General features: G+C 60.0%; 199 protein-coding genes and 1 riboswitch (2 of these 200 only partly in view). Of the genes, 83 read left to right on the top strand and 116 right to left on the bottom strand.

Annotated elements, in window-relative coordinates; all coding sequences use genetic code 11:
• The 3 genes from GGD50_RS15765 to GGD50_RS15755 form a co-directional block, all read right to left on the bottom strand.
• On the bottom strand, positions 1-423 hold the start of the coding sequence (locus GGD50_RS15765; protein WP_183938281.1) for a glycoside hydrolase family 25 protein. Its footprint begins 615 nt before the window's first position; only the first 423 of its 1,038 coding nucleotides appear in the window; its start codon is at positions 421-423; the stop codon falls past the left edge of the window.
• A 199-nt stretch (positions 424-622) separates the two neighbouring features.
• Entirely contained in the window at positions 623-904 is a 282-nt protein-coding gene (locus GGD50_RS15760; RefSeq protein WP_246451213.1) for a hypothetical protein, read from the bottom strand.
• Positions 905-911: 7 nt separating this feature from the next.
• Positions 912-1,709, bottom strand: a complete 798-nt coding sequence (locus GGD50_RS15755) for a DUF899 domain-containing protein (protein ID WP_183938280.1) — start codon at positions 1,707-1,709, stop codon at positions 912-914.
• A gap of 122 nt (positions 1,710-1,831) precedes the next feature.
• On the opposite strand from GGD50_RS15755, the gene GGD50_RS15750 reads away from it, so the two are divergent.
• The 8 genes from GGD50_RS15750 (at position 1,832) to GGD50_RS15715 (ending at position 9,902) form a co-directional block, all read left to right on the top strand.
• Entirely contained in the window at positions 1,832-3,052 is a 1,221-nt protein-coding gene (locus GGD50_RS15750; protein ID WP_183938279.1) for a helix-turn-helix domain-containing protein, read from the top strand.
• 9 nt (positions 3,053-3,061) lie between these two features.
• Positions 3,062-3,718 (top strand): Vgb family protein, encoded by a 657-nt coding sequence (locus GGD50_RS15745; protein WP_183938278.1) that lies wholly within the window; start codon positions 3,062-3,064, stop codon positions 3,716-3,718.
• Positions 3,719-4,139: 421 nt separating this feature from the next.
• The gene (locus GGD50_RS15740) at positions 4,140-4,385 is read left to right on the top strand and encodes a helix-turn-helix domain-containing protein (protein ID WP_183938277.1); all 246 of its coding nucleotides are present in this window, start codon (positions 4,140-4,142) and stop codon (positions 4,383-4,385) included.
• A 423-nt stretch (positions 4,386-4,808) separates the two neighbouring features.
• Entirely contained in the window at positions 4,809-6,290 is a 1,482-nt protein-coding gene (locus GGD50_RS15735; protein WP_210318869.1) for an ABC transporter substrate-binding protein, read from the top strand.
• A gap of 57 nt (positions 6,291-6,347) precedes the next feature.
• Positions 6,348-7,289 carry an ABC transporter permease gene (locus GGD50_RS15730; protein WP_183938275.1) on the top strand — a complete coding sequence of 314 codons (942 nt, stop codon included), beginning with the start codon at positions 6,348-6,350 and terminating at the stop codon, positions 7,287-7,289.
• Complete coding sequence (locus GGD50_RS15725; protein WP_183938274.1) at positions 7,289-8,158, top strand: ABC transporter permease; 870 nt, start codon at positions 7,289-7,291, stop codon at positions 8,156-8,158. Before GGD50_RS15730 ends, GGD50_RS15725 begins: the two co-directional genes overlap by 1 nt.
• A 3-nt stretch (positions 8,159-8,161) precedes the next feature.
• Positions 8,162-9,364: an amidohydrolase/deacetylase family metallohydrolase gene (locus tag GGD50_RS15720; RefSeq protein ID WP_183938273.1), complete on the top strand. Its 1,203-nt coding sequence runs from the start codon at positions 8,162-8,164 to the stop codon at positions 9,362-9,364.
• A gap of 40 nt (positions 9,365-9,404) precedes the next feature.
• On the top strand, positions 9,405-9,902 hold the full coding sequence (locus GGD50_RS15715) for a RidA family protein (RefSeq protein WP_331371112.1): 498 nt from the start codon (positions 9,405-9,407) through the stop codon (positions 9,900-9,902).
• A gap of 15 nt (positions 9,903-9,917) precedes the next feature.
• Here GGD50_RS15715 and GGD50_RS15710 read toward each other — a convergent pair whose 3' ends face one another.
• Positions 9,918-10,736 (bottom strand): IclR family transcriptional regulator, encoded by an 819-nt coding sequence (locus GGD50_RS15710; RefSeq protein WP_183938311.1) that lies wholly within the window; start codon positions 10,734-10,736, stop codon positions 9,918-9,920.
• Between the two features lie 128 nt (positions 10,737-10,864).
• On the opposite strand from GGD50_RS15710, the gene GGD50_RS15705 reads away from it, so the two are divergent.
• From GGD50_RS15705 to GGD50_RS15695, 3 genes are all read left to right on the top strand, one after another.
• The gene (locus GGD50_RS15705) at positions 10,865-12,064 is read left to right on the top strand and encodes an aminotransferase class V-fold PLP-dependent enzyme (protein WP_183938271.1); all 1,200 of its coding nucleotides are present in this window, start codon (positions 10,865-10,867) and stop codon (positions 12,062-12,064) included.
• A 22-nt stretch (positions 12,065-12,086) separates the two neighbouring features.
• The gene (locus GGD50_RS15700; protein ID WP_183938270.1) at positions 12,087-13,922 is read left to right on the top strand and encodes an ABC transporter ATP-binding protein; all 1,836 of its coding nucleotides are present in this window, start codon (positions 12,087-12,089) and stop codon (positions 13,920-13,922) included.
• A 118-nt stretch (positions 13,923-14,040) separates the two neighbouring features.
• Positions 14,041-14,961, top strand: a complete 921-nt coding sequence (locus tag GGD50_RS15695; protein ID WP_183938269.1) for an alpha/beta hydrolase — start codon at positions 14,041-14,043, stop codon at positions 14,959-14,961.
• Here the strand turns inward: GGD50_RS15695 and GGD50_RS15690 are convergent, their stop codons facing one another.
• The 10 genes from GGD50_RS15690 to bcoG all read right to left on the bottom strand — a co-directional run bounded on the left by GGD50_RS15690 (position 14,962) and on the right by bcoG (position 28,666).
• The gene (locus GGD50_RS15690) at positions 14,962-16,968 is read right to left on the bottom strand and encodes a CocE/NonD family hydrolase (RefSeq protein WP_183938268.1); all 2,007 of its coding nucleotides are present in this window, start codon (positions 16,966-16,968) and stop codon (positions 14,962-14,964) included.
• A gap of 4 nt (positions 16,969-16,972) precedes the next feature.
• The gene (locus tag GGD50_RS15685; RefSeq protein ID WP_183938267.1) at positions 16,973-18,604 is read right to left on the bottom strand and encodes an ABC transporter ATP-binding protein; all 1,632 of its coding nucleotides are present in this window, start codon (positions 18,602-18,604) and stop codon (positions 16,973-16,975) included.
• Positions 18,597-19,424 (bottom strand): ABC transporter permease, encoded by an 828-nt coding sequence (locus GGD50_RS15680; protein ID WP_183938266.1) that lies wholly within the window; start codon positions 19,422-19,424, stop codon positions 18,597-18,599. Before GGD50_RS15680 ends, GGD50_RS15685 begins: the two co-directional genes overlap by 8 nt.
• On the bottom strand, positions 19,421-20,428 hold the full coding sequence (locus tag GGD50_RS15675; protein WP_183938265.1) for an ABC transporter permease: 1,008 nt from the start codon (positions 20,426-20,428) through the stop codon (positions 19,421-19,423). Before GGD50_RS15675 ends, GGD50_RS15680 begins: the two co-directional genes overlap by 4 nt.
• Positions 20,429-20,525: 97 nt before the next feature.
• Entirely contained in the window at positions 20,526-22,115 is a 1,590-nt protein-coding gene (locus GGD50_RS15670; RefSeq protein WP_183938264.1) for an ABC transporter substrate-binding protein, read from the bottom strand.
• A gap of 127 nt (positions 22,116-22,242) precedes the next feature.
• The gene (locus GGD50_RS15665; protein ID WP_183938263.1) at positions 22,243-23,025 is read right to left on the bottom strand and encodes a carnitinyl-CoA dehydratase; all 783 of its coding nucleotides are present in this window, start codon (positions 23,023-23,025) and stop codon (positions 22,243-22,245) included.
• 5 nt (positions 23,026-23,030) lie between these two features.
• Positions 23,031-25,088 carry an acetate--CoA ligase family protein gene (locus tag GGD50_RS15660; protein ID WP_183938262.1) on the bottom strand — a complete coding sequence of 686 codons (2,058 nt, stop codon included), beginning with the start codon at positions 25,086-25,088 and terminating at the stop codon, positions 23,031-23,033.
• A 4-nt stretch (positions 25,089-25,092) separates the two neighbouring features.
• The gene (locus GGD50_RS15655; protein WP_183938261.1) at positions 25,093-26,253 is read right to left on the bottom strand and encodes an acyl-CoA dehydrogenase family protein; all 1,161 of its coding nucleotides are present in this window, start codon (positions 26,251-26,253) and stop codon (positions 25,093-25,095) included.
• A gap of 12 nt (positions 26,254-26,265) precedes the next feature.
• A complete protein-coding gene (locus GGD50_RS15650) occupies positions 26,266-27,756 on the bottom strand; it encodes a carnitine 3-dehydrogenase (RefSeq protein ID WP_183938260.1) in 1,491 nt (496 codons plus the stop codon).
• Between the two features lie 7 nt (positions 27,757-27,763).
• On the bottom strand, positions 27,764-28,666 hold the full coding sequence (gene bcoG / locus GGD50_RS15645) for a 3-dehydrocarnitine:acetyl-CoA trimethylamine transferase BcoG (RefSeq protein ID WP_183938259.1): 903 nt from the start codon (positions 28,664-28,666) through the stop codon (positions 27,764-27,766).
• 98 nt (positions 28,667-28,764) lie between these two features.
• On the opposite strand from bcoG, the gene GGD50_RS15640 reads away from it, so the two are divergent.
• Positions 28,765-29,760: a GlxA family transcriptional regulator gene (locus GGD50_RS15640; RefSeq protein WP_183938258.1), complete on the top strand. Its 996-nt coding sequence runs from the start codon at positions 28,765-28,767 to the stop codon at positions 29,758-29,760.
• Here GGD50_RS15640 and GGD50_RS15635 read toward each other — a convergent pair.
• A complete protein-coding gene (locus GGD50_RS15635) occupies positions 29,735-30,610 on the bottom strand; it encodes a LysR substrate-binding domain-containing protein (RefSeq protein WP_183938257.1) in 876 nt (291 codons plus the stop codon). The two genes, GGD50_RS15640 and GGD50_RS15635, sit on opposite strands and share 26 nt — an antisense overlap.
• Positions 30,611-30,726: 116 nt before the next feature.
• Between GGD50_RS15635 and GGD50_RS15630 the strand changes: the two genes are divergently transcribed.
• Entirely contained in the window at positions 30,727-31,635 is a 909-nt protein-coding gene (locus GGD50_RS15630) for a DMT family transporter (RefSeq protein WP_183938256.1), read from the top strand.
• A 244-nt stretch (positions 31,636-31,879) separates the two neighbouring features.
• On the opposite strand, the gene thiD is transcribed toward GGD50_RS15630, so the two are convergent.
• Complete coding sequence (gene thiD / locus GGD50_RS15625) at positions 31,880-32,683, bottom strand: bifunctional hydroxymethylpyrimidine kinase/phosphomethylpyrimidine kinase (protein ID WP_183938255.1); 804 nt, start codon at positions 32,681-32,683, stop codon at positions 31,880-31,882.
• 184 nt (positions 32,684-32,867) lie between these two features.
• Positions 32,868-32,964: riboswitch (TPP riboswitch) on the bottom strand.
• A gap of 47 nt (positions 32,965-33,011) precedes the next feature.
• The gene (locus tag GGD50_RS15620) at positions 33,012-34,487 is read right to left on the bottom strand and encodes a DHA2 family efflux MFS transporter permease subunit (RefSeq protein ID WP_183938254.1); all 1,476 of its coding nucleotides are present in this window, start codon (positions 34,485-34,487) and stop codon (positions 33,012-33,014) included.
• Positions 34,488-34,920: 433 nt separating this feature from the next.
• Between GGD50_RS15620 and GGD50_RS15615 the strand changes: the two genes are divergently transcribed.
• From GGD50_RS15615 to GGD50_RS15605, 3 genes are all read left to right on the top strand, one after another.
• Complete coding sequence (locus GGD50_RS15615) at positions 34,921-35,067, top strand: DUF1127 domain-containing protein (protein WP_183938253.1); 147 nt, start codon at positions 34,921-34,923, stop codon at positions 35,065-35,067.
• A gap of 650 nt (positions 35,068-35,717) precedes the next feature.
• Positions 35,718-37,346 (top strand): hypothetical protein, encoded by a 1,629-nt coding sequence (locus tag GGD50_RS15610; protein WP_246451212.1) that lies wholly within the window; start codon positions 35,718-35,720, stop codon positions 37,344-37,346.
• A gap of 507 nt (positions 37,347-37,853) precedes the next feature.
• On the top strand, positions 37,854-39,884 hold the full coding sequence (locus tag GGD50_RS15605) for an acyltransferase family protein (protein WP_331371114.1): 2,031 nt from the start codon (positions 37,854-37,856) through the stop codon (positions 39,882-39,884).
• Positions 39,885-39,939: 55 nt separating this feature from the next.
• Here the strand turns inward: GGD50_RS15605 and GGD50_RS15600 are convergent, their stop codons facing one another.
• The 4 genes from GGD50_RS15600 to GGD50_RS15585 all read right to left on the bottom strand — a co-directional run bounded on the left by GGD50_RS15600 (position 39,940) and on the right by GGD50_RS15585 (position 46,128).
• Positions 39,940-41,547 carry a DHA2 family efflux MFS transporter permease subunit gene (locus tag GGD50_RS15600; RefSeq protein ID WP_183938251.1) on the bottom strand — a complete coding sequence of 536 codons (1,608 nt, stop codon included), beginning with the start codon at positions 41,545-41,547 and terminating at the stop codon, positions 39,940-39,942.
• Position 41,548: 1 nt separating this feature from the next.
• Positions 41,549-42,694: an HlyD family secretion protein gene (locus tag GGD50_RS15595; RefSeq protein ID WP_414125337.1), complete on the bottom strand. Its 1,146-nt coding sequence runs from the start codon at positions 42,692-42,694 to the stop codon at positions 41,549-41,551.
• 174 nt (positions 42,695-42,868) lie between these two features.
• On the bottom strand, positions 42,869-44,254 hold the full coding sequence (locus GGD50_RS15590) for a sigma-54-dependent transcriptional regulator (RefSeq protein ID WP_183938249.1): 1,386 nt from the start codon (positions 44,252-44,254) through the stop codon (positions 42,869-42,871).
• Positions 44,251-46,128: a sensor histidine kinase gene (locus tag GGD50_RS15585; RefSeq protein ID WP_246451210.1), complete on the bottom strand. Its 1,878-nt coding sequence runs from the start codon at positions 46,126-46,128 to the stop codon at positions 44,251-44,253. The genes GGD50_RS15590 and GGD50_RS15585 overlap by 4 nt, the downstream gene beginning before the upstream one ends.
• Before the next feature lie 221 nt (positions 46,129-46,349).
• On the opposite strand from GGD50_RS15585, the gene GGD50_RS15580 reads away from it, so the two are divergent.
• Together GGD50_RS15580 and GGD50_RS15575 are read left to right on the top strand one after the other, a co-directional pair.
• Positions 46,350-47,675, top strand: a complete 1,326-nt coding sequence (locus tag GGD50_RS15580) for a dicarboxylate/amino acid:cation symporter (RefSeq protein ID WP_183938248.1) — start codon at positions 46,350-46,352, stop codon at positions 47,673-47,675.
• Positions 47,676-48,015: 340 nt separating this feature from the next.
• A complete protein-coding gene (locus GGD50_RS15575) occupies positions 48,016-48,414 on the top strand; it encodes a hypothetical protein (protein WP_246451209.1) in 399 nt (132 codons plus the stop codon).
• Between the two features lie 15 nt (positions 48,415-48,429).
• On the opposite strand, the gene GGD50_RS15570 is transcribed toward GGD50_RS15575, so the two are convergent.
• The 4 genes from GGD50_RS15570 to GGD50_RS15555 all read right to left on the bottom strand — a co-directional run bounded on the left by GGD50_RS15570 (position 48,430) and on the right by GGD50_RS15555 (position 50,122).
• Positions 48,430-48,573 carry a hypothetical protein gene (locus tag GGD50_RS15570; RefSeq protein ID WP_183938247.1) on the bottom strand — a complete coding sequence of 48 codons (144 nt, stop codon included), beginning with the start codon at positions 48,571-48,573 and terminating at the stop codon, positions 48,430-48,432.
• A 15-nt stretch (positions 48,574-48,588) separates the two neighbouring features.
• Positions 48,589-48,921 (bottom strand): BON domain-containing protein, encoded by a 333-nt coding sequence (locus tag GGD50_RS15565; RefSeq protein WP_183938246.1) that lies wholly within the window; start codon positions 48,919-48,921, stop codon positions 48,589-48,591.
• A 35-nt stretch (positions 48,922-48,956) separates the two neighbouring features.
• Positions 48,957-49,319 carry a hypothetical protein gene (locus GGD50_RS15560; protein WP_183938245.1) on the bottom strand — a complete coding sequence of 121 codons (363 nt, stop codon included), beginning with the start codon at positions 49,317-49,319 and terminating at the stop codon, positions 48,957-48,959.
• Positions 49,320-49,396: 77 nt separating this feature from the next.
• The gene (locus GGD50_RS15555) at positions 49,397-50,122 is read right to left on the bottom strand and encodes an MgtC/SapB family protein (protein ID WP_183938244.1); all 726 of its coding nucleotides are present in this window, start codon (positions 50,120-50,122) and stop codon (positions 49,397-49,399) included.
• Between the two features lie 134 nt (positions 50,123-50,256).
• Between GGD50_RS15555 and GGD50_RS15550 the strand changes: the two genes are divergently transcribed.
• From GGD50_RS15550 to GGD50_RS15500, 11 genes are all read left to right on the top strand, one after another.
• On the top strand, positions 50,257-50,484 hold the full coding sequence (locus GGD50_RS15550) for a hypothetical protein (RefSeq protein WP_183938243.1): 228 nt from the start codon (positions 50,257-50,259) through the stop codon (positions 50,482-50,484).
• 177 nt (positions 50,485-50,661) lie between these two features.
• A complete protein-coding gene (locus tag GGD50_RS15545; protein WP_183938242.1) occupies positions 50,662-51,096 on the top strand; it encodes a CBS domain-containing protein in 435 nt (144 codons plus the stop codon).
• A gap of 36 nt (positions 51,097-51,132) precedes the next feature.
• Entirely contained in the window at positions 51,133-51,780 is a 648-nt protein-coding gene (locus GGD50_RS15540) for a protein-L-isoaspartate(D-aspartate) O-methyltransferase (RefSeq protein WP_183938241.1), read from the top strand.
• A gap of 193 nt (positions 51,781-51,973) precedes the next feature.
• Positions 51,974-52,987, top strand: coding sequence for a LacI family DNA-binding transcriptional regulator (locus tag GGD50_RS15535; protein ID WP_183938240.1), 1,014 nt, complete (start codon positions 51,974-51,976; stop codon positions 52,985-52,987).
• A gap of 4 nt (positions 52,988-52,991) precedes the next feature.
• Entirely contained in the window at positions 52,992-53,525 is a 534-nt protein-coding gene (locus GGD50_RS15530; protein WP_183938239.1) for an NUDIX hydrolase, read from the top strand.
• A 291-nt stretch (positions 53,526-53,816) separates the two neighbouring features.
• Positions 53,817-54,701 (top strand): AraC family transcriptional regulator, encoded by an 885-nt coding sequence (locus tag GGD50_RS15525; protein WP_183938238.1) that lies wholly within the window; start codon positions 53,817-53,819, stop codon positions 54,699-54,701.
• Between the two features lie 213 nt (positions 54,702-54,914).
• The gene (locus GGD50_RS15520; RefSeq protein WP_183938237.1) at positions 54,915-56,000 is read left to right on the top strand and encodes an ABC transporter substrate-binding protein; all 1,086 of its coding nucleotides are present in this window, start codon (positions 54,915-54,917) and stop codon (positions 55,998-56,000) included.
• 93 nt (positions 56,001-56,093) lie between these two features.
• A complete protein-coding gene (locus tag GGD50_RS15515; protein ID WP_183938236.1) occupies positions 56,094-56,915 on the top strand; it encodes an ATP-binding cassette domain-containing protein in 822 nt (273 codons plus the stop codon).
• A complete protein-coding gene (locus tag GGD50_RS15510; protein WP_183938235.1) occupies positions 56,912-58,162 on the top strand; it encodes a sugar ABC transporter permease in 1,251 nt (416 codons plus the stop codon). The genes GGD50_RS15515 and GGD50_RS15510 overlap by 4 nt, the downstream gene beginning before the upstream one ends.
• 25 nt (positions 58,163-58,187) lie before the next feature.
• Entirely contained in the window at positions 58,188-58,916 is a 729-nt protein-coding gene (locus GGD50_RS15505) for an SDR family oxidoreductase (RefSeq protein ID WP_183938234.1), read from the top strand.
• Positions 58,917-58,918: 2 nt separating this feature from the next.
• Positions 58,919-60,532, top strand: a complete 1,614-nt coding sequence (locus tag GGD50_RS15500; RefSeq protein ID WP_183938233.1) for an FGGY-family carbohydrate kinase — start codon at positions 58,919-58,921, stop codon at positions 60,530-60,532.
• Positions 60,533-60,682: 150 nt separating this feature from the next.
• Here the strand turns inward: GGD50_RS15500 and GGD50_RS15495 are convergent, their stop codons facing one another.
• On the bottom strand, positions 60,683-61,687 hold the full coding sequence (locus GGD50_RS15495; RefSeq protein WP_183938232.1) for a LacI family DNA-binding transcriptional regulator: 1,005 nt from the start codon (positions 61,685-61,687) through the stop codon (positions 60,683-60,685).
• Positions 61,688-61,906: 219 nt separating this feature from the next.
• On the opposite strand from GGD50_RS15495, the gene GGD50_RS15490 reads away from it, so the two are divergent.
• The 9 genes from GGD50_RS15490 to GGD50_RS15450 all read left to right on the top strand — a co-directional run bounded on the left by GGD50_RS15490 (position 61,907) and on the right by GGD50_RS15450 (position 71,127).
• Complete coding sequence (locus tag GGD50_RS15490; protein ID WP_183938231.1) at positions 61,907-63,046, top strand: sugar ABC transporter substrate-binding protein; 1,140 nt, start codon at positions 61,907-61,909, stop codon at positions 63,044-63,046.
• Between the two features lie 80 nt (positions 63,047-63,126).
• On the top strand, positions 63,127-64,665 hold the full coding sequence (locus GGD50_RS15485; protein ID WP_183938230.1) for a sugar ABC transporter ATP-binding protein: 1,539 nt from the start codon (positions 63,127-63,129) through the stop codon (positions 64,663-64,665).
• On the top strand, positions 64,662-65,657 hold the full coding sequence (locus GGD50_RS15480; RefSeq protein WP_183938229.1) for an ABC transporter permease: 996 nt from the start codon (positions 64,662-64,664) through the stop codon (positions 65,655-65,657). Before GGD50_RS15485 ends, GGD50_RS15480 begins: the two co-directional genes overlap by 4 nt.
• Positions 65,654-66,637, top strand: a complete 984-nt coding sequence (locus GGD50_RS15475; RefSeq protein WP_183938228.1) for an ABC transporter permease — start codon at positions 65,654-65,656, stop codon at positions 66,635-66,637. The genes GGD50_RS15480 and GGD50_RS15475 overlap by 4 nt, the downstream gene beginning before the upstream one ends.
• Before the next feature lie 98 nt (positions 66,638-66,735).
• A complete protein-coding gene (gene cobF / locus GGD50_RS15470; RefSeq protein WP_183938227.1) occupies positions 66,736-67,512 on the top strand; it encodes a precorrin-6A synthase (deacetylating) in 777 nt (258 codons plus the stop codon).
• 78 nt (positions 67,513-67,590) lie between these two features.
• Positions 67,591-68,997: a precorrin-3B synthase gene (gene cobG, locus GGD50_RS15465; protein ID WP_183938226.1), complete on the top strand. Its 1,407-nt coding sequence runs from the start codon at positions 67,591-67,593 to the stop codon at positions 68,995-68,997.
• A 2-nt stretch (positions 68,998-68,999) separates the two neighbouring features.
• The gene (locus GGD50_RS15460; RefSeq protein WP_183938225.1) at positions 69,000-69,632 is read left to right on the top strand and encodes a precorrin-8X methylmutase; all 633 of its coding nucleotides are present in this window, start codon (positions 69,000-69,002) and stop codon (positions 69,630-69,632) included.
• Positions 69,629-70,366 (top strand): precorrin-2 C(20)-methyltransferase, encoded by a 738-nt coding sequence (locus tag GGD50_RS15455; RefSeq protein ID WP_183938224.1) that lies wholly within the window; start codon positions 69,629-69,631, stop codon positions 70,364-70,366. The genes GGD50_RS15460 and GGD50_RS15455 overlap by 4 nt, the downstream gene beginning before the upstream one ends.
• On the top strand, positions 70,363-71,127 hold the full coding sequence (locus GGD50_RS15450) for a precorrin-3B C(17)-methyltransferase (protein WP_183938223.1): 765 nt from the start codon (positions 70,363-70,365) through the stop codon (positions 71,125-71,127). The genes GGD50_RS15455 and GGD50_RS15450 overlap by 4 nt, the downstream gene beginning before the upstream one ends.
• Here GGD50_RS15450 and GGD50_RS15445 read toward each other — a convergent pair.
• Positions 71,091-71,861: a cobalt-precorrin-6A reductase gene (locus tag GGD50_RS15445; protein ID WP_183938222.1), complete on the bottom strand. Its 771-nt coding sequence runs from the start codon at positions 71,859-71,861 to the stop codon at positions 71,091-71,093. The genes GGD50_RS15450 and GGD50_RS15445 overlap by 37 nt on opposite strands.
• Here GGD50_RS15445 and cbiE point away from each other — a divergent pair.
• Entirely contained in the window at positions 71,845-73,092 is a 1,248-nt protein-coding gene (gene cbiE / locus GGD50_RS15440) for a precorrin-6y C5,15-methyltransferase (decarboxylating) subunit CbiE (RefSeq protein ID WP_425503981.1), read from the top strand. The two genes, GGD50_RS15445 and cbiE, sit on opposite strands and share 17 nt — an antisense overlap.
• 16 nt (positions 73,093-73,108) lie before the next feature.
• Positions 73,109-73,867, top strand: coding sequence for a precorrin-4 C(11)-methyltransferase (gene cobM, locus GGD50_RS15435; RefSeq protein ID WP_183938220.1), 759 nt, complete (start codon positions 73,109-73,111; stop codon positions 73,865-73,867).
• Between the two features lie 119 nt (positions 73,868-73,986).
• Here the strand turns inward: cobM and GGD50_RS15430 are convergent, their stop codons facing one another.
• Complete coding sequence (locus GGD50_RS15430) at positions 73,987-74,799, bottom strand: TIM barrel protein (RefSeq protein WP_183938219.1); 813 nt, start codon at positions 74,797-74,799, stop codon at positions 73,987-73,989.
• Positions 74,800-75,065: 266 nt separating this feature from the next.
• On the bottom strand, positions 75,066-76,094 hold the full coding sequence (locus tag GGD50_RS15425) for a LacI family DNA-binding transcriptional regulator (RefSeq protein ID WP_183938218.1): 1,029 nt from the start codon (positions 76,092-76,094) through the stop codon (positions 75,066-75,068).
• Positions 76,095-76,254: 160 nt separating this feature from the next.
• Here GGD50_RS15425 and GGD50_RS15420 point away from each other — a divergent pair, with 160 nt between their 5' ends.
• The 4 genes from GGD50_RS15420 to GGD50_RS15405 all read left to right on the top strand — a co-directional run bounded on the left by GGD50_RS15420 (position 76,255) and on the right by GGD50_RS15405 (position 79,426).
• A complete protein-coding gene (locus tag GGD50_RS15420; protein WP_183938217.1) occupies positions 76,255-77,340 on the top strand; it encodes a fatty acid desaturase family protein in 1,086 nt (361 codons plus the stop codon).
• A 78-nt stretch (positions 77,341-77,418) separates the two neighbouring features.
• Positions 77,419-77,733: a MocE family 2Fe-2S type ferredoxin gene (locus tag GGD50_RS15415; protein WP_183938216.1), complete on the top strand. Its 315-nt coding sequence runs from the start codon at positions 77,419-77,421 to the stop codon at positions 77,731-77,733.
• A gap of 117 nt (positions 77,734-77,850) precedes the next feature.
• Complete coding sequence (locus tag GGD50_RS15410) at positions 77,851-78,411, top strand: NADPH-dependent FMN reductase (protein WP_183938215.1); 561 nt, start codon at positions 77,851-77,853, stop codon at positions 78,409-78,411.
• A 127-nt stretch (positions 78,412-78,538) separates the two neighbouring features.
• Positions 78,539-79,426 (top strand): DMT family transporter, encoded by an 888-nt coding sequence (locus GGD50_RS15405; RefSeq protein WP_183938214.1) that lies wholly within the window; start codon positions 78,539-78,541, stop codon positions 79,424-79,426.
• 102 nt (positions 79,427-79,528) lie between these two features.
• Here the strand turns inward: GGD50_RS15405 and GGD50_RS15400 are convergent, their stop codons facing one another.
• The 8 genes from GGD50_RS15400 to GGD50_RS15365 form a co-directional block, all read right to left on the bottom strand.
• Entirely contained in the window at positions 79,529-81,862 is a 2,334-nt protein-coding gene (locus GGD50_RS15400; protein ID WP_183938213.1) for a polysaccharide biosynthesis tyrosine autokinase, read from the bottom strand.
• A gap of 85 nt (positions 81,863-81,947) precedes the next feature.
• A complete protein-coding gene (locus GGD50_RS15395; RefSeq protein WP_183938212.1) occupies positions 81,948-82,853 on the bottom strand; it encodes a UTP--glucose-1-phosphate uridylyltransferase in 906 nt (301 codons plus the stop codon).
• A 4-nt stretch (positions 82,854-82,857) separates the two neighbouring features.
• Positions 82,858-83,910, bottom strand: coding sequence for a glycosyltransferase family 2 protein (locus GGD50_RS15390; RefSeq protein WP_183938211.1), 1,053 nt, complete (start codon positions 83,908-83,910; stop codon positions 82,858-82,860).
• Complete coding sequence (locus tag GGD50_RS15385) at positions 83,907-84,848, bottom strand: glycosyltransferase family 2 protein (protein ID WP_183938210.1); 942 nt, start codon at positions 84,846-84,848, stop codon at positions 83,907-83,909. The genes GGD50_RS15390 and GGD50_RS15385 overlap by 4 nt, the downstream gene beginning before the upstream one ends.
• A complete protein-coding gene (locus GGD50_RS15380; RefSeq protein WP_183938209.1) occupies positions 84,845-85,843 on the bottom strand; it encodes a glycosyltransferase family 2 protein in 999 nt (332 codons plus the stop codon). The genes GGD50_RS15385 and GGD50_RS15380 overlap by 4 nt, the downstream gene beginning before the upstream one ends.
• Entirely contained in the window at positions 85,840-87,048 is a 1,209-nt protein-coding gene (locus tag GGD50_RS15375; RefSeq protein WP_183938208.1) for a glycosyltransferase family protein, read from the bottom strand. The genes GGD50_RS15380 and GGD50_RS15375 overlap by 4 nt, the downstream gene beginning before the upstream one ends.
• 108 nt (positions 87,049-87,156) lie before the next feature.
• The gene (gene exoK / locus GGD50_RS15370; protein WP_183938207.1) at positions 87,157-87,960 is read right to left on the bottom strand and encodes an endo-1,3-1,4-beta-glycanase ExoK; all 804 of its coding nucleotides are present in this window, start codon (positions 87,958-87,960) and stop codon (positions 87,157-87,159) included.
• A gap of 9 nt (positions 87,961-87,969) precedes the next feature.
• Complete coding sequence (locus tag GGD50_RS15365; RefSeq protein WP_183938206.1) at positions 87,970-89,034, bottom strand: acyltransferase family protein; 1,065 nt, start codon at positions 89,032-89,034, stop codon at positions 87,970-87,972.
• Between the two features lie 748 nt (positions 89,035-89,782).
• Between GGD50_RS15365 and GGD50_RS15360 the strand changes: the two genes are divergently transcribed.
• Together GGD50_RS15360 and GGD50_RS15355 are read left to right on the top strand one after the other, a co-directional pair.
• Positions 89,783-90,742 (top strand): glycosyltransferase family 2 protein, encoded by a 960-nt coding sequence (locus tag GGD50_RS15360; RefSeq protein WP_183938205.1) that lies wholly within the window; start codon positions 89,783-89,785, stop codon positions 90,740-90,742.
• An 87-nt stretch (positions 90,743-90,829) separates the two neighbouring features.
• Positions 90,830-91,774, top strand: a complete 945-nt coding sequence (locus GGD50_RS15355) for a polysaccharide pyruvyl transferase family protein (RefSeq protein ID WP_183938204.1) — start codon at positions 90,830-90,832, stop codon at positions 91,772-91,774.
• Positions 91,775-91,786: 12 nt separating this feature from the next.
• On the opposite strand, the gene GGD50_RS15350 is transcribed toward GGD50_RS15355, so the two are convergent.
• Both GGD50_RS15350 and GGD50_RS15345 read right to left on the bottom strand, forming a co-directional pair.
• Positions 91,787-92,797 (bottom strand): glycosyltransferase, encoded by a 1,011-nt coding sequence (locus GGD50_RS15350; RefSeq protein WP_183938203.1) that lies wholly within the window; start codon positions 92,795-92,797, stop codon positions 91,787-91,789.
• 88 nt (positions 92,798-92,885) lie between these two features.
• Positions 92,886-93,176: an exopolysaccharide production repressor protein gene (locus GGD50_RS15345; RefSeq protein WP_183938202.1), complete on the bottom strand. Its 291-nt coding sequence runs from the start codon at positions 93,174-93,176 to the stop codon at positions 92,886-92,888.
• Between the two features lie 748 nt (positions 93,177-93,924).
• Between GGD50_RS15345 and GGD50_RS15340 the strand changes: the two genes are divergently transcribed.
• From GGD50_RS15340 to GGD50_RS15325, 4 genes are all read left to right on the top strand, one after another.
• A complete protein-coding gene (locus GGD50_RS15340) occupies positions 93,925-94,605 on the top strand; it encodes a sugar transferase (protein ID WP_183938201.1) in 681 nt (226 codons plus the stop codon).
• A 148-nt stretch (positions 94,606-94,753) separates the two neighbouring features.
• Positions 94,754-95,962, top strand: a complete 1,209-nt coding sequence (locus tag GGD50_RS15335; protein ID WP_414124339.1) for a polysaccharide biosynthesis/export family protein — start codon at positions 94,754-94,756, stop codon at positions 95,960-95,962.
• Between the two features lie 9 nt (positions 95,963-95,971).
• A complete protein-coding gene (locus tag GGD50_RS15330; RefSeq protein ID WP_183938199.1) occupies positions 95,972-97,264 on the top strand; it encodes an O-antigen ligase family protein in 1,293 nt (430 codons plus the stop codon).
• Entirely contained in the window at positions 97,261-98,262 is a 1,002-nt protein-coding gene (locus tag GGD50_RS15325; RefSeq protein WP_183938198.1) for an acyltransferase family protein, read from the top strand. The genes GGD50_RS15330 and GGD50_RS15325 overlap by 4 nt, the downstream gene beginning before the upstream one ends.
• Before the next feature lie 94 nt (positions 98,263-98,356).
• Here the strand turns inward: GGD50_RS15325 and GGD50_RS15320 are convergent, their stop codons facing one another.
• From GGD50_RS15320 to GGD50_RS15290, 7 genes are all read right to left on the bottom strand, one after another.
• Positions 98,357-98,671, bottom strand: coding sequence for a type II toxin-antitoxin system RelE/ParE family toxin (locus GGD50_RS15320; protein ID WP_183938197.1), 315 nt, complete (start codon positions 98,669-98,671; stop codon positions 98,357-98,359).
• A 2-nt stretch (positions 98,672-98,673) separates the two neighbouring features.
• Complete coding sequence (locus GGD50_RS15315; protein WP_183938196.1) at positions 98,674-98,955, bottom strand: type II toxin-antitoxin system ParD family antitoxin; 282 nt, start codon at positions 98,953-98,955, stop codon at positions 98,674-98,676.
• 72 nt (positions 98,956-99,027) lie between these two features.
• Positions 99,028-99,999: an ABC transporter permease gene (locus GGD50_RS15310; protein ID WP_183938195.1), complete on the bottom strand. Its 972-nt coding sequence runs from the start codon at positions 99,997-99,999 to the stop codon at positions 99,028-99,030.
• 34 nt (positions 100,000-100,033) lie between these two features.
• On the bottom strand, positions 100,034-101,584 hold the full coding sequence (locus tag GGD50_RS15305) for a sugar ABC transporter ATP-binding protein (protein WP_183938194.1): 1,551 nt from the start codon (positions 101,582-101,584) through the stop codon (positions 100,034-100,036).
• A gap of 130 nt (positions 101,585-101,714) precedes the next feature.
• On the bottom strand, positions 101,715-102,704 hold the full coding sequence (locus GGD50_RS15300) for an ABC transporter substrate-binding protein (protein WP_104826631.1): 990 nt from the start codon (positions 102,702-102,704) through the stop codon (positions 101,715-101,717).
• Positions 102,705-102,938: 234 nt separating this feature from the next.
• Complete coding sequence (locus GGD50_RS15295) at positions 102,939-103,958, bottom strand: aldo/keto reductase (RefSeq protein WP_183938193.1); 1,020 nt, start codon at positions 103,956-103,958, stop codon at positions 102,939-102,941.
• Positions 103,959-103,991: 33 nt separating this feature from the next.
• Positions 103,992-105,497 carry a UxaA family hydrolase gene (locus tag GGD50_RS15290; RefSeq protein WP_183938192.1) on the bottom strand — a complete coding sequence of 502 codons (1,506 nt, stop codon included), beginning with the start codon at positions 105,495-105,497 and terminating at the stop codon, positions 103,992-103,994.
• A 242-nt stretch (positions 105,498-105,739) separates the two neighbouring features.
• Between GGD50_RS15290 and GGD50_RS15285 the strand changes: the two genes are divergently transcribed.
• Positions 105,740-106,666, top strand: a complete 927-nt coding sequence (locus tag GGD50_RS15285) for a GntR family transcriptional regulator (protein ID WP_183938191.1) — start codon at positions 105,740-105,742, stop codon at positions 106,664-106,666.
• A gap of 63 nt (positions 106,667-106,729) precedes the next feature.
• Here the strand turns inward: GGD50_RS15285 and GGD50_RS15280 are convergent, their stop codons facing one another.
• The 4 genes from GGD50_RS15280 to GGD50_RS15265 all read right to left on the bottom strand — a co-directional run bounded on the left by GGD50_RS15280 (position 106,730) and on the right by GGD50_RS15265 (position 111,418).
• A complete protein-coding gene (locus GGD50_RS15280) occupies positions 106,730-107,497 on the bottom strand; it encodes a response regulator transcription factor (protein WP_183938190.1) in 768 nt (255 codons plus the stop codon).
• Positions 107,498-107,776: 279 nt separating this feature from the next.
• Entirely contained in the window at positions 107,777-108,484 is a 708-nt protein-coding gene (locus tag GGD50_RS15275) for a Crp/Fnr family transcriptional regulator (RefSeq protein ID WP_183938189.1), read from the bottom strand.
• Between the two features lie 232 nt (positions 108,485-108,716).
• Positions 108,717-109,982 carry a polysaccharide pyruvyl transferase family protein gene (locus GGD50_RS15270; protein WP_183938188.1) on the bottom strand — a complete coding sequence of 422 codons (1,266 nt, stop codon included), beginning with the start codon at positions 109,980-109,982 and terminating at the stop codon, positions 108,717-108,719.
• Positions 109,979-111,418 (bottom strand): O-antigen ligase family protein, encoded by a 1,440-nt coding sequence (locus GGD50_RS15265; RefSeq protein ID WP_246451207.1) that lies wholly within the window; start codon positions 111,416-111,418, stop codon positions 109,979-109,981. The genes GGD50_RS15270 and GGD50_RS15265 overlap by 4 nt, the downstream gene beginning before the upstream one ends.
• 157 nt (positions 111,419-111,575) lie before the next feature.
• On the opposite strand from GGD50_RS15265, the gene GGD50_RS15260 reads away from it, so the two are divergent.
• The 5 genes from GGD50_RS15260 (at position 111,576) to GGD50_RS15240 (ending at position 126,868) form a co-directional block, all read left to right on the top strand.
• Positions 111,576-112,418: a glycoside hydrolase family 16 protein gene (locus GGD50_RS15260; RefSeq protein WP_183938187.1), complete on the top strand. Its 843-nt coding sequence runs from the start codon at positions 111,576-111,578 to the stop codon at positions 112,416-112,418.
• A gap of 331 nt (positions 112,419-112,749) precedes the next feature.
• Entirely contained in the window at positions 112,750-114,663 is a 1,914-nt protein-coding gene (locus tag GGD50_RS15255) for a non-ribosomal peptide synthetase (RefSeq protein ID WP_183938186.1), read from the top strand.
• Entirely contained in the window at positions 114,660-122,747 is an 8,088-nt protein-coding gene (locus tag GGD50_RS15250) for a non-ribosomal peptide synthetase/type I polyketide synthase (protein WP_183938185.1), read from the top strand. Before GGD50_RS15255 ends, GGD50_RS15250 begins: the two co-directional genes overlap by 4 nt.
• The gene (locus GGD50_RS15245) at positions 122,744-125,221 is read left to right on the top strand and encodes a condensation domain-containing protein (protein WP_183938184.1); all 2,478 of its coding nucleotides are present in this window, start codon (positions 122,744-122,746) and stop codon (positions 125,219-125,221) included. The genes GGD50_RS15250 and GGD50_RS15245 overlap by 4 nt, the downstream gene beginning before the upstream one ends.
• A 48-nt stretch (positions 125,222-125,269) precedes the next feature.
• Complete coding sequence (locus GGD50_RS15240; RefSeq protein ID WP_183938183.1) at positions 125,270-126,868, top strand: glucosamine inositolphosphorylceramide transferase family protein; 1,599 nt, start codon at positions 125,270-125,272, stop codon at positions 126,866-126,868.
• A 52-nt stretch (positions 126,869-126,920) separates the two neighbouring features.
• Here the strand turns inward: GGD50_RS15240 and GGD50_RS15235 are convergent, their stop codons facing one another.
• From GGD50_RS15235 to GGD50_RS15190, 10 genes are all read right to left on the bottom strand, one after another.
• On the bottom strand, positions 126,921-127,697 hold the full coding sequence (locus GGD50_RS15235; RefSeq protein WP_183938182.1) for a 4'-phosphopantetheinyl transferase family protein: 777 nt from the start codon (positions 127,695-127,697) through the stop codon (positions 126,921-126,923).
• A complete protein-coding gene (locus GGD50_RS15230; protein ID WP_183938181.1) occupies positions 127,684-128,868 on the bottom strand; it encodes a DegT/DnrJ/EryC1/StrS family aminotransferase in 1,185 nt (394 codons plus the stop codon). The genes GGD50_RS15235 and GGD50_RS15230 overlap by 14 nt, the downstream gene beginning before the upstream one ends.
• 64 nt (positions 128,869-128,932) lie before the next feature.
• Positions 128,933-129,184: a hypothetical protein gene (locus GGD50_RS15225; RefSeq protein WP_183938180.1), complete on the bottom strand. Its 252-nt coding sequence runs from the start codon at positions 129,182-129,184 to the stop codon at positions 128,933-128,935.
• Positions 129,185-129,206: 22 nt separating this feature from the next.
• The gene (locus GGD50_RS15220; RefSeq protein ID WP_183938179.1) at positions 129,207-130,028 is read right to left on the bottom strand and encodes a methyltransferase, TIGR04325 family; all 822 of its coding nucleotides are present in this window, start codon (positions 130,026-130,028) and stop codon (positions 129,207-129,209) included.
• Positions 130,029-130,083: 55 nt separating this feature from the next.
• Positions 130,084-131,502 carry an oligosaccharide flippase family protein gene (locus GGD50_RS15215; protein ID WP_183938178.1) on the bottom strand — a complete coding sequence of 473 codons (1,419 nt, stop codon included), beginning with the start codon at positions 131,500-131,502 and terminating at the stop codon, positions 130,084-130,086.
• A gap of 101 nt (positions 131,503-131,603) precedes the next feature.
• A complete protein-coding gene (locus GGD50_RS15210) occupies positions 131,604-131,894 on the bottom strand; it encodes a hypothetical protein (RefSeq protein WP_183938177.1) in 291 nt (96 codons plus the stop codon).
• 146 nt (positions 131,895-132,040) lie between these two features.
• Positions 132,041-132,733, bottom strand: coding sequence for a sugar transferase (locus GGD50_RS15205; RefSeq protein ID WP_183938176.1), 693 nt, complete (start codon positions 132,731-132,733; stop codon positions 132,041-132,043).
• A gap of 148 nt (positions 132,734-132,881) precedes the next feature.
• Positions 132,882-134,168 carry a glycosyltransferase gene (locus GGD50_RS33350; protein ID WP_183938175.1) on the bottom strand — a complete coding sequence of 429 codons (1,287 nt, stop codon included), beginning with the start codon at positions 134,166-134,168 and terminating at the stop codon, positions 132,882-132,884.
• 4 nt (positions 134,169-134,172) lie between these two features.
• Complete coding sequence (locus tag GGD50_RS15195; protein WP_246451206.1) at positions 134,173-137,442, bottom strand: nucleotide-binding protein; 3,270 nt, start codon at positions 137,440-137,442, stop codon at positions 134,173-134,175.
• A 32-nt stretch (positions 137,443-137,474) separates the two neighbouring features.
• Complete coding sequence (locus tag GGD50_RS15190; protein ID WP_183938174.1) at positions 137,475-138,806, bottom strand: polysaccharide biosynthesis/export family protein; 1,332 nt, start codon at positions 138,804-138,806, stop codon at positions 137,475-137,477.
• A 316-nt stretch (positions 138,807-139,122) separates the two neighbouring features.
• Between GGD50_RS15190 and GGD50_RS15185 the strand changes: the two genes are divergently transcribed.
• From GGD50_RS15185 to GGD50_RS15175, 3 genes are all read left to right on the top strand, one after another.
• On the top strand, positions 139,123-140,352 hold the full coding sequence (locus tag GGD50_RS15185) for a glycosyltransferase (protein ID WP_183938173.1): 1,230 nt from the start codon (positions 139,123-139,125) through the stop codon (positions 140,350-140,352).
• Between the two features lie 69 nt (positions 140,353-140,421).
• Complete coding sequence (locus tag GGD50_RS15180; RefSeq protein WP_183938172.1) at positions 140,422-140,727, top strand: type II toxin-antitoxin system RelB/DinJ family antitoxin; 306 nt, start codon at positions 140,422-140,424, stop codon at positions 140,725-140,727.
• Positions 140,728-140,852: 125 nt separating this feature from the next.
• Positions 140,853-141,662 carry a phosphate/phosphite/phosphonate ABC transporter substrate-binding protein gene (locus tag GGD50_RS15175; protein WP_183938171.1) on the top strand — a complete coding sequence of 270 codons (810 nt, stop codon included), beginning with the start codon at positions 140,853-140,855 and terminating at the stop codon, positions 141,660-141,662.
• A 17-nt stretch (positions 141,663-141,679) separates the two neighbouring features.
• Here GGD50_RS15175 and GGD50_RS15170 read toward each other — a convergent pair whose 3' ends face one another.
• Positions 141,680-143,923, bottom strand: a complete 2,244-nt coding sequence (locus GGD50_RS15170; protein WP_183938170.1) for a glycoside hydrolase family 2 protein — start codon at positions 143,921-143,923, stop codon at positions 141,680-141,682.
• A 226-nt stretch (positions 143,924-144,149) separates the two neighbouring features.
• Between GGD50_RS15170 and GGD50_RS15165 the strand changes: the two genes are divergently transcribed.
• Together GGD50_RS15165 and GGD50_RS15160 are read left to right on the top strand one after the other, a co-directional pair.
• Positions 144,150-145,553, top strand: a complete 1,404-nt coding sequence (locus tag GGD50_RS15165) for an aminotransferase-like domain-containing protein (RefSeq protein ID WP_183938169.1) — start codon at positions 144,150-144,152, stop codon at positions 145,551-145,553.
• Between the two features lie 225 nt (positions 145,554-145,778).
• A complete protein-coding gene (locus GGD50_RS15160; RefSeq protein ID WP_183938168.1) occupies positions 145,779-146,198 on the top strand; it encodes a DUF983 domain-containing protein in 420 nt (139 codons plus the stop codon).
• Between the two features lie 5 nt (positions 146,199-146,203).
• On the opposite strand, the gene GGD50_RS15155 is transcribed toward GGD50_RS15160, so the two are convergent.
• Complete coding sequence (locus GGD50_RS15155; protein WP_210318866.1) at positions 146,204-147,073, bottom strand: AraC family transcriptional regulator; 870 nt, start codon at positions 147,071-147,073, stop codon at positions 146,204-146,206.
• Between the two features lie 246 nt (positions 147,074-147,319).
• Here GGD50_RS15155 and melA (GGD50_RS15150) point away from each other — a divergent pair, with 246 nt between their 5' ends.
• The 7 genes from melA (GGD50_RS15150) (at position 147,320) to GGD50_RS15120 (ending at position 157,698) form a co-directional block, all read left to right on the top strand.
• The gene (gene melA, locus GGD50_RS15150; protein WP_183938166.1) at positions 147,320-148,786 is read left to right on the top strand and encodes an alpha-glucosidase/alpha-galactosidase; all 1,467 of its coding nucleotides are present in this window, start codon (positions 147,320-147,322) and stop codon (positions 148,784-148,786) included.
• Between the two features lie 135 nt (positions 148,787-148,921).
• Positions 148,922-151,009: an ABC transporter substrate-binding protein gene (locus GGD50_RS15145; protein ID WP_183938165.1), complete on the top strand. Its 2,088-nt coding sequence runs from the start codon at positions 148,922-148,924 to the stop codon at positions 151,007-151,009.
• Positions 151,010-151,163: 154 nt separating this feature from the next.
• Positions 151,164-152,174, top strand: coding sequence for an ABC transporter permease (locus tag GGD50_RS15140; protein WP_183938164.1), 1,011 nt, complete (start codon positions 151,164-151,166; stop codon positions 152,172-152,174).
• Entirely contained in the window at positions 152,174-153,304 is a 1,131-nt protein-coding gene (locus GGD50_RS15135) for an ABC transporter permease (RefSeq protein ID WP_183938163.1), read from the top strand. The genes GGD50_RS15140 and GGD50_RS15135 overlap by 1 nt, the downstream gene beginning before the upstream one ends.
• Before the next feature lie 13 nt (positions 153,305-153,317).
• Complete coding sequence (locus GGD50_RS15130) at positions 153,318-154,988, top strand: ABC transporter ATP-binding protein (protein WP_183938162.1); 1,671 nt, start codon at positions 153,318-153,320, stop codon at positions 154,986-154,988.
• Positions 154,989-155,007: 19 nt separating this feature from the next.
• Positions 155,008-156,378, top strand: a complete 1,371-nt coding sequence (melA, locus tag GGD50_RS15125; RefSeq protein ID WP_183938161.1) for an alpha-glucosidase/alpha-galactosidase — start codon at positions 155,008-155,010, stop codon at positions 156,376-156,378.
• Between the two features lie 177 nt (positions 156,379-156,555).
• A complete protein-coding gene (locus GGD50_RS15120) occupies positions 156,556-157,698 on the top strand; it encodes a fumarylacetoacetate hydrolase family protein (protein WP_183938160.1) in 1,143 nt (380 codons plus the stop codon).
• 259 nt (positions 157,699-157,957) lie between these two features.
• Here GGD50_RS15120 and GGD50_RS15115 read toward each other — a convergent pair whose 3' ends face one another.
• The 11 genes from GGD50_RS15115 to GGD50_RS15065 form a co-directional block, all read right to left on the bottom strand.
• Positions 157,958-158,434: a cyclic nucleotide-binding domain-containing protein gene (locus GGD50_RS15115; RefSeq protein WP_183938159.1), complete on the bottom strand. Its 477-nt coding sequence runs from the start codon at positions 158,432-158,434 to the stop codon at positions 157,958-157,960.
• Positions 158,435-158,486: 52 nt separating this feature from the next.
• Positions 158,487-161,201: an ABC transporter ATP-binding protein gene (locus tag GGD50_RS15110; RefSeq protein WP_183938158.1), complete on the bottom strand. Its 2,715-nt coding sequence runs from the start codon at positions 161,199-161,201 to the stop codon at positions 158,487-158,489.
• Between the two features lie 235 nt (positions 161,202-161,436).
• The gene (locus tag GGD50_RS15105) at positions 161,437-162,609 is read right to left on the bottom strand and encodes a glycosyltransferase family protein (protein ID WP_183938157.1); all 1,173 of its coding nucleotides are present in this window, start codon (positions 162,607-162,609) and stop codon (positions 161,437-161,439) included.
• The gene (locus tag GGD50_RS15100) at positions 162,591-163,850 is read right to left on the bottom strand and encodes a glycosyltransferase (RefSeq protein WP_183938156.1); all 1,260 of its coding nucleotides are present in this window, start codon (positions 163,848-163,850) and stop codon (positions 162,591-162,593) included. The genes GGD50_RS15105 and GGD50_RS15100 overlap by 19 nt, the downstream gene beginning before the upstream one ends.
• 17 nt (positions 163,851-163,867) lie before the next feature.
• On the bottom strand, positions 163,868-165,082 hold the full coding sequence (locus tag GGD50_RS15095) for a glycosyltransferase family protein (protein WP_183938155.1): 1,215 nt from the start codon (positions 165,080-165,082) through the stop codon (positions 163,868-163,870).
• Between the two features lie 98 nt (positions 165,083-165,180).
• The gene (locus GGD50_RS15090; RefSeq protein ID WP_183938154.1) at positions 165,181-166,356 is read right to left on the bottom strand and encodes an ABC transporter permease subunit; all 1,176 of its coding nucleotides are present in this window, start codon (positions 166,354-166,356) and stop codon (positions 165,181-165,183) included.
• Positions 166,353-167,351: an ABC transporter permease subunit gene (locus GGD50_RS15085; protein ID WP_183938153.1), complete on the bottom strand. Its 999-nt coding sequence runs from the start codon at positions 167,349-167,351 to the stop codon at positions 166,353-166,355. The genes GGD50_RS15090 and GGD50_RS15085 overlap by 4 nt, the downstream gene beginning before the upstream one ends.
• A complete protein-coding gene (locus tag GGD50_RS15080; RefSeq protein WP_425503980.1) occupies positions 167,344-169,260 on the bottom strand; it encodes an ABC transporter substrate-binding protein in 1,917 nt (638 codons plus the stop codon). Before GGD50_RS15080 ends, GGD50_RS15085 begins: the two co-directional genes overlap by 8 nt.
• Positions 169,257-171,155, bottom strand: coding sequence for an ABC transporter ATP-binding protein (locus GGD50_RS15075; RefSeq protein WP_183938152.1), 1,899 nt, complete (start codon positions 171,153-171,155; stop codon positions 169,257-169,259). The genes GGD50_RS15080 and GGD50_RS15075 overlap by 4 nt, the downstream gene beginning before the upstream one ends.
• Positions 171,156-171,316: 161 nt before the next feature.
• Entirely contained in the window at positions 171,317-172,657 is a 1,341-nt protein-coding gene (locus GGD50_RS15070; RefSeq protein WP_183938151.1) for an adenylate/guanylate cyclase domain-containing protein, read from the bottom strand.
• Positions 172,658-173,004: 347 nt separating this feature from the next.
• Complete coding sequence (locus GGD50_RS15065; RefSeq protein WP_183938150.1) at positions 173,005-174,210, bottom strand: DUF3095 domain-containing protein; 1,206 nt, start codon at positions 174,208-174,210, stop codon at positions 173,005-173,007.
• A gap of 135 nt (positions 174,211-174,345) precedes the next feature.
• Between GGD50_RS15065 and GGD50_RS15060 the strand changes: the two genes are divergently transcribed.
• Positions 174,346-174,825, top strand: a complete 480-nt coding sequence (locus GGD50_RS15060; protein WP_183938149.1) for a class I SAM-dependent methyltransferase — start codon at positions 174,346-174,348, stop codon at positions 174,823-174,825.
• A gap of 3 nt (positions 174,826-174,828) precedes the next feature.
• On the opposite strand, the gene GGD50_RS15055 is transcribed toward GGD50_RS15060, so the two are convergent.
• Positions 174,829-175,707, bottom strand: a complete 879-nt coding sequence (locus tag GGD50_RS15055) for an FkbM family methyltransferase (RefSeq protein ID WP_183938148.1) — start codon at positions 175,705-175,707, stop codon at positions 174,829-174,831.
• An 85-nt stretch (positions 175,708-175,792) separates the two neighbouring features.
• Positions 175,793-177,517 carry an adenylate/guanylate cyclase domain-containing protein gene (locus GGD50_RS15050; protein WP_183938306.1) on the bottom strand — a complete coding sequence of 575 codons (1,725 nt, stop codon included), beginning with the start codon at positions 177,515-177,517 and terminating at the stop codon, positions 175,793-175,795.
• Positions 177,518-177,716: 199 nt separating this feature from the next.
• Here GGD50_RS15050 and GGD50_RS15045 point away from each other — a divergent pair, with 199 nt between their 5' ends.
• Together GGD50_RS15045 and GGD50_RS15040 are read left to right on the top strand one after the other, a co-directional pair.
• Positions 177,717-178,820: a glycosyltransferase family 4 protein gene (locus GGD50_RS15045; RefSeq protein WP_183938147.1), complete on the top strand. Its 1,104-nt coding sequence runs from the start codon at positions 177,717-177,719 to the stop codon at positions 178,818-178,820.
• A complete protein-coding gene (locus GGD50_RS15040; protein ID WP_183938146.1) occupies positions 178,810-179,559 on the top strand; it encodes a polysaccharide deacetylase family protein in 750 nt (249 codons plus the stop codon). Before GGD50_RS15045 ends, GGD50_RS15040 begins: the two co-directional genes overlap by 11 nt.
• A 57-nt stretch (positions 179,560-179,616) precedes the next feature.
• Here GGD50_RS15040 and GGD50_RS15035 read toward each other — a convergent pair whose 3' ends face one another.
• From GGD50_RS15035 to pcaD, 13 genes are all read right to left on the bottom strand, one after another.
• Complete coding sequence (locus GGD50_RS15035) at positions 179,617-180,447, bottom strand: MBL fold metallo-hydrolase (RefSeq protein WP_183938145.1); 831 nt, start codon at positions 180,445-180,447, stop codon at positions 179,617-179,619.
• A gap of 281 nt (positions 180,448-180,728) precedes the next feature.
• Positions 180,729-181,259, bottom strand: coding sequence for a winged helix DNA-binding protein (locus tag GGD50_RS15030; protein ID WP_183938144.1), 531 nt, complete (start codon positions 181,257-181,259; stop codon positions 180,729-180,731).
• 141 nt (positions 181,260-181,400) lie between these two features.
• The gene (locus GGD50_RS15025; RefSeq protein WP_183938143.1) at positions 181,401-185,027 is read right to left on the bottom strand and encodes a hydantoinase B/oxoprolinase family protein; all 3,627 of its coding nucleotides are present in this window, start codon (positions 185,025-185,027) and stop codon (positions 181,401-181,403) included.
• Positions 185,028-185,179: 152 nt separating this feature from the next.
• On the bottom strand, positions 185,180-185,896 hold the full coding sequence (locus GGD50_RS15020) for an ABC transporter ATP-binding protein (protein WP_183938142.1): 717 nt from the start codon (positions 185,894-185,896) through the stop codon (positions 185,180-185,182).
• Positions 185,877-186,641, bottom strand: coding sequence for an ABC transporter ATP-binding protein (locus tag GGD50_RS15015; protein WP_183938141.1), 765 nt, complete (start codon positions 186,639-186,641; stop codon positions 185,877-185,879). Before GGD50_RS15015 ends, GGD50_RS15020 begins: the two co-directional genes overlap by 20 nt.
• Positions 186,638-187,642: a branched-chain amino acid ABC transporter permease gene (locus GGD50_RS15010; protein ID WP_183938140.1), complete on the bottom strand. Its 1,005-nt coding sequence runs from the start codon at positions 187,640-187,642 to the stop codon at positions 186,638-186,640. Before GGD50_RS15010 ends, GGD50_RS15015 begins: the two co-directional genes overlap by 4 nt.
• 1 nt (position 187,643) lies before the next feature.
• Positions 187,644-188,507 (bottom strand): branched-chain amino acid ABC transporter permease, encoded by an 864-nt coding sequence (locus GGD50_RS15005; RefSeq protein ID WP_183938139.1) that lies wholly within the window; start codon positions 188,505-188,507, stop codon positions 187,644-187,646.
• A 108-nt stretch (positions 188,508-188,615) separates the two neighbouring features.
• The gene (locus GGD50_RS15000) at positions 188,616-189,788 is read right to left on the bottom strand and encodes an ABC transporter substrate-binding protein (protein WP_183938138.1); all 1,173 of its coding nucleotides are present in this window, start codon (positions 189,786-189,788) and stop codon (positions 188,616-188,618) included.
• 150 nt (positions 189,789-189,938) lie between these two features.
• Complete coding sequence (locus GGD50_RS14995; RefSeq protein ID WP_183938137.1) at positions 189,939-190,988, bottom strand: 3-carboxy-cis,cis-muconate cycloisomerase; 1,050 nt, start codon at positions 190,986-190,988, stop codon at positions 189,939-189,941.
• A 3-nt stretch (positions 190,989-190,991) separates the two neighbouring features.
• Positions 190,992-191,603, bottom strand: coding sequence for a protocatechuate 3,4-dioxygenase subunit alpha (gene pcaG / locus GGD50_RS14990; RefSeq protein WP_183938305.1), 612 nt, complete (start codon positions 191,601-191,603; stop codon positions 190,992-190,994).
• A 2-nt stretch (positions 191,604-191,605) separates the two neighbouring features.
• Complete coding sequence (gene pcaH / locus GGD50_RS14985) at positions 191,606-192,355, bottom strand: protocatechuate 3,4-dioxygenase subunit beta (protein ID WP_183938136.1); 750 nt, start codon at positions 192,353-192,355, stop codon at positions 191,606-191,608.
• Between the two features lie 12 nt (positions 192,356-192,367).
• Positions 192,368-192,772, bottom strand: a complete 405-nt coding sequence (gene pcaC / locus GGD50_RS14980) for a 4-carboxymuconolactone decarboxylase (RefSeq protein WP_183938135.1) — start codon at positions 192,770-192,772, stop codon at positions 192,368-192,370.
• On the bottom strand, positions 192,769-193,578 hold the full coding sequence (gene pcaD / locus GGD50_RS14975) for a 3-oxoadipate enol-lactonase (RefSeq protein ID WP_183938134.1): 810 nt from the start codon (positions 193,576-193,578) through the stop codon (positions 192,769-192,771). Before pcaD ends, pcaC begins: the two co-directional genes overlap by 4 nt.
• 93 nt (positions 193,579-193,671) lie before the next feature.
• Between pcaD and pcaQ the strand changes: the two genes are divergently transcribed.
• Positions 193,672-194,598 (top strand): pca operon transcription factor PcaQ, encoded by a 927-nt coding sequence (gene pcaQ / locus GGD50_RS14970; RefSeq protein WP_183938133.1) that lies wholly within the window; start codon positions 193,672-193,674, stop codon positions 194,596-194,598.
• 5 nt (positions 194,599-194,603) lie between these two features.
• Here the strand turns inward: pcaQ and pobA are convergent, their stop codons facing one another.
• Positions 194,604-195,776 carry a 4-hydroxybenzoate 3-monooxygenase gene (gene pobA, locus GGD50_RS14965; protein WP_183938132.1) on the bottom strand — a complete coding sequence of 391 codons (1,173 nt, stop codon included), beginning with the start codon at positions 195,774-195,776 and terminating at the stop codon, positions 194,604-194,606.
• 112 nt (positions 195,777-195,888) lie between these two features.
• On the opposite strand from pobA, the gene GGD50_RS14960 reads away from it, so the two are divergent.
• The gene (locus GGD50_RS14960; protein ID WP_183938304.1) at positions 195,889-196,776 is read left to right on the top strand and encodes a helix-turn-helix domain-containing protein; all 888 of its coding nucleotides are present in this window, start codon (positions 195,889-195,891) and stop codon (positions 196,774-196,776) included.
• Between the two features lie 206 nt (positions 196,777-196,982).
• Here the strand turns inward: GGD50_RS14960 and GGD50_RS14955 are convergent, their stop codons facing one another.
• A complete protein-coding gene (locus GGD50_RS14955; RefSeq protein WP_183938131.1) occupies positions 196,983-197,738 on the bottom strand; it encodes an IclR family transcriptional regulator domain-containing protein in 756 nt (251 codons plus the stop codon).
• Positions 197,739-197,888: 150 nt separating this feature from the next.
• Here GGD50_RS14955 and GGD50_RS14950 point away from each other — a divergent pair, with 150 nt between their 5' ends.
• The 5 genes from GGD50_RS14950 (at position 197,889) to ligD (ending at position 202,546) form a co-directional block, all read left to right on the top strand.
• Positions 197,889-198,596, top strand: coding sequence for a 3-oxoacid CoA-transferase subunit A (locus tag GGD50_RS14950; protein ID WP_183938130.1), 708 nt, complete (start codon positions 197,889-197,891; stop codon positions 198,594-198,596).
• Complete coding sequence (locus tag GGD50_RS14945; RefSeq protein ID WP_183938129.1) at positions 198,593-199,282, top strand: CoA transferase subunit B; 690 nt, start codon at positions 198,593-198,595, stop codon at positions 199,280-199,282. The genes GGD50_RS14950 and GGD50_RS14945 overlap by 4 nt, the downstream gene beginning before the upstream one ends.
• Positions 199,283-199,398: 116 nt before the next feature.
• Complete coding sequence (gene pcaF / locus GGD50_RS14940; protein WP_183938128.1) at positions 199,399-200,604, top strand: 3-oxoadipyl-CoA thiolase; 1,206 nt, start codon at positions 199,399-199,401, stop codon at positions 200,602-200,604.
• Between the two features lie 157 nt (positions 200,605-200,761).
• Positions 200,762-201,556 carry an SDR family NAD(P)-dependent oxidoreductase gene (locus GGD50_RS14935; RefSeq protein ID WP_183938127.1) on the top strand — a complete coding sequence of 265 codons (795 nt, stop codon included), beginning with the start codon at positions 200,762-200,764 and terminating at the stop codon, positions 201,554-201,556.
• A gap of 102 nt (positions 201,557-201,658) precedes the next feature.
• On the top strand, positions 201,659-202,546 hold the full coding sequence (gene ligD / locus GGD50_RS14930; protein WP_183938126.1) for a non-homologous end-joining DNA ligase: 888 nt from the start codon (positions 201,659-201,661) through the stop codon (positions 202,544-202,546).
• On the opposite strand, the gene GGD50_RS14925 is transcribed toward ligD, so the two are convergent.
• From GGD50_RS14925 to GGD50_RS14900, 6 genes are all read right to left on the bottom strand, one after another.
• A complete protein-coding gene (locus GGD50_RS14925; RefSeq protein WP_183938125.1) occupies positions 202,543-203,127 on the bottom strand; it encodes a methyltransferase family protein in 585 nt (194 codons plus the stop codon). The genes ligD and GGD50_RS14925 overlap by 4 nt on opposite strands.
• On the bottom strand, positions 203,124-203,861 hold the full coding sequence (locus GGD50_RS14920; RefSeq protein ID WP_183938124.1) for a glutathione S-transferase: 738 nt from the start codon (positions 203,859-203,861) through the stop codon (positions 203,124-203,126). The genes GGD50_RS14925 and GGD50_RS14920 overlap by 4 nt, the downstream gene beginning before the upstream one ends.
• A gap of 28 nt (positions 203,862-203,889) precedes the next feature.
• Complete coding sequence (locus GGD50_RS14915) at positions 203,890-204,180, bottom strand: DUF3175 domain-containing protein (protein WP_183938123.1); 291 nt, start codon at positions 204,178-204,180, stop codon at positions 203,890-203,892.
• A 30-nt stretch (positions 204,181-204,210) separates the two neighbouring features.
• Positions 204,211-204,525: a plasmid stabilization protein gene (locus GGD50_RS14910; RefSeq protein WP_183938122.1), complete on the bottom strand. Its 315-nt coding sequence runs from the start codon at positions 204,523-204,525 to the stop codon at positions 204,211-204,213.
• A 76-nt stretch (positions 204,526-204,601) separates the two neighbouring features.
• Complete coding sequence (locus GGD50_RS14905) at positions 204,602-204,754, bottom strand: hypothetical protein (RefSeq protein WP_183938121.1); 153 nt, start codon at positions 204,752-204,754, stop codon at positions 204,602-204,604.
• Between the two features lie 264 nt (positions 204,755-205,018).
• Complete coding sequence (locus GGD50_RS14900; protein WP_183938120.1) at positions 205,019-205,330, bottom strand: DUF2934 domain-containing protein; 312 nt, start codon at positions 205,328-205,330, stop codon at positions 205,019-205,021.
• Between the two features lie 332 nt (positions 205,331-205,662).
• Here GGD50_RS14900 and GGD50_RS14895 point away from each other — a divergent pair, with 332 nt between their 5' ends.
• From GGD50_RS14895 to GGD50_RS14885, 3 genes are all read left to right on the top strand, one after another.
• A complete protein-coding gene (locus tag GGD50_RS14895; protein ID WP_183938119.1) occupies positions 205,663-207,126 on the top strand; it encodes a phospholipase D-like domain-containing protein in 1,464 nt (487 codons plus the stop codon).
• A 124-nt stretch (positions 207,127-207,250) separates the two neighbouring features.
• Positions 207,251-208,090, top strand: coding sequence for an endonuclease/exonuclease/phosphatase family protein (locus GGD50_RS14890; RefSeq protein ID WP_183938118.1), 840 nt, complete (start codon positions 207,251-207,253; stop codon positions 208,088-208,090).
• Positions 208,091-208,196: 106 nt separating this feature from the next.
• Positions 208,197-208,943: a histidine phosphatase family protein gene (locus GGD50_RS14885; RefSeq protein WP_183938117.1), complete on the top strand. Its 747-nt coding sequence runs from the start codon at positions 208,197-208,199 to the stop codon at positions 208,941-208,943.
• A gap of 101 nt (positions 208,944-209,044) precedes the next feature.
• Here the strand turns inward: GGD50_RS14885 and GGD50_RS14880 are convergent, their stop codons facing one another.
• From GGD50_RS14880 to GGD50_RS14870, 3 genes are all read right to left on the bottom strand, one after another.
• Entirely contained in the window at positions 209,045-210,178 is a 1,134-nt protein-coding gene (locus GGD50_RS14880; protein WP_183938116.1) for a mandelate racemase/muconate lactonizing enzyme family protein, read from the bottom strand.
• The gene (gene kdgD, locus GGD50_RS14875; RefSeq protein WP_183938115.1) at positions 210,175-211,080 is read right to left on the bottom strand and encodes a 5-dehydro-4-deoxyglucarate dehydratase; all 906 of its coding nucleotides are present in this window, start codon (positions 211,078-211,080) and stop codon (positions 210,175-210,177) included. The genes GGD50_RS14880 and kdgD overlap by 4 nt, the downstream gene beginning before the upstream one ends.
• An 88-nt stretch (positions 211,081-211,168) precedes the next feature.
• Complete coding sequence (locus tag GGD50_RS14870) at positions 211,169-211,918, bottom strand: FadR/GntR family transcriptional regulator (protein WP_183938114.1); 750 nt, start codon at positions 211,916-211,918, stop codon at positions 211,169-211,171.
• 104 nt (positions 211,919-212,022) lie between these two features.
• On the opposite strand from GGD50_RS14870, the gene GGD50_RS14865 reads away from it, so the two are divergent.
• Positions 212,023-212,820, top strand: coding sequence for an NAD-dependent epimerase/dehydratase family protein (locus tag GGD50_RS14865; RefSeq protein ID WP_183938113.1), 798 nt, complete (start codon positions 212,023-212,025; stop codon positions 212,818-212,820).
• Positions 212,821-212,869: 49 nt separating this feature from the next.
• On the opposite strand, the gene GGD50_RS14860 is transcribed toward GGD50_RS14865, so the two are convergent.
• The 17 genes from GGD50_RS14860 to GGD50_RS14785 all read right to left on the bottom strand — a co-directional run bounded on the left by GGD50_RS14860 (position 212,870) and on the right by GGD50_RS14785 (position 229,988).
• Positions 212,870-213,916 carry a sulfate/molybdate ABC transporter ATP-binding protein gene (locus tag GGD50_RS14860; protein WP_183938112.1) on the bottom strand — a complete coding sequence of 349 codons (1,047 nt, stop codon included), beginning with the start codon at positions 213,914-213,916 and terminating at the stop codon, positions 212,870-212,872.
• Positions 213,917-213,927: 11 nt separating this feature from the next.
• On the bottom strand, positions 213,928-214,800 hold the full coding sequence (gene cysW, locus GGD50_RS14855) for a sulfate ABC transporter permease subunit CysW (RefSeq protein WP_183938111.1): 873 nt from the start codon (positions 214,798-214,800) through the stop codon (positions 213,928-213,930).
• Complete coding sequence (gene cysT / locus GGD50_RS14850) at positions 214,790-215,647, bottom strand: sulfate ABC transporter permease subunit CysT (protein WP_183938110.1); 858 nt, start codon at positions 215,645-215,647, stop codon at positions 214,790-214,792. The genes cysW and cysT overlap by 11 nt, the downstream gene beginning before the upstream one ends.
• Before the next feature lie 6 nt (positions 215,648-215,653).
• On the bottom strand, positions 215,654-216,682 hold the full coding sequence (locus GGD50_RS14845; RefSeq protein ID WP_183938109.1) for a sulfate ABC transporter substrate-binding protein: 1,029 nt from the start codon (positions 216,680-216,682) through the stop codon (positions 215,654-215,656).
• A 157-nt stretch (positions 216,683-216,839) separates the two neighbouring features.
• On the bottom strand, positions 216,840-217,295 hold the full coding sequence (locus tag GGD50_RS14840) for a PTS sugar transporter subunit IIA (RefSeq protein ID WP_183938108.1): 456 nt from the start codon (positions 217,293-217,295) through the stop codon (positions 216,840-216,842).
• Between the two features lie 96 nt (positions 217,296-217,391).
• Positions 217,392-218,084 carry a response regulator transcription factor gene (locus tag GGD50_RS14835; protein ID WP_183938107.1) on the bottom strand — a complete coding sequence of 231 codons (693 nt, stop codon included), beginning with the start codon at positions 218,082-218,084 and terminating at the stop codon, positions 217,392-217,394.
• Positions 218,081-220,792 (bottom strand): sensor histidine kinase, encoded by a 2,712-nt coding sequence (locus GGD50_RS14830; protein WP_183938106.1) that lies wholly within the window; start codon positions 220,790-220,792, stop codon positions 218,081-218,083. The genes GGD50_RS14835 and GGD50_RS14830 overlap by 4 nt, the downstream gene beginning before the upstream one ends.
• A gap of 59 nt (positions 220,793-220,851) precedes the next feature.
• Positions 220,852-221,457, bottom strand: a complete 606-nt coding sequence (locus GGD50_RS14825; protein ID WP_183938105.1) for a K(+)-transporting ATPase subunit C — start codon at positions 221,455-221,457, stop codon at positions 220,852-220,854.
• A gap of 12 nt (positions 221,458-221,469) precedes the next feature.
• Positions 221,470-223,560: a potassium-transporting ATPase subunit KdpB gene (gene kdpB, locus GGD50_RS14820; protein WP_183938104.1), complete on the bottom strand. Its 2,091-nt coding sequence runs from the start codon at positions 223,558-223,560 to the stop codon at positions 221,470-221,472.
• A 223-nt stretch (positions 223,561-223,783) separates the two neighbouring features.
• Positions 223,784-225,487, bottom strand: a complete 1,704-nt coding sequence (gene kdpA, locus GGD50_RS14815; protein ID WP_183938103.1) for a potassium-transporting ATPase subunit KdpA — start codon at positions 225,485-225,487, stop codon at positions 223,784-223,786.
• A 32-nt stretch (positions 225,488-225,519) separates the two neighbouring features.
• On the bottom strand, positions 225,520-225,609 hold the full coding sequence (gene kdpF, locus GGD50_RS14810) for a K(+)-transporting ATPase subunit F (protein WP_034509905.1): 90 nt from the start codon (positions 225,607-225,609) through the stop codon (positions 225,520-225,522).
• A 350-nt stretch (positions 225,610-225,959) separates the two neighbouring features.
• Positions 225,960-226,835, bottom strand: a complete 876-nt coding sequence (locus tag GGD50_RS14805; protein WP_183938102.1) for an SDR family NAD(P)-dependent oxidoreductase — start codon at positions 226,833-226,835, stop codon at positions 225,960-225,962.
• A complete protein-coding gene (locus tag GGD50_RS14800) occupies positions 226,832-227,623 on the bottom strand; it encodes a hypothetical protein (protein ID WP_183938101.1) in 792 nt (263 codons plus the stop codon). Before GGD50_RS14800 ends, GGD50_RS14805 begins: the two co-directional genes overlap by 4 nt.
• 10 nt (positions 227,624-227,633) lie before the next feature.
• Positions 227,634-228,227: a protein-S-isoprenylcysteine O-methyltransferase gene (locus GGD50_RS14795; RefSeq protein WP_210318862.1), complete on the bottom strand. Its 594-nt coding sequence runs from the start codon at positions 228,225-228,227 to the stop codon at positions 227,634-227,636.
• Positions 228,228-228,369: 142 nt separating this feature from the next.
• Positions 228,370-228,948, bottom strand: a complete 579-nt coding sequence (locus GGD50_RS14790) for a hypothetical protein (protein ID WP_183938100.1) — start codon at positions 228,946-228,948, stop codon at positions 228,370-228,372.
• Between the two features lie 141 nt (positions 228,949-229,089).
• Positions 229,090-229,209 (bottom strand): ABC transporter, encoded by a 120-nt coding sequence (locus tag GGD50_RS32745; RefSeq protein ID WP_246451204.1) that lies wholly within the window; start codon positions 229,207-229,209, stop codon positions 229,090-229,092.
• Between the two features lie 182 nt (positions 229,210-229,391).
• Positions 229,392-229,988, bottom strand: a complete 597-nt coding sequence (locus tag GGD50_RS14785; protein WP_183938302.1) for a L,D-transpeptidase — start codon at positions 229,986-229,988, stop codon at positions 229,392-229,394.
• Positions 229,989-230,299: 311 nt separating this feature from the next.
• Between GGD50_RS14785 and GGD50_RS14780 the strand changes: the two genes are divergently transcribed.
• Positions 230,300-230,686, top strand: partial view of an SDR family NAD(P)-dependent oxidoreductase gene (locus GGD50_RS14780; protein WP_183938099.1) — the 5' portion only. 369 nt of this gene lie beyond the right edge of the window; the window shows 387 of its 756 coding nt (coding positions 1-387); the start codon lies at positions 230,300-230,302; its stop codon lies beyond the right edge, outside the window.

Genomic DNA, 230,686 nt, shown 5'->3' with positions numbered 1-230,686 from the left:
CACGGCAAGTTTTCTCGGCGAGGAACTGCCGAAATTGATGGGTTTGGCGTCGCGGAAACGACGGCTGTAGATTTGCATCCGCGTTTGCGGCGCGGCGCTGATCACGGGGTTCACCGGCATGAGCAGAGCAACCGGTTTTTCCGAGGGGATCGGTACGCTATCGGTCTTGGCTGTGGGCAGGAAGGCCTGCGGCCGCGGATCCGGTTCCGTCCATGCCTGCGCTTGCTGCTGCTGGCTTGTTACCTGCGCAGCGGCGTTGCCCACCTCGGCGGATGGCACAGGCCCGCTCGAGCGGGTGATGGAATTGGTCGTCTCCTGCGACGGCGGCGCGACGGCCATGACGTCTTCCGGACCGGAACTGGCGGCGCATGCCGACAAGATCAAAGAGGTGAGAAAGATTGCTGAGACAGCCGTTAGACGCATATGAACCCGCACGCAAAACCACAGTCGACCGCAGAATCCATGCAGTCGGACACCCGCCGACATGAATTGCTAATGGAGAATTACCAAAAAAGATTGAATCCAATCTTTACGAGTCGGTAATCGCGCATCGCAGGTTTGGAATTGCCGGGGGCGGGAGCAACTGGCTCCCATGGTGGTGATCTGCATGGCGAACGCCGGCTTAGGACCGGCGTGCACCGCTTCGTTGGCGGGACAGAAGTCTCAGCCAGGGCGCGATATGGAAGACGCTCATGAGCAGATACATCGGGACCATTCCGCCGAATGGTGACGCCCCCTGCATGGTGGAGCAGATCATATCGGCATTGCCCATAGTGGCCGTCAGCAGTGCCATGATCCCGAATGTCGGCGCTGCGGCGAGGGACAGCCAGTGAGTGATGCCGATGGCGGCGGCATCGCCGGCAGGTCCGCTGCCGGCGGGAAAAGGGTTGAGTTGGGTAGACATAGGAACGTCAGCTCCGGCCGTACCGGTCATGATGGCGCCACCAGATCCCATTCTCGTTGCGTCCCTTGGGGGCACGGTCGAGCCATTGGTACATGCCCCAGAGGCCGTCGAGCCCGCGCGCGTAGCTGGAATAGGTGTGATAGATGACGCCGTCATCGAGCACGAACGCGCTGACGCCCGGCCTTTCGCGCGTAAATGTGGCGGCGTCGGTCCCGGTCATAGCTGCCATCTGCGTCACTGGTTCCTCGCTGCCGCACGCTTCGCATCCCTGAACGGTCTTGCTTGCGAGAGGCTGAGGTAGAGGCGCCTCGCGGCGGAAATTATATTCAATGCCGCCTTCGCACTGCTGTTCTTCGCTGAAGCAGACGCTGAAGTCGCTATTGAAATCGCTGCCGAATGAGGACGCCCAGGGGAAGGTCCAGCCCATGCGCTGCTTGAATGCCTGCAGCTTCGCCAGTGGTGCGCGCGATATCGCCGAGAAGGCAACATCGTGGTTTTCGAGATGAACGAAGAAGCCGTTGAACCCATCCGCGATCGAGGAGCAAGACGGGCAGCCGGCAGTATAGTCGGGGCCGAACATGAAGTGGTAGACGAGGAGCTGTGAGCGTCCCTTGAAGAGATCGCTGAGCGAGGCGCTGCCATTCTCCGTCTCGAAACGATAGTCCTTGTCGATCCGTACCCAGGGAAGGGCTTGCCGGCGCAGTGCCAATTCGTCGCTCTGCCGTGTCAGCGCCTTTTCATCCGCGAGGAGGTTAAGCCTTGCTGCCAGCCATTCCTGACGTGTTCCGGTCGCGTGTGTAGTCATGATTTTTCTCCCTTGGCTATCTGCCGTCGTATCATTCAAGATGCGACGGGCTGTTTGGTGGTCGCGAGTAAACTACGCCCGGCTATCGAAATGATGGGAGTTACAAGTTTGACGGGATTTCGATGGACTCGATGATCACCGCTGCGGCACGTGCTCTGGCGGGCGGCGATCCTCTCGGCGCGTTGAAGCGGGTTGCCCTGCGCGATGACGCGCCGGCCCTCGCGCTCAGGGGCATCGCGATGGCCCAACTCGGCGATCTCAGCCGGGCAAAGGCGCTCCTCAAGAGTGCTGCGCGCGCCTTCGGGCCGAAGGAGGCCATGGCCCGCGCGCGGTGTATCGTTGCCGAAGCCGAGATCGCGCTCGTCTCGCGCGACCTCACCTGGCCTGCCAAGGCGCTTTCTGCGGCGCGTGTAACGCTCGAAGCGCATGGCGATCGCATGAATGCCGCGCATGCACGCAATCTCGAAGTCCGGCGCCTGCTGTTGATCGGCCATCTCGATGAGGCTGAAAGTGTGCTTGCCGAGCTTGACCCGGCACCGCTCCCTCCCGCCTCGAGGGCTGCGCACGAGCTGGTGGTTGCCGGAATAGCTATTCGCCGCTTGCGGACGAAGGCTGCCCGCGCGGCGCTCACGCGGGCTGGGCAGGCCGCGCGCGCGGCGGATATCCCGGCGCTGACGGCGGAGGTCGAAAGCGCTTCCCTCGTCCTGAACACGACGGCGGCACGGCTGATCCTGCGTGACGAGGAACGCCCGCTTCTGCTTGAGGAGGTGGAAACACTCCTGGAGTCGGGGACGCTGGTGGTGGACGCGTGCCGGAATGTCGTGCGCAACGCCGAGGCGGTCGTTTCGCTGGCGACCCGCCCGGTCCTGTTCACGCTTGCCCGTGTACTTGGTGAAGCCTGGCCCGGAGACGTGCCGCGGAGTACGCTCCTCGCGCGCGCCTTCCGGGCGAAACATGCCGATGAATCGCATCGCGCGCGGCTGCGTGTCGAAATGGGGCGGCTTCGCGCAGAGCTGCGGACGCTGGCGGATGTCAAGGCGACGAAACGAGGCTTTGCGTTGGTGCCGCGCCGCTCACGCGAGGTCGCGGTACTGGCGCCGCCCGTCGAAGAGCAGCATGCGGCGCTGCTCGCCTTTCTCGCCGACGGCGAGTCCTGGTCGAGCTCGGCGCTGGCGATTGCGCTTGGAGCGAGCCCGCGCACGGTACAGCGAGCTCTCGAACAGCTTGCGGAAGCTGGTAAGGTACAGTCCTTGGGCCTTGGCAGGGCACGCCGCTGGATGACGCCACCCGTTCTCGGGTTCCCGACAATCTTGTTACTCCCCGGTCCTCTGCCGAACGAATAGGATGACAGCATGAAACGATCTCAAGCCGAAATTCTTCGTGAATATGGACCTTTTCCGGGCGCCGACCGTGTGAATGGCGTCACCTTCGACGGCCAGCACGTCTGGTTTGCCTCCGGAGACAAGTTGAACGCCTTCGATCCGGCAAACGGAGAGCAGGTGCTGCGCTCGATCGAGGTTGCCTCGCATGCGGGGACAGCCTTCGACGGCCAGCATCTCTTTCAGATCGCTGAGGATCGCATCCACAAAATCGATCCGAAGACCGGCAACGTGCTCGCCACGATCCCGGCGCCAGGCAACGGCGGTGACTCAGGACTCGCATGGGCCGAGGGCACGCTCTGGGTCGGGCAGCATCGGGGCCGGAAGATCCATCAAATCGATCCGCAAACCGGGGCTATCCTCCGCACAATCGAGTCCAACCGCATCGTGACCGGGGTTACCTGGGTTGACGGCGAACTTTGGCACGGCACCTGGGAAGGTGACGAGAGCGATGTGAGACGGATCGATCCCGAAACGGGAAAGGTGCTGGAGAGGCTCGACATGCCGCCTGGCGTGGGCGTGTCGGGACTGGAGTCCGATGGCGGCGATCAGTTCTTCTGCGGTGGCGGAGGCAGCGGCAAGGTGAGAGCTGTTCGCCGGCCAAGTCGCACGTCCAAGTCCAAGGGCTAGACCTTCACCTTTGGCGGCACCGATCAGATGTCGCTACCAAGCGAATCGGCGATGGCTTGTTTGAAAACGCAAGCCGTCCCGCCGTTCTTCGTGCAGGAATTCGCCTTCTTACCCCTCCATATTCACAGATATTTGCGATAAAGATACGCGGAGTCACGACCCTTCACTGCTGTTGGCGTGCGCTCTGTGATCGGGGAAAAATCCGTTAACTATCCGTTATTTGATCATCTGCCGTAGGCTGTGAGCCTCGGCATTGATGCACAGCGTTTCCGCGCGGCCACAAGCTCGGCCGGCGCGATGCGACGATTTGCGCTTGTTCATATTACAATGCTGAAATAAAAGGTTATCGGCGCCTTAGCGGGAGCCTGTCCCGAAACTCACAAAAAGAATTCGCAAGAATCTATGCAGAGAAGGAGACGATATGTCCATTTCACTCAATAATTTCAACGAGGTTCAAACGGAACCCGTGCAGGCGGACGATGTGGCGGCGCGTGTAAAGGCGGCCCGTGAAACCGTGGGCTACAGTATCGAGGATCTGGCGGTGACCTGTGGTCTCGCCAACGAAGAGATCGTCCACATCGAGGACGGCGACGATATAGATCCAGCCAAGTTGAGGCGGATCGCTGCCGCTCTTCAGCTCCCACCGTCAGCGTTTTTGACACTTTAGTCCGATAAGCAAGTCTGGTCGGCCTTGTTTTTAGCAGGAGCCGGCCAGCACGACTTTTGTTCGCCCTTCATTGGCGAGCACTTTCGCGGTGATGCATTCCGATGGTCTGGGTATCCCGCTCATTGCGATTGACGGCTCATACTTTGCCGCATGTTCGACATTTCTGCTTCAACGCAGCGCCGCCGGCTTTTTACAACAGATGATGCTTTCGAAGACCGCTGTAATCGGTCTCGAGGTTGGCGTGCATTGCCGCCGCGCCTGTCAGCAAGACGGGCTCTCGTAATATCCCCGCCGTATTGACATCGTTCACCCCACCGCTATCATTCCATTATAACATTTAATATTCTGTAATAGCGGAATAAATAAGGGGATGATATCGTGCGAAACAAATTTGCCTTTCTTCTGGGAGCTGCTCTTTTCATCATGCCATCGGCGCTTCTGGCGCAGGAAAAGGGTGGCGTGATCAATGTCGCGACGATCGGCGAGCCGCCGACATTGGACCCGATGGCGTCGACGGCCGATTTGGTCGGCATCGTTTCGCAGCATATTTTCGAAACACTTTTTACCTTCGACAAGAATTGGAAGGTGACGCCGCTTCTGGCCGAGGGCATGCCTGACATCAGCGGCGACGGTAAAACCTATACGATCAAGCTTCGCACCGGTATCAAGTTCCACGACAACAGCGAGATGACTTCGGAGGATGTCGTTGCCTCCCTGAATCGCTGGACCAAAATCGCTTCCCGCGGCAAGCAGACGGCGGCGATGATTGACAATATCTCGGCGGTCGATCCCTCGACGGTCAAGATCGTACTGAAGCAGCCCTATGCGCCGCTGCTTTCGCTGCTCGCCTTCAACAATTCGGCCGCGGTCATCATTCCGGCCACGCATCAGGAAGACCCGATGACTGCCTTCATCGGCACCGGTCCCTATATGCTGAAAGAGCGCAAGGCCGACCAATATATTCAGTTGGTACGCTTCGATGGGTATAAGTCCCGCAGCGGCGAAGCCGATGGTTATGGCGGCGCCCGGCATCAATATCTCGATGAAATCCGTTTCGTGCCCGTTCCCGACGCCAACACCCGTGTCGAGGCGGCGGTTGCCGGTCAATATGATTATGTCGACTCGCTATCGGTCGAATCCTTCGACCGCGTGAAAGGCTCGACTGCGTCAGTGCCGGTCATGCTGAAGCCCTTCGGCTATCCGGTCTTTGTCTTCAACACGGCGAACGGCATCACCAAGAATGTCGATATCCGCAAAGCGGCGCGCACCGCGCTCAGCATGGAGGATATGCTTGCCGCCGCTTTCGGCAGCACCGATTTCTATTCGCTCGATGCCGCTCTTTATCCGAAGGCCTATGCCTGGAATACGGATGCCGGCACGAATGGCGCCTATAACGTCGCCGATCCCGAGGCCGCCGGCGCCCTGCTGAAGAAGGCGGGCTATGACGGCGAGCCGCTGCGTATCCTCACCAGCCGGCAGTATGAATTCCACTACAAGATGGCGCAGGTTGCCGCCGAATATCTGAAGCAAGCCGGCTTCAATGTCGACATGCAGGTGGTCGATTGGGCGACACTCACGCAACGCCGTGCCGATCCGAAGCTGTGGGACATCTATATCACCCATAGCCCCTTCCTGCCCGAGCCGGCTCTGATGGGGCAGATGTCGACGAGTTCACCTGGTTGGTGGGACACGCCGGCCCGAAAGACCGCCGTCGATGCCTTCAATTCCGCCGTTGATGCCGGCAAGCGCCAAGCGGCGTGGGCTGATGTCCAGAAGGTGATCTACGACGAAGTGCCGATGATCAAGATTGGCGACTTCAATGCGCTAGCTGCCAAATCGAAGAAGCTGGAAGGGGTCGAGGCTGCGCCTTGGCCGTATTTCTGGAACGCGTCGATCAAGAAGTAGCAGCCATAGGCTCGTCATTCCGGCCGCGACGGAAGCGGCCGGAGGATCGGACAAGACATGATACGCTATATCCTTCAGCGCCTCTTCGGCATGATCGTCGTGATGTTCCTGGTGGTGACGATCGTCTTCGTGATCGTGCGCGTCACCCCCGGCGATCCGGCCGCGGTCATGCTCGGTCCGGATGCGACCGCACAGGACATCGCCAGCCTCAGAGCGCGGCTCGGTCTCGATCAGCCGCTCGCCCTGCAATATCTCTATTACTTCGGCCAGCTCTTGCGTGGCGATCTTGGTCAATCGATTTTTCTCAACGAGCCTGTGACCTCGGCGCTGGTCGAGCGCGCCGAGCCGACCTTCTTTCTGAGCGTATTTTCGCTTGTTATCGCCAGCATCATCGCCTTGCCGATCGGCATTTATTCCGCCTATCGTCGCGGCTCGCTGTTTGACCAGGCGGCGACGGCGCTTGCCATGCTTGCCGCCAGTATCCCGAGCTTCTGGCTCGGCCTCATCCTCATTCAGTCCTTCGCCGTCCGCCACGGCATCTTTCCCGTCTCCGGATATGGCGGGCCGGGATCGTCCTTCGTGGATCGGATGTATCACCTGGCACTACCCTCGATCGTGCTCGGCGTCGTTTCCTCGGCACTGATCCTGCGCTTCACCCGCGCCTCGATGCTGGATGTGCTTGGCGACGATTATATCCGCACGGCACGGGCAAAAGGTCTCGTCGAATGCAAGGTCATCCTGAAGCATGCGCTGAAAAACGCGCTCATCCCGATCCTAACCGTCATCGGCCTGACCGCCGCGGTGCTGATTTCCGGCGCAGTGGTGACAGAGACCATCTTCAGCCTGCCCGGCATCGGCAATCTCGTGGTGTCTGCCGTGCTTCGGCGCGACTATCCGGTGATCCAGGGCGCGCTGCTCATCATTGCCGGGCTCTATGTGCTGATCAATTTTGCGATCGACATGCTTTATCTGCTGGTCGATCCGAGGGTGCGCTACTGATGGCCGCTGTATCACAAATCTCCGCCGGCGCCGAGCGCCGCAAATTCGCCAGGCGTCTCTTTAAGCGCAAGACGGTCGTCTTCGGCGTCGCCGTGCTGACGATTTTCGTGCTGCTCGCTGTCTTCGCGCCGCTGATTGCGCCCTATGCACCGGCCAAGCTTTCCATCGTCAACAGGCTGAAGCCCCCAAGCTTCCTTCATCTCTTTGGCACCGATGAGTTCGGTCGTGACGTCTTCACCCGCACCATCTATGCCGGTCGCCTGTCATTGCTCGTCGGTGGCGCGGTTGTCGCGCTGGCGGCGGTCATCGGCGTCACGCTTGGCCTGCTCGCTGGCTTCTTTAAGCAATTGGACACGCCGATCGCCCGGCTGGTCGATGCAATGATGGCCTTTCCCGATATCCTGCTGGCGATCGCGCTGGTCGCGGCCCTTGGGCCGTCGTTGACGACAGTCATCGTCGCGCTCAGCATCGTCTACGCGCCGCGACTGGCGCGCATTGTTCGGGCTTCGACGCTGGTGATCCGAGAACTGCCCTATGTGGAGGCGGCGCGTGCGCTCGGCATTTCGACGCTGCATATCATGACGCGGCATGTGCTCAGAAACCTGCTGTCGCCGATCCTGGTGCAAGGCACCTTCCTGTTTGCCAACGCCATGCTCGCCGAAGCCGGTCTTTCCTTCCTTGGCCTTGGCGTGAGCCCGGATATTCCGACCTGGGGAACGATGATTGCCGCCGGCCGGCAATATCTTGACCAGGCCAATTGGATGACGCTGTTCCCGGGCTTTGCCATCATCCTCTCCGTCCTATCGCTGCAGATGGTCGGCGACGGATTGCGCGACATTCTCGATCCCAGACTTCGAAAGGACTTGTAGCTCATGTCTTCCCGATATGAACCGAAACGGCCGTTGCTGATCGCCAACGTCAAGCCGATGGCTCTCGGGCAGTCGACACCCGGCAGCGTCACCGACGTGCTGATCGACGCGGACGGGCGTATCGCCGAAGTCGGGCCGTCGCTTGCCGTCTCGGCCGACGTCGAAAGGATCGATGGCAAGGGGGCCGGGATGTCGCCGGGCTGGGTCGACCTGCATGTCCATATCTGGCATGGCGGGACCGACATTTCCCTCCGCCCATCGGAATGCGGCGTCGAGCGGGGTGTGACGACGCTGGTCGATGCCGGCTCGGCGGGTGAAGCGAATTTCCATGGTTTCCGCGAATACATCATCGAGCCGGCGCGCGAACGCATCAAGGCGTTCCTCAATCTCGGCTCGATCGGCCTCGTTGCCTGCAATCGCGTCAGCGAATTGATAGACATCCGCTCGATCGATTTCGACCGCATGCTCCAGGTCTATGCCGACAACAGCGAGCATATTGTCGGCATCAAGGTGCGTGCGAGCCACGTCATCACCGGCTCCTGGGGGATCACGCCCGTCAAGCTCGGCAAGAAGATCGCCAAGATATTGGAGATCCCGATGATGGTGCATGTCGGCGAACCGCCGGCACTCTATGACGAGGTGCTGGAGGTTCTCGGGCCCGGCGATATCATCACGCATTGCTTCAATGGCAAGGCCGGCAGCAGCCTCATCGAGGATGAGGATCTCTTCGATCTCGCCGAGCGCTGCGCCGGCGAGGGCATCCGTCTCGATATCGGCCATGGCGGCGCGTCCTTCTCCTTCCGTGTCGCAGAGGCAGCCATCAAGCGCGGGCTTCTGCCATTCTCGATCTCCACCGATCTGCATAACCGATCACTGAATTTCCCGGTCTGGGATCTCGCGACGACCATGTCGAAGCTACTGTCGGTCGGCATGCCTTTCGAGAAGGTGATCGAAGCGGTCACGCATGCGCCGGCCTCGGCCATCAAGCTGCCGCTCATCAATCGGCTTGCGGTCGGAGAACGGGCGGAATTCACGATCTTCGATGTTGTCGAGTCCGATATCGAGGCGGTGGATTCGATGGGCGATACCGCCATGTTGAAACAGCTTTTCGAACCGCGTTACGCGGTCATCGGCGCTGAAGCCTTTGCCGCGAGCCGTTACATCCCGCGGGCGCGAAAGCTGACGCCCCATGGTCACAGCCATTAGCCGATCTTCGAAATTTTATGATTGTACGACAGGAGTTTGTGTGAACCAGTCTTCAGCCACAGCCGAGAGCGCATCGGGTTCGCCCTATGAGCGCCTCTCCACCCTCGGCATCGCGCTGCCGCCACCGCCGCCGCCGATTGCCAATTTCGTGACGCATGTTCTCGAAGGCAACATGCTTTACCTATCCGGCCAGGGTCCGCGTGAGGCCGACGGCACCCTGCATTTCGGCAAGGTCGGCGCCGAGGTCGGCATCGAACAGGCCTATGGCCATGCGCGGCTGACAGGCATCAATCTGCTGGCCGTCATGCAGGATGCGCTCGGCGATCTCAAACGCGTCAAGCGGGTGGTGAAGCTTTTGGGCATGGTCAACGCCACACCCGATTTTGCCGATCATCCAAGCGTCATCGACGGCTGCTCCGACCTGTTCATCGAGGTTTTCGGAGCGGCCGGCCAACATGCCCGCTCGGCTGTCGGCTTCGGCTCATTGCCGGGCAATATCACGGTCGAGATCGAAGCAATCGTAGCGTTGCACGGCTGAGGGAAGGACAGGACATCAATGACCGCGCCAGCCCATCAGTCTTTCGATCTTCTCCGCCGAGCTTCGAACCTGCGCGACATAGTGGCCTTCGTCGGAAAAGGCCTTCTGCTCCGGCAGAACGATGGAGATGGTGGCAACGCACTGGCCGTCTCGATCGCAGATGGGCGACGCAATGCAGGCGACCGCGTAATCGGATTCGCCCGCCTGGATCGACAGGCGGGATTCCAGCGCTTTTGCCGCAGCCGTCGACAGCGTCACGGGATCGACATCGGCGCGGCCGGTCGGAGAGGTGCGCGCGCAGTGCCGGAAAAGCGCGATGCGTTCCTCTTCCGGCAGGTGGCCGACGAGCAGGCGGCCGGACGCCGTCCAGTTGAGCGGCACCCGCGTGCCGACGCGCGAGGCGACCTGGAAATGGCTTGGGCCGTCGGCCATGGCGAGAACGAGCATATGGTCGCCGTCGCGGCCGCAGACTTGAACGGTTTCGCCGGCCTGACGGCAGAGATCGTGCATTTCATGGGTGGCGACGCTCATGAAATCGAGCGATCGTGCGTAGGCGAGACCGTAGTGGTAAAGACGGGCGCCGAGCCAGATCGTGCCGTCGGCATTGCGGCTGAGAAGGTTCTTCTCAACGAGATCGTCGACGATGACGTAGACGGTCGAGAGCGGTGCGCCGATCGCCTTGGCAACAGCGTAGACACCGCAGGGCGCGCCGGTTTCGTAGAGATAATCGATGACCTGCATCGCTCGGTCGATGCCGCTGACGCGCGAGCGCCGCGGTCCCTTAACGGCATCGCCTTGGTTTTCATTGGCCGTCTCGGTCTCGGAGTAGCCCATGGGTGATGTCTTTGCGTCCAAAAACCGAACTCCCGTTCAAATCGGTGGTTTGTTACATAATTATGGCATAGCTGTCGATGGCTCGGTACTGCAAGCACCGGTCAGCAGCAAAAAAATCTGGAGATCCCATGCCGAATGAAGACATTCGTCCGTCCGTCGGACTTCGCCCCGTCATCAATGTTTCGGGCACGATGACGAGCCTTGGCGCATCGATCGTCGTTCCGCAGGCGATTGCGGCAATGGGTTCCATCCTGCCGCAATTCGTCGAGATCAACGATCTGCAGCGCAAGGCAAGTACGGTCATCGCGCGGCTGACCGGCGGCGAGGCGGGTTTCGTCACGGCCTCGTGCTCGGCGGGCATCAGCCTGGCAGTCGCCGCCGCCATTACTGGGAACGATCTTGCCGCGATCGAGCGTTTGCCGGACGTGCGTGGCGATAAGAATGAAGTCATCGTTCAGATGGGACATGTGGTGAGCTATGGCGCGCCGGTCGACCAGGCGGTGCGGCTTGCAGGCGGCAAGGTCGTGTTGATCGGTCAGGCGACCTCGACATACAGACATCATCTCGAAGGCGCGATCACCGAAAAGACGGCAGCCGCACTTTATGTCGTTTCGCATCATGTTGTCGGTTACGGCATGCTGAGCCTCAACGAATTCTGCGAGATCGCCCATGCCAAGGGCGTGCCGGTCATTGTCGATGCGGCCTCCGAATATGATCTGCGTATTTTCCTGGAGCAGGGAGCGGATCTCGTTCTCTACTCCGGCCACAAATTCCTCGGCGGCCCAACTTCGGGCATTGTCGCGGGACGCAAGGACATGGTGCGCAACACTTTCCTGGAGAACCTCGGCATCGGCCGCGGCATGAAGGTCGGCAAGGAAAGCATCTTCGGCGTCATGGCGGCACTCGAAGCCTGGGAAACGCGCGACCATGACGGCATCCGCGAGCGCGAGAGCGGCTATCTCCATCTCTGGCGCGACCGGTTCGACGGCCGCCCCGGCGTCAAAGCCGTGATCGAGCCCGATCCGACCAACAATCCGCTCGACCGGCTGCGCCTCACCATCGATGCTCGCGAGGCCCATATCACCGCCTGGGATCTGGCCGACGCCCTAGCGCGAGGAACCCCGCCGATCATCGTTCGCGATCACGAGGTTGAGCACAATTACTTCTACCTCGATCCCTGCAATCTGCATCCGGGCGAGGAGGTGATCGTGGCGGCCCGGATCGGTGAAGAGCTCGACAAGGCGCAAGCCTCCAACGAGATCATCGCCACGTCCTTGGAAGATCGCAGCCGTCGCCGTTTCGATGGTCTGTTGCGCTGGCCGGATTGAGGCGGTGAACAAGGGGACGATGATGGCCAGTAGCGACGCGCAGACTTCACAGATCGCCGAGCCGGTACTTTCGGTACAGGGAATGACGACCTCCTTCCTGGTGGAAGGCGCTTGGAAGCCTGTGGTGCGTGACGTGTCTTTCACCGTAGTGCCAGGGGAAACCGTGGCGATCGTCGGCGAATCCGGTTCCGGCAAGAGCGTCACGTCGCTGTCTATCATGCGGCTGCTGCAGCAGGACATGAGCCGGATCACTGGCCGCATCACGCTTGGCGGGCGGGACATTCTGGCGTTGTCGGAAAGCGAGATGCGCAAGGTGCGCGGCAAGGATGTCGCGATGATCTTTCAGGAGCCGATGACCAGCCTCAATCCGCTCTTCACCATCGGGGACCAGATTTCCGAGGCGCTGCTCTGCCACGGCGATATCTCCAAGGCGGAGGCGAAGATAGAGACGATCCGGCTTCTGGAGCGCGTGCGCATTCCGTCGGCCGCCTCGCGCTTCGACGAGTATCCGCACCGCTTTTCCGGCGGCATGCGCCAACGCGTGATGATCGCCATGGCGCTGGCCTCGCGGCCGAAGCTGCTGATCGCCGATGAACCGACGACGGCGCTAGATGTCACCATTCAGGGACAAATCCTCGATCTCATCAAAATGCTGCAGGAAGAGCAGGGAACATCCGTCCTCTTCATTACCCACGACATGGGCGTCGTCGCCGAGATCGCCGATCGCACCATCGTCATGTATCGCGGCGAGCAGGTCGAGACGGGCGAGACCACCGAGATATTCTTCCGCGCCAAGCATACTTATACGCGGGCGCTGCTTTCGGCCGTTCCCGTGCTCGGCTCGATGAAGGGACACGAGCGTCCCCTGCGGTTTCCGGTCGTCAACAGCGAGACCGGCCAGGTGGAGCCGCTGACAGAGGCGGCTGACACCGTCGCGGCCGCACAAAGGCCCGTGCTGCAGGTGAAGAACCTCTGCAAACGGTTCGACATTCATTCCCGCCTTTTCGGCCGGCTACAGGGCAGGGTGCACGCGGTCGAAAACGTCTCGTTTGATCTCCACGCCGGCGAGACGCTGTCGCTGGTCGGCGAATCCGGTTGCGGCAAGTCAACGACGGGCCGCGCCATCATGCGGCTGATCGAGCCGCAAAGCGGCTCCGTGCTCGTCGACGGCGAGGAGATGCTGGCCCTTGATCGCAAGGGATTGCGGGATATGCGCCGCAAGGTGCAGATGATCTTTCAGGACCCCTTCGCGAGCCTCAATCCGCGCATGACGATCGGCGCTGCCGTCGCCGAACCCTATCTCGAACATAGGATGGGAACGGCGAAGGAAGCCCGCGACAAGGTCGCCGATCTCCTGGTGAAGGTCGGCCTCTCGCCAGATATGGCGACGCGCTACCCGCACGAGTTTTCCGGCGGGCAGCGTCAGCGCATCTGCATTGCCCGGGCGCTCACCCTCGATCCCAAAGTGATCATCGCCGACGAGAGTGTTTCCGCCCTCGACGTCTCGATCAAGGCACAGGTCATCAACCTGCTGCTCGACCTGCAGCAAAGCCTGAACCTCGCCTTCCTGTTCATCTCGCATGATATGGCTGTCGTCGAGCGCGTCAGCCACCGGGTCGCGGTGATGTATCTCGGCGAAATCGTCGAGATCGGGCCGCGCCAAGCGGTGTTCGAAAACCCGCAGCACCCCTATACCAAGAAGCTGATGTCAGCGGTGCCCGTTCCCGATCCGGCGCGGCGGAGATTGAAACTCGGCGTCGCGGCCGATGAGCTGAAGAGCCCGATCCGTGCGCCGGACCACATGATGCAGCCGCTGAATTATGTGGAGATCTCACCCGGTCATCAGGTTGCTCTTTGACGGCTGGAGCTTTGGCGCGTTCCATGTCGTCATCTCAGCGTCGCAGGCCGTCCCTGGATAAACGGTTTCCGCCGATGATGTTATGGTTGCACAACGAGCCTTATCGTGAGGATATCCCATGGATTTTTCCCAACATCCCAGACCGGCCGAGGCGGGCATTCTGGAATTCATGGAGATCTGCGATTCCTTCTATCCGCCTGACGCGGTGACGGCCTCCATAGAGCAGCAGCGACAATGGTACGACGCGCTTTGCAGCCGCTTCGATCGCCCGCTGCCGGACGGCATGCGCACGCAGGATGAAATGGTGATGGGAAGAATTCCGGTCAGGCGTTACCAGCCGCGGACGATCCGGACCCCGGCATGCCTACTCTATCTTCACGGCGGCGGCTTCGTGGTCGGTTCGCTCGAGAGCCATCATGCGATCTGCGCTGAGATCGCCGACCATGCCGGGGCCGAGCTGTTGTCGGTCGATTATCGTCTGGCGCCCGAACATCGTTGGCCCGCGCAAACGGATGATTGCTATGGCGTTCTCAAATCGTTGCTTGCCGAGAGAAAGACCGTTGTGCTGATCGGCGACAGCGCCGGCGGCAATCTGGCGGCGGGGCTCGCCGTTCGGGCAAAGGGAGAGGGGCTCTCCGGCATTGCCGGACAGGTCCTGATCTATCCGGCGCTCGGCGGGGATCTTGTGTCCGGTTCCTACGAAGAGATGGCGAATGCGCCGGGGCTGACGACCGCCGACGTCAGCTATTATCGCAGCGTATTGCAGGCACCGGCTGGCGATCCGGTTGCCGGGCCTCTTGCCGCATCGTCTTTTGCCGGCCTCCCGCCGGCCTTCATCACGGTTGCGCATTTCGACCCGCTGCGGGACGACGGCCGCAACTATTCCGCAAGGCTCGCCGAGGCAGGTGTCGAGGTCTGGTTTCGCGAAGAGCCGCAGATGGTACATGCCTGGCTGCGCGCGCGGCATATGAGCGACGGCGCGCGCGCCGGTTTCAGCGCCATATGCGCGGCTGTCAGCCATTTTGCCGGATCGAACTGATCACATCAGATCGCGCGGGATACGCTTTTCCTCGAAGATTTTTTCGAAAATTTGCGTATTACCTTCGAAGGCGATGACGGATGCGCGGATGATCCATTCGGCTGCCGTGCAGGAAATCGTCGCCGTCGCCACCGTGCGGACGTACCATCCCGGCCGCCGCATATCGCATGTCCAGATCGAGGTCCCACTCATCGACAGCGGATCGTCCGGCGCGATGGACCAGACCTCTTCGCGGAGCTGGCGTGTGGAAAGTCCGGTGCCTGGATGTTCGAAGAGGCCAGTATCCTCCCGGATTTCATAGAGGGTCTTGTTGGCGGAGAGATCGCGCACGACCTGACGCTTCGTCGTGGCCGGGGCATGTTCGACATATTTCGGCAGCGGGTCGGGATTGTCCGGTTGCTTGATGTCGATGGCGTCATAGGCGCCAAGTTTTGGCAGGGCAAAACCAATGGAGGCGATATCGATCGTCAGCCCCGGATTTTCCGGCGGCGGCAGGATCATCGGCCAGTATGAGGTGGAGAGCGAAAGGGCGATGCGATGACCTTTCCGGAACCGATAACCGCAGGCATCCAGCGTCAGCCTGATTGTGGTGCGCTCACCCTTCTTCATGGGTTTCGGCGCGGCATTGCCCTCGCGGTGGGCAAGGTTGAGCACGCCGAAGGAGACCCGCGTCGCGGTGCCGTCCGAATGGAGGTCGATAAGCCTGGCACAAAGATTGGCCGTTTCGGCATCGCAGCGCAAGGAAAGGGTAACGACAGGACGGCCGAGATAGTCATGATCGGCAGCTAGTGGTGTGGTCTGGAAGGTCAGCGATCCGGCATCGTCGAGGCGCTGGTCGATCGCCATTTCGGCATCGGGTTTCAGGGTGAAATATTCGCCTGATGTCGTGCCCGTATCGAGGGGCGAGCGGAGATAGACGGCATGTTCCGGCGCGTGCGGGATCGGCATGCCTTCCATCAGCGTACCGAACTGCTCGACATAGAAGCACTGCATCTCCGGCTTTTGCCAATCGCGTTTGGCGATCCAGAAGCCGGGATCGAAATCACGGCGTGGCGCAGGCTTCACCGCGTCGAGAATATAGGCGCGCACCTGCGGTAGGTTCTCCGCACCGTTCTGGTCGCCACGCAGCCAGCGGTTCCACCAGGCGATCGCATCGCCATGGAAATCGGCGCGGGGCTTCGGCCAGGCAAAATGCGGATATTTATGGACCCACGGACCAATCAGCGCCTTCGCGGTATCGCCGAGGCCTTCGACGGCCATCAGCGGCGTGTTGCGATAGCCATCCGCCCAGCCGGCAATGACCAGGGCGGGAATGTCGACATCGGCGAAATTCTCGCAGATCGAGCCATGCCGCCAGAAATCATCACGACGCTGATGCTGCAGCCATTCCTCCATGAAGAAGGGCTCGTTCTCCAGGCGTTGCAGCCACATATCTTTCCATCGGTCGCCGACGATCTCGGGATCGGGAGAGCGGGATTGATAACCGAGCATGGTCGCAGCCCAGGAGAGCTGCGCCGAAAGATGGCAGCCATTCTTATAATGGATGTCGTCATTGTAGCGGTCGACCGTCGAAGCGATCGATATCACAGCCTTGAGCGCGGGCGGGCGCAATGCTGCGACCTGCAAGCTGTTGAAGCCGCCCCAGGAAATGCCCATCATGCCGACGGAGCCATTCGACCAGGGCTGTGCCGCGATCCAGGCAATCAGCTCGCAGGCATTGGCGAGTTCGAGTTCGGTATATTCGCCGTCGATGACACCATCGGATTCGCCCGAACCGCGAATATCGACACGGACACCGGCGATGCCGGCGGCGGCAAATACCGGGTAGGTTGATTCATCACGGGGGCTCGTTCCATCGCGCTTGCGATAGGGCAGGAATTCGAACACTGCCGGCACCGGGTCATTTTCCGCGCCATCAGGCATCCAGATACGCGCCGCAAGCCGCGTGCCGTCCTTAAGCGTGATCCAGTGGTTTTCGATGACAGTGAAGTTGCGGGCAAACGTCATGGTATCAATTCCCAGCACTTTCCATCTTTCTCGTCGTCAGGACACGTTCCAGCCAGCCGATCTCCATTTCCGGCACTGATTTTAGCAGTAGATCCGTGTAGTCGTCGAACGGCGGCGAAAGCACTTTCGATTTCGGCCCGAAGCGCACCAGTTTGCCGCGATGCATGACCGCGACGCTATCGGCGATGGCGCGGACGATAGCGATATCGTGGGTGATGAAGATGTAGGAGAGCTGGGATTCCTCCTGGAGCCGCATCAGCAGTTTCAGGATGCCTTCGGCAACGAGCGGATCGAGCGCCGAGGTAGGCTCATCGCAGAGGATGAGTTCCGGCTTGGCCGCAAGGGCACGCGCAATCGCGACGCGCTGCTTTTGGCCTCCGGAAAGCTCGGCCGGATAACGGTCGATGAAACCATTGCCCATCTCGATCTCGTCGAGCAGCTCTTTCACCCGTGCCGTCTTTGCCGCGCCCCGCAGGCCATAATAGAAGGTAAGAGGGCGGCCGATGATGTCGCGCACAGTCTGGCGCGGGTTCATGGCTGTATCGGCCATCTGGTAGATCAGTTGAATACGCCGCAGCTCGTTGCGCGAGCGGTTTTTTAGGGCCGGCGTCAGCGGTTTGTTGTCGAAAGAAATCCCGCCATCGCTCGGCGGCAACAGCCCGGTGATGACGCGGGCAAGCGTCGACTTGCCGGAGCCGGATTCGCCGACAATTGCGAGCGTCTGACCTTTTGGTACATGTAGAGAAACGTCGTGCAACACCTTGAAGCCGTTCGAATATTGCGCGCTGACGTGTTCGACTTTCAAAAGCGTGTTGGATTGATCCACCGCCTCTTCCCGCGCGGTCTGGCGGACATTGACGAGCGCGCGGGTATAGTCTTCGCGGGGTGCCTCGATGATCTGCTGCACCGGGCCGTATTCCACCTTTTTCCCGTGCCGCAACACCATGATGTCGTCTGAGATCTGCGCGACGACGGCAAGGTCGTGCGTGATGTAAAGTGCTGCCGTATGGGTCTCCTCGATGGCGTGTTTGATCGCGGCCAGGACGTCGATCTGCGTCGTTACATCGAGTGCGGTGGTTGGCTCGTCGAAGACGATGAGTTCAGGATTGGAGCAGAGCGCCATTGCCGTCATCGCGCGCTGAAGCTGGCCGCCTGAGACCTGATGCGGAAAACGGTCGCCGAAGGTTTCGGGGTTGGGCAGGCCGAGGACGCGGAAGAGGTAAAGAGCGCGCTTCCTCGCCTCGTCCTTCGTCATCAAGCCATGCTTTACGGAGGCTTCGATCACCTGCTCGCCGAGCTTATGGGCAGGATTGAACGCGGCTGCTGCCGATTGCGCGACGTAGCAGACGCGGGCGCCGCGAATTCTGCGGATGCCCGATTTGCTGAGTGGCAGAATGTCGACGCCGTCGAGCAGCACCGTGCCGCCGGTGATCTCCGCGCCGCCGCGGCCATAGGCGAGCGCCGAGAGGCCGATGGTGGATTTGCCGGCGCCGGACTCGCCGATCAGACCAAGCACCTTGCCCTTCTGTAGATCGAAGGAGACGCGGTCGACGATCGTGACCCGCTTCGGGGGCTCGCCGGGCGGATAGCTGGTCGCTTCGATCTTGAGATCGCGAACGGAAAGAAGCTCAGGCATCGCCACGTCCTCCCTTGAGGCTGGAGGTGCGCTTCAAGAGCCAGTCGACCACCAGATTGACACAGACTGCGAGCGCCGCAATCGCGGAGCCCGGCACGAGAGCGGCGGAAATGCCGAAGATGATACCATCCTTGTTGTCCTTGACCATGCCGCCCCAATCGGCTGACGGCGGCTGGATGCCGAGCCCGAGGAAGGAGAGCGTCGACAGGAACAGGATGGAAAAGGCAAAACGCAAGCCGAACTCCGCCAGCAACGGCGAGAGTGTGTTCGGCAGGATTTCGCGGAAGATGATCCAGACCTTGCCTTCGCCGCGCAGTTTGGCGGCTTCCACGAATTCCATGACTGCCACATCCAGCGCGACGGCGCGGCCGAGACGATAGACGCGCGTGGAATCGAGGATCGCCATGACGAGGATGAGCACGACGAGATTCTGCGGCAGCACCGCCAGTACCACGAGTGCGAAGATCAAGGTCGGGATCGACATCATCAGGTCGTTGAAGCGCGAGAAGACCGTGTCGACCAGCCCGCGCGAGACGGCGGCGGTGAAGCTCAGGATGATGCCGAGCGAAAACGAGATGATCGTCGCCGCCAGCGCCACGAACAGCGTGGTGCGGGCGCCGTAGATCAGCCGGGACAGGATATCGCGGCCAAGATTGTCGAGGCCGAAGAAGTATTGGGCATCGGCGGGCTGCCAGACATTGCCGACGACTTCGGTTTCGCCGTAGGGCGCGATCAGGGGCGCAAAGACCGCACAGATGAAGGCGAGCAGTATGCCGATGATGCCGACCCAGGCGGTGATGGGGATGTCTCTCAATCTCATCGCGGATGCCTCAGGCGCGGGTTGGCAACGATCGCCAGGATATCGGCAACCATGTTGAGCAGGATGTAGACGGCAGCGAAGATCAGCCCGCAGGCCTGGACCACCGGCATGTCGCGCACGGTAACGGCATCGACCATGTACTGGCCCATGCCGGGATAGACGAAGACCACTTCGACCACCACGACGCCGACGATGAGATAGGCGAGGTTCAGCGCCACCACGTTGATGATCGGTGCCAGCGCATTCGGAGCGGCATGTTTGACGATGGCGCGAAAGGCGCTGAGGCCCTTCAATTCCGCTGTTTCCATATAGGCGGACGACATTACCGAGAGGATCGCGGCCCGCGTCATGCGCATCATATGGGCAAGGACGACGAGCACCAGCGTTGCCGTCGGCAGGGCGATGGCCTTCAGCCGGTCGATGAAGGCCATGCCGTCGTAGACGGTCGCGGGGAATGTCGCGATCCCGAATTTCACGCCGAAAAACAGGATGAGCAGGTAACCGATGAAGAATTCCGGCAATGAAATCGCCGCCAGCGAGATCACGTTGATGATCTTGTCTGGCAAACGGTTTCGGAAATGCACGGCCAGCATGCCGAGCCCGACCGCCAGCGGCACCGAGATGAGCGCCGCACAGGCCGCAAGGAAAAGCGAATTGCCGAGACGCTTGCCGATCTGCTCGCTGACGGAATTCTTGCTCGCCCAGGATGTCCCGAAATCCCCCTGGACCGCATTCCCCAGCCATTCGAAGTAGCGGATGGTGACAGGCCGGTTGAGGCCGAGTTCGGTGCGGATATTGGCGACGGCCTGCGGCGTTGCCGACTGGCCGAGATAAGTGGTCGCGAAATCGCCCGGCAAGGCTTCGAGGCCGCCGAAGATCAGGACCGAGACCGCGAAAAGCAGCACGAGGCTGAGCAAGAAGCGCTCGATAATGAGGGACAGCAGCGGAAATCGCTGCTTGAACCGCAATCCGGGCAGCACTGCGCTGGGTTGTATATTGGACATTGCTGATGCCTCGCGCTGAAACGTCAGGAGGACCGCGGAGGTTTTCCGCGGTCCCGGCTCCGTTAGAGATGAGGGCGTTGCCGCCCTGCTTCGGGCATCAGGACTCCAGCCAGACGCGAGTCGCGACGTAGCCGTTCGACATGTCGTTGCCGATGTCGTGAACATAGCCCTTCACCTGCTTGGTGGAGGCGTTCACGAAATCGTTGAACATCGGCAGAATGACGCCGCCCTCGTCGCGGACCATCATCGCCATAGTGTGATACAGCTCCTTGCGCTTGGCCTCGTCCAGTTCGGAGCGGGCCTGAAGCAGAAGCTTGTCGAAGTCCGGACGCTTGAAGCGGGTGTCGTTCCAATCGGCCGTCGAGAGATAGGCGGTGGAATACATCTGATCCTGCGTCGGCCGGCCGCCCCAATAGGAGGTCGAGAAAGGCTGGACATTCCAGACGTTGGTCCAGTAGCCGTCGCCCGGCTCGCGCTTGACCTCGATGTTGATGCCGGCCTTCTTGCAGCTTTCCTGGTAGAGCACAGCGGCATCGACGGCGCCGGGGAAGGCCACTTCCGAGGTACGCAGCAGCACGGAGCCGCTATGGCCGGATTTCTTGTAGTGGAAGGCGGCCTTGTCGGGATCGTAGACACGCTGCTCGATGCCTTCGGGGAAGAGGGCATAGGTGCTGTTGATCGGGAAGTCGTTGCCGACCTTGCCGTAGCCGCCGAGGATCTTCTTCACCATGGTTTCGCGGTCCATGGCATATTTCAGCGCCAGGCGAAGATCGTTATTGTCGAACGGCGCGGTGTTGCAATGCATGATGAACACGTAGTGCCCGCGGCCGGCGGTCGACAGGATTTCGACATTGGGTGCGCGCTTCAGCAGGTCCACCGTCTTCGGGTCGACGCGGTTGATGTAATGCACCTGGCCGGAAGATAGCGCGGCGATACGCGCGGTCGCATCGTTCATGCCGATGATTTCGACCGAGTCGACGAAACCGCGATCGGTCCGCCAGTCGTCCTTGTTCTTCTCGAACGTCGCGCGCACGCCGGGCTCGAAACTGACGAGCTTATAGGGGCCGGTGCCGATCGAGGCGAGGGGATCGTCGTTGCCGCCATTCGGCTGGATGACGAGATGGTAGTCGGAGAGCAGCAACGGCATATCGGCGTTGCCTTCGGTCAGCGTCAGGACGAGATTGTCGCCGTCGGCCTTGATGTCCTTGATCGATTTCATGACGCCAAGCGCGCCCGATTCCGACTTGCTGTCCGTGTGGCGCTTGAGGGTGGCAACGACGTCGTCGATCGTCATCTCCTTGCCATTGTGGAACTTGACGCCCTTGCGGATCTTGAAGGTCCAGGTGGCGGCGTCCTTCGACGGCTCCCAGGATTCGGCAAGTGCCGGTACGGCGGCACCGGTCAGCGGATGGGATTCGACCAGCATGTCGCCCCAGCAACGGCCGACGCAGAACATGAACTGTGACAGGAATTTCGCCGGGTCCTTGGAATCGGTGGCGGCACCGCCTTCAAGGCCGAGCTTCAGATGGCCGCCGCGCTTCGGTTCGGCTGCCATTGCGCTTTCCGTGAAAAGCTGGTCGGCGAGTGCCAATGTCATGCCGGCCGCCATGGCGCGCCCCATGAATTCGCGACGGCTCAGGCCGCCCGAGGTCACACGGCTTGCCAAGTGTTTCGTGTAATCTTTCATTCCCCTGTTCCTTCTTCTTGACGTGTTGATAGAACTTTCGGGCAAGGCTTCGGATGCGGTTTCCTCTCCGCTGGAAGCTTGATTGCCCGCGATCATGCGGGAAAATAATGCGGTTGTCGCCGCTTTCTCACTTTCCTTTCCAGATTGGGCTTCGCTTCTCTGCAAATGCCCTTGCGCCTTCCAATTGATCCTCGCTCGAATAGAGGGCGTCGACGGTGGCAAACTGCCGTTTGGTGATCTTGTTCATGGCAGTCTGGAACGTCGTTCCCTCCGCTTCGCGGACAATTTCCTTGATGGCTGCGTAGACGAGCGGCGGGCCGCTTTCGAGAAGCCGGGCAAGTTCCCATGCTCGGCTCATCAACCGATCTGCAGCGACGATCTCATTGACGAAGCCCCAACGATGCGCCTCGGCAACGTCGAGCCAGCGGCCGGTCAGGAGCATGTCCATGGCGATATGATAGGGGATGCGCTTCGGCAATTTGATCGATGCAGCATCCGCGACGGTCCCCGAGCGGATTTCCGGAAGGGCGAAAGTCGCGTGTTCGACGGCGATGATCAGATCGGTGGAAAGGGCAATCTCCAAGCCGCCGCCGCAACAGATGCCGTTGACGGCGCAAATCACTGGCTTGTTGAGATCGCGAAGCTCCTGTAGGCCGCCGAAACCGCCGACGCCATAGTCGCCATCGACCGCATCGCCGGCGGCGGCTGCCTTCAAATCCCAGCCGGCCGTAAAGAACTTCTCGCCGGCACCTGACACGATCGCGACGCGCAGGTCGGGGTCGTCACGGAAATCGCGGAAGATCACGCCCATCTCGCGGCTTGTCGCAAGGTCGATGGCGTTTGCCTTCGGCCGGTCGATGATGACCTCCAAGATACCGTTGTCACGCCTGGTGCGAATGGGGCTTTGCAACTTCCCTACCTCCTCAGCCGGATAAGGGCGTCTGCGGCGACGACGCCACGATTTTCTGGCAGAACCATCAATGGATTAATGTCCAGTTCCTCAAGCCGCGCGGCATTTTTTACGACATATTCTGCCGTTGATAGGATGGCGTCGGCAACGATTTCGAGGCTGCTCTTTGCGCCGCCGCGATAGCCTTCGATCAACTTCCTGACCTTCAGCCGCGAAATGGCTTCCAAGATATCAGCCTTCGTTGCAGGAAGGGCTAAAATGGCAGAATCTTCAAGCAATTCAACCAGGATTCCGCCGGCGCCGATCGTCAATGTCAATCCGACGACGGGATCGCGAACGGCGCCGACGATCAGCTCGGCGACGGGGCGCTCGATCATCCGTTCGACCAGGTATCCGGAGGCGACGGAGGCCATGCGCTCTGCCGCATTTCGTACTGCATCCCTATCCCACAAGTTGAGTACGACGGCTCCGACCTCGGACTTGTGTTCGACGCCCAAGGCCTTCAGCGCGACGGGAAAGCCAAGGCGTTGCGCCTGCTCGGCGGCGTCATTCGGGCTGGATGCCGTTGCCCCCAATGGAACGGTGAGGCCGGCGGAGGACAGCTCCGCCTTGGCGACTGCTTCGCTTAGGGTTTCGATCTCGCCCGTGGTCGATGGCATATCAAGCAAGGGCAGTGGCGGCGGGGCGTGCCAGACCGCGCCGATGCGGCTTGCAACTTCCGCTGCGGCAATGGTTTCACTGATGCCGCAGAGGGGCACTATGCCATCCGCGATGAGCTGCGTGGCAATCGCCTCCGGCATGTTTTCCGGCAGCGTCGCCAGAATGCCGGCACGGGCGCCGGTCAGCTTTGCCGCGGCTGCGACCGCGGCAATCGTCGTCATCCAGTCCGCTGCATCGCAACGATCGTCCCGGGGAAAATCGAGGACAATGAGGTTGAGCGCATAGTCGCCCTCGAACATGGCCGTGAAGGCTTCCGTTTGGCGGGAAAGATCGCCCCAAACGAAGGTGTGATAGTCGAGAGGATTTGAGAGTGTGACCATGTCGCCGAGACTGCGCCGCAGGGCGGGCAATTGCTCGGCTTTCAAGGCACGGAAATCCACGGCCCGGCCGGTCGCCGCATCAGCCATCAGCGAGGCCTCGCCGCCGGAACAGCTCATAGACGAGATCGCATTGCTTTTAAGCGGGCCGGTCACATGCAGCAGTTTCAGCGTTTCGATGAGTTCCGGCAGCGTTGCGACCCGGCCAATGCCGAGACGGGCGAGAACCGCATCGGCAACGCCATCACTGCCGGCAAGGGACGCCGTATGCGAAACGGCTGCGCGCTGCGCCTGTTCGGATTTGCCGACTTTCAGGGCGACGATGGGTTTTCGCAGCTCCCTCGCACGCATGGCAAGCTTTTGCAGCGTCTGGACGTTGCAAAAACCCTCGATATGCAGGCCGATCGCGGTCACACGGGGGTCTTCCAGGACGGCAAGGGCGAGATCCGACAGTCCGATTTGCGCCTGGTTGCCGGCGGTCATCAGATAGCTGATGGGTAGGCCGCGCCTTTGCATGGAAAGGTTGATGGCGATGTTGGAGGATTGGGTGAGAATGGCAACGCCACGCTCGACCCGCACCATTCCGTGCTGGTCGGGCCAGAGCAGGGCGCCGTCCAAACCGTTGATCACGCCATAACAATTCGGCCCGATGATCGGCGTGTCGCCGGCAGCACTGACCAAAGCTTCCTGCAGTGCAACGCCATCGGCCAATTCGGCAACAGCTTCGCTGAAACCGGACGCGTAGCAAACGGCACCACCGGCGCCTCTGGCCGAGAGCGCGCGCACGATATCGATGGTCAGCATACGGTTGACGCCGACGAAGGCCGCATCCGGTGCGGCGGGCAGGTCTTCCACCGATCGATAGCAGCGACGTCCAAGCACGGCATCCAGCGTCGGATGCACTGGCCAGATCTCACCGGCAAAACCCATGCGATCGCATTGTTCGATGACCCGGCGCGCTTCACGGCCGCCGAAGACGGCGATCGTTTGCGGTCTGATCAGGCGATCGAGGGGGCGTTGCGTCATCCGATCACGCTCCGAATGGCCGCAGCAGATCGCGGCTGATGATGTGACGCTGGATCTCCGAGGTTCCGTCCCAGATGCGTTCGACGCGGGCATCGCGCCAGAAGCGGGCAAGCGGCAGATCGTCCATCAACCCCATGCCGCCAAAAATCTGGATCGCCTCGTCGGTAACGCTGGCAAGCATTTCCGAAGCGTAGAGCTTGGCCGATGCGATCTCGCGATTGGCGGGAAGACCGGCATCGAGCCGCCAAGCAGCGGATAGGGTCAGCAGATCGGCGGCGTCGATCTCGGTGATCATATCGGCGAGCTTGAACGATACGCCCTGATTGGCGCCGATCGGCCGGCCGAACTGCTTGCGCTCCGCCGCATAGGGTAGCGCCAGATCGAAGACACGGCGAGCACGCCCGACACAGCTCGCAGCGACCGTCAGGCGCGTGCCGTAGAGCCACTCATTGGCAATATCGAAGCCGCGATGCACCTCACCGAGCACCTGCGACTTGGGCAGGCGGCAGTCCGTGAAGCTCAGGATGACGTTGTGATAACCCCGATGGGAAACCGAGTCATAGCCTTTGAGGATTTCGAACCCCGGCGTGCCGCGATCGACCAGAAAAGCCGTGATCTTCTTCTTGGTGCCCTTCGCCGTTTCCTCCTCGCCGGTTGCGGCAAAGACGATGACGAAATCGGCGATATCGGCATGGGAAATGAAATGCTTGGTGCCGTTCAGAATGAAATCGTCGCCATCCTGCCGCGCTGCGCATTTCATGCCGCGCATGTCGGAGCCAGCAGCGGGTTCGGTGATGGCGAGCGCGTCGATCTTCTCGCCGCGGACCGCCGGCAGGAGATATCGTTCGCGTTGCTCGCCTTCGCAGGCCATCAGAATGCCGGAAGGACGGCCGAAGAAGACGGTGAGCCCCATCGAGCCGCGGCCGAGTTCACGCTCGACAAGAGTGAAGGTCGCGTGATCGAGGCCGGCGCCGCCAATCTCCTCGGGGAAATTGCAGGCATAGAAGCCGAGCTCGATGCACTTGCGCCGGATTTCCTCGCCAAGTTCGGGCGGCACGATGCCGGTGCGCTCGACCTCGTTCTCATACGGATAGATCTCCGTCTCCACGAAGTCCCTGACCGTCTTGACGATCATCTCCTGTTCTTCGCTGAGCCCGAAATTCATGACCGCTTCCTCCTAGCGTTTTTGTCCAACATGGCGTCCAACGCCGTCAGGCACAGGCAGCTTTACATGGGCCTCGGCAATCAGCCTTATTTTGCTCAGCACCTCCTCCGGTGCGGGAGCGGCTTTTCCGGCCTTGGCATCGACATGCAGCAGTATCTGTTCGGCGGTGGCGATCGCTTCGCCGCGTGCCGTGTCGTAGATCGTGTGGAACACATGCAGCCGCTTTTCGTCAGACCCGAGGATCTGCGCGGTCGAATGAATGGCCTGTCCGAGCTTGGCTTCGCCGAGATGGCGGATATGCGTCTCTACCGTATAGTAGCTATGACCACGCTCGACATAGGCGAGATCGACGCCGATCAGGCGTAGCAGCGCGTCCGACGTGTCGCCGAACACCTGCAGATAGCGGTGCTCGGTCATATGGCCGTTGTAGTCCACCCATGCCGGGCTGACTTTGGTGTCGATCAGCCGCAGCGGCTGCGCGACATCCATCGGCTTTTCGCCGCCGCCGGCGGACGCCCAGAGGTTTTGCTCGAAATCCTTAAGCAGCTTGCCTGCACCCCAGCCCTTGCCGCCATGGCTTCCCTTCAGCGTCTGCAGGATGCCGACGAGGTTTTCATCGCGAATGCGCTCCAGCTCGCGGATCGACAGGCCATCGGCCTGCTCGTCCGACTGCTGGCCGATCTTTTCGACCAGTGCATCGTCGAGATCGACGACATCCATCAGCTTCGTCCAGTTCCATTGCAGGGCCGGGCCGAACTGCGCCAGGAAGTGCCGCATGCCCGCTTCGCCGCCGGCAATGCGGTAGGTCTGGAAAAGACCCATCTGCGCCCAGCGCAGGCCGAAGGAATAGCGAATGACGTCGTCCAGCGTTTCGACGGTGCAGATGTCATCCTTGATCAGCCAGAGCGCTTCGCGCCACAGGGCTTCCAGCAGGCGATCGCCGACAAAGGCTTCGATCTCCTTGGCGATGTGCACGCCTTTCATCCCGATCGGCGGCAGCCGTTCCATCGCGGCCTTGATCGTTTCCGTCGAGGTCTTTTCACCCCCGACGATTTCGACGAGCGGCAGCAGATAGACGGGGTTATAGGGATGGGCGACGAAGAAGCGTTCCGGATGACGCATGTCGCGTTGCAGATCGGTCGGCAGCAACCCCGAAGTGGATGAGCCGATCAGGGCATCCGGCCTTGCTACGGCATCGATCTGCGTCAGGACTTTACGCTTGAGGTCGAGCCTCTCGGGCACGCTTTCCTGAATCCAGTCGGCATCGCCGACGGCCCCCTCAAGCGTGTCCCTGAATGTGAGCTTGCCGCGCGGCGGAAGCGGCGCGCCGGTCAGCATCGCATAGGCCTTTTCGGCATTCGCCAGAACCTCGCCGACGATGCGGGTCGCTTCCGGATGCGGGTCGAAGACATCGACGTCGATGCCGGCCAGCAGGAAGCGGGCAATCCATCCGCCGCCGATGACGCCGCCGCCGATGCAGGCTGCCTTGTTGATCCTGGTCATCGGAGCCTCAGCGCTTTTTCAGTTTCAATTTCTTGCGGACATCCTCGGGGCCGATGATGCGCGCGCCCATGCCCTCGACGACCTGCACCGCCTTTTCGACGAGCTGTGCGTTGGTGGCGAGCAAGCCCTTCCCGGCATAGAGGTTGTCTTCCAGACCGACGCGGACATTGCCGCCGGCAAGCACGGCCGCAGCCGGGTAGGCCATGGCATTGCGGCCGATGGAAAAGGCCGAGAAGGTCCAGCTCGAGGGAACGTTATTGACCATCGCCATGAAGGTGTTGAGGTCATCGGGCGCCCCCCAGGGGATGCCCATACAAAGCTGGATGAGGATGGGGTCCTCAATAAGACCCTCCTCGGCAAGCTGTTTGGCAAACCAGAGATGACCGGTATCGAAGGCTTCGATCTCGGGGCGGACGCCGAGAGTGGTCATCTTCTTCGCCATCGCCCGCAGCATGGAGGGCGTATTGGTCATCACATAGTCGCCGAGACTGAAGTTCATCGTGCCGCAATCGAGCGTGCAGATTTCCGGCAGGCATTCGGCGACATGGCTGACGCGTTCCGTCGCACCGGCCATGTCGGTACCCCGGACGTTCAGGGGCAGGGGGCTTTCAACATCACCGAAGATCAGGTCGCCGCCCATGCCGGCGGTCAGGTTCAACACGACATCGACATCGGCGGAACGGATACGGTCCGTGACCTCCTTGTAGAGATCGTTGCGGCGGCTGGCAGCGCCGGTTTCCGGATCGCGGACATGGCAGTGGACCACTGCCGCCCCAGCCTTGGCGGCGTCGATCGCGGATTCCGCGATCTGCTTGGGAGTGATCGGAACATGGCTGGATTTCGAGACCGTATCGCCGGAGCCGGTGACGGCGCAGGTGATGAAAACATCGCGGTTCATCGCAAGAGGCATTCTTGTTCTCCCTCGTATTGAGGACATTACGAGGCAAGCGGCGCCTTCATGCTTTGCATTATCGGAAACAAACGATACATTATCGGAAATACCGGAGAATGCCTGTGCTCACCTCGTCCAACACGCCGCTCGATATCGATCTGCTGGTGCTTCCGGAAACGAACCTGATCCTGATCGCGTCGGTGATCGAACCCTTGCGCGGGGCCAATCGCATTTCCGGTGCGGAGATCTATCGCTGGCGCTTGTTTACGCCTGACGGTTCGCCCGTCGAAACGACGAGCCACGTCCCGGTTCCCGCGTCCGGCGGCTTCAAGCCGACCGATCCCGCTCCGCTCTTCGTGCTCGCGAGCTACAATTGGCGGCGCGCCGCGACGCAGGCGCTGAAAATGCAGATATCCCAGGCGGCGCGCTATCGTTCGATGATGGCTGGCATCGAATCCGGCAGTTGGCTGCTGGCGGAAGCAAGCCTCCTCGACAATGTATCGGCGGCTGTCCATTGGGAGGATTTCGACGATTTTGCGCTGGCCTATCCGCAGGTGCGTGCCGTCAAGGACCGTTTCGTGATCGACGGCAAGCGCATCACCACCGCCGGCTCATTGCCGACCGTCGACCTGATGCTGGAGATCATTCGGCGGCGGCAGGGCTATTCGCTCGCGCTCGAAGTTAGCCGGCTTTTCATCTACGAGCCGGCCAATACACAGAGCGCGGCAGAACTTTCGCCGTCGACCGCCGGCTTGCGTATGCGCGATCCGCGCGTCGCACAGGCCGTGCGGCTGATGGAGGAAAATATCGAGCAACCGCTGATCCTGGCGCGCTTGGCACGACGCGTCGGCCTCAGTGCCCGTCATCTCCAGGGGCTCTTTCAGGAAAGCATCGGCGCGCCTCCGCATGTGCATTACCTCGCTCTCCGGCTCAATGCCGCGCGACGCAAGGTGATCGAGACGAAGGAGTCCTTCGCGGAAATCGCTGCAGCAACCGGTTTCAACTCGGCCTCGGCCTTTTCCCGCAGCTATCGTGCCAGTTTTTCGGAAAGCCCCTCGGGCACTCGGCGGCGCTTGCGCGGGCGCTCTATGGCTGCAGCAGAGCCGACATAGGCTGAAAGGCTTCGCGCACCATTTCCGCGAGCTCCTGGATCGCCTCGCTGGAATGATAGGGATTACGGCGAAGCACGACGCGCGAGGAATCGACCGGCGGAAAGCCGTCGTCGCTCGTCAGCTCCCGGCAACCGTGCGGAATGTTGCTGCGGGACAATGTGGTGACGGCGAGGCCGGCGGAGACGGCGTTTTTCAGGCCGGAGCTGGTATCGGCAATGAAGGCGATGCGATAGGGCCGCGCCTGCTGCTCCAGGGATCGCAGGGCAAAGTCGCGCGCCCAGGTCGAATTGCGGTACGTCGCGACGGGCAGCGGTGTCGCGTCATGCAGGCGATGCACCAACGATGTCACCCAGACGGTCGGATCGATGCAAAGCACCTCTCCCGTGGTCTGCTTGCTCCAGTCGAAGACCACGGCAAGATCGAGCTCGTCCTTCTCCAGGGCGGCAAGATTGCGAGCGGTATAGTCGCAGGAAACGGTCACTTCGACGGCAGGATGCCGGACGGCGAAGGCGGCAAGCGCCGCCGGCAGGACGGTCTGGCTGTACTCCTCCGGAATTCCGATCCGGACAGGTCCGTTCAACGGCTTGGTGCGGATGGTCGCAGCAGCCTCATTCAACAGATCGACGATCCGCCGAGCATAGGGAAGCAATTGATTTCCGGAGCGGGTCAGCACGACCCCACGGGCGCTTCTTTCGAATAGCGCCCCGCCGACAATTTCCTCCAGGCGCTTGATCTGGGCGCTGACGGCCGATTGGGTGCGGCCGATGCGTTGCGCGGCAACGGAAAAATTCAACGTCTCGCTAATGACGAGGAACGTCCGGAGCAGATCGCTTTCGATGGGTTCGCGCATGGGCAAGCCACAAAAATTTCCGATGGCACATATCTCTACTATTCGTTTGTCTGATGTCAATTATCGGCGCACACAAGTGCAATGCGTCCGGGTGCTTCGTTCGCGAGATACCGCACATGACCATTCAGACCCCGGCTCGATCCTTCGCCGCCAATGAATACGAAAAGGGCGTCGCTCTCGTCGTTGCGGCAACGCTCGCCTGGAGCGCCAGCGGCGTCTATACGCGGCTGCTGACGACGGATATCTGGACGGCGATCGCCTGGCGCTCCCTGTTCGGTGGATTGTTCCTGCTGATCCCGAGCTTCTTTCTCGAAGGCGGCTTTTCGCGTCGCCAGTGGAGCTCGATCTTTCACCCGTCTGGGCTTGCGATGATCGCCTGCCAGACCTTCAGCCAGGCCTGCTTCATCGGCGCGCTCTATAGGACCACGGTTGCGAACGTGACTATGATCTATGCCACAGCGCCCTTTATCGCCGCCTTGCTCGGCTGGGCGATCCTGAAGGAGCGTGTGCCGAGGCGAACTCTTGTTGCCGGCGGGATCTGTTTGGTCGGCGTGGCGATCATCGTCGCTGCCTCGATCGGCGGCGGCACGGGCCTCGGCGATCTCTTGGCGCTCGGCATGACGGCTTCGTTCGCCCTGATCATCATCATTCCGCGCATCGATCGCAGCGCACCGAGCCTGCCGCCAACCGTCGTCAGCGCCTTCCTGACGCTCGTTATCTTCGCGCCGTTCAGCTCAGTTGGGTCGCTCGATCTGCACAATTGGCTGGTGCTTGCCGCCTTCGGGGCAACCAATTTCTCCTTTGCCCTCGTCCTGTTTCTTGCCGGCGCGAAGCGCATGCCGCCCGCGGAAGCGGCTCTTATCGGCACCATGGAAATCGTGCTGACTCCTTTCTGGGTTTGGCTGTTCTTTTCCGAAAGGCCGCCGCTTGCGACGTTTTTCGGCGGCGCCATCATCCTTGCGACGGTCCTCTGGCACACGTTCATCGACCTCAGGCATAGCCGGCGCAGGCACGAGCCGAGCTAGAGCAAGCTACCCATAAAGCCCATATTGTAATGAAGATATTCGCCTATAGGCTGCATGTTATTCAGCTATCGTTCATTTAGTGGAAGGCAAATAAACAATCGCCGCAACGCCTTGCGGTTGATTGAGGCTCGGTCACCGATACAGCTGCACGAGGCAGGTGGCCGGGCCTCTCAGGTCTCCCGGGGAAGGCGTTGCCAGCGAAGCAGATAGGCCGACTATGGATCTGTCCGCTCCCGTTCCGCACTTATGCTGACCAAAGCGCGTAGAAGTGCTGGACCGGTCCTTGACCGGTTCCGACCGACAGCGTTTCGGCCGCCGCAACCGCGCCTGCGAGATACTCTTTGGCTGTGGCGACGGCTTTCGGTAGCGTCGAGCCCTTGGCAATCTCCGCCGCCAACGCGCTGGAAAGTGTGCAGCCGGTTCCATGCGTATTTCTGGTCGGTACACGGCCGGCCTCGAACCAGGTCAGGCCCTCCGGGCTTGCGAGCACGTCCGGGCTTTCATCGCCGGCGAGATGCCCGCCTTTGACCAGAACGGCCCGCGCGCCGAGCCTTACAAGGGCTTCCGCCTGCCGGGCCATTGTCTCGCGATTTTCGGCCTCCGGTTCATGCAGAAGTGCGGCAGCTTCCGGCAGATTGGGCGTCAGCAGCGTGGCCAATGGAAGAAGTCGCTCGGTCAGGATATCGACGGCATCCGCGGCAAGCAATGCAGTTCCGCCTTTGGCGATCATGACTGGGTCGAGCACGATCGGAACGCCTTCATGGGGAGTGAGCGCATCGGCAACCGCTTCGGCGATTGCGGCATTGGCAATCATGCCGATCTTGACGGCATCGAGGCGCACATCGGCAAATATGGCTCTGATCTGTTCGGCCACGAACTCCGCAGGAACAGGGTGGACGCCGGAAACGCCCTGCGTGTTCTGGGCCGTCAACGCGGTCAGCGCTGCCATGCCGTAGACGCCACGGGCAGAAAATGCCTTCAGGTCGGCCTGAATGCCGGCGCCGCCGGAAGGGTCGGAGCCGGCGATGGAGAGGACATTTCGGATCATGGGCGTGCCTTTCTGCTCCAGCCGATGGACAGTGCACCGGAGATCGCGGCGAAGTTGGTGATGCATCGCACCAGCGGAGGGTTTGGCCGCGTGGCCGTTAGCAGCGAGCCGGCAATGGTGTTGTTTTTGCATATCGCGCCTTTCGGGCGGGGTGAGACGCGAAGGGATGACGGTAAGAGCACGCCGAGATCCCCGAGCGACTTCCTCCGCCAGCATTATCTGGTTCAGGTTCAAAGGGTACTTCTCAGCCCATCATGCGACGGGCGCCCCTGTCTCTCATCGCCATCTTTCTCGCAGAGAACGGCCACCCTGTCATCAGCTAATCGTTCTAGTGGTGGTGCCCCATATCCGGCCCGTGTTCCTGCTTCCTGATAAACAACGCCGCTACGATCGCTCCCAGTGAGATGACCATCCCGCAGAGAAAGGCGGCCTTGATCCCGCCGGTCGTTGCGGCAAGCGCACTGGCGCCGGCGGCGGAAAGACTGGTGGCTCGCAAGGTCATGATCGCGACGAACAGGGCGGTGCCGGCCGCGCCGGCGACCTGTTGGGTGGTGCCGAGCATGGCGCTGCCGTGCGAATAGAGGTTTGGCGGCAGCGATCCCAGGCTGACGGTGAACAGCGGCGTGAACATTAGTGCGAGACCGATGCTCAGCACCATATGGGCAATCAGCAGCATCCAGAACGGCGTATCCTGCTGTATGAAGACCAGCCCGCCCATTACGGTGCTGAGGATGATCGCTCCTGGAATGATCAGCGGCGCCGGACCGTATTTGTCGAAGAGACGCCCGACCGTCGGCGCGCAAAGGCCCATGATCAGCCCGCCGGGCAGCAACAGCAGCCCGGTTTGCAGGGTCGACAATCCCAGCACGTTTTGGAGATAGATCGGCAGCAAGATGAAGACGCCGAACATCGACATCATCAATATGGCCATCATGGCCGCGGCGATCGTGAATGTCTTTGTGGTCAAGGTGCGCAGATCGAGCAGCGCTCTCTCCTGTTTTTGCAATTGCAACTGCCGCACGATGAAAACCGCGATGACGACGGCGCCGGTCAAAAGCGGAATCCATGGCGATACCGCCGGCGTATGAAGCGCTGCTTCGCCCAATCCGCTAAGGCCGTAGACGAAACCGCCGAAGCCGATGGCGGAGAGGAAGATCGAAAGAATATCGATCGGCGCCGTGGTTGGAACCGTCACGTTCTTGATCCGCGAGGCGCCGAGCGCCAATGCAGACAGGGCGATCGGCAACACCAGGAGGAACAGCCAGCGCCATTCCAGCGCGGAAAGAATGAGGCCGGAAATGGTTGGCCCGATGGCCGGAGCCACCGATATGACGACCGAAATATTGCCCATGGTCCTGCCGCGCGATTCCGGCGGCACCAAGGTCATCACCGTCGTCATCAGCAGCGGCATCATGATTGCTGTGCCCGAGGCCTGCACGATGCGGCCAATGACAATGACGGCAAACCCCGGCGCCAGCGCCGATATGAGCGTGCCAGCGCTGAACAGCGACATGGCGAGAATGAAGACCGGTCGCGTGTTGAGCCGTTGCAGCAGGTATCCGGTGACCGGGATGACGACGGCCATGGTCAGCATGAAGGCCGTGGTCAACCACTGAGCGGCACTTGCGGTGATATCGAGATCGGCCATCAGATGCGGCAGCGCCACACCCATAATGGTCTCGTTGAGAATGACGACAAAAGCCGACACCAATAGCAGGGCTATGACGAGTTTGTTACGGGCACCATGGTCTTCCACGGTTGGGACATCCTGTTCCGCATCGGCAAAAGTCTCGCTGTCGGTCATAATCGTGCTGCCTTGGGTCGAATTTGGACGGAACAATTGATATTGCCCGGGACGGCAAATCGCTTGGCTTTTTCATATGACGAGCGGCTGCGTGAGATTACGACACGGGCAGCGAATTATTTTCGCGCTGGCGACTGGCAGAACGATCTGCGCAGTTGCAATTCCTCAGCTCGCTCACACCCAAGAATGGCAATGCGTTGACGAAGGTCAACCCCAAAGATGTTTCGAAGGGATCGGCAGTTGGCTGTGTGAGATTTCACGCTGCGCCCGAAAGGTTAGATCCCGCTGAATAACCCATGCGCTACTTGCATGGGTGCAGTGATAGCTTGGCGCTGCAATATCAGAAGGTCCCGTATTATATACAAGCCATCGAAGCGAAGGGAGCGCCACGGACGGCAGCTCAGCTTCGAATGCCCAAGGAAAGGGGATCATTATGAACGTAGCACGCTCTTTCAACAACTGGCGCAAGTATCGTCAAACGGTCGCCGAACTGGGCCGTATGTCCACGCGCGAACTGAATGACCTTGGCATCGGCCGCGGCGACATTCATAACATCGCTCGCGGAGCGGTCGTTCGCTAACGGCTCACAACGCCATCCATACTTCGACATTTCGACAGCGCCTGCTTCCTCCCGAGCGGGCGCTTTTGTTTTGCGCTTTTCGCAAGCGGCTCCCACCCTTCCAATGAAGGCCGGTCCCGATAGAGCTTCCAGCTTTTCGCATAACGCATGCCTGCCCTGCAAAGAAATGCCTATGAACTGAGCAAATAAAAAGTATGATGTATTTATCGAAGCGATGCACCTCCTCCCGCATCCTTCGAAATGCAGATGACCTACTCCTCCTCCCAAGGGCGTCTGCGGGAACAGTAGCACTCCTCCTCCCAGCTACTGTTCGGTTCTTTACGAAAGCCTGCCGCACCTCCTCCCGCGGCAGGCTTTTTCGTTTAGGACTCAAGCAGGCCAGATGAGCCGGGCTGATCGATTCTCGCTTCATTCATGACGTCTGCGAATTTCCTGCCGGTCGAGAGACGGCGCTACACGCGCCGGACGACCCATTTGTTGGGAAAATCTCGAACAATTGTCGGCGCCATCATCCCTATCCATCGCCAAGTCAGCTTCGCTCCACCTTATTTGTCCTAATGTTCCATGCCCGAAACCATCTCGCGGGCGAAATGGAGGTCGCGGCGCTCAAAAGCGCTTCGATTTCAGGACCGTAAGAGGAATGTTTCCGCATGCTGAAGACCCTTGACGACTGCGCCCCCGGCCTTGCCCCGAACGGCAAAATGGCTGTGACCGAAGGTGGGCCGTTGAAGGTGTCCGGCGCGGGCAGGGATGCACTTCTCAATTGCCTGATCTCCGGTGGAGACGAGAGATTGGAGTGCGAACCGGCGACCGGCCTCAATATGTATGGCCACGGGCCATCGCCCCGGCCGCGGGACTTGGCCTTCGGCTCCTCGACGGCATCGACCATTTCCGCACCGGCTTTCGCGGCAGTCGGCGCGTACCATGCTGACCTTGTGCGGGAAATGGAAACACGGCCTGCGGCCGAGATCTACGCGCGGGAGATCGCGCGGATGCGCGCGAAACTGCTGCGTCTGCTCGGCCTAGATCGGAGCGCAGGGCCATCGCAGGTGGATGCCATCATGGCAACGTCCGGCACCGATATCCATCTCTTCGCTGCGTCGCTGCTGGCACGGCAGGGCGATCGGACCTTGATGACCATCACGCTGATGGGCAACGAGACCGGGAGCGGGGTGATGACCGCTGCATCCGGGCGCCACTTCATGAGCTGCGTCGGTGGCAATCGTCCCGTTGGCAAAGGCGAAGAACTGAGCCCTGGACATGCCACGCGCAATACGACGGTCGCGGTGCGTAATGCCGACGGCACGTTGCGGAGCGAAGACGAGATAGAATTGGAATTGAGAGGGCTGATCGAACTCGCCCGCGCGGCTGAACTCAGGTGCCTTTTGGTCGTTACGGATGTTTCCAAGACCAGCCTGCTGGCACCGAGCCTCGAAACGGTCTTTCGCCTGAAAGAACGCTTCGGCGCCATGCTCGATATCATGATCGATGCTTGCCAATTTCGCGTTTCCGCCGCAACGATCCGCGCCTATCTGGCCCATGATTTCCTGGTGGCCGTCACCGGCTCCAAATTCCTGGCCGGTCCGATTTTCAGTGGCGCGCTGCTATGTCCGCCTCGAATGTCGGATCGCCTGAAGCAGCGATCCTTGCCGCCGGCGCTTGCCGATTATTGTGCGAAAGCGGATTGGCCGGAAGGCTGGGTGGCCCGGGATGTGTTGCCGGATCACGCCAATTTCGGCCTCTTGCTGCGATGGAAGGCGGCGCTGTTCGAACTCGAGCGCTTTGTCGGCATGTCCGAGGACAAGGTGATCGCCGTGCTCTCCGCTTTCGCCGAGGCGGTCGGAAAGCGGCTCAAGCAGGACAGCGCCTTCGAGATGCTTGACAGTCGGCCGATCGACCGGAACCGCCTGTGGGGCGAACGGCAGGCTTCGCGCTGGGATGAGATACCCTCGATCTTTTCGTTCTATCTACGCAATCCTCATCGAGGCGGCATTCTGACGGCGACGGAGAGTGCAGCGGTCTACAAGAACCTAGCCGTCGAGCAGGGCGGCCTTGTGCCGGTACGTCTCGGTCAGCCCGTTCGCTGCGCCGATTTCGGCGACATGCCTGCTAGCGCCTTGAGGATATGCCTGAGTGCGCCGTTGATCGCTGGGGCCTGTGAAAGTGCCGATGCTCTTGATGGCATGATCTCACAGGCAATGACCGTGCTGGATCGAACCGCTGACATGGCGGCGCAATTGACATCGCAGCCGAGCATCGCCCGCGCCTCGGGCGTCTAAAGTCAGCATCCCGATCGCGGCATAGGCCGGCAATCTCAGGCGGCGGCGCTATGCTCGCCTCTGATTGCCGTCCAGACCTCGCGTGCGGCGTCGGCGTTCATGGCGGCGATCAGGTTCGGCTAGGCGGTAGTCCAGACAAATGTGGTCAGGAGACCGGCTGCGGTGCTGAACCGATGGACAAGGGCACCACAAACTCGACACAGAAATAAGCGAGCTTGAAAAGCGTCATACGTTTGACGACGTTGCGGAGTGTAATGCCCGCTCTCTCCTCGCCGACCGTGCTTATCAGAAGCTATCAGGTCTCCCTTGCAACTCGCTGACATCAGCTAAACCGCAGCTCTGCGACCGAAAAAGGCGAATACAGGCTGGACCTAAGTCCTGGCGGCCTATTTTTCAGCCCAGCGTCAGCTCACCGCTATAACTGCTTGGCTAGACTAGCCCCAGAACTCTCGTGGCTTTCGGAGAATAAGTTTGAATCTTATATTGCGTAATTCTCCTTCGGAGCTCGTGCACCGACTTACTCCAGGCCATTTAAGGTATCGAGCCGACATTGACGGGCTTCGCGCCTTGGCGATCCTGCCAGTCGTGCTCTATCACGCCGGCATTGCGGGGTTCAGCGGCGGCTTTGTCGGGGTCGACGTTTTCTTCGTCATCTCCGGGTTTCTGATGGCCTCGCTGATTTCGGGTGAAATCGCAGAAGGCGATTTCAGCATCCTGCGCTTCTATGAGAGGCGAGTGCGACGCATTTTCCCGGCGCTCTTTGCCGTTCTCGCGGCCTCGTCCGTGGCGGCATGGCTGCTTCTGATGCCGGTCGAGCTGGAATATTTCGCCCGCAGCCTGAAGGCGGCCGCATTGTTCACCTCGAACATCCAGTTCGAGAAGGAAAGCGGCTATTTCGACATTGGCGCGCAGTTGAAGCCGCTGCTGCACACATGGTCGCTCGCGGTCGAAGAGCAGTTCTACATCCTGTTTCCGCTGCTGCTGTTGGTGATCAGCCGGTTCGCGCGACGCTATGCGGTGCATATTCTGCTGGGCCTGTTGATCGCCTCCTTCGCGGCGAGCGCTTGGGAGGTTTTCCGTACGCCTGCCGCGGCATTCTACCTGCTGCAGTTTCGCGCCTGGGAATTGCTGCTTGGCGCCTTGCTGGCTTTCAGTGTGATACCGAGGCCAGCCCGGCCGGTGATGCGGGAAGGCCTTGCCACCCTCGGCATAATCCTGATCGTCATCGCCGTATTCGGTTTCACCGATCATACCCTATTTCCCGGCCCGGCCGCTTTGCTGCCCTGCCTCGGTGCGGCCCTGGTGATCTATGCGGGCGCCGAATATGGGCTGGCTGGGCGGGCGCTGCGGGCGAAGCCCTTGGTGTTCGTCGGGCTGATTTCCTATTCCCTCTATCTCTGGCATTGGCCGATCATCGTATTCAGCCGTGAAATCTTCGGTCGCGAGCTTTCCCCGGTCCAGGGTGGCTTGATTGTTGTCGCCTCGCTGGCTCTCGCAGCATTTTCGTGGCGGTTCATCGAACGGCCGTTTCGCGGCCGTAACAATCGTTTGGGGCGGAGGCCCTTGTTCGCGGCGGCGGCGGCGGTCATGGTCGCCGTGGTCGGATTCGGGAACTATGTCATTCGCGACAGCGGCGTTCCGAGTCGCCTCCCGGCCGATGTGCAGAAGGTCTACGCCGCAACATACGACATCAGCCGCTTCGGCCTGCCGCCATGCTTTGCTGACTCCGACACCACAGGTCCGTCTCTGTCTGACATACGAGCCGGAAAACTTTGCCCGCTCGGCGCCGAAGCATCGAACACGCCTTCCTTCCTCGTTTGGGGAGATTCGCATTCCGGAGCCATGTCCCCGGCGATCGACGAGGCGGCGAAACAGGCTGGCGTTTCCGGTCTGTTTGCAGGGCACGCATCGTGTCCGCCATTGCCGGGCGCACAGCTTTCAGCTCGCGGCGACGTGAAACGATGCGGTGACTTCAATGCCGCCGTCCGCGACCTCGTCACATCGAGGCACATTCCGCTGGTGTTCCTGATCGCCTACTGGCCGAAATATGTGCATGACGCCGAGCTGCCGAATGAGGGCGTCTACTTCGATCCGTCGTTGCCGCCGCCATTGCAGGACAAGTCCGCGTCGGTGACGGCATCCCTGGACCGCCTGATGACGGAGCTGACGCAGCAGGGAACTAAAGTCGTATTGGTCATGGATGTGCCGGAAATGGGCCGCTATATGCCGGAAGCCGTCGCCAAGGCTGTCATGACCAAGACATCGACGGAAGTTGCCCCGCCGTGGGATTATGTTGCGAAACGCCAGGCACTCTCGCGCACTATTCTGACTGGTTTCGCGACCAAATATGGGGCCGCCATAGTCGACCCTCTGCCTGCGATCTGCCACGATGGGCATTGCGACGCGACACAGGATGGCATGCCGCTCTATAAGGATGCCGATCACATCACGGCCGCGACCTCGAAAAGGCTCGGTTACCTGTTCTCTCCTATATTCTCAGCCCCGAAGCGAGCATCCGCTGCCTCCGGCAACTCATAACGGTTCGGCGCAAGGCTTCGCTGGTGCAAAGTCGCTTCAAAGATGTCTTGACCCTTCAGTGCATTCCGCCGCCGCCTTCTCCGAGTTTGATATTGCTGAGGATCAGGGCAAGCGGGATTGCCGAGAGCGCGATCATGGTCAGTACGTAGAAAACGTCGATATAGGCCAGATAGCTCGATTGTATCTGCACCTGTTGCCCGATCCAGGCAGTGGCCTGCGCTTGGGCCTCGGCCATGGTCGCGCCTTTCTGCGCAAAATAGTGCGACATGGTCTGAAGGGTTTCATGGTAGGCCGGCGAGGACGGCACTATGTGCTCCACCAGCCGGCTTTGGTGCCATTGCTGACGATGCGCCAGAACATTCAAGGCGATGCAGACGCCGATCGAGCCGCCGATATTGCGGGCGGCGTTGATCATGGCGGAGGCCTGATTGGTCTGGTCCGGCCTCAGGCCATAATAGGAGGCCGAGGTGATCGCGATGAAAATCAGCGGCAGGCCCAGTCCGATATACAGGCGAGACCAAACGAAGAATGCGAAATTGAGGCCTGGATTGAGCTGTGTCAGCCACCACATCGAGCCTGCGATGATTAAGGCACCGGTGGCGATCATATATTTCGGCTGGACCACCGAAGTGAGGCGACCTGCGACGAACATCATGACCATGGTGACAAGACCACCCGGCGATAGCGCCAGGCCGGCCCATGTGGCGGTGTATCGATAATCCTGCTGCAGGACCTGCGGAAGGAATTGTGTCGTTGCGATCAGGATCGCACCCGTTGCCATCATGACGATGAAGCAGGATCCGAACTGCCGGGTTCCGAGCAGCCGACCATCGATGATCGGGTTCGATTTCGTCAGCACCCAAGGAATTGCCAGTGCAAAGGCCAGGACACAAAGCGCGGTCATGGCGATGATCAGATTTGAGTCGAACCAATCTTCCGTCTGACCGCGATCGAGAACCAGCTCGAGCGAACCGAGGAACGTTGCGACAAGCAGGAAGCCGACAAGATCGAAGCGGACGCCTTGGCTGCGGAGTGCCTGCCGCTTTCGCTGCATCTCCTCTGATCTCTCCACCAGAAAATAGACGAGGATGAAGGCAAAGACGCCGACCGGACCGTTGATCAGGAAACACCAGTGCCAGGAATAATTATCCGAGAGATAGCCACCCAGTGTGGGGCCGATCACGGGCGCCACCACCACGGCGACGCCGAACATCGCGAAGGCCTGGCCGCGTTTGGCCGGCGGAAATGAATCGGCGAGGATCGCCTGCGAGGTCGGCACCATGCCGCCGCCGGCGAAGCCTTGGATCATGCGAAAGACGAGAAGCGATTGAAGATTCCATGCCAGCCCGCAGAGAACGGAGGCGATCGTGAAGGTCGCAAGGCAAACGAGATAGAAGCGACGCCTGCCATACCGTTCGGCAATGAAGCTGCTGGCGACCAATATGGTTGCGTTGGAAACGAGGTATGTCGTCACCACCCAGGAAGCCTGATCCGCACTGACGGCAAGACCGCCCGAAATGTAGCGCAGCGCCACATTGGCGATCGTCGTGTCCAGGACTTCCATGAAGGTCGCAAGCGAGACCACGACCGCGATCAGCCATGGATTGGTGGCGCCTGCGGCGGGCACGGTCGCTCCGCCGGCGGTTGTGTTGGCGCCGCTCATGTCAATGCCTCGGCCGGACGGTGACCGTGGGGACTACGGACATACCCGGCCCGATCGGGAGGTCCGCCGGCCAAGTGTCGACGACGATCTTCACCGGTACGCGCTGCGTGACCTTCACATAGTTGCCGGTCGCGTTCTCGGCGGGAAGCAGCGAGAACGCCGTGCCGGAACCGGGTTGGACCGAGGCGACCTTGCCGTGCAACAGGTGATCCGGATAGGCATCGATCGTCACATCGACCGGCTGGCCCGGCCGCATGTCGGTCAATTGCGTCTCCTTGAAATTCGCGGTGATCCAGATTTCGTCGGGGACGAACATCGAGATTGCCTGCCCGGCCTCGATATATTGTCCTTTGGCGCCGGTCAGGCGGACGACACGGCCGGGCTGGGCTGCGACGATCGTCGTGTATTTGAGGTTCTGCTGCGCCTCTTCGGCCTGTGCCTGCGCCTGGCTCAAACCGGCGGCGGCACTCGCCTTCTGGGCTTCGGCAACCGCCTTGTTCTTTTGCGCCGAGGTTATGTTTGCCTCTGCCTGTGCCAGGCTCGCCTGGCTCTGCTGCAGATTGGACGTTGCCTGCTGTACTGCCTGGACGCTGCCGGAGCCGCTCTTGACCAGTTGCTGCTGGCGCGCAGCCTCCTGCTCGGCATATTGCAGCGCTGCCGCCGCCGAGTTGTGCTGCGCCTTTGCGACATCGATCGCGGCGCTTGCGGCGTCGATCTGGGCGCTGGCGCTTTGGAGCGCGGCGGCCGCAACATTCACCTGTCCATTGGCTTGGTCGAGGGTGATCTGATAGTCGCGTGGATCAATCCTCAAGATGACTTCGCCGGTCTGGACATGCTGATTGTCGGTCACCGGAACATCAGTGACATAGCCGGAAACCTTCATGGCGAGCGAGAAGCTGCGAGCGTCGATAAAGGCATCGTCCGTCGACTCATAGGGGTGAAAATAAATCTGCCAGGCGAACCATCCTGCGACGGCAAGGGCAGCGACAACGATCACACCAAGCAGGATCCAAAGGGGATGCCTGCGGATGAATGATTGACGCTTTTTCTCCACCCGGTCAGTCTGGTGATCATCGCCGGGATGAATACGTTCTATCCGAGGTTCGGTCTGGTTGTCTCTCTGAACGAGATGCTGATTATCAACCACGGCACAACTCTCATATCTGTTGGCCATAGGGTCGGTAACGTTTGGGTAGAAGATCAGTTCCTGACGGCTTTGATCGGCGCCTCGACATGGCGGTTTTGTCGCAGGGCCGAAAACCTGCCCTTAAGGCCGGATGATCGCCAACGGTGGCCTATTGGTGATGTCTCAAGCATCCCGCTAATCACCTACGCGCGGGCGTCGGTCGTCTCCGTCGAATCCCGCAAAATCTCCCCGGACGATGCCGTGGCGCTGAAGTTTGTCGTAGAAGGTCTTCCGCGGGATGCCGAGGGCCTCGATCGTGCGGCGGACATCGCCGCCGTTTTGGGCAAGGGTCTCGCGGATAAGGTCGGCCTCATAGCGCTCGACGCGGGCGGGCAGGGGTAGTGCTGTATCAGCGGAGAGGATTTCATTTATCTTCGGTGCGGCCGCCCCCTCCAGGCCGAGAACGAAGCGCTCCGCAAAATGCGAAAGCTCGCGAACATTGCCCGGCCAATCGTGGCTCTGCAAATGGTGACGGATAGCGGCGGAAATGGCGGGTACTTCGCGTTTGAAGCGGCTGGCGGCGCGGTCCGCAAAGTAACCGAAGAGCAGGGGGATATCCTCTCGTCGGTCTCGTAGCGGCGGGATGGATATGGTGACGACGTTGAGGCGGTAATAAAGATCTTCACGGAAATCGCCGCGTTGGCGCGGGTCGCCGAGATCAACTTTCGCGGCGGCCACCACGCGCAGATCAACCGGACGCACTTCGTTGGTGCCCAGCGGTGTTACCTCTCGCATTTCCAGAACACGCAACATCTGCACCTGTATTGCCGGCGGCATGCTCTCGATTTCATCCAGAAACAGTGTACCGGCGCTGGCGTGCTCGATGCGGCCGACGCGTTTCTTCTGCGCGCCGGTAAAGGCGCCCGGCTCATGGCCGAAAAGCTCGCTTTCGATGACGGTCTCCGGCAGTGCGCCGCAATTGAGGGCCACGAAATTGCCCTTCGCGCGCCGGCTCCAGCGATGCAGCAGGCTTGCGACCACTTCCTTGCCGCTGCCCGTCTCGCCGGTCACCAGCACATCGACGTCCGTATCCGCGATCTGCCGCAGCGTATGGCGCAGCCGTTCCATCGCCGGCGTCTGGCCGATCAAGGGCAGATCGCCTTGCGCCTGTTCGGCCGCAATGCGGAGCGCGCGGTTTTCCAGAACGAGGCGACGCTTTTCCGCTGCCCGCCGCACGCTTTGCACCAGCCGGTCGGTGGCGAAGGGTTTGGTGATGAAGTCATAGGCGCCGTCCTGGATCGCCTTCACCGCCATCGGGATATCGCCATGGCCGGTGACGAGGATGACCGGCAGGTCCGCGTCCTGCTCTTTGACGCGGCTGAAGAGCTGTTGTCCGTCCATCTGCGGCATGCGGATATCGGAGACGACCACGCCGGCAAAACCGGCGTCCAACGCGCCGAGCGCATCGGCCGCGGAGGAGAAGGCTGAGACAGAAAATCCAGCAAGTTCAAGTGTTTGTTTCGTTGCCTTCAACAAGTCCTTGTCGTCATCGATCAGGAAGACGGGGGAAACGCCGCTCATGAAATTGCCTTGCGCAGATGAATGGTGAAACGGGTGCCGCTCTCGCTGCTCTCAACCTCGATGCGGCCGCCATAGTCGGCGACGATGTCCTTGGAGATGACAAGACCGAGGCCGAGGCCCTTTTCCTTCGATGTGTTGAAGGGCGTGAATAGCGAATGCAGGATCGCCGGCGGAATGCCGGGGCCATTGTCGGAGACGATGACGTCGACGCCATCAGTCGTTTCCCGCGCTAAGACCTCGACTTTCGCCTGCTCGCGGCCTTCCAGCGCTTCGAGCGCATTTTGGAAAAGATTGATCAATACCTGCTCGAGCCGAACGCGTGTGCCGACGACTGTCAACTCGGCGGGCGGAAGATCGATCGCAAGTGCGTCGAGGCGACCGGCAAAGCGGCTTCTGAGCAGGATCACGGCGCCTTCGATGGCGCTCCTCAGTTCCACCGGTTCCGGTGCGGTCCGCCCTTTGCGGGCAAATGCCTTCAACTCGTCGGTAATCGTGCCGATCCGTTCGGTGAGCGCCGCTATGGAGGAAAGGTTTTCCTTTACCGGCGCGATCTGCTTCCGCTCCAGAAAGATATGGGCGTTGTCGGCATAGGCGCGAATGGTGGCGACCGGCTGATTGATCTCGTGGGCCACGCCGGCGGCGACTTGCCCGAGGATCGCAAGACGATTGGCCTGCACCAGATCCTGCTGCACGACCTGCAGCTTCGCCTCCGTCATCCGGTGATCGGCAATTTCCGCTTCGAGACGATCGCGGGCGCGGCTGAGATCCTCGGTGCGCTCCAATACCCGCCGTTCCAACTCCTCGCGAGCAATCCTGCTGACTGCGATCTGCATTGCGGAGACGTGGCGCCGCCTCAGCAGGAAGGCGGCAATCGCCAAGATTGGCAGCAGCACGGTGAGCGCGAGGAAGCGCGTTTCACGGACAGTGGCGGAAATTGCCTGGTCCGTCGGGACAAGATAGTCCAACTGCCAGGGCGTCGACGGGATTGCTGTCGTCAGGCGCAGATATTCCGCAGCGCTGCTGCCCGGCAGGACGGCGCGCACGATCGAGACATCCGGCCCGATTGCTTCGGGGTGGGCGATCGGCAGAGGTGTCAACGGCGCATCGCCGAATTGCAGGCTCTTGCGGATGGCGGCCAGATTGTCGGCAGATAGCGGCGATGCCGTCATGAAGCGCCAGGAGGGAATGCTGGTGATCAGCACGACGCCATGCTCGTCGGTGACGTAGGCCGGACGGCCGGCTTCCCGCCAATCGGCTTCGAGCTGGTCGAATTCCATTTTGACGACCACGACACCCAGGGCGTTCAAGGCATCACCGACACGGCGGGAAATATAAAGCCCGGGGCGGTTGCTGACATTGCCAAGCGCGAAATGTTCCGCGGTTCCCGCCTCCATCGCCCGGCGGAAATAATCACGGAAAGAATAATCATTGCCGACGAAGCTCAGCGGTTCGCGCCAGTTGCTCGACGCGATCGCCACACCATCCTTGCCGGTGACGTAGAGCACCGAGGCTTTGGTGCCGGAGACGAGGCTCTCGAGCTTACGGTCGAGCGTAGCGACCGCATCGCCCTTCGCCGCCGCGAGCGCGTCGCGCACCTGCTGGTCGTCCGCCAGGAGAAGCGGCAGGGCGCGGGGACGCTCAAGGACGGCTCTCAGTAGAGCGACCTTCAGGTTCGCGTCAGTGCGACCCTGGCCTTGCAATGCCTCGATTGCGGTCACGCGGCCGTAAACGCCCGCGCCATAGAGCGCGGCCGTAATGACGATCGCGCAGAAAATCGCAAAGACCAACCAGACCCGGCGAGAGCGCCGGCCTAGCTGCTCTGGCGTCGAAAATCGTTCCATGGTGGGCCGCTGCAGCATCATCATATTGTGCATGATTTCGCGCGGACCGCAATTCGATCTGTGCGGATTGCCGCACAGATTCGGAGGCTTAACCGCAGGCTGCAATAAAATCTGTTTTTATATCAACGGATTATTGGGAAGTCCTTCATCTGGCACGCCCGTTGCACGGATAAGGCAAACAGTCGGAGGCTGTTGAAGTTTTGTAGTCGTTGCCCGGAGGGCCGAAGGATCGGTTGGGCATAACGGAGGATATTATGATTGCACCCGTCGTTGCCGAGACACACGGCAAACTTCCCTTCTACCGGCATCTCTATGTGCAGGTTCTCACCGCCATCGCCGCCGGTATTCTGCTTGGACATTTCTATCCGCAAATCGGCGCATCGTTGCAGCCGCTTGGCGATGCCTTCATCAAGCTGGTCCGCATGGTCATCGCGCCCGTCATCTTCCTGACGGTCACCACGGGCATCGCCGGCATGTCGGACCTCAAGAAGTTCGGCCGCGTCGTCGGTAAGGCGTTCATCTACTTCCTGACCTTCTCGACGCTGGCGCTGATCGTCGGCCTCATCATCTCGAATGTCGTCCAGCCCGGTGCTGGTATGCACATCGATCCTGCAACGCTGGATACGAAGGCCGTCAACAATTATGCGGCGCAGGCCCATGATGCGACGGTGGTCGGCTTCCTGATGAACATCATTCCGGACACGATCGTCGGCGCCTTCGCCAAGGGCGACATCCTCCAGGTCCTGTTCTTCTCGGTCGTCTTCGGTATCGCGCTCGGCGCTGTCGGCGAGCGTGGCCGTCCCGTGCAGGACTTCCTGCAGGCACTGACGACGCCGATCTTCCGCATGGTCGCCCTGCTGATGAAATTCGCGCCCATCGGTGCTTTCGGCGCCATGGCCTTCACGATCGGCAAATACGGCATCGGCACAATCGCCAACCTGGCGTTCCTGATCGGCACCTTCTACGCTACATCGCTGCTGTTCGTGCTCGTCGTTCTCGGCGCCGTCGCCCGTTACAACGGCTTCTCGATCCTGGCGCTGATCCGCTACATCAAGGAAGAACTGCTGCTCGTTCTCGGCACCTCGTCGTCGGAAGCAGCGCTTCCCGGCCTGATGAACAAGATGGAACGCGCAGGCTGCAAGCGCTCGGTCGTCGGTCTCGTCATCCCGACCGGCTATTCGTTCAATCTCGATGGCACCAACATTTACATGACCCTGGCGGCGCTGTTCATCGCGCAGGCGACCGATACATCGCTCTCGCTCACTGACCAGATCTTGCTGCTGCTCGTAGCCATGCTGAGCTCCAAGGGAGCTGCCGGCATCACCGGCGCCGGCTTCATCACGCTGGCCGCTACCCTTGCCGTCGTGCCTTCGGTTCCGATCGCCGGCATGGCGCTCATCCTCGGCATCGATCGCTTCATGTCGGAATGCCGTGCTCTGACGAATTTCGTCGGCAACGCGGTTGCTACGATCGTGGTCGCCCGTTGGGAAAACGAACTCGACCAGACCAAGTTTGCCGCCGCCATGGCCGGACAATTGACTAGCGACTTGGAGACGCCTGCGTTGCAAGCGGCCGAATAGCAACGCTATCGGTCTCTCCGGAAAATGTGAAAACGGCCTCCTTTCCACGGGGGGGCCGTTTTTTATGTCTACGGTTCCTGTCAGTCACCCCTACGCCTGCGCTGGTTCGCTGATTTCGTTATTTCATCGCCACTGATCTGAGCTTGGCCTCTCGAATCAAATCGGAACATCGGCCGCCACCAGACGTTAGCCATTGACACTGTAGGCCGTGCCAAACGGACGTGATGGTGCTGAAGAACATGGAGATTTTTCCGTTTTCTCTCCATGGCCGACGAATTGGCAGACGAGCTTCCCATCCATCCGGTCTGCAATCCCCGCACTTTCATCGATGGAGAACACCATGGACGAGAGCTTCAAGCTCTGTCGGCCAGTTCCGATCGCGACAGCCGGCAATCCCGACGCACCGCACCGGTCGCGTGGACGGGTTCTGCTGGTGGCGGCTGCCCTGGCATTTGCGATGCCAGGAGGCATATTCGCGCAACAGCTACAGAGGCCGAACAGCGACAACTGCAGGGCTCCTGCCACCAGCAAGCAGACCGAAGGTGAAAGCCAGACCGCGCTGCAAGGTTCTCAGGATAGCGCTGCGAATAAACTTTCGGACTGTGGCGGTGTGCTGAAGCCGCCGACGACTGGAGATAGCGCAATGGAAAAGCCAGCGCCGCGTGGCGGCAAGATGCCGGTTATTCCGCCTAGCGCCGTGCCGGGCCAGCAGGAGCAGAAGACCCCGGAAGCCAAGTAGTCTGCTATGGCAGCTTTAAGGCTTCGGTTCCGGCTGCTCGATGGTCTTTTGTGCGACAGTCGAATCCCCGTTCTTTCCGGTCACGAACGGCTTGATGACAAGGATGCTGAGGATCGAGGCCACCATCAATGCGATAACGATGATCAACAATGCGCGCATGCCTGCCTACGCTTTCTATCGCGGCTTACGAATACAAAGGTTGCTGTCGTGGCCGCTGATGCCGCTCACTTGACGTGAATGGGTCTCGATGCGTCGCTTGATCTCGTCGTTTTCGACCGATCCTTCGATGAGGACACGGCCACTGCTGACGGTGATAAAGATGCCGGAGATATCCAGCAGCGGGTCTTCGCTCAATTTCCTTTGGATTTCGGCGCGGATTTCCGCATCGGGCCGCCATTGCGATTCAGACGCCTTGAACGGATTTTTTGTCGACGCATGTGGCGGGTGCTGACGTTGCATGACGCCCTCCTTCTCTGGGCTCATGGAACGCAACAAGAAAAACGCCATAAGGTTCCATCCCGCAGCCTGCTTTCGGAAGCCGCTTATCGGCCCGTAATAACCCCGTGCAGCAAAAAGCCGGCGAGGCCGCCGATTGCCAGCATCGCAACATTGCGCATTGAACGGCTCTCTCGCGGTCGCGAAGCTCTGACCGCCGCCGCAATTCGGCCGGCAGCCGCATCCAGGGCCTGCTCGCGTTGCCTGTCGCAATCCGGAGTATCGGTCGATCGCGAGTCGTCGGACCCCGGTTCCGAATAGGTGAAATTCACTTCGAGCGTCTCCACGCCGGGCGTACGCGTATCGATCTCTCCGGCGCCGCCCGCAGCCTGATCGAGCGCCTGCTGCGTACGAATATCTGCACCAGCGGAGGCAGCGTCGTGCGTTTTCATCTCTCTGGTTTTGACCATGGCATCCTCCTTTCGTTCGAAGGGCAAACCCTCTCCGGGCGAGAATGTTCCCCGTGGCATTCTGGGGTGCCTCATGGTCATGTGGTCGTTGTCATCATCTCGAACGACACGACCTTATAGCGCTCTTCGACAGCAGCCAGGAGGTCCGACGCACCGCCGCTGACACTTCCATGCTTCCATCGCACTTGATAGGCGGCATGAACGGCAGCATCGGGTTCGTTTATCGACTTGCTGACGAGATGGAAGGAATAGCCGAGTGGGTCGAACGCGGTTTCGATCTTCGCGATATCGGCGCTGCTAAGAAGCTCGATCACCACATGCGCCTTTTGCCGATGCGATATCAATTCATCGAACAATTTGAATGGTGAAAGCACGATGAAAGCCACAATGGCTCCCGCGGACCCGACCACCAACTGCCCGCCACCGATGCACAGGCCTATTGCCGTCATGATCCAGAGCGTTGCTGCCGTCGTCACACCCGTGACCAGATCGCCGCGCTTGAGGATGGCACCGCCGCCGATAAAACCGACGCCGGTTAGTATGCCGAGCGGAAAGCGCAGGATGTCCATGCGGACGAATGACTGGGGCGTTTTGCCCATCGTGGTGAGCAGTAGGTTGGCCTGGATCATGGCCAGGCATGCCGCCAAGCCCACCAGGATCGTTGTCCGGAATCCGGCGGCATGCCCGCCGGCCTCGCGGTTGAGGCCAATCAGCGCGCCGGCTGCGATGACCAATACAAGGCGCATCGCGATGTCCACCCATGTGGGGCTCAAAGGCATGAGTTCGATCACCGTGCTTGGCATCGTACCCTCCTGACATCCATTTCATGGCCGATCTCCAATGCCGGAACAAAGCTGGAGGGATTTCGTTCCGCCCTTGAGGAGATGAACGGGCTCCGCCACGATCCCGCGCCCCAAGAAATCTCAGGAGAATGCACATGACCATGACCGCAAAAGACATCGTCTCCGTTCTTGGACCTGTCGATGAGACCCTCATGGCCGATATCTCCGCGACCGGCGCTACGCTGGGGGAGCTTGCGGAGGCCTGGGCCTGGGTCAACAATGACGAGGCTCTGATCGGCGAGGGCAGGACGCTGCCGAGCGGCAAGGTGGCTGAGCTTGTCGATCTGCTTTCTGCCGGTGAAGACGACGAATTCGAGATGTAATTTCGATTATCCGCGCCGCAGATGGGAACAGATCGCCGCTTCGCCTGTTGTTGTAGCGGGCTCTCAATGGAGGGTGCCGCGACCAGTGGGGAACCGGGCGCCGCCCGATCTAAGGTCGCTGGAAAGATTGCCCTGTGCCCAAGGGCCGGGACGAGGCGTCCGCTCATGGAGGAACCAATGAAAGTTCGAGACGCCATGACGCACGACGTGCGCATCACCAATCCTGACGAGACAATCCTGCAGGCCGCCCAAACGATGGCGGATCTCGACGCCGGTATCCTGCCCGTCGGCGACCATGACCGCCTGGTCGGCATGATCACCGATCGCGATATCGCCATCCGTGGCATCGCCCAAGGCAGGGGGCCGGACGCGAAGGTCCGCGATGTCATGACATCGGAGGTCAAATATTGCTTCGATGACCAGGAAATCGATGAGGTCTGCCGCAACATGGGCAGCATCAAGGTCCGACGCCTGCCGGTGCTGGATCACAGCAAGCGGTTGGTTGGGATTCTCTCGCTCGGCGATATCGCCCTGGCGCAAAGCAACGGTAGCGCTGGCAAAGCGCTGAGCGGCATCTCGCGCCACGGCGGAGAACATAGCCAGACGGCTTGAACAACGGCGTGTTCCGGACGGTGGAGGCAGCCGACCATGCACGAGCGTCTTCGTATGGTGGAAAAACAGATCGCCGGGCGCGGCATTCGCGACCCGGCGCTGCTGGATGCCATGCGCCTGGTGCCGCGGGAAAAATTCGTCGAGAAGGGCTTCGAGATATTTGCCTATAACGACTGTCCACTGCCGATCGGCAAGGGGCAGACGATCTCCCAGCCCTATATGGTTGCGCTGATGATCGAGGCAGCCGAGGTCAAACCCGACGATACGGTTCTCGAAATCGGCGCGGGACTTGGCTATGCGACTGCTATCCTCAGCCGCATGGCAGGCCATGTCTTTGCCGTGGAGCGCCACGCCTCTCTGGCGGCGGGAGCGGCCGAACGACTGCAACGTCTCGGCTACGACAATATCGATTTGCGCTGCGGAGACGGCTCAAAGGGATGGCCGAAAGCCGCTCCCTTCGGCGCCATTATCGTCTCGGCCGCCGCGCCGGAAGTGCCGCAGGCCCTGAAAGAACAGTTGGCCACGGGCGGCCGGCTGGTCATCCCTGTGGGACGGGAAGAGTACAGACAGACGCTCCTCAAAATCGTGCGAAAAGGCCCGGATGATTTTACCACCCAAACTCTCGGTGCGGTGATTTTCGTGCCGCTGATCAGCGAGCGAGGCGGAACTGAAGATTATAGTTGATCACATCGCTTTCGCTGCGAAGCACGCACTACCAACCATGTCGTATCCCTTCATCTTGCAAGCGCGTGCAAATGCCGCACTGTCCTGCCGTGCCATCAACAGCATTCTTCATAAAACTGTCATGGCGGTGGCTCAGAGGATGATGCACGCAATTGCAAAATTGAGTAAGTTCGCATGCCGGCTGGAGAGAAGCGTGCCGCAGAAAGTGTTCGTGAGCGCACAGGAAGTAGCGGACCGGGCAGGGGTTTCCCGCTCGGCCGTTTCGCGCACGTTCACGCTAGGGGCGAGCGTGTCGCCGGAGACGCGCCGGAAGGTGATCGAGGCAGCCGATGCACTCGGCTATCACGTCAATCATCTTGCCCGCGGGCTGATGCGCAATGAAAGCGGCATCGTCTGCTTGATCGTCTCCGACATGGCCACGCCGCATCGCTCCGCCCTGGTCAAGGCGCTGGCGCAGGAGCTGCAGCACAGCGGCAAGATTGCAATGCTCGTCAACACCGACCTTTTGGACGGCAGTGTGGATCTGGCGTTGCGCCAGGCGATCCGCTACCGCGCCGATGCCTCGATCATCGTCTCGGGGATGCCTGACAAGTCGATCACGCAACTCTGCCTGAAGAACGGCCAGCGTCTGGTATTGATCAATCGCGACGACGAGCAGGAAGGGCCTCTGCGGATCAATCTCGACGATGAAGAGGCCGCCGGTCGTGTCGTCACGGCCTTCCTTCGTGCCGGCCGCCGCAGGCTCGCCTTCGCCAATTCTGAGGCCGGCACACCGAGCCTCATGGCGAGGGAGCATGGCTTCGTCGCGGCGGCCAAGGCGCATGGTCTGGAGGTCGTCGTCGAGCGTTATGGATGGACGAGCTATGAGAGCGGCAGGGTTCTTGCCCAGCGGCTTCTCACCCTTTCCGGGCGGCCGGATGCCGTCTTCTGTGCCACCGACCTCCTTGCCTGCGGCTTCATAGACGCCGCCCGCCACCAGTTTTTCATCCGTGTTCCCGACCAGCTTTGCGTTGCCGGTTTCGACGACATCGAACAGGCCTCCTGGGCATCCTATCAATTGACGACCTTTGCCCAGCCGCTTGCTACGATCGCGCGGGAGGCGGTCTCATGGCTGGAAAGCAATGAGACCGCAAAGCCTGAAGGACAGGCCCACGCCATCCGCCTTCACGCCGATCTCGTTTGGCGTGGCTCGATCAGGGGCGGCTGACGGCATGGCACCATTGATCCCAGGCCAGCCGAAATTTTCCGGAACAACGGAAAGATTTTTGTCCGATCTCGCCTCCCATGCGGATGCGCTGTTCCATGGTCCGGTATACGAACAATATGCGGCGATCTGTTACCGGAGAAACCGGGAGCTTGGTGCAGCGGAAGTGCTTGTCGTCACCAGCCGCGAAAGCGGGCGCTGGGTTATGCCCAAGGGCTGGCCGATAAAAGGGAAAAAGCCGTACGAAGTGGCCGAAATCGAGGCCTTCGAAGAAGCCGGCGTTCGCGGCAAGATCAAGAAGAAACCGTTCGGCTATTTCACCTACCTGAAGCAACTCGCCGACGACAACCGCGTTCCCTGCATCGTGCAACTGCATCTGCTCGAAGTCGAAAGATCCTGCGAAAATTTTCGGGAAAAAGGCCAACGCCTCACTGAATGGGTCTCCTTCATCGAAGCCGCAGGCCGCGTACGCGAACCGGAACTCAAGGGCCTTCTCCTGGCGGCTGAGCAAAAACTACGCCGGTTGAAAGGGAAGAAGTAGCATTTGGCTACGCGCTTCACTTATCCCGTAAGTCCGGCCTAGCGCCCAGCCTTATCAAGAAGACCAAAGCCATAGATCAGCAACTATCCATTGCGGATGACTGCCTCTACTCCTGTGCGATCGGGCACAAATCGGCGCAGAATTGTCAAAAAAGTATCAGTCTGGCGTTCATGGCGTAGTAGCGGCGGTGGATGTCCACGCGTAAAGTCGGATCGTTGGAAAAGAACAATGGCCTCTGGGAGGAGGTGCCGGTGCGGGAAAAACCCGGCCGCGGGCAGGCGGGAGGACGACATGAATCCAGATTTGGAAGTGGTCGCGATCGGCAGCGCCGAGTCCTTCAAGGCGTGGGAACACGGCTATCCCTACCGCACGGTCCGCTGGCATTTCCATCCCGAATATGAAATCCACCATGTCGTCGCAACGACCGGACAATATTTCGTTGGCGATTTCATTGGCGAATTCGAGCCGGGAAATCTTGTGCTGACAGGTCCGAACCTGCCGCACAATTGGGTGAGTGATGTGCCGCCGGGCACCTGCCTGCCGCTGCGCTGCCGGGTCCTTCAGTTCTCCGAATCCTTCTTTGCCGACGCAAACCGGGTTTTTCCCGAGCTTTCCGGATGCATCGATGTTCTGGAGATGAGCCGCCGTGGCGTGCTGTTCACGCCGGAAACGGCGGCGGTCGTCGGGCCGATCCTCGGTGAACTGGTCGAAGCCAAAGGAATTCGCCGTATCGAGCTTTTCATGAATGTGCTGAATGCATTGAGTAGCGCTGAGAACGCCAGCACGCTCGCCAGCACACGCTATCATCCCGATCCTTCGGGGTTCATGTCGGCTGGCGTCAACCAGGCATTGGCCTACGTCAACACCCATCTGACGGAGCCTTTCAGCGAAGCCGATCTTGCGGAATTGACCGGCCAGAGCCCGAGTGCGTTCTCACGCAGCTTCCGCCGGCATACCGGCATGGCGCTCGTTCAATATGTCAATCGGCTGCGGATCAACTTCGCCTGCCACCTGCTGATGAGCAAAGCGGAAATGTCGATAACCGACATCTGCTTTGCCGCCGGCTTCAACAATATCTCGAATTTCAATCGTCGTTTTCTGGATCAGAAGGGCATGGCGCCCTCGCGCTTCAGAACATTGCTGGCACAGAACGTAAGAGCGGTGGAGGCCGCCTAAAAGAGGAGGACCGGGAGGAGAGACCAGACAATCGGGGGCAAGATGGAGCGGGCATGAGAATGGCCCGAACGGAGACTCTTGTCCGCGTGTCAGACCCAAGAAGCATGGCCGCAGGGCCTGCTTTGGAGGCTGCACCACGGAACAGGCATCGAGCTCAAGACATGAGCCTGAGGCTTCATCAACACAACTATCATTTGGAGCGGAGGAATTCCAATGACTCAATTCGCATTGAAACTGGCAGGCGCTGCAACACTCGCTATCGGCCTTCTGAGCGGCACGTCCGCATTTGCGCAGTCCGCGAAAGTGACGGACGCGACGGTTGCTTTCCTGATGCCCGACCAGAGCTCCACGCGCTACGAGGAGCATGACTATCCGGGTTTCCAGGCGGAGATGAAGAAGCTCTGCGCAGGTTGCAAGGTGATCTATCAGAATGCAAACGGTGACGCTTCGCGCCAGCAGCAGCAGTTCAATTCCGCGATTTCCCAGGGCGCGAAGGCAATCGTCCTCGATCCGGTCGATTCCACGGCGGCAGCGTCTCTCGTCAAGATGGCGCAAAGCCAGGGGGTAAAGGTCATTGCCTATGACCGTCCGATCCCATCGGCGGTAGCCGACTACTATGTCTCCTTCAACAACGAGGAAATCGGCAAGATGATCGCCAAATCGCTTGTCGATCATTTGAAGGCGAAGAACGTCAAGACTGGGGATGGCGGCCTTCTGGAAATCAACGGTTCGCCGACCGATGCGGCGGCAGGCCTGATCAAGAAGGGCATCCACGCCGGTCTCGCCGATAGCGGCTATCCAGTACTTGCCGAGTTCGACACGCCGGAATGGGCGCCGCCGAAGGCACAGCAATGGGCAAGCGGCCAGATCACCCGCTTCGGCAAGAAGATCCTGGGCGTTGTCGCCGCCAATGACGGCACCGGCGGCGCGGCCGTTGCAGCCTTCAAGGCCGCCGGCATCGATCCGGTACCGCCCGTCACCGGCAACGATGCGACGATCGCCGGCCTGCAGCTCATCATCGCTGGCGACCAGTACAATACGATCTCCAAGCCGAGCGAGATCGTTGCTGCGGCAGCGGCAAATGTCGCGATCCAGTTGCTGTCGGGCGAAGCGCCGAAGGCTGATACGAAGCTCTTCGATACGCCGACGCAACTCTTCGTGCCGGCGCTCGTTACCTCGGAGAATCTGAAGGCTGAGATCATCGACAAGCAGGTCAACGGCAAGCCGATCCAGACTGCGGACCAGCTCTGCGGCGATCGTTATGCGGAAGGCTGCAAGACGCTCGGCATCACGAAGTGACTATCTCCTCCCGCCAAATTCCCCGGTCGCTTGAGGGCGGCCGGGGAACCGGGAACCCATCCTGCTGCATTCATACAGAAAGGCTCGCGACATATGACTGACGCTCCCGACCAAACAGCCGCGACAGGCGAGTTGGTGCTCAGCCTGCGAGGCGTCTCCAAACATTTCGGTGCCGTATCGGCGCTGACTGATATCGATCTCGACGTGCATGCGGGCGAAGTCGTCGCTCTGGTGGGCGACAACGGTGCCGGCAAGTCGACGCTCGTCAAGATCCTTGCCGGCGTCCACCAGCCGAGTGCCGGCACGATCACCTTTCGTGGTTCTAAGGTGACATTGAGCGACCCGAGCACCGCGCTGCATCTGGGCATAGCCACCGTTTTCCAGGATCTCGCGTTGTGCGAAAATTTGGATGTCGTCGCCAATATCTTCCTCGGGCGGGAACTCAGCCCGCTGAAGCTTGACGAAACCGCGATGGAGGTCCGCGCCTGGACCCTTTTGAACGAGCTTTCGGCGCGTATTCCGAGTGTCCGCATTCCGATCGCATCGCTCTCCGGCGGGCAGCGCCAGACGGTAGCGATCGCGCGATCGCTGCTTCTGGAGCCGAAACTGATCCTGCTCGACGAGCCCACGGCAGCCCTTGGCGTCGCCCAGACGGCCGAAGTTCTGAACCTGATCGAACGCGTTCGCGACCGCGGGCTCGGGGTGGTCATGATCAGCCACAACATGGAAGACGTCCGGGCCGTGGCGGATCGCATCGTCGTGTTGCGGCTCGGCCGGAACAACGGAATTTTCTATCCCGATGCATCCAATCAGGAATTGGTCAGTGCCATTACCGGCGCCAGCGAAAATGCGGTTTCGCGCCGCGCCGGGCGCCGTCAGGCGCAACAGCAAATAGGGCAGGAGGGTCAGATATGACCAGCGACATCAAACAGGCGGGAGCGCTCCTCGACCGAAGCGATATTCGCGTCAAGCACGAAGCCGGTCTCGGCGGCACGATCCGTTCGTCGATCGACAAGGTGCGCTCCGGCGATCTCGGCTCACTGCCGGTGGTTGTCGGCCTGATCATCATCTGGACGGTCTTCGGCACTCTCAACCCGACCTTCCTTTCGAGCAACAATCTTGCCAATCTCCTCTTCGATGCATCGACGGTCGGCGTTATCTCGCTCGGAATCGTATGCGTCCTGATGGTGGGCGAGATCGATCTCTCCGTCGGCTCGATCAGCGGCTTTGCGTCGGCCATGGTTGGCATGCTCTGGGTCAACGAGGGCTGGCCGGTGGCCGTTGCCATTATCGCCGCACTCGTCGTCGGCGGATTGATCGGATCGCTCTACGCGTTGCTTTTCAACCGGCTGGGAATGCCGAGCTTCGTTTCGACGCTGGCGGGCCTACTGGCGGTCCTAGGCATGCAGCTTTACCTGCTTGGCGCAACGGGTTCGATCAACCTGCCCTATGGGTCGGCCATCGTGAATTTCGGCCAGCTCATGGTCATCCCGCGTCCGCTCGCCTATGTCTTCTCATTGCTTCCCGGCATCGTGATGCTGGTTTCTGGCTATCGCGCGGCTCTCCGCCGCCGCGAGGCCAATCTTTCCTCCCGGTCGATCGGCGGTCTTGTGGTGCGCGCCATTGCGATCACCGTCGCGCTCGAATTCGTCGCCTTCTATCTCAATCAGGATCGCGGTATTCCATGGATGTTCGCGCTCTTCGTCGCGCTGGCCATCATCATGGACTATGCGCTGACGCGGACCCAGTGGGGCCGGTCGATGGCTGCCGTCGGCGGCAATCGCGAGGCGGCGCGCCGTGCGGGCATCAACGTTCGGCGCATCTATACAAGCGCTTTCGTTCTCTGTGCAATGTTTGCAGCACTCGGCGGCGTGCTCGCGGCGGCGCGTCTCGCATCGGCGAGCCAACAGGCTGGCACGGGCGACGTCAATCTGAACGCGATCGCCGCTGCCGTCATCGGCGGAACGAGCCTCTTCGGCGGCCGCGGCAGCGCATATTCGGCGCTACTCGGCATCATCGTCATCCAGTCGATCGCGAGCGGGCTGACGATGCTCGATCTGTCCTCTGCCCTTCGCTACATGATCACCGGCGCAGTTCTCGCCATTGCCGTCATCGTCGACTCCCTGGCACGCCGGTCGCGAGTTTCGCACGGCCGAGCCTGATATAACGACCAAGGGAAGGAATGATATGAGACAGGAACTTTCTGGAAAGGTTGCAGCGATTACCGGGGCCGCCTCGGGGATCGGTCTTGAATGCGCCAAATCACTATTGCAGGAGGGCGTGAGCGTTGCCCTCATCGACAGAGCCGAAGAGTCTCTGAAGAATATATGTTCCGAGCTTGGTCCGGAGGCTTTTCCTCTGGTCATCGACCTCACTGATCCCGCCAGCGTTGCGACGATGATGCCGCAGATACTGGAGAGATTCGGAAAGCTCGATATCTTCCACGCCAATGCCGGTTCTTATATCGGCGGTGAGGTCGTTGACGGGGATCCCGACGCCTGGGACCGGATGCTGAACCTGAACATCAATGCGGCGTTCAGATCGGTTCGGGCGGTATTGCCTCACATGGTGGAGAGGAAGACCGGCGATATCATCGTGACCAGTTCCATCGCCGGCATGGTTCCTGTCGTATGGGAGCCGATCTACACGGCTTCTAAGCATGCGGTGCAAGCCTTCGTCCACACGGTGCGCCGGCAGGTCTCGAAACATGGCATTCGCGTGGGAGCCGTTGCTCCCGGCCCGGTGGTAACAGCTCTGATTAGCGACTGGCCGAAAGCGAAGCTCGACGAAACGGTTGCGGCGGGCGGATTGATGGAGGCGACGGAGGTCGCGGAGGCGGTGTTGTTCATGCTGTCCAGACCGCGCAACGTCACCATCCGCGATCTCGTTATCCTGCCGAACAGCACGGACCTCTAAAGATGGCGCGATATTTCATCGGCGTCGACGTCGGTACAGGCAGCGCTCGGGCAGGGGTCTTCACGGAGAATGGCAATCTGCTGGCTTCGGAAAAACGCCCGATCACGATCTGGCATGAGGCCAGCAGCATTGTCGAGCAATCCAGCGAACAGATTTGGAAAGCGGTTTGCGGCAGCGTCAAGGAAGCCATTGTGTCGGCCGGAATCCCGGCCACGGCCGTCGCAGGCATAGGTTTCGACGCGACCTGCTCCCTCGTCGCCATCGAAGCTGATGGTGCTCCGGTGGCAGTCGGTCCGTCCGGTAATCCGGATCGCAACATCATCGTCTGGATGGATCATCGCGCTGCCGGCGAGGCGGCCGAGATCAACAGCGGCGATCACGATGTTCTGCGTTACGTCGGAGGCAGTATCTCGCCGGAAATGGAAACGCCGAAGCTTCTCTGGCTGAAGCGCAATCTGCCGCAATCCTTTGCCGCTGCTGATCACTTCTTCGACCTTGCGGACTATCTGACCTGGCGTGCGACCGGCTCACTGAGCCGGTCGGTCTGCACCGTCACCTGCAAGTGGACCTATCTCGCCCATGAGAAACGCTGGGATGCGGAATATTTCAAGGCCATCGGCCTGGAAGAGCTGGCGGCGGAAGGCTTTTCCAGAATCGGTACGGATATCGTCGAACCCGGCACGGCGCTGGCGAATGGGCTGACCGAGGCCGCAGCCTTGGATCTGGGATTGCCGATCGGAACCGCCGTCGGAGCGGCCCTGATCGATGCCCACGCGGGCGGTGTCGGCACGCTCGGAGGAGATGGCGGATCGAGAGTGCAAAACAGGCTCGCCTACGTCTTCGGCACCTCGGCCTGCTCGATGGCTTCGAGCGAGAATCCCATTTTTGTCGGGGGCGTATGGGGCCCATATTACTCGGCGATGATACCAGGGCTCTGGCTGACGGAGGGCGGCCAGTCGGCTGCCGGAGCCGCCATCGATCATCTGGTTGCGATGCATCCCGCATCTGCCGAAGCGCGTGCGAAGGCGGAGATGGGAGGTCTCTCCCTCGTCGCATGGCTTGACCGTAAGGCCACCGAATTGTGCCCCGACTTGGCGCGTGCCGGTGAGCTTGCAAGGTCGATCCATGTCGTTCCGGAGTTTCTCGGAAACCGGTCACCCCATGCCGATCCAGATGCTCGCGCGGTGATCGCCGGCGTCGGACTTGAGATCGAGATCGCTGACCTGATTTCGCTCTATGTCGCCGGTCTCTGCGGTATTGGCTATGGCCTGAGGCAGCTTTTGGAGACGTTGTCACGAGATGGCATCGAGATCGGTATGATCGTCGCGAGCGGCGGAGCCGCGCAAAGCAACCTCGTCCGACAGCTTCTGGCCGACACGACGAATACCCCGGTCGCGATCGCCAATACCGAGGAGCCCGTATTGCTGGGCGCGGCGATGCTGGGCGCCGTTGCCGCAGGACACCATCATTCGCTGCTGGAAGCGATGAAGGCGATGTCGAGCCTCGCGACAATCTTCTCTCCCGCGGGTGGCGCTACCCAGTTGCTGCATGAGAACCGCTATCGCGCTTTCGAGCTGCTGCAGTCCGCGGACCGGGAAATCCGTCGGTTGCTGTAACGGGTAGATGAGCGCCTGCGTCGCTTGAACTGCATCACGCGGTCATCGATTGGGAGCGCCATATGACGGCGGCGTCGATGATTCCGCGATCGTACATGGCGCAGCCTCCGCAGTGGTGATGCTCGGCGCGCTATTGTGGACGAGGCGAATTCAGCCGCTAGTGCTCTCGCGGGGCAACAGTGCAAATCCGAGGTCCGTTTGCTCCATGTCGGGCTTGGCCCCCGCTTCTAGCGCCGCAAGAACTTTCTCCGCCGCAAGCTTTCCGGTTTCATAGCGTCGCGTCGCGATGGAGGAGAGCGACGGGGAAACGCAGGCTGCAAATTCGAGATCGTGAAACCCGATAATCGATATGTCGTCCGGCACCCGGATGCCACGCTTGCGGCATTCCTGCATCGCGCCAAGGGCCAGGCTGTCATCAGTGCAGAATATGGCCTCGGGAACATTGCCGCATTCATGCGCCATGGCGAAGAGTTCCGATCCCAGCGCAACTGAGCTGTGGCGCGGCTTTGGGGCGATGATTTCCGCGCTTGGTAGGTCTGCATCTCGCATGGCCTTGTGATACCCATCGAAACGCGACTGGGCGCGGTGGTCGAGATTGCCGGTGAGAAACGCGATCCGACGAAAGCCACGCTCGATAAGATGGCGGGTCGCCACGTAGCCGGCATGTTCCTGAGACATGCCGATGTTGAGATTTATCGGGTCGTCGGAAAGTTCGAAGGTTTCGACGACCGGCAGGTTTGCTTGAGTGAGAAGCTGCCTCGAAAGCGCGGTGTGGTGAATACCGGCGATGATGATCGCTTCGACCCTTTGCCCCAGCAGCGCTTTGATGGCGTTTTCCTCTTCGATTTCGGAATAGCGGCTGTTGACGACCAGTACCTGGAAGCCGGCATCGATCAGAACTTCATGCAGGGCAAAAAGGTATTCGGCGAAGATCACGTTGTAGAGGGTCGGCACGATCACCCCGATCGTGTGGGTGCGCGACGAGGCAAGTCTGCTTGCTGCAACATTCGGGACATAACCGAGTTCGTTTACCGCCGCATGGACGCGCAGGCGCAATCCCTCCGACACCGCCCCGGGCTTTCTTAGAACGCGGGATACGGTGATGGGGCTGACGCCAGCCAGGTTTGCAACATCATCCAAGGTTATTCGGCGCATCAAGTATCGTTCACATGTTGTTGAATTCGAGTTCTCCAGAATAAGAATATCTATAAATACTTCATGGATGACAGCGCTAGCAATTAGAATTTGACAGCGCTGTCAACCATGTTACGCTTCGACAAATCCGGAAAGGATGGGATGGAGCCTTTTTCCGGATTCAATCATGCCGATCAAAAATAAAAGGGCGGGTCAATTCGCCCGAGGAGGAGGACTTCTATGCCGAAAGCTATCAAAGTAAGATCCGCTCGGATCGCCGTGTTTTCCATACCGTTCATTGCGTTGCTTAGTGGCGTCGCCTATGCAGAACCAAAGGTCGTCTCCGGCCCCGCGGGCGATCCGAAATGCATGACGCCCTGGGCAGCCGATACGCAGTTTCTGCAATTCCCGAAAAAACAAGGCCCCTACCGGATCGCACTCGCCAACGGCTATATCGCCAATACCTGGCGCATTCAGATGGTGCAGACGGCCAAGGCTTATGCGGCGCAACCCGATGTTGCAGCCAAGCTGAAGGAATTCAAGGTCGTGTCGACGGGCGAAGACGTTCCCGCCCAGATATCGGCAATCAACAATTTCATAGATGCGGGCTACGATGCTATCGTCGTGGATGCGCAGAACCCGACCGCCTTCGGCCCTGTCATCAAACGAGCCAAGCAGGCCGGTGTCATCCTGGTTGCCTTCGACAACATCCTCGATACCAAGGACGCCATCAACGTCAATGTCGACCAAAAGGGTCTCGGTGTCATCTGGGCCGATTGGCTTGTGAAACACATGCCCAATGGCGGCAAGGTTCTCGAGGTGCGAGGGGTTGCCGGCACCTCCGTCGATACCGATCGCCACAACGGCATCAAGGAGACGTTGGATGCGTCCGGCAAGAAGTTCAATGTGACGGAAGTTGTCGGCAAATGGGATGACGGCGTCGCGCAGAAGGCGACAGCCGACGCCATCGCCACCAACGGTCCCTTCGACGGTATCACGGCGCAGGGTGGCGACACCGGCGTCGTGCAGGCAATGATGGATGCCAAGCATCCCTTCGTGGTCTTCGGCGGCGAGACGGAAAACGGCTTCCGCAAGCTTTGCGCTGCACATTCGGCCGACGGCCTGAAATGCGCATCGGCGGGAACCGGACCGGCTCAGGTTGCGGTTGCAATCAAGACAGCGATTGCTGCTCTGGAAGGTCAAGTTATCCCCCAGGCCGTGAAGCTGCCGACCGCTCTCGTCTCTGATCCGGATTTCAAGGAAGGCCAGGATTATTATCCCAAGCAGTCCGATAACTTCTTCGTCGGCAATTCCTTCCCAACCTGCGGGATCAATTTCACGGCTCAGGAGATCATGGGGCAGACAAAGGAAAATCAATAGTTACCTTTGTTTCCGACGCTTGACTGCGGACCATCGTGTCCGCAGCCTCGTTCTTGCGGCACCCGATGGGAGGTTGGGGCGTGAGTTTATCCGAACCGTTTTTCCGGATGGAAGGCATATCCAAGCGCTATGGCGGTGTCGTCGCGCTGAAAGAAGCCAACATCGCCATTCGGCCGGGAGCCATACACGCCGTTCTCGGTGAGAATGGCGCAGGCAAATCGACCCTCATCAAGATCATGGCGGGAGTCGTCGCCGCGGACGAGGGGCGTATGGTGTTCGACGGCAAAGAGGTGACTTTTTCCACGCCTGCCGCGGCCAACAGCGCAGGCATCGTCTGCGTCTTCCAGGAGTTGTCGCTGGTCCCGGATTTGTCCGTGGCCGACAATGTCGTCATCAGCAATCCGCCATTGCGGTTCGGTATGATTGACCGTCGCAGGCAGCGGCAGATCGCTGAAGAAGCCCTGGCGCGTGCCGGCGCTTCCGATATCCACCCGTCCTCTCTCGTCAAGGATTTGCCGCTCTCTCGCCGCCAGATGGTCGAGATTGCCAAGGCGCTCGCTCGTAAGCCGAGGATCATGATCCTCGACGAAGCAACGTCGGCATTGACCCAACCCGACGTCGAAAAGGTGTTCAGCGTGCTGAAGCGGCTGCGCTCCGAGGGCATGGCGCTCATCTATATTTCGCATCGCATGCATGAGATTGCCCAACTGGCGGATGAGTGCACCGTCTTTCGCAATGGGCGTAGCATTGAATCCTATCCGGCCGGGACGAAGAGCGACCATCAGGTGATCGAGCTGATGATCGGACGCGAATATACGAGCGTATTTCCACCGAAACACGCAGCCGAGAACGGACTTGCACCGATCCTTTCCTGCCGGGATCTTGCCTGGGGCGATCGGCTCTCCGCCATCAGCTTCGATGTCCGGCCGGGCGAGATCGTTGGCCTCGGCGGACTGGACGGGCAGGGGCAACGGGAGCTGCTGCTGGCGCTGTTCGGTGTGCTGCGCGACGTACGGGGCGATGTGCAGATTGCGGGCCGAAGCGTGACGATGAAAAGTCCGAAACAGGCAAAATCCGGCGAAACGTCGATCGCGCTTATCCCGGAAGACCGCAAGACTGAAGGGCTGATGTTGCCCATGACCGTGCGCGAAAATCTGTCGATTGCAGCACTCGACAGCGTGTCGAGCAGGGGCGTGATCGACCGCGCCGCTGAGGCCAGCAGGATCGACGAACTCCTCAAGCTGCTGGCGATCAAGGCCGCGACCATCGACATGCCGGTCGGAGCGCTTTCCGGTGGAAATCAGCAGAAGGTTGTCATTGCCAAGTGGCTGATGAACCGGCCGAAGATCGTTTTGCTGAACGACCCGACGCGAGGGATCGATGTCGGTACCAAACAGGAGATCTACGTCTTGCTCCGCAAGCTCGCGGAGGCCGGCGTCGCGCTCATCTTCTATTCCACCGACTATGACGAGCTGATCGGCTGCTGCGATCGAGTGCTGGTGATGTACGACGGCAGTATCGTCCGGGTGCTGGAAGGCTCTAATATCAATGAACGCGAATTGATTGGCAGTGCGCTCAACATCGGAGCACACCTGACAGAACAGAAGGTCGGCCAATGAAAGAGATACCACACGGCGAATGGCGCTTCTGGTATGCGCAACACAAGGGGACGCTGTTGGCCGCGGCGCTCTTTGCCGTCATGTTCGTGATTTACGTCTCGAACCATCCGGCGGGATTTACCCCGAATGTCGTACAGACCGCGTCGAACAAGGCGGCATTGCTGGCCTTCGTCGCGATGGCGCAATGTTTTGTGGTCATTACTGCCGGCATCGATCTTTCGGTCGGCATGATCCTCATTCTCTGCAATTGCCTGGCCTCGTGGCTTGTCGTTGGAACGCCGTTTGAGACTGCTTTGGGCGTTGTCGCCGTTCTTTTGACGGGGCTCGCCTGTGGCATGCTGAACGGGCTGATCATCATCTTCGGGCGGCTGCAGCCGATCGTGACCACAATCGCGACAAGCGCAATCTTCTTTGGATTGGCCCTGATATTGCGTCCGACGCCCGGCGGTGCGGTGAACGAGACGCTGGCTGATGCTTTTACCTCCAAGCTTTTTGATGTCTTTCCTGCAAGTCTGGTCGTGCTTGCCGCCGCCCTTTTGATCTTCTGGATCCCGTTCAGCCGGTCGATTTTGGGCCGCGCTGCCTATGCAGCAGGGTCCGCCGAAAACGCCGCCTACATGTCCGGCATGCCGATCAAGCGTGCGAAATTCGCAGCCTATGCACTGGCAGGATTGATGTCCGCCATCGGCGGGCTCTACCTGACCTTCTTTTCCTATACCGGCGAAGCCGCATTCGCGAGCGGCAATGCCTACACGCTTTATTCGATCGCCGCTGTAGTGCTTGGCGGCGTTTCGCTGGCGGGTGGAAAAGGTGGCGCAGTCGGTGCCGTCTTCGGCGCATTGGCTTTCCGGACGATCGGCGATCTACTGTTCGTCTTCGATCTTGACCCTCTGTGGCAACCCCTGTTCCAGGGCGTGGTACTCATGCTGGCGATCAGCATCGGCTGCATGGGTCTGGCCCGGGTTCGCAACCGCCTGGAGTGGTTTCAATGAGCGAGGATGTGTCTCTCATGCAGCGATCCAGCATACCCGCGCGCTTGCGTCGCATCGATCCGGCGGTGGCAATCGCTTTCGGTTGCATCCTGCTGCTGCTTCTCGGCGGCTCCATCTATTCATCGAATTTCCTGTCGCCGGACTATCTGCTGCAGCAATTGAAGGTCGCTTCGTTTCTCGGCGTCATAGCGACCGGCATGATGATGGTCATTCTCATCGGGCAGATCGACCTCTCCGTTCCCTGGGTCGTTGCCGCCGGGGCGATGATGGCTTGCGCGGCAACTGCCTATGGCAGTGTCGGATCTTTTTTTGCCATTCCGTTCGGAATCCTGTGCGGCGCGGTGATCGGTGCGGTCAACGGCCTCGCGGTTGCCTACTTGCGCATCCCGTCGATGATTATCACGCTTGCGACGAACGCGGTCGTGCAGGGTTTGATGGTCGTCTACACCGGCGGGTTCGCGCCCCAGGATGCGGCGTCGCCGGCGATGCGTTTTCTCGCAACCGGCTATGTCATATCCCCAATTCCGAATGGTGTGCTTGTGTGGCTGGTTGTCGGCCTTCTCGCCGTTTTCCTGCTTGTGAGAACCACATTCGGCCGTTCGCTATATGCGATCGGAAACCGGGAGAGAGCGGCCTATATGTCGGGGATCGACACGCGCCGCATCACTTTGCTGGCATTCTTGATGTCCGGCGGGCTCAGCGCCCTGGGCGGTGTGTTGCTGGCCGGCTACGCCTCCAAGGCGTCGCAATCGATGGGGGACGCTTATCTTTTGCCGTCGATTGCGGCGGTGGTCCTCGGGGGTACGCATGTGCTCGGCGGCAAGGGATCGTATCTCGGAACCGTCGCCGGCGTCATCCTGATTACCCTTCTCCAATCCATCCTCTCCGTCATGCAGATCGAAGAAGCCGGACGGCAGCTCATCTATGGCGTCGTCATCATCTGCATGCTGCTGCTCTATGGGCGACAAAAGCTGAGTTAGAAAGGCACGTTGTCGCCTATCGCGGCCAACTTGATTGCCACCACACTTGAAATGCCCTTCCGCTTCCGGCAAACAGCCGGAAGAACGAGGGCGAGGAAATGAGACACATCTATCTTGTCGGCATCGGAACGGGCAATCCCGAGCATATGACCGTGCAGGCCATCAATACGCTGAACAATGCGGATGTCATTTTCATTCCTAGCAAAGGTACGGCCAAGGCTGAGCTTGCCGATGTGCGGAGAGACATATGCCAGCGCTATGTTACGAACAAGGCCGTCCGCTTTGTCGACTATGCCGTGCCGGTGCGCCAGACCGCGGATCGCAGTTACGTACAAAGCGTCGATGACTGGCACGCCGAAATTTCGTCGACCTACGAACGGCTATTCCAGGACCATATGGCGGAGCAGGGAAGCGCCGCCTTCCTCGTCTGGGGCGATCCTAGCCTCTATGATAGCACGATCCGTATCATCGAGCGGGTCAAGGCACGGAACCGCATTGCACTCAGCTATAGCGTCATCCCCGGAATCACCAGCATCCAGGCTTTGACGGCGAGCCACCGGATCCCGCTCAACCTTGTTGGAAAGCCGGTGCAGATCACTACGGGCCGCCGGCTGGCCGAGAGCTTTCCAGGTGTGGTCGAGACGGCCGTCGTCATGCTCGACGGCGAGCAGGCGTTCAGCAAGATCGACGATCCCGATGCCTATATCTACTGGGGTGCCTATCTCGGCACCGAGGATGAGATCACCATCGCCGGTCGGCTTGCCGACGTGTCTGACCGCATCATGGCGACCCGGGCGGAGGCGCGGGCGAGGCATGCTTGGATCATGGATATCTATTTGCTGCGCAAAGGCCAGGATTTCGACGATCAGGCATGAGGTACTCTGCCGCGGCCAAATTGTTTGCCCGCCGATGAGGATTATGTAAAGGACATCTCCTTCGGGAAGGATGGTCGGATGACGGTGACCGAGAGGCAGATGATGGCAGGGCATAATATTCTCTCAGGGGAGAATATCGACGCTATTGCCTGCGTTCCGGACGCACAATCGATGGCACGCGGCGCTTGCCCCTCACTGAGTGCCCCGATGATCACCGGTGACGGACTGCTCGTGCGGCTGCGTCCGAAGACGCCGGGCCTTACGATCGAGCAATTCCGAGCGCTCGCCCAAGCGGCTGAGAGGCATGGCAACGGACTGCTCGAAATCACGGCACGCGGCAATCTTCAGCTACGCGGCATGACCACGGAAAGCATGGCTGGCCTCGCTGCGGATATCGCTCATGCCGGCATCATCCCCGAAACAGGCGTCACGATCGAGACCCCGCCGCTCGGCGGATTGGACCCACTGGAAATCGCCGATGCCCGCAACTTGGCTGCTCTGCTTCGCCAGCAGATCGCCGCGCTCGATCCCCAGCCGGCATTGGCACCCAAGCTGACCATCATCATCGATGCCGGCGGGCGGCTGAACCTCGATGCAATCTCCGCGGATATTCGGTTGAGGGCGGCAAGAGCCGCTGATAATTCGACCATATGGGATCTCGCTGTCAGTGGCACGGCACAAACGGCGAAGGTCATCGCCTCTTTTCCCGCCGAACAATTGGCCATCATCGATCTGCTGAAAGCGCTGGCCCTTCTCGGGCCACGCGCGCGCGGCCGTGATCTCGATGTGGACAGCCTGCGAATGAAATACCGCTCGCTTGACGTTAGCGCACTCGGCATTGCCGAGCAGCATGTTTCGCCGATTGGTATCCATCCTCTCGGCAGCGATCATCTCGCGCTCGGCCTGCACCCATCTTTCGGGCAAATCCAGGCGAAAGACCTTCTTCGTTTCCTCGCCATCGCCGAAGCTGCCGGAGCAAGCGAAATCCGCACTGCGCCGGAACATGCGATGTTGGTGCTGGGTCTCGGTGTCCAGGCGGCAGAAGCCGTTCAATTGGCTGCAGCAGATTGCGGTTTTCGAACGCGCGCCGATGATCCGTCGAATCACATGGACGTCTGTGCCGGGGCTGGGGCTTGCGCTTCCGCCTTCTACGCAACGAAATCCGCAGCAGCGGATCTTCTCGACCTGGCTCCCGAGCTGCTCGACGGCTCGCTCACGATCCATCTCTCCGGCTGTCGCAAAGGCTGCGCCCATCCGGCCAATAGTGCCATCACCATCGTCGGTGCGCCAATGGGCTATGGGGTTGTCGTAAATGGGTCCGCATCGAGCGAGCCTGTGGCCTACATCGGAAAAGAAGAGCTAAAATTCGCCCTGGCTGAGATGAACAGGCTGGTGCGGAACAACAAAGTTGCTGGCGAATCGACGAAGGAGTGTCTTACACGGCTCGGCACCGACGCGATCGTGACAGCGCTACGACAGGGGTAGGAATGCCTGATTATGATTATATCCGCGAGGGGAATGCGATCTACGAGCGCTCCTTCGCAATCATCCGCAGCGAGGCCGATCTATCGCGCTTTTCGGATGCCGAGGCTGATGTTGCCGTGCGCATGATTCATGCCTGCGGCCTCGTCGAAGCATCGGAGCATTTCGTGTTCTCTCCCGATTTTGTTGCGGCTGCCCGCACGGCGCTTGTCAACGGCGCGCCGATCTTCTGTGATGCCGAGATGGTCGCCCACGGCGTTACCCGCGCACGCCTGCCGGCGGCCAATGAGGTGATTTGCACGCTGCATGATTCCCGCACAGCGGAACTGGCGAAGACGACCGGCAATACCCGCTCGGCAGCGGCAATGCATCTCTGGAAAGATCGTCTGGCGGGCGCAGTCGTTGCCATCGGCAATGCGCCGACGGCGTTGTTCCATCTCCTCGAAATGCTGCGCGACGGCGCACCGAAGCCTGCCGCCATCATCGGCATGCCCGTCGGGTTCGTAGGCGCCGCCGAATCCAAGGATGCGCTGGCGGAACATTCCTATGGCGTTCCCTATGCCATCGTTCGTGGCCGTCTTGGTGGCAGCGCCATCACCGCCGCCGCGATCAACGCTTTGGCGAGGTCTGGACTATGAGCGCGCATTCCACTGGCCGGCTGATTGGCGTCGGCACCGGGCCCGGCGATCCGGAACTGCTGACCATCAAGGCCGTCAAAGCCCTGGAGAAGGCGGAAGTCGTCGCCTATTTCGCCAAGCAGGGGAAAAATGGCAATGGTCGCGCGGTCGTCGGGGATGTGCTCAGAACCGATGTGACCCTGCTACCGCTCTACTATCCCGTGACGACGGAAATCGACAAGAACGAGGGGGACTACAAGAGCCAGATTACCGATTTCTATGATGCCTCCGCCGAGATGGTTGCCGCCTATCTTAAGGATGGCAAGACGGTCGCCGTTCTCAGCGAAGGCGATCCGCTGTTCTACGGTTCGTATATGCATCTGCATGTGCGGCTTGCCGATCGTTATCCGACGGAAGTCATCCCTGGCGTGACAGCGATGTCCGGCTGCTGGTCATTGGCGGGCCTGCCGATGGTGCAAGGGGACGATGTTCTATCCGTGCTCCCGGGCACCATAGCGGAAGCCGAACTTGCCCGTCGCCTCGGCGATACGCAGGCGGCCGTCATCATGAAGGTCGGCCGCAATTTGCCTAAAATTCGGCGCGCTCTTGAAGCTGCCGGCCGTCTCGAGGAGGCGCTCTATGTCGAGCGCGGCACGATGGCGAACGGCGCGATGACGCCACTCGCGGAGAGAGGAGACGCCGAAGCGCCCTATTTCTCGCTGATCCTTGTTCCCGGTTGGAAAGACAAGCCATGAGCGGTCGTCTCTATGTCATCGGTACCGGCCCCGGAAACCCGGCGCAGATGACCCCGGAAGCGCTGGCGGCAGTGGTCGACGCGACGGAATTTTTCGGCTACGGCCCCTATCTCGATCGCTTGTCGCTGCGGCCGGATCAGATCCGCCAGGCCTCCGACAATCGCGAGGAGCTGGATCGCGCCAAGGCAGCGCTGGAGCGCGCGATCACCGGCGTCAATGTCTGCGTCGTCTCCGGCGGCGATCCCGGCGTTTTTGCGATGGCGGCAGCGGTGTGCGAGGCGATCGACAATGGGCCGAGCGAATGGCGGGATGTCGATCTTGTCGTCGCGCCGGGCATCACCGCCATGCTTGCCGTCGCAGCTCGCATCGGCGCCCCCCTGGGGCACGATTTCTGCGCCGTCTCGCTGTCGGACAATCTAAAGCCCTGGGATATCATAGAAAATAGGCTGCGTTTGGTGGCGGAAGCAGGGCTTGTGATCGCCCTCTATAATCCCATCAGCAAGGCTCGTCCCTGGCAGCTCGGCAAGGCTTTCGAAATCCTGCGCGACGTTCTTCCCGCCGAGGTTCCCGTTATTTTCGGTCGTGCGGCGGGCCGCCCGGATGAGCGCATGACAGTTGCAAGGCTCGCGGATGCCGACGCGTCGAGCGCCGATATGGCGACGTGTGTCATCATCGGTTCGGCCGAGACGCGCGTCATTGCTCGAGAAACAAAACCCGATCTGGTCTATACGCCACGCTTCATCAAGGACGCGGCAAGATGATCGATGCGACGCTGCGCATCCTCGATAGTCTCGACTGCCGGCATATCGGCGGCGGGTGCGCGCTCGATCATGATCACTTCGATGCCGAGCTGTCGCGCCGCCTCGATTTTCGCGTAGGTCGCACTGCCGCCGCTGTTCTTCGTCACGATCACGTCGATCCGATATTGCCGCAACATGGCGAGCTCGTCTTCCAGCCGGAACGGACCTTTGGCATGGATGTAGGTAACGTTGGGCACCGTCAGCGGCGGCTCGACCGGATCGACGCTGCGCACCCAATAGTGATGAATGGGCGCCGCATTGGCCTGATGCGCCTCTTGTCTGCCGATCGCCAGAAAAACGTGGCGAGGCGAGGGGCCGAGCGCCGCAATGGCCTTGGAAACACTTTGCACCGAGTGCCAATGATCGCCCTCAGCAGGCAGCCAGGCGTGCCGGCGAAGTGCGAAGGCAGGGATATTGCTCAAGGCAGCGGCTTCCGCGGCATTGGCGGAAATGCGGGCGGCGAAGGGATGGGTTGCGTCGATCAACAGATCGATCGCTTCGTCCGTCAAGTAGCGTGCAAGGCCCTCTGCGCCGCCGAATCCACCGTTACGCATGGGAACCGGCTGCGGAGCCGGATCGACGGTTCTGCCCGCCAGCGACAGCACGACGTCGAGACCGGCGCGCGACGCCAACGCCTCCGCCAATTGACGGGATTCCGTCGTACCACCCAAGATCAGAATGCGGGTCTTGCCCATGTCTGAGATGCCTTCCCCTCAACGCTGGCTCACTCTTATCGGCATCGGCGAAGACGGTCCAGCGGGGCTTGGCGACGATGCCAAACGGTTAATTGCTGCCGCGCCCGTCGTCTTCGGCGGCACGCGACATATCGAACTGATGCAGGCTCTGATCAAGGGCGAAGCGCATAGCTGGCTGAGCCCCTTCGAAAAATCCATCGAAGCCGTACTGGCTCGGCGTGGAATGCCGACCGTTGTTCTGGCCTCCGGCGATCCCTTCTACTATGGGGTCGGTGCGACGCTCTCGCGGCATGTTCCTGCATCCGAGATGACCGTTATTCCCGCCCCCTCTTCTTTCAGCCTTGCCGCATCGCGCCTCGGCTGGCCGCTGCAGGACGTGACCGTTCTTTCCCTGCATGGCCGGCCGCTGGACCTTGTCCGCCCGCATCTTCATCCCGGCCGGAAAATTTTGGCCCTGACTTCGGATGCCCAAGGTCCCGCCGATCTGGCGCGCCTGTTGCAGGAGGCTGGGTTCGGTCAATCAACGCTCACTGTTCTCGAAGCGCTGGGCGGACCACATGAACGAGTTTCGACGCAGCGGGCAGCCGATTTCAGGCTCTCCGGCATCAATGATCTGAATGTTTGCGGCATCGAAGTCGCCGTGGCGACGGACGCACGCATCCTGGCGCGCAGCGCCGGCCTGGACGACAGCCTGTTCGAGCATGACGGTCAGATCACAAAGCGGGAAATCAGGGCCATGACCCTGTCGGCGCTGGCGCCACGTCATGGTGAATTGCTGTGGGATATCGGCGCCGGCTCCGGCTCCGTCGGCGTGGAATGGATGCTGGCCCACCCTTCGATGCGGGCCATCGCGATTGAATCTTCAGGCGAGCGCGCTGCTCGTATCCGCCGCAATGCGGCAAATTTCGGTGTTCCAGGGCTGACCGTCGTCGAAGGACAGGCGCCGCACGCTCTTGCCGGTCTGCCGGCACCGGACGCGATCTTCATCGGCGGCGGCGGCAGTGATGCGGGTGTCATGGACGCGGCCATTGCCGGGCTGAAGGCAGGCGGGCGGCTGGTCGCCAATGCGGTGACGATCGAGATGGAAGCGATGCTGCTCGCCGAACATGCCCGCCGTGGCGGGTCGCTGATTCGGATCGATATTGCCCGCGCAGCACCCATCGGCACCATGACCGGCTGGCGGCCGGCGATGCCGGTGACGCAATGGTCCTGGGTCAAACCATCAGAATGAGAAACGAGGTAGCGGAATGACGGTGCATTTCATCGGAGCGGGGCCGGGGGCTGCGGACTTGATCACCGTGCGTGGCAGAGATTTGATCGGCAAATGCCCGGTCTGCCTCTATGCCGGCTCGATCGTCTCGCCGGAACTCCTGCAATATTGCCCGCCTGGCGCCCGTATCGTCGATACCGCGCCGATGTCGCTGGACGAGATCGAGGCCGAATATCTAAAGGCCGCAGCATCCGGCGAGGATGTCGCCCGCTTGCATTCCGGTGATCTCTCCGTTTGGAGCGCCGTCGCCGAGCAGATCCGCCGCCTGGAAAAGCACGGCATCGCCTATACGCTGACCCCCGGCGTTCCGTCCTTTGCGGCGGCAGCGTCCGCCCTCGGGCGTGAGCTGACCATTCCTGCCGTGGCGCAAAGCCTTGTGCTTACCCGCGTATCCGGCCGAGCCTCGCCGATGCCGAACAATGAAAGCCTGGAAAAATTCGGCGCTACGGGTGCGACGCTCGCCATCCATCTGGCGATCCATGCGCTCGGGCAAGTGGTCGAGGAATTGACCCCGCTTTATGGTGCAGATTGCCCGGTCGCTATCGTCGTCAAAGCTTCCTGGCCGGATGAGCGCATTCTCCAGGCTACCCTCGGCACGATCGAGGCAAAGGTGGCGGCCGAACCGATCGAGCGCACGGCGCTGATCTTCGTAGGCCCGTCGCTTGCCGCCAGCGATTTCCGCGAAAGCTCGCTCTACGATCCCGCCTATCAGCGCCGCTTCAGGGGCAGGGAATAGAAGCGGCCTGCGCTTCGGAAATTTGCATATTATTCCGTCAGAGCATGGCTGGCATAGCCATCAGCCGCGCTTGCGCGATTGACCAACGAGACCCCGTGGCCCCGTTGGTCAATCGGTCATTAAACGTGCGCGGCCAGATATGCCATGCTTTCCTTCAATGCCTCAACCGGCTCCTTCAGCGCATGCACTTCCGGCGCAAAGGGTTCGAAGGAGAAGGGGCCGGCATAACCGGCTGACACCAGCGCCCGCATCTGTCCGACATTGTCGAGACGGTCGCCGGCATCGACCAGAACGCGATGCGGATCGCGCATATCGGAAACCGACACTGCGGCATCGCTGACACCGGAGATGTGGACCAAGCCGGTGAGATCCGGGAAAGTAGCTGCCTCGCCAGCGAGATGATGATGGAAGGTGTCGTGAACCAGACGGAAGGTCGATTGCGCGCCGAGGTTTTCGATCGCAGCAGCAGCTTCGGTCTTTGAGCGCAACGAGCAGATCTCGAAGCCAAGCGGTTCCACCAGGCCAATGATCCCGGCGGCATCCAGCATCGGCTTCAGCGCCGTCAATGCCGTTACGAGGTTCTGCTTGCGCACCTCAGGCTCGCGGCCGCTGCCGTCATTGACGGGGACGAGGACCAGCGCTTTTGCACCGCAATCCCGCGCATAACCGATGAGTTCTGCCGCCTCCTTGGCGCGCGCCTCGTTCCACTCGTTGAAACGCTGCAGCGCGTTGATCGAAATGATCGTCAGCCCGTAACGTGCCGCAAGCTCCTTGACCGCTGCCGCCGGCGTGCCGTCCAGGATCGCATTGCTGGCCAAATCATTGCGGATTTCGACGCTGTCGATGCCGAGGCTTTTAGCCGCGGCGAAGAACGATTCCACGCTCAGGGCCGGGGTGGACATATGATTGAGCGCGAAACGAATGGAACTCATGGCAGGCATTCCTCCTCTTGGCGGCCGGCCTGACGGGATGTCGACCGGCCGTGCATATGTGCGAATGACTAGCGAGAATCATGCAGTTGATCCACAGGCAAGCGCCGGCTTCTCCCATCATCCATGATAGAAATATCCCGCCCGATGATGTGATTTCATCACGCTAAAGCTCGTCGCGATCTTTCAGATTCGCTCCCACGCTTTAGAGCTCCTTGTTTTTGCATGTCGTTTTCGCAAAGCCGCCGCACACTTTTGCGCGACATGCATTAAATGTTCTCCGAGACAAAAATGTCGAAGGGCAGAAAGGATTGTCCTGGGATTGCGGCTTCGCCGCGCTCGATGGCGCCGATCATCAGATTGAACAGCTCCTTGCAGAGCGAGGAGAGAGGGGTGCCTATAACCATCGTGACGACATCGTCGGCGAGTGCTGCCTTCGATTCCGGTGTCAATTCGTTGACGACGACGATGAGCTTGCCGGCAAGCCCTTCCTCGCGAATGGCGGAAATCGCGCCTTCCATGCCGCCGCCGCAGACATAAAAGCCGATGAGATCGGGATGTTTCTGCAGCAGGGTGAGCGTCGCCTCATGGGTGATTTCGGCAGTGTCCAGATTGATCAGCGTATCCAGCACCTCGAAATCGGAAGCGTTTTCGCGAAAATAGGAGCGAAAGCCGATTTCGCGCAGTTCGTGGCCATGAAAGCGGTGGCTTCCGACGAAGCAGGCGACCTTGCCGCGACGATGGGCAGACCTGGCGATCGTCCAGGCAGCGGTGCGCCCGACCTTGCGATTGTCGACGCCGACATAGGTTTCGCGCACACCTGTCGCGAAGTCGGATAATAGCGAAAAGACCGGTATGCCTTTTTCCTTCAGTTCTTCCACCGCCGTCGTCACCGCGGGATAATCGGGGGCGACGAGGGCGATCGCCTGGTTCCGCGTCGCCATGGCTTTCAGCTTCTCGACAATTGCCGTCGGTGTCGACGCGGCGACGAAATCAATCTGTGCATGGACGCGCGCGATGGCGACCGTCTGTGCAGCCGTGCCAATCTCCTTGGCAAACGACTGGTAGAAGGGTTGGAACGGTTTCTGCAGCAGGAACCCCAATCGATATTGCGGCAGATCCTCAAAGACACGCTGCCGCAGCAAGCCGACCGCATGGTACCCGATCGATTGCGCTGCCTCATAGACACGCTTGGCCGTTTCCTCCCGTACGCGATGGCGTCCGTTCAGTACGCGGTCAATGGTTGCGACACTGACGCCGGATGCTTTTGCGAGATCGGAAATAGTTGGTCGGCGCATGGTGGGGTCCTGAGGTATTCCATCATGAATGAGATGGCGTGGTGATGGAATATGATAGATTCCATCATCGCCGCATTGAGGCAAGCGAAAACTCGACCTATCCTCTTCGTCATCAGAGGCGGTGCGGCGTTTGCGCATCGCGGGGAGGCAGGAAGCAGCCATGAGCGAGAGCATGAAGCGCGATTACAGCCTGCTCGGCCCAAGCAGCCGGCAGGCGGTCGAAACCGGGCTGGCGGCGGCCGAGTGGTATCATACCGACATTGCGCGCAAGGAGATGAAGGCGCTGATGCAGCGCTCCGATGATGCCGCCATCCGCGATACGGTCATCTGGCTCGGCAGCATGGGGGTTTTCGCCGGCCTCGGCGTTGCCTTCTGGGGCTCCTTAATCGCTCTGCCCTTCTTCCTGGCTTACGGCGTGCTTTATGGCTCGGCCTCCGACAGCCGCTGGCATGAATGCGGGCACGGCACGGCGTTCAAGACCCGCTGGATGAACGATGCGGTCTACCAGATCGCCTGCTTCATGATCATGCGCAATCCGGTGACCTGGCGCTGGAGCCATACCCGCCATCACACCGACACCGTCATCGTCGGCCGCGATCCGGAGATCGCCGTCATGCGGCCGCCGGATTTGCTGCGCCTGGTCCTGAACTTTTTCGGCCTCGTCGATGTCTTCTATGCCGTGCTCGACATGATCCGCAACGCCTTCGGCATCGTCAGCGCCACGGAGAAGACCTTCATTCCGGAACAGGAGCAGCCGAAGGCGATTCGCATCGCCCGCATCTGGCTGGCGATCTATGCCGCCACCATCGCTTCTACCTTTTATATGGGCTCGGTCCTGCCGCTGGTGCTGATCGGCCTGCCGCGGCTTTATGGCGCCTGGCATCATGTCTTGACCGGCCTGTTGCAGCATGGCGGTTTGGCCGACAATGTCATCGACCACCGGCTGAACAGCCGCACGGTGCTGATGAACCCGATAAGCCGCTTCATCTATTGGAACATGAACTACCATGTCGAACACCACATGTTCCCGATGGTGCCCTATCATGCGCTGCCGAAGCTGCATGCGATGATCAAACATGATCTGCCGCGGCCGAACCCCTCGATCTGGTCGGGCTACCGCGAAATGATCCCGGCCTTCCTCAGGCAGTTGCGCAACGAGGATTATTTCCTGAAGCGCGACCTGCCGGCGACGGCGCGACCCTATCGCGAGGACTTCCACGTGACGCCTGCAGAAGCAGCGCAATAACCGCAGGCAAAAACAGCAGCCGAGAATGGCAGAGCAGCCAGGAACGGCACATACAACGGCACATACAGGGAGGCAGGAATGAGCGGCAATTGGATCGAAGTCTGTGCGGCGAATGCGATCGACGAGGAGGACGTCATGCGCTTCGACCATGGCGGCAAGACCTTCGCCATCTACCGCAGTCCGGAAGACGACTATTTTGCCACCGACGGCCTCTGCACGCACGAGCAGATCCATCTCGCCGACGGGCTGGTGATGGACAACATCATCGAATGTCCCAAGCACAACGGCCGCTTCGACTATAGGACCGGCGAGGCCAAGGGCGCTCCGGTCTGCGTCAATCTCAAAACCTATCCGGTCAAGGTCGAAAACGGCACCGTCTTCATCGCAATCTGAGGGGAAAGCGATACCGCCTTGCCGAAATGCTTCCCACCCTTCGCTCAGTTGGTCATCAGCCCTTGACGAACCGCATCGAGCCATAAATTTCTCCCCATCCAACTGAAGGGGAACGCAATGAAAATTCTGGGCATATCGGGCAGCCTTCGCAAGGGCTCTTTCAACACGGCACTGCTGCATGCCGCCGTCGAACTCTCGCCGCCGGGCGTCGAGCTCATCGCAAGGACCATCCACGGCGTCCCGCTTTACGACGGTGATCTCGAGGAGGGCGAGGGGATTCCGGAGGCGGTGAGCGAACTCAAGGAGCTTGCCGCAGCGTCCGATGGACTGATCCTGTTCACGCCGGAATACAACAATTCGCTTCCCGGCGCCTTCAAGAACGCGATCGACTGGATGAGCCGGCCGTCCAGCGATATCCCCCGTATCTTTCGGGCAAAACCGGTCGCCGTTCTCGGCGCATCGCCCGGCAATTTCGGCACGATCCTCAGCCAGACCGCCTGGCTGCCGGTGTTGCGCACGCTTGGCACCAATCCCTGGTTCGGCGGCCGGCTGATGGTTTCGCGCGCTGGCAGCGTTTTCGACGCGGAAGGTAAAATCGTCGACGAGAAAGTGAAGCAAAATCTTGCTGCTTTCATCGAGGGTTTCGCCGCCTTTGTCGAAAGTACGCAAAAGAGCTGATCGATATATTTCGTGTAGTGAGACATAGGCCGAAGCCTTTGATTGTAAGAGCGAATAGCCTATTGTGATCGGCAGCGTCGGGTCGGCCGGCGCTTCCGGGGCTGCACACATCTTCCTTCGAGCCGAAATGAAATCCAATACCGCCGGTTACGTCTTCACGCTGTTGGCGATCAGCATATTCGCGCTACAGGACGGCATCTCAAAACATCTGGTGAGTGCCTATCCGCCGCTCTTTGTGGCGATGATCCGCTATTGGGCTTTCATGCTCTTTGCCGTGGCGCTGGCGTCACGCTCTCCGGGCGGATTGCGCGTCGCTATCCGCACCAGAAGGCCGCGCCTGCAGGTCGCTCGTGGGCTGCTGCTCGCCTCGCAGATCGTTGTCGCCATCTCGTCCTTCGTCATTGTCGGCCTTGCCCGCTCGCAGGCGATCTTCTCATCCGGACCCTTGATGGTGGCGTTGCTGTCCGTGCCGATCCTTGGCGAAAAGGTTGGCTGGCGGCGCTGGCTGGCAATCTGCATCGGCTTCCTCGGCGTGCTGCTGATCCTGAAGCCGGAAAGCGGCTTTTTCGATATTCGCTTCCTAGTGCCGCTTGGCGGTGCCCTGCTGTTTTCGCTTTATGTCGTCATCACCCGCTATGTCAGCCGGGACGACTCCGCCATGACGAGCTTTTTCTACACCGGCGTCGTCGGTGCGATTGCCATGAGCTGCATCGGACCGTTTTTCTGGGTATCTGTTGCGCCGTATGACTGGGCTTTCCTCGGCGTGCTCTGCCTCACCGGCATGTCGAGCCACTATTTCCTCATTCGCGCCTATGACCTTCTCGACGCGGTGGTGATCCAGCCGCTCACCTATCTGCAGCTTGTCTTCTCGGCGATCATCGGCGTGGCGGTCTTCGGCGAGACCCTCAACGCCTACACGATCATCGGCGCCGTCATTGTCGTGGCTGCGGGCATCTTCACGATCTGGCGCGAACACGTCCTGGCACGCGCCGGTGCCAGGACGTCGAAAGCATAAGAAACCTCAGAGCGATTCGATGCCTCACGGAAGCGCAGAACCGCTCTATCTTATTGTTTTCAGTTCCAGGAAAACCGCTGTGCACTTTTCCTGGAATTGCTCTTAGGCGTCGATCTCTGCCTTCGGCCGTTCCTCGGTGTAGTAGCTCGTGTACTTCCCGCGATAGCGCTCCGTGCCACCGAAGTCGCTGTAGCGGGACAGTTCCGACATGTCCGTCTTGTTGAGGATGACGCCGAGAACGCGCGAGTTGATCTGCGGCTCCTGTTCCAGCAGATCCCTGACGAGATTGGTCGGCGTCGCGCCCCATTCGGCAACGAACAGAAAGGCGTCGACCTGCGGCGCAAATGCCTTGGCGTCGATGACCGGTGCCAGCGGCGCAAGGTCGACGACGATATAGTCGAACATCTTTCGGGCGCTATCCATCAGGTTCAGCATGCCCTGCGAAGACAGGAGCTCGCTGGTGTGCAGCAGATGATCGCGAAGTACCACTGGCAGAATGGCAAGTTTGGTGCGGGGATCGACCCTCACGGCACTTGCCCAAGGCACTTCGCCGAGAGCCGCTTCGATGAGGCCGGTCTGCGGCGGAGACTTCAGCATCCGGCTCAAACCGGGATTGCGCAAGTCGGCGTCGATCAGCAGCGTGCGCTTGCCGCTGCTTGCGAGCAGGGCAGCAAAATTCGCTGCCGTCGTCGACTTGCCTTCGCCAGGAAGCGCCGAGACGACGCCAATCACCCGGTTATCTCGTCCCTGCAGCATGACATCGCTGGCAAGCTTGGCGTTACGCAGGGTTTCGGCGAATATCGAGCGCGGGGCCTCGACCGAGACACGCATGATCCGTTCGAAGGCGACACCGTTCTCGGCCTCTTCGGCCATTGCCGGCCCAGCTCTTTGTTTGCGAAGCTTTTTCTTGTCGAGCGACCCTTGGCCGAGAAGCGGCAGATAACCCAGGAACTTAAGTCCCAGCGCCGCTCGCACATCGGCTTCGACACGGAAATAGCGGTCACGAAATTCCTGAAGCGCGGCAAAGGCACCACCGGCCATCAAGCCGAGTACGATCGACAGTGCCAGCACGAGCGTCTTTTTCGGGCTCGACGGCGCGGTCGGAACGCCGGCGGCGGAGATGACGCGCGCCTTGGCGATCGGGAAGGAGCGCTGCTGCGATGCCTCCTCATAACGGCTGAGATAGGATTCGTAGAGCGTCTTCAGCGCTGTCGCTTTTTGGTTAAGCGCGTTCAATTGCACGAGGGATTTATTGGCCTCGGAATTCTTGCCGACCACACCTTCGATGCTGTTACGCAGGGACGTCGCACGCGATTGAGCGACGTCGAACTCATTCTTGTAGCTTGCCGTCAGTTGCTGGAGTTCCTGATAAATTTGCCGCGTGATGTCCTCGCGCTCTGCCTTGAGCGCTACGGCCTGGGGATGACTCGCGCCAAAATTCTGCGTCACGTCCTGCTCACGCTTCTGCACATTGAGATAGCGTGTCTTCAGATCCTGCAGCACGGTGTTGTCGGTCTGGCTGGACGAGATCGTCGCGTTTTTCACCGCATTGTCCGGTCCCTGGTCGATAATCGACTTATATTGATAGTAGCGCGCCGAGGCGCTGGCGGTATCGGCCTGGGCGATGATCAATTGCTTATTGAGATCGGAAATCTGTTGCTCCGACATCAGCTCGCCGCCGGTCGAGGTCAAGCCATTGTCGGCCTTGTATTTTTCGACGTCGAGCGAAGCCTGTTGCGAACGCTCGCGCAGGTCATTCAGCCGCTCCTGCAGCCAGACGGATGCCCGTTCGGTCGCATCGAAATTGGCGTTGAGCTGATCCGTCAGATAGGCGTCAGCATAAGCTGCGGTGACCTTGGCGGCCAATTGCGCATCGGTCGAGCCGAACGATACGGAGACGACGGAACTGCGGGTGACGCGCTCCACCTTCAGAGCGTCCTGCAATGTCGCGGCGATTTGCTGACGTTGCGCCTCGCGCGCCTCTTCAGCCGTCAAAGGCGGCTTCGCCGGCTTGAAGGCGCTGGCAATCAGCTTTACGCCGGATTTGAGCAGCGCTGCCGGCGACTGCGGCGGATTGAGGATCGCGTCATTGTTGACGAGGCCAGCCGCATCGACGACGCGCAGTGCCATTTCGTTGGATTTCAGGATTTCGACAGCGCTGGCGATTTCCATATCAGCCTGCTGGCTGCTGGCCTGCGGAGGCTGGTCCTCCGCATATTTGGTCATGGTTTCGTCGAGCAATATCTGCGTCGCAGACGTATAGGTCGAAGGTGCGGTCAAGAGATAGACGACCGCCAGCGCGACGAAAATGGCAACGCCGGCGAGGATAGTGCGAATGCGACGGGTGACGACCGCCATCAGCCGGTCTAGGTCAATGAAACCATCCTGCTCGTCTTTTGGAAGAGCGCTGTGGAAGGTGAAATTCTTCTGATGCATGGCGACCACCTTGTCGGAGAAGCCCGAATTGAATAACGGCTCCCGCCTACGGCCATCGGGGCCGCAGGCGAAAGTGTGAAGCGGTTTAGGCTGCGCTCATCTGCGCTTCGTGCGAGAGAACCAAGCTCCGGATCGAGTCATAGACGAGGCCGCCAATGTCCGCGCGTGCCAGCGCGAAGGCGACGTTCGCCTCGATGAAGCCCTGCTTCGATCCGCAATCGAAAGTCCGTCCGCTGTAGGCCTGGGCATGGAAGTCCTGCGTTTGAGACAGGCGCAACATGCCGTCGGTCAGTTGGATCTCGTTGCCGGCGCCGCGTTCCTGCCGCGCCAAGAGATCGAAGATCTCGGGCTGGAGAATATAACGCCCATTGAGGTAAAAGTTAGAAGGCGCCTCTGACGGATGCGGCTTTTCAACCATTTTGGTCACGCCGAAGCCGTGCCGAACCGGCGCTCCGCGGCCGATAATGCCGTATTTCGAGGTCTCTTCCGGCGCACACTCTTCGACTGCAACGATATTGCCGCCGACTTCGTCGTAGAGTTCCATCAGCCCGGCCATGCAGCCGCGCAGGCCGTGGCAAACCATGTCGGGCAGCAGCAGCGCGAACGGCTCATTGCCGATCAGGTCGCGAGCACACCATACCGCGTGGCCGAGGCCGAGCGGGGCCTGCTGGCGGGTGAAGCTGATCGAGCCGGCCCGCGGCAGGAGGCGCTCCAGTTCGGAGACCTGCTTTGTCTTGCCCGCCCTGTGAAGCGAGGAGATAAGCTCCGGCGTGTCGTCGAAATGATCTTCGATTGCCGATTTGTTGCGGCTGGTGACAAAGACGATGTGCTCGATGCCGGCTTCGATAGCCTCATCGACGGCGTATTGCACCACCGGACGATCGACGATCGTCAGCATTTCCTTGGGCATCGCCTTCGTGGCTGGCAGGAAACGGGTTCCATTGCCGGCAACCGGGATGATTGCTTTTCTCACAGGATGCTTAGGGTCCATAGCTCTATCCTTTGTTAGAGTGAGGGCCTGCGCCCAAACTGGGGAGGGAGGGGGAGATGGGAGATGCCGCAGCCACTTCGCCGCCGCCCGTTAGGACGGTTGCCTCACTGCTGCCGCGAAGAGAGGCGGCAAGACGACGAAGGCGGGCTGCGATCGGCATGCGCAAATGACGAACCGCGAGTGGATCGCGGCAGGCGATCTTCAGCGCGTTCGACAAGGCGCGGTCCTTGATGCTTTCGACAAGCATCAGGAAAGACAGTGTTTCTTTCAGATTCCGCGTCCGTCGCCTCTGGGCGGCCAGAGCGGCGGCGCCGAAATGATGTCCGGCAAAAAACTTCCGGTCGGCAGCGATCATCGCTTCGACATCTTGCTGCTTCAACACCCGCGAGATCGAGCCTTCGCGAATGTAATAGAGGTAGCCGGCCGTCGGTTCGACGGCGCAGACGCCGCCTTTAGCCAGAGCGGAGGCGAGAAAAATATAGTCCTCGCCGATCCTGAGAGCTTCGTCGAAACGCAGATGGTGCTGCTCGATGAAGGCCCGCTCGAATATGGGCTTCATGTAGCCGAAATTATGCTCGGAGCGGAAAATCATGTTCGAGGAGATGAATTTCGCCAGCATCAGAACCGGCAGGCGCGCCAGTACGGCTTCGGGAAACATCGTGCCCGCCGCCTCATCCTGTCCTCTGATGACATCGAGGTTGTCGACAACGATCTGGGCCGCAGCCTTTTCGGCTCGTGCGATCAGCCGCGCCATGCGATCCGGGCGCAGCGCATCATCGGAATCGAGCACGGCAACCCAACGGCCGCGGGCAGCGTCGAGGCCGGCATTGCGTGCGGCGGCGGGACCGCCGTTGCGGGGCATGGCGACCAGTCGAACGCGCGGGTCTGCATGATTGCCGGCAATGAGCGGGGTGTTGTCGCTGGAGCAATCGTCGACGACGATGACCTCCATGCTGACGGCACCCTGCGCCAGCGCGCTGTCAATGGCGCGCTCCAGCGTGTCCTCGGCGTTGTAGGCTGCGATGACGAAACTGACATCAGGGATGAAATCCGTCATTGCGGCGCTTTCTCCAAACTTCCGTATTGTTCGATTTCGCGGACACCGAACAGGCCGATGACGACACCGGCATGCATGATGCCGCGTAGGCCGTAGCGATGGCGCGATACGGGGAAAGCGGCTGAAAGTGCGGCGGCGGCAAAGCAATAGCCGGATTTGGCGCCGGCCAGCGCTATTGCCTTCCACCAGCCGAGACCCGCCGACTGCTCCAACAGCATTCGTCCATGCGTCTGCCCCATGCGAAAACGCCGCTTCGAAAGCCAGGCAACCGTCGCCCGTCCGTTCGGCACGGGTTCGTAAACCAAGGCGTCCTCGGCAAAGGCGATCCTTCCGCCCGCCCTATGCATGTGGGCGAAAAATTCCGTATCCTCGCCGCCGCTGCGCCCCAGCGCGATGTTGAAGCGGCGGCCGGCAAGCGACGGCGCATTGCGCCGCAGCAGTGCGTTGCAGGTATAACCCGTGCGGATCTTGCCGGAGACCCAAACCGGCAATGTCGAATGGAAGTCGCCACGCCGCATCCAGCCGGGGGCGGTGTTCGAATAGACGGCGCGCACGGGGCCGAGAACCGCGTCGGCTCCGGTCGTGTCCGCCGTCACCAGTAGTTCCGTCAGCCAATCCTCGGTCGCGGTCTCGTCGTCGTCGATAAAGGCCACGAAATCACCGGTCGCGTGCTCGAGGCAGGCGTTGCGGGCGATCGAAATGTTCGAAGCGGGGCAATGCACATAGGCAATCTCGAAAGGCACCGCCGAGCGGATGGCTTCGACGCGGTCGCGCGCACTCGGCGTCACGTCGTTGTCAGCAACGATGATACGGACGGCAGTGCCTGCCGGAACGGTCAAGACCGCCAGCGACAACAGCGTTTGGTCCAGCTCGGCGCGACGATAGGTGCAGACGGCGATATCGATCCTCACGGATCGGCGCTCGGGGTTCCGCGTCATGACACCACCTTGCGTGCACGGAAGCTGAAGACTTCCATCCAGAAGCCCATCGACCAAGCAAAATGCATGACCATGGCCGAGATGGCGGCGAGAGGTCCATACGGATTCCGCTCGCCAAGTGCGATCCAGAAGCCATAGGCCACGCAGGCGAAAGCCCAAAGGCTGATCGGAACGACCGCGATCCAATTGAGGATCGCCAGAAACGCGCCGACGAAGATCGGCACTACGGCCAGCGGCAGCATCTGGCGGACGCTCGGCATGCTGCGGTGCTTGAGGATATTGCGCGCCCGGCCGCGGCCATAGCCGAGATACTGCCGGAAAAGCGTCGGAACGCTGGAACGCGGATAATAGGTCATCGCCGTCTTGTCGGTGAGCCAGATGCGATAGCCGGCTTTGCGCAGGCGATAGTCGAGCTCAGCATCCTCGTTATGGCTGAAGGCTTCGTCGTAGCCACCGACTGCGCGGTAGGCAGCAACGCGCATCAGAGCGTGATGGCCGTGATCGGCCCAATGCCCCTTGGCGCCTTCGCGATGCTTCGAGCCGCCATTGCCGAGCTTTGAATTCTGCGCCACTGCCGTCGCCTTCTGGAAGGCGCTGAAGCCCATGGTGCGCATCGCAACGACAACGGAATCCGCGCCGGTGGCGGACGCTTCCTGCGCCAGTATCTGGCAGTAGTCGTCCGGATAGTCGCCATGGGCGTCGATGCGGATGAGATAGTCGTAGTCGTTGCCCAGGGTTTCGATCGCGAGGTTGATCGCAGCACTTTGCAGCCGCTTCGGATTGTCGATTAGGAGAATGCGCGGATCGACTGCGGCGATCTCCCTGACAATGTCGCGGGTTCTGTCTGTGCTGCCGCCATCGGCAACCACGATGCGGGCATCAAGTTCGTCCAGAGCACGGCCGAGCTTGGCAATCAGCGGCTCGATATGCTTCTCCTCATTGAGGCACGGGATAACGATCAAGCAACGCATATCCATGGGAATTCCGGTCTTCATTGCAATCCACCTCTATTGCGATGCAGTTGTGGGACGGTCTGTAATTCGGCGGTTTGCTCGCCGGCGTGGGTAAGGGAAGCCAGCCGCTGCACCAATCCGCGGCATTCGGCGCGATCGGTCATCCACTGCCTGCGGTCCTGTGCGGCCAAGGCGTTGAACGCAGCGAGGTAGCGTTCCTCATTCATATCGCCCAGAAGAGCGACGAGGCGCGCAGCATCCGGCTCGTCGAGCGTCAGCCCGATTTTCCGCTTTGCCAGGAACCGTGCGGTCTCGGTGCCATCGACGGCGATCGGCACGGCGCCATGCAGGCCGCCCTCATAGAGACGGTTCGGCAACAGCCAACTGGAATTCAGTCCCTCTTCGAAGAAGTCGATCGCCCAGGAGAACTGCACCTCACCGTAGATCGCAGCGAGGTCCTCGGGGTTTTTATAGGGACCGCCGAAATGCATGAAAGGCGCATCGCGTACAAAGACGTCGAAATCATCGAACTCCGAATGAGCCGGCCGGCCACGCAAGACGATCTCGAAGCGACCTTCCATGCGGCACGAAAAATCTGCGAGCAATTCCAGCGACTTGCGGCACCGAAGCGCGCCAAACCAACCGATCTTCCAGGGTTCGCCGTTCGCCGGCAGTCTGGGAGCGTTGACGATCTCAGCGCCGATACCGTCGAGCGCCAGGACCTTGTTCTCGAGAAGGACGATCGGCAGGTCGAGGCCGGAGCGAGCGCGGAAATAATGCTCGACGAAGGCCGGCGAGCTGGTCAGCAGCAGTGCCGCGTCCGCGCCGAAATGACGCTCAACGCCACGAAGAGCACCGCCAAAGATATCATTGCGCAGCAGCAGCCGGTGAATGTCGAGGCACTCGTAGACAACAGGCATATCGCCGCCGAAGATGGATTTGGCGCGCTTGGCCACGGCCAGCATTTCAAGATTGCGGCCGATGATCACATCCGGCTTTTCGACCGAGCGCAGCAATCCGCGCAGTTGCATCGCGGACTTGGCAACGGCGGCGATACGCTGCGCGAACTGCGCGTCGCGCGTCCGGCCGAGTTCGATCGGCTCGACACCGTGAATGGCCGCCAACGCGTTGTCATCGCGCCGAAAGCCCGCCAGCGTTACCTTCGCCCCACCTGCCTGCAGCATCAGCACGCGCCTGCGGATGGCAGGATCGGCGAGATCGTGGACGAAATAAAGAATATGCAGCATGAAAACTTTCGCTTTCGTGCCTGGCCGGAAGCCAGGCGCCTCGTTTCGTTCGTGTTGCATCGGGTTCATTTGCTCCGGCCGCGAAATCCGCCTCGCGGCCGGAATGTTTCAGTTGAGCTTGCAGGCGATCGATTCCGGGAATTGGCACTTGTCACCGGCCGCCGTGAAGGCAACGCGCTCGATCTGCATGGTCGCCGGCCCGCCGCTGTAGGCGAACTTGCCCATCCAGCCGCTCAGCGTGTCCGTGCCCCAGAGGCTGAAGAAAATCTTCTGGGCATGCGTCGGAATCTTCGACGGATCGGTAACTTCCTGAACGAGCTTGCCGTTCAGGTAATAGCGAAGCCGATCCTTCTCCCAGACGAAAGCATAGTCGTTAAAGCCCTGATCGGCGCTGCCGGCGACCGGGACGAGTTTCTCATTGCCGCCTTTGGCACCGATATATTGATTGACCTGAACCTGTGCGGAGTTCTTGCCCAGCACTTCGAAATCGATCTCGTCGTGAGGCTTCTTGTCGGTCGGACCGATATAGGTGAAGAAAGCCGAATTGAGGCCGGGGCCGGTCGCGGTGCGATAACGCGCCTCATAGGTGCCGTAGCCATAGGTCTTGGTCGTCTGGATTTCGCCGCAGGCATAGTCGCGTTGGCCGGTTTTGCCCTGGGTGAATTTAATTTGCAGCCTGCCGCCTTCGACACTGACCTGCTTCTTCGACCAGGTGCAATTCTGGTGCGGGCCGTTGTTCCAGCCGTCCGAGATATACCAACGGCCGCTGTCGATCTTGTCGAATTTGTCGACGAAAGACTTGCCGTTCGGCTGATCCTCCTGGGCGAGGGCCGCGCAAGGGATAAGGGCCGCGCTCAAAAGGGCAAAGGAAACAAGGCTGGGTCTTAGCGTATCAAAGATCTGTTTCGTCATATGTCACCTTTACTCGGAAGTCGCCCGCCGGCCGGCGACGGCCAGGGCTTCGGCCTGCGGCCGCATGCGGCTGCCGGTCAGCAGATTGTAGAAGGAGGGCAGGGCGGAGCGCGCCATGCCGTTGGTCAATGGCAGCACCGTCAGCGTGATGGCGGCGGCCAGCAGGTAGAAGACGGGGTAGAGATCCGCGCCTGTGCGGTTCCACAGAATCCAGAGGCTCAACAGCACCGGGTGGTGGGCGCAGAAGATCCAAAAGCTCAAGCCGCCTGTGGCTGCCAGTCGCTGAGCGAGCCTGTTCTTGATCAGGATCGCCGAAAGCGCCCAGAAACCTGGAATACCGGCAAGCACCATCACATCTCGGCTGAATTGGAGCCACGCGGGCTGCTCCGGCGCGGTCACATAGGCCCCTGTCGCCCAAAGAGCCGTGAGTGCGAGAAAGGCTGCGCCGATGGGAGCCGCGTATCGGTCGATGATCGTCAGGTCGATGCGATAAAGGCTGAGATAGATACCGAAGCTGAAGCTGAAGAGGATGGAGTTCCGAAGCACGATCCCGAGCGATACCGGCAACGCCGCAAGCAGCAGCAAAAATGTGAGCGTCGGCAGCGGATAGCGACGGATCAACATGGCCAGCAGCGGCGAGATCAGGATGCAAACGAAGAGATCGCGCAAGAAATAGAGCGGCAAATCAATCGGCGCACCTTCTGTGGCGAACAGAAGTGTGGCGAGCGTGCGCGGGCTGGCATTTGTCAGGTCCGGCAGATAGCCGTCGCCGATGCCGCGGTTCTGCAGGAGCAGCACGAACAGAAAGAAGGCGGTGTTCCACAACAGAAATGGCAGGAGGACAGTCCTTGTCTTACGGCGAATGGTCTTGCCATAATCCAGCGAAGCCTCTCCGTGACGGAAAAGCAGATAGCCGGAAATGGCACTCAGGCAGGGAACTCCCACGCGAAACAAGCTGTCGCGCAGGAAAACTCGAAGCCAATCAAAGAGGCCATAGGCGCCGTTGAATGGGCTGGAATCCGTGTCGAACGGGATATGTACAAATACGATGCCCGAGATGAGCACTATGCGCATGAGATTGATCCGTGAAGACACGTTGGCAGTCACATCCACGATATCTGTCACCCCTTTTTGAGACCGCTCCCCCCTTGCAGCCGTTTCAACTAGAGCAGACTAGAGCCCGCAGACGTAAGCTAGGGCGCTCTCCCGAAAGGAAATATGGCGCTGCAGCAAAAAACCGGGGTATAGGGCCTCGCCGACCCCTCAAAAGAGATGGAGAAACATCTAATTCAATCGGATTAATTCCGATATAGGTATTTGGTATTAAATGGTTTTAAGGATGGTGGAATATTCCGAAAGCGGCAGGGAATTACACGCTGTGGCAGCACCAAATTTTTTTCCACCGGCCGAGGATTTTTTTGCACTGCCGCAGATTCCGTCATCAATCATGATCAAAATAGGGCGATAATGCAATTTAATTGAGAAAGTACGAATAGACTAACACGCCTATTGATTGTGTTTACGCGTGGGCACCGATTATGAGCGCAAAGAAGCTCGACAGCCAGTAACGAACGCGGCAACTATCCGTCGGCTGCTGAGAGACAGCCCCCGAATATTGACGATGGTGATGCACTGTCTTTCAGAAAACGCGCCGTCCGACATTGTTCGGAACGGAACGGGCCCTAACTGTTGAAGCCACGGCGACAGCCTGTCCCCTTGGGACCGGCCGAAAATCCGCGATGGAGATTGTCGAAAAGCGCATAGCCGCGCCCCCCGTGAAAGGGGGCCGGAAATTCTTTGTTGAAACCGTAAAGGCGAGAAAATGGCGTCAATTACGATCGTTATTCCCTTCTACCAGAAGCAGACAGGCATTCTGCAGCGGGCATTAACGTCAATATCGAAGCAAGTGTTTCAGGATTTCGATATTCTCATCGTCGACGATGAATCGCCGCTTCCGGCGGAAAACGAGCTTCTGTCACTTAGCGATGAAGATCGCGCGCGAATTCGGGTCATCCGTCAGGCCAATGCAGGACCGGGCGGCGCCCGCAATACCGGCCTCGACAATGTGCCGGCTTCAAGCCGCTTCGTCGCCTTCCTCGATTCTGACGATGAATGGGCGCCGCAACATCTCGGCAACGCCTTCGAGGCCCTGACGCGGCACGATGCCGATTGCTATTGGGACTCGATCGATGGCGGCGAGGAGTTTTTCTACCATTTCAGTATGGCGGAACTGGCGAAATCGGTCGATGCGACCCGTCTCTCCCAAACGCCGTCCCTGATCGAAATTCCCGATATCGCCAGCGTTATGCTCAAAGATTGGAGCTTTCTGCATCTCTCCTGCATGGTGATCGGCCGGCCGCTATTCGAGAAAATCCGCTTCGAAGCCGCCTTGCGGCTGGCGGCGGAGGATGTGCTGTTTTTCTGCGACTGCATGCTCGCTGCCAAACGCGTGTTGCTTTGCGAAGATACCGGCGCGCTGCGCGGCGAGGGCATCAATATCTTTCACAGCATCGACAATGATTCACCGCAATTCCTGCGCCAGCAGTTCAACACCTGGACGGCGCTTAACACGCTGGAACAGCGGTTTTTGCGCCGGCCGCAGGACATTGCGACCATTCGCGCCTACAAAAATCGCGCTCGCAAACAGGCCCTTTGGAGCCAGGCAAAGCAGTTGCGCCGCCGCCGCTTGCCGCAACTTGGACTGTTGGCGAAATGGGCTTGGCGCGACCCCGCAATATTGCAGAGTGCGGTGCAACTTGCCGCGGGCAAGCTTGCGCCCTAGTTTTCGCACTGCAGCAAAGTTGTTCATGCCTATTCCTCAAGAGCCAAGGTGTGTTCAGCTACTATCTAAAACACCAAGGAGACCTGCATGAAGCCGTTCCACTGGGAATCCACCCATGGCAATTTCGGTGACGATCTTAATCTCTGGCTCTGGGATTTCCTGCTCCCCGGCCTGCGCGATGTTCACGAAGAAACACTGCTGGTCGGTGTCGGCACCGTTCTCAACACCCTGATCCTGCCGCTCGACGGCCATAAGCTCGTGATCGGCAGCGGCTTCGGCTATGGCTCGCTTCCCAATATGGGCGACAAGACCAAGTGGGACATCCGCAGCGTGCGCGGCCCCCTGACGGCTGAAAAAGTCGGCCTCCCAGCGGACATGGGCATCGTCGACCCGGCAGTGATGGTGACCGAAATGCCGGAATTCAAAAACCTGCCGAAAACCAATCGCCGTACCTTCGTTCCGCATTGGGAGTCGGCGGCGGCCGGGATTTGGCCGGAGATCTGCAAGACTGTCGGCCTCTCCTATCTCGACCCGCGCGGCGAGGCCAAGGCAGTCATCCGCGAGATCGCGACGTCCGAGCTGATCGTCGCCGAGTCCATGCACGGCGCGATCCTTGCCGACGCCTTCCGCGTGCCGTGGATCGCCGTCAGCACGTCACGAGCGATCAACAGCTTCAAATGGAACGACTGGGCCCACTCTCTCGGCGTCACCTATGCGCCAAAGCACGTTCCGGTTTCCACCCGCGCAGAAGCGATCGCCAAGGGTGCCCGGTTCTGGGGTGTCGGTTTCCAACGAGACGAGCGGGCCACCGAGGAGCTGGAGAAGCACCGGCATGGGGGTACTGTGGTGCTCGCCGACCCCGAGCAGACCCGTCTCCGAGTGATGGCGAAACAGGCGCTCGCCGCGCCCTCGGCGCTGGCGCTTTGGCAGGCGAGCAAGGCCAAGCCGCAACTGAGTGCCGACGCGGCATTGGCCGGCCGCAAGCAACGCCTCTTCGACGTTCTCGGAGGCGTGCAGCGCGACTACTTCTGATATCGGGAAGAATTATTCAGGAGCGGCCTGTAGCAGATAGCGCAGGCCGTTCGTTCCCGAATGCGCAATCGGGGCACTGCCGCCTTTGCGAAAACGCTCCGTCTTATCGGCGAGAATGCCGCCGGCAATGGCCGGAATGGCGGTAGGGTTGCCCAATGCGTAAGACGCTGCTGCAGCCAGGCCCGATTGTCCCTTGATATCGAGAAAGCGCCGTAGCTCGTAGCGGCTGCGAACATGCTGCTCATGGCGACGGATGGCGGCCGCATCGGCCGTAGACAGACCGCCGCCGGCGAGGATCGCCCGATCGGCTTCATAGAGCCGATGCAGATCTTCCGTGCGGTGCCGGCCGCTCAGCGAGTTACTGCGCACCACGGCGGCATAACCGCAGCTATGAATGACCTTGTAGCGTGCAGCCTTGGCAAGCGCCCGCACATAGAGATCGTAATCCTCACCGAGACGCAGAGCTTCGTTGTAGCGCAGGCCGTGAGCGTCCAAAAACGATCGGCGCATCAGCGGCTTCAGGAAACCGATCTCGCCGCGTCGGACGCCGCGCTTCGAAATATTGCCTTCGACAAAAGCGACCAGATCGAGGAAACGTGGCTTCGGATCGAAATGATCGAGCATCGTAGCGGCGTCGGGAACCGTATCGGCATTGACGAAGGCGATGTTGTCGGCGACGAAATCCCAATCATCGGCTGCGAGCAACGGCCTGAACCGTCCCGGGAAAAAGAAATCGTCGGCATCGAGGATGCTGATCAGGGGGGCGCGCGAAACCTCGATCGCATGATTGCGTGCTGCCGCCGGGCCACGATTTTTCTCGAACTCATGGATGCTCAGGCGTCCGCTGCCGTCGTCGGCGAGGTTGGCGGAGGCAGCGGTGCTATCTGTCGAGCCATCGTCGATGACGACGACTTCAGCCACCTCGGGCTCGCGAAGTGCGGAAGCGACGGCAAGGCCAATGGTGTCGCTGGCATTCTTCGCGGCAATAATTACACAGACATTGTTTTCGGCACTGTCAGTCACGTCAGCCTCCATTATTCTGCCGGAGACTTAGGACGGCGACAGCCATCGGCAACCACACGAGCGTTAAAAGATGCGCCTGATGGCGACCTTAGGGGTTGAAAGGCTCAGAGCGATTGAGATTTGAAGCGGACAGGCCGGTGACCTTGTCGCCGTCACGCAACGACGTTGCCGCCGCATCTTGATTCAGCAACGCCGCTCTGGCGCTCCGTTCCTTCCACACCAGGAAGAGAATACCGATAAAGTAACCAATCTGCAGCAGCACGGCGCAAATCACCGTTTCGATCAAAGTGGTCGAAAGAGATTGCGTCAGGAAATAGGTTGCGATGGCAAATACGGCCAGAGCACCGACCATACTGATGAAAACGCGTGGTGCATACATGACGTTACCTCCTCCGCGCAGTCAAAAGGAAAAGAGCGATCAAGGTCTTGCCTCCCAAAATAGACCCACGAGCCAAATATATTTAATGAATCCTTTAGATTCAACCAAACCTAGGCGGTCTATTACGATTACGAACGAATATGACTTTAGCGCATCACCCGTTAAAACTACTCCTCCATAATACGTGCAATTGCGGCCCATGTCTTTTGTCTTTTTTTAAAGTTCGCATTAAAGTTGTCGCGTTTAGGAATGCATACAATTTTAATGATCATGGCTATCTCATGCGATTGCCTCGGAATTTAATCAATTCAATCAACTTTTGTTACAAAGTTCGGCCGTCGCGACTGCCAATATGTGCGTCGCAATATGGTGTTGCAGCGCAATATTTTCCTTGGAAAATCAAGATTGCGCATGAACGCTCAAGAGCGAGCAAAGCCTATTCCGACAAGAGGGGATGAACAAACTAGCCTTAATAGCCGTTAACATTCTCTCCGGCCGCCATACGTAACGTAAGAAGCGCATTTTTTAGCCGTCTATACAATACATTCTTTAGTATAAAATTTATATAAGAAACATCTAAACTTAGGAATTCTAATGCATCTGGGGTAAAACCCCGCTGCGATTTCGCACTGCCACAAAAATTTGGCTTAAAAAATCATAATCCCCACCTACACTCCTCACTGCATAGCCCTAACTAGGCGACCGAGACATTTCCGACCAATTCGCCAACATGAATGGAGTCATCTCTATGAAGTCTGCGACGAGATCGGCCACATCGGCTTTTTTCAGCGCTCCGGAACGTGACGTCTTTCCGCCAACAGGTGGATTCCTGAAGAGGACGTTCGACGTCACCATTGCATTGACGGCGCTGATTTTCATCAGCCCCATCTTCCTTATGCTTATGCTCCTGGTAAAACTTTCGGATCGGGGTCCCGCTTTTTACGGACACCGCCGCATCGGACATAACGGCAAGACCTTCCGTTGCCTTAAGTTCCGTACCATGGTCGTCGATGGCGACAAGGTTCTGAAGGCCTATCTCCAGGCCAATCCCAGAGCAATGGAAGAATGGCGTGCAACACGCAAACTGCAAGACGACCCCCGCGTCACCCTTGTCGGCGCGGTGCTTCGCAAACTCAGCCTCGACGAATTGCCGCAGCTCATCAATATCATTCGCGGTGAAATGAGCGTCGTCGGCCCGCGTCCTGTCGTCGAAGACGAGCTGGAGCTCTACGAACACGCTGCGATCTACTACCTCCAATCCCGCCCCGGCCTGACGGGCCTCTGGCAGGTGAGCGGTCGTAACGACGTGTCCTATGCCAGCCGTGTCGCCTTCGACACCCACTACGTCAAGAACTGGTCTCTGAGCAGCGACGTGGTCATCATCGCCAAAACCATTCCTGCGGTCTGCCTATCGCGCGGCAGCTACTGATGGCGAACGCAGATACCGCAGGGAGATGCCTGCGGTTTCCCCGCATTGCGGGGCTGCAATCCAATAACAGGGAAGATCCTGCATGATTGAAATTCAGTCTCCTGGTAAGTCCGTTGGCACGGCCACACCTTTTCGTTGCGCAGCTCTTATGGTTCTCAGCCTGTGCATGGTATCGGGTAACGCCCATGCCGATAGTCTTCCTGGATACCATCTGGGGGTCATGGACAAACTGCACATTCGCGTTGCCGAATGGCAGACCGCGGAGGGCTCCGTCCGCGACTGGTCGATGATCTCGGGTGATTACACGGTCGGCCCGTCCGGCGCGGTTTCCATCCCCTTCATTGGTGATATGCCGGCGAGCGGCAAGACGACCGACGAGATTGCCGAAGCGATCGGCATTGGGCTGCAAAAACAATTCGGCCTGCGCGATCGCCCTTCGGCTTCCGTAGAGCTTTCGCAATTCCGGCCTATCTATCTCAGTGGCGAGGTTCAGAATCCGGGCCAGTATCCTTTTGTACCCAGCCTCACTGTGCTCAAGGCAGTCAGCCTCGGCGGTGGCCTGCACCGTGCCGATGCCGGCCAGCGCTTTGCCCGTGATTACATCAACGCCAAGGGCGATGCCGTCGTCCTGATGGCGGAGCGTGGACGCCTGCTGATACGCAAGGCGCGCCTGCTGGCGGAGCTTGCCGGTAAAGATCAGATCGATGTTCCGCCGGAGCTGCAGAAATTGCCGCAATCGGCCGACCTGCTCGCCAGCGAAGACGCTCTGATGAAATCGCGCAGTCAGCGCATGAAGACGCAATTGCAGGCCCTGGCGGACTTGAAAGTGCTGCTGCAAAGCGAAGTCGAGGCGCTCGGAAAGAAGACCGATACGCTGAGCCGCCAGCTTGACCTCGCAAAGGCTGACCGCGACAAGGTCGAGAGCCTCGCCGAAAGAGGGTTGGAACTTGCATCCCGCAGGATCTCGGCCGAACAGCGCGCCTCCGACGTCGAGACCAATTTGCTGGATACCGACACGGCATCGCTGAACGCCAAGCAGAGCATCAGCAAGGCCGACCAGGATGAAACGACACTGCGCAACGATTGGCAAAACTCGCTTGCGCAGGATATGCAGGACACAGACACCCAGTTGGAAACCCTGCAGCTCAAGCTCTCCACGAGCCAGGCATTGATGCAGGAAGCAATCGCGCAATCGGCCGATGCCAGCAATGTTGATGCCCATGGGCAGGACGTCAACATCGTCTACACCATCGTGCGCGATGACAACGGCCAGACGAAGGAAATTCAGGCCGACGAGAACACCAAGGTTCTGCCCGGCGACCTCATCAAGGTCAGCACCGGGCTTGCCATGCGTTAAGGAGGGTCGATGCAGATCGCGAAATCGACCTTTATTCGTCCAGGGAGCAACGCCACCTACGGTATGGTGGCGGTTGCGCTCTCTTTCTTCGTCTTCGCTTATTCCTCCCGCTTCGGGCAGGCCTCCATACTTGCCTATTATGGCCTCTGGTTTCCGCTGGTCCTGATCGGCTACCGAAGCACGCTCGGTAACTATCAAAAGCAGCTCTGGCTCTTTGCCTTCGGCGTGTTCACCTGTCTGTCGATCTTCTGGTCTGCCGTGCCATCCATTACGGCCCGCGCTGCGATCCAGTACATGACGCATATCATTTGCGCACTGATCGCCATGCGCACGCTGGATATCCGCACACTTACGCGCGGCGGTATTGCCGGCGTGGGCCTCGTGCTGCTCTATTCGATCCTCTTCGGCTACTACGCCTATGACCCGCTCGACGGCACCTATAGCTTCGTCGGCGCCTTCGACTCGAAGAACCAGCTCGGCTTCTACGCCTCGCTTGGCATTTATTTCGCCTTCGCCGCCGTCTTCATCCTCGGCGAGCGCCGCATCTGGCTGCTGGGCGGTGGTATTGCCGGCCTATTGTCCGCCTACTGCCTGCTCGCCTCGCAATCGGCGACCTCGGTTTTGACCACAGGATTGGTCGTCGTGCTCAGTATCGGCATGCGGGGCATCCTGTTCCTGTCGCCTCGGCAGCGGAAGAGGCTGTTTGCAGTTTTGGCCGTAACCGGTTTGGCGGTCGCTGTCGCCGGTATCAATTTCGGTGGCGTCGATCTCGTCCTCGGTGCCTTCGGCAAGGACTCGACACTGACGGGTCGCACCTATTTGTGGCAACAGGGCATCGAAGCGATCTGGCAGCATCCGTTCTTCGGCGTCGGCTACCAAGCCTATTGGGTCCAGGGCTTTTCGGAGCCGGAGCGCTTGTGGGACGAATTCTACATCGCCTCCCGCGCTGGCTTCCATTTCCACAACACCTTCATCGAAACAACCGTCGAGACCGGCCTGATCGGCGTCTGCCTGCTCATTGCGATCCTGCTCACCGCCGTTATCGGCCATATCAAGCGGTTCCTGAGCGACATCAGAAATGATGAATCCTATGTCCTACTCGGCGTTGCGACGCTGCTTCTGATCCGCGCCTTCGTCGAGATCGACATCCTCAATCCATACCATGTCGGCTCGTTCCTGTTCTATTTCACGGCGGGCAAGCTGACGATGAAGACGCGGGCGCCAAAGGCCGCTCCGCTTGTTCCCGACGATCGGATGGAGTTTGTGCCATCGATGAATTGGGAGCCGCGGATCAGCAGATGAAGACCCTCTATGGCATTCAATATCTGCGCGGCTTTGCCGCTCTTGCCGTGGTCCTGTTCCACGCCGCAGAGCGTACCGGCAGCCATTTCCGCATCGGGGCAGCCGGCGTCGACGTGTTTTTCGTCATCAGCGGTTTCATCATGTGGACGATGAGCGAGCGCCGGCCGGTGACGCCGATGCGCTTCTTGATCGATCGCGTGCAGCGCATCGCGCCGTCTTACTGGATCGTCACCGGCATCATGGTTGCAGGCGGTCTCACCGGCCTGTTTCCGAACATGAAGCTGACGGCCATGCATACCTTGGCCTCGCTGTTTTTCATTCCGATGCGCTCGCCGAGCAGCGGCGAAATCTGGCCGGTCCTCGTGCAGGGTTGGACGTTGGATTTCGAGATGTTCTTCTACGTCATCTTCGCCGCGACGTTGTTGTTGCCGCGCCGTCTGCAGCTTGCGAGCATGGCCGGCATCTTCCTTGCCTTCGCCATCGCCGGCAGCATTTTCAATCCGCAATCCTCCCTGCTGCTCACTTATACGCGCCCGATCATCCTGGAATTCGTCGCCGGCGCAGTCCTTGGTCGGCTGTGGCTAGCGGGGAAGATACCGGGCGCCGGTCTCGGCCTTGCCCTAGTCGCCGCCGCGTTGGCGGGTTTTGCCGCCATTGAGCTCATCGGCCTCGACTTCAACGAACTGACCTGCGGACCGCTCGCCGTGGCACTCGTGCTTGGTATGGTATCGCTGGAACGAAACGGAAAGCTGCCGAACATCCCGCTGCTCACCTATCTCGGCAATAGCTCTTATTCGATCTATCTCTGGCACACGCTGGCGATCTCGGTGGTTATAAAGATGGTTGCGTCCACGCAAATGCCCTACGACGTCGCGACATTCCTCAGCGTCATCTCGGGCACTTTGCTGGGTGTGTGCGCCTACGAAGCGGTCGAAAAGCCGCTGCGGAACCTGTTGCGGAATTTGAGCTGGCAAAGGTCACGCCCATCTCCGGCGTGACCGATGATCAAACCTTGGTTTCGATCTAATGTCGGATGTGGTTCGAGTGCAGATATCGAAGAGCCAGGTGTCCCGATCGGAAATAGACCAGAGGCTAGCGACCGGAACTCCCTTCATCCTCTATTGTTTTTCGGGTGATTTTACGCCGACCATGCAGCACCCTGACGATATCGATACGATCGTCGGCAATACGATACAGAGTAAGGTAGCTCCCGACGACCAAATGGCGAATCCCCGAGCCGATATCATTTCGAGCGAGGCCGAAAAAAGGGTGAGAGGCGAGCTGGAGCCAGCAGCTCTCTATTGCATCAAGGATACGGTCGGCGGCGACGGGATTGTTCTTCGCGATCTCCAGCCAGATGGAAATCAGATCTTCATCGGCGCGGCTTGTTCGCTTTATTGGCAGCATGATCAGCAGGTCTTTTCGACCGTCGCCTGCAATCTTCGTCGTGCCTCAGCCTTTACATCTGCCATAGACTCGTGCGCGCTTGGGCCACTGGCCAAGCCTTCATTCACGAGATCCCGCAATTCCTCTGTCGTGTAACCAAGCAAATCGCGACGCTCCTTCCACTCACGGACTGCCTCCCGAATTGCTTCACTGGTCGACGCATAGTCACCCGCGTCCACGGCATTACGGATAAATCCAGCCATCTCGGGTGTTAGAGCGATCGTCATTTTTTCAACTGGAGCCATTGTGTCTCCTACAACAGAAGCGGATGGTACGCTTTTAGCATACCATCCGCGAGAGACTGTTGTCGAATACCTTTAGAGGCGACGGCGGCGCAACTGATCGAAATAGACGATTACGATGATCAGCACGCCGGTGATGATGCGCTGCCAGAATGAATTCAAATTCAGCAGGTTGGCGCCGTTGTTGATCGTGGCCAGGATGAAAGCGCCGATCAGCGGGCCGTAAACGGAGCCGACCGCGCCGAAAAGGCTGGTGCCGCCGATGACCGATGAGGCGATCGCCTGCAATTCCCAACCGTCTGCCTGTGTCGCATTGCCGATGGCGATGCGCGAGGCGAGCAGGACGCCGACGAAAGCAGCGCAGGTGCCCGACAGGATATAGGCGAGGTAGATCATCCAGGTGACGTTGACACCGGAGAGACGCGCAGCTTCACGGTTCGAACCCACGGCGAAGAGATAGCGGCCCCAGCGGCTGAGATGCAGGAAAATGAAGGCTGGTATCGCCACCAGGATGACCATCCAGAACAGGCTCGGAATGCCTAAGAAATCGGCGACGGCGAAATTGGTGAAATCGTCGTTGACGATGTTGATCGTCGAGCCGTTGGTGATGAGCAGCCCGATGCCGCGCAAGGACGTCAGCGTCGCCAGCGTGATGATGAAGGGTGGCAGGCCCATGCGCACGATGCCAAAGGCATGGAATGCGCCGATCAGCACACCGAACAGCAGGGTTATGAGAATGGCGGCGGAAACCGGAAATCCGGCCTGCAGCAGCCAGGCGATGATGACGGTGCAGAAGCCGACAATCGCACCGACAGAGAGATCGATGCCCGCGGTGATGATGACGAAGGTCTGACCGAGAGCCAGGATCGCCGTCATCGAACCTTGGCGCATCAGGTTGGTGATGTTAAGCGGCGTCCAGAACTTATCGGTCCAGAAGCCCAGAACGACCCAAAGAGCAAGAAGAAGAAGGATCAGCGTCAAGCTGAAGAGGATATTCATCTTGCGCCGCGGCGCGACGGTGGGGCCCTCTGTGGTATTTGCGGCCATTGTTTTTCTCCCTCTTTCTTATCTTATGTGTCGTTCAGACGCCGATCGCCTCGCCGAGGACTTCCTCATGCGTGGCGGCGTGAAAATCATGGCTGGCGACGAGCTGGCCGCGGCGGAAGACATGCAGCCGGTCGGCAAGTTCGTAGACCTCAGGCAGGTAGGACGAGATGACGATGATGCCCGCGCCACCTCGCAAGAGCTTGGCGAACAACCGATAGATCTCCGCCTTGGTGCCGACATCGACGCCCACGGTCGGCTCGTCGAAAATGAAGAGCTTGGCGCCGTGGCTTAGCCACTTGCCGATGACGACCTTCTGCTGGTTGCCGCCGGACATGGCCGAAACAAGAACCCGCCGGCTTGGCGTCTTGATACTGAGATCGCGGATCTGCTTATCGGCATTGGCCGCTTCGCCGCTATTGTTGATGATCGGTCCCTGGCTCAGCCGTTTGAATACCGGCAGGTTGATGTTGAGTCCGATCGGCAGGTTGAGGCAAAGCCCCTGGTCGCGGCGGCTTTCCGGCGCCAGCGCTATGCCGAGATTCATGGCGTCGCGCTCGTTGCGGATATCGACCTTGCTGCCCTGCCAGTAAATCTCGCCTGCGGACAGCGGCTGTCGGCCGTAAAGCCCAAGCGCGAATTCACTGCGGCCGGCGCCGATCAATCCATAGAGCCCGACGATTTCTCCGGCCCTGACGGTCAGCGAGACATTTTCGAAGCCGGGGCCTGAGAGTCCGCGGGTCTCCAGGATGGTGTCGCCGATCGGAATTTCTTCCTTGTGATAGATCTGCTCGATGGAGCGGTTGATCATCAGCTTGATCAACTCGTCTTCATTGGTCTCACCGACGGCGCGCGTGCCGACATGGGTGCCGTCACGCAGGACCGAAACGCGATCCGCCAGTTCGAAGACTTCTTCCATACGGTGGCTGATGTAAACGATGGTGACGCCCTCGCTCTGCAGGCGGCGGATCAGCTTGAAAAGCTGCGCCGATTCCTTGCGGGTGAGATAGGCCGTCGGCTCGTCGAATATCAGGAATTGGGTACCGCGCATCGCGGCGCGGGCGGTGGCCACGAGCTGTTGCTGGCCGATGGTGAGAGAGCTCAGCAAGGCGGCTGCCGGGAGGCCGAAGCCGAGATCGTCCAGCACGGTCTGTGCCAGCTTCTCCATCTGCTTCTTGCGCATCAGCCCCAGGCGATTGACTTCATCGCCGAGAAAGAGATTGGCCGCAACGGTCAGATGAGGGCAGAGCACCACCTCCTGATGCACGGCATTGATGCCGCGGGCGATCGCTTCGTTCGGATTGGAAAGTCCGACCGGATGACCACACCAGAATATCTCGCCTGCCGTCCTGGTAATGACGCCGGTCAGCAGCTTGATAAGGGTCGACTTCCCAGCGCCGTTTTCACCGACGATGGCGTGGATTTCGCCCGCCAGGAAGGTGATCGTCGCGGGCTTCAGCGCCTCGACATAGCCATAGCGCTTCTGCAGCCCCCTGAGCTCGAGGATGGGCGAACCCGCCGGAATGCGGTTTGCTTCCGTCCGGATATTGTCATCGTGTCGATGACTGATCTCTTCGAGGTTCGTCATGGGTCTCCTCCTTAGGCGAGCATTCGCTCCGTTCGTCTCTGCGCAAACGAAGCCGGCCAAACAAAGCCGACCAAGCAAAGCCGGAATGAAAACAGGCCGCGCCCGGTCTCCCAGGCGCGGCCTCAACGCGTTACTTGACCTTCGGATTGATCAGGGCGTCGATCTTCGGATCGCTCATATTCGCCTTGGTGACGAGGTTTGCACCGGTGTCGACGTTAGCCTCGACCTTTTCCTTCTTGGAGGCGGCGAGCGCCGTCTTGATGCCGTCATAACCCATGCGATAGGGGTCCTGAACGACGAGGCCAGCGAGAACGCCGGACTTCAGGAAGCCGACGGTCTTGTCGTCATTGTCGAAGCCAATGACCTTGATCTTGTCGCCGAGCTTGTTTTCGGCAATCGCCTGGCCAACGCCCTGCGCCATGATCAGGTTCGAGGCGAAGACGCCGACGAGCTTCGGATTGGCCGTGATCAGGTCGGTCATGATGTTGAGGCCGGTCGTGGCCTGACCATCGGCATATTTATCGGCGACGACCTTCAGGCCAGGATACTTGCTCTTGATCTCGTCCAGGAAGCCCTGGCGGCGCTGGTCGAGCGAGCCGACGCCCGGCAGGCTGGTGATGATGGCGACTTCGCCTTCTTCCTTGCCGGTCATTCCCTTGATCGCGGCGGCAAGGCCGTCAGCGGCGATGCGGCCGCCGGCTGTGTTGTCGGTCGTCAGGAACGATACGAAGGCTTTGGAATCGGCGGCCGAGTCGATGCCGACGACCGGCACGGACTTGGCGGCTTCATCCACCGGCTTGCCGAGCGCTTTGCGTTCGGTCGGGGCGATCACGACGGCGGCCGGTTTGCCGGCAACGGCGTTTTCGAGAATGCTGATCTGACCGTTGATGTCGGATTCGGACTGGGCGCCGAGTTCCGGCACCTTGACGCCAAGATCCTTGCCCGCCTGGCGGGCGCCGGCGAGAACGATCTGCCAATAGAAGGATGTCGTGTCCTTGACGATGATCGGAATGGTCACGTCGGCAGCAAAGGACTGCACCGGCATGGCGACTGCGATGATGGCCGCGCCGGCAAGACCGGCAAAAGTACGGCGGGACAGAAGGGATTTGGCGATGTTCATTGATTTCTCCTCTCAACGCGCTCTGCTCCTGTACACCGGCCGTTGAACGCTTGCGGCTCGGTATCGTGAGCCCCTGTCGGGCTCACGCATCGCGGGGATATTTGCTGCGCATGATCTTATCCGAATCGGTTTCACTACTTTTCGGAATCATGCGCGGTTCCATCCACGCCAAAACAGGCTTTCCTCCTCTTCGAAGCCGCCTCTCTCGGCGGCCCGATAGCTCCTTATTCTCTTTCAAACCCGGACGGCTTCATCTCCCAAAGGTGGCGCGACCAGGGTCAATCCTTCGAATTCCGCATAGAGGCTGGCCGGAAGCTCAGGCTCCACGAGCTGCATATTGCGGATGAGGCTTTCCGGTTTCGCCGTGCCGATCAGCACCGAAGCCACGGACGGATGGCCGAGCGGAAACTGGATCGCCGGTGCGGCAAGCGGCAGGCCATGGCGGCGGGCGATGTCCTCCATCGCCCCGACCTTGGCCAGAATGTCAGCCGTCGCCGGAAGATAATCGAAATGCGAACCGGGCACGGGGCCGGTCGCGAGAATGCCGGAATTGAAGACGCCGCCAACCACAAGCGACGTGCCCTTCTTCTCGCAGAGCGGCAGCAGCTCGGCCACCGCCGAACGGTCGAGCAGGGTATAGCGGCCGGCGAGCAGGATACAGTCGATGTCCGCCTCATGCATGACGTCGAGGCACACGGGCACCTCGTTGACGCCGAGGCCGTAGGCCTTAATCGCGCCCGACGACTTCAGCTCTTCCAATGCCTTCAGGCCGGAGCGTAGGAGCTGACCGAGATGATGGTCATTCAGCGCCTTGCCGTGGGTGTAGCCGCCGATATCGTGAACGTAGAGGATATCAATGCGGTTGAGGCCGAGGCGGGCATAGCTGAAGTCGACCGACCGCATGATGCCGTCATAGGAGTAGTCGTAATCCGCATCGAAGGGCAGGGGATCGACATAGCCGTAGTTCGGCACCTTGTCGCTCGCAACAGGCCGCATCAGCCGCCCGACCTTGGTCGACAGGACATAGCTGTCTTCCGGCTGGTCGCGCAGGAAATCGCCGACACGGCGTTCGCCGAGCCCGAAGCCATACCAAGGCGCAACGTCGAAATAGCGGATGCCGCTATCCCATGCTGCCTGCAGCGTGTTCATGGCCTGGTCGCGAGGGCAGGTGCGGTAAAGACCGCCGAGCGCTGCGGCCCCGAAACTGAATTCGGTGACCTCCAGGCTTGTCCTGCCGATTCTTCTCCTCTTCATCACCTCTCCCTTGTGATGGCATGCATTATTTATTTAAAGCGTTGCGCCGAGATGCCAGGGCACGAATTCGTTGTCGCCATAGCCGAAGGTTTCGCTTTTCGTCTTCTTGCCCGATGCAATCTCGATGATCAGTTCGAAGATCTCGCGGCCCTTGCCCGATATCGTCGCTTCGCCGGTGGCTATCGTACCGCAATCGATATCCATGTCCTCTTCCATAGATCGGTAAAGCGCCGAATTGCTCGACAGCTTGAAGGACGGCGCTGGGCGAGAGCCGAAACAACTGCCGCGACCTGTCGTGAAGGCGATCATATTCGCTCCGCCCGCCACCTGGCCGGTTGCCGAAACTGGATCATAACCGGGCGTGTCCATAAAGACGAGACCGTGGTCCGTTACCCGTTCGGCGTAGCTGTAAACGGCGGTCAGCGGTGAGCGCCCGCCTTTGGCGACGGCGCCGAGCGACTTTTCCAGAATGGTCGTCAACCCGCCGCGCTTGTTGCCGGGTGAGGGATTGTTGTCGAGCGAGGCACCGTGCATAGCGACATATTTTTCCCACCAGTCGATTTTCTCGTCGAGCTTGGCGGCGACCGAGTCGCTGACCGCACGGCTGCGCAGTAAATGTTCCGCGCCATAGATTTCCGAGGTTTCCGACAGGATCGCCGTGCCACCGGCAGCCGCCAGCAGGTCGGCGGCGGCACCCAGCGCCGGATTTGCCGTGATGCCGGAGAAGCCATCGGAACCGCCGCATTGCAGGCCGACGATGATTTCGCTGATCGAGATCGGTTCGCGACGAGCCTGGCCGACTTCCTCGGCGATCTCCTTGAGGACACCCATGGCAAGCGCCACAGCACGGCGCGAGCCGCCGGCATCCTGAATGTTGAAGTGCCGCTTGCTGGCGCCGGCGCCGCTCTGGCCATAAAGCGTGAGCTGGTTGACCTCGCAGCCGAGGCCGATCATCAGCACGCCGCCGAAATTCACATGGCGCGTATAGCCGGCAAGCGTGCGATGCAGCGTCTGCATGCCGTCACCGGTCGAACTCATGCCGCAGCCCTGGTCGTGAACGATCGGCACGAAACCGTCGATGCCGTCATAATGGGGCAGGAGCGTCCGGTTTGCCTCTTCCGCGATGGCGCGGCAAACCGTGGTGGAACAGTTCACGCTGGCAATGATGCCGATATAGTTGCGCGTTGCCGCCCGGCCGTCAGTACGGCGAAAGCCCATGAACGTCCGAGCCTTGTCGGCCGCCGTTGCCGCTTCCGGCGCGGAATTGGCGGTCGCCGCCAGGCGATCGTTTTCGAAGTGCAGGTTGTGGCTGTGGACATGATCGCCAGCCTTAACGTCGGCCGTCGTGCGGCCAATTGCCTGGCCGTATTTCACCACGGGCATGCCGGTGGCGATGTCTTGAATAGCGAATTTATGACCGGGATCGATCTTGTCCCGTGTCACAACGCCGTTGGCGACCGTAGCGCCAGCCGCAATCGCCGCCGTCGCCACCGCGACATTGTCGCCTTCCGACAGAAGGATCCAAGGTTGGCTGTTCAACGTCCTCTCCCTGCACAATCTTGCTTTTCGGCGTTTGCTTTGAGCGCATCGCCGATTGATTTTGTTTTTTATCTACAATAAACATTTTGGTGTCAACGAGGAAATCGCACACCAACCTGGGAGGAGGTCGTGCGCGACAGGCGTGGACGTTATCGCGGCCTATCCGGCGAATTTGACTGCCATTCGAACATGGTTCAGACATCGTCGCCGATGCAGAGCTGCGAGCTATAAGAGAGGGGGAAATGGCGAGACAAAACACGCTCTTCAAGGATGCGTACAATCGCTACGTCGCCGGCTTGAAGCTGGACGCCGCCTTGCCGACTGAGCCTGAAATTGCCGCCGAACTCGGTATCAGCCGCAGCACGGCGCGCGCCATCCTGCTGCGTCTAAGTGACGCTGGCATCATCCGCTGGAACAAGCGGCAAAAGACAGTGTTGCGCCAGCCGACCGAGGCCGATTTCTTTCCGGAAGAAGAAACCAATTCGCTGCATAACATTATCGAGCGCAGCTTCATGCTGCGCATCCTTTCCGACGAAGCCCAGCCCGGCATGCAGATCAACGAGCTGGAACTGGCGCGCGAAATCGGCACGGGAACATCGGTGGTGCGTGAGTTCCTGATCCGCTTCAGCCGTTTCGGTCTGATCGAAAAGCGGCCGAACAGTCATTGGATCCTGAAGGGTTTTACGAGCGAATTCGCTCTTGAGCTTGCCGAGGTGCGCGAAATGTTCGAGCTGCATTCGGCCGCCGAGTTCGGGCGCCTACCGGCAGGGCATCCGGCCTGGACCGATCTCGCGGCGATCCAGCGGGAGCATTATGACTTGCAGGACGATTTCGGCGAGCGTTTTCGCGATTTTTCGCAGCTCGACGAGCGGTTCCACCTTCTCATTCACCGCGCTTCGAACAATCGCTTCATTGCCGATTTCTACGACGCGATCGCCATCGTCTTCCATTATCACTATCAGTGGAACAAGGCTTTTGCCCGAGAGCGCAATGCGCGCGCCATCGTCGAACATCTCGACTATATCGAGGCGTTGCAATCCCGCGATCCGGAGCGGATCGACAGGGCTTGCCGTACGCATCTTGCCTCGGCAAGACAGACGCTTCTGCAATCCATTCCGCAGAATGCGAGCGACGTTGCAAGTTCAAGCATTCAGAATATTCGGGGCTAAAACGTATTTCGCCAGCGCCGCGTTTAAACGGCACCGGCGAAGCTTGCTGATTCAAAGCTCATGTTATCTCACGAATTCCCTGATCTTATAGGCGACTTCCGTCCGGTTCGTCGCATTCAGTTTCTTCATGATATTGCGGATATGTACTTTGACCGTGCTTTCGCAAAGGTCCATTTCATAGGCGATGATCTTGTTGGCCTTGCCGCGGCGAAGAGCTTCGGCAACGACGACTTCACGCGGCGTAAAGAGACTGTCGGCGCAGCGTGTTCCGCTGGTCACGGAGGCGATGACCTCCTTGGCTGCGAGAATGCTGCTGGCCGGCACGAACACGCCGCCTGCCCGGGCGAGCGCTACGGCTTCGGCGGCGACATTGATCCCGACACTGGTCGGAATGTAACCGCGAGCGCCGCATTCCAGCGCCTTGAGAAGTTGCGCAAGCTCGTCGCTCTCAGCCCCGACAATGACTGGGCTGGCCTTGAACCTCTCCGCCAGGGCGGAGATTTTCTCGCAGACGTCTGCATCGGAAACCTTGCGTCCGCCGATCATGAAGAGAATGGCAGACGGTTCGCTCTGCATACGGCGCTTCTGCCATTCCTCGAAGGATCCGACGGTGACGATATTCATGTTCTCGTCATATTCGGTCAGGCTCCGGGACAGGCATTCTCTGTCCAGGGCTCGCGTATCGATAAGTAGAAGATAGTCCTCGCATTCGTCGGTGCTGACCGCGCCTGCCGCGGTGAAAGCCCGCAATGAATCCGACGCGCGGACTGAAATAAGACGGGTTGCAGTTTCTGTCCCAAATTTCTCATTCGCTAAAGACTGTCTGTCCATGGCCGTTACTCCTTACTCCACACTTGGCCTCTATTCTTCCGAATTCATATGAATAGGTATTATTTCAAAGTAACTGAATAGATATACCGAACCAAACCGATAAATTTCGTGTTGACTCATAGCATTCCTCCTGTCCTTGAAATGTAGTGTACCTGATCACAAGAAGGATAATCGCTGATTCTATTTATGCGGACATTAACATAAGTTAATAAACTCTAAAAAATTTCGCCTCACGATTGTTATCGACTTGAAACAACTCGAGTGCGCTCGCGCCGCACTTTAAATCATATGCGGCGCAAAATAGGTTTCATCGAAATCGACGAGTTCCGCGAGCTTGTGGCGGTCAAGAAATTCGACGATGCCGTTGCGGAACGATAGAAGTCCGCCCACCCTCATATCCCTGAGAACACGGTTGATATGTACCGTCGACAGACCGACCGCATCGCCGATATCGGCTTGTGTCAGCGGGCATTCGAAACCGTCGAAGTTCGGCTTCAGCCGCGAGGGGCCGAGCCTAGTGGCAAGCTCGAGCAGCAGGTGACCGGTGCGCTCCAGTGCGTCGCGGCGGCCGATATTGGCGAGCCGCTCGGACATGCGCGCCTGCCGACGCATCATCTCGGTGAGCACGATGCGATAGAGCCGCGAAGAGACGTCCAGGCTGGCATGCGAGGTGAAATCCGGGAACTCCATGACGGTGACCTTGGAGATCGCCTGCACCGTCTCGCGCGCCAGTTCTACCGAAGGTGTGGAGATCATGTCGCCGCGCAGCGCAAACTCGATGACGATGCGCGTGCCATTCGGCAGCATCTTGCTGGAAACTGCCCAGCCGCTGACGAGAAAAAGAAGACGCGGCGTATCGTCCTCATAATCGTAGATGGTTTCACCGGGAGCATATGTGCGCGGAATACCGCCCGTCAGCTCGGATTTCTGGCGGGAAAGATCAGGACTCGAAGTCTGAAGACGCCCTATGGAAACCTGCGTTGTCATACATGCCCCCGAACCACATACCATATCGGGACGGTTCCAATTAACCTGTCCTGGAAGGTATATCACGTTACGTATGGCAAGTATATAGCACGCAACTTTCGGCGTGGCTCGTAGTCTATATTGCTTATGTGGATTCTCTTCAAAATCGCATGGCGATTAATTTGCTCGTCATGTGATTAAAGTTTATAACATCGCTCCTTATACATGGTAATTACCCCTGATTTTCTTGGTATTAATTCGTGGCGGCCGTTGGATGATCATTTCGTATTACGGATGACATCTCGACGACAATATTCTGATCCCTGCGGGTGAGATCCCGACGCATATCGGCGATTCCCGCTTGTGCCTCCGCCATAATCACCCGATGGCGGAGCGAATCGATTCCTTCCGAATCAGCCGCCCTTATTGATGAGGCGATATCCGAGACGGACGTCCCGCTGCCATTGAGGAAGTAGGATTGCCGGCCAACCGATCGGAAGAAGCCTTCGACCTTCTTGTCCCAGCCAAGCCCGACATGGGGAATCCCCAGAGAATAGGCGGCGATACAGGCATGCAGCCTGTGAGCTAGGATGACATCGGTCGACTGAAGTATCCGGATCAGCTCTTCCGGCACGCGTGGGCGTGGGGCGAGTTGCAGCGCACTGGATTTGTGAAGACGGTGCATCGAGGCTTCATCCATTATGCGTTGCGCGAAGATTTGGTCCTCGCTGGCGCCGTTGCAGAACAGGCAAACGCGGTATCCATCCTGGACCAGCAGTCGAATGAGATCGCAATATTCGGCAATATCCTGCAGCGGAATGGCCGAGGCCTTCTGGCTGGCGTGACGTTGCAGAATGACCGGCTCCGTTACGCAGAGGCCGATGGTCGGCTGGCGCCTCGGTGGCACTGGACTGGAACCATCGTTGACGAGCACGCGGGTCAGCAATCCCGGATCGTGAACGATCTTGGCTTCCGGCCCGTTAGGAAAATGCCGGCGCCAACTGTCTTGGGCAAAGCTGTCGCGCACGGAGAGGTGCACGAGATTGGTCTGTTTCAGCCGGCCAAACAGGCGTGAGGCTGGCTCGGACCAATGGCCGCTGACACCGACTGCATAGATCGCCAATGGCCGATTGTGGCGCCGGACGCAATCAAGCACGGTGCCGACTTTCAAAGGAAAATTGAGATCGTCATCCTGAAAGAGATTGCCGCCGCCAATCAGCACCGCATCCGCGGCAGCGATCTTGGCATCCCATTGGCCTCGCAATTTTCGCAACGTGCGCCCGAGGACATAGCTCACCACCCAGCGTCGCGCGAAGGGGGGCAGCCGGTGCAGCACCTTCAGCGCCTGCTGGCGCCGGCCGCTACTTCCACCTCTGCCGAAACCTTCCCGGCCGGCGAGATCGATCGTCTCCACCTCGATATAATCGGCGTCCTTGGTCAGGCCTGCCTCGACGCATTGCGCCAGGAGACCGTCTCCAAGATTTTCGCTGTATTTGACGTTGAATACGACGATCTTCACTGCAATCTCCCCACAACACCGATATGTCGCATGCGCGCCGCCGGCGGCGCGTCGTTTACGCGAACCGGAGATGGAACCGTGAGGGCGGAGACGCTGCCTGCGAGAATGTAGAACATCAATCCGAGATCATAGACGGTGCCCGACGTGGCCGCGGACACCAGCACGGTGATAAATCCGGCCTTGGCGGCCCGGGCAACGGCTGCAGCTTCCGAGGACGATATACGCCCCGGCCGGGTGTCGGCTTTCAGGATCAGCAGCACGAAGATCGCAAAGATCAGTGCACCGATGACACCGAGATTGGACAGCAGCACAAGGCCGAAGCTCGATGCGCGCGCACTGCCCAATCCGGCGCCGAAGCCCAGCGTGTCGATAAACGTCTGATAGGCCATGGCATTCCACATGAAGCGTTCTCGTCCGGACTGGCTGTCGGCTTTCGAGAACAGCATCTCGTCGAGAAAGTCGTGCAGGCCGTTGGCAAGATCGGGCATGGCGATCAGGACGAAGAGAATGACAAGCGGCATGGCGGCCATGATGGCGACGATCATGACGGGGCGCCCCGTGCCCGGTTCGCTGCGCGAGGCCAGGAAGGATTGTAGGCAAAGAACCGGCAAGACCACGCCGAGACCGACGAGGGCCGTCGCCGATGTCGAAAGGATCAGGGCCACCAGCAGCAGGCCGGCTATGATGCCGGTGGTGCGGGATCGAACGCCGCTAAGCCATAGGCTGGCAATCATCGCAAAGAGCACAAGCGTGAAATCGGCAAAGGCCGACGCTTCGGGAAATGTCCCGGAGATACGTTTCAACCCGCCTTTCTCGGCATTGGTCAGCAGCGCGTAATTGGCAGTTCGCACGAAACCGAGAAGGAATTCCGTATGGCTGAAATATGTAATGATGTCCGCAAGAGCGAAGCTGAGATTGACGCTGGCGACCACCAACATTCCGTTGATCAAATTTGTGGAAGTGCCGCCTCTCCGAATGAATGCAAAAGTCGATGCGAAGCAGATCAGGCCACCGACCGCATAGACGGATTGGGTGATATTGTTCGACGAGAACTTCAGCGGCACCAGCGAAATGAAGTTGCGTCCGCCCACCGACCGCTCGACGGTCATCGTCTCCGTCATGCCCTGAAACAGGCGCGGGAAAAAGACTGCTGTCGTCAGGCCGAAGACGGTCAGCACCAGAAGACAGAAACCGGGACGTGGCGGCGCCAGAGCTGCAAAGAGCGGTCCCTCGCCATAGGCCAGGAACAAGCGCACGCCGAAGAACAGTAGGAAAAGGCTCGGCACCAGAACCGATGCGCCGCCAAGACCGGGCACGCTGAAGGCCGCAGCCGCGCCGAACACCGTGGACAGAATCATGACGGTAAACGACCATCGAACGGGTGCTGCCAGCATGGCCATGCCGACGACAAACGTTAGTAAACCCATGAAATTCATATGCCCGTCCGCTCCGAAATATCGTCTATTTCATCCGGACAAAAACTATCACGGTGTCGGCTGGCTTGTATTTCCGCCGCGCTTAAGCCCTTTGGGGTACGGCATAAACCGAAATGGGTTCTGTACCGGATAGATGCCGCTGCGTTAGCGTCGGAGCATGGATCACACCTCATTCAAACATAGACCACAATGGTCGGTTGGCCGCCGCGGATTTCTCCGCGCAGGCTTTGGTGCGACGCTTGCATTGCTTGGCAGCGGCGTGGCCGCACAAGCGGGCGACACGGGAGACGCGCTCGACACCAGCGCGATGACACTGACCTTCGAGGATAATTTTGATAATCTCAGCGTCTCACCCTGGGGGCCAGGCACCCGCTGGATCGCGCATACACCCTGGAACGGCGATTTCGGCGGCGCGCGCTTTACGGATCCCAAAGGCGATTTCCCCTTCTCGATCCAAGATGGCATGTTGCGCATCACCGCGGCGCGTGACGGCAAGGGCGCGTGGCGCGCCGGTCTCCTCGCTTCGGTCGATGCAAAGGGCGACGGTTTTTCCCAGGAATACGGCTATTTCGAAATGCGCGCCCGGCTGCCGGACGGCCCCGGCGTTTGGCCGGCCTTCTGGCTGATCGGCAAGGATCGCTCGAAATCCACGGCCGAAATCGATGTCCTGGAATATTATGGTGACAAGCCGGGCGCCTATTCCGCCACCGTGCATGTCTGGCATCGCGGCGGAAAGCATGATTCCGATTTTTCGCGCATCAATGTCTTTGGAACAGCAAGTCCAACGGACATGCACACCTATGGCGTAAAGATCGATACGGATTTCATACGCATGTATTTCGACGGCAAGTTCGTTTGGAAGACCAAGGTCCTGCCGGAACATCGCCAGCCGATGTATATGCTTGTGAATCTCGGCATCGTCGAAGGCGTCACCAGCATGGTGGCGCCGGATCCGTCCTTCATGTTTGTCGACTATGTCAGGGCCTACCAATTCAAGTAGGCACCTTGCTCCCATGCCTTCTCTCGGGAGCGAAATCTGCACTCTTTCAATAAGCGAAGAATGGCAGCCTTCTCCCTTTGGGACGCAGGGTATTTTCGCGCGTGAGGCACTCGGTTTCCTCTTCCCGTAATGCTTTTGGACAGCTCGCGACCGCCTCGGCGGTCGCTTCCGACGAAATGTCTACGTCGGCTAAGGCTTAAGACTTTCGTGGAGGACGGCAGTCATCCCAATGATCAACTGGTGATTTTCCGACAGCGTGAAATTCTGCTGACGACGATTGGGCACGCAGACCGTGCCGTCGCAGTCAGCAAACGTAGCCCGGAGCACAGCGATGATCGATTTCGATTTAGACGAGAAAGCCAATTCTCCCGTAGCCATGCACTACGACCGAGACCGCAACCTTCACGACATGGTGCGTGAACAGGCTCAGGCCACGCCGCACACGACGGCGGTCGTTTTTGGCGATACGGCGCTTAGCTACCGCGATCTCGATCGGCTCTCCGACGCATTGGCCGCCTGTCTCGTGAAACTCGGCGTCCGCAAGGCTGACATTATCGGCCTGTTCCTGCCGCGCAGCCTCAATGCCATCATCTGCAAGCTCGCCATTCTCAAGGCGGGCGGCGCGTATCTTCCGCTCGATCCCGCCTTTCCGCTCGAACATCTCGATTATGTCATCGGCGAATGCGAGCCGAAGGTGGTCTTCGTCGATTCGGCCTATGGCGATAAGATCAGCGTTGTTCCCAGCATGCGCGGCCGGGTTATCGAGGCCAGCGCGATCATCGCAGAAATGTCCATCCGCCCGCCGCAGCCGAAGCCTTCCGTCAAGATCGGCGGCGACGACCTGGCCTATGTCATGTACACCTCCGGTTCGACCGGCCGGCCGAAAGGCACCGCGATCGCGCATCGCAGCATCTCCCGAGTCGTCCTGGATCAGACCTATGTCGATTTCCAACCGGATGATGTGGTCCTCCACACCGCAACGATCGCCTTCGATGCGGCGACCCTCGAAATCTGGGGAGCATTGCTCAACGGCTGCACGCTTGTCGGTATGCCGGACACCAGCTTCTCCGTCGCTCGTCTCAGCAACCTGATTCGCGAAACCGGCGTCAGCGTCATGTTTCTGACGACGGGGCTCTTCAACGTGTTTGCCGACCATGCGGACGGCGATATGCCGAAGCTTCGCCATGTCCTCTTCGGCGGCGACGTCGGCTCGGCGGTTCATGCGCGCCGTTTTCTCGACCGTCACCCCGGCTGCAAGCTGACGAATGCTTACGGACCGACCGAAACGACGGTTTTTGCGACAGCCTTTGAGGTACCTCCGAACTTTTCCGGCCAGGAATTGCCGATCGGCAGGGCGATCGCGCATACGGGCGTTGCCGTCCTCGACGAGGAGTTGCGGGAGGTCCCGCACGGAACCGAAGGGCAGTTGGCGATCTCGGGCGACGGGCTTGCGATCGGTTACTTCAAACGTCCGGAAATGACAGCCGAGAAGTTCGTGACGATCAACACGAATTGCGGGCAGAAGCGCTACTATCTGACGGGCGATCTCGCCGTTCTGCATGCGGATGGCATGGTCGCCTTCAAGGGACGCCGCGATCGGCAAATCAAGATCAACGGCAAGCGTATCGAACTCGATGAAATCGAGGCGGCGCTGAGACGCGATCCGCGCCTTGCCGACGGCATCGTCCTTTGCCACGTCCAAAGCCCGACGCTGAAGCGCATCGTCGCCTACCTATGCCCCCGTCAAGGGAGTGCAGGCCCCGATTTCGTGCCGAGCGTCATGGCGACGCTGCGCGCAACGCTTCCGGCCTACATGATCCCGAGTGCCGCCGTGGTGGTCGACGCATTCCCGCTGACGCCGGCCGGCAAGGTCGACCGCTCCAAGCTTCAGCCGCCGCCGATGGAGCAGATCGAGATTGCACCCGACGCCATCGCCAAGAGCCAGACGGAGACGCTTCTGACAAGACTCTGGCAGGACGCGCTGGGTGCGGGGAAAATCGATCTCGACAGAAACTTCTTCGACCTCGGCGGAACGTCGCTTCAGCTCATGGAGATCCATGCAGGCCTTGAGGCCGAGCTCGAGCGCTCCGTCGATGTGGTTGCCTTGTTCAAGCATCCGACGATCCGCGAATTGGCGCGCTACGTCGACGGCAAGGCTTCGGGTTCAGCACGAGCGATCGCAGCCGCCCAGCGCGCCGCTCTCCAGAGAAAGACCATGTCCCAATTCCGCAGGAGTTCTTCATGACGAAAGATTTCGACACCGGTCATGCCAATGGCAATGAGAGTGATTTCGATAGCAATCAGGATTGGGACAATCAAGATTCGGGCGGTATCGCAATCATCGGCATGTCCGGTCGCTTCCCGGGAGCGCCTTCAGTAGCAGCGCTTTGGCAAATGGTTTGCGAGGGTCGGAATGCCTTCTCGCAATTCTCGCCGGAAGAACTGGAAGATGCCTTTACCGACGAGGAGCGCGCGCAGCCGAACTTCGTTCCGGCCCGCCCGCATCTTCGCGATATCGAAATGTTCGATGCCGATTTCTTCGGCATGTATCCGCGCGAGGCAGCGCTGACCGATCCGCAGCACAGGGTCTTCCTGGAAATCTGCTGGGAAGCACTCGAAAATGGCGGCTACGATCCGCAGCGCTACCCGGGAATGATCGGCGTCTTCGCCGGCTCCTCGATGCCGACCTATCTGATCAACAACGTCCTTGGTGATCGCGCCAAGGCGGAGGAATTCACCTCCAACTATCAGATCGGCTGTTTCCAACAGCTTGTCGGCGCGCTCAACGACACGCTTGCCACACGCATCGCCTATAAGTTCAATCTGCGCGGTCCCGCCTTCACAGTGCAATCGGCCTGCTCGACCTCGCTGCTGGCCGTGTCGCAGGCCTGCCAGAACCTCTTGACCTATAGCTGCGACATGGCGCTTGCCGGCGGCGTCTCCATCACCATTCCGCAAAGGCGCGGCTACATCTATCAGGAAGGCGGCATGGCCTCGCCGGATGGCACCTGCCGTCCCTTCGACGCGAACGCCGCCGGGACAGTCTTCGCCAGCGGCGCCGGCGTCGTCCTTCTGAAGCGCCAGGAGGATGCTATCCGGGATGGCGACCATATCTATGCGATCATTCGCGGCTATGGCGTCAACAATGATGGCTCCGACAAGGTCGGCTTCGTCGCACCCAGCGTCGAAGGCCAGGCCGAAGCGATTTCCGCAGCCTTTGCGAATGCCGCCGTCTCGCCGGCTACTATCGGCTATGTCGAATGCCACGGCACGGCGACGCCGCTCGGCGACCCCATCGAATTCAGCGGCCTCAAGGGTGCTTTCTCGGAGGATCCGCCGGGGCAAGCAAGTTGTGCCCTCGGATCGGTGAAAGGCAATATCGGCCATACGGACGCCGCGGCCGGTGTTACTGGCCTTATCAAGACGGCGCTGGCGCTGGGCAAGGCGAAGATACCGCCGATGCCTAACTACGAGAAACCGAACCCACGCATCGACCTCGATCGCAGCCCCTTTTACATCCCGACCGAAATGATCGACTGGCCGGAAACGGAGGGGCCGCGCCGTGCCGGCGTCAGTGCATTCGGTGTCGGTGGCACGAACATTCACGTCATCGTCGAGGAGGCGCCGGTTCGTCGCGCCGAGTCCGCCGGTAAGCAGGAAGAGCCCTATATTTTGCCGCTTTCGGCATCGAATCCGGCTGCCCTCTCAGCGATGCGCGGCAATCTCGCTGACCATCTTGCCAAGAGCCCCGGCCTGCCTTTGGCGCAACTGGCCCACACGCTGCAGGCCGGCCGGCGTGAATTCAATCACCGCCTCGCCATTGCCGTCAGCACTGCGGAAGAAGCGATCGATCGCCTGACAGCGGAGCGCTATCAGCCGCTCGTTGCCGCCGATCAACCGCCGGTCGCCTTCATGTTTCCGGGGCAGGGCGCTCAATATCCCGGCATGGGCGCCGGTCTCTACAGCGCGGAGCCGGAATTCGCCCGCTGGATCGACCGCGGTGCCGAACTCCTGAAGATGACGCTTGGCGTCGATCTGCGCGACTATATCTGCCACACCGGCCCGGTAACGCAGTCCATGGCCGACGAGCAGCGCGAGACGCGCATCGCCCAGCCCTGCCTCTACCTCGTCGAATACGCGCTGGCGCGGCTGTGGTTGAGCCGTGGCGTCAAGCCCTATGCGATGATCGGCCATAGCGTCGGCGAATTCGTTGCTGCAACGCTTGCCAACGTCATCTCCTTCGAAGACGGCTTGCGGCTGGTCGCCAATCGCGGGCGGCTGATGCAGAACCAGCCGCATGGTGCGATGGTGTCCGTTCGCGCCGATGCCGAAACGGTCTCCATGCATCTGCGCGGCAATGTCGAAATCGCCGCGATCAATGCGCCGAAGCTCTCCGTCATCTCAGGGCCGTTCGAGGATATCGACACGGTCTGCACCATTCTCGAATCCGCCGGCATCGCCTTCAGCCGGTTGCATACCTCGCATGCCTTCCATTCGGCGATGATGGATGACGCCGTTCTTGCCCTGCGTGAAGAAACGGCGAAGACCACCTACGGCAAGGCCACCATGCCGTATATTTCCTGCGTTACCGGCGACTGGCAGACCGGCGAACGCGGAACCTCGCCGGACTATTGGGCGAGCCATTGCCGCGATGCGGTTCACTTCGCCGATGGTCTCATGACGCTCTGCCGTGGCCGAAAACCGGTGCTTCTGGAAGTCGGTCCCGGTCGAACGCTCTCCGTCTTTGCCGCGCAGACGATTGCCCGTGACGGTCTTGCCGCCATCGTTCAGTCGCTGCCCGAGCATGATCGTGCCTTTGCCGCTGCCGAGACCCTGGCGGAAGCACATGGCAAACTCTGGATGGCCGGCTACACGCTGGAATGGCCGGCTCTGCCTGCCAACGCCCAGCAGCGCCTTGCACTGCCGACCTATCCGTTCCAGCGCCAGCGCCACTGGATCGACGCACCACAATCCTCCCGCCGTGCGTCGAGCCAACCGGCTCTGCCCGCTGAAATTCCTGCGCCCGCTGCCTCTTTCGCAGCCGATGTCAACCTTGTCGATGAGAACAACGCCATGAACGTCGTAACACCACTCTCCCTTTCCGATCGCGTCCTCACACTTGAAACATCCCTGTTGACCTTGCTCAGCGAAATGTCAGGGGAGACGTTGGGGGTTACCGAGCGGGCCGTGACTTTCCTCGAACTCGGTTTCGACTCGCTGTTCGTCGGCCAGTTCGCGCAGCGCATCGAGAAGGAATACAAGGTCAAGCTTTCCTTCCGCGAGCTGCTCAGCAACATTCCCTCAGTCGCTGATTTGGCTCTGCATCTCGACCAGCAGATGCCGCCGGATGCAGTAAAACCAGCCGCCGCACCGCAGGCGACGCCGGTTGTCGCTGCCGCCGCGCCCGTTGCCGCAGCACCGTCGCCGGTCGCAATTCCGATGGCGTCAGGCGCTTCGCCCGATTTGGCAGCCGTGCTGCAATCGCAGATCCTGCTCGCGCAGTCGTTGTTTGCCCAGCAGTTGCTGATCCTGCAGGGCGGCACGGCGCTCGTTCCGCCCGCTGCTGCTGCGATGGCAGCCGCCCCGCAACCAGTGCCGGCCGTTGTCGCTGCTCCCGCGCCTGTCGCTGCAGCCGCCGCCAAGCCGGCGACGGAGGCAACGGAAACCGAATTCGGCACGGAACGCATCAAGCTCTACCGTCCGGGCGCAAAGAGCCTGGCGCCCGAAATATCCAATGCGAAACGCGCCTTCATCGCCGACCTGACCGCCGCCTATGAAGCGAAGAATGCCAAGTCCAAGGCCTTCACCAAGGACAATCGCCATTGGCTCGCCGACCCGCGCACGGCTTCCGGCTTCCGCGCCGACTGGAAGGAAATGGTCTTCCCGATCGTCTGCGACCATTCCAAGGGCGCGCACATCTGGGATGTCGACGGCAACAAATACGTCGATCTGGTCAACGGTTTCGGTCAGACTGCCTTCGGTCACGCCCCGGATTTCGTCATCGATGCGATCAAGGCCCAGGCAGACATCGGCTTTGCCATCGGCCCGCAGACGCCGCTTGCCGGTGACGTTGCCGGAATGATCGCCGAAGTGACCGGCCATGAGCGGGTCACCTTCTGCAACACCGGCTCGGAAGCCGTCATGGCCGCCATGCGCCTTGCCCGCGCCGTCACCGGCCGCGACCGCATCGTGGTCTTCGCCAACGACTATCACGGCCAGTTCGACGAAGTGCTGGTCAAGGGCCGCAACCGGGCTGACAAGCCGATCGCTTTGCCGATCGCTTCCGGCATCCCGATGGCCTCGGTATCCAACATGACCGTGCTGCGTTATGGCGCACCGGAAAGCCTCGATTTCATCCGCAACAATGCCGATGAGATCGCGGCCGTTATCATTGAGCCTATCCAGAGCCGCCATCCCGAACTGCAGCCGATCGAATTCGTTCGTGAGCTGCGCGATGTCGCAACCAAGTCGGAATTCGCCCTGGTCTTCGATGAAGTCGTTACCGGCTTCCGCGTCGATCCCGGCGGCATGCAGGCAATTTGGGGCATCAAGGGCGATATGGCGACTTATGGCAAAGTTGTCGGCGGCGGCATGCCGATTGGAGTTCTGGTTGGAAGCGCGCGTTTCATGGATGCTCTCGACGGCGGCCATTGGAATTACGGCGATGACTCCGTTCCCATGACCGCCCCGACTTTTTTTGCCGGCACATTCGTACGTCACCCGCTGGTGCTTGCCGCGGCAAATGCCGTCCTGCATCACATCAAGGGCGAAGGTGCGGAACTTTATGGGCGGGTCGCCGAACGGACCCAGGCCCTCGTCGCCGAGATGAAGGCGGAGCTTGCCAGGCGCGGCATTGCCGATGTCGTTCATGGCTATAAGAGCTGGTTCGCCGCCGACTTCAGCAGCCAGGATTCGCTGGGGTCGCTGTTTTACGCCCAGATGCGCCTGAACGGCGTCCACATCCAGGAAGGCTATCCCTGCTTCCTGACGACGGCCCATAGCGAAGACGATTTCCAGACCATTGCCAAAGCCTTCCGCGACAGTCTCGACGCCCTGCAGTCGGTGGGCATTCTCGCACCTGCCGAAGATAGGCCGACCCCGGTGGTCGAAACGAAAGTACCCGCGGTGGCGCGCGCTCCGCGGCCTCAATCCGCACCGCTGACGGAGGCACAGACGGAAATCTGGCTGGCGGCACAGGCCGGCGACGAAGCCTCGTGCTCTTTCAACGAGTCCTTTTCATTGAAGCTCGAAGGCGCTTTCGACGAGAAAGCGTTCCGCAAAGCCATTGATACTGTCGTTGACCGCCACGATGCCTTCCATATCCGTTTCGACCGCAGCGGCCAGTTCTTCCACTTCATTCCGGATTTCAAACTTGACCTGCCGCTGGTCGATGGTGCCGATGAAGCTCATCTGCGGCAGATCATCGAAGATGAGGCGCTGACACCCTTTGACCTCGTGAACGGTCCTCTGGCCCGCGCCAGCATCGTGAAGCTTAGTGACGACAAGCACGTCTTCGTCTTCACCGGCCATCACATCGTCTGCGACGGCTGGTCGATCAACGTCTTCGTGGACGAGTTGTCGACCGCCTATGCCGCCTACCAACAGGGCGACACGCCGAGCTTCGAACCGGCTCTGTCCTTCGCCACCTATTCGACCGACTTCGCACCGAAACCGGAGAAATCCGGAGCAACGGAACAATTCTGGCTCGATCAATTCAAGACGGTTCCCGATCTGCCGGAAATGCCACTCGACCGGCCGCGCCCGGAATATCGCAGCTTTGCCGGCGGAACCTGCACCGGCTTCATCGGCGAAGAGGTCTACAAGACGCTGAAGAAGGCAGGGGCAAAATCGGGTGCGACGCTGTTCTCCACCCTGCTTGCCACCCTGCAGGTGACGATCTCCAGGCTTTCCGGCCAGGATGACATCGTCATCGCCATCCCGTCGGCCGGCCAGAGCCTGATCGGCGACCAGATCCTTGTCGGCCACTGCGTCAATCTCCTACCGCTGCGCCAGACGGTGACGCCGGCGGAATCCTTCGTGACGCACCTGAAGGCAACGCAGCAGTTGGTCTTCCAGGCGTTCGAGCATCAGGACTACACCTACGGCACGCTGGTGCGCAAACTCGGTATCAAGCGCGACTCTCGGCGCCTGCCGCTCACCGAGATCCAGTTCAACCTGGAGCGGATGGCCGGTGGCTCCGCCTTCGGCAACCTCAAGCCCACGATCGAGCCGAATGCGAAGGCATTCTCCAACTTCGACATGTTCTTCAACATGATCGAGGCAACGGATCACATTCGCATCGACGTCGACTACAATGCCGATGTCTTCGACCGCGCCACCATCGAGCGCTGGATCGGCCATTTCGCGACGCTGGCAGCAGCACTTGCGAAAGATATGGATCGCAAGGTCTCCGACCTGTCGCTGCTGACGGCGGACGAGAAATCCTGGCTGATCGACGACCTGAACCATACGGCGATGGAGTATAATCACGACGAGTTTGCCTTCTCGCTCTTCGCCCGCAAGGCAGCACAAACCCCGAATGCTGTCGCCGCCGAACATGACGGCCGCACGATCACCTACGGCGAACTCGAAACCCGCTCCAATCAGCTCGCCCTCTATCTGCAGATGGCGATCCCCGAACCCGGCCAGCGCGTCGCGCTTCTCGTCGAGCGCTCGCTGGAAATGATCGTCGCTCTTATGGCGGTCATGAAGTCCGGGCACACCTATGTGCCCATGGATCCGGCCCATCCCGAGCCGCGGTTGCGTCAGACGCTGGATATCGCCCGCGTCGGCGGCCTGATCTGCGACAGCGACGAGATGGCACGGCTTGCTGCCTCGGGCACGCCTATCATCCGCGTCGACAAGGACGCCAAGGCCATCGGCTCGATGACGGGTGCTACCCTGAAATACCTGCCGACCGACACGACCGCTCCGGCCTATATCATCTTTACCTCGGGCTCGACCGGCATGCCGAAAGGCGTCGAAGTGTCCCACCGGGCGCTGACGAACTTCCTCCTCTCCATGGCGAAGGAGCCGGGATTCACCGCCAGCGACACGCTGATTGCCGTGACGACCATCTCCTTCGATATTGCCGGGCTGGAAATATACCTGCCGCTGATATCGGGCGGAAAGGTCGTCATCGCCAGCCGCACCCAAGTACAGGACGGTTTCGCGCTGGTGAAACTGGTCAACGAGCACAATGCCACGGTGCTTCAGGCAACTCCGACGCTCTGGCAGATGCTGACCGAGGCCGGCCTCAAGGAACGGCCGAACCTGAAGATGCTGTGCGGCGGCGAACCCTTGCCGAAGGAGCTGGCGAAATCGTTGCTGACGATCGGGGGTGAGCTCTGGAACATGTATGGCCCGACGGAGACGACGATCTGGTCTTCGTTGCAGCGGATCACCGACGCGGATCAGCCGATCACCATCGGTCACCCGATCGCCAATACGCAGCTCTACATCCTCGACCAGAATAATCGTATCGCGCCGATCGGCGTAACGGGCGAACTGCATATCGGCGGCGACGGCCTGGCGAACGGTTATTTCGACCGGCTTGACCTGACCGAGAAAGCCTTCGTGCCGTTCTGCTTCGCAACCGGGAGGCCGAAGCGGCTCTATAAGACCGGCGATGTCGGCCGCCGCCTGGCCGACGGGTCGCTGCAATTGCTCGGCCGGCGCGACCAGCAGATCAAGCTGCGCGGCTTCCGCATCGAACTCGGCGACATCGAAGCCGTCGTTTCCAAAGCCGAAGGTGTCCGCCAATGCGCCGTCGTCGCGGCGGAGAACCAGAAGGGCGACCGCTCTCTCGTCTGCTACGTCGTGCCCACCATCAGCGGCGCCGAGCTTTCGTCAGCCAATCTCGCCGCCCATGCCAAGGCCAATCTTCCCGGCCATATGGTGCCGAGCTTCTGGGTGACCGAAAGCGAGCTGCCGCAGACGGCCAATGGCAAGCTCGACCGCAAGACCCTGCAGTTGCGCGGCGTGCCGCAGCGCGAGGCCGCAATCGTCAAGGTCCAACCCAAGACGGAGACGGAGCGGCGGATCCTGACGATCTGGCAGGAGGTGTTGAACCTCGGCGACATCAGTGTCGACGACAATCTCTACGCGCTGGGTGCCGACTCGCTGACCATCTTCCGCATCGCCGCCCGCATGCTCGATACCGGCCTGCCGCTGGAGGCAAAGCATCTGCTGCGTCATCCGTCGGTGGTCGAGCTGGCGGCCTTTGCCGACAGCCAAGGCGAGATCAAGACTGATTCGGTGCAATTCCACGTTCCTTCATTGAAAGACTTCCGTAACGGCGCACGCCGCGGATTGGAGAGGGCGATATGAGTACTGTTGAAAACAGCCCCGTAGGCCAGGTTGCCGATCTGGAGATCATCGGCGAGTTTCCCTGCACGCAGACGCAATTGCGCTGCTGGATTCTCGACCAGTTGCTCCCCGGCAATCCAGCCCTCAATGTCGCGGTTCGCTGGGAAATTCGCGGCACATTCAAAGCCGCCACCATCGAGCAGGCCTTTCGCAAGGTGATCCAGCGCCACGAGATCCTGCGGACGCGGTTCATCGAAAGGGAGGGCCGCCCCTATCAGCAGGCGGTCGACCGGATCGATTTCAAAATGTCGGTGATCGACCTTCGCAGCATGGCGGCCGATCAGCGTCAGGCGAGAATTATGTCGATCGGCGAGGAGACGGCGCAAGCTCCTTTCGACCTCGGCAAGCCCGGGCTCTTTCGCGTCTCCTTGCTGATGGCCGAAAATGACCGCGGGGTTCTCCTTATCACCGCCCATCAGAGCTGCTTCGACGGTTGGTCGATCCGCGTGCTCGGACGGGAAGTGGGGGAAATCGCCGCCGCTATCGACGCCGGCAGGCCGCCGGTGTTGCCGGAATTGCCGCTGCAATATGGCGATTATGCCCTCTGGCAGCAGGAATATCTGCAGAGCTACGGCTTCGAGACGGAAAAGACCTTCTGGAAGGAAAAACTCACCGGTGCGCCTTACTTCGAGGTCACTCCGGATCATCCGCGCGGCCGTGTGAAGACCAATCACGGCAATATTCTCTCCGTCGCGCAGCCTCTCGCCTTCAGCGAGCGCATGGACGCCGCCGCACGGGCTCACCGCGTCTCGCAATACAGCTATGGCGCCGCCATCATCAGCGCCATGCTGCATCGGCTGACGAATGCACAGACCGTGATGTTCGGTTCGCAGGTGGCGGGCCGTGAACATTCCGATCTGGAAGACCTGATTGGCGTCTTCATCAACAACCTCGTCCTGCGCTTCGATTTCTCTTCCGACATCTCGTTCGCACAGCATATCCATTCGGTCAGCGAGACGGTGGAAGGGGCGCTGAACCATCAGCGCATGCCGTTCAACAAGCTGGTGGAACTGATCAATCCGGTCCGCGATCCCTCGCGCAATCCGCTGATCTCGGTGAACTTCAATTTGCAGAAGGCATTCTTGGAGGATCACCGCTATGGCGGCTTCGAGCTGATCAGTTCGCCCTCGCAATCGCCCGGCGTCATCTACGATCTGAGTTTCATCATGATCGGCCGACCGACGGGCTGGCGCATGTCGATCGAATATAACGCCGATCTCTTCGATGCGCGCACGATCGAAAGCCTGCTGCAGCTTTGGCAGAAAGCCTATGAGATCGCCCTCGATCATCCCGAGGCATCGCTGTCTTCCCTGACCGTGCCTGAACGGCAGGCGATCGCTGCCGCCAGGGACACGGCGGCCGAGGCTTCCGCAAGCCACGCTTCGGCCGACACGCCGGTGGCGAAGAAGACGGCGGCGCTTGCCGCCCTCTGGCAGGACATTCTCCAAGTTCCGCAGGTGCGGCCGCAGGACGACTTCTTCGCGCTCGGCGGTCATTCCCTGCTGGCACTGCGGCTGCTGTCGGCGGTGCGGGATAAATTCAACGTCAAGCCGACGTTGGAGCTTTTGTTCAAGGAACCGACACTCGAAGGCTTTGCCGCCGCGATTTTCGAGACGCCAAAGACAAAGGAGCCCGCCACCGGGATCGCCAACCCTTGGGAATTGCTCACCTGCAAACGCGGCACGGGGCCGGCCTCGCTTTATACGCTGAACCACCCCTTGCTGTATTACCGCCTGGCAAACGCATTGCCGGATACGATCTCGGTTCATAACGTCAACATGTTCAATCCCGATCTCAGAAAAGGTCTGGCTGATCTGCGTCTCGAAGACATCGCTCGCCATGCGGTCGACGCCATGCAGATCGACGTCAACGCCGGACCGATTGCCCTTGCCGGGCTCTGCGTCAACGGCACGCTGGCCATGGAAGTGGCCCGGCAGTTGCGGGAGAAGGGCGCCGATGTCAGCTTCACCGCCATCATCGATTCATGGGCGCCAGGCTACTTCCGCTCGCTGCCGAAAAAGGAGCAGAAGCGCTGGAACAGGGAGCGGCGCGTCAAACGCTTCAGCTATTTCACCAGGAAGGTATTGTCGGGCCGGATGCCGTTGATCGTCTACCTCAAGGAGTTCAACTTCTCACTGGCACTTCTGAAAATGTTCGGTGTCAAAGCTGGGCAATATTCATCTGACGAAGAGGCCAATGCGGCGGTGACGGATCTGCTGGTGGCGGCGGCGCGCAGCTATAAGCCGGTGCAGAACAAGGACCCATCTGTGATACTGTTGCGCAGCCAGGCCAATCATCACCGCGCTCGCAAGCTGCTGTTCGGCTGGGGCGACGCGGTGGCAGCAGATACCACCGTTGTCGACATTAAAGGCTGGCATGAGGACTCGGTGGCCGAACTGGCATCGGTCGTCTCCAAGAAGTTCGGCGGCGCCTAAGGCGCCGCTTCGAAAGCTATCCGGCGAAACCGCACAGGAAACGCGATCATGGATATGACCAGGCCTTTGAGGATCGGCATTCTTGCCGGGCACAAGGATGGCTTTGAGAATTGGGAGCTGATGGTCTTCGACCGGATCCTCGCTGACCCGCGCTTCGAGCTCGTTACGCTGCTCGTTCATCCCAGCGCTTTCGGCAACCGGAAGACGTCGTCGTTATTTGCTCTGGGAGCCCGGCTGGAAGGCAAATTCCTGGCCCGGCAGCCTGCCTATACTCCGAAGCATTTCGATGTCGGCCGGCAGCGTGTCGATTATCTCGAAGCGATCAACGGCCGCAATGCCACTGATGGCAGTGTCGCAAGCGCATTACTCAAGCGTCTCGACCTTGATCTGGTCATACGCACCACCCCGGAGGGATTGCCCGACGATGCGATACGGGCACTGCCGTTCGGCGAATGGGCCTTCAACTTCTCCGATCAGCGATCGGAACATGTCGATTGGTTCAGCTATGGCAGCGTCATCGCCAAGGCACCGACAACGGAGCTGATGCTTTATGCCAAGCGTGGCGGTGAAATGCCCGTCGCCGAAATCGCCAACTCCTCGTTCAACATCAAGTTCAGTGCGGCCCGCAATGCCGCTTTTGTCCGGGAGCGGGGCGTGACGCTTCTGATGCGCGAAGTCGCGCGTCTCGCAGATACCCGCAAGCTCGGCTCCTCGGTGGCGCGCCTAGGACCTACGTCTGCCCCATCATCCGGCGATCTCCTCCGCTACGCCGGCGCGCTATCAGGCTATCTCTCAGCAAAAACGCTCAAAGCCTTGAAAACAAAGCTACGCTTCGGATCGTCCATCTGGACGCTCTACACCGGCCGCGGGCGGATCGATGATTTCGATCCTACCCAGGCGATTGAGATTCCGCCGACCAAGGGCGACATCAAGGCCGATCCATTCCTCTTCCAGCACGATGGCGAATGCTATCTGTTCTACGAGGCCTATGCCGATGGCGACCGAAAGGCGCATATCGCTGTCGGCCGCTTCAACGGCGACAAGGTGGAGCGGATCGGCGTGGCACTCGACCGTCCGCACCATCTCTCCTATCCATTCGTATTCCGCGAAGGCGACGATATCTTCATGATGCCGGAGACGCATCAGTCGGGGCGGCTCGAGGTCTGGCGCTGTACCGAATTTCCATTGAAATGGGAGCTTTATTCGACCGCCCTCGAGGGCCAATCGGCCGCCGACAGCATTCTGATGCGTCACGACGGCAAATGGTGGCTCTTCACCAATCTCTCGGATCACCACGCCTACGAGGATCATTGCAGTGAACTCTACATCTTCGAGGTCGACGGCCCGGAGCTGAAGCGCGTTGTGCCGCACAAGCGCAACCCTGTCGTCATCGGCAGCACCGTGGCCCGCAATGCCGGGCGCATCTTCGAGCGTGACGGCAAGATCTACAGGCCATCGCAGCGAAATGCCCATGGAATCTATGGCTACGGGCTGAACATCATGGAAATCGAGGAGCTCACGCTGGACGATTATAAGGAACGCTGCATCCGCACGATCACGCCTGACTTCAAGACCGGACTTCTCGGCTGCCATCATTTCGACGCAGCGGGCGGACGCTATGTCATGGATGCAAGATTGAGCATTTAAAGACCGCCGCGCAAAAGTGCGGGGCGGTTTTGTGATGGCGACATGCGCAAAATCAGGGGCTAAAGGGCGCGGAGCGAATCCGGAGATCGCGATGTGCTATGGCCGTCTCACCCTCATCGCTACGATAGCGCAGGCCGACAGGGCGACCCTTTGTCAAGGCGAGCACCGCGCCGGCAAACGTGACCGGTGTTTCGAGTTCCAGAATTCGCCAGTTGAAAGGCGCGTCGGGATCGCCATCCAGGCGCTCCAGCCTTGGTTCGCTTGACCAGTCGAAGGTTACATCGAAACTGTCGAGCGGCAGCGAGAGTCCCTCGCCATGCGCCTTGACGAAGGCCTCCTTGCGCGTCCAGCAGCGATAGAAACCGTCGAGATAGGCCTCCGGCGGCAACGCCTGCAGGGTCAGACACTCCTTGCGGGAAAAGAAACGGCCGGCGATATCTTCCTTGAGGAAGCGGATTTCCTCAATATCGATACCGAGTTCGTAGCGGTCCGAGACGGCGAGCGCCGCAAGATCGGCGCTGTGGCTGAGATTGAAGTGGATCGGCGCGCCATCAGGAAGGGCGACGGAGGGCTTGCCGTGGTCGTTGTAGGTGAAGGTCACCTTTTGTGGAGACAGGTCCAGATAGCGCCCCAGGATGGACCGCAGCCGTCCTCTTCCGACGATGAACCTGTGTCTGTCGCGCTCGCGCACGAAGCGCGCAGCTCTTGCCAGCTCTTCAGCGGATAGCAGCGCGGCGAACTCATCGAGTGAGGACGACGGCGCATCGAGGCTCCAGGTCCAGACGTCTATGAGGTCAGGGCCAATGACTTCGAAACTAGGTTGTTGCATAGGAGAGCTTGCCGCTGGCGGTCGGGCCTTGGCGAACCATACGCCGTGCCAGATAGGCCATCAGCGCCGCCGGATAGTTCTCGCCGAGACTGATACGGCAGGTGCGCTTCAGAATATCCAAGGTCTGCGTGCACATATCAGGCGTATATTCGATCTTCCGATCGGTCCAGTTGTAAGGGTTCATCGCCGGATGGCCGCTGCGCTGCTGCAGCACCGGCTGCCAATTGGTGTAGACATGGCGGCTGGAATCATAGAGCCGATAGACGCCACGCTTGTTCTCCTCGGCAAACTGCCTGGCATCGTCAGGCGTTTCGAAGATGACATGCAGGCCGGCGGCATTGGCGACATCATTATGCGGACCGATGCGCATTCTGTCGCTCTTCGACAGGATCTCTGTCATCAAATCGTAGCGCTTGCGCATGCGCGCAATCATCGGATCAAGCCGCTTGAGCTGCACGTTCAGCATGGCGCCTTGGATTTGGCTCGCCTTGAAATTCACGCCGAGCATCGGTGGTTCGTTGGCATTGTCGAGATGGCCGCGAAACAGCGAACCAATGTCGTGATACATGCGCGCCCGGGCGAAAAGCTGCGGATCGTTGGTGACGACAGCGCCACCTTCGCCGATGTTCATGTTCTTGAACTGGTTGAAGCTGTAGGCGCCGAGATCGCCGATCGTGCCCGTCCGCTTGTCCTTGTAGGTCAGCCCGACGGCCTGGCAGGCATCTTCGATGACGATGAGACCGTACTCGCGGGCGATCTCCATGATGCTGTCCATGTCGCAGACCATGTTCGACATGTGCACCGGGATGATCGCCTTCGTCTGCGGGGTGATTTTCCGGACGATATCGGCCGGGTCCATTGTCAGTGTCTGATCGATGTCGACCAGGACCGGCACGGCGCCAGCGGCCAAAGGCGCGCCGGCGGTGGCGATCCAGGTATAGGCCGGCACCAGCACTTCGTCGCCAGGACCGATGCCGGCTGCGACCAGCGCTGAAATCAGCGCCCCGGTGCCGCTGCTCATCGTCAGCGCATGCTGTACGCCGAACTTGGCGCAGAAATCCGCCTCGAATCGCAGCAATGGGCCACCGGTATCATCGCCGTAGCGTGCTAATTTCCCCGAGGCAAACACCGGCGCTAGCGCCATCCATTCCCGCAATCCGACCTTAGCCATATCTTTCGCTCCCGATAAAATCAGCGGTTCTCGTCTTTGAGACTAGCGCCCGCTCACGGCATTTTCAGCATGGCTTTCCGGCCAGAATGGCTTGATGCACGGCCGAACGACCTATCCAAAATCGGTAGCTGAGATACGCGTCTATGCCGATTGGACGATGATCTGTGAAGTCGATATTACGATAGAAAAACAAGGAATTGTGAGAAAATCCTAAGAAGTGATTCGCGGCTTCAAATTCGCCCCGGGCGACACGCTGCTGCATGCCGATATCGCGATTGTTGGCGGCGGCCTCGACGACGAGGCCTGACGAAAGCATGCCACTTGTTTCGGGAATATCGTTAGCCGAGGCGGAAATAGAAACCGGCGCTTTCGCTTCGTCCCAATTCCGGATGAGTGTCGATGAGGTGAGACAGAGACGGGATCGCCCAGCGGTCGACCTGCGTGTAACCGAGCTGCGTCACATCGCTCAGGAAAGTGGTCTCGTCGCGCATCTGATAAGGGACATACGTGCCGCTTATCCGTTCCAGCGTCACAACCGGGCCCCTCTTGTGGAAGGCGACCTTGTTGAGGATCAGATGCCGGGGCAAAGCCGGCAGGCGCTGCAGCAGGCTGGAGAGCGGCACATCCAGATATTGCATCAAGCCCGACCCCAGGAAAAGCGGAATGCGACCGGCATCCTCGATCCGGTCGACGAAACTGAGGCTGGTGAGGCCATCGCGCTCCGCCAAACGTCGGCCGACGCGGATGATGGAGGGAAGGTCGTAGACGACCCAGCGGAAGGATTCGTCGATCGGGAGCAACGGGCGGAAAGCTCGGTATTTCGTTCCCATATGGCCGCCGGCATCGATCACGCCGTCAACCTCCTGCATCACGTTGCGCATCCAAAACAGCACCGGATAGTCCCATGGGAAGACCTGGCACATTTTGTTAAAGGCGACGGTGGCGATTTCCTCGTGGTCGTAGCCGGCCATCGGCATGGTCTTGGCGACAGCGAAGGCGGCCTCGTAGGAGCTGTAAGCTCCGGTAAATCGCCGCGGAAAAGGCGAAAGATAACGCAAGCGTCCGCCGGCGGCGCGCAGCGGTGACAAAGACCGGCCAAGGCTGCGAACCGCGCCGCCGAGGAATGAGCGCGTGTTCTCTGACAAGGATGCGGTCGCCATTATCATTTCCTCATCCGGCCTCGAACGGCCTTTCTCGTTTTGAAAATTCCCAGGCCTATCGCCGGACGATCGCAAAGATCGGGATGGGGATGCCCATCACCTTCTCAAGGATCGCGAGGGTGAGAACGTAGGCCGCTCCGCCGGAGACGACCTGTATCGCCAGCGTCACCAGATGCCGTAGCGCGGACGCTTCGGCGAGATAACCGAGCGAATAGACCGTCGCTGCCATGGCTGCGATGGCGACGGCGACATAGGCGCAGTCGCTGATCACCCGCCGCCACGCGAGGCCGCCATAGTTGCGCTGCAGATGCATAGATATCGCAAAGGAAATCAGCGACGCCAGGCATTGGCCCCAAGCCGCCGCCTCGACGCCGAAGGGTGCTAGGAGGACGATCAGGCCGACTGAGATAGCGCCGTTGAGCAGGAGCGCGGCAGGCATATGCCTGATATTGCCGGACAGAGACAGCAGTGGCTCGGTGACATAGCCGGGCGTCAGCAGCACCTGCTTGGCCGACAGGATCGTCACGAGAATTGCCGCTGGCGCCCATTTGTTGCCGAGCACCACGTCGATCAGGCCGGATGAGATCAGTGACAGGCCAAGATAGATCGGCGCCGAGATCGCCATCAGCAGGGTCATGAAGGTGGTCGCGGAGGCACCGACATCGCGAATCGTTTTACCGTTGGCATCGATCTTAGTGGCCGCCCGGCGAAACAGCGTCCAGGCAAGCATGCGCGCCGGCTCGCCGATAAGCTCGGAGAAGGCGGCGATGATCCGCTCGGCGACGCGGTAGTAGCCGGCTTCGGCAAGGCCGAGAAAGCTGCCGATCGCCAGCGTACCGGAATAGGAACGCAGGAAGATGATAAGCCGGTTTGCCAGAATATGGCGCGAGAATTCGAGGATTTCGCGCGCGAACGGCACGGTCAGGCGTAGTTTTGGATACCACCGCGCGACGATGGCGGAGGCGAACACGCCGACGAGCAATGTTGCAAGCCGTCCCGCCACGAGCGAGAAGATATTCCAGCCGATCCACAGGCCGAGCATGGTCACGCCCAGGCCGGTGAGCTCGGATGCAATACGGATAGCCGCCTGCTTGCGCAACTGCCCCCTTGCGACCAGCAGCCCATCATAGACGACCGAAAGCGATGAGGGCAGAAACCAGCAACTGAAGAGGCAAAGCAGCATGCCTTCCCAGGGCTGATGGAAGACAAGCCAGACGACCGCGGAAATCGACAGGCCGACGACTGTTATCAGGATCCCGGAGATGATCGAGATCGTGCCGACCTGGTCGAGCTCGTCCCGTGTGCACTCCGTTTTCATGATGAACTCGCCCCATCCGCCCTCGGCAACGACGACGAGCAGGATCACGATGGCGGAGCTATAGGCATAGAGGCCGAATTCGGCCGACTCCAGCACGCGAGCTGCGACGAGGAAAACGACGAGCTGCACGACCTGGGAGACGATTTTCGAACCCAAGGTCGAGGCGCCATCGCCGATAACGGAAGGCAAACGCAGACGGAGCCATCGCGGCAAGCCGAATCGGCCCTTAGGTGAGGGGGGAAGGGGAAATGCGTCCATCACCGCACCGCCTGAATCGGACGAAAGGATGTTGAAAACCCCAGGTTTTTCCACAGCCAATCCGCCTCAACCCCACAATATTGAGTGGACTTCTTTAAGAAAAACCAGATTTTCTTAAGATAAATCATGTATTGTTCCCATTCGGAACACAATCTTGCGCCAAGGGGAACGCTCCAAAAACCAAGCAAATTGGCGTTGAACGGCCTAACGTTGCGTAAGTTGCGGCCCGGGCCTAAAAGGATGTTTTTGGTTGGTATCCGCCCAACAGAGGGTTTTTCGTAAACTGTCATGAGACAACATGCAGAACAGGTTATGAAGGACGTCGATCCCGATCGCACCACAGCCGGGCAAGGGCGCTTTCCGCGCCGGAAATTCGTGCTCCGTTGGCTGCTGATATTGTTTTGTCTCGCTGTCTGGGCTGCGGTCGCCATCTTCTTCATTTGGTGAGTCGTTCCTTTTCATTGCGGGCAAGCAGCACGACGCCGACGGTCTTCCAGAGAATGTTGGCGTCCGTCCAGAATGAGCATGTGTGGTAGTAATCGACATCGAACTGTACGCGCTCCTCGTAGGAGGTGTCGGCGCAGCGATTGACCTGCCATAGGCCGGTGATGCCGGGCTGCAGCGCCAGATAGCAGTAGAGTTGCGATCCGTAGCGCTCGAGTTCCGCGGCCACCACCGGGCGCGGCCCGACCAGGCTCATCTCTCCGCGCAGCACGTTCAGGAGCTGCGGCAGTTCATCGGCGCTGCTCATGCGCAGATATTTGCCAAGCCAGTGCACGCGCGGATCGTTCATCAGCTTCTGAGTGGCCAGCCATTCCCTCTTCCGCTCCGGCTCGCGCTCCAGCAGTTCGGCCAGGCGCCTGTCGGCATCCTTGCGCATGGAGCGGAATTTCAAGCACTGGAACGTGCGGCCCTCTCGGCCGATGCGGGTGTGGCGGTAGATGATGGGGCGGCCATCGACCAACAGCAGAGCGATGGCGATGACAAGAAGCGCGGGAGCAAGAAACAGCAACCCCACGACCGAAAGCACTATATCGACGGCACGCTTGGCGCGGCTGCGCCTAGCTGTCTGTTTCAAATCATGAAGCGATTGCTCATCATGAGCAAAGCCATCAAAAGCCGACAGCATCTCTTGGAACCTCTCGACATTCCGAACCCTTCGACAAAGCTGCCAGTTGCACTCAAACTTGACAATTGACCCTGCGGGTATTGCCCTAGTCCCATTGACGTAAAGCCGGGAAAGCACGGCTAGGTCAGCGGGTAATTCGTCTACTCAACTACCCGATTGGTGATTGTTCAGCAGCTTCCGGATAATCATCTGCGACGGCGAGGGAGGCTGTCGTACGCTCGAGAATGCGATCGTAGAGAGTGATCAGCGCATCCCGCCAGGAAGCCGGCGTATGGGCGAGACCACTAGACCTGCGCATGCAGTTGACGCTCATCAGGCGGATCAGCATGTTGTCGCTCGCAAACCGGCGCATCGCACCAGCAAGCGTTTCCACCTTGCCGCTCTGAAAGGTCAGTCCGCAGCCAAGCTCGGCGATCTCGTCGCCGAGAAGCGCCGCGTCGGGGAGGATGACCGGAATGCCGCTGGTGACCGCCTCCAGCGCCGCGAGCCCGAAAGGTTCCGGTACACGCGAGGAAACGACGAGCGCGCGGGCGTTGCCGATGATGCCGCGCATCTCCTCCTTGGATTTCCAGCCGTGGATGACCACCTCGGGGTAGTCGCGCTCTAGCAGCGCGCGGCCGGCGCCATCGCCGATGACGTGGAGGCTTATACCGGCAAGCCGCGCCGCCATGGCGGCGTCCTCGAATCCCTTTTCCGGCTCCAGCCGACCGACGAAGAAGAAGTCGCGCTTATTCCACGGACTCATCGGCTGCTTTAGAAAGGGCTCAACCGGATTGCGGATGATTTCGATATTGTTTGTTTCGATACCGCTGCGGTCGAAATAGTCGCGCATGCGCTGGTGCACGATGACGATATTGGCCGGCGTTTGCCGGGTCGGGTAAAAATGTTCGCGCAGCACATGCCGCGCCGATCGCCAGACCTTCTCGTGATAGCCGCGCTTATCGCACTGCGTCGTCAGGCACTGCATCGACATCGGTGTGAGACGACACACATCGTTCTTTCGATAATTCGCAAAGCCGCCGTTGGGGCAGGATAGGAAATAGTCATGGGCATGCAGCACGACGCGCTCGCGCACGGGCCAAAGCGCTCGAAAGATCGACGGTGACAGGATCTTCGACCATCCATGCACATGGTAGATCGTGGCTGCCGTGTCCTTTCGGGCAATGAGATCCTGTAGCGCGGTATAGGCGCTCTTGCTGTAAAGCCCGCCGGTGAGGGCGCTGATACGGCCCTGTTGCGTCAGCGGCAGACCAGCGAGATTGATGGTGTCGTACGCTGGCGGATCGTCGCCGGCGGCATCGCCGGCGAAATAAGTGACTGGAATTCCAGCGCGTTGCAAAAGATCGGCAGAAAGGATCGCCAGGTTCGATGCTCCGCCAACCTTGACGGAGCGATCGTTGATGATGACGACCCGATCGGGACGAGATGGGTTCACGAGATTACTCCAGCGTCTCAACGTTTTGCGGAGCGAGCCTGCCCTTCAAGAGATCGACACAGGCCATTGCATTGCCCTTCAGCCGGCCCTTGCGGTCGACCCACGACTCGGGCCGCCAGGACTTGACGAAGTTGGCGATCAGGTTGCGACTGATCTGGAGCGACGCGTGACGGACGCTCATAGTCCGCTTGCGCATGAGATAGATGGGATTGGCGATCTGCGAGTAGCCAAGCCGGACACCGGCCGAGCGGCCAACCTTCGTGCCGAGATGCACGCCTTCCAACTGCTTGGCGCTGACCACCTGGCCGTAGCGGGCGACGATCCGGCTGAAATCCACATCCTCGAGCCAGCCATAGAAGGGCAGGTTTTCATCGAAGCGCAGATTGCCGGCTTTGATGATCGTGGTGCGGACGGCCATGTTGCAGCCATAGGCGTTATAGACCGATTGGAACTGTGCCGTCGCTTCCGACCGCCGGCGGCCTTTCGATTCGACCATTCGCAGCCCGTCGCGGACGGAGATGCCAGGGCCGCCAATCCCGTCGGCGAGCACCGTGCCGGTGCACATGACGATGTCGGGATGGAATTGGAACAGCCGTTCCGTCTCCTCGAGATAATTCGGCGTCATGAGGAAATCATCATCGACGAAGAGGATGGCATCCGCATCCGGGATGTTGTCGAGGATGCGGTTGCGCTGGCGGCAGAGTCCGCGTTCGGAAATCAGCACGCGCACCGGAAAATCGAGATCGCGCAGGCAGCTCGGATCGATGTCCTCCGGCGAGGCGAGGCAGACGACCACCTCGTCCGGCTTGCGGGTTTGGCGAGCAATATGCGGAAGGATCGAGGACAGGATGTCCCGCCGGCCGGCACTGGCGATGCCGACGACCAGCTTGAGCGGACGGCCAGGCGGACGCCCTTCGAGCCGCTTGGCGGAAAAGCGGGTTTCACGAACCTGCGGCTTGCGCCACCAGTGACGGCGCTCGCCATGGCGGCGCTTTTCGCTGCTGCGGTTGGCGATGATGCCGAGGATATTGATCGGCGTCGTGCCGAAGCTTGCAAGCGCGTCGGACAGCCGCTCCACGGTCATCTTATTGGTATGGCCGACAACGACGACGATGCCTTCGAGATAGCTGCAGATGACGCGTGTGTCGGCGGAATCTTCAAAGGCCGACATGTCGACGATGACCACCTTATAGCGCCGGCGCAGCAGATCGATTTCCGCCTTGAGTGCCGGCAGATGGCCATAGCGCTGGAATGCGGTGACGGATTTCTCCGTTTCGTCGACGGTGACGACGGGAATGCCGGCACCGTAGGACTGCGATGCCAGTCTGTCGGTCTCCGGATCATGGTCGATCGTTGCGATGGACAGGCCGTTTTCATGCGCGACGGAATAGCGTCGCGGCACTTCGGTCATGCGCAGCAGTTCCATGCCGAAATCCGTGCCCGATTCCATTGCCACGCCGCTGAGGCGGGCATTGAGGAAATCGGCGTCGACCAGCACCACGGACGCGCCCTCGTTTTGATAGAGCTGGGCGAGATTGGTCGCGATCGTCGTCTTGCCTTCGCCAGTGCCGACCGAAGTGATGCCGATCACCATCGGAGCATTCGGCGGGAAGGCGGAGTCGACCGAATGTTTTACCCCGCGCAAAGCTTCGGAGAATTGCGAATAGGGCGTGTCGAGCACAGATCGGAGCGGTGACATAGTTCGTCGCCATGTCGCGCCTCCGCCCACGATATGGCCGGGCACGAAGGACGGACCGGCATAGACGGGCACATGGCCGAGCGAGGTGATGCCGAGTTCGCGCCGCAGCTTTTCGCTGGAGCTGACGCGCCGATCCATGCCGTCACGCAGCAGCGCCATCCCAAGTCCCAAGGCAAGGCCGAGCATGGCTGAGAAGGGAACGACGATTGAGGATTTCGGCCAATTCTTCGTCAGCGGCACGGCGGCAGCAGTGACGATGCGGGCGTTGCCGAGCGGGAAGGATTCCTTCTGCAGCGCGCCGATCAACTGCTGCAGGATGCTTTCATACATGCGGCGGTAGGTCGTTGCGCGGCTCTCCATTTCGGAGAGCTCGACACGCGCCAGGTTTTTGTCTGTCCCGGTTTCTGTCAGCGACGCCAGCTCGTCGTTCAGCAATTTCTCCCGGGTTTGCGCCACTTCCAGATTGGAGCGATAGACCGCTTGGATACGGGCAAACTCCTTCTGCATCTCGCCCTTCAGCCGATCGATCTCATCCTGAGCGGCCGTGATTGCCGGGTTGCCGGCATCATACCGGCTGCTCAGGTTGTTGAGCTTGGTCGTCGCGGCGCCGAGATCTTCCTGCAGTTTCTGTATACGCGGATTGTTGATCGTTTCGTCGACATCGCCCTCGACCTTCTCGCCGGCCATCAACCGGTTGAGGGTCGCAAGCTTGGCGGATTCAGCGGCCGTCTGCGCTCGGGCGGCCAGTGCCTGGCTGCTGATTTCGGACAATTGCTGCTGGTCGAGCGAGGAGGAGGTGCTGATCTCCATGATGCCGTTCTTGGCGCGAAATTCTTCGACGCTCATTGCGGCTTCGCGGGCCTGCCGTCCCACTTCGATCAGGCGCGTCTCCAGCCATTTCGCGCCGCTCTGTGCGGCCGAGGCGCGCTCGGAGAGCCCCGTGCGGATATAGGCGGCGGCGATCGCGTTGGCGGCTAGTGCCGCCTTGCGCGGATCAGTAGAGCTATAGCCGATTTCCAGAATGTAGGATTGACCGACACGGTTGACCGAGACCCTGGAGAGAAAAGACGCCATGGTACGGCGCATCAGATCGTCCTCGGTCGGGGCGGGCTTTACGTCGTCGTCGTCGTGGCTGTGGGTGAAATAGGCACTAATGCTATGCAGTTTGTCACGCAAAGCACCCTGCCAGGACACCCCTCCGACAATTTCCGGGTCCTCGCTGAGATTGAGCTTCTCGATCACCGCGCGGGCGATCGCCTCCGATTTGACGATCTCAACCTGGCTGGCGATCTCGGCGGCCTCGATGATGACCGTGCCGCTGAAGGCATCCTGGGATGCAATACGCCCTTGTTCCGGATCCATCACCAGACGCGTCGTTGCCAGATAGGTCGGCTTCGTGGTCGTCACGTAGAACCCGCCAATGCCGAGCCCCAATGCCGTGAAGGCGATGAAGATCAGCATATGCCGCTGCAGGAACCGCCAAATATCGCGAAAGGAGATATATTCGCTTCCATTTGATCGCTTGGCCTCGGATTGAGCTCCGGGTACGCTTTTACCAATCTCGTGAACTGCCATGATATATCCGCCCGACCTTGCTTCGCTGGTGGTTATTGGGATTGCGTGGGATCGACAGAGGACAGCATCTCGCCGTCCAGGCTGCTGGAAACGTTGTAGCGAACATCCAGCACATCGCCCGGCTGCAGCTCTGCCGTTTCCGGCACCTCAGAGCCCGCATCGCCTCCGCGGGTGATCCAATATTCGAGCGGCTGGAGATCGAGCGCCTTCATGCTCTGGGAGCGAGTCAGCGAAGCGCCAGCGATCTGTAGCAGTTGCAGCGTTGTGTTGCGCTTCAGCTTCGTGTCTTCGATTTCGGTTTCGGCTGCCTGCAATTGCTGCCCGGCTTCGGTCTTGCGCTGCCCTTTGAGGTTCAGCGCATCGCGTTCGGTCTCGCTCAATTTTTGCTTCGCTTGCATGGAGGCGACGACGAGATCGAGCTTGCCGCTCTGCATGTCGGCGACGACGCGTTCGAGAGAGGTCTTGCGCGAGGTGGTGAGGATCTTGGTGTCGACCAGCTTGGAAATGTCTTGCAATTCATCCTGGGCGATCTTCACCTGCTCGTCCTGGGACGCCATCTTCTCATCGAGGATGTCGATCTCATTGCGCAGCAAGGTTTCGAGTTCGGCGGCAGATTGGAGCTGCTGGCGAAGCGCCTCGGCCCTGGCGTTGAACACATCGATCTCGCTGGTCATGATCTGTTTGATCGCCGAACCTTCGGGTGCGGCCTTGATTTCCGGCGGAAAATCGATGGTCGTCTGATCGTTCATCTCAGCCATCAACCGGGCGCGCCGCGCACCAAGCTGCTTCAATTGCAGCTCCATCCGGTTGATCTCGCCGGCATAGCTGATCTGTTGCGCATTGTTATATTCGCCGGTCGGATTGGAGCGGCGTTCGCGACCACCGGCCATGGCGACAGCCTGCTTGACCGTCATGCCCGGCCGGAATTCCAGCTCGCTCGGCTTCTCCACCGAGCCGGTGACGTAGATCATCGGATATTTCACCACTTCGACGGACGCCGTGGGAGCGGTGGCAAGACCAGTGATCTGCTTCAGCCGGTCGCCGATCTCCGCGGAGACATCGCCCGTGGTCTTGTCGTTGACCGCCATCTCACCGATCATCGGAATCGAAATCGTTCCGGATTGAGAAACGACATATTCGCCGTTCAGCGCCGTCCATTCCTTATATTCGCCTGTCGAGGCGACCCATTCGACGATCGCGACCTTCATCCGCGTCTGAGGCTTGATGTGGTAGACATCGTCCGAGGCCGCACTGGCTTTGTCGATGAAAGCGGTTCCCGAAAGTGCCAGAGCGAGGAACAAGCTGAGGACGGTGCCCGGTGTTTTGCGGCGGGCTTGTGCGTGAAGAGCAGAAACTGTCAACATGAGGCGCGATCTCGTTTTCGTGTCGGTCGCGCCGCCAACCTGCCGCAGCGCTATGGACTGAGATCATCCCTTGAACGGTTTTCGAGTAAATCCCCTGCCGTAGGGTTACGGCTAATCCCTTCTGAGGAAGGAATGGGCGGGGCTCAGCGTTCGGGTAGCAACGAATATATCATTGAGTTTAAACTGTTTTTGGCCGCCTAGACCTTTTGGTCATCACCTTCAACCATTTGGATGCGATAGAGGACCGATGTGGGTTCTGTCGCATTGCCCGCCGCCCGCACAATGATGTCTCGACCAACGGCGGAGGAAGAGGGATATGCGGGTAGCGATCGTTCATTATTGGCTGGTGTCGATGCGGGGCGGCGAGAAAGTGGTCGAAGCGCTCTGCGACATGTATCCGGATGCCGATATCTTCACGCTCGTCTACGATGAGAGCCGCGTTTCCGAAAAGATCAAGAGACACAAGGTCACGACGTCGTTCCTGCAGCGCATCCCCGGCGCCATTAAAGGCTACCAGTCGCTACTGCCGCTGATGCCCTTCGCACTCGAAAGCTTCGATCTCAGCGGCTACGACCTGATCATCTCCAGCGAATCAGGTCCGGCAAAGGGCATTATCCCGCCGCCGCAGGCGACGCATGTCTGCTATTGCCACTCGCCGATGCGCTATCTCTGGGACCACTATCATTTCTACCGCTCGAATGCCGGCTTCGCCTCGCGGCTGATGCTGCCGGTGCTGGCGCCGCTGCTGCGGTCCTGGGACGTCAATACCAGCCTGCGCGTCGATCGCTTCATCGCCAATTCCCACCACGTCAGCGCCCGTATCGGCAAATATTACCGCCGTCCGGCAACGGTGCTCTATCCGCCGGTCTCCGTGGACGATTTCACCCCGGCGGCGGCAACCGAGGACTTCTACCTCTGCGCCGGCCAGCTTATTCCCTACAAGCGGATCGACCTCGCCGTCCGGGCTTTTACCAAGATGAACCGCAATCTGGTCATCATCGGCGAGGGCAAGGAAATGGAAAGACTCAAACGTTTGGCCGGACCGACGATTACCTTCCTCGGCCGCGCGCCGTTCTCGGTGCTGAAGGAGAAGCTGGCGCGTTGTCGCGCGTTGATTTTCCCCGGCGAAGAGGATTTCGGCATCGTTCCGGTTGAGGCCATGGCCAGCGGCCGCCCCGTCATCGCCTTCGGCAGCGGCGGCGCGCTGGAAACGGTTATTCCAGGCGTCAGCGGTATATTGTTCGGAGAGCAATCCGAAAAGGCACTGATCGACGCGGTGCATAATTTCGAAGACAATGAGCATGTGTTCCGCCCGGACGTGCTGCGCGCGCATGCGGCTCAATTCAGCCTATGCAATTTCACGACAGGCATGCAGGCGATTATCGATGAGGAATTGCTGGCACATAAACTGGTCCTGCCGCGCAACGACCGGAGCACTGCCGCCATCCAGCGCCTGTTCGAGGGACAATTTCCCCCGCCGGCGGTGGAAACGCAGCAACGTGTTGCTACTACGGAACCAGTGACAGTGCATGCGCCGACTTTTTGAATGCATGTTCGGCCACTGGGAGATGTCTTTCGTAGGCATTATATTGTCCCGCAGCCAAAGGAGGCTGAAATGGCACGGAATGCATTGGTTCAGATGCGAATCGACGCCGAAATCATGGAACGCGCGACGGCCGTTCTTGAAGGCGCGGGTTTAACGGTATCGGATGCCATCCGTATCCTGCTGACCCGCACGGCGAATGAGGGGGCTCTGCCACTCGACTTTGTCATTAGCAGTGATGCCCACGATGCGTGGCTCCGCGCGAAAGTTCTGCAGACGCTCGAAGATGTCAGACCCGACATCAATGATGCCGATGCGGAGAGATATTTTGCCCAGCCACAAGCCGCACCTCCCAGGGCTGTGGTGCGCAGGCATTGAAACTGATTTGGGCGCAATACGCGCTCACAGGTCGCGATGAAATCTGCACTTTCCTGGATGCGCGCGCATCCGGAGCGGTGTAATGGGATCGGCAAGACCCGCCGATCTCTAGAGATTTTTCCCTCATGCGCCTCAGCAACATTGCCATGTATGCCGGTCAACCGCCGCTCGTTACCGCGACGGACGCTCTATGGGCCTATATCCGCGACCGGCTGCGCAAGGCAGGCGTGGTCGATGTTCCCGAGACTTTGGAGAAGGGCATCACGCATGACGAAGCTTGGGTGCAGCCCGGCCTTCTGCTGGCGCAGACCTGCGGCTTTCCCTATGTCAAACGCCTGCGAGGTAAGGTGCAACTCGCCGCGACGCCCGTCTATGAGCTGCCGGGCTGCGATGGCCCGTCGATGCGCAGCTTCATCATCGTTCGTAAAGATTCGCCAGCAGAGTCGCTTGCCGATCTCCGCGGGCTGACCGCTGCCATCAATGATCCCGGCAGCAATTCCGGCACCAATCTCTTTCGCGCCGCTATCGCGCCGCGCGCTGAAAGAGGCCGCTTCTTCAACCGGGTTATCGAAACCGGCGGGCATCTGCTCAGCATCGATGCCGTGACTGCGGGCAGAGCCGATGTCGCCGCCATCGATTGCATCACGTTCGGCAACGCCAAACGCTTCGATCCCGACCGTGTCGCCGATGTCCGTATTCTGGCGGAAACGGCCAGCGGACCGGGCTTGCCATTCATCACGGGCTATGAAACGTCGGCGGAAGAATTGACGCTGCTGCGCCAAATTCTCGCAGACATCGCAAGCGAGCCCACGCTTACGGATCTCCGAGATACATTGTCGTTGCGGCGCTTTGAGGTGCTCGGCGACGCCGACTATGAGCCGCTGGCCGAGCTGGAGCGACAGGCAATCGCGTTGGGCTATCCCGCCATCGCCTGAGCTACCATTTCAGCCGATCACTCCGCCGTCAGCTTTATCGTTTGCGTGGCAAAGCGCGGGGACGAAATTTCGACGGTGATTGCTCCGGCTTCGCCGGCCGCTTGTAGCCAGAATCCGGTGGTGCCTCCCTGGAAGGCCATCGTTTTCGGGCCAATGACCTTTGCAGGGCCGGTGACCTCTACCGTTGCGACATCGTTGAGGAAGGGCAGGCGGGAGCCTACCTGATCGAGTGCGCGGATGATGACACGCGTCGTGTCGCGATCACCGGCGCGAAGCGTCAGGCTATCGGCCTTCACCTCCAGCGTTGTCGGAAGGGGATCGGCGACCATGTGAAGCGTTGTCACAGCCTTGCCGCCAATGAACCCGGTGAAATGTGCATCCTCCCATTCCATGCCCCAGACGCCCAGTTCGTCCTTGGTGAAATGGCGATGGTCGAAGACGACGGGCGGATGCGGCAAATGCGGGAAATTCTCGCGGTCCGGGCCGATACGTTTGACGAGCGAGCCGTAGCGCAGCTCGATTTCTTCGCAATTGGTGAGCACGATCAGCGGCAGCACGCCGCCTATATTCCGCTCGCCGCGTGCCCATTGGGTCACCGGCTTCATCACGACTTCGTCGGAAGGCTCGCACTGGCTGATATAAGCATAGGCCGCGAATTTCGGCTCGCGGAACATGTCCATGACGCCGTGATAGCAGATGCGGTCGCCGGAGCCGAAATCGCTGTGGGTGTTGTAGTCGAACATGCACCAGCCGATGGCGCCGGAGATCGACGGATCGCCATAGGCTGCGTTCAGCACTTCCAGATGCCGGCGCACATGCTCGGCCTGGCGCTGTTCCTGATCGTAGATCTTCGTCGGATACATGTGGCCGCCGAACTCGGTGATCAGATAGGACACATTCTGCGAGAGGCCGGTATTCTCCTGCTGCGGCCGGAGAGGCGTGCGCGGCCGATTGGAGCCCGGCAATTCCTCGTTGCCGAGGATGAAGTCGTTCATCGTATAGACGTCTTCGAGCATTTCGCTTTCGGTGATGTAGCGCACGCCGCCGGTCTGGCGGGTCGGATCAAGCTCGCGCGCAAGCCTGTTGGTCTCGACGTAAAAATCGTGGGAATCCTGCGATTCGTTGATGCGCACGCCCCAGATGATGATCGAGGGATGGTTCCAGTCGCGTTCGATCATGCGGCGGACGTTGCGGATCGATTCCTGTTTCCACGCTTCGCCGCCGATATGTTGCCAGCCGGGAATTTCTTCGAAGACCAGAAGACCGATGCGGTCGCAATGATCGAGAAACCAGGGCGATTGCGGATAGTGCGACGTGCGTACAACGTTGCACTTCAACGCATGCTTCATGAGTTCGGCGTCACGCTCCTGTGCGGAGCGCCCTATGGCATAGCCGGCATAGGGGAAGGCCTGGTGACGATTGAGGCCGCGCAGCTTCAGCTTACGGCCGTTGAGCAGAAAACCTTCGGCAGTGAACGCGGCCGTGCGGAAGCCGAAATTCGCCGTATACCGGTCCGACCCATGGTCGGTCTTCAGTTCGGCATCGATCGTATAGAGCGCGGGGTTGTCGAGTTCCCACAGCGAGATGCCGGTCAGATTGTCGAAGGTGAAGGTGACGCTGCTGCCCGAGGTCTCGGCGACAGTCGAGGCCAGCACGGTGCCATCAGGCGCGCGAAGGCTGGCCGTCACAGTGCCGTTGAAGGCGAGTCCTTGCGGATTGGTGATATCGCAGCGAACGGTAGCAGATTTTGCGGCCGCAAGCACATTGCCGGTCTCAACCTTGACGTTGGCGATCGAGACGGGGGCTGCGACCTTCAGCCAGACATCGCGGTAGATGCCGGCATAGGTGAGATAATCGATGCGGCCACCGAAGGGCGGGATTTCCGGATTTTCGCTGCCGTCGATCTTGACGGTAAGGAGGTTGTCGCCCTGCTTCAGGCGGTCGGTCAGGCGCGCTTCGAAAGGCGTGTAACCGTCCTTGTGGGCAACGATTGCCTCGCCGTTGAGATAAACGACCGCATCCGCCATGGTAGCATCGAACACCAGCGACACTTCACGCCCGACGAAATCGGCGCTCCAGGGCAAAATCTTCTGGTAGGTGAAGGCGCGCTGATAGGATTTCTCGTCGAAATAATTGAACGGCAGCTCGACCGCGGTGTGCGGCAGGGTGACCGATTGTCCCTCCTGACGGCGGCCAACTTCGGCAAGCGAGAACCCTTCCTGAAAGGTCCAGGATTCGTTGAAAGCGACAACAGAACGCATGTTCATTCCTATCGATGGAGCCCGTCGCAGCCTGGACGAACGCGTATTGCTTGGAAAAAGGCGTGGTTGCGATGCGAAGCATGGTCGCAGCCGGGCGATATCTATACAGGCCTCTCGCGACGGTGCAACGAAATCGGATATCGGATTGGCGTTTCCCGGCGGCCTCGCTCTTGCTTGCAATCCAAAAAACCATACAATATGCATACATTCCTCTGGAGGTACCGACATGAGCGATGATCAGGCGACGTCCTTCTGGACCCCCTCCATCAGCAGGGCGGCGGGACCGGTCTATCTGGCGATCGCCGATGCCTTGCAGGCCGACATCCGTGCCGGCCGTCTAGCAACCGGTACGCGCCTGCCGCCGCAGCGAGCGCTGGCTGAAGCGCTCGGCATCGATTTCACCACCGTCACCCGCGCCTACGCCGAAGCGCGCAAACGAGGTCTCGTGGAAGGGCGGATCGGGCAGGGGACTTATGTTAGCCAGGGCCGGGCAGTGCCGCCGCAGCGACAAAAGACCATCCCCGCCGGGCTGGTCGATATGAGCATGAACCTGCCGCCGCGCTTCGACGACGAAGCCCTGACGGCGCGGATGTGGCAGGGAATCAGCGGGCTGGAAATCAGCGATGGGCTGGACCTGCTGCTGCGCTACCAACAACCCGGCGGCGCTGCCCGTGATCGCGAGGCCGGAGCGGAATGGCTCACAAGCCGGCTGCCTGATATCGGGCCGGAACGCATTCTCGTCTGCCCTGGGGCTCAGGGCGCGCTGCTCGCGATCACCCGCATGCTGACCGCTCCAGGTGACACGGTCTGCGCCGAGGCGTTGACATATCCGGGCTTTCTCTCGGTCGCAGCGCACTCGCGGCTGACCGTTGCTGGCATAGAAACCGACGATAACGGCTTGATTCCAGAGGATTTTGAGCAAGTCTGCGCTAGCAGGCGCCCCAAGGCGCTTTATTGCAATCCAACCATCAACAATCCAACGACGATCACTCTGCCGTTGTCACGGCGGAAGGCCATCCTCGACATCGCCGCCCGTTACGATGTCGCTGTCATCGAGGACGATGCCTATGGTGCGCTGCCGACGCAACCGGTCACGCCGCTGGCGGCGCTTGCGCCAGAGCGTGTCTATCATATCGCCGGCCTTGCCAAGTGCCTGTCGCCCGCATTGCGCATCGCCTATCTTGCCGTGCCGGATCTGCGTGCAGCGACCAGGCTTGCCGGCATCATCCGCGCCACTTCCGGCATGGCCTCGCCGCTATCGGCTGCGATCGCCAGCCGCTGGATCGAAGACGGGACGGCAGAGGCCGTGCTGGCGGCGATCCGCCGAGAGGCTAGGGCACGCCAAGCAATTGCGGCGGAACTGCTGCCAGCCGATCTTCTCGCCGATCCCGAAGGTTTTCATGCCTGGCTGCGGCTGTCGCCCGCATGGTCGCGCGGCGAAATCACGGCGCGGCTGCGCTCTGCGGGGATTGGCGTCGTCGCGAGCGATGCCTTTGCCCTTGGTCCGGCGCCGGAGGCGGTTCGCCTCGGGCTCGGCGGCGCGCAAGATCGCGAACATCTGCGCCAGAGCCTTGGCATTGTCGCCGATTTGCTGGCAGAGACGCCGGCCGCTTCTGCGCTCGTCATTTGATCGGACAAATTGCCGCGCCTGCATATATCTCTCGAACAATATACATACAATAATTGACAATGTATGTATTTGGTGCCATACATCTTTCAACGGACGGCGGGGTGGCTTGAAGGCCGCCGGCGGCGCCGCCCAGCTTCGAGACGATCCGCATGGGGCGCTTCGCCTGCGAGGTTCTCGGGCACTACGCTCTCCAGCGAATGCCCCATTCTTGGAAGGGACAAAACGATGTCATCCGAAGACGCATGGCCGCCTATTCCCCCGCTTCAAACCGGTTTGCGCGGCCACTGCCCGCGCTGCGGGCAAGGTCATATGTTCAAGGGTTTCCTGACGCTCCGGCCGTCCTGCGAAGTCTGCGGCCTCGACTATTCCTTTGCCGATCCGGCCGATGGCCCGGCCTTCTTCGTCATCTGCTTCGCCTGCATTCCAAGCGTCGCTCTTGCCGTGTGGCTCGAAGTCGCCTTCGAGGCTCCCTATTGGGTGCATGCGTTTACGACGCTGCCGTTCATGCTGCTCACCTGCATCCCGCCGCTGCGTCCGTTAAAGGGCTGGTTGGTCGCGAGCCAATATTTCTACAAGGCGGAAGAAGGGAAGCTGGTGCGGCTGGAAACGCCTCGTAACGACGATCTGCATCCGCATTCCGCGTAGCCGGATCATCTCGTCCGCGTATTCTTGCTTTCCTCCCCAGGGCTCCGCACTGCCGCGTACATGCCGGTGGTGCGGAACTCCGTGGGGTTGATCCCGTAGGTGCGCCGGAAGGCTTTTGAGAAATAATTGGCATCGTCGAAGCCTGACATGATCGCCACCTCCTTGACCGGAATGAAGGCCGCCTTGGTCAAGAGCTTGGCGGCCCGTTGCATGCGCTGCTGCAGGACGAATTCCGCCGGCGGCAGGCCTTCGCTGTCGGCGAAGACGCGGGAGAAATGAGCGCGGCTGAGGCCGCTGACCCTGGCAAGTTCGGCGACCGGCAAGGGCTTGTCGAGATTGGCGTCGATATAATCGATCACCGTCTGCATGGCAGACCGGTCGGCGGCGACGCCATGCGAACCGAAGACATCGTCATAAAGCGCCATTGCGGCTTCGTAGGCAACCGCGGAAGCAGAAGCCGGTGTAGTCGCACCCCGGACCAGCCGCAGGCTGCAATCGGCAAGATGATCGATCGTCGATTGCTGCAGTTTCAAGAGTGGCCCTGCGGCATCCAGAATGAGGCGATGGATGCGCAGCGCCTCCTCACCGTTCATCGATATCCAGAAATATTCCCAGCGTTCACCTTTTTCCAACCAGTAACGATGATTGTGTGGCACCAGCACCATTAGCGTATCACCGGCGCTGAGACGATAATTGCGGTTTTCATAGCGCAGCCGGCCACTGCCGCCGATCGTATGCTGCAGCACCGTAAACGGCGTCTGGCCGCGCCCGCGTCCATCCCAATCGTAAAGCTCGTTGTCCCTTATTTCGTAGCCGGCGCTGGTCGGCATAGCGTGCAGCCGGTGGCGTCCGCGCGGCAATGAGACAGTCCGCATGGTCTGTCCGTTGGCGATCAAATCTTGCAGCACAAAATTACCCTTGAAAGCATAATAGTTCTCTGGTCGGCCAGATGATTATAGGCATAATTCCGCTCAGAAAACAGCATGCACCTGCCGATGAGGACCGGCAGGAGGAGGAGAAAGTGTTGATTTTACTATGTCGCGCTGTCTGTGCGATCATGGGATGAAAACACCATCCTCTTCTCCGCTGCTGATTGTTCGACCGACTTCAAGGTGAGGATCATGAGTTTCAAAATCGCCATTATCGGCGCAGGCAGCGTCGGCTTCACGAAAAAACTGTTCACCGACATTCTCTGCGTGCCGGAGTTCCGGGATGTCGAATTCGCGTTGACCGATGTCAGCGAGCACAATCTCACGATGATCAAAGCGATCCTCGACCGGATCGTCGAAGCGAACAAGTTGCCGACCAAGGTGACTGCCACGACGGAACGGCGCAAGGCGCTGGATGGTGCGCGCTACGTCATCAGTTGCGTGCGCGTCGGCGGGCTGGAAGCCTATGCCGAAGATATCCGCATCCCCTTGAAATACGGTATCGACCAATGCGTCGGCGACACGATCTGCGCCGGGGGCATTCTTTACGGCCAGCGCAACATCCCCGTCATTCTCGACTTCTGCAAGGACATTCGCGAGGTCGCTGAAAGCGGCGCGAAGTTCCTGAATTATGCCAACCCAATGGCGATGAATACTTGGGCTGCGATCGAATACGGCAAGGTCGATACGATCGGCCTCTGCCATGGCGTCCAGCATGGGGCTGAGCAGATCGCCGAAGTTCTCGGCGCCAAGGACAAGTCGGAGCTCGACTACATCTGCTCGGGCATCAATCACCAGACCTGGTTCGTCGATCTGCGTCTCAACGGCCGCAAGATCGGCAAAGACGAGCTGGTCGCCGCTTTCGAAGCGCATCCGGTCTATTCGCAGCAGGAGAAGTTGCGCATCGACGTGCTGAAGCGCTTCGGCGTCTATTCCACTGAAAGCAATGGACATCTCTCGGAATACCTACCCTGGTATCGCAAGCGGCCGGACGAGATCAACAAGTGGATCGACATGTCCGACTGGATCCACGGCGAGACCGGCGGCTATCTCCGCCATTCGACCGAGACTCGCAACTGGTTCGAGACGGAATTCCCGCAGATCCTCGAAAGCGCCTCGAAGCCTATCGATCCGGCCAAGCGCTCGAACGAGCATGCGAGCCATATTCTCGAGGCGCTGGAGACCAATCGCGTCTATCGCGGCCATTTCAACGTCAAGAACAACGGTGTCATCACCAATCTGCCCGCGGACGCCATCATTGAATCGCCCGGCTTCGTCGATCGCTTCGGCATCAACATGGTGGCTGGCATCACGCTGCCGGAAGCCTGCGCCGCGACCTGCATTTCCTCGATCAACGTCCAGCGCATGTCGGTTCATGCCGCCGTCAGCGGCGATCTCGATTTGCTGAAACTCGCCGTCCTGCACGATCCGTTGGTCGGCGCCGTATCGACGCCGGAAGAGGTCTGGCAGATGGTCGACGAAATGATCGTGGCCGAGGCTCGCTGGCTGCCGCAATACGCACATGCGGTCGAAGGGGCGAAGGATCGCCTATCGCGCGGCAAGGTGAAGACCCGCGACTGGAAGGGTGCGGCCAGCCGCAACGTACGCTCGATCGAGGAGCTACGAGCGGAAAAAGCAGCCATGAAGCAGGCTGGTTAAGGACTGGGCATTCGGGACTGGTTGGCTGCAGCGGGACTTTCAGGAGGAGACCCGTCAGCACGCCAGCCGGCACCCGTTCAATGGAGGAGTGCGGCGTACCCGCGGGGCGCTCGCGATAACGGGAGAGAGAAAACGATGAGACATTTTCGACCGATAAGCTTTCTTGCGGCGTTGACGATTGCCACATCCGCGATCGCCATGAGCGCCTATGCATCCGAACCGACTGTACCGCCCGTACCGCCGGTCTTCCCGGCCGAAGGCAAGATCAAATATGTGGCACGCGACTCCATCCTGGAGTTCAAGGCGCTGCCGGAATACCACGAGCCGGCCTGGGTTACCGACAAATTCGTAAAGACCGGCAAGTTGCCGCCAGTCAAGGATCGCCTGCCTAAGGAACCGCTCGTCTTCAAAACCGGCAACATGCCTGACGGCGTCGGGGTCTATGGCGACACGCTGCGTCACGTCATCGGCGGACGGCCGGAAGGATGGAATTATGGTGCCGGCCAGACGCAAGGGTGGGGCGGCATCGATATCGGCCTCTCCGAGTGCCTGACGCGCACCGCGCCGCTGTTCCAGGTCGAGGCGAAGGATACCGAACCGCTGCCGAACCTTGCCAAGAGCTGGGATTGGTCGCCGGACGGTCATAAGCTCACCATGCATCTCGTCGAAGGCGCGAAATGGTCCGATGGCGTTCCCTTCAATGCCGACGACATCATGTTTTATTGGGAAGATGAAGTCATCGACCCGAACGTCTCGCCGCTCGGTGGCGGCGCATCGCCGGAAGCTTTCGGCGAGGGGACGACCCTCAAGAAGATCGACGACTATACGATCGAGTGGACCTTCAAGGATGCCTTCCCGAAACAATATCTCTACACGATGGCCTATCCCAATTTCTGCCCAGGGCCGTCGCATATTCTGAAGCCGCAGCATCCGAAATATTCGAAGAACACCTACGACCAGTTCAAGAATGCCTTCCCGCCGGAATATATGAACATACCGGTCATGGGTGCCTGGGTGCCGGTCGAGTACCGGTCCGATGACATTATCGTCCTGCGCCGCAATCCCTATTACTGGAAGGTCGACGAGAAGGGCAATCAACTGCCTTATCTCAACGAGCTGCACTACAAGCTTTCGACCTGGGCGGACCGCGACGTGCAGGCGGTTGCCGGCTCCGGCGACCTCTCCAATCTGGAGCAGCCGGAAAACTTCGTCGCTTCGCTGAAGCGCGCTGCCCAGCCGGACGCCCCGGCGCGTCTCGCCTTCGGTCCGCGCCTCATCGGCTATAACCTGCAGATGAACTTCTCCGCCAATGGCTGGGGCAACCCGGACCCACGCGGTCAGGCCATCCGCGAGCTGAACCGCAACGAGGATTTCCGCAAGGCCGTCTCCATGGCGCTCGATCGCAAGGCAATCGGTGACTCCTTGGTCAAGGGACCGTTCACCGCGATCTACCCCGGCGGCCTGTCCTCGGGCACCAGCTTCTACGATCGCAACTCGACGGTCTACTACCCGTTCGATCTGAAGGGCGCCAAGGAGCTGCTTGCCAAGGCGGGCCTCAAGGACACGGATGGAGACGGCATCGTCAACTTCCCGGCCGGTACGGCCGGCGGCAAGGATGTCGAGATCACGCTTCTCGTCAACAATGACTACACGACGGACAAGAGTCTTGCCGAGGGCGTCGTGGGCCAGATGGAAAAGCTCGGGCTTCGCGTGATCATCAATGCACTTGATGGACCGAAGCGCGATGACGCCAATTATAGCGGCCGCTTTGATTGGATGGTCCGGCGCAACACCACGGAGCTGGCCTCCGTCGTGCAGAACACCGAACAGCTCGCTCCTGTCGGCCCGCGCACGAGTTGGAACCATCGCGCGCCCGAAAGTGGCCAGTTGGACCTGATGCCCTTCGAAAAGGAGATGGTCGATGTCGTCAGCAAGTTCACGACATCGCAGAACAGCGACGAGCGCGTGGCTTTGATGAAGCAGTACCAGAAACTCTCGACCGAGCATCTCTACAATATCGGTCTGACGGAATATCCGGGCGCGCTCATCATCAACAAGCGCTTCTCGAACGTTCCTCCGGGCACGCCGATCTTCATGTTCAACTGGGCTGAAGACTCCATCATCCGTGAACGCCTGTGGGTCGCGGCCGATAAGCAAGGCAAATACGAGCTGTTCCCCGAGCAGCTTCCGGGCGCGCCGGGCAGCGCTGGCCCGATCAACTAACGGAGCATGGCATCCGGCCGCTGGGCCGGATGCCGCTACGACTTAAGAATTCCGGCTGCATCGCGGTGCAGCCGGGCAACGGTAAACCCAGCCGGTCCGTGCTATCCCAAGGGGATGCAGACCACCGGCGGCAAGAAGAGAAGCGAACCGTCCCATGTTGCGATTCCTGCTCGTGCGCATAGCCTCTGCCATCCCCGTGCTCGTCATCTTGAGCGTGGTGACTTTTGCGATCATCCAGGCCCCGCCTGGAGACTATGCAGATTTCATCCGCTCGCAGTTGATGAACCAGGGCGGTGCGTCCTTCGCCCAGGCAGATGAACAGGCGCAAATCTACCGTCGCGAACACGGGCTCGATAAGCCGCTGGTCGTTCAATATTTCAACTGGATCGGAGGCATCGTCACCAAGGGTGATTTCGGCTACAGCATGTTCTACAACAAGCCGGTCGCCGATGTCGTCGGCGAGCGCCTGCCACGGACCCTAGCGCTCGCGCTCGTTTGCCATCTCTTCGCTTCCGTTCTCGGCATCGGCTTCGGCATATGGGCGGCCACGCGGCAATATAGCTGGATCGACAGCCTGCTTTCCGGCATCTCATTTCTCGGCATGACGGTGCCGCGCTTCCTGATGGCGCTGATCATCGTTTATATCCTCGTCTTCCAGCTCAACGTCTCGGAAATCGGCAGCTTCTATTCGCCGCAATATGGCGGTGCGCCGTGGTCCTGGGCCAAGTTCGTCGATCTGGTCAAGCATGTCTGGCCGGTCGTGGCGATCGCCACTTTCGGCGGGCTCGCCTACAATATGCGGGTCATGCGCGGCAATCTGCTCGACACGCTGAATGCCCAATATGTCGAGACCGCTCGAGCCAAAGGCCTCTCCGGCGGCGCCGTCGTCATGCGCCATGCGGTGCCGAATGCCTTGCATCCGCTTGTCATGTATCAGGGCGTCGTATTGCCCTACATGCTGACCGGCGAGATCGAAACCGCCATCATTTTCGCGCTGCCGACCGTAGGGCCGGCAATCGTCGGCTCCATGGCGGTCGGCGACGTCTATGTCACCGCCACCTTCATGATGGTGCTGTCGGCAACGCTGATCGTCGGCAATATCATCGCCGACATGCTGCTTGCCCTGCTCGATCCCCGCGTCCGCCAACAGGGAGGGATCCACTGATGCTCGCCTTCAGCACATCCGCGCCGCCGCTCGATGACAACAAGATCAAGCCGAAAAGCGGCAACGAGAGCTACATCGCACTTGTCTGGCGTCGCCTGAAGCGCTCCTGGACAGGCATGGGCGGTTTGATCCTCGTCATCCTCTTGCTGCTGATGTCGCTCTTCGCCGAATTCATCGCCCCTGATGATCCCAAGGCGACCGATACCGGCTTTGCGCCGCCGCAGGTGATCAGCTTCCACGACAAGGACGGCAATTTCGTCTTCCAGCCGCGTGTCTATGCGCTTGCCGAAACCGATGAGCTTGATCCGGTCACCTTTCAGCCGGTGGTCGGGCCGGACTACAACAATCCGCGCCTGCTCGGCTTTTTCGTCAAGGGCGCGCCCTATGAGCTGTTTGGCTTGATCCCCGGCAACCGCCACCTCTTCGGCTCTGTCGATGGCCAGCCGGTGCATTTCCTCGGCACGGACAAATTTGGCCGCGATGTACTGTCACGCGCCATTTATGGCTCTCGCATCTCGCTGATGATCGCGCTGACTGTGGTTGCCATTGTCACCATCGTCGGCACCACCGTCGGCATGGTCTCCGGCTATTTCGGCGGCACGCTCGACGCCTGGATTCAGCGTTTCGTCGAGCTGGTGCTGGCCTTTCCGCAATTGCCGCTCTATCTGGCGCTGACCTCGTTGATCCCCGTGACCGCGCCGACCAACGTCTTCCTTGCCTTCGTCATCATCGTGATGTCGGCACTCGGCTGGGCGCAGATGTCGCGCGAAGTGCGCGGCAAGACTTTGGCCCTGGCGCGGATCGACTATGTGCGTGCCGCCATGGCGGTCGGGGCGACGGACTGGCGCATCATCCTGCAGCACATTTTCCCGAACGTGATGAGCCATGTCATCGTCACCGTGACGCTGGCTATTCCGAGCGTCGTGCTGCTCGAATCCTTCCTTGGCTTCCTTGGCTTTGCGGTCAAGCCGCCACTGATCTCCTGGGGGCTGATGCTGCAGGATACGTCCACCTATTCGGTCATCGGCTCCTATCCCTGGATCCTGTCGCCCGTCGCCTTCGTGCTCGTCACCGTCTTCGCGTTCAATGCACTTGGCGACGGTCTGCGTGACGCTATCGATCCCTATTGAGAGGAGACGAACCATGGCTCTCGCACTCGTCAATCCCTTTGCCCCCAATATCAGGCTTGATGCGGCCAACAAGACCGTGCCGCCCGTCATCGATGCCCGCAACGTTGCCGTCAAATTCAAGGTCGAAGATGGCATCGTCGACGCCGTCAAGGATATCTCCTTCCAGCTTTATCGGGGCGAAACTATCGCGATTGTCGGTGAATCCGGCTCGGGGAAATCGGTGACCGCGCGCACGGTGATGGGGCTGCTTACCAAACGCGCCGTCGTGTCGGAGAAATCCACAGTCAGCTATGACGGCAAGAATGTGCTGAAATTTTCCGAACGCGCCCGCCGGCAACTGCGAGGCGACCGCATCTCGATGATCTTCCAGGAGCCGATGAGCTCTCTGAACCCGATCTACACGATCGGCAGCCAGATCGTCGAGGCGATCCGCGTCCATCGCAAGATCGGCCGCCGCGAAGCGGAGAGGCGGGCTTTGGCGCTGTTGCAGCAGGTGCAGATTCCCGATCCGGGGGCACGGCTGAAGCAATATCCGCATCAGCTCTCCGGCGGCCAGCGCCAGCGTGTGATGATCGCCATGGCGCTCGCCAATGATCCGGATGTGCTGATCGCCGACGAGCCAACGACAGCGCTTGACGTTACTGTGCAAGCTCAGATCCTGAACCTGATCCGCAACCTCCAGAAGCAGCTCGGCATGGCGGTGATTTTGATCACCCATGACCTGACCGTGGTCCGGCAGTTTTCCGACTATGTCTACGTCATGCAACATGGCGAGATGCGCGAGCACAATACGACGGAAGAACTCTTCGCCCGTCCGCAGCATCCCTATACGCAACATCTGCTTGCCTCCGAGCCGCGGGGACAGGCGAAACCGTTGCCGCCGGACAGCGACACCATCCTTGAAGGCAAATCCGTCAAGGTCGCTTTCATGCTGCGCCACGGCACCTTCCTCAAGCCGGACATGCGCGAGCTGGTCGCGGTCGATGGCCTGAGCCTGAAGCTTCGCCGCCACGAGACATTGGGGCTCGTCGGCGAATCCGGCTCCGGCAAGACCACTTTCGGCCAGGCGCTGCTGCGGCTGATCGATGCCGATAGCGGCGAGATCTATTTCGATCGGCAGGCGATCCACGGCCGCTCGCGGGCCGAGATGCGACCCTTGCGCTCGCGCATGCAGATCGTTTTCCAAGATCCTTTCTCCTCGCTCAATCCGCGCATGCCGATTGGCCAGATCATCGCCGAGGGGCTGGTGGTCAACAATATCGGCGCCCACAGGGCGGAGCGGCTGGAGCGGGTGAAGGAAGCACTGGTCAGCGCCGGCATGCCCTCGAATATCCTGTCGCGCTTTCCGCACGAATTCTCCGGCGGCCAGCGCCAGCGCATCGCCATTGCGCGGGCCATCGCGCTCGAACCGGAATTCATCCTGCTCGATGAGCCGACCTCGGCGCTCGATCTCTCCGTCCAGGCACAGATCATCGATCTCCTGCGCAAGCTGCAGGACGAACGGGGCCTGAGTTATCTTTTCATCTCCCACGACCTCAAGGTCGTCCGCGCCCTTTGCCATCGCATCATTGTCATGCAGCACGGCAAGATCATGGAAGAGGGGCCGGTCGACGACGTTCTTTCCCATCCCAAGACCGCTTACACCGAACGCCTCGTCAAGGCGGCGTTCGAGGTAGCTTCATAAGCATTCAGGAGACTTCTACATGGCAGGCAATCCCAAGATCACTTTCGTTGGCGCCGGTTCGACGGTTTTCATGAAGAACATCATCGGCGACGTTTTGCAGCGCCCGGCACTGACCGGCGCGAAAATTGCGCTGATGGATCTCAATCCGCAGCGGCTGGAAGAAAGCGCCGTCGTTGCCCGCAAACTGGCGTCGACAATTGGCGCATCGGCTGTTGTCGAGACCTTCACCGATCAGCGTCAGGCTCTGGATGGTGCCGATTTTGTCGTGGTTGCCTTCCAGATCGGCGGTTACGAGCCCTGCACCGTGACCGATTTCGAAGTGCCGAAGAAATATGGCCTGCGCCAGACCATCGCCGACACGCTCGGCGTCGGCGGCATCATGCGCGGGCTTAGAACCGTGCCGCATCTCTGGAAGATCTGCGAGGACATGCTCGCCGTCTGCCCCGAGGCGGTCATGCTGCAATACGTCAACCCGATGGCGATCAACACCTGGGCGATTGCCGAGAAATACCCGACCATTAAGCAGGTCGGCCTTTGCCATTCCGTGCAGGGCACGGCGATGGAGCTGGCGAAGGATCTCGACATTCCCTATAACGAAATCCGCTACCGCTCGGCCGGTATCAACCATATGGCCTTCTACCTGAAGTTCGAGCATCGCCAGGCGGACGGTTCCTATCGTGATCTCTATCCCGATCTCGTACGGGCCTATCGCGAGGGGCGTGCACCGAAGCCCGGCTGGAACCCGCGCTGCCCGAACAAGGTCCGCTATGAGATGCTGACCCGGCTCGGCTATTTCGTGACCGAAAGCTCGGAGCATTTTGCCGAATACACGCCCTATTTCATCAAGGAAGGTCGTGAGGACCTCATCGAGAACTTCGGCATTCCGCTCGATGAATATCCGAAGCGCTGCATCGAACAGATCGCACGCTGGAAGAACCAGGCCGATGAATATCGCAGCGCCGACAAGATCGAGGTGGTCCAATCGAAGGAATATGCGTCCTCGATTATCAATTCGATCTGGACCGGTGAACCTTCCGTCATCTACGGCAATGTCCGCAACAATGGCTGCATCACCTCGCTGCCCTATAATTGTGCCGCCGAGGTTCCGTGCCTGGTCGACGCTTCCGGCATCCAGCCGACCTTCGTCGGCGATCTGCCGCCGCAACTGACCGCGCTGATCCGCACCAACATCAACGTGCAGGAGCTGACAGTGCAGGCGTTGATGACCGAGAACCGCGAGCACATCTACCATGCGGCGATGATGGACCCGCACACGGCTGCCGAGCTCGATCTCGACCAGATCTGGTCGCTGGTCGACGAGCTTCTGGCAACCCATGGTACATGGCTGCCGGAATGGGCGCGCAGTGACCGCAAGGTGCAGGCCGCTTGAAACCCTCTCTCCCGGTTTTGCGGCCAGAAGGCCTCGCAGCGTCGCTGCGGGGCCTTCTCTTTTTGCCCTGATGGAGAAAGTGAAAATCCAAAGCCGGCTGTTCGTTGAGCCGATCTAAGATGGCAAAGCCTTTCCGCCTGCGCTAAAAACAGGGCGAACCTGGGAGAGATCAAACACATGGCAAGTTCAGACATTTTCGGCACGGGAACCTTCGTCGGCCGCATCTGGCGTCCTGAGATGAAGGGCCCGGCTCTTGTCGTCGTCCGCGACGGTGCGCTTCACGACATCACCTCGAAGGACGCGCCGACAATGCGTGACCTCCTGGAGAAAGACGATCCGGTCGGTTTTGTCCGTGCGCAAAAGGGCGAAGCCGTCGCCAAGCTCGATGATCTGCTCGCCGCCAAAGCCGACATGTCGGCCGTCCATCTCTTAGCTCCCATCGACTTGCAGGCGATCAAGGCCTGCGGCGTCACCTTTGCCCGCTCGATGCTGGAACGCGTCATCGAGGAGCGTGCGGCCGGCAATCCGGACCTTGCGGAAGCGATCCGAGGCAAGGTGACGGCCCTCATCGGCGACAGCCTGCGTAACCTGAAGGCCGGTTCGCCGGAAGCTGCCAAAGTGAAGGCGGCGCTGATCGAGGAGGGGGTGTGGTCGCAATATCTCGAAGTCGGCATCGGCCCGGACGCGGAGGTCTTCTCCAAATCGCAGGTCATGTCCTCTGTGGGCATCGGCGCGGATGTCGGCCTGCACCCGATCTCGAAGTGGAACAATCCTGAGCCGGAAATCGTGCTGGCTGTCGACAGCCAGGGCCGCGTCAGAGGTGCCACACTTGGCAATGACGTCAACCTCCGCGACGTCGAGGGCCGCTCGGCGCTGCTGCTCGGCAAGGCGAAGGACAACAACGCCTCCTGTTCGATCGGCCCCTTCATCCGCCTGTTTGACGAGACATATACGCTCGACGACGTGCGCAGTGCCGATCTCGACCTCAAGGTCGAGGGCGAGGACGGTTATGTGTTGCACGGCCGCTCGTCGATGAAGGAAATCAGCCGCGATCCCCTCGACCTCGTTGCCCAGACCATTGGCCGCCACCACCAATACCCGGACGGCTTTGTCCTCTTCATGGGCACACTCTTTGCGCCTGTCGAAGACCGCGACATGCCCGGTCAGGGCTTCACCCACAAGGTCGGCGATATCGTCACTATTTCCAACGACAAGCTCGGCGCATTGAAGAACCGGGTCTTGCTGTCGACGGAATGCGCGCCCTGGACGTTCGGAACGTCGCTCCTGATGCGCAATTTGGCTGGGCGTGGGCTGATTTAAAAAGCCCGCTCCTTCGCCCCGCAATGCGGGGAGAAGGTGGGGCGGAGACGTTGAACATCGTGAAATGTCGAGGCCTCGGATGAGGGTCCTTCTCGGAACCAGCAATTGCGGTAAGGCTTTCCGAGCTCTCTGTCAGATGAAGTCAAGCACAGCCGCCAAGCCGCGATTATGTGCGCAGCCCCTAATCTTCTCCCCGCAATGGGGCGAGGGGACGACCTCGGCGTTTTCCGCACCTCGGCATTCCGACCGAAAAGCGACCTCAATGCGTCGACACTGGCTGCTGTTGGTTCTGGCGGCTGCGGGCGGCGGTGAGTTCGGAGGTGGTGTGATTGAGGCGGTCGGCTAGGACGCGCATGATTTCGACGGCCATTTCGGGAAAATCGCTGAGCAGTTTCAGAAAATGCTCCTTGCTGATCTTCAATGCTTCCAGTCGTGAGGTCGCTTTCACGGTGGCGGTGCGGGAGACGTCACAGAGAATGGCGATTTCGCCGACGATGGAGTTGATGTCGACTTCGGCGACCTTGATTTCTCCAGCCGGGCTATCGACAAGAATATCAGCAGTTCCGGAAAGAACAACGTAAGCGGCATCGCCCTGGTCGCCCTGATGAAACAAAACTTGACCGGCATTGTAGCTGACGCGATCCGACGTGAATGCCAAAAGCTTCAACTTTGCGGGTGCGATGCGCGAAAAAATCGGCACCCGCTTCAGCATTTCAACTTCGTCTTTCAGAAGCATGAGCTTCAAACCCCCAGTGTCGGGCCCCAGATACCACCGTTGCAATAGGATATTACGATAACAGTTCTTTGAACATACCGTTTTTCTCCAAAAGATCGGTGGTTGTGCCGCTTTCCACCAGGCTGCCGCGATCGAAAACCAGAACGCGATCGAATAGCTCCGCAAAGCCCGGATTGGATAGCACCCAAATGACCGCAGGCGCATTTTCGCTTCTGTCTAGCCCCGTCAGGATCGCGCGGGCGATCTGATCCTGGACGCGATGGTCGAGCGCCGGCAGCGGGCGATTGCAGATGATGTAATCGGCTCGCTTCAGCAAGGCGCGGCCGAGATTGAGCTTCTGCCGCTGCACATTGGTCAGGCGCTTGCCGCCGGAACCGACGTCGAAATCGAGGCCGATCGACAATACGCTGTCCTGCATGCCGAGCCGTTCGAAGACGTCGTACATGATGGTGTGGATACGCTCGGGCGCATCGGCCTGCTGATGCGCGATACGGCCGAACAGCATGTTGTCCATTAATGTCGCCGAAGCGGTGAAGCGCTCGGGGTCGTAACGCTCGATCACGCGGGCCAGATCGGCGGGGATATGTTCGTGGAACTTGGCGCGCGCCTTGACGATCTTGTCCATCAGCGTCTGCGTCAGAAGACCGAAACGGTGCCGGGGTTCGATATAGGAAAAGCTGAGGCGGATGATAGCCACCCGCTCATCCGGCGTCGCGGCGCTAAAGCCCTTGCCGTTCAGCTTCTGCACCAACGCTTCGTACGTCGGGATATCCTCCGCCGTCATGAAGGTGAGCTGCTGGAAGAAGGGATGATCCGGCGGCAGGTCGGTGAAGAGTTCGACGGCGTTCTCGGCGATTTCCAGGCCCATGTCGTAGAGGTCGGTATCGAGACCGGTCTCCGTAAACAGCTTTTGGAAATAGGGATGGGCGGCGAGCTTGCGGTTGGTCATCAGCGGCCGCTTAAGCGTGCCGAACAACATGTTTTCGCCGACCGTGGCCTGCGGATTGTAGGCGTCGAATTCGAAAGGCACGACAAGCCCTTCGATGTTCTCCTCCTGCAGTCTGAGACGCAGCGCCTGGCGTAGCTCGACGATGCGTGAAGTCAGATCGTCATGCGTGACCGTGTCGACATTCGAGCGCAGCGCCATGTCGAGAATATCCTGGGACATGGCCACAGCATCGAGAACGGGGCGGATGGCTGCGTAGATATCCTGCGGGCCGGTGGCGCCTGCGGCCGTATAATCGACCCAGTCGCTGCTGATATCCAGCTCCGGGTTACCGGCGCGGCGGGCCTCCACCATCTGCCATTTGAGCTTGATGGCCGCCTCGTCGTCATAATCCGCCGAGGTCAGCGGCGCATGCTTCAGGCCATAGAGAAGATTGTTGCGCAATGTGCCATGGAAGAAGAACGTCTCCGACGAGGCATAGGCGATGCGCCGCCCCGTCAGCGATTCCGGCAGTTCCAAAAGGTCGCGGCCATCGATGGTGATGCGGCCGGTATCCGGCCAGACCAGCCGGCCCAGCGCCTCGGCAAGATATTCGCCACCGGCACCGCTATCGCCGACGATCGCTACCGTCTCGCCGGGGTGGATTTCGACCGAGACGTGATCCAGAACCCGGGCGCCGCTGTCATCGATCACGGTAAGATTGGTCGCGACCAGCGGGTGGGTAATGCGGCCGGCGGGCGCCGGCGAGACAAGCTGGATTTTCGGTTCGATCAGGCCGTCGACGCTGAACTGCTCGACCACCTGATTGTATTTGACCTGCACGTCCTGGCGCGATTGATCCCAGTCGATGAGTTCCTTCAGCGGCCCCGGCAGGTCTTTGTAAGCGTTGATGACGGCCACGAGCTGGCCGATATCGAGCCGGCCCTGCAGCGCAAAGAAGCCGCCGATCGAATAGAACAGGAAGGGCGTGACCTGGGCGAGGAAGTTATTGATGAATTTCACCAGGAACTTCCACTGATAGAGATCGTAGCGGATCGAGAAGATCAGCCCGAGACGATAGGCAATATCCGCGCGCTCCAGATTGGTGGTGTCGTTGGCATGGATCGTGCCAATGCCTTCGACAATTTCGCCGACACGACCGGACAATTCACGCGCCGTGAGCTGCCGTTGGCGCCCGAGCTCCAGCAGTCGCTTGCGCATGCGCGGGATGACGACGGCCTGCACGGCGACGATGGCCGCGGCGATCATACCCAGCCAGAAATTCTGCAGGATGATGAACACGAGCGCAGTGACCGCCTGGCCGCCGAGAAGTGCCGGCTGCACGAAAGCGTCGCCAGTGAAGCCGCCCATCGGCTCCACCTCGTCCTTGATCATGGTGGCGATTTCGGCTGGTTTCACCCGCTTGAAATGCGCCGGCGGAAAACGCAGCACGCGGTCGATCAGCTCGAAGCGGATGCGGCGCAGCATGCGCTCACCCAACCGGCCCTTATAGGTGTTGATGTAAAGCTTGAAGAGACCATTGAGGACGACAAGCGCTAGAAACACCAGGCTCAGGGCGATCAGCATCCAAAAACGGGTGAGCTGCAGACCCTGAAATACTTCGATGTGCCCCAGCACGGGCACATCGAAGGAGATGTGCATGAAGGTTTGGGTTTGGCCTGGATGCTCGAAACCCTTGCCCTGGATTGGTCCGTTGACGATCTGCTTCGGCAAGTCGAAGGACAGAAAGTAAGGGATCATCGAAGCGGCGACGATCGTCAGGATCCAGATCTGCTCCAGCCGGGTATTCGACCAGATGTAACGCGCTAGACTTTTTTCCATCGCTTATTGCGTGCTTCCAAATTCAACGGTCTTGGCGGCCGGTGTCGGCGCCAGTGCTGCAGACGTGCGGGAGGAGTTCATCGTGGATACGCGCCCCATTTTGAAAACGGAACGCCGCCCGGTCAGTCGTCCAAGCACATCCCGATTCATTGAATTTCGATTTATATCACAAGATTACACAAAGCGAGCAGAGCAAAACGATGAGGTGTTGTGACAGATGCATTTGCTGCAACCGTCACGCTTCGCGAATGATCGCCGAGGTTCGCTCGGCGCCGGTAAGGTCAATATCAGGGTTCGACGGCTTCGGCCGCGACAGCGCTATTTCCACCGCGTTGGCGAGCTGATCCGTCGTCAACCCTGCTTCCGGCAAGGCTAGCGCCAGTCCGAGTTTCTCCAGCCGCTCGGCACGCACAGACTGCTCCGTCTCGCCTCCGGCCGTGAACGGAACCAGGATCGAGCGGCAGCCGGTGACAAGGAGATCGCCGACCGTGTTATAGCCCGCCTGCGAGATCGACAGTTCCGCCCCCCGCAGCAAGGACGGAAAATCCTTGCGGAAACGGACGACGTTGACATTGCCGGGTGCATCCTTTGTCAATGCAGCGAAATCCGGCTCCGGCAGGTTCGGCCCAGTGACCAACAGCCAGCGACGGTCGACCGCCACTCGGCTTGCCGCCTCCAGCGAGGCGCGGATCAGATCGCGACCGACGGCACCACCACCGGCGGAAACCACGATGTCGAAGATTTCGGCCGGTTCGGGCGGCAGCGGTGGTGCAACCAGACCGGTATAGGTGATCTTGTCGGATATGGCCGAGGTGAGGGGAAATGTCTCCTCCAATCGAACGAAATTGGGATCGCCATGGACGAGAACGCCGTCGAAATGATCCCGCAGCAGCGCAACCGTCTCTTCGTCGCGCCCCGGCTTCCTCTGCTGCTGCAGGATATCGCGCACGGAGGTGTAGAGCTTCGGCCTTGGGTTGGCTCCGGCGATGGCATCGAGCAGCGGCAGGAGTTCGAAGCGCATTTGACGGCGGCCGAAGGGAAATGCCTCGATGATGACGACATCGGGCGCCGCCGTCCGGAAAGCATCCAGCAGCCGGTCGCGGCGCGCGGCCAGAAACTCCTCGCCGACGGCGTTTCCCGACTGATCGGCAAGTCCCGAAAAGCCGGCGCTGCTGGCGACAACCGGCGGCAGGGTGACGGAGGTGACATCCAGGCCCGGAAAGCCGTTTACCAGCACACCGCCGGTGACGACCGTTACCTGGCAACCATCCTTCGCCAAGGCGCTGGCAATGCGGCTGGCACGAGCAAGATGGCCGATGCCGAGCAAATGCTGAACATAGAAAAAAACACGGGGGGACGAAGTAGGGAAAGATGAATTGCGGAGGGGCGTCATGCGGATTTGCGCCATTGCTCTTCTTTTTGCCACTGTTCCTCGAACAGCCGCGTCAATTGCCAAATGCTGGAATGATGATCGAAATGCTCGCGCACTCGTTTTTCGGCAGCGTCTCCAAGCCGATGGCGCAGCGCCGGGTTGCGGATCGCCCGTTCCATCGCCGCCGCCAGCGCCTTCGGGTCCTCCGGCGGCACGAGGAAGCCGTTTTCGCCATCGGTCAGCAGCTCCGGCACGCCGGAAATATTGGTGGAGAGGCAGGTGAGGCGCTGGCTGGAAGCCTCGACCAGCACATTCGGCAGACCGTCGCGGTCGCCATCCGCCGCCACACGGCAGGCAAGGGTGAAGAGATCCGCCTGGCGATAACGCGCCAGCACATCTTCCTGCGCCATCGCGCCTTTCCAGGTGATGCGGTCGGCAATGCCGAGCGTCTCGGCAAGCGCCTTCAGCTTCGCCAGCCCATCGCCGCCGCCGATATGGGTAAAGCGCCAATGGAGATCGACGGGCAGCAGCGCCAATGCTCTTAGCAGCACGTCGTAACCCTTCTTCTCCACCGCACGCCCGACGCTGAGCAGCAGCGCTGGATCGGATGCCTGTGCGCCATCACGATCGGAATGATGGCCTGTAAAGGGCGCGAAACGTGCGAGATCGAGGCCGTGATAGCTGAGGTGCACATTCTCGGGCACCGCCGTCAGATCTCGCATATGCTCGAAGCCGCTACGCGTGCACGTCACCGTCCAGCGGGCGCGTTCGAGCTTTTCCGAAAGCTCCCAATCCGGCGAGGTCCAGATATCCTTGGCATGCGCCGAGCACGTCCAGGGAATGCCGGTCATGATGCTGGCATAGGCTGTCACCGAGGCCGGCGTATGGATGAAATGCGCGTGCAGCCACTCGCCATTGTCCGGCCATTCATGCGCCAGCACCAGCGCCTGGCCGAAACGCCGGACGCGGTTCGGCGTAATGTCGCGCTTGAGATCGGCCCAGAACTGCCGGAGCAGCGGCTTGAAGCCGGGTTTCCTGATCCCGGCTAGGAAGGCACGCAGCACGCGCAGCGGCTCGTTGTACAGATATTCCGGCAGATAGACGACCCGGGCCTTGATCTCGTCATGGACGGGATGGCGCTTCTTGTCCGTCGGCTTGCGCATCGAGATCAGCGTCAGGTCGAAGCCGGCCCTTTCCAGGCCAAGCAACTCCTGCGCGATGAAAGTCTCGGACAGGCGGGGATAGCCCTTGAGCACCACCAGGATTTTTTTTCGCATCGATCGGTTCCGATGCTCTATTCGGCGACGATCGACAGCGGCGGATAATGGTCGCGGTCGTCAAACCAATCGCCGACAATGCGGGAAATATGCACCAACCCTTCCAGCCGCATGTTCTCGCCGCTCGCCGATGGTGGTGCGCGCGTCGGCAGGCGCTTCAGCGCAGCCGCAAGCAGTTTCGGATCGGCGGATTCCTCCGGCAGCAGCATGTCGACAAGGCCGAGCTCGCTTGCCCTTTGGGCGCGGATTAACTGTTCCTCGCGTGGGCGCGTCCGCGGAATGATCAGCGCCGGCTTGTCGAAGGACAGAATCTCGCAATAGGTGTTGTAGCCACCCATGGCGACAACGCCCTTGGCACCGGCGATCAGCTCTTCCATCTTGTTGTCGAATTCTATTACCTGCAGACAGGCAATCTTATTTGCGCGTTCGATCAGGTGGTTGCGTTCCTTGACCGGCATATACGGGCCGAGCACGATCAACGTTTTGTGTTGAAGCGTATCGTCCTGCTCGAAAGCGCCGACGACATCGCTGACGAGATCGGCGCCGTCGCCGCCGCCACCGGTCGTGACCAAAATGTAATCCTCGTCGGGCACATGTTCCGACTTCGTGCCCAGAGTGGATACACTGCGCTGCAGGAAGCCGACGAACTCCATCTTCCGGCGTACGCCGGGCGGTGCATCGAGACCGACAAGGGGATCATGGAAATCCGGTGGGCCGTAGACCCAGACACGATCGTAAAACTGATCGATCTTCTGCAGCACGTTGTTCTTCTTCCACTCCGCTTCCAGCAGGTGCGGCGCGTCCATGACATCGCGCATGCCGAGCACGAGCGTGGTGCCGCGCGCCTTCAGATACTGCAGCGTCTCCTCGACCTCGCCCTTCAGACCCATCGGCTCCTTGTCGACGATGAAGATGTCGGGCTGAAAGGTCTCCGCCGTGTGACGGATGATCGACTGGCGCATCTTCAGGGTTTCCTGAAGATCAACGTGGCTTGCCATCGACGTATATTCGCCATCGCGCAGCTTGATGACGCTCGGCACCTTCACAAAATCGACTCGGGCTCGATAATCGAAAGCACCGGCAATCGTCGCGCCGGAAATGATCAGGACGGTCAACCCTCGATAGTCCTCGACGAGCGCATGCGCGATCGTTCGGCACCGCCTAAGGTGACCGAGACCGAATGTGTCATGGCTATACATGAGGATTCGAGCATCTTCTAAGCGCCGCTTCATGGGCAAAACCTCAGGAATGAAAGTCATTTTCGCGGTTGGTCAAACGACGTCCGCGGCCGCTCTTCGAATTGCAATCCATTTCTTGGCCACGCTTTTCGCTATTTGTAGGGATCGGCTGCGTCGCGCAAGCCGTCTCCTAAAAAGTTGAACGCCAGAATGACCAAAATCACCGGGACCATCGGAAAGAGTAGCCACGGATAAAATGCAATGACGCTGACGTCTCTCGCTTCGGTGAGCAGGATACCCCAGCTAGTGATCGGTGGGCGAAGACCGAGACCCAGGAAGCTCAGCGCAGTTTCGCCGAGGATCATGCTGGGAATCGAAATCGTCGCCGTCGCGATCAGATGCGACATGAATCCAGGTACAAGATGACGTCCGATAATACGCGGAGAACTTGCACCCATCAATTGCGCAGCAAGTACATAGTCCTCTTCGCGCAAAGACAAGAGCTTGGAGCGAACGGCGCGCGCCAATCCGGTCCAATCGAGAATGCCGAGGATGATGGTAATACCGAAATAGATGATGATGGGGCTCCAGGTCACCGGCATGATCGCCGCGAGCGCCATCCACAGCGGCAGGCTCGGCAACGATTGCAGCACTTCGATGACCCGCTGGACGAGAAGGTCGAAGATACCACCATGATATCCCGCCAGCCCGCCGATGACTATCCCCAGCACGAAGCTGATGGCGATGCCGACCAGCCCGATCGTCAGGGAGATGCGCGCGCCATAGATGATACGGGACAATACGTCACGCCCCAGCCGGTCGGTACCGAGCAGGTACATCTGGCCGCCGACAGCGGGGCAGACCAAATGGATATTCGCATCCACCAAGCCCCAAAACCGATAGCCATCACCACGACAGAAAAAGCGGATCGGCTGCACGTCGTCCTTTTTGTCGGTATAGATCCGCCGCAGCGTATCGATGTCGAGCGTCATCTTGCGGCCATAGACGAAGGGGCCGACGAATTCACCGTTATTGAAGAAGTGAACCCGCTGCGGCGGTGCATGGATAAAATCGACATTGCGGGTGTGCAGGCCATAGGGGGCCAGGAATTCAACAATCAAGATCATGCTGTAGAGCAGCAGCAGGAAGATGCCGGAGGCGAGAGCAAGCCGGTGCCGCTTGAATTTCCACCACATCAACCGCTTCTGCGAGGCCTTGTAGAAGCGGGCCTGACCGGCCGACATCGCTTCGAACTGATCCGGATCGAAGACGGCAGTTGAAACATAGTGTTCTAGGGGTGCGCCCGGGCGCGGCAGGGGTGCGTTCACTTTGTGCTCCTGCCTTGCAAGCGGATACGCGGATCGAGGAAGCCAAGGGCTATGTCGGAAATCAACACGCCGATAACGTTGAGGAAAGCGAGGAACATCAGGAACGAGCCGGCGAGATACATATCCTGGCTCTGCAGCGCCTTGATCAGCATCGGCCCGGTTGTCTCCAGAGACAGCACGATGGCGGTGATCTCGGCGCCGGAAATGATCGATGGCAGGATCGAGCCGATATCGGCGACGAAGAAATTGAGCGCCATGCGCAGCGGATATTTTACCAGCGCTCTGAGCGGATGCAGTCCCTTGGCGCGGGCGGTGACGACATATTGCTTCTGCATCTCGTCGAGCAGGTTGGCGCGCAGGCGGCGGATCATGCCGGCGGTACCGGCGGTGCCGACAATGATGACCGGAATCCATAGGTGCGCTAGGATCGAGCGCGCCTTTGCCCAACTCATAGGCTGCGACAGATATTGCAGATCCATCAGATGGCCGATCGACACACCGAACCAGATATTGGCGAAATGCATCAGGATGAGCGCCAGCATGAAGTTCGGAATGGCGATGCCGAGCAGACCAAGGAAGGTCAGCCCATAATCGCCCCAGCTATATTGATGGGTTGCCGAATAGATGCCGATCGGAAAGGCGATCAGCCAGGTAAGAGCGATCGTGGCCGTCGACACCAGGATGGTCAGCCACAAGCGGTCGCCCACCACATCCGATACCGGCAGTTGATATTCGAAGGAATAGCCGAAATCGCCGTGCAGCATGCCGGCGACCCAATAGACATATTGCAGCGCTATGGGCTTATCGAGGCCGTATTCGTGGCGAAGATCCTGAATCTCCTGCATGTTGGCCGTCTCGCCCTGCGCCCGCAACTCGGCGATCTGGCTTTCGAAAAAATCGCCCGGCGGAAGCTGGATGATGGTGAAGACCAACATCGAGATGACAAGCAGAGTCGGGACCATCACCGCAATGCGCCAAAGAATATATTTAAACACGCGGTTGATCCTCCTTCAGCCAGAAGGTGTCGGGCATATAAACACCGAGATAGCAGGTGGGATCGAAGCCGTAGAGCGCCTTTTCGGGAACATTCTGCAATCGATCAACGTGCACAATCGGCTGCAGCGTGCCGTTGATAAGCCCGATGGAGAAAACCTGATCGGTATAGATCGCCAGCATCTCATGCCATATCTCGGCGCGTTCGAAAGACGAGGTAGATTTGCCCCATTGGTTCACCAACTCGACGAGCCGCACCACTTCCGGCACGTCAGGCGCCGTGCCCTGCGTGCCGCGGGAAAGATAATACATGCCCCAGAGGGGCCATTGCAGTTGGTCGTCCATCGTCGGTGCAAGCTGGCCAGGATTCATGTCCGCCGTCGCCACGCCGTTGTCGAGCCCTAACCAAATCGACATCACGATACGCCCGCCCATGGCGCGGCTGCGCAGGACGTCGCGCTGAGAGGCGCGGGTAAACAAAGCTATGCCGACATTGCGCCAATGGTCGGTAACGAGTTCGAGCACGTCCGTGTCGAGCGTGCCTTCGCCTGCCGTCTCGACCGTGATCTCGGCGCGGCGTCCATCCGGCAGCAGGCGGATACCGTCCTGGTCTCGCTTGTCGAGGCCAGCGGCATCGAGTAGGGCATTGGCCTGATCCGGATCATGAGCGATCCATGCCTTGGCATATTCGGGCCTGAAGAGCGGGCTTTCCGGCAGCATCGTGTCGGCGCTTTCAGTGCCGAGGCCATAGAAAACTGCCATGTTAATCTCGTGGCGGTTGATTGCCAGCGACAGGGCACGGCGCACCCGTACGTCGCGCAATACCTGCCGCCATACCGGATCGGCGCTATTCAGATTCGGCAGCAGCGCCACGCGCGAGCCGCGCGTCGCCTTCCACAGATTGACCTTGAGATGAAAGGACTTCTCCGCGTCCTTGAAGAAAGTATAATTGTCGAAGTTAATGGCCGTCGCCTGAAGGTCGCTGTCGCCGGTGCCAGTTTTATTCGGGATGATCGCCGAGGAGCTGAGATTGAGAATAAAGCGGTCGACATAGGGCAATTGCTTGCCGTTTTCATCGATGCGATGGAAGTAGGGATTACGCTCGAACACGAATTGTTCTGCCGGCGGTGCGGTCGTGTTGTGCCAGGGGTCCAGCACCGGCAGCTCCGGATTTTCCTGGCGATAGACGCGAGCCATCTTGATGTGCAGGTCGGCGACTTTCTTGACGCGATATTGCTTCATCAGCGCGGAAAGGCGGACATCGTCCTGATATTTCGGATGAAACTGCCGGAGATAATGGCTAGGGCCGACTATCGGCAGGGCCTGCGGCGCGGCAAGGTTCGGTAGGAAAAATGGATTGGGCTGGTCCCAGCTATAGCGCACGGTCAGCGGATCGATGACTTCGAAGCGCGGCAGGTCCCCGTGAGGACGCAGCTCCAGCGCGCCACCCCCCGGCGTCAATGTCTTGTTGAGAATGACGTCTTCCCACCAGTAACGGAAGTCCTCGGAGGTAAACGGCTTCCCATCCGACCACTTATGGCCGTCGCGCAGCTTGAACGTGAAGACGGTATCATTCTCCACCTCGAAGGACTCAAGAATATCCGGCTGCAATGTCAGCGTCTGATCATAGCCGACGAGACGGGCATAACCATAGACGTTCATGAGACGCAGGTCGTTCTGGCTGCCGATGAGCGTGCGCAGCGAACCACCGTAACGGCCAGGCTCACGTCCGAGCGCGGCGAGATTGATGATTCGCGGGTTTTTCGGCAAGCGCTGCGCGAGCGGTGGCATCTGGCCGGAACGCAGCCAGTCGTGCAGGAAATCCGGTTCGTTGTCGGCATCCGCCGCGATCGTCGGCAGCGGCAGCACGGTGGAGGCGAGAAGGCCGAGAAAAGTGCGACGATCGATCACGAGCGCAACTCCTTCACATCGGCGCCGCGGCGGGCATGGACGAAATGACCGCCGCCAAGATCGGCGTAGGCGAAATCTCCGCCTTCATCCGCCGCGAATTGCGGTCCCCAGCTTTGTTTGGCGGCCGGGCCCTCGGCATTCAAGGTAGAGAAATCAAGCGGCCGGTCGAGATCGGGGAAGGGGACTGCCGCGAGCAGCGAGCGGGTATAGGGATGGACGGGATCGCGCAGGATGATCTCGCGCGGCGCGATTTCGACGATGCGGCCGCGAGCCATGACGGCGATGCGGTCGGCCATATAGTCGACGACGGCGAGGTTGTGCGAGATGAAAAGATAAGTAAGGCCAAGGTCCTTTTGCAAATCCTTGAGAAGGTTAAGGATCTGCGCCTGCACGGAGACGTCGAGCGCCGAGACGGGCTCATCGAGAATCAGCAGCTTCGGCCCAAGCGCCAAAGCGCGAGCGATGCCGATGCGCTGGCGCTGACCGCCGGAAAAGCTGTGGGGATAGCGGCTCAGATAGTGCTGGTCGAGGCCGATTGCCTGCATCAGCCCTTTGACCTTCTCCTTGCGCTCGCTGCTGTCGCCGTGCTCGTGGATTTCAAGGGGTTCGCTCAGGATATTGCGGATCGTCATGCGCGGCGACAAGGATGAAACCGGGTCCTGGAACACCATCTGGATCTTGGTCCGGAGCTCCATGAGTTCGTCGCCCTTGACGGCCAGCACATCGATCTTGCCGTCACGGTCCTCGAATGTCACCGAGCCACTATCCGCCCTGATGGCGCGCATCAAAATTTTGCTGACCGTCGTCTTTCCGCACCCGCTTTCTCCGACGAGGCCCAGACATTCGCCGCGGCGGATGTCGAAGCTGACGTCATCGACGGCGCGGAACTTCGTACCCGCCTTCCGCCCGAACAGCCCGGTGCCTTTCGATGTATAGGTCTTGGTAAGATTGCGCACCGTGAGCAGCACCGGCGGCGGAGCGTTGCCATCGGTTTTGGCCAATTTCTTCTTGCCCGAGAACGTGCTGAGATTGACCGGCACGTCGCGCAGCGATTTCAGCCGTTCGCCGGGTTTCATATCGAAATGCGGCACCGCCGACATCAATGCCTTGAGATAGCGATGCTGCGGCTGGCGGAAGATCGCATCGACCGGTCCGGCCTCCATGATCTCGCCGTGATAGATGACCACGACCTCGTCGGCCATATTGGCGACGACGCCGAGATCATGGGTGATCAGCAGCATGGCCATGTTGAATTTCTGCTGCAGATTGCGCAGCAGGCCGAGAATCTGCGCCTGGATCGTGACGTCCAATGCCGTGGTCGGCTCGTCGGCAATGAGCAGCGCCGGATTGCAGATCAGCGCCATGGCGATCATCGCGCGCTGGCGCATGCCGCCGGACAGTTCGAATGGGTACATATCGAAGGTGCGGTGCGGATTCTGAAACCCGACGAGGCCCAGCATCTCCTCGGTCTTCTCACGCTGCTCGGTTCGGCTGATGCCCGGATTGTGGATGCGAAGCGCCTCGCTAATCTGATTGCCGATCCTGTGCAGCGGCGAGAGCGAGGTCATCGGCTCCTGAAAAATTTTGGCCATGCGCGCGCCGCGAAGCTGGCGCATCTCCAAGCTGTCGCGCGGCAACTGGAGAACGTCCGTTGTCTCACCGTTCAGCGGATCGGTAAAAAGAATGCGGCCGGTCGCCTTGGCTGGCGTGGGCAGAATGCCCATGATCGACTGGCTGATGATCGATTTGCCCGAACCGGACTCGCCAACCAGCGCCGTTACCTTGCCGGGAAGCACCCGGAGATTGGCGTTCTTCACCACACGTAGCTTGTCGCCGTAAATCGAGAACGAGACGTCCAGGTTCTCGATACGCAATAAATCAGTCCCAGACGCCATACTGATGTAGTTCCTGCTTGCACGACCTTTATGGCCCCATATGGCACACTAACGTAGGCCATAACGGGTGTCCAGTTAGACAAAGGAAGGCCACAACTGTTAAAAAACTGTCGCTTTTCCAGTGATCTATCGGAGGATGCTCAACTGTATGCTGTTGGGGGTCACTGCACGAACTTCTCGACCTGCGGATGGTTCTCCAACTTCTTGGCATCGCGATGCAGGAGGATGACCTGTTCTGCCTCCGACAGACCGTCGGCGGCCGCGTCATAAAAGACTTCCGTCGTCCCATTGGTCCCGGCTATGGCCTTCGGATGCACGACCGTGAAGCGCTGGCGGACGCCGCGCAGCCTCTCTTCGCCAAGCGTGACCCACTCACCGCCGGTATAGCCAGCAAAGGCCTGGCTCGCGATGACTTCCTTCGAATATTTCTTAGTGAGGGATTGCAGCCGCTGCACTTCGTTGACGGCGGCCCCGAAGGCGGAAAAGGTCAAACGATCCTTGAGCCCGACATTGCCGAACATGACGTTTCCAACATGCAGGCCGATGCCGTAACGAACTTCGCTCATGCCACGCGCCTTGCGATCCTTGTTGAGCGCGGAAACGCGGCCCTGGGCGTGGAAAACGGCTGACAGTGCCGCCTCGCAAGCGACTTTGGACGGGTCCTTGTGCCGGCCGCAGGGATAGACGGCAAGGAAGCCGTCGCCAAGGAAACTCAAGATCTCGCCGCCATTGCGGTTGAATGGCGCAGCGATGGCGTCGAAGAATTCGTTCAGCGTATCGATATAGGCTTGGCGGCCTTCTTTCTCGGCATAAAGGGTCGACTGCCGCATGTCGCCCATGACGAGAGCGGCGCGGATCGTCTCGCCATCGCCGCGGCGGATTTGCCCGTTCAGCACGCGCTTACCAGCATCGCCGCCCAGATAGGTGGTGAGCATGTTGTTGGCGAGCCTGCCGAGCACTGCCATCTTGGCGGCCATGGCGAGATGGTTCTGCATGCGCATCAGCGCGCCGATCATCTCCTCGCTGAAGCCGCTGGTGCTGTCGGTCGACCAGGAGCCCATCATTCCTTGCGCGGAACCGGCGCCGAAGGTCTGCACGAAGGCGATATAGTCGGTGATCTTCTCCTTGCGCAGGTCCTCGAAGACGGGAAACTCCAACGGCCCGTCAACATCGACACGGCGGCGCAAGTGCAGGAGATTGTTGGAGAGCAGATAATAATAGGGGCTCTGCACGAAGCGCTCCGGCTTGTCGTTCACATGCCGATAGCCTTCGATCGTCAACCCTCCGGCGCGGCGCCAGGTGAAGCCGAGGGCGTCATAGAGCGGATGCAGCATCGAAAAGGTCAGATGCACGCGGGCAATCGGCAGGCCGGAAGCGGCGATGCGTTCGCAGAAACCGCGAACGATGCTTTCGAGATTTTCGCCTGTCAGTGCCGACTGAGTCAGCCATTCGGCGACCTTGTCGAGAAAAATATCGGAAACACTTGAGTGAACGGTCATCATTCCTGCGGCCTATCCTTGCAATCCCAAATGCTCCTCCGCGACGGCGCGCCGTCTACCAAATGATGTGGGCGCGGCGATAAGGTCGTGTCCAAGCATTTTTGGCACGGTCGGATGAGCGAACCATGCAGCAGGCGACGGCACATTTTCCCAGAAGGTTTGAGCAGCGCCGGCGCGTTGAAAGATCTTGCTGCGCCTCCTACGCGTCCTGGCGGACAGACAGCACAACAAAAAAGGGCCGCCAGAATTGCCGGCTCTCGTTTTGTTCTTGTTTAGATAAGCCTGTCATGCCGCTGAAACAATGGCCAAAAACGATGCGGTTCAAGAAATTTTGCCAAAGAGAATAAACGTCAGGGTGTACCGGGCGACGCCAAGGACGTATCCAATGTAGACGAAACGGCAGCACGCAACTTCTCCCGCAACGCCATTGCCGCCATTGCATAACCGCCGCTTGCTCCGTCGATGAAGTGCATATGGTCGCGCATCAGCGGCGTCGGCACGAAGCAGGTCATCAGCGCGCTTTGCTGCCGATGCAGGCCATAACGGCAGATGCCCGCGGCTTCGGCCTCGCGCAGCCGGGCTTCGATGCGGGAAAGATGCGCAGCGTCCACATCGATGGTCATCTTCAAGCCGTCATCGAATTTGCGAAAATCGGAATTTGCAGCGAGGTCACGCCGGTAGATCTTGGCATCGAAGGTTGCCGCGCGAATGCCGAACTTGTCGAGGATGTAGATGACAACGATCTGCGCAGCGATCGAAAGCTTCCGCAGCCAGCGATTGGCAACGGACGCGGTTGCCCGCGCTTCCATCTCGGCGCCCTCGAAGGCAAGCGCCGGTGTCGGGCCCTCGACCGGCACAGGGTGGCCGCCGCGGTTCTGCTCCATGGAGATGGCGATGATATCGGCAACGAGGCGTTGGAACTCGGGGCCGTTACCGGCGGCATCGGGAACGGCAATGATCGAGACGATCTCGCCATTATGCGCGTCGATCGGATTCCAGCGGCAGGAAAGACCGGTCAGATCAGGCCGTGTCTCTTGCGGCGCCGCTTCGACAGCAAAACGTCCCGCCTTCATCTGCTTTTCCGCCCAGCTCGCGCCGCCGCCGGAAAACATAGCATAGGAGACGAAATCGCTGGGGCTGAAACGGGCAACCCGCACATCCAGCCCCTCCGCCCGGACGTCCGCCATCGGTACCAGCGCGGTACGCAGGTTGAGTTCCAACTCTTCGGTGACCCAGGTCCGCACCGCCGCAAGGGCGTGTCGGACGCGATCCTCACCGGAGGGAGGGATAGCCACCAGAGCGCCATCGCCGCCGAAGACGAAGGGATAGTCGCCATTATCCAGCGCGTTGAGCACCGCTGAAATCACGCTGGCGCCGGCCATGTTGACGGATTTGTAGTGGCCCGATGCGATCGCCTTTGTCGAGCTGACGATATCGGCCACCGCCAGGAGCCAATCATTAGGAAGGGGCTGATAGTTGTTGCTGTCGGTGACGCCCTCGAAATCGGTGAAAACCGGCAAAGAACGGAAGAAATCGTCGTTCGATAGATCAGTCATGATCATCCCCCCAAGGCGTGCGACGCGACACCTCTACAACAACTGCACCGAAAAACCAGCAGGCGGTCGACGCGGTATCATCCGCCATGCTACTCCGACTGCGCGAGAGACACCACGACGCCAAGGAATATACGAATGAGCCGCCTGGATAGTTTCATCCGCCGCCTGACCGCACAGCGAGACATTCTCAATGCCATCGCCGACGAGATCAAAGCGCTCGACGGCCCCGTATTGGAACTTGGGCTCGGCAATGGCCGCACTTTCGATCATCTGCGCGAACTTTTTCCGGACCGCCGCGTCGTCGCCTTCGACCGGGCTGCAAATGCCTATGGCTCCTCGATGCCGGAGGACGGCAATCTCGTCCTCGGCGAAATCAAGGACACCGCCAGAGATTTCATCGGTATCGGCGCGTCGCTTGCCCATGCCGACATCGGCACCGGCTATGAGGATAAGGACGCCGTCACGCTGACCTGGCTGCCCGAAATCATGGCTGGCGTTCTTGCCTCGCGCGGCCTCGCCGTCAGCGGCCTGCCGCTTGAGCATCCCGATCTCGAAGAGTTGTCCTTACCATCGGGCGTGAAAGACGGGCGCTATTTCATCTATCGGCGCAGATAGCCGTCAGCGCAAAAACAACACGTTGAACTGGTCGCCTTCAACCGGCAGATCGGTAACCTTCATCGCTATGGTGCGGTCTTCGAAAAAGACCAGACATTCGACGTAGTAGCCGGCGAGGTCGGCGATGAAGGTGACCGCCTGATCCTTGCCATAAAAGGCCGGCGTAAATTCCATGTAAAGCGGCACCTTGCGAGCCGTCAGCGCCTGCATCGACCTGACGGCCACCGGCTCGTAGCCCTCGATATCCATCCAGATCAGCCCGATATCGGCGGTCTTGACGCCGGCATCAACGAGAATATCGGCGACGGGACGGACGGGTACCGAAATCTTTTCATCGTTTTCGCTTTGGCGAAAGGCGCTGCTTTTGCCATGGTTCTTATGGTTCAGATAGAAATCGAGCTGTCCCTCGCGATCGCCAGCGGCGCAATTGATCGCCGTCACCTTATCTCGCATCCCATTGTCGGCGATATTGATCGACAGGAGCCGGAAATTACGCGGATCAGGCTCGACGGTAACGATATGGCGGTAGGCGCCGCTCAGGGCGAAATAGCAGGTCTGCGTGCCGATATTGCCGCCGAGTTCAAGCAGGACGGTGCCCTTTCGCAACAGGCCGCGCTCGCGCAGAACCGTCAGAAGCCGGTCGACATGATCGCGCTCGAAATGGCCTTTGCGAAACACTTTGCGGCCGATGTAGTCGGCAGGCGAAAAACTCAGGACATGATCGCCGCAATCCACCGTCATCGTCTTGACGCGCGGGCCGATGGCACTGATCAGGATGTCGCGGCCGAGGCGGGTATCGAACAGCCGCGTGGCGATACGATCCCTGATCTTGCGAAGGGCGCGTCTCCAGAATTTCGCGGTCAGGATCTTGTGGTCAGACATCGCGCCATCCCTACACCAGAACATCATGCTTTCAAATGGAGCCGCTGAAGGAATGTTCTGGATTCAAGGAATTAGCGCGAGACGTTTACGCAAAGCGACCAATCTCTTCCTTCGGAACGATATAGACGCGCAACGGCTCGCCGCGGCCGCGAACGGCGATCTCACGGCTTTCGATATTGGCGATGTCGACGCCGGAAAGGCTCGCCACCGGCTCGGAGAAAACCAGCGCGCGGTTGAATTCCTTGGCGACGCTTTCCAGGCGGCTCGCCACGTTCACGGTATCGCCGATCGCCGTCACATTCTTGACGTTGCCATAGCCCATTGAACCGACCACGGCCAAGCCGGTATGCAGACCGACGACGATTTCGAGCGGGACCGATAGCTCATCCGCCAGTTCTTCGCCAAGTTTGTCGATTTCCCTGATGATCTCGGCCGCCGCTTTCAGCGCCTGCCGGTTGGCTTCCTGCGGCGTGGTGCGCAGGCCGAACAAGGCCATGGCGCCGTCGCCGATGAACTTGTCCATCCGGCCGCCATTGCTCTCGATGATGCGTCCGACGATCGCGAAATAACGGTTGAGCAGGAAGACGATATCGAAAGGCAGGCGCGATTCGGTCAGCGTCGTGAAATGACGCAGATCGCAGAAAAAGACGACGATCTCACGCTCGCGGCCAGGGCTTGCCGTCTGGCTGTAGACGGGAATGGTGGATTCCGCCATCGGTGTCAGGAGCGGCACGACGCTGACGTTTCCTGTCGGGCGTAACTGGCAGGCGAGGCGAACGTCCGGTGTGGCGCCGATACGGTTCAGCGTCTTTTGTTCCAGCGCCTCCGGCGGCGGCAGATTGTCCGCGCCTTCGATGATCTGGACGCGGCAGGTCGAACACTGGCCCTTGCCGCCGCAGACAGAATAATGCGGAATGCCGCCAAGGCGGCTCGCTTCGAGCACGGTGAAGCCGCGGGGCGCATGCACGACTTCGCCGCTGGGATAGCGGATCGTGACCTGATGCTGCCGTTCGCGCAGCCTGCGATGGGTGCGGAAGGCGAAAAGGCCGATGATCGATGCGCTGAAAGCACCGTAGAAGCCGGCGCGATAGGGCCATAAGGCGCTGACCACCTGCCGGCCAGGTACGGATCCGCTTTCGCCATAGCTACGCATGTCGCTGTAATAGCCGCCCCTGAAACCGCGCTCGTCATTCTGCGCCGCCTCATGCGAGACCGTTCGGCCCATGGCGGCGAAACCGAGCAGGGCGAGCACGGGCAGCACGATGGCGAAAGACAGCATGAGGGGCGCAATGGCCGTATACCACGAGCGATAGCGCAGCCAGAAATGAATACCGATGCAGCCATGAATCCAGACGACGATCAGCACGATCGTCTGGCGTACACCGTTCGCCGGCGACGTGATCCACAGACTATGGACGATGGCGCGGTAGCTATCATTATAGCCATAGATATCGTGCAGAATGCGCGTGCCGATGATGTGATCGATCAAGAGAACCGGAACCAGTAAACCGGTGACGATCTGGAAGGCCTCGCCGGCCGGCATGACCAGGGTGCGGCGCTTGTAAAGCATGCGCAGGACGAGCAGGATATGAACGATCAGCGCGCCGTAGAGAAGGACGGTGCCAACCGGATTGCGCCAGACGGCCATGAACCAGTGCTGCGCGTGATCGGCGGCACTCAGCGAAATCAATCCGAGGGAATGATTGGCCAGGTGCATGATCACGAAGACGAAGATGACCAAACCGGAGCCGAGGCGGAACTTTCGCGCAAGACGATCGGAGATGATGGGTTTTCGCGCCTCGGTGGTCATCAAATCCAATTTATATTGCCCGTTCACAAAAGAACGGAAAGCGGTTATCGCCTAATGATCTAGCTACAATACCACATACTGTCGAGGATGCGGCTTTTTCAGCGGAAGCCTTATTGTCAAGCAACCTGTCGGAATTCGGGCATTTACCGTACATTTCCGGGCCAAACTATCACTTTATTGTCAACTATTCGTGCGTGCCATGCAGATCGCCTTCTATGCCCCATTGAAATCGCCCAATCATCCGGTGCCGTCGGGCGACCGGCTGATGGCACGCTTGATCATTGCGGCATTGGAGATGGCGGGGCATAAGGTCGAGATCGCCTCCGAGTTGCGCAGTTTCACGCCGACTCCGCAGGATGCCTCGCGTGCCGAGATCGATCGGAAAGCGGCTGACGAGACCGACAGATTGCTGGAGGAATGGCGGACGGAACTGCCGCCGGATCTCTGGTTCACCTATCATCCCTACTATAAGACGCCAGACCTGATCGGCCCGCGCGCCGCAGCGTCACTTGGCATTCCCTACGTGACTGCCGAGGCATCCTACAGCAGGCGGCACGATAGTAGCGGCTGGGGCGAAAACCAGCGCTTGATCGCCGAAGCCGTACGGCAGGCTGCCGTCAATCTCTGTTTTACCGAGCGCGACCGGATCGGGCTTTTGGACGCCGTTCCCGAGGGTCGCTACGAGCGCTTCCTGCCGTTCATCGATACGATGCCCTTTGCACCGCTGGCCGATGAAACCGCACCGCACCGATTGATAACCGTCGCAATGATGCGGCGCGGCGACAAGTTCGACAGCTATGCAATGCTCGCGCAGGCGCTAGAGCTGATCCGGGATCGCGACTGGACGCTGACCGTCGTCGGCGGCGGACCGATGCGAGGGGAGGTGCGGACGCTGTTCTCCGCCTTCGATGCCGATCGCATCACCTGGCTCGGAGAGCGCTCAACGCCGGAGATCGTCAGCGAGCTGCAGGCAGGGGGCATCTATGTCTGGCCGGGCTGCGGTGAGGCTTACGGCCTTGCCTATCTCGAGGCACAGGCCGCCGGCCTGCCCGTCGTGGCGCAGGCAACCGCCGGCGTGCCGGAAGTGGTAAAAAACGATGTCACCGGTTTTCTGACGCCCGAGGGCGATCCGAAAGCCTATGCCGACGCTGTCGCGCGTTTGCTGGACGACGACCGGAAGCGCGGGGCGATGGGCGAGGCGGCCTACCGCTTCGTTCATGAAGAGCGGTCCTTGACCGCTGCCTCGAAACGACTTGAAGCCATCCTGCGGAAGCATTTGGGAGATTCCTATTATGAGCGATAGAGCCGCATGGCAGCCTCTGCGCGGTGAATTGCAGCGTTGGGCCGATGCTGGCCGAAGGGCAAAGCTATGGTTTCGTGACGACGACGCCATCGAGCCAACAGACGTGCTTGACCATCTGCTAGCGCTCTCGGATCGATACGAAGTGCCCATGACATTGGCAGTGATCCCCGCCCCTACCGGCGAGCCGCTCGCGGCGCGGCTGGCGAGCCAGAAAGCGCTGACCGTGACCGTGCATGGCTGGACGCACCACAACTATGCACCGGACGAGACGAAAAAACAGGAACTTGGCCCGCATCGTCCGCAAGCTGTCGTCCTCGATGAACTCCGCCGCGGTTTCGACAAGCTGAAAACGCTCTATCCCAAGCAATTCGCGCCGATGCTGGTGCCGCCATGGAACCGGATCGATAAGGCGCTGCTGCCCGAACTGGCCGCTTTCGGATACCGTGCCGTTTCGGTCTATGGATTGGCAAAGCCGGATCAGCCGATTGCGCTGGTCAACACCCATGTCGATATCATGGATTGGCATGGGACACATGGAGGCCGGCCGCATGGGGAGCTGGTCGGCTACCTGGTGCGGGAACTGCAAAATCGCTTCGATGGCAATGATGAGCCGATCGGCATCCTCACCCATCACCTCGTCCACGATGCCTTGGCGTGGGATTTCATTGCAACGCTGTTCGAAGAGACGGCTGCACACACGGCCATCGACTGGCGCCAAGTCAGCGACTTCATGGGCTAACTGCGGGCAAGCGCGATCCTATTCCAAACTGCTTTTTCCGCGTCCGGGATTGGTGCTTCAAAGCTCGAGCAGTTGACCGTCAAAGGAGGCAAAGGCGCCAGGGAAGCTTGCCCGTGCATCCCGCTGCATGTCGTCCAGCTCCTTGTCGGTGCGTGCCGGCGCGTGGTGGAAGAGTGCTAGGCGCTTCGCGCCCGCTTTCTCCGCCAGCTTGACGCCTTCCTCCCAGGTCGAATGTCCAAAGCCCAGATGTTTCGGCATTTCCGGCTCGGTATAGGTCGTGTCGTAGACGGCGAGATCGGCATCCTTCATCAGCGAAAGGGCTGCTTCGTCGAGCTGACCCGCCAGATGCTCGGTATCGTAGACCAGGGCAATGGTCCGGCCCGCCCATTCGATACGGTAGCCGATACAGCCGCCGGGATGGTTGAGCTTGGCGGTGTGGATGACGATGCCCGGATGCGGCTTCAGCGTATCGCCGGCGATGAAATCACGAAACTTCATCGTCGCACGACAAATGTCGGGCTCGACCGGAAACCAGGGCGGCCGCATGAACTGGCCGATCAATTGCCGCGTCGTCGTCTTGCCGGCAAGATGGCCCGACCAGATATCGACGCTGACCTTAGGGTCGTAGATCGGATTGAAGAACGGCAGACCGATGATGTGGTCGTAGTGTGAGTGAGTGAAAAAGACATCGACGTCGCGAACACCTTCTTTCGCAAGCGACAATGCCGCTTCTCGCGCGCCGGTGCCCGCGTCGAAAATCATGTGTCTGCCGTCGTGCCGTATTTCAATGCAGGATGTATTCCCGCCGTAACGCTCGAATTCCGGTCCCGACACGGGGATACTTCCCCGCACACCCCAGAATTTAAGCTCGAAACTATCGTTTTTCATAGAAGTTTTGACACCATTCCCCTTTCGGTCAACGTAAGCACACTTTTCCTATCGTGCGAAGCCAGCAATTTTCGCAAAAGTCATGCTTCCGTGAAAACCCAATCCCGCCGTTTCATCAACGCAAATGCTTCGGCCGATGTTCAACAATGGATCGCACAGGACTAATATAGGTATGAGACGCCAAAAAAAGATAAAGCCCCGAACACAAGTGATAGATCTCGAATCGGCGCTGCGGATCTGCCGGATGCGTTCGGGGCTGCCTTGAGAAGATCGACAGGACCTTACAGGGTTGCCGCTGATCTTGCTGCCTGTTCATAATAACCCGACAGAGCTCTCAAATGTGATGCAATGTCGGAAAGATCGTCCTGAGAGAGGCCGGAAACCTTGGTGGCTTCGACAAGCAGCCGCTCGCGGATTTCGGAATAGCGCGTCAGCGCTCCCAGGCCCTTGTCGGTCACCTCGATCATCTTTTCCTTGCCGGTCTTACCGGTCTTGACGAGACCGGCAGCCTCCAGCTTCTTCACGGCATAGTTGGCGACATGGGTGTCTTCTATATCGAGCACGAGGCAAAGATCGGACAGCGTCTTCGGCCGGCCGCGGTGCCGCACCGAATGGATGATCAGGATCTCGATCGGGGAGAGGCTGGGCACACCGGCAGCCGCCATGCAGCGCACCGTCCAGCGATTGAACGCATGCGAAAAGAGGATCAATCCATACTCCAGTTCGGAGAGGGCCGGAGAACTGCCAACCGCCAGATGAGCGGATGACACGATCAATTCGCGGGACGATTTCCGTTCCTTCGGCTTGCCCAAAGAACCCTCACATATCCGGATTGAAGAAGCAGACTAGTCGACAAAGACAATTCTTCAACAAGTTATCGCTAAAATTTCATTATGAGTAGCCGGCTTCTGCGGCGGAGATCACCGCGCTCAAGGCGACCACTGATCCCTTTTCTACGCCTCCGGCTTGCCGTAACCGCCCCCCGTCGGGGTGACGACGGTAAAGGCCTCGCCGGCGTCCAGCACCGTATGGGCGGCGCCGATCAGTTCCTCGATCGTGCCGTCGTTACGCCGGACATAGTTGCGGCCGGTCTGGCCGGGTTCGCCGCCCTTGACGCCGAAGGGTGCCACGCGGCGATGGCCGGAGAGGATCGCAAATTCCAGCGTCTCGCGGGCGCGGATGGTGCGCTGCGTGCCGTTGCCGGCGTTCCATTGGCCGCGTCCGCCGGAATTCGGGCGAATATGGAAATCCTCCAGCACCACGGGAAAGCGGGTCTCGAGAATTTCCGGGTCGGTCAGGCGGGAGTTCGTCATGTGCGTATGCACCGCATCGGCGCCATTGAAGCCCGGACCGGCCGGAGCGCCGGAGCAGATCGTCTCGTAATATTGATAGGCATCATTGCCGAAGGTGAGGTTGTTCATCGTCCCTTGGGCGGCGGCCAGCGTGCCGACGGCCCCGAACAGGCAATTGGTGACGGCCTGGCTGACCTCGACATTGCCGGCGACGACGGCAGCCGGATATTTCGGCGTCAGCATCGTCCCGTCCGGGATGATGATCCGGACTGGCCTCAGGCAGCCGGCGTTCATCGGGATATCGGCTTCGACCAAAACGCGGAAGACGTAGAGCACGGCGGCACGGGTGACCGGCTGCGGCGCATTGAAATTGTCGGCGCGTTGCTCCGAGGTGCCGGTGAAATCCACCGTCGCCTCACGCTTATCCCTGTCGATCGAAATCCTGACGACGATCTTGCAGCCCTGATCCATCTCATAGCTGAACTCGCCCTCCGGCAGGCGATCGAGAACGCGGCGCACGCTTTCGGCCGCATTGTCCTGGACGTGACCCATATAGGCATCGACCACATCTTCACCGAAGTGGACGATCATCTTCTTCAGTTCGGCGACACCCTTCTCGTTGGCGGCGACCTGCGCCTTCAGGTCGTTGACGTTCTGCGCCAGCGTGCGCACCGGATAGCGCGCGCCGGTCAAGAGCTTTGCCAGCTCGTCTTCGCAGAAACGGCCGCGATCGAGCAGCTTGAAATTATCGATATAGACGCCTTCCTCCTCGATATGCGTGGCAAGCGGCGACATGGAGCCGGGCGAGATGCCGCCGATATCGGCATGATGGCCGCGGCTGGCGACCCAGAAACGAATGTCCTTGCCGGCATCGTCAAAGACGGGCGTGCAGACGGTCAGGTCCGGCAGATGTGTCCCGCCATTGTAGGGCGCATTGATCAGGAAGACGTCGCCGGGATGAATGACCGGGTTTTCGCGGATGGCAGTCGCGACCGAGGCGTCCATCGAGCCGAGATGCACCGGCATATGCGGTGCATTAGCAACGAGATTGCCTTCGGCATCGAAGACGGCGCAGGAGAAGTCCAGCCGCTCCTTGATATTGACGGAATAGGCTGTGTTCTGCAGCGTCACGCCCATCTGTTCCGCGATGGACATGAAGAGATTGTTGAAGATTTCCAGCATGACCGGATCGGCTTTGGTGCCGATGGCAGTGCGGGCCGGCAGAGCCTTGATGCGGGTCAGAATGATGTGATCCTTCGCCGTCAACTTCGCCTGCCAGCCATCCTCGATGACGATGGTCTGGTTCGGCTCGATGATGATGGCCGGTCCGGTCATCGTCTGACCGGGCAAGATCGCCTCGCGCAGCACGACGGCTGCGTCATGGCTTTCGCCTTGAGAATGGAAGGACGTGCGGCGGGCCGCATCAGCTTCGCCTTGACCTGCCTCTGTCCGCTCGGCGTCAATTTCGGCCGCCGCACCGCCGATCGTCTCGACTTCGACCGCCTCGACCACCAGCGGCTTATCCTCCGCGACAAAACCGAAGCGGCGCTTGTGCAGCACTTCGAATTCGCTGCGCAGTCGCGCGTAATTGTCGATCTCGGGGAAGGTGACCTCGACAGCCAGCATCGTATCCGTGCCGGCATAGCGGACGTGAGCGCGCTCGATAGTGCGGATATCGTCTGCAGCGACGCCCTGCGCCTGCAATTCCGGTACGCATTCGCCCTGCAATTCCCTGCCCAATGCGGCAATGGCTGCCGGCGCGGCATCGTCGAGTGGTACGCCAAGCGCCTTCTGCCGCGTAGCCCTGATATCGGCGAGGCCCATGCCATAGGCCGAGAGCAGGCCGGACATCGGATGCAGCAGAATGCTTTTCATGCCAAGCGCGTCGGCAACCAGGCAAGCATGCTGTCCGCCGGCGCCACCGAAGCAGTTGAGCGCATAGCGGGTCACGTCATAGCCGCGCTGCACCGAAATCTTCTTGATCGCCTCGACCATATTGGCAACGGCAATGCGGATGAAACCGTCAGCCACTTCTTCCGGGCTGCGACCATCGCCGATCTCGGCGGCCAGCGCGGCGAACTTGCTGCGCACGGTTTCGACATCGAGCGGCTGGTCCTGGTTCGGCCCGAAGATCGCCGGGAAGAATTCCGACAGCAGTTTGCCGGTCATGACATTGGCATCGGTCACCGCCAAGGGTCCGCCATTGCGATAACAGGCTGGGCCAGGAAAAGCGCCGGCGGAGTCCGGGCCGACGCGGAAACGGTCGCCATCGAAATGCAGGATCGAGCCGCCACCGGCCGCCACCGTATGGATCAACATCATCGGCGCACGGACGCGGACACCGGCGACTTCCGTCTCGAAAGCCCGCTCATATTCGCCGTCGAAATGCGCCACATCCGTCGACGTGCCGCCCATATCGAAGCCGATGACATTGGCGAACCCCGCCTGCTCGCCGGTCTTGGCGAGGCCGACCACGCCGCCGGCCGGACCGGAAAGGATAGCATCCTTGCCTTGGAACATGTCGGCGGCGGTCAGCCCGCCGGACGACATCATGAACATGACGCGCGCGCCTGTGCGAGCAATATCAAGCTCTTCGGAGACTTGGTTGATATAACGTCCGAGCACCGGCGAGAGATAGGCATCGACTACGGTCGTGTCGCCGCGGCCGACCAGCTTGATCAGCGGCGAGACCTCATGGCTGACCGAGACCTGCTCGAAACCGAGCCGTCTTGCGATCTTGGCAACGGTTGCCTCATGCGCCGGGAATTTATAGGCATGCATGAAGACGATCGCGATCGCGCGATAGCCTTTGGCGCGCAGATCCCGCAATGCCGCTTCCGCCGCCCGCTCGTCCGGGGCCAACTCCACCGTGCCGTCGGCAAGCACGCGCTCCCCGATTTCAACCACATCATCGTAGAGCGCTTCGGGCTTGATGATTTCGGTCGCGAAAATCTTCTTGCGCTCCTGATAGCCAATGCGCAGCGCGTCGCGGAATCCTCTGGTCGTGATCAGGGCTAGGCGCTCGCCCTTGCGCTCCAGAAGCGCATTGGTGGCGACCGTCGTGCCCATGCGCACCTCGCCGATCAAGCCCGCCGGGATCGGCTCGCCATTCGTCAGGCCGAGATGCAGGCGGATGCCGCAAACTGCGGCGTCGCGATAGGCCTCGGGATTTTCCGAAAGAACCTTGCGGGCGTGCAATTCTCCCGAGGGATCGCGTCCGACAATGTCGGTGAAAGTGCCACCACGATCGATCCAGAAATCCCAATGACCCGCTGCGCTGCCCGACAAGACCGCCTCCACTGAAACCGCGTGATGTTCGCTTATAAAATATCGATAAATCGTCGATGTTTTGTCGTCAACAATGAATCCGGCTCAAGGCAGGTTTAACGACCGCGGAAAGGCTCCCAAATCCGGGTTCGCGGCAATGTCGGACGCTTTGTTCAGTGCAGGCCGCCGACACCAAGTAGGCGTTCAACGGCACCATGATCCTGGGAAAGGGCATGGGGCGTCCCTTGCCAGGCCAGCCGTCCACGCTCGAGGATGATGACCTGATCGGCGAAATCCAGTGCGCTCTGAATGCGCTGTTCGACCAGCAGGATGGTCATGTCGCCGGTCTTGGCGAGATTGGCGAAAGCGGCCATTAGCTCTTCGCAGATAACCGGCGCCAACCCTTCCAGCGGCTCGTCGAGGAGGAGCACGGAGGGACGGCCAAGGATGGTCCGCGCCGTCGACAACATCTGTTGCTCTCCGCCGGAAAGCTGGCTGCCGAAATTTCTGCGACGCTCCTTCAGCCGCGGAAACATGTCGTAGGCTTCCTGCAAGGCTGCCCTCGGACGACCTTTCAAACCCACGGACAGGTTTTCCTCGACCGTCAGCGTTGGGAAAACATCCCGCGTCTGCGGCACGTAGCCGAGACCGTGATGCGCCCGTTTGGCACTCGGCAGGCCGGTCACGTCGGTGCTGCCCAGGCGAATGCGGCCGTCATAGCGCCGTGTCTGACCGGCAAGCGTTGCAAGCAGTGTCGTCTTGCCCATGCCATTGCGACCGAGCACGGCAAGCCGCGCGCCAGCGGGAACGGAAAAGGAGACACCTTCCAGCACCCGAGTCGGCCCATAGCCGGCACAGACATTTTCCACCTCAAGCGGCGTGGCCGGCATTGGCATAACTCCCGAGATAAGCTTCACGCACCCGCGCATCCCTGGTGACGTCGGCAGGCGAACCGTCGAAAATGATGGTGCCGGCGGCCAGGACCACGACGCGCTTGGCGAAGCGGAAAACCAGATCCATGTCATGCTCGATCATCAGAACGGCGAGATCGGCGGGCAGATCGGCGAGCGCCTGTTCGATGCGACCAGTATCGCTCTGCGGCACACCGGCGGCAGGTTCATCGAGCAGCAGCACCTTCGGCTTCAGCGCCATAGCGACAGCGATCTCCAAAAGCCGCTGCTGGCCATAAGCAATCTCGCTGACCTTGCGATGCATCAGATCGGCCAGCCCCAATGTGTCGAGCAGATTGCTGGTCTCGGCCATGACGTCGCGCATGGCGAGGAAATTGCCGAACATGCGACCGGAGCGGCCGGAACGCTGCAGAATAGCGAGGCCGACATGCTCAGCCGGCGTCATGTCTTGGAAAAGCCGCGTCACCTGAAACGAGCGCACTAGCCCGCGCCGGACACGGCCGATGGCATCGATCTTGGTCACCGTCTCGCCGCCGAGGCGGACTGCCCCGGAATCCGGACGCAGATTGCCGCTGACCAGATTGACGAAAGTGGTCTTCCCAGCGCCGTTCGGCCCGATCAACGCCACCCGATCGCCGGGCGCCATCGACAGGCTGACATCGTTGGTCACCGCCAGTCCTCCGAAGGCTTTCTTCAGATGATCTACTTCGAAAATCGCGCTCATGAACGGGCCTCCCGCCTGCGGGCGAAATAGGCGGCGGCCGTGCCGTAGATGCCTTTCGGCGCGAACAAGACAACCAAGATTAGCAGCAGGCCGACGATGGTCAGCCAATGGAAGGGATTGGCCGCCGAGACATAGTCTTCGAACAGCATGAAGATCACGGTGCCGGCGAGCGCGCCAAACAGTGAGCCGGTGCCGCCGAGCACGAGCATGACCAGCGCTTCGGCCGACTGCGTGAAGGAAAGGCTGTCGAGGCCGACCACCTGGGTGGAGATCGCGTTCAGCGCACCACCGACGCCGGCGACAGCTCCGGAGATGACATACATCTTGATGAGCGCTGCCTTCGGCGAGGCGCCCATGGCGCGGATGCGCAGAGGGTCTTCCTTAATGCCGCGGCAAAGCATGCCGAAGGGCGACCGCACAAGAAAGCGCAGCAACAGCAGTACGATCAGCAGAAGTGCTACTGCATAGATATACGCCGTATGCCCATAGAGATCGAACTCGAATAGGCCGAACAGCGGATCGGTGGAGATGCCGGAAAGTCCGTCGCTGCCGCCAGTCCAACTAGACGCCTTGTTGGCGAATTCATGGAAGAGGTAGATCAGGGCGATCGACAGCACGAGCTGCGGCAAGCCCTGTGCTCTAAGGATGACGATGCCGCAGATCAACCCCGCGACCGCTCCACCAATGATGCCGGCTACCGTCATGATCAGGGGATCATTGATGCCATAATGCGCCGAAACAATACCGGCAGCGTAGGCGCCGGCCCCGAAGAGAGCCGCATGACCGAGCGTCGCCACGCCGCAATAGCCGGTCACAAGATCGAGCGACAAAACGAGTAGGGCGATGGCGAGCAACCGTGTGAGAAGGGCGAGATTGTCGGGGAACAGCAGATAGCCGGCAGCAGCCAGCACAAGGATAACCGCTATGGCGATGGCGTCGCGACCGAGTGCCCGGCGTTTGCTGGCGGCGGCCACGGCCGTGCTGTCTATGATCAGTGCCATATCACTTAGCCCTTCCGGCAAGGCCGCGCGGGAAGACGCAGACAATGGCGATGACGGCGAGATAGAAGAAGAATTCGCCATATTCCGGCATCAGATAGCGGCCGGTCGTATCGATACAGCCGAGGACGAGGCAGGCAAGCAACGCCCCGGATATGGAGCCGGCCCCGCCGACCGAAACGACCACGAGGAAGGTCACCATGTAACGCAGGGCATAATAGGGTTCGACCGGCAGGAGCTCGGCGCCGACCACACCGCCGAAAGCGGCAAGCCCGACGGCAACGGCAAAGCTGACGGCATAAACGATCTCCGTGCGCACCCCGAGGGCAGCCGCCATCGAGGCATTGTCAACGGAGGCGCGGAGCTTCACGCCGAACGAGGTCTTCTCGATCGTGTACCACAATGCCAGCGCGACGATGAGCCCGCAGATGATCGCGAAGAGGCGATGCGTGCCGATGGTGCGGAAGCCGAGATTGACGGAGCCCTGCAGCTCGTTTGGCAGGGGAATGGTCTTCAAGGTCGGACCGAAGACATAATTAGCGATACCGATGATGCAGAAAGTGATGCCGATGGTCATAAGCACCTGCGTCAATTCCGGCGCTCCATAGATGCGGCGGTAAAGCAGCCGCTCGATCGGGATGGAGATGATCACCGTGCCTACCACGGCCAGCAGCACCGCAGCCGCATAGCCCATGCCAAGATCGCGCGCCGCATAGGAGGCGATGTAGCCGCCGATCATGGCGAAGGCGCCATGCGCTAGATTGACGACGCGCATCAGCCCCATGGTGATGGAGAGGCCGATGGAAATCACGAACAGCACCATGCCGTAGGCGAGGGCATCCACTGCTATGCTAAGCACGGTTTGCATGATGCTGGTCCGATTACCTTTTCTGGTCCTACCTTAATCCTCCTCCATGGGAGCGGGCGCAAGCCACCCACTCCTTGAGCAACGGGAAGAATAGGATGGAGGCCGACCTTATTTCGCCGCGGCAAGGCCCGGATCGCCCTGCTTTTCGAAGGTCTGGATTTCCTTGTTGATATATGTGCCGTCAGCCGTCTTGGCGACCTCGCGCAGATAGATGTTCTGCGTGATATGGCGGCTCTCCGGGTCGATGGTGACCGGGCCGCGCGGGCTGACCCAGGAAAGGCCCTTCACCGCATCGACGGCCTTCAGCGCATCCTGTTTGCCACCGGTCGCCTCGATCATCTTGTAGATGACATACATGCCATCGAAGGCGCCGACGGCCGGGAAGGTGAGTTCTGCCGGATTGCCGATCGCCTTGCCGGCGGCAGCGACGAAGGCCTTGTTTTCCGGGGAGTCGTGCGAGATCGAATAATGGAAGGTGGTCTGCATGCCGAGCGCTGCATCGCCGAGCGCCGGCAGGTCCGATTCCTGCGTCAGGTCGCCGGGGGAAAACAGCTTGATGCCAGCGCTCTTCAGGCCGTTTTCGTTGTAGGCCTTGACGAAACCAAGCGTGGTCGGGCCGGAGGGCAGGAAGGCAAACACGCCCTGTGCGCCGGAATCCTTGATGCGCTGCATGATCGGGCTGAAATCATTGGTCGACAGCGGCATGCGGACCGTCTCGACGACCTGGCCGCCCGCCTTTTCGAAACCTGCCTTGAAAGCATTTTCGGCATCGATGCCCGGCCCGTAATCGCTGACGACGGAGATGACCTTGCTGACGCCACTGTCATGCGCGACCTTGGCAATCGGCGTGGAGGTCTGCCAGGTAGTGAACGAGGTGCGCACCACCAGCGGGCTCTTGGTGACGATCGCCGATGTGGCGGCATTGAAGATCACCATCGGCACATTCGCCTGCTTCAGGATCGGCGTCACGGCCATGGCGTCCGGGGTGAAATAAAAGCCGGCTAGATACTGCACATGCTCCTTGACGACCAATTCCTGCGCCGAGGATTTTGATTGTGCCGGATCAGCCTGCGGCACGTCGCGATAGATCACCTCGATCTCGTTATCGCCGACCTTATTGCCATGCATCGCCATATAGGCATCGATACCGGCCTTGAAATTCTTGCCCTGCAGGGCGAAAGGGCCAGAAAACGGGCCGATAACGCCGATCTTGATCGTATCGGCATAAGCCGCACCTCCCATGGCGATAGCCGCGACCGCAGCCAAAACGAGCCGTCTCATATTTTCTCCTCCCGCAGCCAATCTACTCCCGGACCGGCTTGCTTTGATAAACTTTGTGACCACCAATTTGGCATGCGAAATGGTAATGTAAAATGAAATAAAAGCTCATATTCATAATTTGGAAGTTATGTTTAGTGCCTAGCTTTCAGCCTAAGAAGCCCCTCCCAACCGCTTCACTTTGCCGATCAGTTCTCGTGCCAATCGCAGCGACGCCGCCGTTGCCATTGCCATCGGCGGCAACAGGAACCATTCGAGCGTCCAGGCGGCGCCTGAGCGTTCTTGCTCGTGGACCAGCGATTGATGGATGCCGGAAAGCTGGACGGCGTTGAAACGGGCGAGCGATACGAGTGCCTCGGCCGCGACCGGGTTCTGTTTGTGCGGCATGGCCGAGGAGCCGCCGCCGCCGGCGAGTTCGATTTCGTTACCGGCCTGCGCGAGAAGGGCAATGTCCTGGCCGATCTTGCCGAGGCTGCCGGAGATCAGGGAGAACAGGTTGGCGAGTTCGGCAATCTTGGCCCGCTGGCTCTGCCATTGCGCTTCGTCCGCGAGGTCGAGTTCCTGCGCCAGCGATGCACGAACAGCCGGAGCTTTCGATCCCAATTTTTCCAGCGTGCCGACCGCGCCGCCGAACTGGATTGGAAAAGTCTCCTGTGTCAGCCGATCGCGGTACTTGTCCAGCGGATCGCGCCAGGTGCGCAGCCGGTCAGACACGGTGATCGGGATGGCCGCCTGCATACGGGTATGGCCCATCAGGCGGTTCGAGCCGCACTTCTTTTCGAGTTTTCCCAGCGCTGATGTAACAGCGAAGAGGCGGCCGGTGAAAAGGAAGGCGACCGCCTTCAGGCGGATCATCAGGCTGGTATCGATGACATCCTGGCTGGTGGCGCCGAAATGCAGATGCTGTGCTGCCTCGCCGCCAACCGCTTTGCGCAATTGCTTCACGAGGTCCGGAACGACGACGCCATCCATTGCCGTTGCGGACTTCAGGCTGGCGACATCGGGCTGGAAATGCGCGAAAACCTCAACAATCCGCTGCGCCGCTTCTTGCGGAACGATACCGTGTCGCGCCTCCGCCTTCGCCAGCGCCGCCTCGAATGTCAGCATCGCACGGATATCTGCTTCCGCTGAAAAATATGCTGAGACCTCCTCGTCGCCGAGGAGGCCGGAGAGAAACGGGTGATCGAAGGCGGAAATGCTCATGGGCTATATATCGAGGAAAACGGTTTCCTTGTCGCCCTGCAAATGCACATCGAACGTATAGACCGATCCTTCTTGGCTCGCGATCAGGGTGGCGACGCGATCGCGATGTTCGATGCGGGCAAGCAAGGGATCCTCCGCATTCGCTCCAGCCTCGTCCGGAAAATACACGCGTGTGTGCAATCCGATATTGATGCCGCGCGCCACGATCCAGAGCGTGATATGCGGCGCCATCTTGCGGCCGTCTTTGTAGGGAACGCGGCCGGGCTTCACCGTCTCAAAGCGGAAGACGCCATCTTCGGCGCTGGTCGGGCAGCGACCCCAGCCGGCAAAATTCGGATCGGCCGTACCGCGCATCTCGGAAGGGCTGCTATAAAGCCCGGCGCTGTCTGCCTGCCAGATCTCAACGACGGCATCCTTCACCGGCGTACCGGCACCGTCGATGACGCAACCCTTGACGGTGATACGCTCGCCGAGCGTCTTGTCGTTGACCATGGATGCGCCGAGATCGGTATCATACACGCCGCCGATCTCGCAATAGTTCGGGGTGAGGCCGATATGGACATAAGGACCGGCCGTCTGCGACGGCGTTTCCTTGAGGTAGCCGATTTCCTGCACCATCAATTGCCCTCCAGCCGGTTTTCGAACAGCGTCGAGCGGCGGCCGCGCAGCACAATATCGAATTTATAAGCGCGGGCGTCCATCGGGATCGTATTACCCCAGTCGAGCGGCGCGATGAGCTGCTCAATCGCCGCTTTGTCCGGGATCGTGCCGACGATCGGACATTTCCAGATCATCGGATCGCCCTCGAAATACATCTGCGTGATCAGCCGCTGCGCAAAGCCGTGGCCGAAGACCGAGAAATGAATATGCGCCGGCCGCCAGTCGTTGACGCCGTTCGGCCAGGGATAGGCGCCTGGCCGCACCGTGCGGAAGGCATAATGACCGTCCTCATCGGTGATGGCACGGCCGCAGCCGCCGAAATTCGGATCGATGGCGGCAAGATAGGTTTCTTTCTTGTGGCGATAACGCCCACCGGCATTGGCCTGCCAAAATTCGAGCAGGACGCCCGGAACCGGCCGGCCCCGCTCATCCAGCACACGGCCATGCACGATAATGCGCTCGCCGATCGCGCTTTCGCCCGGCTTGGCGAAGTTATGGATCAGATCGTTGTCCAGTTCGCCGAGCATGGAATGTCCAAATACGGGCCCGGTGATTTCGGAGATCGTTCCGTCCAGCGACAGGAGCGCGCGTTGCGGTGAGCGAAGAACCGAGGTCTTGTAGCCGGGCGCGAAGGCCGGTGGATGCCAGGCACGATCGCGGGCGAAAAAGGCGCCGGTTTCCGGTTTGCTGTTGGTTTTGTCGGACATATTTGCCTCGTTTCACGCCGCCTTTTCGGCGTCCATCTGGTCGAAAACCTGCTTGGCGATCTTGATCGCGTGATTGGCAGCCGGCACGCCGGCATAGATTGCCACATGCAACAGCGCCTCGCAGACATCGTCGCGCGTCGCGCCGGTATTGCTCGTGGCGCGAACATGCATCGCCACCTCATCATCCTGGCCAAGCGCCGCCAAAAGCGCGATCGTCACGATCGAGCGCTCGCGCTTGCTGAGTGTCGGGCGTGACCAGACATGCCCCCAGGCCGCTTCCGTGATCAGGTCCTGGAACGGCCGGTCGAAATCCGTCGATCCCGACTGGACGCGGTCGACATGGTCGTCGCCAAGAACGGCGCGGCGCGTCGCCATGCCCTGGAGATAGCGCTCGGACGGGGCGAGGGGATCATTCATGGGCCTTTTTCTCCATGCAAGGCGAAATCGATGAAAGCGCGGATAATCGCGGTCAGTGCCTCGGGCTGCTCGACACAAGGGATGTGTCCGGCATCCTTGATCACTTCATAGCGCGCGTTCGGAATGAGCTTGGCGGTCGACAGCACCAGTTCCGGCGGGGTCGAGCCGTCCTGATCGCCGACGATGCAGATGGTCGGCACCGCGATCTTCTTCGCCGCCTCGGTGAAATCGGCGTCGCGAAGAGCGGCGCAAGTGGCAACATAGCCTTCCACCGGCTGGCGGATCAGCATGTTGCGATAGCCGCCGAAGGCAGTATTTTCAGGACGGCGAAAGGCCGGCGTGAACCAAAGCTCGAGAATGCCGTCGGCAATCGACTCGATACCTTCAGCCTCGACCTTGGCGATGCGGTTGCTCCAACTCTCGATGGTGCCGATCTTATGGGCCGTGTCGCAAAGGATCAGTGCCCGCACCAGATCCGGCCGCTGCCGATAAAGTGATTGCGCAACCAGTCCGCCGACCGAGAGCCCGCAGATAACGGCGTTCTTCACCGCAAGCAGGTCCAGCAGTCCGGCAAGATCGGAGGCATGATCCTCCATCGTGTAGGGCATCTGGCCGAGATCGGAGAGGCCATGGCCGCGTTTGTCGTAGAGCACGATGGCGAAATCGCCGGCCAGCCGCACGATCACATCACGCCAGATCCGGAAATCAGTGCCGAGCGAATTGATAAAGACAAGCACCGGCTTGTCGCCGGCAGCGCCGATGATCTGATAGTGGATCGTAACGTTGTTGATACGGGCGAACTGCACTGGAAATCTCCTCGACAACGAGATTGGATGTTTAATCTGGTTAGGTAAAATGATATTTCATGGCTTTTCAATAACTCCAGGGTTATGAAAACCATGATCGACTTCCGCGTCAAATTCCGCCATCTCCAGACCTTTGTCGAGGTCGCGCGCCAGAAAAGCGTGATCAAGGCGGCCGAACTCCTGCATGTCAGCCAGCCTGCGGTGACCAAGACTATCCGCGAGCTGGAAGAGGCGCTGGGCGTCGCTGTTTTCGAACGCGACGGGCGCGGCATCAAGATCACACGCTACGGTGAGGTCTTCCTGCGCCATGCCGGGGCGGCGCTTACGGCGCTCAGGCAGGGTTTCGACTCTATTTCGCAGGAGCGGTCTGGCGAAGCACCGCCGATCAGGATCGGTGCCTTGCCAACCGTTTCGACGCGGATCATGCCGAGGGCAATGGAATTGTTCCTGAAGGAGCAAACCTGGAGCCGCATCAAGATCGTCACCGGCGAAAACGCGGTGTTGCTGGAGCAACTGCGCGTCGGCGATCTCGATCTCGTCGTCGGCCGCCTGGCCGGTCCCGACAAGATGGCTGGCTTTTCCTTCGAGCATCTTTATTCTGAGCAGGTGGTCTTCGTGGTGCGGGCAGGGCATCCGCTGCTTGCGGCGAAACAATCATTGTTTTCTAATCTCAGCAAGTACACGATCCTGATGCCGACACGCGGCTCGATCATTCGGCCCTTTGTCGAGAGCTTCCTGATCGCCAATGGCGTCTCCAGCCTGCCAAACCAGATCGAGACCGTATCGGATTCCTTCGGCCGCGCCTTCGTGCGATCGAGCGACGCCGTCTGGATCATCTCGACCGGCGTCGTCGCCGGCGATGTCGAGGATGGTTTGCTCAGCCTGCTGCCGATCGACGCCAGCGAAACGAAAGGCCCCGTAGGGCTCACCATGCGCACCGACGCCATTCCCACCATGCCGCTGTCGATCCTGATGCAGACGATCCGGGAGGCGGCAATCGAAGTCGCCAAGAAGAGCTGAGCTGCCTAATACGGCAGACCCACATAGTTTTCCGCGAGAGCGGTCGAGGCGGCGCGGGAATGGGTGAGATAATCCAGCTCCGCCTCCTGGATCTTCTGGTCGAAATCGCTGGTGTCGGGGAAACGATGCATCATCGTCGTCATCCACCAGGAGAAGCGCACGGCCTTCCAGACACGAGCAATGGCGTGGGCGGAATAGGCGTCGAGGCCAGCGTTGGAGCGATCCTGATAATGTTCGGCAAGGCCCGAGAAGAGGTAGTGCACATCGCTTGCGGCAAGGTTGAGCCCCTTGGCCCCAGTCGGTGGTACGATATGCGCAGCGTCGCCGACGAGGAACATGCGGCCGAAGCGCATGGGCTCGGCGACGAAGGAGCGCAGCGGTGCGATCGATTTCTCGAATGAAGGCCCGGTGATCAGCGCTTCGGCATGGTGCGCCGGCAGGCGGCGGCGCAGCTCGTCCCAGAAGCGAGCGTCGCTCCAGTTTTCGATCTTCTCGTCCAGCGGGCATTGTATGTAATAGCGGCTGCGCGTCATCGACCGCATCGAACAGAGCGCAAAACCACGCGGATGGTTGGCATAGATCAGTTCGTGATTGACCGGCGGAACGTCGGCGAGCAGCCCGAGCCAGCCAAGGGGATAGATTTTCTCAAAGCTGCGCATCGATTTTTCCGGAACCGCCTTGCGGCTCGCACCATGAAAACCGTCGCAGCCGGCGACAAAATCGCAATCAATATGGTGGCTTACGCCATCTTTCTCGTAGGTGACATAGGGTGTGCTTCCGTCGAAATTACGGGGCTGAACATTGGCCGCATCGTAGATCGTCAAGGCGCCGCTCTGTTCGCGGTGAGCCATCAAATCGCGGGTGAGTTCCGTTTGGCCGTATACCATGACGCGCTTGCCGCCGGTGAGGCCATGGAGATCGATGCGATGATCACGGCCGTCGAAGGCCAGCGAGAAGCCGTCATGCGGCAGGCCTTCGGCATGCAGACGCGTGCCGGATTTCGCCTTATCCATCAGCCCCACCGTGCCTTCCTCCAGAACGCCGGCCCGGACGCGTCCGAGGATATGGTCCTTGCCGACGCGATCGAGGATGACATTGTCGATGCCGGCTTCCGTCAATAATTGGCCAAGGAGCAGGCCGGATGGGCCCGAACCGATGATGGCCACCTGAGTGCGCATGATCTCCTCCCGCGCTTCGTCTTTTTTCCAATTCTGCGCGGTGGAGCGAATGCCAACAATGGACATTTCACCCAAGAAATTGCACAAATCGAACATGGTGAAGGGGAGAGCCGTGTCGAAATCGGTGCCGACCTATGAACTCTACGGCGAAAATGCTGGCAAAAAACCGGATTTCTGGCTGCATTGCGAAACAATCCCGTCGCGCAGCAGCTTGCACCATTGGGAAATCCGACCGCATCGCCATGAGCGCTTCTTTCAGATCCTGTACATAGATGCCGGGTCCGGAGATGCGATTTTTGATGGCGAAAGCCACGCCATCGTGCCCCCGGCTGTCATCACCATCCCGCCGCGTCTCAATCACGGCTTCCGTTTCTCCAGGGACATTGATGGCTTCGTCATCACCGTGCTGATCTCGCATCTCAAGGCAGCGCCCGGTGACCGTAGCCGGTTTGGCGAATGGCTGGGGGCGCCGCATCTGACGCCACTCGATATGGGCAATGGCGACGCCGCTCATGTCGCCGGAACTTTGAAGCGCCTTGGAGAGGAATTCGCCAATCGCCGCAGCGGCCGCAATGACCTGCTCGAAGCCTATCTGACCTCGGCGCTGCTTCTGACCGCTCGTCTTTCCCAGCAGGGAGGCGAAGGACAGGGTGCGTCCGATGAAGGTGAGCGGCGGATGGAGATGCTCTACGGCCTCATTCAGCGCCATTTCCGTTCGCATGAGACTGCCGCCTTTTATGCCGAAGCGCTTGGTATCTCAACGACACATCTGAACCGCATCGTACGCGCCAAAACCGGCCATGGCGCCCATGAGCTCATCGCCCGCAAGCTGGTCGACGAGGCCAAGCGCGAACTGGTCTTTACCCTGGGCAGCGTGCAGGAGATCAGCTATCGCCTGGGCTTTACCGATCCCACTTACTTCTCACGTTTCTTTGTCAAGCAAACCGGCCAGGCACCGCGCGCGTGGCGTATTGAGGAACGAGAGAGGCTCGGAATGTAAGCAGGGCAATGGAGAATCGGAGTCCGATCACCCGTCCTCGTGCTTCGAGACCGCCCTGCGGGCCTCCTCAGCAGGAGGGCTACCTCCTCGCGCACAGCCAAAGAACAACACGCCGCTTCGAAGAACACGGCTCACTCCATCCTCATGGTGAGGAGGCCCGCAGGGCCTGTCTCGAACCACGAGGATGGTCCCGAGGGACGTGAAGGCTAACGCAGGACTAGCCGCAACATCTTCTGCGTTTCCCGCAACAGCGGCAGATAACGTTCCGCCATATCGGCAGCGGCAACATAGGCCGCCGGTGCGCCGATATTGATGGCCGCAACCACCTGCCCTCGATCGTTCTCCACTGCAACGGCGATGGAGCAGAGGCCGATTTCCAGCTCCTGGTCGATGACGGCATAACCCTGCGCCCGTATCTGGCGAAACTCAGCCATCAACATTTCGGTATCCGTCTTGGTGTTCGCTGTATTGGCCTTGATCTCGGAGCGGGCGAGCACGGCGCGCGCCTCGCTTTCTGACAAGCCGCTCAGCAGGACCCGCCCCATGGAGGCGCAATAGGCGGGCAGGCGGCTGCCCGGAGTGAGATTGATCGACATCACCCGGCGTTGTGACGCGCGGGCGATATAGACGATTTCGGTGCCGTCTAACACCGAAGCCGATGCATTGTGACCGGCGCGCTCCGAGAGCTGGTCGAGATAGGGCTGGATGATCGTCGGAAGCGGCGTCGCCGACAGGTAGGCATGGCCAAGCCGCAGGATCTTCGGCGTCAGCGTGAAGAACTTTCCGTCATATTCGGCATAGCCGAGTTCGGCGAGCGTCAGTAGCGAGCGGCGTACCGTGGCACGGTCCAGCCCCGTTAGCTTTGACGCTTCGGCAATCGACAGTCTTTGACGGGTCTCGCCGAAAGCTTCGATTGTGTTCAATCCTTTGGCAAAGCTGCTTACAAAATCGGTTTCACGCATAGTCATCCCTCACGCGGAAACATTTTGTGCGATATATGAACAAAAGTCAAATACCGCACAAAATGATTGCCGCCCAACCCATGCTGATCTATTCAAAAGAAGAGGGCGGGGCGCCCCAATCCGCCCGCAAGGGCAAACGGGAGAATCCCTATGGACAAGACAATTGCGAGCACGACGGCTGCCGTCTCGGATATTGGCGATGGCGCGACCGTAATGATCGGCGGTTTCGGTGGCTCCGGCGCGCCGATCGAACTCATTCATGCGCTGATCGATAAAGGCCCGAAGAACCTGATCGTCATCAACAACAATGCCGGCAACGGGCGTATCGGCATCGCGGCGATGATCGATGCCGGCATGGTCAGGAAGATGATCTGCTCCTTCCCGCGCTCATCCGATCCACGCGCTTTCACGGACCGCTATCTGGCCGGCGAAATCGAGCTGGAACTGGTGCCTCAGGGGACTCTCGCCGAACGCATCCGTGCCGGCGGTGCGGGCATTCCGGCTTTCTACACTCCAACCGCCTACGGTACCGAACTTGCGAGCGGCAAGGTCATCGCGGAATTCGACGGCCGACACTATGTTCAGGAACGCTGGCTCAAGGCCGATTTCGCTATCGTCAAAGCGCATGTCGGCGATGTGCAGGGCAATCTCATCTACAACAAGGCCGGTCGCAACTTTAATCCGCTGATGTGCATGGCCGCGACCAAAACGATCGCGCAGGTCTCGAAAATCGTCGCCGCCGGCGAGCTCGATCCGGAGCACATCATTACCCCCGGCATCTTCATCAACGGCGTCGTGGAAGTCGCCGATCCGCAACAAGAAGAAGACCTCATTCGAGCCGGAATGGTATACGTATGACCATCGACACACGCGAAGACATCAAACTCTCCAACGCCCAGATCGCCTGGCGCGCGGCTCAGGATATCCAGGATGGCGCCTATGTGAATCTTGGCATCGGCTTTCCGGAAATGGTCGCCCGCTACCAGCCTCCAGGCCGTCAGGCGATCTTCCACACCGAAAATGGCATCCTGAACTTCGGCGAGCCGCCCGCGGAGGGCGAGGAAGATTGGGATCTGATCAATGCCGGCAAGAAGGCCGTGACGCTAAAGCCCGGCGCCTCCTTCTTCCATCACGCCGATAGTTTCGCCATGGTGCGCGGCGGCCATCTGGATGTCGCAATCCTCGGCGCCTACCAAGTGGCGCAGAATGGCGACCTCGCCAACTGGCGCGTCGGCTCCAAGGGCGTGCCTGCCGTTGGCGGGGCCATGGATCTGGTGCACGGCGCCAAGCAAGTTTTCGTCATCACCGAACATGTCACCAAGGACGGCAAGCCGAAACTGGTGGAGGCCTGCACCTTCCCACTAACCGGCGTCGGCTGCATCACCCGGGTCTATACGAGCCATGCGGTTATCGACATTGCCAAGGAAGGTTTCGTCGTTCGCGAAAAGCTCGCTGCCATGACGATGAACGAGTTGCAGGCGATGACCGGCGCTCCGCTCCATACCGACCGCCCCGTTGCCGACCTCGTCGTGCCGACGCTCTAAAAGCACGTTGCGATCTTTCGGATTCGCTCGATATGCTTTAAGCTTATAATAATTTCGCATGTCGTTATCGCAAATCGCCGCATGTTTTTGCCCGACGTGCAGCAGGGAGAAGACCCATGACCGAAGCCTTTATCTGTGACTATATCCGCACGCCGATCGGCCGTTTCGGTGGTTCGCTTTCTTCTGTTCGTGCCGACGATCTCGGCGCCGTGCCGCTGAAGGCGTTGATCGCGCGCAATGGTTCCATCGATTGGAAAGCCGTCGACGATGTAATCTACGGCTGCGCCAACCAGGCGGGCGAGGATAACAGAAACGTCGCCCGAATGGTGACGCTGCTTGCGGGGTTGCCGGTTTCCGTCCCGGGTACGACGATCAATCGCCTGTGCGGCTCGGGCATGGACGCCGTCATCACGGCGGCCCGTGCCATTCGCGCCGGCGAGGCAGAGCTGATGATCGCCGGCGGCGTCGAAAGCATGTCGCGCGCGCCCTTCGTCATTCCCAAGGCCGACAGCGCCTTTTCCCGTAATGCCGAAATCTATGACACCACCATCGGCTGGCGCTTCATCAATCCCCTCATGAAAAAGCAATACGGCGTTGATTCCATGCCGGAAACCGGGGAGAATGTCGCCGAAGACTACACGGTCAGCCGCGAAGACCAGGACGCTTTCGCGGTCCGCTCGCAAGCCAAGGCTGCGGCAGCGCAGGAAAATGGCCGTCTCGCCAAGGAGATCACCGCTGTCACCATTCCTCAGCGTAAGGGCGATGCGATCGTCGTCGGCAAGGACGAACATCCGCGCGCAACGACGATGGAAGCGCTGGCAAAGCTCGGCACGCCCTTCAAAAAGGAGGGCGGTACCGTGACCGCCGGTAATGCCTCCGGCGTCAATGATGGCGCCGCAGCGCTGATCATCGCCTCGGAAGCGGCAGCGAAGAAATACAGTCTGGCGCCGATCGCCCGCATCCTCGGCGGGGCCGCCGCCGGCGTGCCGCCGCGCATCATGGGCATCGGCCCGGTCCCGGCATCCCGCAAGCTCATGGCCCACCTCGGCCTGAAACAAGAGCAGTTCGATGTCATCGAACTCAACGAAGCCTTCGCCTCGCAGGGTCTTGCCGTACTGCGCGAACTCGGCATTGCCGATGACGACGTCCGGGTCAATCGCAATGGCGGCGCCATCTCGCTCGGCCATCCGCTCGGCATGTCCGGCGCTCGCATCACCGGCACGGCGGCGCTGGAACTGAAGGAGACCGGCGGACGTTACTCGCTCTCGACCATGTGCATCGGTGTCGGCCAAGGCATCGCGATCGCGCTCGAACGGGTCTGAGGCATCACGGGAATTTGACGGCGGGCGGCGGGGAGTTTTCCCGGCCGCCCGCTTTTTGTTTGCGCCGACTGCATTGCCTGGCCGCGGTTTCGAATGATATTACCAATACCAACTATTTTTCTCCCTGACCTTTTTTTGACATTCTGGAGGAGTCGTCATGGCAGAACTCGCGCAACTACTTGCGTCCATCCGCATTCCCGATCTCGCTGGCAAACGGGTACTAATAACCGGCGCGTCCACGGGCATCGGTGCGGCCCTTGCCAGGGCTTTTGCGCAGCAAGGGATGAAAGTCGGCATCCATTTCAACGCCAGCCGTGAGCCGGCCGAAAAGTTGGCGGCGGAGATCACCGCCGGCGGTGGCCATGTGCATCTGGTCCAAGGTGATGTTTCGCAGGATGGCGAGACCGAACGCGTCGTCAATGAGACAGCGGAAGCGTTCGGTGGCCTCGACGGTCTGGTGAACAATGCCGGCGGCATGCTCGGTCGCCTGCCGACCTCGGCGATGACTGACGAACATTATGAGCGCGTGATGAACCTCAACGCCCGCTCGGTCCTCGCCGCCACGCGCGCCGCGCATCCCTATCTCAAAAAGCAGGGCGGCTTCATCATCAACACCACCTCGATCGCCGCCCGCAATGGCGGCGGCAACGGCGCGATCCTCTACGCGGCATCCAAGGGCTTCGTCTCGACCATCACCCATGGTCATGCCAAGGAATTCGTCGCCGACAAGATCCGCGTCAATGCCGTGGCGCCAGGCGTCATCGCCACGCCTTTCCATGAGCGCTATACCAACGACGAGCAGATGGAACTGCAGCGCAAGACCATCCCGATGGGCTTTGTCGGCACATCGGAAGATTGCGTCGGCGCCTACCTCTTCCTGGCTTCTCCGACCCTCTCCGGCTACATCACCGGGCAGGTCATCGAGGTCAACGGCGGCCAGCTCATGCCGTGAGGCGAGGGCCAGCGATCGACTTTTTGTGCCGGGCAATGGTAACCTTTACCCGGCACAGTCATTTTAGGGCGATGTGCACATCCATGATGGAGCGTACGCGGCATGGCAAAGACGCCCACTCAGAACCTTGCGAAGACCTCCGTGCAACTGACACATCCGGAGCGGATCTATTGGCCGGATGACGGCGTCAGCAAACAGGATCTTGTCGATTACTATGCGCTTGCCTGGTCGCGTATGGCGCCCTTCGTGGTCGATCGGCCCTTGGCATTGCTGCGTTGCCCGGATGGTATAAAGGGTCCGCGTTTCTTCCAGAAACATGCTTGGAAAGGCATCAATCCGCTTATTGAAGAGATAGTCGATCCAGAAAACGAGGGCGGTGAAAAGCTGCTGCGGATCAAGGATTTCGACGGCCTTGTTGCACTTGTCCAATCCGCCTCGCTCGAAATCCACCCCTGGGGCACGACGACGGCACATTGGGAGAAGCCGGACATGATCATCATGGATCTCGATCCCGGCGAAGATGTCGCCTGGAGCGCGGTCATCGCGGCGGCGAAGGAAATAAAGGAACGGCTCCAGGCTTTGGGCCTCGCCTCCTTCGTCAAGACCTCCGGCGGCAAGGGGTTGCATGTCGTCGCCCCTCTCAAGCCGAAGGCGACATGGCCGGATGTCAAAGTCGCGGCGGAGGCAATCGCGGAGGGCATGAGTGCCGACAATCCGGAAAAATACCTCTCCGTTGCAGCGAAGGCGAAACGGACCGGCCACATCTTCATCGACTACCTGCGCAATGGCCGTGGCAACACGGCAGTCGCACCCTATTCGACGCGCGCAAGGCCGGGAGCGGCGGTGTCGATGCCGCTCGCATGGGACGACTTGACGGATCGCACCGGCCCGTCTTCATTTAAGGTGAAAAATGCGGCCTCGCGGCTCGACGAACGCTCCGCCGACCCGTGGGCCGATTTCTTCGAGGCGGCTGAACCGCTGAAGAGCTAGCCATATGCAACGAACGGTACCAGCGCCGGCGTTTTGGTTTTGTAGTCGGCATAGGCTTGGCCGAATGTCTCGCCCATCCAGCGCTCCTCGATACTGACACGGCGCAAAACGGCATACAGCATGAACGCGATCGCCAGCATCGCGGCGATATTGCCGCGGGCGAGTGCCGAGCCGATGATGGCAAGCAGCAGTCCGGAATAGATTGGATGACGAACGATGGCGTAGGGGCCGGTGCGGATCAGCGCATGATCTTCCTTGACGGTGATCACGCCACTCCAATTACGGCCGATGTGATAACGCGCCCAGACGGCGAAGGTGAGGCCGATGATGGTCAGCACCGCGCCAATGCCATAATAGGCCAGATTTTGCGGGACGAGCCGGAACGACAGGGGGCCGAGCCAGGACGGCCGCACCGCCAGCAAAAATGCGCCGATCCAGATTGGTGCCGTATTCGACATCCGCGACAACGGGTCCTCGCTCCGCGTCGTCTTCTTGACGCGGAACGATGCGATCAACCAAATCAGTGCCCAAATGCCCCAGCAGACCGGCAGGAACAGGGCCAGCAATGTTGCTTCGCTCATGCCGCATTCTTATCCAACTCGGGATAGTTCCGGAAGATACCATCTTCGTTGAAGGGAATGCGGCGTTCGGATTTGAGATAGCGGGCGATGTTCGGTCGTTCCGCGACAGCATCATGCAGGGCGGCCAGATGCGGATATTGGGTGGTCAAATGCGCCGTCGCACGGGGAAAGGCGTAGCGAAGCCCCTCGAACACCTGAAACAATGACAGATCGACATAGGTGAGCCGATCGCCGAATATATGGGCCGGTCCTTTCGGGTTTTGCCGCAGGACGCGTTCGAAATAACCCAGGAATTTCGGCATGCGGTTATCGATGAATTCGGCCGCACGAGCCTTGGCTTCCTCTTTCTGCTCCTCATAATATTTCGAGGTGGCGATGGGGTGGTGCGTATCGTGCACTTCGGCAACAAGATCGGTGATCGTGAGCTGTAGGCCGTTCACGACATGGCGCGCGCCCTGATCCTCCGGCGTCAGACCGAGCTTAGGCCCGAGATACATCAGAATGTTGGCGACATGGGAGATGAAGAGGTCGCCGTCCTTCAGGAAGGGCGGAGCCAGCGGGATATGCGCCTCGGACTTGCTCTTCATCACCGCCATCATCGCGTGAATGCCTTGGCCTTCGCTCGCCGGACCGCGGCAGACGTCGATATAGTCGGCGCCGGCCTCTTCGAGCACCAAGCGCACAAACTCGCCACGGCCCTGGATGCCGTCCCAATAATAAAGCTCATAGGGCATTCAAGAATCCTTCCGTCCCATTGCAGGTCTATTTCGATTCGCGGCCAAAATCCTTGCGCAGCTCATCCTTGGCGGCTTCAAGCGTCTGTTTCTGCCGCTTGCTGAGATGGCTGCCGGCGCGATTGATGTAGAAATTTAGCATCGACATGGCGGAACGGAAGGGGCTAGATTTGCGACGATCACTCGCTTCTGCGGAATGCTTGAGAGAGTCTGCAATGGCCTTGGGATCGCGCGATTTGAAGATGCCGTCTTTCAAATCCAAGGCGTCGCTGTTCTCGGTCACGTCATGTGACCATTTCTTCTTTTGGGACCGGGCCATAGCAGGGCTCCCTTCCTCAAGAATACGACGTCAGTGATGAGCGCGGTGCTCGTTGCGCTTGCGCGTTGCCGCGGCCTTCTTTGCCGATGCGGAACGTTCGCTCGCAGGGCGGCTCGCCGATGCCTTGCCGCCAATGCGTCCGCCTTTTTCAGAGGATGCATGGCTTTCGCTGTGGCCTCGGCCGGAGCCGGATTTTTTACCGCCGCCGCTTTCCTTATTCACGGTGGCCCAGGCACGACGTTCGGCTTCTTCATCGGGAACGCCGCGGCTTTCATAGCTTTCCTCGATATGTTCAGCCTTGCGCTTCTGTTTGTCGGTGTACGCGGATTTGTCTCCTCGTGGCATGGTCTTTCTCCTTATTGCCTATGAGAAAGCCAACCCAGCGCCGCGGAAAAAGTTCCGGTTTCAGCGGAATACGCGATCAGTTCGAAACATCGGGAAGCGATGGCGCCGCGGCAGTGCCCGCATCATCAACCGATGCGGGGAACATGATGCCGACGGAACGGTCGATGATGAGGATCAGAACCAGCGCCGCAAAGAAATAAAGGATGGCGAGAACGAGGAGCGATAGCATGGAATTACATCAGTATAGCCATGACGCGGCAGCTCGCCCCGGCGACAGCCAGAACGAAGACTTCAACGCGATTCATATCGTTATTACCCATGGCGAGCTCCCTCTTCATCGAGTACCATCGGTATGTGACATCTATTCACGCGATACGCATAATTTACCGAAATCCTTGGGAAATTTTGTAACGTGCCGCCAAAAGACAACGGCCCGGTGCTATAGGCCGGGCCGTTAGTGTCATCGGCCGTATGATCAGCCGTAAAGTATACGTCAAATCTTCGCGTCACCGGTCTTTTTCGACGGCCGTTTCGGCGAGACCTTAGTCGAACCGCCGTTGACTGCCGCAGCCATGACAGTGGTCGCCGCCTTACCCTTTATCTTGGGTTTGGCATCTGCCTTAGGCTTAGCGTCCGTCTTGGGCTTAGCGTCGACCTTCTCTTTCTTGCTTGCCTTTTTCTCAAGCGCGATACGCTCGCTGCTCGCCTGCTCCCAATGAACCGTATCACGGCCGGAAGGATATCCTTCTTCCTCCCATATGGCGTAGGCGCGCTTCTTGATCCATTCGTCTCGGGATTCCAACATTGCCGTTCTCCGTTTTGCATCATTGAACATGGTTGATGAAAATGCCCGTTTTGGAACCGCGGGCTTCATGCCTTCCCGAGCAGGCTCTGAGGGGCCATGGAGAAACTCTCCCTGTCCCAACGCTCAGGCTGCGGCAGGTGCTTCGCACAAAAAGCAGGTGTACCGTGGTAGACGACGGCGAAGCGACCGAACCGTCAATATGGCGACAGCCGGCGCGTCATTCAATTTAAAACTTCTAATACACAGCCTTTTCACAAGGTCTTCTATCGAGGGGACCGGAAATAGAGCCTGCGATCGATTGCAGCTTTCACGGGCAAAGTTATACTCGCCCCATGTTTGACTTGCTGATTGCCCATTGGGGCCAAATCCTCGCTGTCCTGTCCATCGCCATGGGGGCGGCAGCCGCCATCCATGCGGCGATGACGAAGGAGGAGGTTCGCGCGGCGATCGGCTGGGTCGGCGTCATCATCCTCTCGCCCATCGTCGGGGCTCTGCTCTATGCGGTGGCCGGCATCAACCGCATCCGCCGTGCATCGCTTAGTTCGCAGCGCAATGTCCTATTCCAGAAGAACGCCTCGGGCGTACTCGCCAGTTTCGACGCGCAGGGCGATATCGTGCGGAGGCTTTTTGGCGAGCGCTTCGGTTCCATGAAGACTCTTGGCGACCGCGTGGCGCGCTATCCGATGAGCACTGGTAACACCATCGAGATGTTGGAGAGCGGCGATGTCGCCTATGCTGCGATGAAAGCTGCCATCGATGGCGCCGAACGCAGCATCCTGTTGGAAACTTATATTTTCGACCGCGATCCGATCGGGCTGCGTATCGCCGGCTCGCTGATCGAGGCCGTCAAACGCGACGTCAGCGTGCGCGTGCTGATCGACGCCGTAGGCGCCCGCTATTCGGTGCCGAGCATCATGGGCTATCTGAAGGAAGGCGGCGTGCAGATGGACGTCTTCAACGGCAATGTGATCATGGGGCTTAGGCTGCCCTATGCTAATCTGCGCACCCACCGCAAAATCCTCGCGATCGATGGTCGTATCGCCTTTACCGGCGGGATGAATATCCGTCAGGGTTTCACCCGGGAATTCGCAAGCGATCATTGCGCCCGCGACACCCACTTCTGCGTCACCGGTCCCGCCGTCGCCGATCTCTTCAACACCGCCGCCGAAGACTGGCGTTTTGCCACCGGCGAAGTGCTGAGCGGTGATCATTGGCGGATTGCAACGCCCGCGAACGAGCCCGGCGCGCCGGTCTTCATGCGCGTCGTCGCTTCCGGACCCGACCGCAGCGTTGAGACGAACCATAAGATGCTGATCGGCGCATTCTCGGTCGCTCGCACCTCGATCCGCATCATGTCGCCTTATTTCCTGCCAGATCGCGAGTTGATCAGCGCGCTAGTGACGGCGGCGAGACGCGGCGTCGAAGTCGATGTCATCGTGCCGGCCGCCAACAATCTCGTGCTTGTCGACCGGGCAATGACCGCGCAGTTCGATCAGATGCTGAAAGATTATTGCCGCATCTGGCGCGCCGACGGCCCTTTCAATCATTCGAAGTTGCTGACGATCGATGGCACCTGGGCCTATGTCGGCTCGTCCAATCTCGATCCGCGCTCTCTGCGGCTGAATTTCGAAGTCGACCTCGAGGTGATGGATCGCGGTTTCGCGGGCGCGGTCGATGCGCGCATCGCCGCGATCCTTGAAACGGCCATCCCGGTCGAACTCGGCAAGCTCCGCGCACGCCCCTTCATCGTCCGCTTGATTGAAAAGGTTCTGTGGCTCGGTTCACCCTATCTCTGAACAAAACGGCGCTGGCCGTCTTTCTACAGACAAGCCTTTTCACATGACAAGCCCGGCAATCACTCCGTATACTCCTGAAGATGCAGCTCGGCAGGCTTTGACAACGGAAATGGTCGACGGACAGATGCGGAAAAAAAACGAAAGTCTCCGTACAAGCATTTTCGAGACCTTGAAGAACAGAAAGAAGTTGCGGACGGCGCATGCAGGTGAACGAGCCCGTCCGGAAGGCACCTTGATCGCCTCCTACAATGTCCACAAATGCGTCGGCGCCGATCGCCGCTTCGATCCGGAGCGGATCAGCCGGGTCATCCATGAAATCGATGCCGACGTCATCGGCCTGCAGGAGGCCGACACGCGGTTCGGTGAGCGTACCGGCCTACTCGACCTGCGGCGGCTCGAGCGTGAAACCGGCCTTATTCCCGTACCCGTTGCGGGCACGACTAAAGCGCATGGCTGGCATGGCAATGTCGTGCTGTTCAAGCAGGGTACGGTACGCGATGTGCACCAGATTAACCTGCCGGGGCTCGAGCCCCGCGGCGCGCTGCTCGCCGAAATCGAACTGGCCCGCGGCGGCGCGCTCAGGATCATCGCCGCCCATCTCGGGCTGCTGCATAGCTCGCGTGCCCAGCAGGCGCGTTTGATCGTCGACCTGATGAGCACCGAGAACGACACGCCGACCATCCTTCTCGGCGACCTCAACGAATGGCGGCTCGGCGACCGCTCGTCGCTCAACACCTTCCAGGCTGCCTTTGGCCCGCTGCCCCCGGCGGTGCCGAGCTTTCCCTCCACCCTGCCGCTTCTGGCGCTGGACCGCATCATGGCCAATCGCCGCGGGCTGATCTCAACGGTGGAGGTTCATGACTCGCCATTGGCGCGTGTTGCCTCGGATCACCTGCCGATCAAGGCAGTTATCAATCCGGAAACGCTGAGGGCCGAAACGGAGGCACGAGCCGAGTCCGCTTGACTGGGACATGGCACGTTATTTGGCTGCGGTTGTGCTATAGCGTTGCAGGCTCTGCGCTTCCCCTTCATGATGGCTTCGATTTCAGATCGGACAATGCGGACTGTTGATGCATATCTTTCTCGTTCGGCACGGCGAATCCCTTGGCAACATCAGCGAGCAGGCTTACCGGCAGTTCGGTGATCACAATGTTCCGTTGACGAAGTGGGGCTATCGGCAGGTGCTGGAAGCCGGGCGCGTGATCGCATCCCATTTCGAAGGCCGGCCAAGCGCTGAATTACCGAAACTGAGCATTTGGTACTCGCCCTATCTCAGGACGCAGCAGAGCAAGGACGCCTTGCTCGAAGTTTTGCCGAGCGAGTTGATCGCCGACGTTCGCGAGGACTATCTGTTGCGGGAACAGGATTTCGGCCTCTTCACCGAAATCTACGACCATGCCGAACAGAAGCGGAAGTTTCCCGAGGAATTCGAAAAATGGGCTAGGCTGCGCAATAACAATGGGAAATTCTACGCGAGGCCTCCCGATGGCGAGAGCAGGGCGGATGTGGCGCAGCGGGTTCGCCTGTTCCTCCTGACCGTCATGCACGAGGCCAGGCATGGCAGAAACAACGTGATCATCGTTGGCCACGGCGTTACCAACCGGGCGTTCGAAATGAATTTCCTGCACCATTCCGTCGATTGGTTCGAACGCTCGGACAATCCAGGAAATGCGGATGTCACTTTGATCGAAGGCTCTGCTGCGGAAGGTTATACGTCAACCCTGATCCACAAGGCCGTCGACCGGGCAAAGGAGCAGGACGGCGAATTGCAGGACGCCTATGGTTCGGAGCTGGCGGTTACCGCCAAGACTGGATGATCACGCATTTCGTAGCCGAACGTCAGCGCTGATGCGAGTTCGGCCTGGAGTGGCCCAAAACAGTCGATTTGAGGCCACAACAATGCCGAGCTTTCAGCCGTTCAATCCTTCCGCCGATATTGCTCCAGCGCATCGCGGTTGATCTCGATACCGAGACCCGGACCATCGGGAATGGTGACAACGCCGTTCACATGATCCAGCGGTTTTGTCAGCACAGCTTGGCGGAAGGGATTGTGCGTGCGGTCGAACTCCAGGATCGGCGGCCGGCCATTGCGGCGCGGCGGGTCCGGGGGTAGGGCGGCGATGAACTGCAGGCCGGCAGCGATAGCAACGCCAGTTCCCCAGACATGCGGGACGAGTCGAACGCCGTTGATGGCGGCCATATCGGCGATCCTGCGCATTTCGCTGAAGCCGCCGGTGCCGCAAATATCGGGCTGGATGATATCGACGGCCCGGGTTTCCAGCGGTTCGCGCATGCCGAAGCGGCCATGCCAGGTCTCTCCACCGGCGACCGGGATTGGCTGGCCGGCGCGTACCGCGCGGTAGGCGCTGAGTTGTTCCGGAATGACCGGCTCCTCGAACCAATCGACACCGTATTTCGCAACGGCATTGCCGACCGTGCAGGCTTCCAGCGCATCATAGCCGTGATTGGCATCGATCATCAGCCGGATATTCGGGCCGATCGCTTCGCGCACGGCGCGGATGACGGCGATATCCTCTTCGACATCGAAGCCGATCTTGATCTTCACCGCATGGAACCCATGCGCGACATAGGCGGCGGTTTCGGCGGCGATATCGGAAACCGGGTCGACGCCGTCCTTGCGGAAGGAGCCGGTGGCGTAGGCCTTCACATCCTCGCGGAAGCGGCCGCCGAGCAGGCGCGATACCGAGGTGCCGTGATGCTTGCCCTTGATATCCCAGAGCGCAATGTCGATGCCGCTGAGCGCTGTCACCGTCAGGCCACGCTGGCCCTGATCGCGCAGCAGATTGTAGAGTTCGAGCCAGATCACCTCCGTATCACGCGGATCGCGGCCGAGAAGGCGAGGGGTGTAGGCTTTCACGACGGCGGCGTTAGGCCCGGCTGGGCCGAGGCATTCGCCCCAGCCGATGGTGCCGTCGTCGCAGACGATTTCGACGAGGCAATGTTGGCGACGGTCGAAGCGCATGGAGGCGCTTTCGAAGGCGTGATCCAGCTTATGGTCGAGCAGATGGGTGTGGACAGCGGAGATTTTCATGGGCGGTACGGCCTGATCAGATCATCGAGCATGGCGACCTCCTGTTCGGTCAGGTCGGTCAGCGGCGGACGGACCGAGCCGGCGTCGAAACCGAGCAACCGGACGCCGGCCTTGATGGCCGATACTGCATAGCCCTTCTGACGGTTGCGGATGTTCATGAAAGGATAGAAGAAATCGACCAGCAGCTTGTTGGTCGTCGCCGTGTCGCCGGCGCGCAGCGCCTTGTAGAAATTCTGCGCCAGGGCCGGCACGAAGTTGAAGACCGCCGAGGAATAGGTTGTGACGCCTGCACCGAGATAGGCGTCGGCGAAAAGCTCGGCCGTCGGCATGCCGCCGAGATAGGTCAGTCGCTCGCCCATTGTCGCGGTAATCTTGCGCACTAGGCCGATATCGCCGGAGCCGTCCTTGAAACCGACGAGGTTCGGGCAGGCATCGCAGAGCCGCGCAAGGGTTTCGGCGGTCAGGATGGAATTGTCGCGGTTATAGACCATGACGCCGATCGAAACGGCATCGCAGACCGCCTCAATATGCTGGAACAGGCCGTCCTGCGGCGCATCGATCAGGTAATGCGGCAGGAGCAGGATACCGTCGGCACCGGCTTTCTCCGCCGACTGGGCGATCTGGACGGCGATGCGCGTGCCGTAACCGCAACCCGCGACGATAGGCGTATCGCCTGCGGCGGCCTTTGCGGCGCTGACAATGGTCGGGATTTCATCCGGCGCCAGCGAGAAGAACTCGCCGGTACCGCCGGCGGCGAAAAGCACGCTTGCCTTGAAGCCCGAAAGCCAGCCGACATGATCGCTATAGGCAGCCCGGTTGAAGCTGCCGTCCTTGTCGAACGGCGTCACGGGAAAAGACAAGAGCCCGGCGCCAAGTGCCGCCTTGAGAGCTAACGGGTCCATGGACACGAGGATCCTCCAAAATCCGTATGAATTGATGGGAACATAGAGGACATATGATAACAGTCAATCTCTTATCATATATCTGTATTCAAGATCCTTTTCGGATAAGGCTGCGATACCGCTGCTGACTGCCCTTCAAATGCAATCGCATGGCCTCGCGCGCGCCGTGTTCGTCGCGATCCGATATGGCTTCCGCGATGCGCCGATGCTCTGCCTGGATCCGGGCCAGATAATCGGCGGATGCGATTTCGTCCGGTTGATCCTGCAGGAAGGAGCGGGGGATCGCCCTCTTGCCGGTCAATTCCAGAAACTCGCGAAAGCGCGGATTGTTGGTGGCGTCGGCAATGGCGAGATGAAATTCGAAATCGGCTTCCGATGTCGCGATGCCGCGCTCCATGGCGCGATCGATATCCTCGAAACGCTCCATGATCGCCTCGTCCTGTGCCGGCGAACGCCGGGCGGCGGCAAGGCCGGCGGCTTCTGTCTCCACGGCGGCGCGCAATTCCAGCATTTCGATGATGGAGGAAATCCGGCCTGAATCGGTGTCGCGCACGCCTGCGATCGGGAAGGGCATTGCGTGACGGACGAAGACGCCGACGCCGTGGTGCACCTCGACCATACCGTCGGCACGCATCGAGGCAATCGCTTCGCGGATAACGGTTCGGCTGACTTTGTATCGGTCCGTGAGGCCGCTTTCGCTTGGCAATTTTTCGCCAGGTTTCAAGACCCCGCCAAGGATCTCCTGGCGCAATTGCTGACCGACAATATCAACGAGATTGCGCCGGCCCGCTGGCCGTTCGCTACGCTCCCATGCCTTGATCGCTGCATTCCGCGGCATTCCAACGTCCCCAAGTTTCCAGTATCGAGACTACAGATATATGATGACGAACGAAAGCCCATATTATAAGTTCCGCGTCGATGATACCGATATGGGAGAAAACTATGCTGAAAACTCTGTTGATGACCGGTGCTGCCGGCGGCGTCGGCCAGGCATTGAGGCCGCTTCTTTCGCAGATCGCCGAGGTTGTCGTGCTCTCGGATATTGCGCCGATCGACGATTTGCGTCCGAACGAGCGCTTCATTGCCTGCGATCTCGCTGACCGCGGCGGCGTCGAGGCCTTGGTCAAAGGCGTCGACGGCATTATCCATCTTGGCGGCATCTCCGTGGAAAAGCCCTTCGACTTGATCCTGCAGGGCAATATCGTCGGCCTCTACAATCTCTATGAAGCCGCTCGCGCCGCCGGCAAGCCGCGCATCATCTTTGCCAGTTCCAATCATACGATCGGCTATTATCGCCGTGACGAGCGCATCGACAACACCGTACCGACCCGCCCGGATTCGCTCTATGGTGTTTCGAAGGTCTATGGCGAAGCCTTGGCGAGCCTCTATTTCGATAAGTTCGGGCAGGAAACCTTGTCGGTGCGCATCGGCTCCTGCTTCCCTGAGCCGCGCAATCCGCGCATGCTGGCGACATGGTTCAGCGCCCGCGATCTGATGATGCTCTGCGGCCGGGCCTTCGAGACTCCTCGGCTCGGACACACGATCGTTTATGGCGCCTCCGATAACGACGAACAATGGTGGGACAACCGCAACGCCGCCTTCCTTGGCTGGAAGCCGCAGGATAGTTCCTCGCCCTGGCGCGCCGAAGTTCTGGCAAACGCCGCGCCGGACGACCCGAATGATCCGGCCGTCATCTATCAGGGAGGCGGCTTTGCAGCAGCCGGCCATCCGGAAGATTAAGGACTGAAGAGGTCAGCAATGGCGCGGACGGCGATCCCTTCGCAAAGCCTCAGTCGCCGTTCCGAAACAATCTCCAACGCGTCGGCCTGAAAGCGATGCGGTTGCGATCAAGCGCGCCGGCTTTGTCCGGCGGCAGCTCGATTTCGATGGTCTCGTGCTGGGCGCCGATGTTCAATTCGAGATGACGGGTGCCGGCAACGCGGCGGCTGGCAGTCAACAATCCGGCGATGCAGCCACCATCGCCGTCACGAAGCTCGATATCGTGGGGCCGGAAATGGAGGTGCGCCATGCCATCAGGCTCGCGCGATGCGCTGAGTCCGAGAGGTCGGTCATCGAACCAAATTTCGCCATTGGAAATGCGTACCTGCACGCGGTTGGACTGGCCGATGAAGCCGTAGACGAAGGGCGAGTTCGGCGTATCGTAGATCTCATCCGGTGTCCCGACCTGCTCGATCGCGCCCTTGTTGAGCACGACGACGCGGTCGGCCAACTCCAGCGCCTCTTCCTGATCGTGGGTGACGAAAACGGTGGTGTGGCCGGTGCGATCATGGATTTCGCGCAGCCACTTGCGCAGATCTTTGCGGACCTGCGCGTCGAGTGCTCCGAAAGGTTCGTCCAAGAGCAACACGTTCGGCTCGACCGCCATGGCGCGCGCAAGCGCCACGCGCTGCCGCTGACCGCCGGATAACTGTGCCGGATAGCGCTTTTCGAGGCCGTTAAGCTGTACCAGTTCCAGCAGCTCGAGGGCGCGGCGATGGATTTCGGCGCGGGGGGGGCGACGCGACGCCGTCCGTACTTTCAGTCCGAAGCCGATATTATCCAGCACCGTCATATGGCGGAACAGCGCATAGTGCTGAAATACGAAGCCGATATTGCGCTGCTGTACCGTCTTCTTCGACGCATCTTCATCACCGAAGAAAATCCGACCGTCAGTCGGCGACTCCAATCCGGCGATCAAGCGCAACAGCGTCGTCTTGCCTGAGCCGGAGGGGCCGAGGAGTGCAATAAGTTCACTGGAGCGGATATCCAGAGAGACATTATGCAGCGCGGGAAAGCGGCCGAATTCCTTGCGCAGGTTTTGAACGCGAACTTCCATCAACAATTCCTTCAGTGACGCCGGCTGGCGGCGATCTCTTCGCTATAGCGCATTTCCAGCAGGGTCTTCAGTGCAAGTGTTACCAAGGCGAGCAAAGCGAGAAGCGTGGCAACTGCGAATGCGCCCGAGAAATTATATTCGTTGTAGAGAATCTCGACCTGCAACGGCATGGTGTTGGTCTCGCCGCGAATATGGCCGGAGACGACAGACACGGCGCCGAACTCACCCATGGCGCGGGCATTACAGAGGAGAACGCCGTAAAGCAGGCCCCATTTGATGTTCGGTAACGTGACGTGCCAGAAGGTCTGCCAGCCATTGGCGCCGAGCGACAACGCCGCTTCCTCGTCCGCATTTCCCTGTTCCTGCATCAGCGGAACCAATTCACGGGCAACGAATGGGAAGGTGACGAACATCGTCGCCAGCACAAGGCCCGGAACCGCGAAGAGGATCTGGACACCGTGGCTTTGCAGCCAAGGGCCGAGCACGCTATTCGAGCTGAACAACAGCACGAAGACTAGGCCCGATATGACCGGCGACACGGAGAATGGCAAATCGATCAACGTCGTCAGGAACGCCTTCCCCTTGAACTCGAATTTGGCGATCGCCCAGGCAGCCGCGACACCGCAGACGAGGTTCAGCGGCACGCTGATACCGGCGACGATCAACGTCAGTCGGATCGCCGCGAAGGTCTCCTCATCCACCAACGCGCTGAAAAACTCTTCAACACCTTTGCGGAATGCTTCAACGAAGACGGCGGCCAACGGCATCAGCACCATCAATGCCAGGAAGACGAGCGAGATGGCGACGAAAATCAGTCGCGCAAACCTGCTCTCGGTGATCACGGAATGAACCGTGTCGGAGGAGGAAGCGGCATCATGCGCCATAGCCGTATCTCCTTCTGCTCCAGGCTTGAATGAGATTGATGACCAGCAACATGATGAAGGAGATGATCAGCATCATGGTCGCGATCGCTGTCGCGGCAGCATAATTATATTCCTCAAGCCGAATGACGATGAGCAATGGTGCGATTTCGGAGACATAGGGCTTATTGCCGGCGATGAAGATCACCGAGCCATATTCGCCGGCCGCGCGTGCGAAAGCCAGAGCAAAGCCGGTTAAGGCCGCCGGCGCTAGGCCGGGCAACAGGACGCGGGTGATCGTTTGGAAACGATTTGCGCCAAGCGTCGCCGCGGCTTCTTCCACCTCACGGTCGATCTCTTCCATCACTGGCTGCGCCGTACGTACGACGAAGGGCAGACCGACGAAGATCAGCGCGATGATGATACCGGCGGGCGTGAAAGCGATCTTGATTCCGAGCGGCTCCAGGAACTGCCCGATCCAGCCGTTCGGCGCATAGAGCGTCGTCAGCGCGATGCCGGCGACGGCCGTCGGCAGGGCGAAGGGCAGGTCGACCATGGCGTCGATGATGCGCTTGCCGGGAAAGCGGTAGCGCACCAGCACCCAGGCGAGGATCAAGCCGAACACCGCATTCACGATGGCGGCGATGAATGCGCCGCCAAAGCTCATGCGGAGTGCGTAAAGCGTGCGGACATCGAGCGCGAGAGCCCAAAACTTCGACCAGCCAAGAGAGCTGCTCTTCCACACCAAGCCCGAGAGCGGGATGAGAACGATCAGGATGAGCCAAGTCAAGGTAACGCCGAGCGCCAATCCGAAGCCCGGAATGACACTCGGCTGCCTAAACCGCCACCGTTTGCGGGTTATTATATGCATTCAGAATTACTGTCCCGGCTTGTATATCTGGTCGAAGACGCCACCATCATCGAAGAACTTCGGCTGAGCTTGGGACCATCCGCCGAAATCGTCAATCGTTGCCAGCTTCAAACTTGGGAAGCGCGCAATATCCTTGGGGTCGGCCGCTTCCGGCTTGATCGGCCGGTAATAGTGCTTGGCGGCGATCTTCTGACCTTCGTCGGAATAGAGGTAGTTCAGATAGGCTTCGGCAACCTTGCGCGTGCCCTTCGCGTCGACATTGCCATCGACGACCGCGACCGGGGGATCGGCGCGGATTGAAACCGTCGGAGTCACGATCTCGAATTTATCGGGGCCGAGTTCCTCGAGCGAAAGATAAGCTTCGTTTTCCCAGGCAAGCAGAACGTCGCCGAGACCACGCTGAACAAATGTCGTGGTGGCGCCGCGAGCACCGGTATCAAGGACCGGTACGTGCTTCAGCAACTGCGTGACGTATTCCTGCGCCTTGGCGTCGTCACCGCCATTTGCCTGCTTGGCCCAGGCCCAGGCTGCCAGGAAGTTCCAGCGAGCGCCGCCTGAAGTCTTCGGGTTCGGTGTGATCACCTGGACATCGCTCTTGATCAGGTCCGACCAGTCCTTGATGCCCTTGGGGTTGCCCTTGCGCACCAGGAAGACAATGGTCGAGGTGTAGGGAACGCTGTTGTTCGGGAATTTGGTCTTCCAGTCGGCGGGAATCTTCTTTGTCGCCTTGGCGATGGCGTCGATATCGCCTTCCAGTGCCAGCGTCACCACATCGGCGCCCAGGCCGTCGATGACCGAGCGGGCTTGGGCGCCGGAGCCCCCATGCGAAGCCTTGATCTTGACGCTTTCACCCGTGTCCTTCTTCCACTTTGCGGCAAAGGCTTCGTTGAAATCCTTGTATAATTCGCGCGTCGGATCGTAAGAAACGTTGAGAAGCGTCGTATCCGCGGCCCATGTCGGCGCTACCGCAGCGAGCGAAAAACTGCCGATGAGAACTGCGGCGGCGAGAAGCCGCGAAAGCTTGATCGTCTGCATGGTGACCTCCTTCGTTGTTCCTAAACTCTATCAACTTGGTCGTATAAAGTAACGAAGATTGTTCCTGCTCGAGGCGATTACATAGAACGTCATCCCATAGAATCAAGGAAAGTGAAATCGCATTCTCGTACTTTGGTCGCCACACTCCGGTAGCGTGTCAGCAGATCGATTCAGACATGAAAACGGAATAGAGTTCGTCGGCACTTTTTGCCTGGCGCATGGCGGTCAACACGCCTTCCGTTCTGAGCCGCCGGGCGATAGCGGAGAGCACGTTCAGATATTCGCTACGACCATTTTCCGCGAAGAGCAGGACGAAGGCAATGTCCGTCGGAACGTCGTCGATCGCTTCGAAATCGACGGGATGGCCGAAACGAACCATCAGCCCGCGCGGTCTTGTCATCCCTACGATTGCCGCATGCGGAACCGCGATGCCATTGCCGATTCCGGTCGTTCCGAGTTTTTCCCGCGCCTCCAGCGCCCGCAGAACCGCGCCTTCATCCAGACCGAGGCAATAAGCCGCTTTCGAAGACAATATCTGCAAGGCCCGCCACTTGGTCGGAGCGGAAAGGCCGACAAAGACATGCTCAGGCAGGATGATGGGGGAAAGGTCCATGGTCGCTCTTTTGGTCGGATATCGATGATTTCGGCATGGCTTCGCATCGCCGGGTTCTCGATAGGCCGGCGATCGCGCAAACCATGGGTCACGGCTTCATTCCGGCTCCCGCAAACGATAGCCGACGCCGGTTTCCGTGGTGATGTATTGCGGCTGATCCGGAATCTGTTCGACCTTCTGCCGGAGCTGACGGACATAGACGCGCAGATATTGCACATCTGCCGCCGGACCCCAGACCTGCTTCAATAAGAATTGATGCGTCAGCACCTTGCCGGCATGCTGCGCCAGCACCCGCAGAATATCGTATTCCTTCGGCGAAAGTTTCACGTCCTTGCCGTCGACCTTGACGATGCGCTTGACGAGATCGATCGACAGGCCGCCGGTTTGGAAGATCGCTTTTTCACCCTGCTGCTGCAGACGGTGGCGAAGCGCGACGCGGATGCGTGCCCCCAGCTCGTTGATCCCGAAAGGCTTGGTGACATAGTCGTCGGCGCCGGTTTCCAGCGCCTTGACGATGCCCGCTTCGTCGGTGCGGCTCGAAAGAATGACGACCGGCACCTGCAATCCGTCCTCGCGCCATTCCTGTAGCAGGTCATGGCCTGGCTTGTCGGGCAGGCCGAGGTCGAGCACGATCAGATCGGGCTGATCTTCCTCCACGGAGAGCCGGGCCGCCGCAGCGTTCTGGGCTTCGTTGACGGCATAGCCTTGGGCGCTCAGGCCGACGCGCAGCAATTTGCGGATCGGCGGCTCGTCATCGACAACGAGTATCTTGACGGCGGTCGTGTTCATTTCAGTTCATCCAGCTTGGGAACATCCGTTGGTTTCGGCAGGCGAATGGTGAAGACCGCGCCTTGGCGGTCCGTCCGGTTGCCTGCCGTGATCGTGCCACCCATGGCCTCGATGAAGCCGCGGCAGATAGAAAGGCCGAGGCCGGTGCCGGCCCGCACCTGATCGCCCTTGCGGACGCGATAGAAAATATCGAAGACCCGTTCGAGATCGGCGGGCGGAATGCCCGAGCCTTCACCCATGACGCGGAAGATGAGGTTGTCGACATCGGCCCACGCCTCCAGGCGGATCGCGGACTCCTCGGGCGCATATTTGGCAGCATTGTCGAGCAGATTGAACAGCACCTGCTCGAAGAGCACGGGGTCGACCCGCACCATCGGCAGATCGGCTGGAATTTGCACATCGACACGATGATGAGCGAGTATCTTCGCCCCGCGTCGAAGCGCGCTGCCGGTAATATCCCCAGCATAATGCAACGCGAAATTCGGCTCCATCGCGCCGGATTCGATCTTGGTCATATCGAGCAGATTGGCGATGAAGCGGTTCAGCCGCTCGGATTCATCGACCACGGTCGACAGAAGATCGACGCGGTCCTCATGCGGCAGGGATTCCAGGTAGTCGCGCAGGGTGCCCGCGGCCCCGAGGATCGCGGCGAGCGGCGTCTTGAGATCGTGCGAGATCGAGGTCAGCAAGGCGGAGCGCAGCCGGTCGGCTTCGACGGCTAACTTGGCACGGTCGACGTCGGCGACCAGTTGCACGCGCTCGATGGCAAGCGCTGCCTGATCGGCCAGCGCGTCGAGAAGTCGCTGCTGTTCCGGCGTCAAGAGCGGACCGTCGCGGCGGTCGCTGTCGAGGCCGATGACACCAACGGCTGTGCGGCCGGTGCGCAAGGGCACGTAAAGGCGCTTGGCGCCCGGCAGTGTATCGGCGCCACGGCCGGCGGCATGGTTATGTTCCCAGGCCCAGCGTGCAGCGGCAATATCGGCATCGTCGAGCGTATCGTCCGGCGGATAGCCTGCCTTCACCGCAATCGTGCCATCCTCCGGCAGCAGCAGGACCACGCGCACCTTCAGCATTGATGCGAGCTGGAAGGCCGTCGCCCAGAGCACGTCATCCAGCGTGCCGGTGCCGGCGAGCTTCTTCGAGAAAAGATAGAGATCTTCGGTCGTGCGCGCCCGCTGGCGTGCGGCGGCGGCCTGCCGTTGCACGGTTGCGGTCAGATTGCTGGCGACGATGGCGACGCCGAGGAAGAAGAAGAAGGCAAGCACGCTTTCCGGATCGCTGATTGTCAGCGTGTAGCGCGGCGTCAGGAAAAAGAAGTTGAAACAGAGCGCACCGAGAAGGCAGGAATAAAGCGCCGGCCGCAAGCCTTGCGTCACGGCGGAAGCCAGCACCGCCATCAGGAACACCAGCGCCAGATTGCGAACGTCAAGCACCTGGTCGAGAATGACGCAGAAGCCAAGGGCGACGGCGACGTAGAGCGTCGCCAGGACATAGCCGCGCCACTGGAACGGGGCAGGCGAGGGCGCTGCCCTAACGCCGCGGCTTGCCGCCGAACCTTCCGCGTCGCTGCCGGAAATGACGTGAACGCTGATGTCGCCGGCCTTGCGGATCAGTTCGTAGGAAACCGAACGCCTGGACCAATCCCGCCAGGAGCCGATCTTCGGCGAGCCGATGACGATGTGGGTGACATTGTTGCTGGCCGAATGGCGAAGCAGTTCCTCGGCAACTTCGCGGCCGGGAATGGTGATCGCCTCGCCGCCGAGTTGTTCGGCAAGCCGGAGCGTCGCGGCAATGCTGTCGCGCTGCGCTTCCGTCAGACTGATCGACCGGCTGGTCTCAACATAAACGGCAGCCCAGGGCGCGCGCAGCCGCGAGGCCATGCGGGCGGCGTAACGCACCAGCGATGTGGAGCGCGGATGATGATCGATGGAGACCAGCACGCGCTCACCGGCCGCCCAAGGGCCGGCGATCGCATGCGCCTGCATGTGGGTCAAAAGCTGGTCGTCGACCCGCTGCGCCGTACGCCTCAACGCCAGTTCGCGCAGTGCCGTCAGATTGCCGGGGGTGAAATAATTGGTCAACGCCCGCTCTGCCGTTTTCGACACATAGACCTTGCCGTCATGCAGGCGCTTGATGAGATCGTCGGGCGTGAGATCGATGATTTCCACATCGTCGGCCATGTCTATGATCGAATCCGGAACGGTTTCGCGTACACGCACGCGGGTGATCTGCGAGACCACGTCGTTCAGGCTTTCGACGTGCTGGATATTCAGCGTCGTATAGACGTCGATGCCCCGATCCAGCAGCTCCTTGACGTCCAGATAGCGCTTTGGATGGCGGCTGCCGTGCGCATTGGTGTGGGCGAGTTCGTCGACCAGCACAAGGCGAGGTTGGCGCTTCAGGATGGCATCGAGGTCCATCTCATCGAGCGCGCGCCCCTTGTAATCGACATTGACGCGCGGAATGATCTCGAACCCGTCAAGCAAGGCTTGCGTCTCGCGGCGACCGTGGGTCTCCACGACGCCGACCACGACATCGACGCCGTCTGCGATCTTCGCCCTGCCGGACATCAACATTTCATAGGTCTTGCCGACGCCTGGCGCGGCACCTAGAAAAATCTTCAACCGTCCGCGTGTCTCGGCCCGCGCCTTTTCGAGAAGCGCATCGGGAGAAGGCCTGCTCAACATATCGCGGCTGTCGTCTACCATTCGTAGGTCGTCTTTCCTGATGAGGTTGAGACGGAGGCAACTGCCTCAACCTCTTCAACTTATTGAGTCATAGAAGCATCAAGCGCTTGGTTCAATGCCAGTATGTTGACCACAGGCTCGCCAAGAACTCCAAGCTCCCGCGGCTCGATGGCCGCGTCGACGAGCGACTTGACCTTGGCCTCATCCATGCCCCGCGCTTTGGCGACGCGCGGGATCTGGAAGTAGGCATCGTCAGGCGAGATGTCCGGGTCAAGACCACTGCCCGATGTGGTGACCATATCGATCGGAACGGGCATATTCGGGTTCTGCGCCTGCAACGTCGCGACATCGCCCTTGATGCGGGTGATCAGGCTCGAATTGGTCGGACCAAGATTGGAGCCCGCGGAATTGGCCGCATTATAGGGTGCGGATACCGTTTTGGTTGCATCATTCGGGTCTGCGGCAGTTGTCGCCGAGGGGCGGCCGTGGAAATAGCGGTCGGAGGTGAAATTCTGGCCGATGAGCGTCGAGCCGATCACCTTACCGTCCTTTTCCACCAGGCTGCCATTTGCCTGATGAGGGAAGAGCGCCTGGGCAGCGCCAGTCATGGCGATCGGATAAAGGAGTCCGGTGACGGCGGTGGTGACGACGATCATGACGATGGCCGGTCTGATTTGTTTGAGCATGACAAGAACTCCTTAGGCGAGGCCCATGGCGGTAACCGCCATGTCGATGGCCTTGATGCCGATGAAAGGAACGATGATGCCGCCGAGGCCGTAGATCAAAAGGTTGCGGCTGAGCAGGGCGCCCGCACCGATCGGGCGATAGCGAACGCCCTTCAGCGACAGCGGGATCAAGGCGATGATGATCAGCGCATTGAAGATGATCGCCGACAGAATGGCGCTTTGCGGCGTCGCCAGCCCCATGACGTTCAGCATCTTCAGTTGCGGGTAGAAGGCGATGAACATCGCAGGGATAATGGCGAAGTATTTGGCGATGTCGTTCGCGATCGAGAAGGTCGTCAGCGCACCGCGGGTCATCAGCAACTGCTTGCCGATCTCCACGATTTCGATGAGCTTCGTCGGGTCGCTGTCGAGGTCGACCATGTTGCCGGCCTCGCGGGCGGCGACCGTGCCGGTATTCATGGCGACGCCGACATCGGCCTGGGCAAGCGCTGGGGCATCATTGGTGCCGTCGCCGCACATGGCGACTAGCTTGCCCTTCGACTGCTCCTCGCGCATCAGCGCCAGCTTCATTTCCGGCGTTGCCTGGGCGAGGAAGTCGTCCACGCCGGCTTCGGCGGCAATGGCGGCGGCCGTCAGCGGATTGTCGCCGGTGATCATGACGGTGCGGATGCCCATGCGGCGCAGTTCCGCAAAGCGCTCGCGGATGCCGCCCTTAACGATGTCCTTGAGCTGGATGACGCCGAGCAGGCGGCCGTCGCGGGCAACCGCAAGCGGCGTGCCGCCGGCCTTGGAGATTTCGTCCGATATCGTCTGCAGGTCGCGGATCGTCTCGCTGCTGGTGCGCGACATGACGGTCGCACCCGCGTCGGAGGCTGGAGCTGCGCTGCCGTTGACATAGGCCAGCACTGCATCCACCGCGCCCTTGCGGATGGAAGAGCCTTCAAGATCGACGCCGCTCATGCGCGTCTGCGCGGTGAAGGGCACGAAAGTGGCCTTCAGGCTGGTCATGTCGCGGCCACGGATCGCATATTTCTCCTTGGCAAGCACGACGATCGAGCGTCCCTCTGGCGTCTCGTCGGCAAGCGAAGCGAGCTGCGCAGCATCGGCAAGATCCTGCTCCGTGACACCCCTGACCGGGCGGAAGGAGGTAGCCTGGCGGTTGCCGAGTGTAATCGTGCCGGTCTTATCGAGCAGCAGCGTGTCGACGTCGCCTGCGGCCTCGACGGCGCGGCCGGACATGGCGAGCACGTTGAAGCGCACCAGACGGTCCATGCCGGCAATGCCGATCGCCGAGAGCAACGCGCCGATCGTGGTCGGGATCAGCGTTACGAACAGTGCGACGAGAACCACTGTCGGGATCGAGCCGCCGGCATAGGCTGCAAAGCTCGGGATCGTCACCGTGGCCAGCACGAAGATCAGCGTCATTCCGGCAAGCAGGATGTTGAGGGCGATCTCGTTCGGCGTTTTCTGACGTTCCGCACCTTCGACAAGCGCGATCATGCGGTCGATGAAGGTCGAGCCGGCGGCCGCCGTGATGCGGACGCGGATTTCATCCGACAGCACCTGCGTGCCGCCGGTGACGGCGGAGCGGTCGCCGCCGGATTCGCGGATGACCGGAGCCGATTCACCGGTGATCGCCGCTTCGTTGACCGAAGCGACGCCCTCGATCACTTCACCATCGGAAGGGATGATGTCGCCGGCTTCGACCAGCACGACATCGCCGACCTTCAGGCTGGTGCCAGGCACCATCTTGTAATCGGTCCGGCTGTTGCCGGTCAGAAGCTTGGCCTGGGTTTCGGTGCGCGATTTGCGCAGCGACTCGGCCTGCGCCTTGCCGCGACCTTCCGCGACGGCTTCGGCGAAATTGGCAAACAGCACGGTAAACCAGAGCCAGATGTTGATCTGGAGGGAGAAACCGAGATTGCCGCCACTGGTCAAAAGATCGCGCAGGAAGAGGACGGTGGTGAGCATCGATACGACGGCCACCACGAACATGACGGGGTTCTTGGCAAGGGTCCGTGGGTTCAGCTTCTTGAAAGCGGCGCCCACGGCCGGGACGAGGATGCGAGAATCCAAAATACTCGCGGATTTTAACTGGCTCATAAGAGACTCCAGCGTGAAGAGGGAACGGCGGATCGGGATCGCCCGATCAACCCAGTAAAAATCTGAAGACGACAAGGCCGAGGATCAGTGCGACCATCGCAACCAGGATGGCGTCGGAAGCGCAGGCCATCCGGGCCGGGCCACGCCCCCCGGTCAAAGGGGCGTGGATCGATGGGCTTTCGAAGCCTGATGAGTTTGGGCTGCGACATCACATGCCATCTCCTTAGAAGGCCTGGCCGCTGATCATCGCCAGATGTTCGACAATCGGGCCAAGGGCAAGCGCCGGGAAGAAGGTCAGCCCGCCGACAATCAGGATCGTACCGACCAGCAGACCGACGAACAGCGGCCCGTCCGTGGGGAAGGTGCCGGCTGAGGCCGGGACCGTCTTCTTGGCGATCAGCGAGCCGGCGATGGCGAGCGCCGGAATGATGACCAGGAAGCGGCCGATCAGCATGACGATGCCAAGCGTGATGTTGTACCAGGGCGTGTTGCCGGAAAGACCGCCGAAGGCCGAGCCGTTATTGGCGGCTGCCGAGCTGTAGGCATAGAGGATTTCCGAAAAGCCGTGCGGACCGGGATTACCGATGGAGGCGACGGCGGTCGGCAGAACGGAGGCAATCGCGGTGAAGATCAACATGCCGGCGGGCAGGCAAAGCACGGCGAGCATCGCCATCTTCACTTCCTTGGCTTCGATCTTCTTACCGAGATATTCCGGCGTGCGTCCGACCATCAGGCCGGCCACGAAGATGGCGATGATGACGAACATCAGGATGCCGTAGAAACCGGCGCCGACGCCACCGACGATGACTTCGCCGAGCTGCAGGTTGATCAAGGGGATCATGCCGCCGATCGCCGTGAAGCTGTCATGCATGGCATTGACCGCGCCGCAGGACGCCGCGGTGGTTATGACCGCGAACAGCGACGACAGCGTGATGCCGAAGCGGACTTCCTTGCCTTCCATATTGCCGCCCTGGACGCCGAGCGCATGCACCAGCGGATTGCCGGCAGCTTCAGCCCAATAGGTGACGATGACGCCGGCGATGAACAGCACGCCCATCGCGCCGAGGATGGCCCAGCCCTGGCGCTGGTTGCCGACCATGCGTCCGAAGACGTTGGTGAGTGCCGCGCCGATCGCGAAGATCGCCAGCATCTGGATGAGGTTGGAGATTGCATCCGGATTTTCGAAGGGGTGGGCGGAGTTGGCATTGAAGAAGCCGCCGCCATTGGTGCCGAGCATCTTGATCGCAAGCTGCGAAGCGACCGGACCGACGGCGATCGTCTGCTGCGCGCCTTCGAGCGTCGTGGCATTGACATAGGAGCCAAGCGTTTGCGGCACGCCGAGATAGACGAAGACTAGCGTCATGACGATGCAGGCGGGAAGCAGGATGTAGAGCGTTGCCCTGGTCAGATCGACCCAGAAATTGCCGATCGCCTTGCCGGACGCGCGCGAGAAGGCGCGGATGAGCGCAATGGCGATTGCAATACCGGTTGCCGCGGAGACGAAGTTCTGGACGGTGAGGCCGGCCATCTGCACGAGATAGGACATCGTGCTTTCGCCGCCGTAGTTCTGCCAGTTCGTGTTGGTTACGAAACTGGTGGCGGTGTTGAACGAAAGTTCGGGGCCGATCGCGGCCATGCCGGCGGGGTTATAGGGCAGGCTCGCCTGAAATCGCTGCAGGAAATACAAGACAAAAAAACCGGCGAGGTTGAACAGCAACATGGAGATCGAATAGGTCGTCCAGTGCTGCTCCTCGCGTTCATCCGTTCCCGCAATGCGATAAAGCCCCCGTTCCAAGGGACCGAGGACATAAGAGAGGATCGTGCGCTCGCCAGTGAAGACACGCGTCATATAACCGCCGAGCGGTTTGACGAGCAGAAGGAGGATCCCGATATAGATCAGGATCTGAAGCCATCCATTGAAGGTCATGGTGGTAACTTTCCCTACCCGGCGCTATGGGATTAGAAGCGCTCAGGGCGAATGAGAGCGTAGATGAGATAGGCGGTGAGAAAGAGGGTTACGCCGCCACCGAGAATGTAATCCAGGAGCATTGGTGTCTCTCCGACTAAAGGCTATCGCAGGCTTTGGTGTAAGCGATGCACAGGATGAAAAATAAAACACCGATCCCGATAAGAAGAATGTCCATCATCGATCGTTGATCCTTAATTGTTCTTGTTGAACGCCAAAATAGATTGACGGCATCCTCGAAGAAGGCGCCCTCGTTTCTCCTTGGCGAGGAGATCATCTTGCGGATATCTCGGAGATCAATATGCGGCCGAACAGCATTAAGGTTCGAGACGGCGGGAGGGAGAAAGATATAAAAATCTTATAAATGCCGACCGGAGCGATTGGAGCGAAACTCCAGTAGGACACCGGGCCCAACGACCAAGTATAAAGCCCGTCAGCGACTTCCGGCACTCTGGCGACGGCCGGCGCCGCAACATTCATTGAACTTTTTGCCTGACCCGCAGGGACATGGATCGCCGCTGCGACGTTGCAATCGACCGACCAAAGGAAGCAGGACAACCGAAGGCAACAACCTCGCCGTAACGGCGACCAGTTTGGCCGAGATGCCGGGCACGACGAGACGGCGGCCGGATTTGAACCCGCGCCACGCGCGTTCGGCCACATAAGCCGAATCCAGCTTTGGCAGGATCTTGAATAGCGTCACCCGGCCGGCACCTGATTTTTCGAGGAACTCCGTGGACACCGGGCCTGGAGCGACGCATGTGACAGTCACCCCGGTGGCGCGCAGCTCCTGATGAAGCGCTTCCGAAAAGGAACGCACGAAGCTTTTGCTGGCATAATACAACGCCATATTCGGCCCCGGAAGGAAGCCGGCTATGGAGCCGAGATTGATCACGCCGCCGCGGCGCCGCGCCGCCATTTCCGGCAAAAAGCGAAGGGTCAGATCGGTGAGGGCGCGTATATTGAGATCAACGATCCCGAGCTGATCTCCGACAGGAAGAATGGTCGCCGCGCCGCGCAAGCCATATCCGGCACTGTTGATGAGGATGTCACAGACCAAACCGTTTTCGGACAAGAAATCACCGAGACGCGTCGATGCATCGGATGCTACGATATCCAACTCCAGTGTGTGCGCCTCGCCGCCGGCCTCCCGCACGTCAGTCGCGGCCGCTGCCAGACCTTCCGACGACCGCGCAACCAGTACGACGACAGCTTTTTCGCGGGCAACGATTTTGGCCATTGCCCGCCCGATGCCACGCGACGCACCGACGACGACGACCGCAAAACGAGCTTCTTCCTGAAGGCTCATCTCGCGGTTCCCAAGGCGGCCGCGCTGGGCACGACTTGACTCTGAGCAAGGCTTTTCACTTCAAAGGCAACGTCGTTGTTCAATATCTCTTCGAACCGCTCCAAGGCTCGCGCCACATTGGCTCCATCCATCACTCTGTGGTCGTAGTGGATGCGCACGGTAACCGCTCCGTTGTTGCTGATCGTGCCGTAGTTCAACAGCGTCGTCAGCGGCGTAAGCGGGTTGAGAGACTCTGCTCCGAGGCCCGAATAGACCGACAGTTGAAAAGTGCCAAAAAAGCGCGGCCTTTGTCTGCCGATGTTCAACCCCAACCACATCATTAGCCATCTAAGGGGGCCCGGCAGGCGTGCAAACTTCAGCATCCGCCGGAATTCCTTTACCTCGAGAACCGGGCGTGAGCGAGCCGCCATGGTGAGCGCTTCGAGCTCGACGATGGATCTCTTCTCGGGGCGCTTTATGAGGCTGAGCAAGACAACCCTCTCACCCTCATATTCGCGCTCGTGGGCAATTGAGGCCACGCTTTCCGGGTATTCATAAAGCTGCGCTCTGGGCAATTTGACGTAGGCGCGCCGCAGTTCTGGAATCTCGCTCGCGAGAAGCGCGTATCCCTTCAGGAAAAGGACGGTCCAGGACGGCCTCATTGCCTGCGTCTGCGTCGTCCTGGCGTCCAGCAGCGGGCCAATATTCATCTGCCGTTGCACGGTAACACGCGGCACACCGATCGAGAATCTCATCAAATCTCCGACAAGACGCCGTGATGCCGATAACTTGACGGTTCGCCCTCGCATAGTGCCACCTCTAATAGAGATAAGGGATAATTCGCTTCGTGCGATCCATATAGGCGCGGTACTCGGGGCCGAAATATTCCGACATCATACGCTCTTCCTTGTCTACACGCAGGAAATAAAGGACTGCAAAGCCCAACAAACCTGCCAATCCGACAACCCAATTCGATAGCAAAAAGGCTTGTCCAAGCCCCATGAGCAGGAAAGACGTGTACATGGGGTGGCGGACGAGGGCGTATGGGCCGCTGCTAACTAGCTGGTGCTTTTCGCGAATCTCCAGCGTTATCGACCAGTTCTTGCCGAGTTCCTTATGGGTCCTTCGGAAAAGCCACATTGCCGCCAAGTACAAAATCGTCCCGACGACGACTGTCCATGCGTGGGCAGGATAATCGGCCATCCGGGGAATGCCTGTCGCGACGTAGATTCCGGGCACAGCCGCAAGGCCCAGAAGAGCCGCAGCAAGCCCGATTCTCTCAATGTGTGAGCGTTGATCGCGGACAACCCGCAAGCGCTTGGCACGCCGCGCGAAAGGATATCGAATAACGTACCAGGCGACGACCCCGAGCACCCAGATGACTTCGCCGGCCCCAGATGCCGATACGATCAAATTGTTCACCCAAACCCTTCTGCGATTTGTGATCCTGCGACGCGCGGCGATATGACCACGCTCGCCCCTCAGCTTTCATCGACAATTTAGCGGAAGAATTGAATAGTACCAGAGTCGCGCGCCAACGCCGTGCAATAACGCCTCAAGCAGCATTTATCTCTCGGAGTTCAGTAATGAACTGTTGCGGCCTCAGCCAGATACCGGGGACCTTGTATCCCATGTGTTTTGCGATGTTCCCCACCCAGGCGTTGCAGTTGTCGACAGTTGCTTGCCACAGATGGGAAGAGGCCTGCTGCTTGCGTATGAAGGCAACAACATCAGCGTATTCGGCATCGCTGAGCATGACCCGCCAGCTAGCCGACCTGTACTGTTCCTCCAGGTCGCCGTCGGTTGCTCCGGTCGTGGCCGGCACTGGCACGAAATGGCCCAAGACGTAAGGCCCAGCATCTGGCGAGGCCGGCGCAAGGCCCGCGACTTCAGGATCGATCATCTTTCCATTTTCGTCGGCGCGTCCAAAGACCACGTAGGTATGGCCATAGGTGAGCGCATAACGCGAACGAAATTCGATAAAGTGACCAGCTTTGTTTTGAGCGGAGGTTGTTGCCGGGCCGTGGCGGTTGGAAGTGAACCGGGGTTGGGGGCTTTTGTCTTCCGTCTGGCACGACGCCGTCGCCAACGCCAGCAGGATTGCAAGCGAAAGGCCACCCATTCCACGCATCATCTGCACGCTCCATTAGATAACGCTAACAAGCCGGCGGCTCGAAGTTAGCGATCAATTCTTCGCCATGGTGATTGAAAGCAGGATCATCTGACAGGTAGGGAGGGGGGCCTAGTGCGGCCCCCCATTTATCGAAGATTAGGCTTACTTGTAGACTGCCGCTGCCGGCGGAGGGGCCTTGCCCTTTCCTTTGCCAATCGATCCGCAAGCGCTCAGATTGGCAACGGCCAAAACAGAGATGATTACCATTAGAATTCTGATCATCAAGAAGTCCTCTCTCCTCAGGATTGCATAAGATTCATCTAAGCAACGAATCAAATAGTAGTCACAACTAACATATTAGCCTAGTGCAGAAAAAACACACTTGTGACGGATTATCTGCGCTTTTTCGAACATTCGTAAGTTGACCATGATCAAACTGTCGAGTTCGATGAGCGAACACTCGATCAGATGACCAACACCCGCGTCCCCACCGGGGCGCGGCTATAGAGGTCAACAATGTTTGAGTTTGTCAGACGGATGCATCCGTTCGATACGGCATGACCTATCGACCAGGGGGCGTTTGTTCCATGCAGGCGGAACATGGTGTCATGTCCGTCCTGGTAGAGGTAAAGGGCGGCCGCGCCCAGCGGATTGAGCGGTCCGCCCGGCACACCATCCGCATATTGCATTAGGCGAGGCTTACGTTGCATCATGTCATCGGTGGGCTTCCAGGATGGCCACTCCGCCTTACGTCCGACGGTGGCTTCGCCTTTGAAGCTCAACCCTTCTTGGCCAACAGCGACGCCATAGCGCGTTGCCCGGCCACCTTGCTCGACGAAGTAGAGATAGCGCTCCGACGTATTGACAACAATCGTTCCCGGCGGTTCGCCTCCGTCATAGGCTACCTCTTGCCGCCGAAGGTTAGGATTTTCATCTGGATCCCTCCCAAAGACGTTATACCCAAGTGGTGGCCCATCCTCCGACCCCGACACGCATCCAGAAATCATTAAACTCAAACTACCGAGCACCAGCCCCCGGCGCGTAACGCGGCTTTCTTCCATTTCCACCTGCCCAGTAAAGATCAGCCCTGCGCTCGTGTTTAACATCGCTACGCTTTCAAGGCTATAATACATTAGCTGATTCTGATTGAGTTTGAAAAACATCGAAAACTGAGAGCTGTATCTGATATTATGTTGAGTGCGTGGCCTGGTACAAACGTGGGGCATGTACCAGGCAGTCGGATCGGGGAGGGGTTCGGGAATCGGCAGCGGCTTCCGGCCGCAGCAAAATGTGTGGTTGTGTATTGCCGATGAAACCACTTGCATCAACCATCGGCCTCTGCTCGATTAGCAGAAACTAAAAAGGGGGAACTATGAAGCTTGGCCTCGACGGAAAAATCGCGGTTGTCACGGGAGCGGCCTCTGGGATCGGCGCCGCGATTTCCCTTCAACTCGCGAGCGAGGGAGCTACGGTTGTTGTCGCAGATATTGATGCTGATGGAGCGCGTCGCGTCGCCGGCGAGATCTGCGGTCAAGGGGGCAAGGCCAGTGCTTTCGCAGTCGATGTTTCTGATGCAGAAGCCGTAAAGAGGTTGGTCGACTTCGCCGTGCAAACCCATGGTGGTCTGCATTTGGCGGTGAACAATGCGGGACTCGACGGTGTGCGAAAGGCAACCGCGGACTACCCGGTCGACCAGTGGCGGAAGTTGATGAGCGTCAATCTGGACGGCGCCTTCTATTGCATGAAATACGAGATCGCC

It is taken from the genome of Martinezella paranaensis (assembly GCF_014200235.1).
In the GTDB taxonomy this organism is placed as follows: domain Bacteria; phylum Pseudomonadota; class Alphaproteobacteria; order Rhizobiales; family Rhizobiaceae; genus Rhizobium; species Rhizobium paranaense.
Note: the sequence above shows the minus strand (reverse complement) of the source record. Positions and strands in the feature narration are given on the sequence as shown.

Coding starts and splice junctions, on each gene's coding strand:
- GGD50_RS15760 (WP_246451213.1), bottom strand. CDS start 904: ATGTCTACCCAACTCAACCCTTTTCCCGCCGGCAGCGGACCTGCCGGC.
- GGD50_RS15755 (WP_183938280.1), bottom strand. CDS start 1,709: ATGACTACACACGCGACCGGAACACGTCAGGAATGGCTGGCAGCAAGG.
- GGD50_RS15750 (WP_183938279.1), top strand. CDS start 1,832: ATGGACTCGATGATCACCGCTGCGGCACGTGCTCTGGCGGGCGGCGAT.
- GGD50_RS15745 (WP_183938278.1), top strand. CDS start 3,062: ATGAAACGATCTCAAGCCGAAATTCTTCGTGAATATGGACCTTTTCCG.
- GGD50_RS15740 (WP_183938277.1), top strand. CDS start 4,140: ATGTCCATTTCACTCAATAATTTCAACGAGGTTCAAACGGAACCCGTG.
- GGD50_RS15735 (WP_210318869.1), top strand. CDS start 4,809: ATGCCATCGGCGCTTCTGGCGCAGGAAAAGGGTGGCGTGATCAATGTC.
- GGD50_RS15730 (WP_183938275.1), top strand. CDS start 6,348: ATGATACGCTATATCCTTCAGCGCCTCTTCGGCATGATCGTCGTGATG.
- GGD50_RS15725 (WP_183938274.1), top strand. CDS start 7,289: ATGGCCGCTGTATCACAAATCTCCGCCGGCGCCGAGCGCCGCAAATTC.
- GGD50_RS15720 (WP_183938273.1), top strand. CDS start 8,162: ATGTCTTCCCGATATGAACCGAAACGGCCGTTGCTGATCGCCAACGTC.
- GGD50_RS15710 (WP_183938311.1), bottom strand. CDS start 10,736: ATGGGCTACTCCGAGACCGAGACGGCCAATGAAAACCAAGGCGATGCC.
- GGD50_RS15705 (WP_183938271.1), top strand. CDS start 10,865: ATGCCGAATGAAGACATTCGTCCGTCCGTCGGACTTCGCCCCGTCATC.
- GGD50_RS15700 (WP_183938270.1), top strand. CDS start 12,087: ATGGCCAGTAGCGACGCGCAGACTTCACAGATCGCCGAGCCGGTACTT.
- GGD50_RS15695 (WP_183938269.1), top strand. CDS start 14,041: ATGGATTTTTCCCAACATCCCAGACCGGCCGAGGCGGGCATTCTGGAA.
- GGD50_RS15690 (WP_183938268.1), bottom strand. CDS start 16,968: ATGACGTTTGCCCGCAACTTCACTGTCATCGAAAACCACTGGATCACG.
- GGD50_RS15685 (WP_183938267.1), bottom strand. CDS start 18,604: ATGCCTGAGCTTCTTTCCGTTCGCGATCTCAAGATCGAAGCGACCAGC.
- GGD50_RS15680 (WP_183938266.1), bottom strand. CDS start 19,424: ATGAGATTGAGAGACATCCCCATCACCGCCTGGGTCGGCATCATCGGC.
- GGD50_RS15675 (WP_183938265.1), bottom strand. CDS start 20,428: ATGTCCAATATACAACCCAGCGCAGTGCTGCCCGGATTGCGGTTCAAG.
- GGD50_RS15670 (WP_183938264.1), bottom strand. CDS start 22,115: ATGAAAGATTACACGAAACACTTGGCAAGCCGTGTGACCTCGGGCGGC.
- GGD50_RS15660 (WP_183938262.1), bottom strand. CDS start 25,088: ATGACGCAACGCCCCCTCGATCGCCTGATCAGACCGCAAACGATCGCC.
- GGD50_RS15655 (WP_183938261.1), bottom strand. CDS start 26,253: ATGAATTTCGGGCTCAGCGAAGAACAGGAGATGATCGTCAAGACGGTC.
- GGD50_RS15650 (WP_183938260.1), bottom strand. CDS start 27,756: ATGACCAGGATCAACAAGGCAGCCTGCATCGGCGGCGGCGTCATCGGC.
- bcoG (WP_183938259.1), bottom strand. CDS start 28,666: ATGCCTCTTGCGATGAACCGCGATGTTTTCATCACCTGCGCCGTCACC.
- GGD50_RS15640 (WP_183938258.1), top strand. CDS start 28,765: ATGCCTGTGCTCACCTCGTCCAACACGCCGCTCGATATCGATCTGCTG.
- GGD50_RS15635 (WP_183938257.1), bottom strand. CDS start 30,610: ATGCGCGAACCCATCGAAAGCGATCTGCTCCGGACGTTCCTCGTCATT.
- GGD50_RS15630 (WP_183938256.1), top strand. CDS start 30,727: ATGACCATTCAGACCCCGGCTCGATCCTTCGCCGCCAATGAATACGAA.
- thiD (WP_183938255.1), bottom strand. CDS start 32,683: ATGATCCGAAATGTCCTCTCCATCGCCGGCTCCGACCCTTCCGGCGGC.
- GGD50_RS15620 (WP_183938254.1), bottom strand. CDS start 34,487: ATGACCGACAGCGAGACTTTTGCCGATGCGGAACAGGATGTCCCAACC.
- GGD50_RS15615 (WP_183938253.1), top strand. CDS start 34,921: ATGAACGTAGCACGCTCTTTCAACAACTGGCGCAAGTATCGTCAAACG.
- GGD50_RS15610 (WP_246451212.1), top strand. CDS start 35,718: ATGCTGAAGACCCTTGACGACTGCGCCCCCGGCCTTGCCCCGAACGGC.
- GGD50_RS15600 (WP_183938251.1), bottom strand. CDS start 41,547: ATGAGCGGCGCCAACACAACCGCCGGCGGAGCGACCGTGCCCGCCGCA.
- GGD50_RS15590 (WP_183938249.1), bottom strand. CDS start 44,254: ATGAGCGGCGTTTCCCCCGTCTTCCTGATCGATGACGACAAGGACTTG.
- GGD50_RS15585 (WP_246451210.1), bottom strand. CDS start 46,128: ATGCACAATATGATGATGCTGCAGCGGCCCACCATGGAACGATTTTCG.
- GGD50_RS15580 (WP_183938248.1), top strand. CDS start 46,350: ATGATTGCACCCGTCGTTGCCGAGACACACGGCAAACTTCCCTTCTAC.
- GGD50_RS15575 (WP_246451209.1), top strand. CDS start 48,016: ATGGACGAGAGCTTCAAGCTCTGTCGGCCAGTTCCGATCGCGACAGCC.
- GGD50_RS15570 (WP_183938247.1), bottom strand. CDS start 48,573: ATGCGCGCATTGTTGATCATCGTTATCGCATTGATGGTGGCCTCGATC.
- GGD50_RS15565 (WP_183938246.1), bottom strand. CDS start 48,921: ATGGCGTTTTTCTTGTTGCGTTCCATGAGCCCAGAGAAGGAGGGCGTC.
- GGD50_RS15560 (WP_183938245.1), bottom strand. CDS start 49,319: ATGGTCAAAACCAGAGAGATGAAAACGCACGACGCTGCCTCCGCTGGT.
- GGD50_RS15555 (WP_183938244.1), bottom strand. CDS start 50,122: ATGCCAAGCACGGTGATCGAACTCATGCCTTTGAGCCCCACATGGGTG.
- GGD50_RS15550 (WP_183938243.1), top strand. CDS start 50,257: ATGACCATGACCGCAAAAGACATCGTCTCCGTTCTTGGACCTGTCGAT.
- GGD50_RS15545 (WP_183938242.1), top strand. CDS start 50,662: ATGAAAGTTCGAGACGCCATGACGCACGACGTGCGCATCACCAATCCT.
- GGD50_RS15540 (WP_183938241.1), top strand. CDS start 51,133: ATGCACGAGCGTCTTCGTATGGTGGAAAAACAGATCGCCGGGCGCGGC.
- GGD50_RS15530 (WP_183938239.1), top strand. CDS start 52,992: ATGGCACCATTGATCCCAGGCCAGCCGAAATTTTCCGGAACAACGGAA.
- GGD50_RS15525 (WP_183938238.1), top strand. CDS start 53,817: ATGAATCCAGATTTGGAAGTGGTCGCGATCGGCAGCGCCGAGTCCTTC.
- GGD50_RS15520 (WP_183938237.1), top strand. CDS start 54,915: ATGACTCAATTCGCATTGAAACTGGCAGGCGCTGCAACACTCGCTATC.
- GGD50_RS15515 (WP_183938236.1), top strand. CDS start 56,094: ATGACTGACGCTCCCGACCAAACAGCCGCGACAGGCGAGTTGGTGCTC.
- GGD50_RS15510 (WP_183938235.1), top strand. CDS start 56,912: ATGACCAGCGACATCAAACAGGCGGGAGCGCTCCTCGACCGAAGCGAT.
- GGD50_RS15505 (WP_183938234.1), top strand. CDS start 58,188: ATGAGACAGGAACTTTCTGGAAAGGTTGCAGCGATTACCGGGGCCGCC.
- GGD50_RS15500 (WP_183938233.1), top strand. CDS start 58,919: ATGGCGCGATATTTCATCGGCGTCGACGTCGGTACAGGCAGCGCTCGG.
- GGD50_RS15495 (WP_183938232.1), bottom strand. CDS start 61,687: ATGCGCCGAATAACCTTGGATGATGTTGCAAACCTGGCTGGCGTCAGC.
- GGD50_RS15490 (WP_183938231.1), top strand. CDS start 61,907: ATGCCGAAAGCTATCAAAGTAAGATCCGCTCGGATCGCCGTGTTTTCC.
- GGD50_RS15480 (WP_183938229.1), top strand. CDS start 64,662: ATGAAAGAGATACCACACGGCGAATGGCGCTTCTGGTATGCGCAACAC.
- GGD50_RS15475 (WP_183938228.1), top strand. CDS start 65,654: ATGAGCGAGGATGTGTCTCTCATGCAGCGATCCAGCATACCCGCGCGC.
- cobF (WP_183938227.1), top strand. CDS start 66,736: ATGAGACACATCTATCTTGTCGGCATCGGAACGGGCAATCCCGAGCAT.
- cobG (WP_183938226.1), top strand. CDS start 67,591: ATGACGGTGACCGAGAGGCAGATGATGGCAGGGCATAATATTCTCTCA.
- GGD50_RS15460 (WP_183938225.1), top strand. CDS start 69,000: ATGCCTGATTATGATTATATCCGCGAGGGGAATGCGATCTACGAGCGC.
- GGD50_RS15455 (WP_183938224.1), top strand. CDS start 69,629: ATGAGCGCGCATTCCACTGGCCGGCTGATTGGCGTCGGCACCGGGCCC.
- GGD50_RS15450 (WP_183938223.1), top strand. CDS start 70,363: ATGAGCGGTCGTCTCTATGTCATCGGTACCGGCCCCGGAAACCCGGCG.
- cbiE (WP_425503981.1), top strand. CDS start 71,845: ATGCGGGTCTTGCCCATGTCTGAGATGCCTTCCCCTCAACGCTGGCTC.
- GGD50_RS15445 (WP_183938222.1), bottom strand. CDS start 71,861: ATGGGCAAGACCCGCATTCTGATCTTGGGTGGTACGACGGAATCCCGT.
- cobM (WP_183938220.1), top strand. CDS start 73,109: ATGACGGTGCATTTCATCGGAGCGGGGCCGGGGGCTGCGGACTTGATC.
- GGD50_RS15430 (WP_183938219.1), bottom strand. CDS start 74,799: ATGAGTTCCATTCGTTTCGCGCTCAATCATATGTCCACCCCGGCCCTG.
- GGD50_RS15425 (WP_183938218.1), bottom strand. CDS start 76,094: ATGCGCCGACCAACTATTTCCGATCTCGCAAAAGCATCCGGCGTCAGT.
- GGD50_RS15420 (WP_183938217.1), top strand. CDS start 76,255: ATGAGCGAGAGCATGAAGCGCGATTACAGCCTGCTCGGCCCAAGCAGC.
- GGD50_RS15415 (WP_183938216.1), top strand. CDS start 77,419: ATGAGCGGCAATTGGATCGAAGTCTGTGCGGCGAATGCGATCGACGAG.
- GGD50_RS15410 (WP_183938215.1), top strand. CDS start 77,851: ATGAAAATTCTGGGCATATCGGGCAGCCTTCGCAAGGGCTCTTTCAAC.
- GGD50_RS15405 (WP_183938214.1), top strand. CDS start 78,539: ATGAAATCCAATACCGCCGGTTACGTCTTCACGCTGTTGGCGATCAGC.
- GGD50_RS15400 (WP_183938213.1), bottom strand. CDS start 81,862: ATGCATCAGAAGAATTTCACCTTCCACAGCGCTCTTCCAAAAGACGAG.
- GGD50_RS15395 (WP_183938212.1), bottom strand. CDS start 82,853: ATGGACCCTAAGCATCCTGTGAGAAAAGCAATCATCCCGGTTGCCGGC.
- GGD50_RS15390 (WP_183938211.1), bottom strand. CDS start 83,910: ATGACGGATTTCATCCCTGATGTCAGTTTCGTCATCGCAGCCTACAAC.
- GGD50_RS15385 (WP_183938210.1), bottom strand. CDS start 84,848: ATGACGCGGAACCCCGAGCGCCGATCCGTGAGGATCGATATCGCCGTC.
- GGD50_RS15380 (WP_183938209.1), bottom strand. CDS start 85,843: ATGAAGACCGGAATTCCCATGGATATGCGTTGCTTGATCGTTATCCCG.
- GGD50_RS15375 (WP_183938208.1), bottom strand. CDS start 87,048: ATGCTGCATATTCTTTATTTCGTCCACGATCTCGCCGATCCTGCCATC.
- exoK (WP_183938207.1), bottom strand. CDS start 87,960: ATGACGAAACAGATCTTTGATACGCTAAGACCCAGCCTTGTTTCCTTT.
- GGD50_RS15365 (WP_183938206.1), bottom strand. CDS start 89,034: ATGCGCATAGTGCTCATCTCGGGCATCGTATTTGTACATATCCCGTTC.
- GGD50_RS15360 (WP_183938205.1), top strand. CDS start 89,783: ATGGCGTCAATTACGATCGTTATTCCCTTCTACCAGAAGCAGACAGGC.
- GGD50_RS15355 (WP_183938204.1), top strand. CDS start 90,830: ATGAAGCCGTTCCACTGGGAATCCACCCATGGCAATTTCGGTGACGAT.
- GGD50_RS15345 (WP_183938202.1), bottom strand. CDS start 93,176: ATGTATGCACCACGCGTTTTCATCAGTATGGTCGGTGCTCTGGCCGTA.
- GGD50_RS15340 (WP_183938201.1), top strand. CDS start 93,925: ATGAAGTCTGCGACGAGATCGGCCACATCGGCTTTTTTCAGCGCTCCG.
- GGD50_RS15335 (WP_414124339.1), top strand. CDS start 94,754: ATGGTTCTCAGCCTGTGCATGGTATCGGGTAACGCCCATGCCGATAGT.
- GGD50_RS15330 (WP_183938199.1), top strand. CDS start 95,972: ATGCAGATCGCGAAATCGACCTTTATTCGTCCAGGGAGCAACGCCACC.
- GGD50_RS15325 (WP_183938198.1), top strand. CDS start 97,261: ATGAAGACCCTCTATGGCATTCAATATCTGCGCGGCTTTGCCGCTCTT.
- GGD50_RS15320 (WP_183938197.1), bottom strand. CDS start 98,671: ATGCTGCCAATAAAGCGAACAAGCCGCGCCGATGAAGATCTGATTTCC.
- GGD50_RS15315 (WP_183938196.1), bottom strand. CDS start 98,955: ATGGCTCCAGTTGAAAAAATGACGATCGCTCTAACACCCGAGATGGCT.
- GGD50_RS15310 (WP_183938195.1), bottom strand. CDS start 99,999: ATGGCCGCAAATACCACAGAGGGCCCCACCGTCGCGCCGCGGCGCAAG.
- GGD50_RS15305 (WP_183938194.1), bottom strand. CDS start 101,584: ATGACGAACCTCGAAGAGATCAGTCATCGACACGATGACAATATCCGG.
- GGD50_RS15300 (WP_104826631.1), bottom strand. CDS start 102,704: ATGAACATCGCCAAATCCCTTCTGTCCCGCCGTACTTTTGCCGGTCTT.
- GGD50_RS15295 (WP_183938193.1), bottom strand. CDS start 103,958: ATGAAGAGGAGAAGAATCGGCAGGACAAGCCTGGAGGTCACCGAATTC.
- GGD50_RS15285 (WP_183938191.1), top strand. CDS start 105,740: ATGGCGAGACAAAACACGCTCTTCAAGGATGCGTACAATCGCTACGTC.
- GGD50_RS15280 (WP_183938190.1), bottom strand. CDS start 107,497: ATGGACAGACAGTCTTTAGCGAATGAGAAATTTGGGACAGAAACTGCA.
- GGD50_RS15275 (WP_183938189.1), bottom strand. CDS start 108,484: ATGACAACGCAGGTTTCCATAGGGCGTCTTCAGACTTCGAGTCCTGAT.
- GGD50_RS15265 (WP_246451207.1), bottom strand. CDS start 111,418: ATGAATTTCATGGGTTTACTAACGTTTGTCGTCGGCATGGCCATGCTG.
- GGD50_RS15260 (WP_183938187.1), top strand. CDS start 111,576: ATGGATCACACCTCATTCAAACATAGACCACAATGGTCGGTTGGCCGC.
- GGD50_RS15255 (WP_183938186.1), top strand. CDS start 112,750: ATGATCGATTTCGATTTAGACGAGAAAGCCAATTCTCCCGTAGCCATG.
- GGD50_RS15250 (WP_183938185.1), top strand. CDS start 114,660: ATGACGAAAGATTTCGACACCGGTCATGCCAATGGCAATGAGAGTGAT.
- GGD50_RS15245 (WP_183938184.1), top strand. CDS start 122,744: ATGAGTACTGTTGAAAACAGCCCCGTAGGCCAGGTTGCCGATCTGGAG.
- GGD50_RS15240 (WP_183938183.1), top strand. CDS start 125,270: ATGGATATGACCAGGCCTTTGAGGATCGGCATTCTTGCCGGGCACAAG.
- GGD50_RS15235 (WP_183938182.1), bottom strand. CDS start 127,697: ATGCAACAACCTAGTTTCGAAGTCATTGGCCCTGACCTCATAGACGTC.
- GGD50_RS15230 (WP_183938181.1), bottom strand. CDS start 128,868: ATGGCTAAGGTCGGATTGCGGGAATGGATGGCGCTAGCGCCGGTGTTT.
- GGD50_RS15225 (WP_183938180.1), bottom strand. CDS start 129,184: ATGCTTTCGTCAGGCCTCGTCGTCGAGGCCGCCGCCAACAATCGCGAT.
- GGD50_RS15220 (WP_183938179.1), bottom strand. CDS start 130,028: ATGGCGACCGCATCCTTGTCAGAGAACACGCGCTCATTCCTCGGCGGC.
- GGD50_RS15210 (WP_183938177.1), bottom strand. CDS start 131,894: ATGACAGTTTACGAAAAACCCTCTGTTGGGCGGATACCAACCAAAAAC.
- GGD50_RS15205 (WP_183938176.1), bottom strand. CDS start 132,733: ATGCTGTCGGCTTTTGATGGCTTTGCTCATGATGAGCAATCGCTTCAT.
- GGD50_RS15195 (WP_246451206.1), bottom strand. CDS start 137,442: ATGGCAGTTCACGAGATTGGTAAAAGCGTACCCGGAGCTCAATCCGAG.
- GGD50_RS15190 (WP_183938174.1), bottom strand. CDS start 138,806: ATGTTGACAGTTTCTGCTCTTCACGCACAAGCCCGCCGCAAAACACCG.
- GGD50_RS15185 (WP_183938173.1), top strand. CDS start 139,123: ATGCGGGTAGCGATCGTTCATTATTGGCTGGTGTCGATGCGGGGCGGC.
- GGD50_RS15180 (WP_183938172.1), top strand. CDS start 140,422: ATGGCACGGAATGCATTGGTTCAGATGCGAATCGACGCCGAAATCATG.
- GGD50_RS15175 (WP_183938171.1), top strand. CDS start 140,853: ATGCGCCTCAGCAACATTGCCATGTATGCCGGTCAACCGCCGCTCGTT.
- GGD50_RS15170 (WP_183938170.1), bottom strand. CDS start 143,923: ATGCGTTCTGTTGTCGCTTTCAACGAATCCTGGACCTTTCAGGAAGGG.
- GGD50_RS15165 (WP_183938169.1), top strand. CDS start 144,150: ATGAGCGATGATCAGGCGACGTCCTTCTGGACCCCCTCCATCAGCAGG.
- GGD50_RS15160 (WP_183938168.1), top strand. CDS start 145,779: ATGTCATCCGAAGACGCATGGCCGCCTATTCCCCCGCTTCAAACCGGT.
- GGD50_RS15155 (WP_210318866.1), bottom strand. CDS start 147,073: ATGCGGACTGTCTCATTGCCGCGCGGACGCCACCGGCTGCACGCTATG.
- melA (WP_183938166.1), top strand. CDS start 147,320: ATGAGTTTCAAAATCGCCATTATCGGCGCAGGCAGCGTCGGCTTCACG.
- GGD50_RS15145 (WP_183938165.1), top strand. CDS start 148,922: ATGAGACATTTTCGACCGATAAGCTTTCTTGCGGCGTTGACGATTGCC.
- GGD50_RS15140 (WP_183938164.1), top strand. CDS start 151,164: ATGTTGCGATTCCTGCTCGTGCGCATAGCCTCTGCCATCCCCGTGCTC.
- GGD50_RS15135 (WP_183938163.1), top strand. CDS start 152,174: ATGCTCGCCTTCAGCACATCCGCGCCGCCGCTCGATGACAACAAGATC.
- GGD50_RS15130 (WP_183938162.1), top strand. CDS start 153,318: ATGGCTCTCGCACTCGTCAATCCCTTTGCCCCCAATATCAGGCTTGAT.
- melA (WP_183938161.1), top strand. CDS start 155,008: ATGGCAGGCAATCCCAAGATCACTTTCGTTGGCGCCGGTTCGACGGTT.
- GGD50_RS15120 (WP_183938160.1), top strand. CDS start 156,556: ATGGCAAGTTCAGACATTTTCGGCACGGGAACCTTCGTCGGCCGCATC.
- GGD50_RS15115 (WP_183938159.1), bottom strand. CDS start 158,434: ATGCTTCTGAAAGACGAAGTTGAAATGCTGAAGCGGGTGCCGATTTTT.
- GGD50_RS15110 (WP_183938158.1), bottom strand. CDS start 161,201: ATGGAAAAAAGTCTAGCGCGTTACATCTGGTCGAATACCCGGCTGGAG.
- GGD50_RS15105 (WP_183938157.1), bottom strand. CDS start 162,609: ATGGCGCAAATCCGCATGACGCCCCTCCGCAATTCATCTTTCCCTACT.
- GGD50_RS15100 (WP_183938156.1), bottom strand. CDS start 163,850: ATGCGAAAAAAAATCCTGGTGGTGCTCAAGGGCTATCCCCGCCTGTCC.
- GGD50_RS15095 (WP_183938155.1), bottom strand. CDS start 165,082: ATGAAGCGGCGCTTAGAAGATGCTCGAATCCTCATGTATAGCCATGAC.
- GGD50_RS15075 (WP_183938152.1), bottom strand. CDS start 171,155: ATGGCGTCTGGGACTGATTTATTGCGTATCGAGAACCTGGACGTCTCG.
- GGD50_RS15070 (WP_183938151.1), bottom strand. CDS start 172,657: ATGATGACCGTTCACTCAAGTGTTTCCGATATTTTTCTCGACAAGGTC.
- GGD50_RS15065 (WP_183938150.1), bottom strand. CDS start 174,210: ATGACTGATCTATCGAACGACGATTTCTTCCGTTCTTTGCCGGTTTTC.
- GGD50_RS15060 (WP_183938149.1), top strand. CDS start 174,346: ATGAGCCGCCTGGATAGTTTCATCCGCCGCCTGACCGCACAGCGAGAC.
- GGD50_RS15055 (WP_183938148.1), bottom strand. CDS start 175,707: ATGTCTGACCACAAGATCCTGACCGCGAAATTCTGGAGACGCGCCCTT.
- GGD50_RS15050 (WP_183938306.1), bottom strand. CDS start 177,517: ATGACCACCGAGGCGCGAAAACCCATCATCTCCGATCGTCTTGCGCGA.
- GGD50_RS15045 (WP_183938147.1), top strand. CDS start 177,717: ATGCAGATCGCCTTCTATGCCCCATTGAAATCGCCCAATCATCCGGTG.
- GGD50_RS15040 (WP_183938146.1), top strand. CDS start 178,810: ATGAGCGATAGAGCCGCATGGCAGCCTCTGCGCGGTGAATTGCAGCGT.
- GGD50_RS15035 (WP_183938145.1), bottom strand. CDS start 180,447: ATGAAAAACGATAGTTTCGAGCTTAAATTCTGGGGTGTGCGGGGAAGT.
- GGD50_RS15020 (WP_183938142.1), bottom strand. CDS start 185,896: ATGCCGGCCACGCCGCTTGAGGTGGAAAATGTCTGTGCCGGCTATGGG.
- GGD50_RS15015 (WP_183938141.1), bottom strand. CDS start 186,641: ATGAGCGCGATTTTCGAAGTAGATCATCTGAAGAAAGCCTTCGGAGGA.
- GGD50_RS15010 (WP_183938140.1), bottom strand. CDS start 187,642: ATGGCACTGATCATAGACAGCACGGCCGTGGCCGCCGCCAGCAAACGC.
- GGD50_RS15005 (WP_183938139.1), bottom strand. CDS start 188,507: ATGCAAACCGTGCTTAGCATAGCAGTGGATGCCCTCGCCTACGGCATG.
- GGD50_RS15000 (WP_183938138.1), bottom strand. CDS start 189,788: ATGAGACGGCTCGTTTTGGCTGCGGTCGCGGCTATCGCCATGGGAGGT.
- GGD50_RS14995 (WP_183938137.1), bottom strand. CDS start 190,988: ATGAGCATTTCCGCCTTCGATCACCCGTTTCTCTCCGGCCTCCTCGGC.
- pcaH (WP_183938136.1), bottom strand. CDS start 192,355: ATGTCCGACAAAACCAACAGCAAACCGGAAACCGGCGCCTTTTTCGCC.
- pcaC (WP_183938135.1), bottom strand. CDS start 192,772: ATGAATGATCCCCTCGCCCCGTCCGAGCGCTATCTCCAGGGCATGGCG.
- pcaQ (WP_183938133.1), top strand. CDS start 193,672: ATGATCGACTTCCGCGTCAAATTCCGCCATCTCCAGACCTTTGTCGAG.
- pobA (WP_183938132.1), bottom strand. CDS start 195,776: ATGCGCACTCAGGTGGCCATCATCGGTTCGGGCCCATCCGGCCTGCTC.
- GGD50_RS14955 (WP_183938131.1), bottom strand. CDS start 197,738: ATGCGTGAAACCGATTTTGTAAGCAGCTTTGCCAAAGGATTGAACACA.
- GGD50_RS14950 (WP_183938130.1), top strand. CDS start 197,889: ATGGACAAGACAATTGCGAGCACGACGGCTGCCGTCTCGGATATTGGC.
- GGD50_RS14945 (WP_183938129.1), top strand. CDS start 198,593: ATGACCATCGACACACGCGAAGACATCAAACTCTCCAACGCCCAGATC.
- pcaF (WP_183938128.1), top strand. CDS start 199,399: ATGACCGAAGCCTTTATCTGTGACTATATCCGCACGCCGATCGGCCGT.
- GGD50_RS14935 (WP_183938127.1), top strand. CDS start 200,762: ATGGCAGAACTCGCGCAACTACTTGCGTCCATCCGCATTCCCGATCTC.
- ligD (WP_183938126.1), top strand. CDS start 201,659: ATGGCAAAGACGCCCACTCAGAACCTTGCGAAGACCTCCGTGCAACTG.
- GGD50_RS14925 (WP_183938125.1), bottom strand. CDS start 203,127: ATGAGCGAAGCAACATTGCTGGCCCTGTTCCTGCCGGTCTGCTGGGGC.
- GGD50_RS14920 (WP_183938124.1), bottom strand. CDS start 203,861: ATGCCCTATGAGCTTTATTATTGGGACGGCATCCAGGGCCGTGGCGAG.
- GGD50_RS14915 (WP_183938123.1), bottom strand. CDS start 204,180: ATGGCCCGGTCCCAAAAGAAGAAATGGTCACATGACGTGACCGAGAAC.
- GGD50_RS14910 (WP_183938122.1), bottom strand. CDS start 204,525: ATGCCACGAGGAGACAAATCCGCGTACACCGACAAACAGAAGCGCAAG.
- GGD50_RS14905 (WP_183938121.1), bottom strand. CDS start 204,754: ATGCTATCGCTCCTCGTTCTCGCCATCCTTTATTTCTTTGCGGCGCTG.
- GGD50_RS14900 (WP_183938120.1), bottom strand. CDS start 205,330: ATGTTGGAATCCCGAGACGAATGGATCAAGAAGCGCGCCTACGCCATA.
- GGD50_RS14895 (WP_183938119.1), top strand. CDS start 205,663: ATGTTTGACTTGCTGATTGCCCATTGGGGCCAAATCCTCGCTGTCCTG.
- GGD50_RS14890 (WP_183938118.1), top strand. CDS start 207,251: ATGCGGAAAAAAAACGAAAGTCTCCGTACAAGCATTTTCGAGACCTTG.
- GGD50_RS14885 (WP_183938117.1), top strand. CDS start 208,197: ATGCATATCTTTCTCGTTCGGCACGGCGAATCCCTTGGCAACATCAGC.
- GGD50_RS14880 (WP_183938116.1), bottom strand. CDS start 210,178: ATGAAAATCTCCGCTGTCCACACCCATCTGCTCGACCATAAGCTGGAT.
- kdgD (WP_183938115.1), bottom strand. CDS start 211,080: ATGGACCCGTTAGCTCTCAAGGCGGCACTTGGCGCCGGGCTCTTGTCT.
- GGD50_RS14870 (WP_183938114.1), bottom strand. CDS start 211,918: ATGCCGCGGAATGCAGCGATCAAGGCATGGGAGCGTAGCGAACGGCCA.
- GGD50_RS14865 (WP_183938113.1), top strand. CDS start 212,023: ATGCTGAAAACTCTGTTGATGACCGGTGCTGCCGGCGGCGTCGGCCAG.
- GGD50_RS14860 (WP_183938112.1), bottom strand. CDS start 213,916: ATGGAAGTTCGCGTTCAAAACCTGCGCAAGGAATTCGGCCGCTTTCCC.
- cysW (WP_183938111.1), bottom strand. CDS start 214,800: ATGGCGCATGATGCCGCTTCCTCCTCCGACACGGTTCATTCCGTGATC.
- cysT (WP_183938110.1), bottom strand. CDS start 215,647: ATGCATATAATAACCCGCAAACGGTGGCGGTTTAGGCAGCCGAGTGTC.
- GGD50_RS14845 (WP_183938109.1), bottom strand. CDS start 216,682: ATGCAGACGATCAAGCTTTCGCGGCTTCTCGCCGCCGCAGTTCTCATC.
- GGD50_RS14840 (WP_183938108.1), bottom strand. CDS start 217,295: ATGGACCTTTCCCCCATCATCCTGCCTGAGCATGTCTTTGTCGGCCTT.
- GGD50_RS14835 (WP_183938107.1), bottom strand. CDS start 218,084: ATGAACACGACCGCCGTCAAGATACTCGTTGTCGATGACGAGCCGCCG.
- GGD50_RS14830 (WP_183938106.1), bottom strand. CDS start 220,792: ATGGTAGACGACAGCCGCGATATGTTGAGCAGGCCTTCTCCCGATGCG.
- GGD50_RS14825 (WP_183938105.1), bottom strand. CDS start 221,457: ATGCTCAAACAAATCAGACCGGCCATCGTCATGATCGTCGTCACCACC.
- kdpB (WP_183938104.1), bottom strand. CDS start 223,560: ATGAGCCAGTTAAAATCCGCGAGTATTTTGGATTCTCGCATCCTCGTC.
- kdpA (WP_183938103.1), bottom strand. CDS start 225,487: ATGACCTTCAATGGATGGCTTCAGATCCTGATCTATATCGGGATCCTC.
- kdpF (WP_034509905.1), bottom strand. CDS start 225,609: ATGCTCCTGGATTACATTCTCGGTGGCGGCGTAACCCTCTTTCTCACC.
- GGD50_RS14805 (WP_183938102.1), bottom strand. CDS start 226,835: ATGAGCCTTCAGGAAGAAGCTCGTTTTGCGGTCGTCGTCGTCGGTGCG.
- GGD50_RS14800 (WP_183938101.1), bottom strand. CDS start 227,623: ATGCGAGGGCGAACCGTCAAGTTATCGGCATCACGGCGTCTTGTCGGA.
- GGD50_RS14790 (WP_183938100.1), bottom strand. CDS start 228,948: ATGATGCGTGGAATGGGTGGCCTTTCGCTTGCAATCCTGCTGGCGTTG.
- GGD50_RS32745 (WP_246451204.1), bottom strand. CDS start 229,209: ATGATCAGAATTCTAATGGTAATCATCTCTGTTTTGGCCGTTGCCAAT.
- GGD50_RS14785 (WP_183938302.1), bottom strand. CDS start 229,988: ATGGAAGAAAGCCGCGTTACGCGCCGGGGGCTGGTGCTCGGTAGTTTG.